Genomic DNA, 227677 nt, shown 5'->3' with positions numbered 1-227677 from the left:
CCTTGGCGTGTTGCTGGCGGTTGGTCTGATTCCGGCAAGCTGGGCCATTGGCGATGGCAAGTACGCCATGTTGCTGGGCGTTAACGCCTACGGCTTCCTGATCTGCACGGCTGGCTTCTTTACGCCTTTATTGCTCCGTCGTCTTGCCGGTCGGTCGCTGGCGGCGGGGGAGGCCTGAGCCGATGAGCGAAGGCCGCAGCTGTCCGTTGGCGTACCGGTACTCTGCCGAATCGCTTTGCCAGGATCCCCGCACGGTTTCCGAGGACGTGCTGTATATCATTGGAGGGCTTTACGGGAATCCCTGGGCCCTCGATGAAATCGAGCAGATGGCGCTGGCGGAGGAGCGTCAGGGACACCGGGTGAAGCTGGTGTTCAATGGCGACTTCAACTGGTTCAACGCCAGCGATAGCCTGTTCCGAACCATCAACAACCGGGTGCTGGATCACACGGTCAGTCTGGGGAACGTGGATTTCGAGCTGGCGAATCCCAGTGCCGGTGCCGGATGCGGTTGCGCCTACCCGGATTTTGTCGAGCAGGGCGTGGTGGAACGGTCGAACCTTATTATGGAGCGGCTCCAGGGCATTGCCGGGGAACATCCGGATATCCAGCGTCGCTTGTCCTTGCTGCCGCGGTATCGATGCCTGATCTTTGGAGGCCTAAAGGTTTTGGTGGTGCACGGGGATCTGGAGTCTCTGGCCGGGTGGGGGTTGGCTCACGAAGCTTTTGTCGAAGGTAACGATGGCAAGCTCTCGCAATGGTTCCTGGCGTCGGGGGCCGATGTCATTGCCTCAACCCACACGTGCCTGCCGGTGCTCTGGTCGGGGCTGGTGGATGAGCAGAGTCGGGTGGTGGTGAACAATGGCTCCGCAGGCATGGGGAATCTGCAATCAGACCCGCGTGGGCTGATCACCCGGATTGGTCTGTCCAGCCCCGTCATTGAGCCTGTTGCCGGAATTGAGCGGCATGGGCTGCATGTCTCTCTGCTGCCGGTGTCCTTCCCCCTTGAGGCCTGGCTGCCGGAGTTTGATCGGTTATGGCCGGCCGGCTCGCCCGCCGCCATCTCCTATCGGAACCGGATTCTGACTGGCACCTCACTGAGTGCCGATGATGTGGTTTTCCCTTCCATAATTTAACCATTCTGTTACTGGCAGATGGACCAAAGCAGTCTATTCTGAAATAGATGGCTGGGCCCCGCCGTGTGCGGCCTTTCGGCCTGACTTGAAATATATTTTGTGGTCTATATAATTCAACACTAACTTTTTGCCACGAATTGATCTCGTTATGACCTCAGAAGGATCGAATACCACCGCCATCACGCTTCGCACACCGGTGAAAGATGATGGCTTCAGGCTCCACCAGCTGGTGGCAGAGTGCCCGCCGCTGGACCCCAACTCGATTTACTGCAACCTCTTGCAGTGCAGCCACTTTGCCGAAACCGGCGTGGCCGCGGAGAAGGACGGCGATCTGGTCGGCTTTATCTCCGGATACATCCCTCCTCAACAGCCCGAAACCGTGTTCGTCTGGCAGGTGGCCGTGCATGAGAAAGGTCGTGGACAGGGCCTGGCCAAGCGGATGCTGAAAGAAATCGTTGGCCGTGATGCGTGCAAGAACGTCACCCACATGGAGACAACCATCACCGAAGACAACGAGGCTTCATGGGCGCTGTTCCGTTCATTCGCCCGCGATATGGGAGCCGAGCTCACCTACCACGAGCATTTCGAGAAAGAGACCCACTTTGGCGGCAAGCACGATTCCGAGTTCTTGCTGCGTATAGGGCCTTTCACGAAGCCAGCCTGAGGGCCGCGGTCCTGGATCAGCCCGGCAACAAGGTTGCGGGGCTGTGAACGACTGTAAAGCTGTGATTTGAATTAGCCGGCGGACCACTGAGGTAGGTCTGTCACAGGGCTTTAATCAACGCACGGTAGGCCTATCGCTACCCCATCAGCAGTTTTCGATAAGCCACCGCGCATCTACCTCGAACCTGACATGCTAAGAGGCAAGACGATGGAAATTTTCAAGTCGACTGAATCCGAAGTACGTGTATACAGCCGTGCGTTTCCGGTTATCTTCAACCGCGCCAAGAACGCGCACCTGTACACCGAAGATGGCAAGGAATACCTGGATTTTCTCGCCGGCGCCGGGTCCCTTAACTACGGCCACAACAACGACACCCTGAAGAAGGCTTTGCTTGAGTATATCGAGGCAGACGGCGTGAGCCAGGGCCTGGATATGTTTACCACGGCCAAGCACGACTTCATGGAATCCTACAAGAAGCACATTCTGGATCCCCGTGGTCTGGACTACAAAATGCAGTTCACCGGTCCGACCGGCACCAACTGTGTGGAAGCAGCCCTGAAGCTGGCCCGCAAGGTTAAAGGCCGCAGTGGCATCATCTCGTTCACCAATGGTTTCCATGGCGTCACCATGGGTGCCGTTGCCACCACCGGTAACAAGCACCACCGGGGTGGTGTTGGCACCCCCCTGGGCAATGTCGACTTCATGTTTTATGACGGCTACCTGGGCGACGATGTCGATACCCTGGCGATCATGGATAAACTGCTGAGCGACGGCTCCTCCGGTTTTGAACTGCCAGCGGCGGTAATCGTCGAAGCGGTTCAGGGCGAAGGCGGTCTGAACGCTTGTCGCGCGGAATGGCTGAAAGGTCTGTCGGAGCTGTGCAAGAAGCACGATATTCTGCTGATTCTGGATGATATCCAGGCGGGCAACGGCCGTACCGGTGAGTTCTTCAGCTTTGAATTCGCCGGCATCAAGCCGGACATCGTAACGGTTTCCAAGTCACTTAGTGGCTACGGTCTGCCGATGGCCCTGGTGCTGTTCAAGCCGGAACTGGACGTGTGGGATCCGGGCGAGCACAACGGTACCTTCCGCGGCAACAACATGGCGTTTACCACTGCTCGCGCTGCTGTCGAGAACTACTGGAAAGACGATGCCTTTGCCAATGAGGTGAAGGCCAAGACCAAGGTGCTGGGCGATGCCCTTCAGTCGATTTGCGACAAGTACCCCGGTCAGTTCAAAATGAAGGGGCGCGGTTTGATGCGTGGTATTGAAGCAAAGCACGCAGACATCACAGGCCCGATTACCAAACGTGCCTTCGAGCACGGCCTGATCATCGAGACCAGTGGTCCGAATGATGAAGTCATCAAGTGCCTGATGCCGCTTACAACCAGCGAGGAAGACCTCAAGAAAGGGGCTGCTCTGCTGGCAAAAAGTGTGGACGAAATCATGCAGGAAGGGCTTAGCAAGGCGTCGTAAGACGCCTGCACTTCCGGACATTCATGCTGCAGGATAGCAAAGGCAAGATTATGACCAGCCAACTACATACCGTTGAGAAAATCGGCGGCACCTCGATGAGTAACTACGAGGCCGTCCGTGACAACATCATTATCGGTAATCGCAAGAAGGATAACCTGTACCAGCGCATTTTTGTGGTCTCTGCCTATGGTGGCGTGACCAACGAACTGCTGGAACACAAGAAGACCGGTGAGCCAGGCGTTTATGCCCTGTTTGCGGATGCAGAGTCTGACTGGGCCTGGGGTGACGACCTCACCAAACTGGTCAAGTTCCTGACCGACATCAACGGCGAGCTGTTCGAAGACCCGATGCTGAAGCAGCAGGCGGACCAGTTTATCACCGACCGGATTGAAGGTGTTCGGGGTTGCCTGATCGACCTGCAGCGCCTGTGCTCCTATGGCCAGTTCCAGCTGGAAGAGCATCTGCTGACGGTGCGTGAAATGCTGGCAGGTATTGGCGAGGCTCACAGTGCCTTCAATACCGCCCTGAAGCTCCAGCAGGAAGGCATCAATGCCCGCTTTGTGGATTTGACCGGCTGGCGCGATAACGAGTTACTGCCGCTGGACGAAAAGCTCAAGCAGGCCTTCGATGCGGTAGACCTCACCCGTGAGCTGCCGATCGTGACCGGTTATGCCCAGTGCAAGGAAGGTCTGATGCGTACCTTCGACCGGGGTTACAGCGAGATGACCTTCAGCCGGGTAGCGGTAATCACCGAGGCTCGGGAGGCGATTATCCACAAGGAATACCACCTGAGCTCTGCCGACCCCAACATCGTCGGCGCAGACAAGGTGGTGCCCCTCGGTCGCACCAATTACGACGTGGCCGACCAGCTGGCCAACCTGGGCATGGAAGCGATTCATCCCCGTGCCGGTAAAGGCATGCGCCAGAACGAGATTCCGCTGCGTGTGATGAACACCTTTGAGCCGGAGCACACCGGTACGCTGATCACCGGCGATTACGTCAGTGAGAAGCCTCAGGTGGAGATCATCGCGGGCGCCAAAGGCGTTTTTGCCGTGGAAGTGTTCGATCAGGACATGCAGGGCGAGCCGGGCTCCGATCGCCGTATTCTGGATGTCTTGGGCCGTTTCAAGGTTCGGTTCTTGTCCAAGGACACCAACGCCAACACCATTACCCACTACGTGGGCAGCACGCTGAAACACGTCAAGCGGGTGGTCAAGGCGCTGAAGGAAGAGTTCCCCAATGCCGAAATCAACACCCGGAAGGTGGCGGTTGTTTCGGCCATCGGCAGCGATATGAAGGTTCCGGGTATTCTGGCCCGGTCTGTGAAGGCGCTGGCCGATGAGGAAATCAGCATTCTGGCGCTGCACCAGTGCATGCGTCAGGTGGACATCCAGTTCGTGGTGGATGAGGATGACTACGAGAAGACGATCGTTGCTCTGCACGGCGTTCTGATCGAGCCTCACAACCATGAGTATGCGATCGTCGCAGCCTGAGTTTCTGTAACCTCCCCGCACGAAACCCACAGCCGACCGTCCGTGTCGCCTGTGGGTTTTTACTGACCCCGCCCCGGTAAATCCATCAGCTACAGCACGTCGTATTCTTTGGTGTAAATTCTGACCGGTACCTAAGCCATGCGAACGACCGAAAGGCTGGGACCGTCTCCGACAACGCCCAACGATGGTGAAAGGGATTCCCTGGTCGGGCTGTACTTCAGGGATGCGTCCCGGTATGAACTGCTGACAGATGAGGCCGAACGCCGCCTCTCCCGCAAACTGACACTGTGCTACCGAATCATCAGTACCGAACTGGCCCTGCCGGAGGAGACTCCGCAGACGTTCCGGGAAGTGATTGGTAGCCTCGGAGACGCCTGTGCGTTTTCATCTCGATGTCGCCGGGCTTTTCATCTGGCGACCGCCTGTCGTCGCAAGCTGATACAGAGCAATCTGCGTCTGGCGGTGCATATTGCCCGTCGTTACGGGCAGCACGGTATCCCTATGTCTGATCTGATCCAGGACGCCAACGTCGGTCTGATCAAGGCGGTAGAGCGTTTTGATCCCACCAAGGGCTTCCGGTTCTCGACCTATGCCTACTGGTGGATAAGCGAGGAAGTCAAACGCTGCCTGCAGCGTGGGACCCGGTTGGTGCACACACCGGAAAATGTGGTGGATGAAATTCGCCAGCTGCACAAGGTGTCGCTGCGAATGCATCAGAGCCTTGGGCGGACGCCTTCCCAATCGGAGCTTGCCCGCGAAATGGAGGCAAGTCCGTCCAGGATCGGCGAGCTAAGGGCGCTGGCGACCCGGGAGATATCAACGGATGTTCCCCTTGTTGAGGACGGGTCCGTCACCCTGGGAGACAGCCTGGACGCCGGCGACCAGATGGCGCCGGATCATCCGATGTCGGACAGGGATCGACAACGCACCCTGAAATCGATGCTTAGCGAGCTGAATGATCGTGAGAAAGACATTCTGTCGCGTCGTTATGGTCTGGGACTGCCGGAACCGGAAACGCTGCAGGTTATTTCCGACGATCTTGGCATCAGCAGAGAGCGGGTGCGTCAGATCGAGAAAACCGCTTTGAAGAAGTTGCAGAGTCGTTACGAATCCCCCGAAGACGCGTTTGGAGCCTGAGTTACGTCAGGCTCCCGCAATCCCCCTCAGAATTCAGTGAGCAGTGTGCAGCAGGAGAAACCAGGCTGCCGCTGTAAGCTGACAAACTAGGACCACCGAGGTGAGGACCAGTCTCAGGCGAAGGTACCAGGCTGGCCAATAGACCTTCATCCAGCGGGCGTCCACTAGATAGAGGGCGAGATAGGCACTTGTATACAACACGATCTGGCCGCTGACAGGCAGAAGTAGCCCTATCCCTGCGGCCACAAAGAAGACCTGGCTGAGTAGCATGGTCATCAGTGGCGACAACGGGTAGCAGCAGTTGTCCAGCTGCATGGCAATGGGCCAATAGACGCCAGCCATAAACGCCAGAATGCCTGCGCTGTATAGATAGAAGTAGCCGAGAAGCGCCACGCTGTATTGCGGCAAAAAAAATAGCCCCGCCAGGAGGCCGATAAACGGGATCAACCCCGCGATGCCAACAAGGATGGCAAGTCTCGCTACAGCAATCACGGTTTCTGCCTCTGCACCCGGATTCGCATCGGTTCAACGTCGGTCGGTTCCATTCCCACCATTTCGTGGTAAGCGGAGGGGTGAACTACCTGCGTCTCCCGAATGTCGAACGACGCCAGGGTGTCCTGGATCTGCCAGGCGCCGCGGAACAGGCTGGTGGTACCGTTTTTCTCCGAGAGGAGCAGGGTCTGGTTGTCCATACTCAGGCGGGCCATGTAGTGCTGGCCCTCAAGCGAGAGGATCTCAAGCAGGTCGATAACCGGACTCTGCAGGCTTCTGAGTTGGTCAAGAGTGATTCGCACAGTAAAGCTCCGCGGTTTCAAACACTCCAGAACTTACGACCCCCCAGCCTATTGAGATCATTGGCTTAGTAAATAGCATTCCCGGTGTTGTGGGCACTGAACCAGATGATCATTCACCATGCCGGTCGCCTGCATGAAGGCGTACACAATGGTTGGGCCGACAAAGGTAAAACCGGACCGCTTCAGAGCTTTGGACATGGCCTCGGATTCTGCGGTTGTGGTCGGTACTTCGGAGAAGGCGCGCCAATGATTCTGGATTGGTTTATCGCCAACAAAAGACCAGAGAAAATCACTGAAACCGATACCTTGTTCCCGCAGATCCAGATAGCCCTGCGCATTCTTGATGATCGACCTGACCTTGAGCCGGTTGCGGATGATGCCCGGGTCGGACAGCAGTTCCTCGACCTTCGCTTCATCGTAACGGACGATCCTTTCCGGATTGAAGTCGTCGTAAGCGGCTCGGTAATTGTGCTGTTTTCGCAAGATGGTGATCCAGCTCAGGCCGGCCTGTTGGCCGTCCAGGCAGAGTTTTTCGAAAAGGGCAAGATCGTCGTACTCCGGGCGGCCCCAGACGGTGTCGTGATAGTGCACGTAAAGCGGATCTTCACCACACCAGGGGCAGCGTTCAGCGTTCTCCATACAATAGCCTGTGTCACTTGTGTCTGGTTCGGGTTACGGGCTTTTTCGACGAATCGTGCGTTGGAACAGTGGCTCCCAGTAGGCCTCCATCGGCTCGGCATCCACCAGGGCGAAGTCCCGTGGCGGCGGCTCAAGTAAGGTGATTTCCGGCCATAGGGGTCGGCTTCCACGGTACACCACGGTCAACAAATAGCCTTCAATATAGCAACAGGCCGCCTGCCAGTCCTGCTCGGGCTGGTCGCCGTAGATCTCGAAATTCTTCTGCACCTCAAGCGTTTGCAGGTTGCCGGCAATGCCTCTGCCCGTGGCTTTCAGCCATGCTTCCTTCAGGGTCCAGACCTTGAGGAAGTTGTCGGAGTCGTCTTCGCGGAACAGCCACTCCTGCTCGAGAGGGGAGAACCAGCGTTTTACCACTTTCTGCCATTGGGCATGGCGCTGGCAGGGTTCGAGATCCAGTCCAATGGGCGAGCCTGATCGAGTGGCGCAGGCAGACAGGCCCTGGCTGTGGCTGAGGGACAGTCGCCAGCCCTCAGGCGTGCCGGACGCGTTGGGGCGCCCGGATACCGGGCAGCAGAGGTCCGGTGCCACCTGCGCTGACTTGCCGATGGCCTGACGAATCAGCCAGCGGCTGGAAAGGTATTCTCGTTCCCGGGGACCGCTGAACTTGCTCGCTGTCTGGCGTTCGTAGTCAGTCAGCCAGTGCGGGTGCGCAATTTCAGGCCCGTCGGTCTGGTGACACAGCCAGACCGACGGTCGGGATTCAGGGTTGAAGTCGCTGGATGAGCCAGCCATCGCCTTCCCTCACATATTCAAAACGGTCGTGAAGCCGGCTGGGCCTGCCCTGCCAGAATTCGATACGCTCCGGCACGATGCGATAGCCGCCCCAGAAGCTGGGAAGAGGCACTTCGCCCTCGCTGAATTTCCGCTTGATTTCGGCAACCTTCTGTTCGAGTAGGCCCCTGGACGTAATGGCCTTGCTCTGTTCGGAAACCCAGGCGCCGATCTGGCTGCCCCTGGGGCGCGATGCGAAGTAGCGCAGGGATTCGGCCTTGCTGACTTTCTCAACGGCACCCTGGATCCTTACCTGTCGGTTCAGTCCGATCCAGGGGAACAAAAGCGCCGCCTGCGGATTTTCATCCATCTCGTTCGCTTTGCGACTGCCGTAGTTGGTGTAGAACACAAAGCCATGGTCGTCGAAGTACTTCAGCAATACCGTGCGGAGGTCTGGCATGCCGTCCTGCCCCGTGGTCGCCAGCGACATGGCGTTGGGTTCCAGAATGCCCGCTTCCCGGGCATCCTCAAACCAGTTCTGGAACTGCTGCACCGGATTGTTGTCCAGTGCATCGCGATCCAGCCCCTCGCTCTCGAAATCACGACGCATATCGCCGATGTCCATAACTTGCCCTCTTGCCTGCTCGTAAAACGACCCGGGAGAAATACGAGCCAGAAGCATATCGGGTTCAGGGTTCACTGTCAGCGCTGCTTATGTCTGAAACCGTTACATAAACCCAACAATTAAATGAGACCCGGATCACAGCTGGCCCGTATCTCCTTCGACGCTGTTGTGGGTCTGGTTTGGGCAAACTTCCTGGCTGGCCCGCCCGCACACTCAAAACAAAGGTTTGCACAAATGATGTCCGAATATGATCTGCCCCTTGTTGTCGCCTCCTTTCTGGTTGCTGTATTGGCAGCTTATGCGGCTCTGTTTTTTGGCGCCAGACTCGTTAATGCGGAGCCTGGCGAACGTCGGATATGGCTAATATCCGGCGCCCTGCTGATGGGCACCGGAGTCTGGACGATGCATTTCGTCGGAATGCGGGCTATGCCGATGGGTGTTCCCATGTCGTTTGATGTGATCATGACGCTGGTTTCCTGGCTCGCAGCAGTACTTGCTTCCGGTGTGGCTCTCCACATCATCGGGCGCAAACAATTGGGAGCCCCTTTGTTCGTCAGTGCGACCCTGTCCATGGCCAGCGGTATCGTAGTGATGCATTACCTGGGTATGTATGCCATGCGCATGTCGGCGCCGCCGACGTTTAACACCGTATTTTTGCTGATTTCGATCGCGATTGCCGTTGTTGCTTCAGGAGCTGCGCTTGCCCTCTGCCGGAAACTGCAGGACATGGACGGATCCGGCACCCTGGCGGTCCAGTTTGTGGCCGCCCTGGTGATGGCCGCCGCAATCTGTGGAATGCATTACACGGGCATGATGGCGATGACCTTTCCGGAGGGCGCCGTGCCTGCAGCTGACAACGGCCTGCGGGGGAACTGGATGGGAATACCCCTCGCCGTCTTCTGCATTGCGATGCTGGCCGTTGCCCTGGTGGTGACCGTCCTCGATGTAAAACATCAGCGGGCACTTGAGGAATTCAAGGCGGAAGAAAACAAACGGGTGGCAGAGCTTGCCTTTACTGATGCCGTTACCGGCCTGCCCAACCGGTCAGCGCTGGAACAACGCCTGCTGGATATCCTTGCCCGGGACAACGACCGCGGCAACCCCTTTGCCCTGATTTACCTCGACATCGCCAACTTCCGTGAACTGGCCACCGGAATGGGTGATGAATCGTTGAATGCGGTCGTCAGGGAAATCAGCGAGGCATTGCGTGATCAGATGTCGGATCAGGTGTTTCTCGCCCGATACTCGGCCAGCGCCTTCTTTGCCCTGGTGCCAGATCATGAAGATAGCCAGCATGCCTTCATGTACAAGCGGTTGCGGCAGATTGATCAGCGTATCGGCACGCCTGCGATGCCGGTTACCTGGCGCGCCGGCCAGGCGGCCTATCCGAAAACCGGCAATTCGACCCGTAAGCTGGTGCGAGCTGCCATGGTACCCAGAGACCTCAATGAGATCGGCGAATTTGTAAACATGGCCGCCGATCCGGAATTAGTGATGCCGGGTCATAACCGTCACAGCTGACAAACCGCTTATGGGCCGACTATCCTTGTGAACAGGAAGGTGGGCAATATTGCCCCGGGAATCCGCCGTTTAGAAGGAGATGTCCGTGGCCCAGAGCCGTAAACGCAGTCATATGCCCAGGAATCTGTTGATCGGATTCCTGGCGCTTTTCATCCTCTATGCCCTGGCCGGTTTCCTGCTACTTCCCTGGTGGCTGGAGCGTCTGGTACCCGAGCAACTGGACCAGCGTATGGGCTGGCAGGCAGAAATCACTGATATCCGAACCAACCCGTTTACCCTTCGAGTCGAGGCGTTGGGTCTGTCGGCCAACGATCCCCAGGGTGAGCAGGTGGTTGCCTTTGACCGGCTCATGTTAGACATGAACTTTTTCCAGCTGGTTCGGGGTATTGCCGGGTTTGAAGCCATCCAGCTGGATGAGCCCTATGTTCGGGTGGATCTGCTGGAGGACTACAGCGTCAACTTTGCCCGAGACTGGCAGGCGGCCAACCCGGGACCTGCAGAGCCGGAGCCTGAAGCGTCGCAATCGGATGACGCGGTGGCGGCGCCCCGGCTGTACTTCGGGAAAATTGAACTCAACGGCGGCGAAATGTTGTTCCGGGATTTTACCCAGGCAGCCATGGCTGAGTTCCGGATTACCCCGATGGATCTTACCTTGAGTGACCTGGCCACCTGGCGTCGCGAGGGGCAGGACAGCGATTACTCCCTGCTGGCGGCGCTGGGCAGTCAGAGCATCGAGTGGCAGGGTGATCTGAGCGTCGCCCCGTTCTACTCGAACGGCACGCTCAAGGTGTCATCGGTGGGCTATGAAACCCTGGCTCATTTCCTGGCTCCTTTCTTTCCCTATGACCTGCGTGGTGGCAGCGTCACCCTGAGTTCCGACTATGAAATCCAGGCCGGCGACGGCTTTTTCCTGGAGACGACCAATGGTCAGCTGCAACTCGAGAATCTGGCCGTTGCTCTGGATGAACAGAGTGAGCAGGCGAGATTGACCAACGCTGAGCTGTCTGTGGATGCTGTCGGGTTCGACTTGAATGGTCGGGAAATCCGTATCGGCCAGGTCTCTCTGGACAAGCTCGATGTGGCCGTGGCCAGGAGCGCAAACGGAGAGATTGACTGGTTGGCACCGCTGGCCACCAGCAAAGGTGAGACGGAGAGCAGCGGCGAAGCGTCCACCGATGGCCAGCCATTCCGCTGGACAGTGGCGGGCGTCGCGCTCTCCGGCGGGCGCGTTCTCTGGCAGGACAGTCAGCCGGCGACGGCGACTGAAATTGCCGTAGAGCAGCTTTCCGTATCCATCGGGCAACTGAGCCATCAACTTGAAGAACCGGTGTCTTACGAGATAACCGGAAGCCTGGCCAGTGGCGGCCAACTGTCACTAAACGGCCAGGTGACACCCGCACCGTTTACCCTGGAAGCCGCCATCTCCGGAAACGGCATCGCTCTGGCCGCCTTTGAGCCCTACGTTCAGGAAGGCGCCAACCTTGCCATTACCAGCGGCACGCTGGGCGTTGACGGCAACCTTGATCTGGATGGGCAGCAGGAGCCGCTCACAGGCACCTTCAGCGGCACCGCGGAAGTGGCCGGTCTGGATCTGAAGCTGCCCGACAGTTCCGGTTCGCTGGTCTCCTGGCAAACCCTGCGCCTGGCACCTATTGAATACAACGTGTATCCGGCACGCCTGGAAATAGGAACCGTGACCCTGGCCCGGCCGGTCATTAACGTTGTCCGCAATACCGACAATATCCACAACGTGGAGCGGATCGCCAAAGCGCCAGCGACCGGTGGTCAGCAGGAGGCGACCGCAGATGCTCAGCAGGGGGAGGGTTCCGAGCCGGGTTTCATTTTCCGTATTGGCCAGCTGATGTTGGAAAATGGCGAGCTGGCGTATACCGACCGCACATTGGAACCGGTGTTTACCACCTCGTTTGATGAGCTGAACGGTAGTGTGACAGGCCTCAGCAACATTTCCCCACAACAGGGCAAGGTCTCTATCCGGGGCCGGGTCGGCGGCGTGGCGGATCTGGATTTTGACGGCACCATTGGCACCCTTGGTACCGAGGATGTCAGCGATCTGAAGCTGAATATGCAGGAACTGTCCCTGCCTGCGCTTTCGCCTTACTTTGGTCGTTACCTGGGTTATGGCGTGGACAGTGGCAAGTTGAACCTGAATCTTGATTATGAAATTGCCGGATCCAGGATCAATGCGTCCAATCTGGTGGTGATGGATCGTCTCGAGCTGGGTTCGGCCATCGCCAGTGATCAGGCCGTTAATGCGCCAGTTAAATTAGGGCTTGCGCTACTGCGGGACAGTAGGGGGATGATCGAGGTCGACCTGCCCATCAGCGGCGACCTGTCTGACCCGAACTTCAGCGTCGGCAAGGTCGTTATGCGGGCATTCGTGAACCTTCTGGCGAAGGCGGCGACGTCACCCTTCAGTATGCTCGGCTCGATCGCCGAACTGGCCGGCTTGAGCGGCGAAGAGCTTGGAAAGGTGAGCTTTTTCCCGGGCAGTATCCAGTTGGCCGAGGGCGAGGCCGAGAAGCTGGCGGCGCTGGCAGACGCGCTACTGGAACGGCCGGATTTGCTGCTGAATATTCGAGGTAATGTTCAACCGGAGGCGGACGGTCTTGCCCTGCTTCGGGAAGACCTGACAGCGGGTGGTCAGCGTGATGTGTCTGAGGAGGAATGGCAAGCTGCCCGGGAGGCGTATCTTGCCGGTGAGCGTTCACTTGAACCGGAGGCATTGAGCAATCTGGCATCCTCCAGAGGCGTGACCCTGCGCAATGTCCTGCTGCAAACTCATGGTGTTCCGGCTGACCAGTTGTTCCTGCTGGATCCGGCCCGCAATGCGGGCGTGGGCAGTGAAGGAAACGTTATCGTCGCCTTCAACCTGGACGTTCGTTGAACTCAGGGGGCCTCGAAACCGGTCAGAAAACCGGCTGGCAACTGGAGTCCCCAGTTTTCCACGAGTTGCCGGTAGCGACCGTTATCGACCAGTGGCGCCAGAAGCCGCAGCATCTCGTCGGCGTTCGCAGCGCCGTCTTTGCGGGCGATGATGCTGAGCTGGTAGCGCTGGTCCGGCTCACTTGAGACCAGCAATTTGTCCCAGTCTTCAGGATGCCCGGCCAAGTGCCGCTGGAGGTAGGAATAGCTGACAATGGCGACTTCAGCAACCGACGGCCGGTCCGCCTTGATCAGGTTTATGTTGCGGCTGTGGCTGTCGGAGAACTCGATGTTGAATTTCTGTTCGAGCACGGAATTATCGGTTTCGTAATCGCTAAAACCATAGTGATAGCCTGAAATAGCGACAATCGATCGCTGTTCCAGATCCTCAAAGAACGAGTCGTCACGGCCTGGTTTTTTGAGAGCGACATACAGCTCTTCATCTGCCAGGATCGGTCGGGAGATGTCGACGTTTTTCTCAGTCCAGCCCCAGCCGGGGCTTTCAAAGAAGATGACGTCGTACAGGCCGGCCTCGAAATCCAGATAGCGACGCTTGGGCGAGGTATAAAAGACGCGGAAGGACACCGTTGGGTTGGCTTGCTCAAGTTCGTGCAGCAGGTCTCCGAGTAGGCCGGTGGCTTCCCCGTTGTCGTCAACACTGGCAATGGGCGGGAAGTGGTAAACGCCCACGGTGATTTCCGTTTCGTTTGCAGAAACCGGCGCCGCTGCCAGCAAAATTGCGGCAGAAAACATGGCCAGTAGTGTCCGAATCGGTGCCTTTGTGAGCACGGTGCTCCCCGGGTGTGTAACAATTGAATACGCATTCAGAATAGCACGGGGATTTTGTGCACCTGAAGCAAAAAATTATTAACTTATGCAAAATGGATCTGTAAGTGATGGGTAACGGTGTCAGCCATTTTTTTGCTTATGTCTCCCGCCTGCGCTGGATCAAGCGCTGGGGGCTGATGCGTAATGCCATTGAGGAAAACGTGGCCACCCATTCCTGGGAGGTGGCGACCCTGGCTCATGCGCTTGCCATCATCCGCAACCGGCATTTTGGCGGGCGTGTGAACGCCGATCGTATTGCCGCAGCAGCGCTTTACCATGACGCAACGGAGGTGATCACCGGCGATATGCCGACACCGGTGAAATACCATTCCAAGGTAATGCGAGAGGCCTTCGGGGATATTGAACACAAGGCGGAGGCCGAATTGTTGGCACTGCTGCCGGAGGATCTGCGGGAGGATTTTTCACCCTACGTTCGGGAATCGCAGCTACCGGCAGAAGACAAGGAACTGATCAAGGCCGCCGACAGGTTGTCAGCGTGGCTGAAGTGCCAGGCGGAGATCCGCGCCGGCAACAAGGAATTCGAGCCCGCCGCCGGACAGATCCGCAAGCGGTTAGACGAGGACGGGTTGCCAGAGGTTGCTTATTTCCTGAAGGTGTTTGCCCCCAGTTACGAGCAACCCCTGGACAATCTGCTGGGTTGAGAGGCCCTCAGGCTTCAGCTGTTGCCGGCTGAGCCGACCAGCCCGCCACGCAGACCATCGCGCTGCAAATGCTGGCGAACGGTGTCTTCCGGGCTGCCGGCCAGTTCACGGAACATGCCCATAGAGCCCAGAAGGGCCGAGGATTCGTAGGGCACAAACACCCGCTCACCTTCTTTCGCCATGTTCGGCAGAACCTTGATATAGCTCTGGCCCAGCAGGTAACCAATGACGGTCTGCTTGTTTTCCTCGGAATCGCCCATGGCGCTGAGTACCAGACGGATGGACTCCTGTTCGCCCTGCGCCCGGAGAATGGCCGATTCCTTGTCGCCCTGGGCGTTGAGGATTGCGGACTCCCGCTGGCCCTGGGCCATGGCGATGGCTGCTGACTTTTCACCCTCGGCTTCGGTGACCGTGGCCCGGCGTTTCCGCTCCGCAGCCATTTGCAATCGCATGGCTTCTTCCACTTCTTCCGGCATGCTTATGTCCTGAACCTCCACCCGGGTGAGTTTTACACCCCACTTGGAAGCGGCCTCTTCCATCTCGGCCTGGATGGCGTTATTCACCTCGCTGCGGGATTCAAACAGCTTGTCCAGTTCCATCTTGCCGACCACCGAGCGCAGGGTGGTCTTGGCCAGCACTTCCACCGCCTGGCTCATGTTGGCCACTTCGTACACGGCACGCCGCGGGTCGATGATCTGGTAATAGAGAGCGCCGTTGATCTTCACCGTCACGTTATCGGTGGTCACCACGGGTTGTCCCGGAAAGTCCATGACCGTTTCCCGACGGTCGATGCGGGTCTCATCGCTCATCACCGGATGATAATCCTCGCCCATGCGTACGTAGCGGATCATGGTGATCGGCCGTGGGCGCTCGATGAAGGGAATAATGATGTTCACACCGCTTTCGAGGATCCGGTTGAACGACCCCAGGCGCTCAATCACCATGACTTCCGACTGACGCACGATGACCAGACCCTTGGCAATGATGAAAATGCCAATGGCGACTACGATCAGACTGATAACAAGTCCGGGTGAAAGGTACTGTTCCATGTTTACTGTTCCTTGTGTGTGATCGTCTCAACAACGGCGGTAGTGCCGTCAAACTGTTTGAAAATGACGTCGGTTCCTTCCGGAAGATCGGTGGCTCCGGTGTCGGTGACTCGCAGGCGATAGAAATCGCCGTTGACCTTGATGCCCGTGGCACCGTCGAAGTCCCGTTTCAGGGTCTGGTAGCGCCGGCCCTGCTCGACGCCCGTGCCTGTCGTTCCATACGCCACGCCCTTGGGGGAGAAACGCGGCCGTATCCAGCGTATGGCGACGGGAACCAGGATTCCCGAGAAAATCCCCATCCCCGCCAGTTGCCATTCAAAGGGCACATTGAGGAACGCCAGCAAGGCGGTCAGGGCCGCGGCGATGCCGAGAGCGAGCAGCAAGAGCACGCCGGAGGTGAGCTCGGCCAGGCACAGTACCAGTGCCAGGATCAGCCAGAAATGCGTAAGACTCCATTCCATACAGAAAATCCACAGGTTCGGGAGAGGCGTCGGGTTGCTTTTGCGCACCGAACAACGGCACCGAATTGTACCGGAAACCGGGGGCCGAGTCAGAGGGTGGCCGGAATGCCTTGCGGCCTGGTTCACTAAAGCCATATCCCGCGGGCGGGCAATTGTTAGAGTATCTGCTTTAATTGAAAAGCCTACAACAAGAGGTCTGTGACCATGAAAAAGCTGAAAAACAAAGTGGCCGTTGTTACCGGTGCCGGCTCGGGCATCGGTCGCGCGCTTGCGAAATCACTGGCGGACCGGGGCTGCCGTCTGGCGCTATCCGACGTTAATGAGTCAGGCCTGGCCGAAACCGCTGCAGAGCTCAGCGGCGCTGATGTAAAAACCTACCGGCTGGACGTGTCTGATCGCGATGCCATTTTTGCCCATGCGGAAGAGGTTGCGAAGGACTTTGGCCAGGTGAATCTGGTGATCAATAACGCGGGCGTTGCGCTTTCCGCCACCGTACGGGAGATGACCGACGAGGACTTCAAGTGGGTCATGGATATTGATTTCTGGGGCGTTGCCCACGGCACCCGCGCCTTCCTGCCACATCTGATTGCCTCGGGCGATGGCCATGTGGTGAACGTGTCCAGTGTGTTTGGCCTGATTGGCGTACCCAAGCAGAGTGCATATAACGCCGCCAAGTTTGCGGTTCGCGGATTCACCGAAGCCCTGCGCCAGGAGATGAAGCTGGAAAACCAGCCGGTGGCGGTAAGCTGTGTGCACCCTGGCGGTATCCGGACCAACATCGCCAACGCCGCCCGCATGGGCAAGTCCGAGAACGCTGTGGCCCAACGCAAGGGCTTCGACAAACTGGCCATGACTACGCCCGAGAAGGCAGCAGAAACAATTGTGAAAGGCATCCTCAAGAACGAGTCCCGTATCCTGGTAGGCCCGGACGCCTGGGGCATTGACGCGATCAACCGACTGCTGGGGTCTGCGTACCAGCCGCTGGTCGAGCGCTTCTCCCGCAAGAACCTCTATATCTGACAACACCCCGCGCACAGCGGGCCTGAGGACCGGGCCCGCTGTACATTTTACAAACAGTGTTTCGGGGCTATACTCGGAAGCTGATCCACGGAAGACTCAGCATGAATTCGCCTCACCACTCCGACCTGGGGGCCACTCTGGAACAGAGCCGCTCGGGTCTGCGCGACAGTCACCGCCGCTCACTGATGCGGCTGCTTTTTCTGATCACCGGCTCGGCACTGGTGGTTTTCGCATGCCTGCAGATTCTTAATGGTTTTCTCTGGGTCGGTGTTGGAGAACTTTTTGCCAGCATTTTTCTGTTTTTTGGAGTCTGGCGTCTGAAATCCACGCCCCATCTGCAGCGGTGGGTCTATGCCTACCTGGTGCCGCTTTTTGCATTTTTCGTGGTGATCATGCTTTTGCCGCAAGCATCCGTGTCCGCGTTCGTCTGGGTGCTGATGATGCCAGTTCTTGCCTACCTGCTGCTGGGCAAAAAAGAAGGCATGATTCTCTGCGCGCCATTTATGATCGTCGGCGGTGTTATCTACTACATTTACCTTGGCCAGGTCGGCAACCCTCACGCGATGATCGATCTGTTGAACATGGTGTTGTGCGGAGCACTGATGCTCGCGTTCGTTCACTTTTATGAAGTGCGTCGGGAAGAGGCCGAACAACGCCTGGTGGATACGGCCCAGACCGATGCCCTGACCGGTCTGGCCAACCGCAGCAACTTCCAGGGCACGTTGAACCGCACCATTGCCGAGGGCGAGCGCGGCGGTAGCGGATTTACGCTGGTGGTGATGGATATTGACCACTTCAAGGTTGTGAACGACACCCTGGGCCATGAAGCCGGAGATTTCGTGTTGAAGAACATCAGCCGCTGCCTGACCGAGCGCCTGAGAAGCACAGACTTTGTGGGCCGCCTGGGTGGCGAGGAGTTCGGGCTGATTCTGAGAGATTTGAAACCGGCGGATGCATACATCCTGATGGACGAGCTGCGCCAGCGAATCTCGGAACGCGAATTGCCCTATGGCGACGCCAAAATCACAGTGACCGCCTCCTTCGGAATTGCCCAGTGGCCGGACCATGGTCGCGAGGCCGAAGGCCTGTTACGGGTGGCCGATCGGTGGCTCTACAGTGGCAAGCGGGCCGGGCGCAACTGCGTGGTCGGCGCCGGCCATAATCCCCGCCAGCTTGAGATTCTCACTGTCGAAGCGAGTTGATTACGTTATTCTTGTGGCAGAAATCCCTCGGCAAGAATGAAGTAACCCATGTGCGAATTACTGGCCATGAGCGCCAACACCCCAACCGACCTGTGTTTCAGTTTTACCGGCCTTACCCGTCGGGGTGGGCAGACCGGGCCGCACAAGGACGGCTGGGGTGTGGCCTTCTACGAAGGCAAAGGCGTCCGTGCCTTCCACGACGCCGATGCCAGCGCCAGTTCCCGCATCGCCGAAGTGGTCCAGACTCATCCGATCAAAAGCGAAGTGGCCATCTGCCATATCCGCCAGGCCAACGTCGGCGACATCTGCCTGGCCAACACCCATCCTTTCATGCGCGAACTCTGGGGCCGCTATTGGGTCTTCGCCCACAACGGCCAGCTCTCCGGTTTCCGTTCGAATCCCGGCTTCTACGAGCCGGTCGGCACCACCGACAGCGAGGCGCTGTTCTGCGATATTCTTAACCACCTTCGAACGCACTGCGACCGCAATACCGGAACCGATGAAATCATCGACCGCCTGGTCCGGTTGTCCGTCGCCTACGCCAGCCAGGGCGTTTTCAACCTCCTACTGAGTAACGGTGACTGGCTGTTCACCTACTGCACCACCAAAATGGCCAGCATCACCCGGAGAGCCCCGTTTGGTCCTGCACGTCTGAAAGACGCCGATGTGACGGTGGATTTCGAATCGGAAACGACGCCCAATGACATCGTCAGCGTGATCGTTACTGAACCTCTGACCACAGATGAAAAGTGGGATGTTTACCAGCCAGGTGAATGGCGGCTTTGGCGGAAGGGCGAGGTTATTCGCTCTGGCGTCGCCGAGCCGAAGGCCTGACCCGGGAGTGGGGAATCGGGCGGGGAGGTCTTTGTTCCGGGAAAAGGCAACTCGCTGCGCTCAGACATCATTTTCCCTGCACAAAGACCTCCCCACCCGCTTCCCTTCAGGGTTGGGAGTTGCTTCCGTGATTACTGAAGCGTCCTGCGATTACCTTTCTTGTATTGCGGTGCGATGTGCGCCTGAATTTCCTCTTTGAAACGGGCAATCAGATCGCTGTTGTCATGATCCCAGGGGTGGAAGCCGGGTTTGAAGTACTCCAGCCATGTGGGAATCAGGCTAGAGAAAGTACCGTTTATGCCCCAAAGGCGCCAGAGACCGGTGGCGGTGTCTTTCAACGAGAAGTTCTTGCGGTCGTTAAGCATCATCCGGCTGGTGAAATAGGTGCTCATCACACCCAGGGCGGCGGTGCTGAACATTAGGTAAAAGGTGCGCTCGGCATACGTGCCGCCGGCCGCCTGGAACACGTCGTAGGCAACCGCCTTGTGCTCGGTTTCTTCAATCGCGTGCCAGACCCATAGCGGACGCATGGATTCATCCATGTCCTGGCGCACATCGTCACGCTCCAGCAGCATGTCGGCCATCATGGCAGTCAGGTGTTCAAGGGCACAGGTGATCGCCAACTGGTGACGCTTGGGCAGCTTCTTGGCGATTCCCAGAACCACCTCGAGGTGTTTTTCCAGTTCTTCCACCGGCATGCCCTGGTCACGAACGTGCTGGTTCATGGCGACATGCTCCAGGGAGTGCATGGCCTCCTGGCCAATGAATCCGCGTATCTCTTCCTTCAGCTTGGGATCGGAAATCTGGTCCCGGAACGCCCTTACTGAATCCACGAAGAACTGCTCGCCCTGCGGAAACAGCACCGAGAGCGCATTCATGATGTGGCTGATGGTGTAGCTGTTGTCGACCCAGTAACGGGGCACCTGGTCACCGAACTCAAACCCCATGCGCTGGGCGGTGATGGTGACGTTGTCCGGTGTGTTAGAGGCTCGGGTAATGGGAGCCGTCTTCTTTTCTGCGGTTTTGCTGCTCAGCATGTGTGTACTCCTCACTCTGGCTGATGTCATGGCTCCAGTGTGTGGCAGTCAAAGCCGGACAGGAATGCGCAAAGGGGACGGCCGTCGATCAGGATGGGACACGGGCCGGGATTTGATTGGCCAGGCTGACGGCGAGCAAGGTGTACCGGGCCCCACTGTAGCGGCGGGGGGCATCTGATAGAGTCAATTGACGTGCTTCAGCCAACCCAATAAGAAGGAATGCCAATGAGTGCAACCGGTCCGGACAAAGAACGGCAGATGCTGGGATTGTTCCTGGTGCCGGGCGCTTACCTGCGGGTTCTGGCCGAGACCGTCCGCCAGCTGGGCTACAACGACCGGCTACTTTACGAAGGGCTGGAATTCACCCCGGACGATCTCAAGTCCAACGACAGTCGGGTGTTTGTCACCGACGCCATCATCATGGCCAAACGGGCCGTGAACCTGGCCGGCCAGGACGGTCTCAGCTTCACGCTGGCCAGGGAGTTGCGGCTGACAATCCACGGCACCCTGGGCTTCGCGGCTCTCACTAGCCCCACCTTCGCCGATGCCCTGGATTCGGTACGCCGTTACCTGCATTTGCGGGTGCCGTTCCTCAGCATGAGCCAGTCCGAAGCGGGCGATCAGGTGTTGGTAAAGCTGTGCACCGAATTCGAAGTGCCCGGCCTCTATCCGTTTCTGGCGGAGACCGTCAGCGCCACCCTGATCCTGCTGACCGAACAGCTCCTGGATCGGGAGAACGCGGCAAAACACGGCTTTGCCCTGGAAGACGGCAAACTGCCGGGTGTCTCCGTTCGCTTGAGCGCACCGGAGCCGCCCTGGTACCGGCAGTTTTCCGATCAGCTTCCCGTTCGATTCGAATACGGCCAGCCCGACGAAATGATGGTCTTCCCGCGCGAGCTTCTGAATGTGCAGATGCGTCTTGCCGACGCCGAAGCCTCCCGAATGGCCCGTGACCAGTGCGAGTTCGAGCTGCAGAAGGCCCTGAAGGAGCAGGGCGACATTGTCCTGGCGATCCGCAACATGCTCCGAATGATGCCGGGCCCCTTGCCGTCTCTGGAAGCCATGGCCGAGCGTTTCTGCGTCTCTTCCCGAACCCTGAAACGCCGGCTGGCGGACCGCGACACCAGCTATCGGGAAATCCTCGAGTCGGTGCTGAAAGACCGGGCGATCCAGTTGCTCCGGTACACCAACCAGTCGGTCAGCGAGATTGCCTACGAATTGGGCTATGCGGACCTTTCCAACTTCAGCCGGGCGTTCCGGAAGTGGACCGGCAAGTCGGCCAGCGAGTTTCGCGAGGGTGGTCCGGATCCGGCGCCTGAGGTTGGCCCTTGAGGTTTGTCTTGGGTGGTCGTTTGGGCCTCTCGGGCCGCTTGTTGGGAGCGTGGTCGCAGGGTGGGGCATAAATTTTTCGGGTAAAAAGCAACTCGCTTCGCTCAGACATCTTTTTCCCCGAAAAATTTATGCCCCACCCCACGCCCTGCTGACAGCTGAGAATGCCGTCAGAAGAGTTATTGCTCGTTCTTAATTTGTTTTTCTAATCCTATGCCACAATGGTTCGACGGACGGGGGGAAGGAATATTTTCCCGACAGGAAAAAGATGTCTGAGCGAAGCGAGTTGTTTTTCCCGAGGGAAAATATTCCTTCCCCCCGGCCAGCCCCCAAACCAACCAGGCTAGGGCCATAATTGAAACCAGACACCAACCCAAGAGGATGAAAACGAATATGACCCAAAGGCCAGACACCCACAGCAAACTGATCGGCTACCTGCTCTGGATCTTCGGATTCCTGGGCTCACACCGGTTTTACTACGGCAAACCCGTTACCGGCACCATCTGGTTCTTTACCCTGGGGCTGCTGTTTATCGGCTGGATCATCGACCTGTTCCTGATCCCGGCCATGGACCGCGAAGCGGACCTGCGGTTCCGGGAAGGTGAGGTCAGCTACAACATCGGCTGGATCCTGCTGACCTTCCTCGGTGTGTTTGGCATTCACCGGATGTACATGGGCAAGTGGATCACGGGCATCATCTACCTGTTTACCGGCGGCCTGTTCCTGATCGGTGTGCTCTATGACTTCTGGACTCTGAACAACCAGATCTCCATCCGCAACGAAGAGCGCCGCTTCGGCTGACCGATCGGATCACAGGCCGGCCGCGGTCTCCAGTTCGACCAGGGCCTCTTCCAGGTAGTCGAGCATCCGCTGCAGGCTGGGTAGCGTGCGGCGGCAGCCGATGAGGCCGAACTCCACCTGGTCGCCGTAGCTGGTCAGGGTCATGTTCAGGGCCAGGCGGTCCATGGCGATGGAGACCGGGTACATGCCGTCCATCATGGCGCCGTTCCAGTAGCAGGTCTCCCGGGGCCCGGGGACGTTCGAAATGACCACGTTGAAGGTCTGCCATTTCGGTGCCATGCCGGTAAGCAGATGGAACGCCGCCGGCGCCAGGGTCAGGGCGGTGTAGTTGATAATTTCTTCCGCAGACATATGGGCGTATCGGTCCTTGGCCGCCTTTACATCTTCGTGGATCTGCATCAGCCGGGTAACCGGGCTGGTGACGTCGGTGTGCAGCGAGGCGAGGATAACGCCCACCTGGTTTCCGCCGGAGCTGTCATCCTTGCGCAGGGACACCGGCACCATGGCGATCAGCGGTTTTTCCGGCAGGGCGTCCTGGTTCATCAGGTAGCTGCGCAGCGCGGTGGCGCACATGGCCATCACCACATCATTCACCGTGGTTCCGTAGATTTTACACACTGCCTTTATACGGCTGAGGTCATAGGACTGTGCGGCGAAGCGTCGGGACCCGGTGATCTTCTGGTTAAGAATGCTGCGGGGCGCGTGGAATATGGAGGAGTAGGCCGGGTCTTTGCGGGCGTCGTTGATGGTTCGCAGCAGTTCCCGGGCGACGGTGGGCACGGTGCCCAGTTGCTTGCCGGATTCACCCAGCAGGTGGCCAACGCTTCGCCACAGCGAAGGGCCGCCATCATCCTTCTCACGCTCCGGGCGTGGTGGCATGGCCCAGATCGGCGGCATATCCCGCTCTCCGGTATCCTGGCACAGCATCCGGGTAACCATCCGCATGGCCGATACACCGTCTACCAGAGCATGGTGTACCTTGATGTACACGGCAAACTGCCGCTCTCCCAGCCCTTCGATCAAATGAAATTCCCACAGCGGTCGCTCCCGATCCATCAGGTGGGAATGTTCCGCCGAGACAAACGACAACAGCTCTCTTACCCGTCCCGGGGTCGGTAGCGCTTCGAACCGGAAGTGATGCTCCAGATCCAGGTGCTCATCCTCTACCCACACCGGCTGACCGAAACGGTAATCCAGTCGCTGGTTGAAAGGTGGTGTCACCTTTGTGTGTTGCCTTAACCGGTCCGCCAGCTGGGCGACGTAATCATCCGGAGCGCCTTCGGGAAAAGAGAAAAGTTGAAGGCCGCCCACGTGCATGGGCTGCTGCCGTTTTTCCAGCCAGAGAAAAAGCTGATCCGTGGGGCTGAGAGGTTTCACAGGGCATCCTTGTTGTCAGTATTGTGACAATAGTAGCGCAGATGGATTGGAACGGAATTGACCTCGGTATGCATTGACTTCAATGGTCGGGCCAAACGTGGTCCGAGGTCCGGACGGACGTTTTCATCGTAGGTCATTCTTTAAAGTTAGCAATTGCATCCATCGCACATGACTCATGGAGAAAAGGACGTGGGTAACGCTATCAGGACCCTGCACGGGGTCTTATTGTCTGTCTGCAGTCTGTTTCCTCTGTTCGCCGCGGCTCAGGATTTACCCGGCGTCCAGTTGGAGACAGTGTCTTCCGAGGACATTGTGCAGGAAGTCACCCTGAACGGGACGGTAAACGCCCTTCGTGTCTCAGGCATGTCCGCGGCGGTAGCCGGCCTCCTGGACGAGGTTCGGGTGGAAACCGGTGATCGGGTTTCCCAGGGTGATGTGCTGGTTGCGCTGGATGATGAAATGGTGACCTGGGAGCTGGCGGCCGCCAGGGCCGAGGCTGAGGAGGCCCGAAGCCGGTTAGAGGAAGCCCGGCGGAGACTGCGCGAAGCCAGGTCTGTGGGTGCGGGCCGTAATATTGCAGCAACGGAAGTCAGTGCCCGGGAGAGTGCGGTTGCCGCCAATGAAGCCACCCTGGCCCGCCTGGAAGCTGCCCGGCAGCAGGTTGAAGTCATGGCCGGCCGTCACCGTGTGACCGCGCCCTTCGATGGCGTGGTCAGCGAGCGCTTTCGGGATCTCGGTGAATGGGTAACCCCGGGTGACCAGCTGTTGACGCTGGTGGATACCGAAAACCTGCGACTGGATTTCCAGGTGCCCCAGGCCTTTTTCAAGCGCATCGACGACAACAGCCGGCTGTTGGTGCAAAACGACGAGGAACTGAGCCAGGCCACCATCGATGTCCTGGTGCCGATCAACGACCCCCGGTCCAGAACCTTTCTTCTTCGAGCGATAAAACCGGATACCTTGAAGCTGCTTCCGGGCATGGCGGTGCAGGCGGTGCTGCGGGTCACCACCGGGGAGCGGGGCTTGACGGTTTCCCGCGATGCTATTAACCGTTATCCCGAAGGACGGACCACGGTATGGATCGCCGAGCCGGCGGATGAAGAGACCTGGACCGTTCAGGAAAAGCGGGTGCGTCTCGGCACAGGTTTTGAGGGGCGGGTTGAGATAATCAGCGGTCTTGAGACCGGCCAGCGCGTGGTGGTTCGTGGCAACGAGTCCCTGAGCGAGGGTATCAGCGTGCGCATTGCCGAACGGGAGAGCCGCTGATGTTCGCCGGCATTATCCGTCATGGCACTCTGGTTACCGTTATCGCCCTGATCGTTGCCATTCTTGGAACTGCCGCGGCGCTTCGGATTCCGGTTCAGATGATTCCGGACCTGGAAGTGCGCACCGTCACCGTTGAGACCAGCTGGCCCGGTGCGACGCCCCAGGACATCGAGAAGGACATACTGATTGAGCAGGAACGGTTCCTGCGCAATGTTCCGAACCTGAGCCGGATGACATCCACCGCATCCAGCGGCGCGGCGGAGATCGAGCTGGAGTTCCCGTTCGGGGTGAATATCACCGAGACCCTCATCCAGATCAACAATGCCCTGAGCCAAGTCCCTGATTACCCGAGAAACGTCGATGAGCCACGGATTGTCGCGGCGTCTTTCTCATCCAATGCGTTCATGTATTTCCGTGTCGCTACCCTGGAGGGCAATCCCCGCGAGCTGGACATCGAGCTCATGCGCGATTTCATCGAGGATCGCGTCCGGCCAAGGATGGAGAGTGTGCCGGGGGTTTCCGAGGTTACCGTTGGCGGTGGTGCCGACCGGCAGATGCAGATCATTGTGGACGAATCCGCCCTGGCCCAGCGCGGCCTGAGCCTGGTGGATCTGCGCAACGCAATCGTGGCCCGCAACCAGGACATTTCCGGCGGCGAGATCGACTCTGGCAAGCGCCGGTATCTGTTGCGCACGGTCGGGCGTTTTGACGATGTTGAATCCCTGGAACAGCTGGTGGTACGCCGGCAGGGTGACAGCGTGGTGCGCCTTGGTGAGGTGGCCCGGGTTCAGCAGGGCCACTCCCGGATCCGGGAGTTGTCCTTTATCAACGGCCAGCGGGTGATTGGCCTGCAGGTGCGCCGTGAAAGCGGCTCGAACGTCATTGATATCAAACGCGCGATGATGGACGAAGTGGCCGCCATCAACCGGGAGGTGCTAGAGCCGGCGGGCATGAGGCTGGGCCTGACCGCAGACGATGCCCGTTATGTGGAAGCCTCGGTGGCCAACGTCTGGACCAATCTGGGGATTGGTGCCGCCTTCGCAACCCTGGTGATGTTCCTGTTTCTGAGATCCGGCCGGGCCACGTTTGCCGGGGTGGTAGGTATACCGCTGTGTGCCATAGCCGCGTTTATCGGGCTGCTGATCACCGGCCGCACCATCAACGTGATTTCTCTGGCCGGTATCGCCTTTGCCATCGGCATGACGGTGGACAACAGCATCGTGGTGCTGGAGAACATCGAACGACACCGGCGTTTGGGGCTGGACCGTTTCGAATCGGCCCTCAAGGGCGTGCGCGAAGTCTGGCCGGCGGTGCTGGCGTCCACCACCACAACCATTCTGGTGTTCCTGCCGATCCTGTTTATCGAGGAAGAGGCGGGCCAGCTTTATTCCGACGTGGCCATTGCCATCTCTGCCGCCATTCTCGCCTCCATGTTGGTGGCAATCACCATCATACCCACCCTCTGCGCCCGGCTGGATTTCGGCCGTCGGGGCGTGACCACCGATGAATACGGCAACGAAACCTCGGGTCGCTGGAGCGGGACCGCCATGGGGGCGGTGCGATGGCTGGTGAATGGCACGGTGCGCCGGCTTCTGGTGATGGCCGCAACCGTCGGCGTCAGCCTGTGGGTGATTTTTGTGCTGACCCCACCCGCCGAATACCTGCCGGAAGGTGAGGAGCCCAAGACCTTTGCCGCCATGTCGGCGCCGCCGGGCTACAACCTCCAGGAGATGGAAGCCATTGCCCGCCAGGTGGAAGACTACTTCCTGCCCCACGTGAACGCGGACGGCCAGGCCTACGCCGCGGGCGAAACCAGCGTGCCGCCCATGGCCTATCTCAACATGCAGGTAACGCCCACCAGGATCCGGATCATCGCCGAGACACTGAACCCGAGGCACATCGAAGCCCTGATGGACGAGATCACCCGGTTCTATGAACAGTTCCCGGGCATGCGCGCCTTCGCGGCCAAGGGTTCCATCATCTCCAGCAACGACGGCGGCACCCGCAGCATCAATCTGGACATCTCGGGGCCGGACCTGGTGTCGGTCTACGGCGCTGCGAACGCTGCCTATCAGCGCGCCGAGGAAATCTTCGACAATCCCCGCATCCAGAGCCAGCCCTCCACGCTGTCTCTGGCACAGCCGCTGATCCAGATCATGCCTGACTGGGATCGCGCCGCGGAACTTGGCCTTGGCGCTGAAGGCATTGGCTTTACCGTGGCCTCCCTGACCGAGGGCAGCTACGTCGACGATTTCTTCCTGGACGACGAAAAGATCGATATCTATGTCTACGGCAGCGAGGGTCGCAACCCGTCACTGGACAGCCTGCCGGATGTCATGGTGCACACGCCCCAGGGCGCGACCTTGCCGCTCTCCAGCCTGGCCACCATCGAGGAAACCGTCGATACCAGCACGGTCCGCCGGGTGGACGGTCGCCGCACCGTGACCCTGAACGTGATTCCCCCGGACGATGTGCCGCTCGAAGCCGGCGTCGAGAGGGTGCGCACGGAACTGTTGCAGTTCATGCGGGACAGCGGCGCGTTGCCCGCGAATGTGAACGTGGATATCTCCGGCGCCAGCGACCAGTTGAACGCCACACGGGATGCCCTGACCGGCAATTTCATCATTGCCATTGCCATTGTTTACCTGCTGCTGGTGGCCATCTTCGCGCACTGGGGATTCCCGCTGCTGATCATGACCGCCATACCGCTTGGCGTGGCCGGTGGCATCGTGGGCCTGGCCCTGATGAACCTGGTCGGTGGCCTGCTGCCCACGATTGGCCTCCAGCCTCTGCGACAACCCTTCGACATGATTACCATGCTGGGCTTTCTGATTTTGATGGGCACAGTGGTGAATAACCCGATCCTGGTGGTGGACCAGGCCCGGCAGAACCTCCGTCAGAAAGGCGTTACCGTAGTGCAGGCCGTCACTGCCGCCGTCCAGACCCGCCTGCGCCCGATTGCCATGACCACCCTGACCACCATCTGCGGCCTCTCGCCCCTGGTGTTCCTGCCCGGCGAAGGCACCGAGCTCTATCGAGGCGTGGGCGCTATCGTTCTGTTTGGCCTGCTTGGGGCAGCGATTGTAACCGTGACCTTCCTGCCGTCACTGACCATCTTTGTTCTTGGCTTGCGGGAGCGTTGGCGGTCAGGCAGCGACTGATGTTTTCTGGTCGGCTCTGAAGTCGAGTCTCTCCCGGGTAGTGCCGGCAACTCCCTAGTTTTGGCTGTGCCTGCCGAGCAACAAAAAAAGCCGGACTATCTTTTCCCCAAGGTAGGAAATCGATGATCCGGCGCCAATGCCAACAACAATGATCTGATGGTCCGGCCTGATCCATGGCCGGGACGTTCGTCCTTGCTTTTAATAAAGCGATCTTCGTGCCACGTTTTCAGGGCCTTTTAAAACAATAGCTTGAGAATTTTCCGGTTTTCCAGAAAGGTTTCTGCCCGAAAAACTGCCCTGCGACAGGGCAGGCTGCACGGCTTTGGCGCCCATTAGGCATCACACCGGGCTTAACTTGCTCAGCATCTGCACCGGTACCCGGTAGCGCACGCCTTTGGAGCGGCCGATACCGTCAACCGTGCAAGTTTTACGGTTGATCCGGATGATCTGTCCCTGAAGCTCCCGTTTTCCGGCACCGAAGCGAACTGTATCGCCTACCTGCCAAAGAGCCATTTGCGGTCGCGTATCAACCGGCTCAAAGGGAGTGTCTGGCATTGCAAGACCTTTTTCTCTGGCCTGCCTGACCAAGGCATCGCGCGTGGTATGCGCAGCCCCGCTCTCGTGCAACTCATCCAATATGGTGTAGAAATGACGGTTGTGTACGGAGCCCCGATACCGCTGTCCGGCACTCTGTTGCAACAGATGGGCAAACTCGTGGCAGCAGGTATGGGCCAGCAGGTTCAGTGTACTCAGCTCCCCGCCAAAATACCCCCGTTTACGGATCTCCCGGCCCGAAAGCCAGCCGCTCGCCGTCTCCGGCTGGTGCTTGGCGACAATCATGCGGGCACCGTAGGTGATCAGGTGCTGCCGGCCTCGGGAATCGTAACGGTGGTAGGTGGCCTGGCCTGATCCAACCCTGCAATGCAGGACGCTGCCGGGATTGCGTTCCCGGACCCACTGCTCTGCCGGTTGCCAGAGCCAGTCCCGGGTGACGGTGCACATCAGTTTGCCGATTTGATGAATATCGTTTTTGTCCATGGATCGCACAGTAAGGGGTGTACTGTTGCGATGATACCCGTCGCCGGGGCCGGGGTAAAAAAACAACAACGGCCGGTGGGACCGGCCGTTGACTGGAAAGCGCGTGGGTGATCACGCCTCGATAGGCGAACGCCAGTCGTCAGCACCGGAAGTTCCGGCAACGGCGTGCTCCCAGGTTACCTTGCGGTAGGACAGGGAAACGGTGACCAGCTGGGTGAAGTCGGCGTTGCCGGCATCCTGGCAGTGGGGCATGTTGCAGTTGATGTCGATGATGGTGGCATCTTCGAGGATGGTGGAGAAGAAGTGCTCCTGTTTGCCCTCAACGGAGGTGCGGTACCACTTCAGTTCGACCTTGGGCAGCATCTCGCCGGAGGCGAGGGCGTTGTACATCAGCGGGGTGGCCTTGTTCAGGGCGGAGGTGAACTTGAACGGCTTGTGAACGCGCTGACCGGATGGCTGACCGGACTGGGGATCGGTCGGTACGGTTACAACGTGGCTGAATTCCTGCACCAGTACTTCGTCTTCGTGGCCTTCCACGTAGATGTTGCCGACGGAATCGGAAGTGAAAGCGCCGGCAGTGATGTTGCCCTGGGTCTGGCCTTCGATGCTGATATAACAAGGAGTTGGCATAGTCTGCTCCATGACTTGTGAATGAATAGTGTCCCCGGGTGTTCCCTGGACGCTGTTTTTCATAACAAAGCCTGTGCCAGATTAAGTAATTGTATTTAAAACAAAGAGGTATCTATTTTTCGTTGATGCTTGGGGCGGGCCAGGCAATCCTGCGCCCGAAGGCCAGGCGAAGGATTGCTGTCATGGCAAAAACTTGCTCGAGTATTGCCCGGTTCAGCGGAGGCGAAATCGTACGGGCAGTGCGTAACGGAATTTCTTTCCTGATATCTCATCAGGCACGGCCGGAAGAGGCTCTGCCTGCTCCAACATGGCCAGAGCCGACTCATCCAGAAGCTGATGTCCGGAGCTGGCTCTCAGGCTGTGTGCCACCAGGGACCCGTCCCTCCGAAACTCGAACACGATCACGGGAGTGCCTTCCTGGCCGAGCCGTCTTGCCCGGCGGGGATATTCATAATACCTGGCAAGGTGGCGGCTGAGCCTGGACAGGTAATTATCCACTTCTGATCTGACGCCAGCGTTCTGAAGCGGAACGGTCGCCTGAGATTGCTCCCGGGTTTCCGTTTCCACGGGATCGCCAACCGGCGTCTCTGCTTCTGTAACCTGCTCGGTGACCTCAGGTTCGGGCGTCGGCTGTGTTAACGGTTCGGGCTCAGATTCGGGGTCAGGCTCTCGCTCTGGCTCTGGCTCAGGTTCCGGCTCAGGTTCCGGCTCTGGCATAGGTTGCGGTTTCGGCTGTGGCTTCGGTTCCGGAGCAGCCACAGGCTCGGGCCTGGGAGCGGGCTCGCCAGCCAGCTTTATGCGGATGGCGGGCGCGGTGTTGACGGCGGATTCGCCCAGAGTATTGAGCTCCACCGTCTTTTCCGGTGAAGCGAAGACCAGGGCAACAAAGGTGATCACACATGCCAGCAGCAAAAGTGCCCACCGGAAGGGTGGTTGTTGCGGCATCATTGGCCAGGCTCCGTCAACAACAGGATATCCTGGTATCCGGCTTCCTCAAGCAATCGGAAGAGTGACTCCACATCCGCCATGCTGATTCCTTCGGAAGCGGCGATTTTCAGTGGTTGCTCTTCGTCAGGTGTTGGCAGTCTGGCAACCAGAGACTCCCTGTCGAGCAGCTCGCCATCCACTCTCCACTCGCCTTCTGCGCTGACAATCATGTCTGCATGGGGCGACTGGCGGTCCTCAGCCTGCTGCGTGACGGGCAATTCCGGAAGTGGGTTGTCGGTCAACTGGCCGGCAACGATGAAAAACATGAGAAGCAGAAATACCAGATTGATCAACGGCAGAAGTGCATCTTCCACGCGTTCCATCAAGGTTTTGCCGGAGGTGAAGGGAGGTGGAACCAGATCGCTCATGGTGTCTGTGGTTTCGCCCGCTTCCAGTGGGTGTCTATATTCTGCTCAGTCAAGCCGCTGAGTATCCTGGTGAAGGCTCCCAGAGGCGTATCACCCGTCGTCGCGAGGTTTACTTCGGTGATACCGGCCTCTCCCAGTTCGCTCACAAGCTGATCGAGGGCCATGGATTGCCCCTGCCATTGCACCTTGCCATTGGCAGACACGGTCAGCTCAGGCAGAGGCTCGCCAGTGACCGGGCTTCGGCTGGAGGTGTTATTTGCAAGTTCCAGGTAGTCGACTGGCAACAGGCGGGTGGTCAGCATAAAGAACACCAGGAGTATGAAGACGACGTCGATCAGGGGCGTGATCCGTATCGGGATCGGGCGACTCGGCCTTGGTTCAACCAGTTGCATGGGCGAATCGCTGACCCCGGGCAGTTGTATAGCGGTCGGGCTCGTCCCCGGCTGTCTCGCTGTGAAGCTGCTGTTCAGGAACCTGGTAGTCTGCTTCATCAGCGTCCAGAGTCTGTTCCGGCACAATATGCAGAATCGAAACCAGGGTACTGTTGATGGTCTTGTGGATGCGTCGCAGCCGGAACTCGATCCATGCAGCCAGTGCAGCAAACGGTATGGCCACGACCAGGCCCGCAGCGGTGGTGGTCAGGGCCTCGTAGATACCGCCACTGAGCTGGGTAACATTGGCACGGCCTTCGGTAGCCGCCATGGCGCTGAAGGCCTCCATCATGCCCAGCACGGTTCCCAGCAGGCCGAGAAGAGGAGCCAGCGCGGCAATGACTTCGATGATCTTCAGGGGCGCTTCGAACGGCTCTAATGAATGCTGCGCATCCCGGGCGGCGGTTTCCCGGATCTTGCGGTCGTCCTCGCCGTTGTGTATCGCCTCAATCGTATCGGTGACAAGGCGCTGAAGCGGATTTAACCGGCCTAATCGGCCTGCCTGATATCGTATTTCGGAAGGCCGCACCGAAGCCGGATTGCTCTGCCAGTCCATTACGGTTTTTTTAAGACGGCCCGACAATCGCGGCGCATAGAGGGCGCCAAGAAGCATCAGGTAGATAAAAGTGACGAGCCCGATGACGGCAGTTGCCACGAGCACAACCATTACAGGGCCTCCCATATCAACAAGTTGGGTGAGCGGGGCAGTGTTCAGGGGCAAGGTGAGGTCCGTCATTGGAAAAGGCGCTTTTTGTACAAAATTGGACCTAAATAATAACGATTATCATTAATTTTGCAAGCGCGTAACCTGACATTGAATGCCGCTCTGGTAGACTTGGTCGACTGGTCACCAGAACAGAAAACCTGAGATTGGAGGTAAGGTCATTACGGGTCGTCGAAACCGTCCGGGAGCGTGGATGCTGTGCTGATCAAACAATGGTTCAGCAGTCTGGTGAATCGTGCCGTTGCCCTCGTGGTGGTGGCGATCATCCTTTCGGCATTGCTGGTGACCGTGGCGGGGTCTCTGCTGAGCCGGTCGGAGCTGGAACAGCAGGCCCGTGACCAGGTGGAGACGATTGCCACCCTGATTGCGGGAGAGCTGGACGACAAACTGGCCCTGAGACTCGGCGCACTCAACCATGTGGCCCAGAACCTCACCATGTCTCGCGATGTGCTCAATGCACGGGCGCAGATTCTGATCCGGCGGCAAACGGCCCTGGAACATCTTTTTGATGCCGTGTACCTGATGGATGAGGACGGCCTGGTGGTCGCCGAGCATCCGGAGCATTACCGGCAGTCGGGACTGGATGTCAGCAATCGGGAATATTTCCGCCGCGTTGCGTCCACTCTCACGCCGGTGATCAGCGAGCCCTATCTGTCCAACTATCAAGAAAAGCCGGCCATCATGGTCGCTGCGCCGATCTTCGACCACCGCCAACGGTTCATCGGCGTCATTGGCGGTGCCATCGCGCTGGATGGCAACAACTTCCTTGATCAGTTTATCAATATCCGGATTGGCACCACCGGCTATCTGGGTGTTGCCACCCGAAGTGGGTTCGTGGTGGTCAATCAGCGGGATGAAAGGGCCATGTCACCGGTTCGTGTTGCTAATCCGGTGCTCCGGGATGCCATGGAAGGCTTCGAGGGCACCGTGGATACTCGCAACAGCAGTGGTGAAAAGACCATCATGTCGGTGCAGCAGCTGACCCAGGTTCCCTGGTTTGTGTCGGCATCCTGGCCGGCTTCTGAAGCCCTGGCCCCGATGACCCGGACGTTGGATGCGTTTGTGTGGATTCTGCTGGCGGTGATCCTGTTGATCGCGCCTCTTGCGCTCTGGCGTTTCCGGCGATTGATGGCGCCGCTAAAAACCCTGGGCGAGCAGATTCGCGAGCGCCACTTGGGTATGCGCTCGGACCCGGTGGACGTCGTCGGAGGCAAGGAGATCCGCCAGGTTGCAGAGATTTTTAACACCGTAACCGATGAACGGGACGAGGTTCTGGTATCTCTCGCTGAAAGAGAGGCGTTTTTCCGTTCCCTCACCCAAAGTGCGCCCATCGGCATCGTGCAGACCGACGTTCTGGGCCGAATTGAGTTTGCCAACCCGGCTTTTGAGGCCATCGTTGGCCACCCGGCGGAGCAACTCACCTACAGTTATCTGGCCAATCGTGTGCATGAGAGCGATCGACCGGAGGCGATCGCCGGCTGGAAGACGGCGATCAGGAACCAGAGCGTTTTCCGGGGACGGTTGAGGCTGACATCGCCCGCACCGGATCGGGTGATCTGGGGTGATGTGATGACGGCTGCAATACAGACGCCTGAGAAGGCGCTCGGCACCATCACGGTCGTTCGCGATATCTCCCACGAGCTGGAGGTGGAAGAGGCCCTCAGGGCTGAGCAGCAGCGCGCAGAGACGATACTCGGCATACTCCAGGAGGGGGTTCTGATGGTAGACGTCGAGGGTGTGATCCGGTTTGCCAACGATGCCGCATGTCGTCTTCTGGGAACGGAGGGTGAATGCGTACTTAGAAACTTCTTCCAGCTGGTCACCATTGAAACTGAAGAACGTGAAATGACGGCGGAGCAGTTCCTGACCGGTGATGACCTGGACAGCCTCTATGTGACGCTCCGCAATTCCCTGGGTGTTCCCTTCCCCATAGATCTCACCATGCTGCACATTCGTCAAGGCCGCGAGGATGAACGCCTGGTGTTTGTGCTGCGGGACGACAGCGACCGGCGCCGGCAGGAGGAGCGGCTGTCCTGGGAGGCGACCCACGACAGCCTCACCCAGTTGCTGAACCGGCGCGCGTTCAACGCTTCGCTGGTTCGGAGCCTCGGTGAGGCCGGTCGCCAGGAAGCCCGTTCGGTACTGATGCTGATTGATCTCGACTATTTCAAACCGGTGAACGATGAAGGCGGTCACCTGCTTGGTGACGATCTGCTCAAACGGCTGGCGGATTTGTTCAAGGACGCGGTTCGCCAGTCCGACACCGTGGCCAGACTGGGCGGAGATGAGTTTGGCATCATTTTGCCTGCCTGCGGCATGACCCGGGCCGAGGCGCTGGCGGAACGGATCCGCGCCGACGTGGAGGCGCTTCGCATTGAGCATGACGGCCGCTCATTCGGTGTAACCACCAGCATCGGCCTGACGGAACTGACAGCGGAAGACAGCGGCCCCAGAGAGGTTATGGCCCGGGCGGATGAGGGTAGCTATATCGCCAAATCCCGGGGGCGTAACAGGGTTGTGGTGGTGCCTTCACCACCAGCCGGCTGAGAGGCTGGCCTGCCAGAGCAGGCGAATCGCCAGTGCTGTCAGCACGATATTGAAGATCAACGTGAACTTGCTGTTGCTCAGGGAACGGAGCACATGCAGCCCAAGCCAGGTACCGGCAAAGCCGCAGGCAATCATGGCGAGAATGAAGGGCAGCCACTCGAAGAACATGAAGCCCGCTGCTCCGAACACCAGCGCCTTGGGCGCATGCTGCAGTGTCATGGCAGTGGCAAACGTGGCCACGGTTCTGAACCGGTCGGTATGAATCTGCTTGATGAACGCTGCAACGAGTGGCCCGGTGGCGCCCACGAACAGACTGACGAAACTGGTCAGCGCCGACGCCAGGAATACCCCAGGGGCACCAAATGCGCCCTTGGGTAGCGCCGGCCCCCAGCAGAGATAGAGCACGAACAGGGCGATGGTCAGCTGCCAGATGTGGGCGGGGAGATTTACCAGTAGCCAGGCGCCCAGCGCTGCCCCTACGATCACGCCGGGCAAAAACGCGGCAATCACCCGCCAGTCTATGTTCCGCCACGTCAAAGCCGCCCGGCCAACGTTCGAGCCCAACTGAATCATGCCGTGCACCGGGATAATGGCCGCCGGTGGCATCCAGCTGGCCATCAGTACCAGCAGTAAAACCCCGCCACCGGCGCCGAGGCTGGCGGTGATCATCGAGGTGATGGTTGAGCTGGCAAGCAGGAAAACGGCGACAGGAAGGCTCAGGCTTTCAGGTATCAGTTGGTTGAGTACTTCCATTCACAGAATTCCGTTGATTTCAGTTTGGCCGTGCGACAGAGGGCCTCGGTTGCCAGCTGAACGTCGGCCACATAGTAGAGCGAGGCGAGCCCCAGGCGGTCTCGCCCCAGGTTGTGAAAAATCAGGCCGAACGCAATATCGCCAGCGGTGAAGCGTTCATGGTTGGCGGCAAAATACTCTGCTGGCTGCGCCAGTACCGGATCGTCCAGCAGCGCCTGCACTCGTCCGGCGCCGCCATGATACGCCTGAACCAGCAGGAGGGTGAATAATCGGTCCCTTTTGGCTTCCGGCAGATGGCCGAAGCGTTGCTGGAAAACCGGTGCCAGATTGCGGGCGTTCTGGTTCATCAGGCGCAGGGCACAGTCTATCTGCGCCAGTCGGTGCCAGAAATTGTCCGGGGCAATCTCGCAGTCGGACAGGGCGGCTGGCGACAGCTGAAGGATTCCCCTGGCGTTGGCACGGGAGTGGGCTCTCGCCTGGGCTCCACTTTCGATCAGGATCTGGCCGGCCAGGTATCGGGGCAAGGCTTGCGGCAGGGTCAGGCGGTTCTGGTTGCTGCGGTGATTGAAGACATACATGAGCGCGTCATGCAGGCTTTCCGGCGCACCACTGGTGGCAAAGATGAGGTCGTCCCAGGCGCCCCAGATCCGGTCCGCAGGCAGGGTGCCAAGATAGCGGGCAACAGCTTCATCCATGTTCACATGGGGTTGATCGCAGGAAAGGGCGAACGGATAGCCGGTCTGGCCCGTCTCGCCAGGCACCCAGTCGTCCACCTTGTTATTCTCATACAGTGATTGTCGCGTGGCATTCAGCAGGCGCTGGGTTGCCTCACGGTCATCACCGTCACTGATCCAGGCCAGAAATCGGCCGCGCATGTCATAGAGAACATGTCGATCCGCACTGGAACAATAGCCGGATTCTTTGAGCACCCAGCGCCTGATGGTGAGAATGTTCTCGAACACCCCCTGACTGACCCAGTAGGGTGACGTCCGGACAACACGGGTCCACTCGCTGCTCTCGCCGGAGTCCGGCGGGGCCTCCTGAGCGCTCGTAGCGACCGATGCCGTCAGGATGAAAATCACGGCAAGCTGGCGTAAGCTCTTGAGAAATCTGATCATAGACGTTATACCCGTGACCTTCCTCGAATCAGAATAACAAATGGAACCTGCCATGAAGCAATCCGAGTACCTCCGTTACGATGCAACCGCTCTCGCTGATCTTATCCGCCGCAGCGAAGTCACTTCCGGTGAAGTATGCGAGGCCGCGGTGGAGCGGGCAACCCGCGTAAACGGCAAGCTCAATGCGATCTGTTATCCCCAGTTCTCCGAAGCGCCAGCCCAGCCCTTTCCCGAGCAGGGTGTTTTTGCGGGCGTCCCCTTGCTGCTCAAGGACCTTGCCCAGGAACAGGCAGACCATCCGTGTACCTACGGAAGCCGCGGTATGACGAAGAATATAGCCTCCCGGGACTCGGAGTTTGTTCGCCGGGCCCGGGATGGCGGCCTGGTATTTCTGGGGCGCACCGCCACGCCCGAGTTTGGTCTGAAAGCGGTGACCGAATCCGAGCTCTGGGGGCCTACCCGTAACCCCTGGAACACCCAGCTCACCCCCGGCGGCTCCAGTGGTGGCTCTGGCGCGGCGGTGGCAGCGGGCATCGTGCCAATGGCGGGCGCCAACGATGGTGGCGGCTCTATCCGTATTCCTGCCGCCTACAACGGGTTGTTCGGGCTGAAACCCTCCCGTGGTCGGATTTCTTCGGGGCCATTCATGGGCGAAGCCTGGACAGGCGCCTCTACCGATCATGTGGTCAGCCGAACGGTCAGAGACAGTGCCGCGATGCTGGATGTGCTCAGTGGTCCGGCACCCGGCGATCCCTTTGTGATTCCACAGCCGCCGGCGCTGTACGCTGAACTGGTGCAGCGGTCCCCCGGCAGTCTGAAAATCGGTGTCTTTACTTCGTCGCCCTATAACACAGAGGTGGCCCCCGAGTGCGTTGCTGCCGTCGAGGAAACCGCCCGGGTTCTCGAGAGTCTCGGTCACAGGGTTGAATACGCGGCGCCGGAGTTCGATGGCATGGCCCTGGCCCGATGTTATCTGGGACTTTACTTTGGCGAAGTGTCTGCCCTGATGGCGAAGGCGAAGGAACAGTTCGGTGCCGCCGACAGTGATTTCGAGCTGGATACCCGGTTAATTGGCATGCTGGGCAACACCATGCCGCTCTCCGATTACGTTCGCCGTCGCCAGCAGTGGAACGAATTTGCCCGGGCCCTTGGCGTGTTCTTCGGCCGTTATGATCTTTACCTGAGCCCCACTACCGGGCAGTTGCCTGCGGCCATCGGCGAGCTGGAAACACCAGCCCATCTCAAGTTCGCCGCCCGCCTGATGCTGAAACTCAATGCCGGTAAACTGGTGCATCGAACCGGCCAGGTGGACCAGATGGCGCTGGAAAGCCTGGCGCGAACCCCCTTCACCCAACTGGCCAATCTCACCGGAACGCCGGCCATGTCGGTGCCCATGCACTGGACCGCCGAAGGTTTGCCGGTGGGTGTGCAATTGGGCGGTCCCCACGGCGCCGAGGCGACCCTGCTGCAGCTGGCGGGGCAGTTGGAAGAGGCGAACCCCTGGTTTGGCAACTACGAAAGGCTTGAGGATGCGTTCTGATTAATGTGGGGGTTGTGATCCGGCAGGTCAAACTCCACGTTTATCTTTGTAGCCGGAACAGGCTATGCTGTTAGTCAGGAAGACCCCTTCTTCCTGATAGATCCTGATGGCATCGAGGAGGCGAGCGTATTATGAACCAACCGATGGCAATCGATGAACTGGTATCAGTAGCACAAGCCGAGGCCATGGGGGAGCTAGACGCCCCAATGATGGCCATCGTCCTGTCCAGTGAACAAAGCTACGACTTGCCCATCAATTCCCTTGAAACCGATGCCGACAAGGCCCGCTGGGGTTTGATCCTCCGCGCTGCCCGCGAGCATGTGGAAGCGGATGCCGTGGCCGTGCTCTACCCGGCCTGGACCACCATCCGTCACAAGAAACCAGAGGTGGAGGCCGAAGCGGCTCCCGAAACTCTTGCGGAGGAATCTGAAGGCTCTGATGATTCAGACGGACCTATAGACACGCTGTTTGTGCAGCTGCACACCAGGGACCACGTATACTGGCGGGGTTTTGAACAGATTCGGGATCCCAAGCACCAGCGCATTATCGGCTTCCGCCGGATCAAGGCGCTGTCCACCGATTACAAACGAGACGAAGCGCCTTCCGTCGCCTCCTGGTTGAGCACCCTGTTCGAGCCGCTGCCGGAAGAAGGCGAAGAGACCACGGTAGACCGCGAACTGGCCGACCTGCTGGAAGAGCCGGAAGTCAGTGCAGCGCTTTATCCGCGTCAGATGCGAGCTCTCCACTGAAAGGCAACTGACAGCCGGAACCTCTCGCTCCGGCTGTCAGTTTGTGGATAGCAACGTCAGACAGAGTTGTGCGTTTTGAATAAAGTGGCCGAAGGCTGATAGCTGCTCTCTTGAGGGCAGGTAAGCACCGGCTGCATTGTCGGCATAGAACAGACCGATCAGCCTTCCATTTGCCTTGATCGGGCCAATCAACGCCGGCACTTTGCCCAGCCAGCGGTCATACGCCACGCCTTCGGCGTCTGGTTTTGGTTCGTAGATGCTGCAGTGGGCATGAGGCAGAAGCGGACCCAGGGGCCCGGTGCCGTCCTTTGGAATCGCGAAGTGTTCACGCCATTCCTCGGTGCCACGGCCACCGAGTTTTCGGGGCACCAGTTCGTTGCCGGTACGGTCACTCATCAACAGGGCGACTCGCTGCATACCAACAGCCCGGTGTATGCCTTCAATCACCAGCTGACAGACTTCGTTGATATCCGGTTTCTCGGCGAGGCAATGGCTCAATTCGCGCAGGATTTCCAGCTGCAGCTCCGCATCCATGTCCGGCGCCCTTGCGCCGGTGTCGCCTGACTTGCCCTCGGCGCCCGGCATCATGGCAGTGACTTGCGGAATGCCCAGGGAAACGGCCACGCGGGTGGCCTCCGATGCGTTCACCTTGAGCTGGTCGCGAACCACCGCCGGGGGCTCACCAATATCCCTGCCCAGGCGTTCCAATACCTTGTCCATGTCCGGACCGCTCCAGCCCTGTTCCGACAGTCGGGCCATTTCCACGGAATTCCGCACCAGGCTCGAAGCCATGGAATTGGCCTGTCCCGGAGACACAACATCCCTGATAAAGGGCCCGAGGGACCAGGCCTCCACAAGACCGCGGGTGATTTCGGTAAACGTTGAGTGCAGCACGGCTTTCTGGGCCTCAACCGGCGGTTCCTCTAGCCGCAGTCGTTCTTCGAGTTCCGTCGCCTGTTCTGTCTCGCAGGACCAGAACGCCAGCTCGCCGATGTTCATCAGCAAGGCCCCGATAAAAACCTCTTCCAGGGCCGTTTCATTCCGTTTGGGCATCAGGCACCGGGCCTGAACCGCGGCGTGAATGGCTCGTGCCAGGCAGCGCAAGAGGTGCGGGCGGTCGTTGCGTTTCAGGAGCGCGTCGACGATCAGCGAGGAAATGGCCATGGATTTCACGGCATCGAAGCCGATCAGGGTAATGGCCCGGCTGACCGTGCTGACCTGCGTCCGCGTCTGGTTGTAGAACACGGTGTTGGACAGTCTCAGCACCTGGGAGGTGAGCTGGGCATCGTTGAGGATGACGTTGGCCAGTTCGTTAACCGTGCTGTTTCGGCTGTCCGTCAACTCGTTGATACGCTTGAGAGTGTTGGCCAGAACCGGCAGCTCGACCTTGCTGAGATAAGTGACCCATGCCTGGGTGGAGTTCATCCGTGAGGGCGTTGGCTGTTTTTCAATGGTCACGTTTTGGCATCTCTGGGTGGCGCGGCTCTCGAAACGGAGGGAATTTAAGGTTCTTGTGACATCCAAGTTTAGTTCAGGGCTGTGGCGGATGTCAGGTAACCATTTGTGTAGGGATATCTACCCACACTGAGAATCATTTCGGAATTCGGGTTTGCCAACCGAATGGGCTATAATCGCCGGTTTTTAACGCTGCACCCACAAGGCGCTGACCGTGATTGTATTTGACCAGGTACAGAAGTCGTATCAGGTAGGCGGCCGGGCGATCCCCGCGCTTCATCCCACCGATATGACCATTGAAACCGGCGAGGTATTCGGCATCGTTGGCCATTCCGGCGCCGGGAAATCGACGCTGGTGCGTCTGATCAACCTGCTGGAACCACCCACCGGCGGTCGTATTCTGATCGACGACGAGAACATCACCGACTATGACGCCGCCGAACTTCGCGCCTTTCGCCGCAAGGTGGGAATGATCTTCCAGCACTTCAACCTGTTGTCGTCGAAAACCGTGGCGGACAACATTGCCTTCCCCATGAAGCTGGCGGGCATCTACTCGAAGACCGAGATCCGTGACCGGGTTGAGGAACTGCTGGCCCGGGTGAGCCTTACCGATCACGCCAACAAATACCCGTCGCAGCTTTCTGGTGGCCAGAAACAGCGAGTGGGCATTGCCCGCGCCCTGGCCTGCCGGCCCACGATCCTGCTGTGCGACGAAGCAACCAGCGCTCTCGACCCGCAAACGACCCAGTCGGTGCTGAAGCTGCTGGCCGACATCAACCGTGAGCTGGGCCTGACCATCGTACTGATCACCCATGAAATGGACGTTGTGCGCCGGGTCTGCGATCGCGTAGCGGTGATGGATGCTGGTGAAGTGGTCGAAATGGGCCCGGTCAGCGAGGTGTTCCTGCACCCGAAGCACCCGACCACACGAGACTTTGTCTTCGAGAGCGAAAGCATTGACCGGGATGAACTCCAGGAAGACCTGAGCAAGGCCAGCGGCCGGATCCTCCGCCTGACCTTCAAGGGCGAATCCACCTATAAACCGCTGCTGGGCAGCGTTGCCCGGGAATCCGGCGTGGATTTCAGCATTCTTTCCGGCCGAATCGACCACATCAAGGATACACCCTACGGCCAACTGACCCTGTCACTGGTGGGCGGTGATCTCGAGGTGGCCATGCAGGCGCTCAAGGCCGCCGACGTTCACGTGGAGGTGCTGCGCTGATGGAAGATCTGTTAAGCAATGTAGACTGGACCGAAATCGGCTGGGCCAGCTGGGATACCCTGGTGATGGTGGGTATGTCCCTGCTGTTCAGCGTCGTCATCGGCCTGCCCATCGGCGTTCTTTTGTTCCTGTTCGGCAAACGCCAATTGCTGGAACAGCCGGTGGCCTACGCGGTGCTGTCGTTCGTGGTGAACGTGCTCCGTTCGGTGCCATTCATCATCCTGCTGATCGTAATGATCCCCTTCACCGTAATGCTGATCGGCACGTCCCTGGGCGTCGCCGGAGCGATTCCGCCGCTGGTGGCGGGCGGTGCGCCGTTCTTCGCAAGGTTGGTGGAAACCTCCCTGCGAGAAGTGGATCGCGGCATCATCGAGGCCACCCAGGCCATGGGCGCCAGCGTTAAACAGATCATTTTCGGTGCCCTGTTACCGGAAGCGCTTCCGGGCATCATCGCCGGGATCACTGTTACTGCAATAACGCTGGTGTCCTACGCAGCCATGTCCGGCGTTATTGGTGGCGGTGGCTTGGGTGACCTTGCCATCCGCTTCGGCTATCAAAGATTCCAGACCGACGTAATGGTCATTACAGTCGCCCTACTGGTTATTTTCGTACAGGTGCTGCAGATGGTCGGCGACCGTCTGGTTCTGTATTTCAGCCGCAAATAGGCTTGCCTTGGTGCAAGCCACTGGCGAGGAAGCCCTTCCGAAAAACGCCCGTAAATACGTCCCTGTAGGGATCGGTCGCGCCATCCCTGGCGCTCCACGTTTTCGGAAGGGCTTCCCCGCCAGCGGCCCGGGCTTTTCAGTAAGCCAACACGTTTTTAACTGTTAACAGGAGTATCAATTGATGAATCTGAAGAAAACACTCGCAGCACTGGCTGCCGCAGCTACGTTTTCCGGCGCCGTTGCTGCCGAAGAACTCTCTGTAGCTGCCACCCCGGTTCCCCATGCCGAGATCCTGGAATTCGTGAAGCCACAGCTGGCCGAGCAGGGCGTGGAACTGGACGTGAAGGTATTCACTGATTACATCCAGCCGAATATTCAGGTGGACCAGAAGCGGATGGACGCCAACTTCTTCCAGCACCAGCCGTATCTGGATGAATTCAATGAAGGCCGTGGTACCAACCTGGTAACCGTGACCGGCGTTCACGTTGAGCCGTTTGGCGCCTACTCCAGCAAGATTGATTCGCTGGACGAGCTGAAAGAAGGTGCGGTGGTTGCCATTCCGAACGACCCCACCAACGGTGGCCGTGCGCTGCTGCTCCTGCAGAAGGCCGGTGTGATCACCCTGAAAGACGAGAGCAAGATCACTGCAACACCCCGTGATATCGCCGATAACCCGAAAGATCTCGACTTCAAGGAACTGGAAGCTGCCACCCTGCCCCGTATCCTGAACCAGGTCGACCTGGCGCTGATCAATACCAACTATGCGCTGGAAGCCGGTCTGAACCCGTCTGAAGACGCGCTGGTGATCGAGGGCTCCGAGTCACCTTACGTGAACATCCTGGTCGCCCGTCCGGACAACAAGGACAGCGAGGCTATGCAGAAACTGGCTGCGGCTCTGAAGTCTGATGCGGTTCGCGACTTCATCATGGAAAAGTATGAGGGTGCCGTTGTTCCGGCATTCTGATAGCTGAAGTACCGGGGTCAGATGAAAGCGTTCATCTGACCCCACTTTCACAAAAAAAGGCCGGACAGCTGCTTGAGCTGCCCGGCCTTTTTTATAGGCTTCAGAGGCTAGTGATCAGTCACCGCTCCAGTTGGCTTTCGGGTCTGGTGTCATCCGCAGGTAGGATTTGACAGCCTTGTAGCCTTTCGGGAAGCGTTGCTTGATTTCTTCCTCGTCCTGAAGGGACGGAACGATAACCACATCGCCACCACGCTCCCAGTTGCCCGGGGTCGCGACCTTGTGTTCGTCGGTCAGCTGCAGCGAATCGATCACCCGCAGAACTTCGTTGAAGTTGCGACCGGTGCTGGCCGGGTAGGTAATCATCAAGCGAACCTTCTTGTTCGGGTCGATCACGAACAGCGAACGCACGGTAAGGCTGCTGTCGGCATTCGGATGAATCATGTCATACAGCTGGGACACCTTGCGGTCGTGGTCTGCAATGATCGGGAAGTTTACCGAACAACCCTGGGTTTCATTGATGTCCTTGATCCACTCGTGGTGGGAATCGACCGGATCAACGCTCAGAGCGATGGCCTTGACGCCGCGCTTGGCGAACTCATCCTTCAGTTTGGCGGTCAGGCCCAGCTCGGTCGTGCAGACCGGGGTGAAATCCGCCGGGTGGGAGAACAGCACGCCCCAGCTGTCGCCCAGCCAGTCGTGAAACGAAATCTTCCCTTCACTGGAGTCCTGTTCAAAATCAGGGGCGGTATCTCCGAGACGTAAAGTCATGTGTACTCTCCTTTGATCATGTTAGTGACAATTTCGTCTGCTATTCCGGCTCTGAAACGGCCGGGTTGTGTTCTGAGTGTATACGACAAACCTTGGTGCCAGATAAGGCAATTACAAGGGGCTCAGACACCCAGCGCTTTCTCCCTCTCAAAATGCTCACGGGTGAGCTTGAACACAATCGGGCTTAGCATCAGCAGGGCAATCAGGTTCGGCAATGCCATCATGGCGTTCAGGGTGTCTGCCACCAGCCAGACAAAGCCCAGGTTCAGGGTGGCGCCCACCGGGATGGCCAGAATCCATGCAATGCGGTACGGCACGATGGCCTTCACGCCGAACAGGAACTCGATGCAGCGCTCACCATAGAACGACCAGCCCAGTATGGTTGTGAACGCAAAAACCGCGAGGGCAATGGCTACAAGATAGTTGCCAACGCCGGGCAACGCCTCCTGGAATGCCATGGAGGTCAGTGCGGCCCCGGATTCCCCGGAGGTCCAGGTGCCGGAGGTGATAATCACCAGTCCGGTAATCGTGCAGATGATAATGGTATCGATGAAGGTGCCGAGCATGGCCACCATGCCCTGATTGATCGGGTTACGGGTTTGTGCGGCGGCATGGGCAATGGGCGCGGAGCCAAGGCCGGCTTCATTGGAGAAGATGCCACGGGCCACCCCGAAGCGGATGGCTGCCCAGACTGCCGCACCGGCAAACCCACCCTCGGCGGCGATGGGGCTGAAGGCATGTTTGATCACCAGGGCAAAAGCGGCAGGAATATCGGCGGCGTTGATAGCCAACACCACAAGCCCGGCGAGCAGATAGGAAACTGCCATCAACGGCACCAGGGCGCTGGCGACATGGCCAATCCTGCGGATACCGCCGATCAGGACCATACCCACCAAAACCATAAGAACGAGGCCGGTCACCCAGTGCGGAAGCCCAAAGTTGGTCTCCATGACATCGGCAACCGAATTTGCCTGCACAGTATTACCGATGCCGAAACCGGCGATGGCAGCAAAGACGGCAAACAGGACGCCAAGCCAGGCCCACTTGCGACCCAGGCCGTTGCGGATGTAATACATGGGGCCGCCCACGTGGGCACCGCGTTCGTCGACTTCGCGGAAACGCACCGCCAGGACCGCCTCGGAGTACTTGGTGGCCATGCCCACAAGGGCCGTAAGCCACATCCAGAAAAGCGCGCCGGGGCCCCCAAGGAACACAGCAGTGGCAACCCCGGCAATGTTGCCGGTGCCAACGGTGGCTGAGAGCGCTGTCATCAACGCCTGGAACGGCGGGATTTCACCCTCGGATTCAGATCCCGCGGCGGAGCGGCCTTTCCACATCAGCCGGAAGCCGGCGCCCAACTTCAGAACCGGCATCATCTTGAGACCGAGGCTGAGGAAAACCCCGACGCCCAGTATCAGAACCAGCATGGGCGGGCCCCAGACCAGCCCGTTTATCTGCCCTACGAATTCAGAAATAGCTTCCATGGGATCTCCCTCTGTCTGCCATGGATTGGTTTGGATTTTTGACCCGGATTGGGTATAACCGACTGAGTTTAGTCAGAAATTTTCCCGTGTAAACCGATGGCCCGGTAAAAGTGGTGGATTCAGGGGTGATTGCCTATGCTCATTACAATGGCGACCATCCACCGAGGAGAGAGATTCTGCCCATGCGTTCACTCAAAGTTTCAGATGTCATGTGGAACCACATCGAGCCGGTCCGTTGCGGCACGCAGCTCACCAAAGTGGTGAAGACGCTGCTCCACAACCACGTAACTGGTCTGCCAGTCGTTGATGACCAGCGCCATGTGATCGGTTTTATCTCCGAGCAGGATTGCATCCATGCTCTGCTGGTCAGCGGCTATCACCGAGAGGGTGACCCGCTCGTTGACGATGTCATGTTCCGGAAACCGGTCACGATTTCGGCAGAGATGTCGGTGGTCGATCTCGCCCAGAACCTCGGTGCCGGCAAGCCAAAGGTGTACCCTGTTGTGGATCACGGCAAACTGATCGGCATTGTCACGCGTACTGCTATCCTGGCCGAGCTGGCTCGCACCGGCTTTGGTCTGGAGCCGCCGAAGCACGCCAGTGCCGAATACTGAAACACACTTTTCCCAAAATTGAGGACACTATGGAACTCCTATCCACGAACGTCAGTTTCGAAGGCGAGCACCGCCGCTACCGGCATACCTCCGCTACCCTCGAATGCGACATGGAATTTGCGGTGTATCTGCCGCCCGTGGCTGTGGGCTCCAACCCGAAGAAGGTGCCAGTCCTCTACTGGCTGTCGGGGCTGACCTGCACCGACCAGAATTTCATGCAGAAAGCCGGCGCCCAGAAACGGGCCGCTCAGCTGGGTATGGCCATCGTCTGTCCTGACACCAGCCCTCGTGGTGTGAACCTGCCAGGTGAGGATGACAGTTATGACTTTGGCGCCGGCGCCGGCTTCTACATCAACGCCACCGAGCAACCCTGGGCACCCCATTACCGGATGTACGACTATGTGGTGAAGGAATTGCCGCAGTTGATCGAGAATGAATTGCCGGTAACAGACAAGCGCTCCGTCAGCGGCCACTCCATGGGCGGCCACGGCGCTCTCATCTGCGCCCTGAAGAATCCGGGCCGCTACGCCTCGGTGTCGGCGTTTGCGCCCATAGCCAACCCAACCGAGTGCCCCTGGGGTCAGAAAGCCTTCAAAGGCTATCTTGGAGATGATCCGCGAAGTTGGGAAGAATGGGATGCTACATTGCTCATTCCCACCGCTCGGGAGCGGTTGCCGCTACTGGTGGACCAGGGCACGGCGGACGAGTTTCTGGACAGCCAGCTGAACCCGGATGCGCTGGCGGACGCCTGTGAGAAGTTCCACCATCACATCAACCTGCGCATGCACCGGGGTTATGATCACAGCTATTTCTTCATTGCCTCATTCATTGATGATCACCTCGATCATCATGCAAAAGCACTGGGTTTATAGCGTGTTGACGTTGGTCAGGAGCGGAAGCCCCAGACCAGGCTGAAGTCCATGGAAGGCATGACTTCCGGCTCTTCGAGGGACTGGATGCCGAAGTCCGGTTCGCTGGTGTCCCGCTCGAAGGTACCGGTGTAGCGATTGCCACGGGGACCGAAAATGGCTTTCACGAACGGCCCCCGGGCCCGCACCGGCCGGCGCGTGACCACGCCCACTTCGTTGTTTTCCAGACGAACGAGGATGCCGGGCGGATACTCCCCGAGAATCTGCAGCAGGGCCTTGGGGATGGCCGGTCGGAACTTGCCGTCGGCCAGGTTGGCAATCAGCTTCCGGGCGTCGGCCACGTTCATGCGCTGCCGATAGGCACGTTTGGTGATCATGGCCACATACCGCTCTGCCAGCGCCAGGATTTCCGCCTCCGGTCGTATTTCGGTACCACTCAGACCTCCCGGGTAGCCGCTTCCGTCGGCTTGCTCATGGTGTTGCGCAATTATGGTCAGCAGCAGCTTGTTATCGATGCCCGCGGCCTGCAGGGCCTGGATGCTGCGTTCGGGGTGTTTGCGAATGACGCCGCGCTGTTCATCGTTCAGCACCGTATTGGACGCATTCAGCTTGTCGGCAATGGGCACGAGCCCGAGGTTGGCAGTGAGGGCAGCCGCAGTCAGTACTGCAATTCTTTTCTCCTCCAGGCCGAATTGCCGGCCAATAAATTGGCAAAGAATGGCGTAAAACAGAATCTGTTCGTGAATGACCGGGCCGATTGAGTAGAGGTGAACCAGTGCCAGGGTTGCATCAGGTGATTCCGTGCAGGTGCGCTCGATCATCCGGGCCAGGCCGAGCAGCCGTTTTTGGGCCGAAGGATCGGAATCGGTAATGGCTTTCAGGGTTGCTTCAAGGGAATGAAGCAGGTCCGGGTAATCGGCAAACGGGTTTCTATCCCGGGTATCCTCGAACACTTCTTCCTGAGGGCGTTCGATCTTGCGAGGTTTGAATCGGCCCCGCTCGAACAATTGTTCCAGTTGGGAATCTGTCTGAATTACATAGCCCTGGCGCAGAAGGATATTACCGTCTGCATCGTAGACGTCCCACGGTAGGGGCCGGCCGATGGTCAGCGCGCCGGGCGCAATTCGGACAAGTTCGGTCAAATCAGGTGTCTCTGGTACAGGTTCATCGTGTCGCCAGTGTAACCCCGAATGCGGCTGGGGCTCCACTGGCGCGGCCTGGCTCTGGCCAGGAAGCAGTGCGGTTTTACCTGATTTTACCGCTGCCCCTGTTTTCAGGAGGTAGAAAAAATGAGCAAGCGTTCACACTTTGTCTTTTTTGATAGAGAATATGTAAAGAATCGTTGTCCTTTAACGTTCATTCAAATTGGTTGAGCTATTCTGGGATTCTGGATAGTACTTTTGTCGGACGAAAACGCTAAATGCTCCATCGCCTCAAGACCGATTTCAGGTTGTCGATTATTACACTGTTGGGTGCCAGCGCGATATTGGGTATTACGCCCTTTGCTGCGATGCGCTTTATGCAGGGTAATACGCTTGCGGGTTCTGTCGACACGGCAATTCTTGTTGGCATTCTGATCACGCTTATTTACGCGTGGGTCAGTGGGGATACCCGACGAAGCGGTCTGGTGCTTGCGATTATTGCTTGCAGCGGCGCGGTAACGGTTGGCGCCGTGGTGGGTGAACCCGGGCTGTTCTGGCTTTACCCCTGTCTTGTAACCACCTTCTTCCTCGCCAATCCCCGTATCGCGGTGTTTCTGAACGTTGCCTCGGTCGTTGTCCTGATGGTTCATGGTGGGGCTTTCCGCTCTGATGTCCAGATGTGGTCGTTTGCTTCAACGGCATTTGTGGTCAGTGCCTGCGCCTATGTCTTTGCCCACAGGAACCATGATCAGCGGGAGCGTCTGGAGCATCTGGCGACGATCGATCCGCTGACCGGCATCAAGAACCGGCGCTCAATGGATCAGGAGCTGGATCTGGCGGCAGCGAATGCCGAGCGTACCGGTTTGCCCTATGCCCTGGTCATGCTGGATATCGATCATTTCAAGAAGATTAACGATGAGCATGGCCATGGCGTGGGCGATGGTGTCTTGACCGATCTGGTGGCGCTGCTAAAACAGAACACCCGCAAGTCAGACCAGCTGTTCCGGTACGGTGGCGAAGAATTCGTACTGCTCCTGCCGGGTGTCGATGGCATGGGCCTCAAGGCCGTGATGAACAACCTGCAACAGGTGCTGCGCAAATACATGAAGCACCCCGGCGGTTTGGTGACGGCGTCGTTCGGCGTGGCACTGCTCGAGCATGGCGAAAGCGTTGATAGCTGGCTGGCCCGAGCGGATGCGGCACTCTACGAAGCCAAGGAAACCGGCCGGGATCGTGTCGTATTTGCCGATGGTCAGCGCACGCCGGAGCTTTCAGCCGATACGGCCTGACCGCTATTGGGAGCAAACAGAAAGAGTCTGCACCCCAGCAGAATACTGGCGGATGCCAGGCCACCCGTGAGACCTACCCAGAAGCCGGCTGCGCCCATGGCCGGCACCAGCCAGTCCATGAAGGTCAGTACATACCCCAGTGGCATGCCTACGCCCCAGAATGAGAAGAGCATGATGAACATGGGAATGCGGGTGTCCTTGTAACCCCGCAATGCGCTGATGCAGGTTACCTGGATAACATCGGCAATCTGGAACAGGGCCGCAAACATCAGTAGCCTCACGGTGACCGCCTGTACCTCGGTATCACTGGTATAGAGCGCTGCGATCTCCCGGGAGAATACAAAAAGCAGTATTGCAAAAACCATCGCTGTGGCAGCGGCCAGAATCAGTGAACTTCGGGAAATGAGTCGTGCGGTGGCGGGCGCCCGGGCGCCCATAAGGAAGCTGACCCGAAGAGTCAGCGCCATGCCTATGCTTAGTGGCAGCATGAACAGTAAAGAAACCACGTTCAGGGCAATCTGGTGCCCGGCCACCACCACCGGGCCAAGGGGTGCCAGAAACAGAGCAATTACCGAGAACAGGCTGGCCTCGACAAAGATGGTGAAGCCGATGGGCACGCCGATGCCGAGGATGTAGCGCATGCCTGCCAGGTCCGGCTTTACCCAATCGGCAATCAGGTGGAACTGCCGGTAAACCCGGCTTCGATTCAGGTACACGAGCAGTGCCGCTGCCGCGACACCGTTGGAAATGGATGTGGCCCAGCCACAACCAACACCGCCCATCGCAGGCAGCCCCAGCTTGCCGTAGATAAAGATGTAGTTCATCGGCAGATTGATCAGTGTGCTGAGTACAGAGAATGCCATGATCACGCGGGTGTGCCCGAGGCCATCGGTCAGGCCGCGTAGTGCCGTCATTAACAGCAGCGCCGGGATGCCCCAGGCGAAGGCGTTGAGGTAGCCCTGGGCGATGCGTGCGGTATTGGTTTCCAGGTTCAGAAGCGCCAGCACCGGGTGCACGTGGGTCAGCAGCAGGATCATGATCACGGACCCGGCGGCGGCCAGGTACAGCCCCTGCCAGGTTGCAGGCATGATTTTCCCCGCCTCCCGGGCACCGTTGTAGCCGGAAATAATGGGCTGCAGTGCCCCCAGCATACCCATGAAAAACAGGAACAGGGGCATCCACAGGCTGCTACCAATACCCACTGCCGCAAGATCCTCGGCACTCGCGTGGCCGGCCATGATGGTATCGATCACTCCGTTGGCCATCTGGGCCAGTTGGGCGATCAGGATCGGCCCGCCCAGAATGGCGAGGGTTCGCCACTCTGTCAGTGTTCTGGTGACCAGCGGCTGGCGGGGTTCCGGTAATGGCTGGTGAATCTCATCCATGGGGTTTTATCCCGTGTTTCTGCACTGCAAGTTTCTCCGAAAACCGTTAAAGTACGCGCCTTGATCACAACAGATGGCAGTAGCGATGGGACTTCTGGTTTTTGTTACCGTTCTGTGGGCGTTTTCATTCAGTCTGATCGGCGAATTTCTGGCCGGCCAGGTGGACAGCGATTTTGCGGTGCTCAGCCGTGTGCTGCTCGGTGCCCTGGTCTTTCTGCCGTTCACCCGCTGGCGGGGCGTGGCTTCGGGACAGAAGCTGGGTATTCTGGTTACCGGCATGCTGCAGTTCGGGATTACCTACCTCTGTCTGTACCGGTCCTTTAGCTACCTGACGGTCCCGGAAGTCCTGCTGTTCACGATTTTCACTCCGTTGTATGTGACCCTGCTGGATGACGCCCTGTTTCGCCGGTTTTCACCGGTGGCGCTCCTGGCTGCAGGCATCGCAACTGTCGGGGCGGGTATCATACGCTACGACGGGCTCAGTGAGGACTTCATCACCGGCTTCCTTTTGCTGCAGGTGGCGAATTTTACCTTTGCCGCCGGCCAGGTAGGTTACAAGCACGTGATGCAACACTACCAGAGTGATCTGCCTGCCTACCGTACCTTCGGCTATTTCTTCTTTGGTGCCCTGATCATAGCGTTGCCGTCCTTCCTGATATTCGGCAATGCCGACAAGCTACCGACGACCTCCGTGCAGTGGGGTATTCTCGCGTGGCTCGGGCTGGCAGCGTCCGGCCTGGGGCTGTTCCTGTGGAACCGGGGCGCCTGTGTGGTTGACGCCGGCACCCTGGCTATCATGAACAATGCCCTGGTGCCTGCAGGCCTGATCGTCAACCTGCTGATCTGGAATCGCGATGCCGATTTGCTGAGGCTGGCCATCGGTGGCGGGGTCATCGCCTTCTCCCTCTGGGTAAACGCTCGCTTCCATCCCCGGGCCCGGCTGGCCGTTTCCACATAATAAGTAGCTGCACGGACTAAGGTTCCGCCGAAGACTGCCGTTACACTCGGTATACGCGGGGTAACCCTTGATGAATATCAATGATGTTCATCGGGGCTTACCCTTGTTCGCCCATATTTATTCCCGTGGTCAGCTCCGAGTCAGAAGGTCCGTTTATGCGCAAGAATCTCCCGGTTACCCAGCGTGAAGTCAAAATGCGGAAAGGCGGGCGTTTGATTACCACCACGGATCTGAAAGGGGTGATCACCTACTGCAACGAAGAGTTTGTGGAAATCAGCGGCTTCTCCCGGGAAGAACTGGTTGGCCAGGCCCACAACATTATCCGCCATCCGGACATGCCCCAGGCTGTGTTCAAGGATATGTGGGATTACCTGAAGGCCGGCAAGGCCTGGATGGGTGTGGTCAAGAACCGGGCGAAGAGCGGCGACCATTACTGGGTAAGCGCTTACGTTACGCCGATTCGTGAGAACGGTCAGATGGTGGGCTACGAGTCGGTTCGGGTCGAGCCAACCCGCGAGCAGATAGCCAGGGCCGAGCGGCTTTATGGCAAAATCTCTGCTGGAAAGATGACTTCATCCTTCAGCGACCGTGCCTTGTCGATGCTTCGTTCCGGCTGGCCGTTCCTTGTCTCTCTGGTGTTGAGCCTGGGGGCGCTTCAGCTCAACCAGCCCTGGCTGGCGGTGGGTTTGGTCGTGATCGGTCATGCCCTGGGTTTCGGCCTGGTGTTCAATTCCCTGGCAGCCCGTTTGCGCAGGCTGTTGGACCTGCGGCCTGATGCCTTCCGGGATCCCATTGTTGCCCGTACCTACAGCGACGAACGCGGACTGTTCTCGCAGCTGTCGCTGTTGCTGGTCAGTGAAGAGGCCCGGGTTCGTACGGCCCTGGCGCGGATTGATGACCAGGCAGAACTGCTCTACGAGCAGGCGCGGGCTTCCCACGGCTATATCAGCGATGGCGCGGCGGCGATCGCCCGGCAGCGCGCGGAAACCGACCAGACTGCCTCGGCCATCAATGAAATGACCGCCTCGATCCAGGAAGTGGCCGAGTCGGTGACCAGTAACGCCCGTGAAGCCGAGGAGGCCAATCGTCTTGCGGGTGTGGGCAGCGACCGGAGCGCCGAAGCGCTGGTTGCGATTGAAGAGCTGGTAACCCGCGTAAATGGTATTGGTTCGACGATCAGCAAGCTGGGCGAGTCCACCAACAGCATCGGTGAAGCCGCCAACCTGATTTCCGAGATTGCCGAGCAAACCAACCTTCTGGCATTGAACGCGGCTATCGAAGCGGCGCGTGCCGGTGAGCAGGGCCGGGGTTTTGCAGTGGTAGCGGATGAGGTGCGCTCACTGGCCCGCCGGACCCGGGAATCCACCGTGCGGATCCAGAACGTGATCGATGATTTCCGTCAGCAGGTGGACTCGGCGGTCCAGGCAACCCGGGACGGTGAGGCTGTTGCCGGTCAGGGCCTTGAAAAGGTGCGGGAGGCCGAGAACTCGCTGCGCGATATCGTGACCTCGATCCAGACCATTTCCGACAGCTTTATCAGTATGTCTGCGGCCTTTGAGGAGCAGAGCCAGGTGTCCGACGAGATCAATCGCCAGATCACCAATATTGCCGAGCTGGCCGATCATAGTGATGCCCAGGCCGACTCCGCCAAGCAGAGCAGTGACCGGCTCAGCGCCATGTCCCGTGGCCTGAAAGACCTGATAGCCAGGTTTATCAGCAAAAACGGCTAGTTAGCTTTAGCTTCCTTTTCCTCCCACCGGACCAATTCGGACCGGGAGGGCGCCAGCACTGGCATCGACGCGCCAGTGCTGGCAGAATCCCGCCCCAATTGCCCCGGCAACGCCGTGGCTATCCCTTTTTGAAGACATTCCTCAGCCAAAAGCACAGGAACACAACATGACTCAGTCCAACTCGGTTTCGGGCAACGGTTCAGGGGCCGCTCGTGGTCTCTGGTCTTCCCGGTTGGCGTTTATTCTCGCGGCAACCGGTTCGGCCGTCGGTCTCGGTAATATCTGGAAGTTCCCCTACGTTACCGGCGAAAACGGTGGTGGCGCCTTCGTGCTGGTTTATCTGCTGTGTATCGCAGTGATCGGTATCCCCATCATGATGGCGGAAGTGTTTATCGGCCGGAATGGTCGACATAACCCCATCACCAGCATGCGGCTGGTGGCAGAGCGCAACCTCAGCGCGCCGGGCTGGCGGATCTCGGCCATCATCGGGATGATCGCGGCCTTTGTGATCCTCTCTTTCTACTCGGTGATCGGCGGCTGGGCGGCGTCCTATGTGGGACATGCCGCCATGGGCGACTTTACCGGTGGCACCGCAGACTCCATCGGTGAGTTGTTCGGCGGCCTGCTGGCCAGCCCCGGGCAGCTGCTGTTCTGGCACACGATCTTCATGGCGCTGGTTATTCTGGTGGTGTCCCAGGGACTGAAAGGAGGCCTGGAACGGGCCGTTACCATCCTGATGCCGGCCCTGTTTCTGTTGCTTCTGGTGGCGGTAGGTTATGCCACCACGACAGGCCATTTTGGTGAGGCCGTCAGCTTCCTGTTCACGCCGGATTTTGGTGCCCTGACCATCAACGGGGTTCTGATCGCCCTTGGCCACGCCTTCTTTACCCTGAGCCTCGGTATGGCCATCATGATGGCCTACGGTTCCTATCTGGGTCGGGATGTGTCCATTGGCCGCACCGCTGTCAGCGTGGCCATCATGGATACCGTCGTCGCGCTCCTGGCCGGCCTGGCCATTTTCCCGGTGGTGTTTGCCAACGGCCTGGAAGCCGGTGCCGGCCCCGGACTGATTTTCCAGACCCTGCCGCTGGCCTTTGGCAATATGCCCATGGGCGGCCTGTTTGGCACCCTGTTTTTTATCCTGCTGTTGTTCGCCGCCTGGACCTCCGGTATTTCCCTGCTGGAGCCGGTAGTTGAGTGGGTTGAGGAAAAGACCAGCCTGGCCCGCACGGGCAGCTCCATCCTTGTCGGTGTTCTCTGCTGGGCGCTGGGCATTGCTTCGATTCTGTCGCTGAATGTCTGGGCAGACGTCGCGCCGCTCGCTATGTTTGAGCGCTTCGAAGGCAAGACCATCTTTGACCTTCTGGACTTCTTCACAGCCAACGTGCTGCTGCCGCTCTCTGGTTTGCTGACGGCGGTATTTGTCGGCTGGTTCGTGGCCAAAGAGTCGCTGAAATCCGATCTGGCCCTTCAGGGAGGAGCCTTTACCCTCTGGTACAACCTGATCCGGTTCGTGACTCCCATTGCAGTTGCCATCGTCTTTTTCTACAACCTGATGTCCTGAGCAAAGGTATCCACATCACGGTTGAATGAAACGTGGCAATGAAAAAGCCCGGCAAGTGATCTTGCCGGGCTTTCTGTTTTCCAGTGGCTGCTTCCTACTCCTCGCCCAGCTGTCTCAGCGCCCCTACATGGGGACGCACCGCCTCGATATCTGCCGCCGGAGCGTTGCTCGCGCTTTGCATGGCGCCCATCGCACCCTCCATCATGGCCCGCATTTGGGCTTTCTGTTCGGCTGTCATGTGAGGGCTGTTTTCCATCTCGGCGAGCGCGGCTTCCATCTCCTGCCTGGCGGCCGGCTTCTGCTCTGCCATTTCGATGGCCATCCAGGCCTGGAAAACCCGGTCTCCGGTGGCACCCCAGGATTCCAGGCTGTCGAAGCCGTGATCCTGCACCACGTCTTCCAGCCGTCCATAGGCTTCGTGGCCTTTCATCTGCTCCAGGGAGTCCGACACGATCCGGGAGAAATCCGGCATGGCGCTCTCGTTCTGGTTGTCCATCTGACGCTCCAGCTCCTCGAATTCCGGTGCCAGTGTTTGTGCAGCCCGAACGCTTTCGATAAACGAGGCCACTCGCTGATCGGAAAGGGTGTCGGCCTGGCTTTGGGCAGGGAGTAACGGAAGCAGGAAGAAAAAGACTGTGAGGATGACGCTGGTCAACGCCGGCATCGGCGCTCGTTGTGGGTTATGCATGGCTGTTCTCCTTGTGTGGGCTCCCGGTTCCTTTGTCCGGAAGTCCCACGAGATTAGCGCTTACCCGCTTTGGCTGGCAACTTTGCTTTCAGGTCAGGTTCAGAACAACAGGTCCGGCAGCCAGGTGGCAATCTCCGGAAACACCATGATCAGAATGATGCCGACAATTTCCACAATCACGAAGGGGATGATCGACTTGTAGATGTCCTTCATGGTGATCGACGGTGGCACGATGCCCTTCAGATAGAACAGGTTGAAGCCGAAGGGTGGCGTCATGTAGCCGATTTCCATATTGATCACGAAAAGGATGCCGAACCAGATCGGATCGAAGCCCAGGGATTCCACAATCGGCATGAACACCGGCAGGGTGATCAGCATGATGCCGACCGGGTCCAGCACCATGGCCAGCAGGAACACGATCACCATCATGGCGATGATGATGCCCCAGGGGCCTCCGGGGACCATGTTCATCAGGCCTTCGATCAGTTCCTGGGCGCCCATGCTCTGGTAGGCGGCGCTGAAGGCATGGGCGGCAAACAGGATCCACATGATCATGCCAGTGAGCTTGAACGTGCGGATGGCGGCTTCCTTCAGGATGCTCCACTTGAACTGACGGTAGACCGCCGCCGATATCAGGGCGCCCAGAACGCCCATGGCAGCCGCTTCTGTCGGCGTGGTGATGCCGCCGATAATGGACCCCAGCACCATGACGACAACGCCGATTGGCAGCAGCACCGCACGCAGGGCACGGAATTTTTCCGGCCAGGTGCCCCGGTCTTCTTTTGGTAGCGCCGGGGCCAGTTCCGGCTGCAAGTGGCAGCGCACAATGATGTAGATAGCGGTCAGCACCATCAGAAGCACGCCCGGCATGATACCGGCGGCGAACATCTTGCCAACGGAAACACCGGTTATCAGGGCGTAGAGAATCATAAGGATGCTGGGAGGAATCAGGATGCCCCAGCCACCGCCGGTATTGATCACACCCAGAGCCATGCTCTTGTCATAGCCCCGCTCAAGCATCGACGGCAGCGCGATGGTGCCCATGGCAACCACGGCCGCACCGCTGATGCCCACCATGGCAGCAAACACCGCGCAGATTCCCAGGGTGCCGAGGGCCAGGCCGCCTCTCAGTCCGCCACACCAGAGATGCATCATCCGGTACAGATCCCGGGCTACACCCGTGCGCTCCAGAATCATGGCCATGAAGACGAACAGTGGAATGGCGACCAGTGTGAAGCTTTCCATGGTGCCCCAGATCTGGGAGGCCACCATGTAGAAAGAGTCGAAGCCCCAGGTGAAATACAGGAACACCACCGAGACGCCCCCGAGCACAAACGCCAGCGGCAGGCCCAGCAACAGGAAAAACAGCAGTGAACCGAAGAACAGGAGAGTCAGGGCTTCAATGCTCACAGCGGCTCTCCTTCTGACTCGGACTCTTCGGGCGTGTAGTAATCCAGGTTGAAGGCCACGGCAATGTCTTCAAGCAACTTCACCAACCCCTGAAGAACCAGCAGCGCTGTACCGATGGGAATGGCCAGCTTCACCGGCCAGATGGGTGGATTCCAGGCGGAATAGGACGTTTCCCAGCTGGACATCGATTCCTGGGCCATGTCGATCCCGAACCACAGCAGGGCGAGCGTGAAAATGAAAAAGACCGAAGAGGTGACAATGTCCAGAGCCGCGCGCTTACGAGGCTTCAGGTGCGAATGCAGCAGATCCACATTCACGTGGCCCCGATGGGCCATGATGTAACCGCCGGACATGATGGCGTAGATGCCGAAAAGCATCTGGGTCAGCTCGTTGGTCCAGACCGTGGGGGAATTGAGCAGATAACGGAACCCGACTTCAAGAAGCAGGAACACAAACATCGCGAAAATGAGGAGGGCCACCCACCGGCCTATGAAATCGTTGAGACGGGTAACCCCTCTCATGAATGCGGCGATCATCACACTCACGGCAATCTCCCACGGGATGCTGGTTTGGTTCGGGGACAGAAAGGCCGGGGTCAGGAACCCCGGCCTGATTCAGAGCAACGTCTGATCAGAGGTAGCCGAGATCGGCCAGGTAACCTTTCAGCATGTCGAGGGCCTTCTTGGCGTTTTCGCTGCGCTTGCCCTCTTCATCCCACATGGCCTGGGCGGTGGCGACCAGCTTGTCCTGAACTTCGTCCGGGAGGACATTGAGTTGCACGCCCTGCTCTTCGATGGCCTTGGCCAGGGTGATGCGCTCCTTGTACTGGTACTCGTTGGTGCGGATCCAGAACTGCTCTTTCAGGGCGTCCTTGACGATCTTCTGCATGTCTTCCGGCAGCTTGTTCAGAGCCTTCTGGCTGACGATGATGACGTCGGTGCCGGCAATGTTCAGGGCAGGCTGTACGTGGTATTTAGCGACTTCATACAGGCCCATGCTGTAGGCACCTTGCGCCGCACCCCAGTGGGCACCATCCACGATGCCGGAATCCAGAGCTGAATAGAGTTCACTGCCCGGAATGTAGGAGGCGGCGGCGCCAGCTTCGGTCAGGAACGTTTGCAGGGCGCCGGAGGAGCGGATTTTCAGGCTGTTGAAGTCCGCCACGCTTTCAATCGGCTCCTTGACCACCATTTCGGTTGGATAGACTTTGTCCGTGGCCCAGTAAACGTCATGCTCTGCTGCTTCGTCCCGGAGCATCTGCTCGAACCCAAGGTTCTGGTGGAAGTAGGCGGCCTCCCAAACATTGCGGAACGCAAACGGCAGGCCAGAGGCAATGCCTGCAAGAGAAATCTTGTCCTGGGCATAGGCCGGAGAAATTGTACCCATTTCCAGGATGCCACGACTCACCGCGTTGAAGGTATCCGTGGCCTTGAACAGTGAGCCTGCCTCGTAAAGCTGCAGTTTCAGGCGGCCATCGGTGCGCTCCTCCAGAACCCGTTTGATCCGTCCAAGACTGTCTGTATAGGAGCTACTGGAACCGGGCCAGTGGGACTGCACCTTCCAGGTAAAGGAGTCCTGGGCGGCAGCGGGAGCTGCCGAGAGCGCAGCGGTAATACCGAGGGTAAGGGCTGACGCATACACCGTCAGAGTCTTGCGAGCAGTAGCAAAGAGTTTCATGAGCGTGCCTCGTTCATTGTTATAGTGGCGTTGCTTTGTGTTTCACTGTGCAGAACTCGTAACTGCAGGGTGAATTTTATTCTCTGAATCTATCACAACATCGGGGCTTTGCAATAGGATGTTTGTCGTTCGAATTCGCAGTCGGTCTTGATGTAAGGGTAGTTCAAAAGACCGGTTTCCACCGCCGCCGGGAACGCGCTATCGGCGCCTGACGCCTGCTCACGAGGAGTTGTGAGCGGTTTTGGTAGAGAGAAAGTTCGGCCCGCTACTTGTTGTCTTTTTCATTTTTCGTCAATCTTGATCCATGCTGTTTTACTAGATGAAACAACCTTTCAAATATATTGACTCAAAACCGTAAGGCGTGACAAATTACGAAAACAACAGAACTACAAAGACAACATGAGCCGCCTGGCCTACCTGGAATGAATGTCTGATGAGTGAGGAAAACCGCCACATTATCCACGGGCAGGACCTGCCCGGCTTCCACAGCCTGCTTGGCTACCGCCAAGCGTCCTGGGAAGAAAACGAAGCGGTCATCGAGCTTGAGCTTGGGCCCGGGCATCTGAATCTTGGCGGCGTTATTCATGGTGGTGTACTGACGTCTCTGTTGGACATCGCCATGGCACAGGCAGGTACCTACTGTCCCTTTCCGGGCCGGATGCGCAAGGCAGTCACCCTGTCGCTTACCACCACGTTTACCGGCCAGTGTTCCGAGGGCGTGATTCGGGTAACCGGCCAAAAACGCGCCGGAGGGCGCCGGATCTTCAACAGTACCGGCGAGGTGCATGACGACAAGGGCAACCTTCTGGCAATTGCCGAGGCCACGTTCCGCATTCGCTCCGGCAGCGAAGGGCCGGAAGGCGTCCCGATCTGAACGGGTGATTGCCGGTTTGATGGCGGTCACGAACCATAACAACAAGAGGAAACGGCAATGTTCGAGCTGTCTGACAGGGCAAAACAGCTGCAGTCTGAGTTAAACGATTTCATGGCTGCCCACATCTACCCGAACGAAGAGACCCATCATCGACAGATCGAAGATGCCGAGGACCGGTGGGCGCCGGTCCCCATTATTGAAGAACTGAAGCAGAAGGCCAGAGCCGCCGGCCTGTGGAACCTGTTTCTGCCTGACAGCGAATTCGGCGCAGGCCTCAGCAACTTCGAATACGCCCACCTTTGCGAAATCATGGGCCGTTCGGCCATGGCCCCCGAGGTCTTCAACTGCTCGGCGCCCGATACCGGCAACATGGAGACGATCGCCCGCTACGGCAATGCGGAGCAGCAGGAACAATGGCTTAAGCCGCTCCTTGATGGCGAAATCCGCTCCTGCTTCTCCATGACCGAGCCGGACGTGGCATCTTCAGACGCCACCAACATCGCCTGCGAAATCCGCCGCGAGGGCGACGAGTACGTGGTCAACGGTCGTAAATGGTGGTCCTCCGGCGCCATGACCCGGAATTCGAAAATCGCCATTGTCATGGGCAAAACCGATCCTGATGCCGAGAAGCACAAGCAGCAGTCCATGATTCTTGTGCCGCTGGATGCGCCCGGTGTGAAGATGATCCGCCCGCTGCATGTGTTCGGCTACGATCATGCGCCACACGGCCACGCGGAAATTCACTACGACAACGTGCGGGTGCCGGCCAGCAACATGCTGCTGGGCGAAGGCCGTGGTTTCGAGATTGCCCAGGGCCGGCTCGGGCCGGGCCGGATTCATCACTGCATGCGAACCATCGGCGTTGCGGAACGTGCCCTGGAGCTCATGTGCAAACGCGCCAACGCCCGTGAGGCCTTTGGCCGGAAGCTCTCGGAATTCGACTCCATCCGCAAGGACATCGCCCGCAGCCGCATGGAAATCGAGCAGGCCCGCCTGATGACCCTGAAAGCCGCGCACATGATGGACACCGTTGGTAACAAAGTGGCCCGCCAGGAAATCGCCATGATCAAAGTGATTGCCCCGAATATGGCGTTGAACGTGATTGATCGAGCCATCCAGGTGCACGGTGGAGCCGGAGTTTCCCAGGACACCTTCCTGGCTGAGGCCTGGGCCAAGGTTCGGACGCTTCGGCTCGCGGACGGGCCGGACGAGGTGCATATGGATTCCATCGCCAAGATGGAGCTTCGGCAGTATCGCTGAATCGATAATCTCTGAGACAGTGCACGAGGACCTGACGATGAACAATCCACTGTTTGATATGACCGGCAAAGTCGCGGTGATTACCGGTTCCACCAAAGGCATCGGCCGCGCCATCGCCGGGGAAATGGCCGTCTGTGGCGCGAAAGTGGTTATCTCCAGCCGAAAGGCCGAGGCCTGTGAGCAGGTGGCGGAGGAACTCAAGGCGCAGGGCTTCGAGGCCATGGCCGTTCCCTGTCACGTGGGCAGGAAAGAAGACCTGCAGAATCTTGTCGAAAAGACCAACGAAGCCTGGGGCAGCATCGATGTACTGGTGTGCAACGCCGCCACCAACCCGGTCTACGGACCCACGGCAGAAATGACCGACGACGCCTGGGACAAGATCATGGACACCAACGTCAAAGGCACCTTCTGGCTCACCAACATGGTGCTGCCACAAATGGCGGAAAAAGGTGAAGGTGCGGTCGTTCTGCTATCCAGCATTGCAGGCCTTCGAGGCAACACGGTGATCGGCACCTACGGCGTCTCCAAAGCGGCCGAAGCCGCTCTGGCTCGCAACCTGGCGGTGGAGTGGGGCCCAAAAGGTATCCGGATCAACAGCATTGCTCCTGGTCTGATCAAAACCGACTTTGCCAAAGCGCTCTGGGACGACCCGGTCCGTGCGAAGCAGGCGGAAGACAAAACTCCGCTACGCAGGATTGGTGATCCGGTGGATATCGCTGGCCTTGCCGTGTTTTTGTCTACTAAAGCCAGTGCCTACATCACAGGACAGGTGATCGTCGCTGATGGCGGAGAAACCATTTGTTAGGGCAAGCCCAACGAAGGTATGCCGAGGCCGGTGGGCAGGGGTGGACTCTCTGCAGGAAAAAAGATGTCTGAGCGAAGCGAGTTGCTTTTTTCCGGAAGAGAGTCCACCCCTGCCCGCCGGCCGCTGCCCCAGAAATGAAGGCTTATAAGTTATGACAACAACTCCCGAGTTGGTCGATGTTCTCCCGGCCCACAAGTTCGACGAACCCCCACTTCTGGCCTGGCTACAGAAGTCGCTGCCAGAATTTGGTAGTCGAATGGAGGTCAGGCAATTCCAGGGTGGCCAGTCCAACCCCACGTTCCTGCTGGAAACCGACAGCGGACGCTATGTACTGCGCAAAAAGCCGCCGGGTAAAACCTTGCCGTCAGCTCACATGGTCGAGCGGGAATACAAGGTCATGCACGCTCTGGGCGAACACACAGACATGCCGGTGCCCAGGGTTCGGGTGCTGTGTGAAGACACCGAGGTGATCGGCACACCGTTTTACGTGATGGACTATCTGGACGGGCGCATCATCACCCATTCAGCGTTGCGGGATCTGAACCATCACGATCGGCTGCCGGCGTATTACTCTGCCATCGATACCCTGGCGGCGCTGCATTCAGTGGACGTGACCGCCGTTGGCCTGGGTGACTACGGAAGGCCGGAAGGCTACGTGGCGCGTCAGGTAGCGCGCTGGAGCAAACAGTACCTGGCCTCGAAAACCGATGACCTGCCCGCCATGGACAAACTGATGGCGTGGTTGCCGGAACACCTCCCGGCGAAGGATGAAACCGCCATCGCCCACGGAGATTACCGCTTCGGCAATCTGATGCTGGCGCCCGACCAACCGGCGGTGATCGCCATTCTGGACTGGGAGCTGTCCACCCTGGGTCATCCCCTGGCAGACCTGGCCTATTTTTGCCTGCCCTTTTACCTGCCCGCCGACATGGAGGGTATGCGCGGATTACAGGGTGAAAACCTTGCGGCGCTGGGCCTTCCGGACGAGCAGGCCATTATCCGCCGATACTGCGAGAAGACGGGACGGGAAGGCATTGAAGACTGGCATGTGTACCTGGCGTTCTCACTGTTCCGCCTGGCGGCCATCCTGCAGGGGGTCTACAAGCGGGCGCTGGATGGCAATGCCGCGAACGCCAACGCCCTGGAAGTTGGCAAGCGGGCGAGCCTGTTGGCGGACACCGGTTGGAACATTGCGTGCGAAGGTACGAAGTCCTGAGATATCAGATTTACCCTGGAGAATAACAAGATGTTTGATCGTCACTACAAGGTCTGGCCCAAAGAGCTGCCGAAAACCATGACGCTTCCGAAAACCAGTGTTTACACCAACCTGGAGATTTCGGCGCGGCGCTACCCGGACCATACCGCCATTATCTTCTACGACGCACCCATAACATACCGGCGCCTCAGTGAAGAGGTGGAAATGATGGCGGGCTACCTTCAGTCGCAAGGCGTTAAGAAGGGCGATCGGGTGCTGCTTTATATGCAGAACTCTCCCCAGTACGTGATCTCCTATTACGCCATCCTGCGGGCCGATGCGGTAGTGATTCCGGTCAATCCGATGAACCGATCGGCAGAGCTAGAGCATTTAATTGCCGATACCGGTGCCTCGGTTTGCCTGGCCGGACAGGAACTGGCGGGCTTTATTGCACCCATGATTGGCGACAGCAATCTTGACCAGGTGGTGGTGGCTTCCTATAGCGCCTACATTGATCCCGAGACAGATCTGGACCTTCCCGCGGAAGTGGCGGCGCCGGCCTGGACCGGGGATATGCCTGGCGTTATTACCTGGGAAGCGGCCATGGCTGCCGGACACGCGCCGGGCCCTCACACGGCCACACCGGATGACCTGGCAGTGATTCCCTACAGTTCCGGCACAACCGGTGCGCCCAAAGGCTGTATGCACACCCACCGGTCGGTGATGGCCACGGCTATCCACCGGATATTCTGGAACCTGACCACGCCGGACAGCGTCCAGCTCGCCACTCTGCCGTTCTTCCACGTCACCGGCATGACCGGTTCGATGAATGGTCCCATAGCGGCAGGTGCGGCCTCGGTGATCATGACCCGCTGGGACCGGACCACCGCATCACGGCTGATCGAACGCTACAAAGTGACCGGCTGGACCAACATCGTCACCATGGCGGTGGATTTCCTCTCCAACCCGGATATTGGCAAGTACGACCTGAGCAGCCTCAACATGATTGGCGGCGGCGGCGCCACCATGCCCTCTGCCGTAGCCGAAAAGCTCAAGCGGATGACCGGGCTGGACTATATCGAGGGCTACGGTCTCTCGGAAACCATGGCAGCCACGCATATCAATCCCAATGCCCACCCGAAATCCCAGTGCCTGGGCATTCCCGTTTTCGATGTCGATAGCCGGATCATCGATGTTGACACACTTGAAGAAAAAGGCCCGGGCGAGACCGGTGAAATCGTCTCCAGCGGGCCACAGGTGACGCAGGGATACTGGAACCGACCGGCGGAAACCGAGGCGGCGTTTGTAGAGATCGACGGCAAGCGTTTCTTCCGCACGGGTGATCTGGGCTATTACGACGAAGACGGCTATTTCTTCATGGTCGATCGGGTCAAGCGGATGATCAATGCCTCGGGGTACAAGGTCTGGCCGTCAGAAGTCGAAGGATTGATGTACCGGCATCCGGCCATCCATGAGGTCTGCATCATTTCGTCCCCGGACCCCAAGCGGGGCGAGACCGTGAAGGCGTGTATCGTGCTCACCCCTGAGGCGGAAAACAGCACCACGGCAGAAGATATCACTGACTGGTGCAAGGAGCAGATGGCGGCTTATAAGGTGCCGACGATCGTGGAATTTGTCGACCAGTTGCCGAAGTCGCCTACCGGAAAATTGATGTGGCGAGCGCTGCAGGAAGAGGAGTGGAAAGGAAGGAGCTGATGGTTGCAAATACCTGGAGATCTTTGGAAGCATCACTCACAGGTTGTCATTGCCTATCAGTTCCTGGTCAATCTGCCGGTTATTTCTTATCACCCTTGGTCGCGCCGGGGCCAGCGTTATCGGCTGGCAAAGGGTCCTGATTGACATACACCGCGCCCATGGGATGGGAAGCCCGGCGCTGGAGCAATTGCGCGAATTCCAGAAGCAACTGACGATCCTGCTCCAGCAACGAAATGAAGGTCGCATTGAGAGCGACCTGCTCGGAATCCAGCTGTTTTTTCTCAGCGACCGAGAAAATGTCAGTTAGTGAGAGGCTCAATGCTTGGGCAAGTCGATAGAGAAGCTCAAGGCTTGGTTTTGCCTGGTCTCTTTCGATGCGGGAAAGGTTGCCAACATGAGAGTCACAGCGCTCTGCCAGATCCGCTAGGGTCATCCCCCGCTCTTTTCTTAAACGCCTGATTGCCTGACCTAAACTCATCGCGTGCCCCGGTTTCCAAGACGATGATATTACAGACAAAATTCCCAGCAGACAAAGTTTCAAAATGCACATAAAATCGCTTGTAAATAAGCTTTCAAGGCATTAATTCGGTCTGCTCGGTCTCAATGAGTGGTCAGTTATTATCCTATTCCTATCGCTTCAGGTTGTAACCTGTTTTCCTCGTCTCTTAAGAATAGGGGGGCAGGAGGATCAGCCTCCCGCCGTTTGCTGTCTGGTCAACGGGGGAGGCAGATCGGTTTGCGGGGCCCGGATCTCCGCTTCGTGGCGGTATCCGTTTTACTTTAACAACGCTGTATAACGCTCAAGATGGAATTCGTCGTCGCCGAGCTGATGATTGATCATCACCAGGCGCTTGGCATAGTGGGCGAAGTTGTACTCCCAGGTCATGCCGATACCGCCATGGGACTGGATGCCCTGTTCAGAGATGAACTGGCCGCTGCGGCCGATCACGTTCTTGGCGGCAGCGAGAATCCGGCGCCGTTCGTCGCTCTGGGGCTCGTCGGCAACACTCGCGGCCAGGATGGCCATGGAGCGGGCCTGTTCCAGCTCGGACATCATGTCGACCATCCGGTGCTGTAGCACCTGGAATTTGCCGATGGGCACGCCAAATTGCTTCCGCTGCTTGAGATACTCAAGAGTGAGGTCGCAGGCCACTTCCATGGCGCCCACGGCTTCGCCGCACAGCGCGGAAATAGCGCGCCCACTCTGGTATTCGATGACTTCGGCCGCCTTGCCTTCGCCTCCAAGCAGGGCGTCGGTGCCCAGTTGGACATTGTTCAGGAACAGGTCACAGCCTTTGGAGCCATCAATCGTCGGGTAGGTCCGGCGTTCCACGCCTTCCACGCCTTCCGCGTCAGCCGGAATCAGGAACAGGCTGATGCCTTCGGCATCGCGGCTGTCGCCAGAGGTTCGGGCAGACACCACCAGCACGTCGGCACAATGCCCGCCAATCACCACCGCCTTGCGGCCATTCAGCACGTAACCGTCATCAGACTTCTCGGCCCGGGTGTCGACGTCGTTCAGGTTGTAGAAGCTCTGAGGCTCTTGCAGCCCGACAGCCGCTCGAACTTCGCCGCTGGCAATGCCGCCAAGCCACTGTTCCTGCTGCGCGCTGTTGCCGGCCTGGCTGATAAGCCCGCCACCCAGAACGACTGATTGCAGGTAGGGCTCTACGCAAAGGCCGCGTCCCAGTTCGGTCATCACGCTCTGCACTTCAACGCCGGTTCCGCCAAAGCCCCCAAGTTCTTCCGGGAATGGCACGGCCGTCAGTCCCAGCTCACCCAGCTGTTTCCAGAAATCCGCGCTGAAGCCAAGCTCGGATTCACTGTACTCCAGGCGCTTTTCAAAACTGTATTCACCGCGCACCAGGCGGGCCACGGTGTCCTGCAGCATCTGCTGCTCTTCGTTCAGTCGGAAATCCATGGTCGCCTCCTTAAAGCCCGAGTATCATTTTCGACACGATGTTCTTCTGGATCTCGTTGGACCCACCGAAAATCGATAATTTGCGGTTATTAAAGTACTGGGGCGCTACCGGAGCGGCGTTCTCGTCCGACAGGAAGTCGCCGTCATAGTCCAGATCCAGTTCCTCTTCCACGAACGGAATCGCATATGGGCCAATGGCCCGGCGGGCCAGATCATTGATGGTCTGTCGGATTTCGGTGCCGCGGACCTTCAGCATGGAGCTTTCCGCTCCAGGCATGCCGCCGCCCTCCACGGACGCGATGATGCGCAGATTGCTGATTGCCGCGGCCATCAGATCGATCTCAACCTGGGCAATACGCTGGCCAAACGACGCATCCTCAATCAGTGGACGACCGTTCTTTACCCGCCGGGTGGCCAGTTCCTTCAGGTGCTGCAGTGCGGCCTTGGAAATGCCAATGCCGGCCAGACCGGTGCGTTCATAGGTCAGCAGATATTTGGCGTAGGTCCAGCCCTTGTCTTCCTCGCCCACCAGGTTCTCTGCTGGCACTTCCACGTCCTCGAAGAACACCTCGTTCACCTCGTGCTCACCATCCAGGGTAATGATGGGGCGCACGGTAATGCCCGGGGTGTCCATGTCGATCAGCAGGAACGAGATGCCTTCCTGGGCCTTCACTTCGGTGTTGGTGCGCACGAGGCAGAAAATCATGTTGGCGTGCTGGCCCAGGGTGGTCCAGGTTTTCTGGCCATTCACGATATAATGGTCGCCCTCGCGGACGGCACGGGTCTTGAGCGAGGCCAGGTCTGAACCGGCCCCCGGCTCGGAATAGCCCTGGCACCACCAGTCCTCACCGCTCAGGATTCTTGGCAGGTATCTCTGCTTCTGCTCTTCGGTGCCAAATTTGATAATGACCGGCGCCACCATGTTGACGCCGAAAGGAACGGAACGCGGCGCCCCATAGCGAGAGGATTCTTCATCCCAGATGTGTTTCTGGACCGGACTCCAGTTCACTCCGCCGTATTCTTCCGGCCAGTGGGTGGCATACCAGCCCTGTTCGCTGAGAATCTTCTGCCAGCGTTGGTGGTCTTCCTTTGATAGCCGGCGGAACCCCTTGACCTTGGCGGCAATATCCCCGGGCAGCTTTTTATCCAGGAACGCGCGGACCTCATCACGGAAGGCGAGCTCCTCGGTGGTGTAATTCAAGTTCATGAATAGCCTCTCTTGCTGGAAAGCGAAAACATATACCGCATAGCAGAATATCCCCATATTCGAAGAAAAGGCGGGTATATGTCAATAAAAATGCAAAAGCGTGTACCGCTAGGCGAAACCAAAAAGCTTGAAACTGGAGGAACGTTCGAACGTTGCCGAAGGAGTTTCTCCCGGAACCCGGCATTACATTGCGTAGTTTTAACCCGGTTTGGAGCTTGCATTGGGCACAAAAGCCTATATGTTTGTAAAAGGCGAGTCGTTCAGCTAACAACAGCAGACACCGAATATGCCGAGTTATTCCATTAACAGAAGCACCCTGCAATTCAGCCTCATGGCAGTGCTGATCACGGGCCTGTTTGTGGTGTTTCTCAATGGCTCGACCCACCCGGCACTGGATCCACAACTAGACGATCACTTAACGCCTACGCTGATCTCGGTTGACGGGACCGGCGACCCCTCATCGCCGGATGCATCGGTTTCGATCACCTCACCCCTTCTGTTCCCCGGGGGGAATTTTCGGGCTGCCTTCTCCGCCAGCCTCGAATTCATCCAGCCACCACTCAGGCTGCTGAGCTACCCGCTGCTGCCTCAGGGCCCGCCGTTCAGCCTCGTTTAACTCTGACAACGACGGATTTTGTTCTTTAAGAACAGGTCAATCCGACCCCGATACAGATTTACGAGGTTTACTATGAACAGTTTATTTCATGCCCTGCCTGTCCAGGATCTTGTTCGTACCCGCGCGTTACCAACTGCCAAACCAATGTCCCGTATTGGCAATGAAGATTCGGCGGTACACATGTTGACCGACTTTGCCGAACATAGGCTGCCAGTTCTAGGTTCGGATTTGTCAGCCTCCGAGGCGCGACTTTGGATGAAACTCGCCGATACATATTTCAAGGTTGTTGAAGACAAAGCGGGTGATTGTCTGGGTATTCTGACTATCGAAGATGTGAACGGTGAAAAAGCCATGAGTGTCGCCCATCGACAGGGTGTGCCCCTCAAGGACGTTCGGGTCCGCGATATCATGCGCCCGATAAGCGAACTGCCGGCTATCCATTATCAGGATTTGCGGGCGGCAACCGTGGGCGACCTGGTCAGCACATTCCGTGAAGTTCATGAAGGGTATCTGCTTGTGCTGGATGACGACCGGCATCAGCCTTCCCGCTCCTATCTCCGGGGACTGGTCTGTGCGGAAGAGCTTCTGCAGCGGCTGGACCTGGCGATCGATCTGGAGCATCGGGCAACCAAGTTCTATGAGATCGTCCACGTGGTGAAAGGCGGCTTCTAGTCTGGTAGTTGTCATCGGCGTTCCCCGGGGCGCCGATGATTCCCGTGGAACCGGGGGAGCATCGAAAAAAACGATGTTTATTACCCAGAAAACCTTATTGAATCGATGCTGTAATCACGTGACACTCCCTAAGTCTTTCGTCGCATCAAAGGACGCCCATGCAGGACGCCCAACAAAAATGTTGGTCGCAGGCGGTAAGCCTGTTCATGATTCTGGCACTGGGCCTGGTTTCATCGCCTTCCCATTCTTCGGACTCTGCGCCAGCCCCTCTGTACTATGATTCGGCGTTATGTCCGTTATTGTCAGATGTGACATGCGACGGTGGTCAGGAGGGAGGTCTTTCCCATGGCAACCGCACACGGGATTTCAGTCTTTATCCTGCCGGTGCCCTCCCAGGCATCAGGAGCTATTCGGGCGTGGTGCATTGCGCCAGCTTTCCGGTCCTGCCGCAGGCGCCACCTGGCATCTGAGCTTTTGCTGACTGAAGGGCGTGTCTGCCCTTCGAACCAACCTTTCGATTTAAACGACTTCCATCACCTGGAGGATTTTCCATGGCTATTCGGAAGCTGCTGATCGCCAATCGCGGAGAGATTGCGGTCAGGATTGCCCGGGCCTGCAGCGAACTGGGCATCCGCTCGGTCGCTATTCATTCGGAGGCTGACGAGTACTCCCTGCACGTCAAGAAGGCCGACGAAGCTTATCAGATCAGCAAGGACCCCCTGTCGGGATACCTGAACCCCCACCATATTGTGAATATGGCGGTGGAAACCGGCTGCGATGCACTGCATCCCGGCTATGGTTTCCTGTCGGAGAATGCGGAACTGGCTGCGATTTGTGAGCAGCGAGGCATTACGTTCGTCGGACCGTCGGCGAATGCGATTTCATCCATGGGGGACAAAACCCAGGCCCGCCAGACGGCTCTTGCCGCGGGTGTCCCGGTGACGCCCGGTTCGGAAGGCAACCTTGCCGATGTCGAGGATGCCGTCACCCAGGCCGCCGATATCGGCTATCCGGTGATGCTGAAGGCCACCTCCGGTGGGGGTGGGCGAGGCATTCGCCGGTGCGATAATGAAAAAGAGCTTCGCCAGAACTTCGAGCGGGTAATCTCCGAGGCCACCAAAGCCTTTGGCAGTGCCGAGGTGTTCCTTGAGAAATGCATCATCGAGCCCCGTCACATCGAGGTCCAGATTCTTGCCGATACCCATGGCAACGTTGTCCACCTGTACGAGCGGGATTGCTCGATTCAGCGCCGCAACCAGAAGCTGATTGAACTGGCGCCGTCGCCGCAGCTTGAGGAAAGTCAGCGCGAATACATCGGCGATCTGGCCAAACGGGTGGCGAAGCAGTGTGGTTACGTAAATGCCGGCACTGTCGAGTTCCTGCTGGACCACGATGGCAGCTTTTACTTCATGGAGATGAATACCCGGGTTCAGGTTGAGCACACCATCACCGAAGAGATCACCGGGGTGGATATCATCAAGGCGCAGATACGGATCGCTGCCGGCGAACCACTGGGCCTCAAGCAGGAGGACATTTCCTACCGGGGCTTTGCTGCCCAGTTCCGTATCAACGCCGAAGATCCGAAGAACGGCTTTCTGCCAAGTTTCGGCCGCATCAGCCGCTACTATTCCGCCGGCGGTCCGGGCGTGCGCACCGATGCCAATATGTATACCGGTTACGAGATTCCCCCGTACTACGACTCCATGTGCGCCAAGCTGATTGTCTGGGCCATGGACTGGGACGAGCTGATTGCCCGCTCCCGGCGTGCTCTCGGGGATATGGGCATTTACGGCGTCCAGACCACCATCCCCTATTACAAGCAGATTCTCGAGCACCCGGATTTCCAGGCCGCTGACTTCAATACCGGCTTTGTGGAACGTAACCCCCAATTGCTTGAGTACAGCAGCAAAACCCGCCCGGAATCCATCGCCACAGCCATTGCCGCAGCCATTGCGGCGCAGGCGGGCCTGTAAAAGAACATCGGAGAGATCCCAATGACCAAGCGCAAGATTCATATTACCGACGTTATTCTCAGGGACGCCCATCAGTCTCTGATCGCCACCCGGATGCGCACGGAAGACATGCTTCCGGCCTGCGAGTGGCTGGACCAGGCCGGCTACTGGTCCCTGGAGTGCTGGGGGGGTGCTACGTTTGACGCCTGTGTGCGTTTCCTGAAGGAAGATCCCTGGGAGCGCCTCCGGACCCTGAGAAAGGCCCTGCCCAATACCCGCCTGCAGATGTTGCTACGTGGCCAGAACCTGCTGGGCTATCGCCATTATGGCGATGACGTGGTTGAGGCATTCGTTGCCAAGGCTGCCGAAAATGGCATGGATGTGTTCCGCATTTTTGATGCCCTGAACGATGTGCGCAATCTCGAAACCAGCATCAAGGCGGTCAAGAAGGCTGGCAAGCATGCACAGGGCACCATCTGCTACACCGTGAGTCCGGTACATGGCACTGATGCCTATCTTGAGCAGGCCCAGGCCATGGCCGACATGGGCGCGGACAGTATCGCGATCAAGGACATGGCAGGGCTGCTGACGCCGGCGGTAACTGCTGAGCTGGTCGGTAAGCTGAAGCAGACCCTCAATCTGCCCGTTTTCCTGCACTCCCACGCCACCTCGGGCATGGCGCCCATGTGTCAGTGGGCGGCCATGGAAGCCGGCGTTGACCATATTGATACCGCGCTGTCGGCCTTTGCCGGCGGCACCAGTCATCCGCCCACGGAATCACTGGTGGCGGCGCTGCACGATGCCGGTCTGGAGACCGGGCTGAACCTGGAGCTGCTCGACAAGGCCACACGCCATTTCCGGGAAGTGCGCAAGAAGTATCACCAGTTCGAGAGTGCCTATAACGGTGTTGATACCTCGGTGCTCCTGTCCCAGGTGCCCGGTGGCATGATGTCCAATCTCGCCAACCAGTTGAAGGAGCAGGGCGCGCTGGATCGCATCCAGGACGTGTTCGAGGAAATTCCGCGGGTTCGCAAGGATCTTGGTTATCCGCCGCTGGTAACACCCACCTCCCAGATTGTAGGTACCCAGGCGGTGATCAACGTGCTCGCCGGCAAGCGCTACGAGTCCATCACGAACGAGGTGAAGAAATACCTTCAGGGCTGGTACGGCAAGGCACCCGCTGCGGTTGATAAATCGCTTCAGCAACGCGCCGTCGGCAAGGAGGACCTGATTGAAGAGCGCCCGGCTAACCTGATCCCCCGTGAACTCGACGAGTTGCGCAAACAGGTGGGCGATCTGGCCACCAACGAAGAGGATGTGCTCACCTACGCCATGTTCCCGGATCAGGCCAAGGCCTATCTTGAGCAGCGGCGTGACGGCACGCTGCAGCCGGAGCCGCTGGAGCCCATTCCCACCGGTTCTTCGGGCGGCTCGGTCTCCAGCAAATTCAAGATCACGGTTCATGGTGAGAGCTACGATATCCACGTCACCGGCGCCAACCCCTCCGGTGAGAATGAGCGTCGTTTCTACATGACCGTCGATGGGGTGCCGGAGGAAATCCATCTGGCTTCGCTGGGAGAAGACGGCGAGGGTGCGCGGTCCAGTGGTGGCCGGGCCACCGCCACCAAGGAAGGTCATGTAACCACAAGCATGCCCGGCAACATCGTGGATGTGCTGGTGAAGGAAGGTGATGAGGTTGAGGCCGGCGATCCAGTGCTGATCATCGAGGCCATGAAGATGGAAACCGAAGTAAAGGCGACCACGGCCGGAAAGGTTTCCGGCGTGTTTATTGCCAAGGGTGATCGTGTGGTGCCAGGAGAAGTTCTGGTCGAGATCGAATAGGTTCGCCAGAGCGTGATGCAGAACGGCCCCTCATCTTGAGGGGCCGTTCTCGTTTGGGGGTTAACCAGGCGAGATCAACTGAAAGCCTGAATGCCTGTCTGGCCACGGCCCAGAATCAGGGCGTGAACGTCGTGTGTGCCTTCATAGGTGTTCACGGCCTCCAGATTCATCACGTGACGGATCACATGGTACTCGTCGGCGATGCCGTTGCCGCCATGCATGTCCCGGGCAACCCGGGCGATATCCAGTGCCTTGCCGCAGTTGTTGCGCTTGAGCAACGAGATGGCATCCGGCGTTACAGTGCCTGCATCCATCATGCGGCCCAGTTGCAGAACAGCCTGCAGGCCGATGGTGATCTCGGTCTGCATATCCACCAGCTTTTTCTGGATCAGCTGGTTGGCGGCCAGGGGCTTGCCAAACTGCTTGCGCTCCAGGGTGTAGTTGCGGGCCGCATGCCAGCAGAATTCAGCGGCGCCCAGAGACCCCCAACTGATGCCGAAGCGGGCCTTGTTGAGGCAGCTGAACGGACCTTTCAGCCCCTCCACCTCAAGATGATTTTCGTCCGGAACGAACACCTCGTCCATAAAGATGGAGCCGGTTTCCGAGGCCCGCAGGGAAAACTTGCCCTGGATCTTCGGCGTTTCCAGGCCCGTGGCACCCTCACGCTCAATCACAAAACCGTTCACCTTACCGTCCAGCTTGGCCCAGACCACGCAGACATCGGCAATGGGAGAGTTGGTGATCCAGGTTTTTGAACCGCTCAGCAGGTATCCGCCGTCGACCTTTTTGGCCCGGGTTTCCATGCCACTGGGGTCGGACCCGTGATTGGGTTCGGTCAGACCAAAGCAGCCAACGTACTCGCCGGAGGCCAGCTTGGGCAGGATGCGTTTTTTCATCGCTTCCTTACCGTAGGAGTAGATCGGGTACATGACCAGGGAAGACTGAACGCTCAGGGCCGAGCGGTAGGCCGAGTCCACCCTCTCCACTTCCCGGGCGATCAGGCCGTAGCAGACATGGTTCAGCCCGGGCCCACCGTATTCTTCCGGTAGGGTCGCGCCCAGCATGCCGAGTTCGCCCATCTGGTTGAAGATAGAGCGATCGAACTTTTCGTGCCGATTGGCCTCGGTGATTCCGGGCATCAGTTGCTCGTCACAGAAGCTGCGGATGCTGTCTCGTACCTGACGCTCGGTTTCGTCAAGTTGGGCGTCGAAACCCAGCAGATCATTCCAGGGTGCGGAAGCCATTGTGTACTCTCCTGAAAGCGAATATCGAAGGCCCGACGCTAGGGGCGAGGGGCCAATCTGTGCTATCTTTGTGTCAACGGTGTTTCATTAAGCGAAACACAGTTTTGTAATTTGCTTCCGAAAGACTAATCCGGGTGTTATGGAAATGCAAGCAGTGTTCAAGGCTGACCAGGTGCCCCCGTGTTGAGTGGCATGCTCCAGTGGTTGGTGTCCCTGGCGGTGGTTACCGAGCTGGTGGCCATTTGCCTTGAGAGCCGCGAGCTCAGTGCTTTGGCGGGCGTTATGTTTGTCTCTGCCTTTCTGGCAGGGGCCGGTCGCCTGCAGGGGTACGCCCGGATGCTGCTGGTAATCGCCCTGCTGGTCCTCGGCGGTTTTGCATGGCGCGGATCTCTCGACGCCGGGCAACTGCTGAAAGCGGCGTCTGACGCGGCCTTTTACTCTGCGTTTCTGGGTAGCCTGGGCATGATGCAGTGCCTTGTTCGCCGGTTCGAGGTATTGCGCCGGATTCACGATGTGCTACTGGGTGGAAAGCCTATACTGCTTTATCCCAAGTACGCCCTGGTCAGTTGTGGCGTAGCCACGGTTCTGAGCTTTGGCATGATGAACCTGTTGTGCGGAAGCCTCTCTGAAACACTGCGTGAGCGCGGCATCAGCGGCGAGTCGCGCCTGCAGTGGTTACGGAGCGTTCTGATCAGTGCCCTCAGGGGCTTTGCCCTGGTGCCGCTGGTGGCGCCCACCAGTGTGGCCGTTGCCATTCTTACCCGCGAACTGCCGCAACTCAGCTGGTCACAGCTGCTGCCATTCGGTCTGGTTGCGGCGCTTCTGATGGTGCTGATTGGCTGGGTGCTGGAACAGCGGCGCTTCCGCAAGGTCAGCAGTGAGCGCATCGCCGTTGAAGGCTGGTTGCCGGGCACCGGGCGCCTGCTTGCGCTGATCCTGGTGGTATTCTCGGTGATGGCGGGCCTGGTGGCGACGACCGATTTCAAGGTGTCGGTGGCGGCCATGTTGTCGGTGCCCACCGTAACGCTGCTTTACATGCTCTGGCAGGAGCGGGCGCTCATGCCGGTTTTGAAGGAGGGTGCGGGCCAGGTATGGGCCATGCAGAATGAAATGGCCATTTTTGCCGCCTCTGCCATCCTGGGGGTTGCCCTGTCTGCGGTCATTCCGGCGGATGCGCTTGCTGGCCTTGTTGCCACTGGTGGCGGCGTGTTCCTGGTCGCCGTTGTGGGCATGCTGATGCTGCCCATGTTCTCCATGATCGGCATCATTCCCATCACGGTTCTGAGTGTCCAGGCGGGCTTGCTGCCCCAGCTGGTCGCGGAGGGGATGGATTTGCTGCCAGTCGCCGTGGCTCTGGTCATCGGCTTTTCCCTGGCCATGATGCTCTCGCCCTTTGGCCCCTCCGTCATGCTGCTGTCCCGGTTCGGGCAGATCTCCCGGTGGGTTGTGGCGTTTCGGTGGAACGGCCTGTTTGCGCTGATCGCGTTGCCTGTACTGCTGGTTCTTACGGCGCTGGTGGCCTGGCTGGCGCCGGCCCTGCCTTGACCGACGCTGCACATGGCGTGGATCAGTAGCCCCGGTCGGTATCCACGATTCCCGTAATGGCAAGGCCCTGGGCATGATCGCGTATCTTGCCGGTGATCTGCTCGATGGTGGCATCCCGCAGGGTTCGGGCCGAGATGTGCGGGGTAATGGTGATTTCTTTCCGCTGCCAGAACGGGTGTCCCTCCGGAAGGGGCTCTTTCCGGAATACATCCAGGGATGCGCGCAGCAAGGTACCGTCGTCCAGGGCCCGAAGCAGGTCGTCCTCGACCAGGTGTTCACCCCGGCCTACGTTGATCAGCACGGCGCCGGGTTGAAGCTGACTCAGTAGTTCATAGTCGATGATGTTCCGGGTGTTGTCGGTTAGGGGCAGGGTGTTGACCAGCACCCGGGTGGCTTGCAGAAAGTCACCGAGCTGGTCCGGACCGGCATAGGTGTTCACCCCTTCCAGGCTATGCTCTCCGCGGGCCCAGCCGCTCACCCGATAATCCAGATTGGCCAGAGTGCTAGCAACCCGCTTGCCGATATGGCCCAGCCCCATGACACCCACCGGCCACTCGCTGCGTTTGATCGGTCGATGGATTTTCCAGACCCCCTGTCGCTGTTGCTCCCGGTAGGTTTCCATCCCGCGACTGACTTCCAGCAGCTGATGCAGCACATATTCCGCCATCTGCACCGACATGCCTGCGTCTTCCAGGCGCACGACCGTCAGTGCCTCAGGCAGGTTGGCAACCTTGAGCAGTCCGTCAATGCCCGCCCCGAGACTGAATACGGCCTTCAGATGCTTTTCCCGCTCGAACAGGGCCTCGGGTGGCTGCCACACGATGGCGTAATCCGCATCAACAGCGGGCCCTTCCGGATCCCAGACGTAAACCTCGGCTTCCGGCAGCAGTTCCTTGATGGGCACTGTCCAGCGCTCGGGTTTCGGGTCGCCTGCCACAAAAAGAATCTTCATTTCGCCTCCGGGGGTCGTCACAGGGTTCGATGGCTGCTAGTTTGTTTTGCAATGCAGAACAGAAAAACGGATAAATTCGGAAAATTCGGTACACAATACCGCCTTGCGATTCCAAATTTGAAACATAAGTAATAAGTGTTTCATATTTGGTACGGATTTTGAAAAGACTTTCTGGTACTTGATTTCTGCAGCGATTAAAATGATGAATCCTTTATTATTCACCATATTAATACACCGGTTACCGGAGCGGGCGACGCGGTTGGAGGACGTCCCATTATGGCAGGAAAAAAGCAGATCTCACCCGAACTGAAAGTGGCATCCACTGACGGTGAGCCCGTGAAGCCGGAGAAAGACCGCAAGTTTGTCGAGGCCCTGTCCCGCGGCCTGGACGTGCTCCGCGCCTTCAGCCAGGGTCCTGTCATCCTGGGCAACCAGGACATCGCCCGCATCACCGGGCTGCCCAAGCCGACCGTGTCGCGAATGACCTACACCCTGACCAAGCTGGGTTACCTCAGCTACAACACCCAGCTGGAGAAATACCAGCTCAGTTCAGGGGTTCTTGCACTGGGTTATGCCTACGTGTCCAACCTCAAGGTTCGCCAACTGGCCAAGCCCTACATGGACGAGTTTGCTCGCCAGACCAACATGTCGGTCGGCCTTACCTGCCGTGACAGGTTGCACATGATCTATGTGGAAAACCGCCTGCCACCGGAAGCCTCCCTGCTGCGCATGGACATCGGCCTGAAGCTGCCCATGGCCACCACGTCTGCCGGCCGTGCCTACTACTGCGCCATCAGCGACAAGGCACGCCTGGTCATTGACGACGCCATGGCTGCCAAGTTCGGAGACGACTGGCCAGAGAAAAAGGCCGGCCTCGACCAGGCCATGAAGGATTACAAGGAACACGGCTTCTGCCTGTCCATCGGGGAGTGGGACCGCAATATCAACTCCGCCGGCGTGCCCATCCACCTACAGGATGGCACCATCATGGCCCTGACCTGCGCTGCGCCGTCCTATCTGGTGCCGGCCGAAAAGCTTCGGGGTTCCATAGCGCACCAGCTCGCGATGCTGGCAGGCGATATAGAATCTCTGGGCGTCTAAAAGCCACCTCCCGACAAACTCCAAATCAAGAAACCGCAGAGGAACCCCTGCGGTTTTTTTGTGCATGTAGTTTAATGGGTGGTTGAAACCACAAACGAACTTGTATTAAATCGTACGCATGTTTCGCTAGTTAAAACCATATTTCAGAACGAATGCGAGGAGAAATCATGTCTGAGGTCGTTAGCTATAACCGGGAAGGCAACATCGGCGTTATTACCGTGAACTACCCGCCGGTAAACGCCCTCGGCCAGGCTGTTCGTTCCGGTCTGCTCGCAGCCCTGGAGCAGGGCCAGAAGGATGCCGAGGCCAGGGCGCTCCTGCTCGTTTGTGAAGGGCGCACCTTTATTGCTGGTGCCGACATCCGTGAATTCGGCAAACCCATGCAGGAGCCCACGCTGCCGACACTGGTCAACACGTTTGAAAACAGCGACAAGCCGCTGGTTGCCGCGATCCATGGCACCGCCCTCGGTGGTGGCCTGGAAACCGCTCTTAGCTGTCACTACCGGGTTGCGATCAGCAGCGCCAAGGTAGGCCTGCCGGAAGTGAAGTTGGGCCTTCTGCCGGGTGCTGGCGGCACACAGCGGCTTCCGCGCCTGACCGGCGCCCGCAAAGCCCTGGCAATGATCACCACCGGTGAATTTGTCGGCGCCGAGGATGCCCTGGCCCTGGGCATTCTCGATGCCGTCGAAGAAGGCGACGATATCCGCGCAGTGGGCACGGCCTATGCGCAGAAAGTAGTCGACGAAGGTAAGCCGGTACGTCGTGTTCGGGATATCACCGACAAAATCGAGGCGGACAAGGGCAGCGATGTCTTCGACCAGTTCCGTGACGAGCTGAAGAAACGGGCCCGAGGTCTTTTCTCCCCGTTCAAGTGTGTCGACGCTGTGGAAGCGGCGTTCAATTTGCCTTTCGACGAGGGCATGAAGCGCGAGCGGGAACTGTTCATGGAATGCATGGAATCACCCCAGCGCGCCGGCCTGATCCACTCGTTCTTCGGCGAGCGTGAAGTCTCCAAGGTCAAGGGACTGTCCAAGGATACGCCGGTTCGTGACGTGAAGAGCGTCGGCATAATTGGTGCCGGCACCATGGGTGGCGGTATTGCCATGAACTTCGTCAACGTGGGTATTCCGGTCACCATCGTCGAGGTCAAACAGGAGGCCCTCGACAAGGGCCTGGCTATCATTCGTCGCAACTATGAGAACTCCGCGAAGAAGGGCAAATTGACCCAGGAGCAGGTGGAACAGCGGATGGCGCTGATCACCCCGAGCCTGACCTACGACGATTTCCGGGACGTTGACCTGGTCATCGAGGCGGTATTCGAGAACATGGCCATCAAGAAAGAAATCTTTGCCAAGCTCGATGAAGTCTGCAAGCCGGGTGCGATTCTGGCGTCCAATACCTCAACCCTGGATATCGACGAGATTGCGTCTGCCACCAAGCGACCGGAAGACGTAGTGGGCATGCACTTCTTCAGCCCGGCCAATGTGATGAAGCTGCTGGAGAACGTGCGTGGCAGCAAGACCTCCGACGAGGTCAAAGCCACGGTGATGGCGGTTGCCAAGAAGATCAAGAAAGTCGGTGTCATGGTGGGCAACTGCTACGGCTTTGTCGGCAACCGGATGCTCCACAAGCGCGGGACCGAGGCCATGTCCCTGGTGGATGAGGGGGCGACCCCGCAGCAGGTCGACAAGGTGCTGACCGATCTCGGTTTCCCCATGGGCCAGTTCGCAATGTCCGATCTGGCCGGGATTGATGTGGGTTACCGGATTCGCGAAGAGCGCCGCAAGGCTGGTGAAGACATTCCCGCCAGCTGGATGGATAAGCTTGCCGAACAGGGCCGCCTTGGTCAGAAGACCCAGGCAGGTGTATACAAGTATGAGGAAGGCAGCCGCAAGCCGATTCCCGACCCGGAAGTGGAGCAGCTGATCGAGCAGTTCCGCAAGGAACAGGGGATTACGCCCCGGGAGATTACCGATCAGGAAATCCTCGAGCGCTGCGTGTATGTGATGATCAATGAGGGCGCGAAGATCCTGGAGGAAGGCATCGCCGACCGTCCGCTGGATATCGACATTGTCTGGATCTACGGCTATGGCTTCCCGGCCTATCGCGGTGGCCCCATGTTCTGGGCCGATCAGGAAGGTCTGGATACGATTCTTTCAGCGGTTAAGAAGTACCAGGATACCGTTGGTGGCGAGCAGTGGGAGCCGGCGGCTCTGCTCGAGAAGCTGGTTGCTGAAGGCCGTAAGTTCGCTGACCTGTAACTTGACGGGCGGGTCGCGGGGCGGGGTGTCTTTTCCTTTGGGAAAAGCAACTCGCTTTGCTCAGACATCTTTTCCCGGCGGAAAAGACACCCCGCCCCACGACCGGCTTAGCTGAGTGTTTAGGCAAACCCGACCTACATGTTTCAAAAATTGAGGGCATTGTTATGTCTGATGCAGTTATCGTTTCCACCGCCCGTACCGGCCTTGCGAAATCCTACCGGGGCTCTTTGAACAACACACACAGCGTGGATATGGCAGGTCACGTTATCAAGCATGCTGTTGAGCGCGCAGGTATTGATCCGTCTATTGTTGAGGATGTGATCATGGGTGCGGCCTATCAGGAGGGCGCCCAGGGCCGGAATATTGCCCGTCTGGCGGCCATCCGCGCCGGTCTTCCGGTGACCACTGCCGGGTTCTCCATCAACCGGTTCTGCAGCTCGGGGTTGCAGTCCATTGCCCTGGCGGCACAGCGGGTGGTGTCCGAGAAAGTACCCGCCATGGTGGCCGGGGGCGTTGAGTCCATTTCCCTGGTGCAGAACGAGAAGATCAACAGCTTCCACGCCACCAATGAGTGGCTGATGAAGAACAAGCCCGAGCTGTACCTTTCGATGATTGAGACGGCGGATATTGTCGCCAAGCGCTACAACGTCAGCCGTGAAGCCCAGGATGAGTATTCGCTGATTTCCCAGCAGCGCACGGCGGCGGCCCAGCAGGCTGGCAAGTTTGACGATGAGATCGTGCCGTTCGATGCCACCATGCTGGTAAAGGACAAGGAAACCGGTGAGGTCAGCGAAAAGCAGGTGACCCTGACCGGTGACGAATGCAATCGCCCGAACACCACCCTTGAAGGCCTGGCGGGTCTGCAGCCGGTTCGTGGCCCGGAGCAGTTCATTACCGCGGGCAATGCCAGCCAGCTGTCGGACGGTGCCTCGGTGTGCACGGTGATGAACAGCACCTATGCCGAGAAGCACAACATTGAACCCATGGGTATTTTCCGTGGCTTCGCTGTGGCGGGTTGTGAGCCGGATGAGATGGGCATCGGCCCGGTGTATGCGATTCCGCGACTGCTTGAGCGCAATGGCCTGACCATGGACGACATTGATCTGTGGGAGCTGAACGAAGCCTTCGCGTCCCAGGTGATTTACTGTCGTGACCGCTTGGGCATTCCCATGGAGAAGCTGAACGTAAACGGCGGCTCAATTTCCATCGGCCACCCCTTTGGTGTTACCGGTGCGCGCCAGACAGGCCACGCCCTGATCGAAGGCAAGCGCCGTGGGGCGAAATACGTGGTGATCACCATGTGCATCGGCGGTGGCCAGGGTGCTGCTGGCCTGTTCGAGGTGGTTTGAAGCCGGCCTGTATGAGATCGGGGTCGGAAGAATGCTTTCTTCTGACCCCTTGTTGACCAAAAGGGGAAATGCATGGACAGACAAGCAAAAGCCGTCGTCTGCCGGGAATGGGGGCAGCCTGTTCAGGTGGAAACCATCACGGTGGAAGGCCCCAAGCGGGATGAAATCACCATCAAGATCGCGGCCTGCGGTGTTTGCCACAGCGATCTGTCCGCCACCACGGGTAAGATTCCCTACCCGCCTCCCCTTGTATTGGGGCACGAAGCCGCCGGCGTGGTTGTCGAAGTCGGTGAGGGCGTAACAGCCTTCAGGGAAGGCGACCATGTGGTGAGCACCTTCATATCCATGTGCGGCAAATGCAGCCAGTGTGTTCGTGGCCGCCCGGTGCTCTGCGAGAACGCACGCAAGGCCATGTTCAACCTGCCGGATGGCACGGTCAGAACCAAAGGCGCGGACGGCGAGCCCCTGAACGTCTTCGGCGCCTGCGGCGTGATGGCCGAGTTCGCCACCATGCACGTGGACAACTGCGTAAAAGTGGATGAAACCGTGCCGATGCAGAACGCCGCCCTGGTGGGCTGCGCTGTGATGACCGGTGTCGGCGCTGTCTTCAATACGGCAAAGCTGGAGCCCGGCTCCAGAGCCGCCGTGTTTGGCATAGGTGGCGTTGGCCTCAACGCCATCCAGGGCTGTGTGACCGCTGGCGCCGAGATGATCGTGGCGGTGGACAGCAACCCCGCCAAGCTGGCGATGGCGAAAGAGTTTGGTGCCACCCACACCGTGAATATCAACGAGGTGGAGGACGCCGCCAAGGCTGTTAAGAAAATGACCGGCGGCGTTGACTACGCCTTCGAATGCGTGGGCGCCGGGCCGGTGGTAGAACAGGCCTACAAGAGTCTGGGCCGTGGCGGTACCGCGGTGGTCGTGGGTGTGGCGGATCCGAAGGACAAGACCTCGCTGACCACCCTCACCCTGCCGGCGGACGAGCGAACCCTGAAAGGCAGCTGGCTGGGTTCGGCAAGGCCGCAGCACGATTTCCCCAGGATCCTGGGTCTTTACAAGGCTGGTAAACTCAAGCTGGATGAACTGGTTACCCGGACCTACCCCATAGAAGAAGCCGCACAGGCGTTCGATGATATGGTGGCAGGCAAGAACGCCCGAGGCGTTATCGTATTTGAATGAAGGGGGAAGCATGAACGAGCTGAACAGGAACTACATCAACGGCCAATGGGTTAGCTGGGCCGGTGACATGATCGACGTTCACGAAGCTGGCACCGGTGACGTGATTGCCCGCGTTCCCGCCGCCGGCGCGGATGAGATGGAACAGGCCATCGCTGCCGCCGATGCGGCGTTTGAAAGCTGGTCGGAAAGCACCCTGGAAGAACGGATCAAGGTGCTGGAACAGCTGCACGCCGGCCTGAAAGAGCGCGCGCCGGAAATCGCCGAGACCGTCTGCCGGGAAGTGGGCATGCCCATCAAACTGGCCACGCCGATCCAGGCTGGTATGCCGGCAGCCGTGACCAAGAGCTACCTGAAACTGCTGCCCGACTTCCCGTTTACCGAACAGTCCGGCAACTCCGAGGTGCAATATGCGCCGGTCGGTGTGGTTGGTTGCATTACCCCCTGGAACTACCCGTTGCACCAGGTGATCCTGAAAATCGTTCCGGCGATTGCGGCCGGTTGCACCGTGGTGCTCAAGCCTTCGGAGATCGCTCCCCAGACGGCGTTTATCCTTGCCGAGATCCTCGATGGCACAGACCTGCCCAAGGGCGTGTTCAACATGGTGTGCGGCTATGGTCATACCGTGGGTGATACCCTGATCAAGCATCCGGATGTGCGCATGGTGTCCTTCACCGGCTCCACCCGCACCGGCAACCTGATCGCCCACGCCGCAGCCGATGACTTCAAACGCTTCGCCCTGGAGATGGGCGGCAAATCCGCCTCCGTGATCCTCCCGGACGCCGACCTGGCGGCTGCCGTTAAAGGTACCATCAACAACTGCCTGCTGAACTCCGGCCAGACCTGCACCGCGCTCACCCGCATGCTGGTTCCGGCCGACAAGCACGACGAGGCCTGTGAACTCGCCGCCGCTGCCGTGGCTAAAATGACCCCGGGTAACCCGCTGGAAGAAACCACACGGTTGGGCCCGCTGTCGTCTGCCCAGCAGCGTGACAAGGTGATCGACTACATCAAACTGGGTATCCAGGAGGGTGCCAAGCTCATCGCCGGTGGGCCGGAAGCGCCCGAGGGATGCGAGAAAGGTTACTTCGTCAAGGCGACCGTCTTCGGCAACGTAAAACCGGACAGCCGCATCGCCCAGGAGGAAATTTTCGGGCCGGTGCTGTGTGTGATTCCCTACAACGATGAAGCCGAAGCGGTGAAAATCGCCAACGGCACCCAGTACGGGCTATCTGGTGCGGTCTGGTCCGGCGACGATGCCAAGGCCAAGAAAATTGCCAGTAAGTTGCGCACTGGTCAGGTATTCGTCAATGGTGGCGCGTTCAACCCGATGGCACCGTTCGGCGGCTTTGGCCACTCTGGTATCGGCCGCGAATTCGGCAAGTGGGGACTGGAGGAGTTTCTGGAAGTTCGCTCGCTTCAGCTGTAAACGCTAAGTGCCTGGCCTGCTGAGATGCGGGCTGGGCCCGAGGTGGGGTACCTTTTCTTCTGGGAAAAACAACTCGCTGCGCTCAGACATTTTTTCCCGCCAGAAAAGGTACCCCACCCCGGACCTGAGCGAATTCTGAGTGGTCCGCTCTATGCTTTTCCTCCCAGCAAAATCCGCACGGCCGTACAGGCATCCTCCAATTCTGCCTCCCTGGGTTCGCGCCCGGCGATGATGTCGCTGTACAGGCAGGACTCTGCCAGTCGGATCATAAAGTAAGACAGGCTGAAGATGTTCATTGGTGGCTTGATATGCCCGGCAGCAACCTGGTCTTTCAGCATCCGTGTGTTGGTTTCCACCGTGCGGGTGTGGAGGATCGACTGGGACGAGGTGAGGATCTTCAGGGCGTATTCCGGGTCCTGGTTGATAAAACGGCGCAGCGGCTCGAAACGCAGGATGGTGGAGTTGGTGCGTCGGTATACGCCGACGATATAGTCCACACCGACGCCTGGTGTCTCCGCCATGGCCTGTCGCCAAAGGGGCTCGTACAGGGACCAGAGAATCTCGCCGACCAGCAGATCCTTGTTGCCCACCCAGCGAAACAGGGTGGCGCGGCCAATTCCGAGCTCATCAGCCAGCGGCGCCAGGTGAATGCGCTCACCCTTGAGCCACATGCGACGTGCCCGCTTGAACGCCTCGGCCGGTGTTGCCCTGGTTACGGTTTTGTCTGCCACTGAAACCTCATGCCCGAATTTGGATTCATTTTAACGGCTAAACCCGGAGCCGGCTATGCGCTCGGTTCTGGCGGCTTGTGATGGTTTTGTGAACTTTTCCGCCTACACTCTGCCATGAAAGCATCGAAAGCCACCGGCAAATTCAGCGAAGCCCATCACCATGACGCGAACGGTACTGATTATTGAAGACAACCCCGGCATCGGTGAGCTGGTCCGTATGCAGGTTTCAGATCTGGGAATGAAGCCCGTGCTCGTGGATCGGGGGGACACCGGCCTGGAACGGTTCCGTGAGGGCGGCGTCGACCTGGTTATTCTGGATCTGATGTTGCCGGGCCTGGATGGTTTGGCGGTGTGCCGCGAGATTCGTGCCTGCCCGGGCTATGTACCAGTGCTGATGTTGACGGCAAAGAGCACAGAGCTGGATCGGGTCCTGGGCCTGGAGATGGGCGCGGACGATTACCTGACGAAGCCTTTCAGCGTGGCGGAGCTGGCAGCGCGCATCAAAGCGCTTTTCCGACGGGTAGACGCGCTCTCCCAGGCAGCGCCTGCAGGCGATCAGGCTGATGAGATTGAGGTGGACGGGCTTCGGATTGATCCGGTTCGCCGGCGAGTGTTTGTGGATGATCGGGAAGTGGACCTGACCGCCCGCGAGTTCGACCTGCTCTGGCACTTTGCCTCCCATCGGGGCCGGGTGTTCAGCCGGGCGCAATTGCTCGATTCTGTGTGGGGTTACAACCATGAGGGCTACGAGCATACCGTGAACACCCACATCAACCGCCTGCGCAACAAGATTGAAGCCGATCCCGCCGACCCACGATACGTCCAGACGGTCTGGGGTGTTGGCTATCGGTTCATGGATTAGCGATGGCCCTGTCTGTCTTCCGTACCCTCTATGCCCGGCTGGCGATCGGTCTGTTCCTGCTGCTGCTCGTGGTGGGTGGGCTCTTTACCTTTCTGAGTCTGGCTTCGGTGAGGGAATACTCGGCTGCGGTTAACCAGCAGCTGAACCGCGACCTCGCCCGTAACCTGGTGTCTGACCGCAACCTGGTAACCGATGGCAAGCTCAACCGCGATGCCCTGAAGCAGCTTTTCGAGCTGTACATGACGATCAACCCCAGCATCGAAATCTACCTGCTGGATACCGAAGGTAATATCCTTTCCTACTCCGCCGACCCGAACAAAATCAAGCGCAACCGGGTATCCCTGGAACCGGTACGTACCCTGCTTGAAAACCCGGGCGCTTACCCGCTGCCCGGCGATGATCCGCGCAGTCATGACCGGCGGAAGGTCTTCTCGGTAACGCCGGTGCCAACGGCCGCGGATCCAGCGGGTTATCTGTACGTGGTTCTGCGCGGCGAGGAGTACGACCTGGCCGAGAGCATGGTGCACAGCAACCGCCTCCTCCAGTTGGGCGCGGGTGCGCTGGCGGTGAGCCTGTTTGTCGGCCTGCTGGCCGGGCTGGTGTTCTTCCGGTTGCTGACGCGTCGGCTGTCGCGGCTGACCGAGCGGGTGGAATCCTTCGAGCGTGGCATGTCGCCTGAACGCGCCGCCGCGGTGGCGGGCAAAGGCGATGATATTGATTACCTGGCCGCCCGGTTCGATCAGATGGCCCAGCGAATTGTTGCCCAGCTGGACCTTCTTAAACACAAGGATGCCCAGCGCCGGCAGCTGGTTGCCCAGGTCTCCCACGATCTTAGAACGCCACTGGCATCCATCCAGGGTTATATCGAAGCCTTGCGCATGAAACAGGACACGCTCGCCTCCGAGGAGCGGGCACGTTTCCTGGATGTGGCCCTGACCGAAAGCCACCGGCTTGGTCGCCTGGTGGAGGAACTGTTTGAACTTGCCGCACTGGATGCCCGGGAGAAACAGCCGACGACGGAACCGTTTGTGGTTGCCGAACTCCTGCATGATGTGGTGCAGAAGCACCAGCCCGAGGCGGAGCGCGCCGGCGTTGCCCTGTCGATTGTTTCCGTCGCACCGGTCCGGGTGCTGGCGGATATCGCCATGACCGAGCGGGTATTGGATAACCTGATCAGCAACGCCATCAGCCATTCGCCGAAAGACACGGAGATCACATTGGGCGTTGTCGAACAGGCCGGGGGTGCGCAAATTACCGTCGCCGACGCTGGCCCCGGTATCGATGATGAGGACCTGGAGCACGTCTTCGAACCCTTTTATCAGGCCGCAGGTGCGTCCAGGGCGGGGCATGCCGGTCTTGGCCTCGCGATTGCCCAGCGAATGGTGACGCTGCAGCAGGGAAAACTCTCGGTGCGCAATACCGATGGCGCCGTTTTCAGCGTCTGGCTGCCCCTGGCCCGCGACAGCTCGGTCCCAGGCGGCGAAAAATCCACAGCGTTATGAATTCGTAATACCTGGTGAACGTTTTCGTGAATCCACCGCCCTACGCTGTAGGTATGGAATCACGTGAAGGAGAAGTCTGATGAAACGCAAGATTATGGGTCTGTTTTCCGCAGTGGCATTTGTCTCTGCAGTTGGTCTGTTCACCACCCACGCGGTTGCCGAAAAGTCGGAGCCGCAGATGAGCAAATACGCACCGGATCAACCGGGTCTGGCCGTGGCAACCTTTGCCGGCGGTTGTTTCTGGTGTGTTGAGGCCGGGTACGAAAAGCGTGTGCCGGGCGTGGTGGAAGTGGTCTCGGGCTATTCTGGTGGGAAAGAGGCAAGCCCCTCCTACAAGCAGGTTGCCTCGGGGCAGACTGGCCATACCGAAGCGGTACAGGTCTATTACGACCCCAACGAAATGACATACGAGGGCTTGTTGCAGGCGCTCTGGCGGATGATGGACCCGACCGATAATCAGGGTCAGTTTGTGGACCGCGGCCAGCAGTATCGTCCTGCTATTTTCTACCATAACGCTGAGCAGAAGCGCCTGGCCGAGGCGGCCGTTGCAGAATTGGAGGCATCCGGAGTTTACGAGAAACCCGTGGTGATCGAAATCGTGCCGTTTGAGAAATTTTACCCGGCGGAGGAATACCACCAGGACTACTACGACAAAAACCCGGTGCGCTACAACTTCTACACCTTCAACTCTGGACGCTATCAGTTTATCGAGAAGGTGTATGGCGAAGATTACGAGCTCGATTACACCCGGTTCCAGGAGAATGCCACAGTGGACGCCAGTGACGATCTGGTGGGCGATGAAAGTGCCAGCACAGAGCCCGGCCAGATGGGCGGTGGCTTTGATCCGGCAAGCTTTGAAAAGCCGGCCCAGGATGTCCTGAAGCAGCGCCTGACCGATATGCAGTACGAGGTAACCCAGGAAGACGGCACCGAGCCGGCGTTTAACAATAAATACTGGGACAACAAGAAGCCAGGACTCTACGTGGATATTGTCTCCGGCGAGCCGCTGTTTTCTTCACGGGACAAGTACAAATCCGGTACCGGCTGGCCCAGCTTTACCCGGCCGATCACACCAGACGCGGTGGTGGAACGTGAGGACAACTCGTTCTTCATGACCCGGACGGAAATCCGCAGCAGCCACGCGGATTCCCACCTGGGCCATGTGTTCAGCGATGGCCCCGCGCCAACCGGACTACGCTACTGCATGAACTCCGCGGCGATGGATTTTATCCCGCTGGAGAAGATGGAAGAGGCCGGTTATGGCGAATGGATTGACAACGTCGAACCGCAAACCGACATGGCAAGCCAGTAACCTCACGATACCGGTAGGTCTGGTTAGCGAAGCGTAACCCGACAATTTCCCTACAACCAGAGATCCCCGATACGGGTCTCCCGGCTGAAATGGTGTAACACCTGGGCCTGCAGGAGTTCAGCCGTTGCAACCGCATCAATCAGGGCGTTGTGGGCGGCATAGTGAGGCAGCCCATAACGCAGCCGGCTATCAGCCAAGCGAATCGACACGGGTTTCTTCCCCAGCAGTTGTTGCCAACGCGACGGGTTTCGGTCCGGGTGCAGGTGAGCCTCAATGGCCATGGTATCGATCAACGGAAACCGGATCCCTTCCCCCAGGCGCCATTGCAGGGCAACGTCGAAGAACGATCTCTCGATTTTGCGGTAGTGAACCACGGGGATACGCCCGTTCAGGCTGGCAAACAGATCCTTCAGGATATCGTTCAAATCCGGTGCCTGGTCGATATCACTGTGGGTAATGCCGTGGATAGTGATCGAGGTCTGGTGCAGCGGGAGCTTGGGCCGCACGATCCAGTGGCGGGCTTTGCCCAGCTGGATCCCGTCGAGCGTAAACGGCACCAGACCGATACTGACAATCGAATGCTGATTGGCGTCCAGCCCGGTGGTCTCGAAATCGAGCGCGACAAAGGGCACCTCGGATAAGGGCGTCTCCGGCGACACACACCCACTTTCGTAATAGTCTTTAAGAATCGAGGACTTGCTCTGCTCCGCCAGGGCCTTGAATTGCTCGGGCCATGGCAGGCGTGTAACAGTATTCTCGGCCTGCTCCTCACTAGACATTACGGGCCACCCCGGCGTGATACCGGAATTTCAGAAACTTCTGGGCGCCGCTGACCACCTGGAATGCGTCCTTGAGGTGGCTGCGCTCAAACGGTGAAAGGTCTTCGGGCCGTACGTTGTTGTCCGGCTGCCGGTCAGCCTCGATTGCCAGGGCCTGGTGTCGGATACGAACGATGGAGATAAACTCAAGCGCATCCCTCAGGTTGCCCAGGTCGTCGTCCAGCAGGAGCTTGGTGTTGCCGATGGCTTTCAGTCGCTCGAACGAGTTTTGAGCACGGGAGCCGCAGGCCAGGGCGTGAACCCGGATCAGATCCGACAGGGGCGCTGTTCCGCGACGTTTCAGGTTGAAGGTCTTCTGGTGCTTGCCATCCTCTTCCAGCACGAAAGTCCGGAAAAAGCCGATCGGCGGCGTGCGGTTCAGGGCGTTGCGCGCCAGCATTGCCAGGAACCGCTGGCTGTTGCTGGCTTTGTCCGCCACCAGTGTCTTGAGCTGTTCGGCAAAGTCGGTCTCGCCGTATATGCCGTCCAGATCAAAGAAGATATTGCTGTTTAAGAGAGCCTCGGCTTTCGGATTATCAATCCAGTCGGTGAAATAGTCCTTCCAGACGCGCAATGGCTGCCGCCATTTCTGGTTGGTGGCCATAATGTCGCCGGTGCAGTAGGTGTAGCCGCACTCGGCAAGGCCATCGCTGACAAATTTCGCCAGCGCCAGGAAGTATTCGTCGTGTTCTTCGGGCACAAAGCTGTCGTCCAGGATCATGGCGTTATCCTGGTCCGTGACCACCAGTTGCTCGTCCCGCGCCATGGAGCCGAGGGCCATGAAGCAGAAGGGCACGGGTGGGGGGCCGAGTTTCTCTTCGCCCAGTGTCAGCAGGCGCTGTGTAAAGCTGCGCCCGATACCGGCCATGGCACTGCCAATCATGTGGGAGTTGGCATCTTCGTTCACCATACGAACAAAGCTGTCCCGCACATCCAGGCTGATCTTCTTCAGCCCTTTTACATCCTGCTGATGGTAGATGTTGCTGACCAGGTATAGGCTGCTCTGACTCTCGTACTTTACGATGTCAGACAGCGCAATCACGCCGCGAACCTCATCCCGATCCATCACCGGAAGATGGTGCACATTGTTGTGCAGCATGGTGAGCATGGCCTCGAATATGAACATGTTCGAGCGGATGGTGATCAGATCCTCCGACATGATCTCGCTGATCGGGGTTTCCGAGGCCAGGGCTTCGCTAAGGGCCCGGGTGCGCAGGTCCCGGTCGGTAATGATGCCCTTAAGCAGGGGCTTTTCACCTTCCTCGTCCATCAGCAGCAGTGCGGAGACGCCGTTTTCGGTCATGATCCGCGCCGCTTCCTGCAGGCGAACGGTGTGGGGCGCTGATACCGGCTCCCGGGCAATCAACCGGGTAACCTTGGATGTCATCAGCTGGTTGGACTTTTCGCGACGGGAAACGGCGGATCGCAGGCGGCTTCGGTCTTCAATTTCAACGAAATCGGCGAAGTTGTCGTCATTTTCCCAGAGGTACTGGAACGTATCGTAAGGAATCTTGTAAAGCAGGACGTCTTCCAGAGCTTTGGCTGGGAAGCGTACCTTCCTGTTCATCAGCAGGCCAAACTGGCCGAAGACTTCGCCCTCGCTGATGCGGTTGTACAGCTCCCCGGTGCGCCGATAGATCTCGACGGCGCCACTGCGCACGTAATACAGCCAACTGCTCGGGTCACCCAGTTCGAGGATCTGGCTCCCGGCCTTGAAGTACACAATCTCGATGTCGCCAACCACTCTGTCGAGCAGCTCCTCGGCCATCTCGTCAAACGGCGGGTATTGAGCCATGTGATTGCGGATGTCGACCAGCTCGGCCTGCATAAAACTCCCTGTTCTGGCGAAGAATAAGTGATTGTCAGTCATGGAATATAGCAGTGGCAGAGGTCTGCGGCCATGTCGACCTTTGATGGATTTCATTGACCGCTTACCCGGGTGTTGCTAGCCTTGCCACACTTTTTTCAGGTGTCCGTCGCAAAGCGCGACGGGTGAAACGGGAAATCGGTGAGCCTGGTAATGCCAGTGCAAGGCCGATGCTGCCCCCGCAACGGTAAGCAGGACAACGGCAATCTGTGCGCCACTGTGTCGCCACGACATGGGAAGGTGATTGCCCGGGAACCCAGGGTTCCGCCTGCCAGCCCGGAGACCGGCCTGGAAAAACACCCGATGTTGCGGTGGGCAACCTGGGTGGGTGATATGCCGGTTCCGCTCTCCTGACACCTGTCTACCGCCTGCCCTCATTCCCTGTTCCGCAACAAAACCCAGATTCCCGTGCGGGTGCGCGCGGAGTGCGGAGCAAGCTTCATGTTCAGAATTCAAAGCCCTGTTCTACTGGCCGGCCTTTCCCTGGCTGCCCTGCCCCTGGCCGTTTCGGCCCAGTCTGCCCCGGAAACCGATGCCCTGGATCCGATCGTGGTTACCGCGACACTGGGGCCGAAGACCGTTGGTGAGAGTCTGTCTTCGGTTACCGTAGTAAACGAAGAGGACATTCGGCGACAGCAACCCGCAGAATTTCGAGAACTTATCGAGTCCCAGCCGGGGGTGACCGTTTCCCAGAACGGTTCTTTCGGCAAGCAGACAGGTGTGTTCATGCGCGGTCACGCCTCGGATGCGACGGTGCTTCTGGTCGATGGCGTGAGAATCCGCTCGGCGACGGTTGGCGGCCCGGCCTGGCAATTCCTGCCTCCGCAACTGGTGAACCGGGTAGAGATTGTTCGCGGTAGTCGTAGCAGTCTTTACGGCGCCGACGCCGTCGGTGGTGTGATCCAGGCGTTCACGCTGCCCAGAGCCCAGGGAAATCGTGGCTGGGTAGAGGCTGGCGCCGGGAATTTTGACAGCCAGCAGTATGGCGGTGGCTTCTCTTCGGTGACTGACCAGACCCGTGTCACGATTGGCGCCAATTACTTCCGTACTGATGGAGCGCCTGTCATCGAAGGCGGGGAAGACAAGGGCTACGACAACACTTCCGGGGTTGCCAGTGCAAGCCATACCTTCGATAACGGCGTAACGGCGGGGTTCAGTTTCCTTAGCGCCAAGGGGCATACCGAATATGAGGGTGGCGAGGAAGATTTTCGCTTCCAGACCGCGGGCGCAAATCTTGAAGTTCCGATTACCGCCAACTGGCGAGCCTCCCTCCATTTGGCAGATTCGCGGGATGAACTGGAGGACTTCAGTGCTTTTTCGGGGATATTCAACACCCGTACCCGTAGCTCGAGGATCGAGAACTGGCTGACCGCCGGCACCCATGAATTCGTGCTTGGTGCCGAATATCTGGTGGATAAGGTCGAAAGCACGACCGCCTATGAGGAGAGCAGCCGCTCAAACGAGGCCTACTTTGGTCAGGCGCTGCTGAATTTCGGCCGCTCCGATGTCCACCTCAGCCTGCGCAGTGATGATAACGAGGCCTACGGCACGGAAGAGACCTGGGGCGCTGCCGTTGGGTACAAGCTGGACGCACATCATCGAGTTCGCGCCAGTGCTGGTACCTCTTTCAAGGCGCCCTCCTTCAACGATCTGTACTTTCCGGGCTTTGGCAATCCCGATCTTGAGCCCGAGGAAGCGATTAGCTACGAATCCGGCATTGAAGGCAGTTACATCAACTGGTTCTGGGATCTGGCTGTTTACCAGAGCGACGTTGAAGACCTTTCCCTGCCAACTCAGAACCAGGCAACAAGTGTTCCTGAAGCCCGTCTTCGGGGCGTTGAGCTGAGCACAGGCTGGGAGCAGGACGGCTGGTATCTGAAAGCGGTGGCCTCCGTTGGGGACTTCGAAGACAAGGAAGCCGGACAACAACTGGCACGACGGGCTGAGCGCTCCATTCGCCTGGACCTGGACAAAGAAATCAATACCTGGAGCGTAGGGACCACATTCCGAGCTGAGAGTCACCGGTACGAGGATCTGTTCGGGATCGGTCGCGAGCGCGTTCCCGGGTTCGGTGTCTGGGACCTTAGAGCGAGCAAAATTCTGGCGCCGGGCTGGCGGGCATCGGTTACCGTGGATAACGTATTGGATAATGAATACGCCACCGCAAAACGTTTCGACAATACCGATTTCATCGCCGCCGGCCGAACCTTCATGGCCTCGGTGCGCTATGATTTCCAACAGTAAATTCACCGATCTGAGAGGCTCACTCCGTCCATGAGGCACCCCGGGCTCGCTGCATTGTGTGTGTTGTCTCTGCTTGTGCCGTCGCTGGTTCAGGCGGAGGGGCCCTGTGTAAGCGACGCGCTGGACCAGCGTGTATGTCTGGCCGAGCCCGCGCAACGCGTTGTTTCCCTGTCGCCGGGTGCCACCGAGCTGCTGTTCTCCGCAGGGGCCCGTGACAGGGTCGTTGCCGTGAGTGCCTGGAGCGATTATCCCGCAGAAGCTGCGGACTTGCCGCAGGTGGGCGACAGCAATCGCTTGGACCTGGAAGCCATTGTCTCGCTGGCGCCGGACCTGGTGGTGGCCTGGGTGGATGGCAATTCCCGCACCCAGCTGGAACGCCTGTCAGATCTTGGCATTCACGTTTTCTGGCTTGCTCCGCGTACGTTTGACGACATTGCCGCGGCGGTATCGGATCTGGCGTTGCTGACAGGATTACCGGATCTGGGCAATGAGCGGGCCGAAGCGTTTCGCGCAGATATGGCCGCGCTTGAAGCTCAGTATGCCGATGTCAGACCGGTTAGGGTGTTCTACCAGATATGGGAGCAGCCACTGATGACCGTGAACCGGGAAGAGCTGATCAGCAAAGCCATAACCTTGTGTGGCGGCGTGAATGTGTTTGGCGAGCTGCCACGGCTGGTGCCCCGGATCAGTCGGGAGGCGGTTCTCGAAGCCAACCCCGAAGCCATTATTACCGCCGGATCGTCTGACGACAGACAGTGGCTGGAGGCTTGGCGTGAGTTTCCGGGCCTCGCCGCGATAGCCGCCGGCAACCTCTTCCTCGAACCGCCCGATCTGCTGGCACGCCCGACGCTTCGTATGGCGGACGGCGCCAGGCACCTGTGCCAGACCCTGGAGCAGGCCCGTGCCAATCTCTAGCCCTTCCAAGCCCCTCCTGATTCTGCTGCTGGCGGGCTTTCTGGCGGCACTGCTCTCCGTCAGCATTGGCAGTACGTCCATCGGTTTTGGTGACACTCTGAGGGTTATCACCGGCAGTGGCAGCGAACTGCAGCAAACGCTGATTCTGGAGCTGCGCCTGCCTCGCACCCTGAGCGCGTTCGGAACTGGCGGACTGCTGGCCGTGGCCGGGGCACTGATGCAGGTATTGTTGCGAAATCCCCTGGCCGATCCTTATGTGTTGGGGCTTTCTGGTGGCGCAGCAGTGGGTGCGTTATTGGCCATGCTGGCCGGCGCTGCCGGTTTTCTGGTATCCGGCTCTGCGTTTGCAGGTGCCATGCTAGCCACCCTGCTGGTGTTTGGTCTGGCTCACGGCAGTGGCAGCTGGACCCCATCGCGGCTGTTGCTTACCGGTGTGGTGGTCGCCGCCGGCTGGGGCGCCATCATTACCCTGATCCTCTCGATGACCCCGGCCAGCCGATTGCCGGGCATGCTGTATTGGTTGATGGGCGATCTCTCCCACGCCGCCACTCCGTGGCCGGGACTGATCATTCTTGTGCTCGTATGCCTGATGGTGTTTCCTCTGGGCCGGGCCCTGAACGTGCTGGCCCGGGGTTCCCTGCAGGCGGCGGCGCTGGGCGTTTCGGTGCGGCCACTGGAATGGTCGATCTACCTGATGGCCAGCCTGCTGACCGCAGCCGCCGTCACCATGGCCGGTTCGGTTGGTTTCGTTGGCCTGGTGGTACCGCACATGTTGCGGCTGGTGCTGGGCAACGACCAGCGCCTGATTCTGCCGGCCTGCGCACTGGCGGGCGGTACGCTGCTGGTGCTGGCGGATACCCTGGCGCGTGTGGTGATTGCGCCGGAGCAGTTGCCGGTTGGGGTGATCACCGCGCTGATCGGCGTCCCGACCTTCCTGTACCTGCTGTATCGGAGTCGATGATGACACGCCTGGCAACCGAAGCGCTGATTATCGACATTCCGGGCCGCAGCTCAGGCGTTCCCCTGAATCTGGCCATCGAACCGGGCCAGGTCTGGGGCGTGCTGGGCCCTAACGGTGTGGGTAAAACCACCTTGCTCCATACCCTCGCAGGATTGCGGGAGCCCAGAAGCGGAAAGCTGCTGCTTGATGGAACGCCATTAGACGACATCCGCCGCAAGACCGTCTCGCAACGCATGGGCCTGGTATTTCAGGACCGGCAGGATGGATTCCCGGCAACGGCACTGGAAACCGCCCTGATCGGCCGCCATCCCTGGTTATCGCCGTGGCAGATGGAGAGTGGCGGTGATCTCGCGATTGCGGAAAGGGCTCTAGTAGAACTGGACGTGATCCACCTGAAAGATCGCCTGGTAAACACCCTCTCCGGCGGCGAACGCCAGCGGGTAGCCATTGCCACCCTCATGACCCAAAGCCCGGAAATCTGGCTCCTCGACGAGCCGACCAATCACCTGGATTTACAGCACCAGACCGGCGTTATGAAACTGCTGCGCCAACAGGCCGTCGCGGACCGCGCAATCTTCATGTGCCTCCATGACCTGAACCTGGCCGCCCGATGGTGCGACCAGATCCTCCTTCTGTACCCCGACGGCCAGGCCTGCTGGGGACCGGCCCGCGACATGCTGGTGACCTCGGCGCTTGAGAGCCTGTTTGGCCAGCGTTTGCTATCTGCCGAACTGGATGGTTTTCCGGTGTTTGTGCCGGGCTAATCAGGCAACGGTCTCTTTTTTATCTTTCGCAAGTGCACAAAAACGTAATAAACGCCTCTTCCTGTGTGGACCATTACGGAAGCGCCGGAGATTGATATCCTAGCTTCAGGGGAAAGGCGGTGTCAGTGGCTCGGTGCCTTGGATATCCGCTTCAGGATGATGTTTTTTGACCAACGCCTCGGTTTCGTGAACCCGGCTGCGTTTGACATCGACCAGCACCAGGACTTCGCCTGCCTGGATCTGCTTGTCGAATCTTTCCAGCCGTGAATTTGGAAGCCCCACGCCCACCATACTCGACATCAGGCCACCAACACCGGCACCGGCGGCAGTGATAAATAACACGGCGCCGCCACCAATGATTAAACCAGTGGCTGGCAGCGCCATTGCTACCAATCCACACATCAGGCCGGTAGCGGCGCCCAGGGTAAGGCCTTTCTCAATTGCCGGCACAAAATCACTCTTTTGCATCACGTTGGCTTCTGGAAGTTCTTCCATCGGAGTGCCTTCTTTGGCTACAACATGAATGTGGTGCTCCTCCACGTGTGAGAGCAACAGTTCTTCCACAAGCCCATGAGTTGTCGCGGTGTCTGGCATCAGAAAATATAAACGGCGCATGTTTGGCTCCTTCCGATTTGTTTTTTTGGCAGTACCAATGAACCGGTTTAACCATAGAACTCGACATTTGCCGCTCTAATGGGCGCTCCCGGCCTATGATAAGAGCATAGGAGGAAGTGCCACGAGCAGCCAAGGTTGCTCTCCAGAATTCAAGAACAGTTTCGAAAAAGCGCAACTTCAATCCGGGACTTAGAAGGATGATGAAAGTGAGAACCGTTTTCAGGTCGTATGTTTACGGCTGACCGGGCCTTCTGAACCGGCCCATGCAAGTAATAAGGTCCGTCATAGCGGAAGCGGTGCCACCCGGACCTCTCCACGCAGCCGGTCGACCGTTTTCTTTTCGAACAGCTCGGTTCCCGGCTGCATGACCGTCGCCGCACTGCAGGCCATGCCTTCGCGTAACGCATCCTGATCCGACGCGCCCTGTGCCAGGAGGGCGACCATGCCGGCCACCATGGAGTCACCGGCCCCAACGGTGGAGATTACTGGCACCGAAGGGACTTCTGCCTTCAGGACCCGAGAGGGCGTTACCAGTAACGCCCCCTCGGCTCCGAGGGAGACGCAGACCCAGTGGACGCCCCGCGCCTGCAACAGGCGTGCTTCCCGAATGATATCCCGCTGGTTTTGCAACGACTGCCCGACCAGGGTTTCCAGCTCGTAGCGGTTGGGCTTGATCAGAAAGGGTTGGGCATCGATTGCGTGCTGCAGGAGCTCGTCATGAGAGTCGACCACCGCACGACCTCCGGCGGCATTCACCCGACGCACTGCATCCGCATAGAGGTTCTGCGGCAGGCTTTTTTGTAGCGAGCCGGTGATCACGCCGAGCCCTTTACCACAATGGGTCACGAACCGGTCGAGCAACTGTTGCCATTCTTCGGTCGATACCACAGGGCCGACACCACTGACCTCATACTGGGCACCGGTGGCAGTCTCAAGAATGGTGCCATTGATCCGGGTTTCACCATCCACCTCCAGATAACTGGCCTGGTCCAGCTGCTCATCCAGTTGGTGGCGAAGGAAGCGGCCGATTTCGCCGGCGACAACGCAGAAAGTGCACGCTTGCACCCCGAGTCGCCTGAGACCGCGCCCGACATTGATTCCATTGCCACCCGGATCATACCGGGAGTCCGCGGCGTGGACCTTCTGATCGGGAATCAGCCGTGGGATCTGATAGGTGATATCAACAGCCGGATTCAGGCTTAACACGGAAATGTGCAATTGGGAGGAAGCGTCGACCATCAGGTGCTCCTGGTTGGCACCGATCCCAGGGCGCCAGTAATCGGGAGAATAATGACATCATAAAACCGGTGAAGTCCGTTGGCCAACGGAGCGCGCCCGGGAACACCGTCGACTATGCTGTAAAACGTTCCAATCGCATGGAAACCTGTATGAGCGGGTCAGAAAAGGAAGGTCTGGGTTACTGGGAAGTCATGTCAATCGGGATAGGCGGCATGGTCGGGGGTGGGATTTTTGCGGTGCTCGGCCTGTCCGTGACCTTAACCGGGGGCGGTGCGCCTTTGGCCTTCTTAATCGCGGGTGTGGTTGCGCTTGTGACTTCCTTTTCCTACGCAAGGCTGTCTGTCAGCTACCCTAGCCAGGGAGGGACCGTTGCGTTCCTGGACCAGGCCTTCGGGCCAGGCCTGATGACCGGTACCGCGAACATCCTGCTCTGGATAAGCTATATCGTCATGCTCTCGATCTATTCCTATGCGTTCGGGAGCTATGGCGCCTCCTTCTTCCCGTCGGACTCCCAGCCTTTCTGGAAGCACGTTCTGATCACGGCGAGTGTCCTCGGTATTACCGGACTGAACCTCTTGAACGCCCGTCTTATCGGCGAAGCGGAGGATTGGATTGTCTTGCTTAAGCTGATGATTCTTTCTGTTTTTATCGGCGTTGGTATCTGGGGTATCGACACGGGCAAACTGGCACCGGCGACATGGTCCTCGCCGTTGCATCTGATTGCCGGCGGAATGATCATTTTCCTGGCCTACGAAGGCTTCGAGCTGATTGCCAATACTGCCCAGGATGTAAGGGACGCCCCGAGAACCCTGCCCCGGGCCTTCTACTCCTGTGTTGGTTTCGTAATTCTTCTGTATGTCCTTGTTGCGATAGTGACCGTGGGAAGCCTGCCAGTGGATAAGATCGTCGATGCACAGGACTATGCGCTTGCAGAGGCCGCCAGGCCATCCCTGGGGCAAACGGGGTTCGTATTAATCGCGATCGCAGCCATGCTTTCAACGGCTTCAGCAATCAATGCCACGACCTATGGTGCGGCTCGCCTCAGTTACATCATTGCGAAAGACGGGGAGCTGCCGGAGGCTCTGGAGAAGAAGATCTGGGGAAAGCCTGCCGAAGGGCTCTTGATTACATCCGGAGCAACCGTGCTGATAGCCAATCTGGTAAATCTTTCCAGTCTGTCGATGATGGGTAGTGCTGGCTTTCTCGTGATTTTTGCAGCAGTTAATGCTGCCAATCTGGTACTGACGGTCGATTCGGGATGGAACCGCATACTTTCGGTTGTTGGCATCGCTCTGTGTCTTGGTGCATTGGGAGCCCTTGTATGGCAGACGGCGATAAGCTCACCCGGGCAACTCTGGTTTCTGTTTGCAATGGTGGCAGCGGCCTTCGTGATTGAAGCTACTTACAGATCGGTGCGGGGTCGAACAATCAACCTTTCGGCACACCAGGCAAATGACCAGTAGCTCATCGAGACTCAGTTATGCAGTGCGAATGCCCGTGTTGGCAAAATATATGGGGCTACTTGCATTAATGCTGGCTCTGCTGACGCTCGCCCCTCTGGGCGTTGCGGTGATTGTTCAGGATTTTCACATTGCTTGGCGTTACCTCGTTGTTATTGCCGCACTGCTGATTTTCTGGGGCGCGTCACGGTCCATTGCTGAGCCCTGGCACATACAGACAAATGAAGCGCTGACAGTTGTTGCTTTGGCCTTTGTGCTCTCCCCGCTATTGATGACCTTCCCGTTCATGGGGAGTGGTTTAAGTTTTTACGATGCCTTGTTTGAGGCCATCTCCGCTATCACAACCACGGGCCTTTCAGTCACGACAGATCTCGCGGACAAGCCACAGACATTTATGTTCGCCCGTTCATGGATGCAGTGGTACGGAGGCCTGGGGATCGTGGTGCTTTCTGTTGCGTTGTTAATGGGTAGCCAGATTGCCAGTCGGAGCCTGAGTGAGCCCCTTGGAGGTGAAACCCTGGCAACAACGACACGCACCCATGCCCGTCAGACGCTGGTGATCTATAGCGTCCTTACCCTGACAGGCATCCTGGTGGTCTGGTTGATATCTGGTAATGGCTTGATGGCCCTCAACCATGTGCTATCGGCGGTATCAACCGGTGGTTTCTCTTCATTCGATAACAGTCTTGCAGCCATTGATAACTGGTATACCCGGTTCACTATTATTGGCCTGGGTTTGTGCGGTGCTTTGCCCTTATCACTGTATGCCGTCGTCTTTTCGAAACACTGGCGTGCCGGTATTCGTGATAGGGAGCTTCTCGCTCTGTCAGTGGCGATTTTACTGGTGACCCTTCTTTTGTTTCTTTCCCTGCATTTTCACTCAGGAATGAATCCGCAGGATGCTGCCGGCCATGCGTTATTTCTTGCCATGTCCTCCCAATCCACAACGGGATTCACGACGGTTGATATAAACTTGCTCGATGACAGTGCCAAAATCAGCATGATTTTTTCGATGTTGGTCGGTGGTGGTGTCGGATCGACGGCAGGTGGCATAAAGCTGTTACGTGTTCTGATTTTGCTTCGGTTGATTCAGGTAGTGTTACAGCGCACAACCATGCCGTCACAGGCTGTGCACTACCCCAAACTGGATGGGAAGGTCCTGGAAGATACCGTCATACAACGCGCTCTCATTCTTATCCTGTTATTTATTGGCGTGGTGGCAATTTCATGGTTCGTCTTTTTGATGCACGGCTACCCTCCAATGAATGCGCTGTTTGAGGTTGTTTCGGCAACTGCCACGGTGGGATTAAGCACCGGCATTACCGCAGCCGATCTGCCGGTTTTACTCAAACTGGTTCTGTGTCTGAACATGCTGTTTGGGCGACTCGAAATCGTTGCATTGCTGGTCGTTCTGTATCCTGCGAACTGGGTCGGAAAACGAAAGGAATTATCATGAAAGCCATCCTTGTGGGTGCGGGTTCTACCGCAATAATGACGGCGAAATTCCTGCTCGAGCACAATCATGATGTGATTGTCATTGAGGTCGACAAGGAAAGGATTGATGAGCTGAGCCATGAACTTGACTGTGGCTTCTTACTTGGCGATGGCAGCAAACCGTCACTGCTGCGAGAAACAAATCCGGAAGAGGGGGACGTGCTCTACTGTCTTACCGGTCATGACCAGACAAACATCATTGCCAGCCTGGTTGGTCGCTCCTTAGGTTTCAAAAAGGTTGTCACCAAGATTCAAGACCCGACTTATGAACATATCTGCATCGAGCTCGGGCTTGAGGCCACGATTGTTCCGTCACGTACTATTGGTCGGCACCTGGCAGAGCTTTTCGAGGGCCGTGACTCGTTTGAGTTGTCTACCATGTTGCGGTACGACACCTCGGTCTTTTCATTTGTGGCCAGGGAAAAACAGGTCGGCGGAATTGCCGATCTGGCATTACCCAAGTCCAGTCGCATCATGTGTATCTATCGAAAGGGAAAGCTGATCATTCCGGAGGACAATGCACGGATTGAACCTGATGATGAGGTGATTATTATTACCCATCGGAAAAACCTCGAAGCATTGCATGAACAGCTGGATTCAGTCGGTCACTATCAATCATCCGATTCTGGCTGAATCCGGAACCCCACAATAGGGCTATATAGTCACTCAAATCCCCAACAAGGCCATCACCATGACCATTGAACGTATTTCCACCAACAGCCGAATGAGCAAGATCGTAAAACACAACGGCACCGCTTACCTTTGCGGTCAGGTTGCCAAGGACCGTAACGCCGATATTCATACCCAGGTGACCGGGATGCTGGAGAAAGTGGACGAGCTGCTTGAGACTGCCGGCTCCAGCCGCGACAGGATCCTCTCGGCGACCATTTACCTGGCAGACATGGCCGATTTCAAAGCCCTGAACGAGGTGTGGGACAACTGGGTGCCTGAAGGTACGGCGCCGGCCCGGGCCTGCGTTCAGGCTCAGATGGCGTCGCCGGAGTTGCTGGTGGAAATCTCGGTGATTGCCGCAACGTCCTGACGGCAGCCGGGAAGGTCTGGCGATTTGTCGGTCTGAGAAGTCGGCCGTTTATTTCTGGTAGGAACAGGAGCACACCATGGCGTCCCCACTCGTTACCACCGACTGGTTGCAGGAAAACCTCGATAACGAACGGTTGGTTCTGATCGACGCGAGTATGGCCACGGTTATTGGCAAGGAGCCGATCGTTTATGATCACCCGGTGTGGATACCGGGGAGCTTCCAGATTGATCTGGAGGGAACGCTCTGCAATACGGAATCGTCCCAGCTCCATGCGTTTCCCACCGAGGAGCAGTTCACGCAGGAAGTTCGCAGGCTGGGCATAACGCCTGAAAGCCTGGTGGTGCTTTACGACAACCAGGGAATCTATTCCGCTCCCCGGGCCTGGTGGATTCTGCGGTCGATGGGCCTCGAACAGGTTTTCGTGCTCGATGGTGGCCTGCCACAGTGGTTGGCAGAGGGGCGTAAGACGGTTTCGGCTCCGATTAATAGTGCGGCTTACGCCGGGAACATGGCGGGCCTTCTGGACCCTGAACGGGTTCGGGATTCCGCCTTCGTTTTACAGCATCTGGACGACGAGCGAGTTTCGGTGATTGATGCGAGATCCCGGGCGCGGTTCCTGGCTCAGGCCCCGGAACCCCGCCCGAGTGTGCGCGGCGGCCATATTCCGAACTCACTCAATGTTCCGTTTACCGAGGTACTGGATGGTTACCGGTTCAAGCCAGTTAGTGAGCTGGAATCAACGTTCAAACGGCTTGCTCCGAACCTTCAGCCCGGAGGCGGGCATCAACTGGTGTTTTCCTGCGGTTCCGGCATCACCGCCTGCATCATTCTGCTGGCGGCGGAGCTGGCCGGGTATGACCAGCTTTCTCTTTACGATGGTTCCTGGGCGGACTGGGGCAGCGACGATTCGCTGCCGGTGGCTTGAGCCCGAGGGTTTTCCCGTATCCCGGGCCGTCAGGCCATGCGCTTCATGATCCGGTCTCCCAGCAGGTACTGATGCGCCAGGGCAGCAGCCACGTGTATGCCGATCATGAGCCACAACACGTTGGCCAGCACTTCATGAACCTCTTCCCCGCTGTCTTCCAGCCACTCGATTTCCGGGCCGTAGCCAAAGACTGTCCAGCCGAAAAAGGTAACAGGATCGCCTTCACCGAGGGAGGATGCGAGCCCTGACAGCGGCATCAGGATCATCAGGGCATAGAGCGCAATGTGTCCGAGCTTGGCCATGGTCGCCCATTGAGCCGGTGGTGTTATACGTGCGCGGTTAAGCCAGCGCCAGAGACCGCGAAAGATAACCAGCCCGAAAATGGTCAGGCCCAGGGTCTGGTGCCAGGCCATAAGCGACGCATCAGAGAGTGTGTGCTCCAGGGCTTCAAACCAGACTTCGCTGGCAAGCATTACCAGCAACATAACCGCCATTATCCAGTGCACAGCCCGGGAAACGGCACCATAGCGGTTGTCAGCGTCCATCAGTGTCATCGCGATTCTCCTTGATCAGGGGTTGGCGGAGCACCTTCCGGGCCCCGCGCTGTCAGCTGGCAATCAGTCCCGGCGGCCGCCGCGAACCGGAGCGCCGTACTGGTTGAATTCCTGCTCCCGGATCAGGTTCTGCTCGGCATCCCGCAGTTGTACCCGGTAGGTGCCATCCGGAGTTTCGTCAACGGACACCTTCACGCCCGGACCAAAGCGCCTGAGTGCCTGGCCATAGGCCATAATGCGCATCTCGTCGGTGCTGTACTGCTTGAGGCTGGCGCGCATGTGCTTGCCGTCACCGCGATGTTCATAGCGGTCTTCTTCCCAGTAGTCGTCATCGGCCGATGCCAGCAGGGGCGCCGTGTTGAGCAGGGCAGCGGCAGAGATGGCGGCAATGGTGGTGGTTTTCTTCATGGTTGAACTCCTTGGTTGGTTAAGTCCTTATCGGGAATGCCCTCGTTTGACAGGATCTATTTCACCAAGGAAACGTCGCAGAATTGTCTCGGTGACCCACCGACTTTGTCGCAACTTGTCGCAAGGCAAGGATTTGCGACGGTTTTTGACAAGATCGCGCCCAAGCGGGAAGTCGACTCCCCTATAATCAGGGCAGACGGTAATCAACGGAGTAACGAGTGAGCGACTCTCCCACCATCCTGGTCGTCGATGACCACCGGGACATTCGAGATCTGGTCGGCCGCTATCTTCAGGAGCATGGCCTGCGCGTGCTGCTGGCAGATGGCGGCGATGCCATGAAGCGACAGTTGCGACAGCACTCCGTCGACCTGGTTGTGCTGGACATCATGATGCCCGGGGACGATGGCCTCACGCTCTGCCGTTACCTTCGTGAGCACACCGAGTTGCCTGTTATTCTGCTTACAGCCATGAGCGAGGAAACCGATCGCATTGTCGGCCTCGAAATGGGCGCCGACGATTACCTCACCAAACCCTTTAACCCCCGGGAGTTGTTGGCCCGCATAAAAGCAGTTCTGCGCCGTACCACAGCGCTGCCACCGCAACGCAGCCCCATGGCCGGGCAGTCCCTGACGTTCGAGGGCTGGACGCTGGACGTCGACCGCCATCAACTCATCGATCCGGAAGGTGTCGAGGTGTCGTTGAGTACCGCCGAGTACAAGCTTCTGCTCGCCTTCCTTGAGCACGCCGGCCGCGTGTTGTCCCGTGATCAGCTGATGGACCTGACCCTCGGCAGAGAGGCGGATGCTTTCGATCGCAGCATTGATAATCATGTCAGCCGCCTGCGCCGAAAGATCGACCCGGATGCCCGCAGCCCCAGGCTGATCAAGACAATCTGGGGCGGTGGCTACCAGTGGATTGCTGCGGTCGAAGGGGCTGAACAATGAGACTGTGGCCACGGCGCGCCGGTGGGCAGCTGGCGCTGTTATTGATTCTGGTGCTGCTGGTGGCCCAGGTTATCACCATCGTTATTCTGGCGGGTGAGCGCCAGGGAGCGTTGCGCAGTGCCAGTCTGGAACACGTCCTCCAGCGGGTGGCCGATGGCTATACCCTGGCCGATACTACCGATCCGGAACGGCAGGAGCGCATCCTCCGGGCACTCTCCAGCCCGACCCTGCGGCTTTCCATTGATCCCGCGCCCTATCTGACCGAGGATCAGTCCTCCGACATGAGGCGCAGGCTGGCCGAGGAGCTGGGTCTGCCCATGGCGCAGGTTCGAACGGCCATGGAGGCTGATGGAGACGACTGCCTGCGGGATCGCGATGATCATCGGGACCGTGAACGGCATGACGATGAGGATGATGAACACCACGAGTATGAAGAACACCGTGATGATGACGACCATCACGATGAACGGCACGAATGCCCGCCGGTGCTGGGTGTTTCCCTGGCGCTGTCTTCCGGCCAGTGGTTCAATGCCCGGGCCCGGCCACCGGCGCCCTCCTGGCTGTGGCTAAAGGCGACGCTCACCAGCGTTGGTATTACCGCAGTGCTGCTCACGCTGACCTTATTGCTGGCGGTCCGTCGAATACTGCGGCCAATGAACGAGTTGAGCCAGGCGGCCCACGCGTTCGGGCGGGGGGAGAAAGTCCGGATTCCTGAAAAGGGACCGGAGGATGTTCGTGAGGTTACCCGCGCCTTCAACCAGATGCAGGATCAGGTTGGCCGCGCCCAGGAAGACCGGGCAAGGCTGCTGGCGGCTCTCGCTCACGACCTCAGGACACCCATTACCTCCATGCGGCTCCGAGTGGAAATGCTGCCGGAAGGTGAGGACAGGGACCGTCTTCTCGATTCCCTCAGGGAAATGCAGCATCTTGCCGAAGCCACCCTCGATTTCATCCGGGGCACCACCACCGAACAGCACCGTCGCTATGATCTGGCGACCCTGCTGGACAGCCTGTGTGGTGATCTCCAGGAAATGGGCTTGGCGGTGCACTGTGATGACAGCCCGAGATGTGTACTCCAGGGGCAGCCCGAAGCCGTCAAACGTGCCCTGCGTAATTTGATTGAGAACGCGGTTAATTATGGCGAGCAGGCGGAAGTAACACTGGCAACCACAGACACAGAAGCGGTTGTCACGATTGTTGATCAGGGGCCGGGTATTCTGGAGGCGGACCGGGAACGGGTTTTTGAACCCTTCTATCGGCTGGAACACTCACGCAGCCGCGAAACCGGTGGCGCAGGCCTGGGCCTGGCTATTGCCCGTACCCTGATTCGGGGGATGGGTGGCGATATCAGGCTGGATGCTGGCCCGGGAGGTCAGGGCCTGCAGGTTTCTGTGACTTTGCCCAAAACCAGGTAGGGCCTGTCAGAACAGCACTTCGGCACGGGCAAATCCCAGAGCGTCGAGTGCCTCGACGGTCGCATCCAGGTTTGCGTAGCTGCAAACATGATCGTCGTCGGATATCAGGAAAAAGGTCTTTCCTTCAATATCCTTAAAAAGTATGACCCATTCGTGCGCATTCGAGGGGGATCGTACGATTTTCACGGAATCAACACGGTTTTCTTCCCGACGGGCTTTAATTTCATGCTTTTTCATCGTTTCTTCTTCTCTTAATCCCTCGCCAGCTCAATCCTGCCAACTGCCGGGCTCAGGCGTGGTAAACCGTTTGACCTTGTCTGGTGGTGCGCAGCTGGGGTTCATTTGTTCATCAGTCAATAATAGGTAGCTGTCCCGGTGGGCCGTGCCCACGGGAATGGCACCCTCTTTGGTGAAGCAGGGTAACTCAATCTGATCGGCGACGAGGAGATAGCTGTCCTCGGTTTCGCTCATCCACAACCAGGCATTGCGATTTTCCTGTTCCCGACCGGTAAAGAAGCTGAAATGGGTAAAGTCGCGTTTGGAAAACAGCAGGAACTGTTCCCGGAAGTCGATCATGCCGAGCTGCCCGCCGGGCGGGATATGCTGTTCTGCGGCGGCCAGAACGTTGCGAGGAGTTCGAAGCGGCTCAAGAATTCGATAGCCCCAGGTGCCCAGCAGCAGCCAGGTGATCATCATGGCCAGGAACAGACGCCCCAGCGCACGGGAGCGCCAGAACCCGAACAGGGTGATCAGCCAGGCCAGTCCTATGACGAAGACGAACGTCCCCGCCTCGTGCAGTTTGGCCGGGTCGGTGCTGTAGTCGGCCACTTTTTCAACCAGCCTGGGGTGGTCGTTCCAGGCCAGGACGCCAACCGCCATCAACGCGATACCGAGCAGGAACTGCACACCTGTCAGGAGCGGCGGAAACCACCCCGCCGGTTTCTGGCTGCTGAGCAGCGGGGCGAGAATCAGGGCCAGCATGGGCAATGCTGGCAACAGGTAAACACCGCGCTTGCCGGGGCTGAGGCTGAAAAACACGATGACCAGGGCAATCCAGCCCAGAAGTACAGGAATAATCGGCCGGTACCGGGCGGTTTCAGACAGGGGCCGGATCAAGGCCAGGAGCAACAGCGGAAGAGGAAACCAGAGCGAGGGGATGACGCTGGTGAGGTAATAGTACCAGGGCTGGATATGGCCCCATGAGTCGGCATAGCGCTCGCCGGTCTGCTTGAACAGGATATTGTTCCGATAGGCCAGGGCCTCTTCGGTGCCGAGATTGTTAACGTAAAGCACCATGGGAATCAGCCAGGCGGCAACCACTGCCAGCATGGCCAGCGGGCCCAGTGCGCAGCGCCAGGTGAGCGTGCCACGGAACAATGCGCGATCGCGAAGCTTCATGACCACGATCGGAATGAGCATCAGCGCCGGCAGGAAGCCAACCCCTTTGGTGATGATCCCGAGCCCCATAAACGCCCAGCCGACGAAGTACCAGCCCCAGGCGGGCCCGGTGAAAAAGTGTCGGATCAGGCCGTAGCAAGCAACCGCAATCCAGCAGGCGACCATGGCGTCGATCTGGGCTTTCTGGGCCTGGATCACGAACTGGGGCGCAAGCATCAGCAACATGACCGCGATGGCACCGGTCCGCTGGTTCCACAGGCGGGTGCCCAGATCAAAGACCAGTCCCAGTGTCAGCAGGCTACACAGCGCATTGGGCAGCAGGAATGCAATCTTCAGGTTGCCGGTCAGCCAGTAAAAGAAGGCAATACTCCACATGAACACCGGTGGCTTGTCGGGGTAGAACTCACCACCCCGCATGGGGATCAGCCATTGCCCGGAGGCGACCATTTCGCGGGCCACTTCCGCGAACCTCGGTTCGTCGGCAGGCCAGGGGGAACGTAGTCCGATCCCGGTAAAAATCACGACTGCGGCAAAGGCCAGCAGTAACAGCAGGAGTTGATTGCGGGACAGGTTAAACACGGTGTCCGGCAGGTGGCGGACGAAGGGTGATGCAGGCATGGTTCGGTCTCAGAGAGAGTCGGAAACGGAATCGGCCAGCGTCCTGGCCCTCTGGTTGTGATAGAGAAAAGCACCAATCAGCGAGGCGAGAATGAAAAAGCCGATGCTCACGGCAAGCTGATAGGCATTGGCATTGCCGATACCGGCACCGGCCAGGGCAAACACCAGCATCTGGGGCAGATAGCCCAGGGTGCTGCCGAACAGGAACGGTGAGAAACGGATCCCGGAGCAGCCTGCGACAAGGTTGGTCACCAGGTTACTGCCCACCGGCAGCAAACGCACCATGAGAACCTTCAACAGCGTCTGCTCCCGGAACAGGCGATCAAACTGCTGCATGCGATGGCTGAACCGCCTGCTCAATGGCGTTCGCAGCAGCCAGCGGGCGGTCAGGAAACAGCCGGTGGCCCCAATGGCGGCGGCCAGGGTCGACAGCAGTGTCCCGTTGAGCCCGCCCAGTGCAAAACCCAGCACGAAGGCGAGCAACTGGCGTGGAGCGCCGAGGCCGGTAAACAATGCGCCGGCGAGGGTAATCACCACCAATCCGCCGACACCATGACTGTGGAGATAGTTCGCCACTTCATTCTGGTCGGCAATGAAGTCGAGCCAGCCGTTGTGGATGGTCAGATAGCCAACCAGCACCAGGGCTGCGAAGGCCAGCCAGCGGGAACTGTTGATCATGTCAGGAGCGCTCCGCCACCGATCCCTGTGGATCGGCCTGACCGGCACTGCTGATAACAGGAACCCGGGTGCGGTGCAGCAACCAGAGTACACCGAGCAGATCCAGGATGCCGGCCCAGGTCCGGTTCCAGGCGTTGTATTTGGAAATCCCTGCGGTGCGTGGGCGGTGGTTTACCTCCACGATGGCAATGTCACCGCCGATCCCTCGTACCAGCGCCGGGATGAATCGGTGTCCGTGATCGAACCAGGGGAGTTTGAGGAAGGTTTCCCGGGGAAACAGCTTCAGGCCGCAACCGGTATCGGGCACGCCATCATGAAGAAGTGCATCCCGCACGCGATTGGCCAGGCGTGACTGGAAGCGCTTCCACGCAGTGTCCTTGCGATTCTTGCGATAGCCGGCAATACAGAAGTCCGGGTTCCGCATGGTGTTGGCTTTCTGCAGCATGGCGGGAATGTCGGCCGGATCATTCTGGCCATCGCCATCCATGGTAACAATCAACTTACTCCGGGCCTGTCGGATACCCGATGCCAGGGCACCGCTCTGGCCGATGCTGCGCTCGTGGCGAATGGTCAACAACCGGCCCCCGAGGGCCCGGGCTGTCCGAACGGCTGTGTCCAGCGTGCTGTCGGTGCTGCCATCATCCACCAGCACCACCTCAAAGCCGTGATAGTCACGCATTACCCCATAGGCCTCGGTCAGCAGGGTAGCGATGTTGGCTTCTTCATCCTTGGCCGGTATAACCAGCGAAAGAGTTCTTTCCTGACCCATGTAAAGACATCCTCGAAAACGGAATATCAACCGGGCCGTCTGTCGGCCCTGTTCAATTGGGCCGGAGTATCCTCCTCAAACCTTAAAACAACCTTAAACCTTCTTGAGACGAGAGGTGGCACGGGCCGGGAGCCAGATGCTGACGCACAGGCCCGAGTTGCCATCCGGCCGGTCGCCCAGGGTGAGCTGGCCACCATGAAGTTCAGCGATGCGCCTGGCGATGGCCAGCCCGAGACCCGCGCCACCACCGAGTCGCTGGTCCAGCCGGACAAAACGGCTCAAAGCCCGCTCACGTGCCTCGGCTGGGATGCCGGGGCCCTGGTCGCACACGGTTATATGGTATCCCTCACCGGCAGGCGTGAGGTGTGTTTCGATGCTTGTGTGTTCGGGGCTGTACTGGATGGCGTTCGCCAGCAGGGAGCGCATGAGGGTGTTGATCAAGGCACTGTGGCAGGAGACCAGGGCCTGACCGGCATCGTCCTGCAGCACGGGGTCGATGTCCTTTTTCAGGGCCAGCGGTGCCACATCGGCAATGCTCTGTTCCACGATGGCAGACAGGTTGTGGTATTCCGGGGTGAAATCGGCACCAGAGTCGACGCGGTTGAGCAGCAGCATCTGCTCAACCAGGTGCACCATGCGGTCCACGGACTGGATCAGATCGCCGTATTGCTCCGGGTCGTTCTCGTAGACTTTTTCCAGATTCAGACGCAGGGCCGTAAGCGGTGTCCTCAGTTCATGGGCGGCATCGGCAGAAAACCGCCTCTCCCGTTCCAGGGCCTGGTTGAGGCGTCGGAGCAGACCATTCACCGCCTGCACCAGACCGGCGACTTCCTTGGGCGCCTGCCGGTCGTCCAGTGGGTGTATATTTTCCGGGGCCATGTTGCGTACGGGCTTCTCGAGCTTTCTAAGTGGCTGGAAGCCCACCTGGATCGACACCAGCACTGCCAGAGCCAGCACGGGCAGCACGATCAGGAAAGGCAGTACGTTGCCGAGAGCGATTTCCTGGCTGAGTTCATCCCGGACATCTTCACGCTGGGCCGTGCGGATCCAGAAACCGGTCGCCGGATCTTCAAGGGTGAAGGTTCGCCATTGATATCCGGCTACTTCCTGCCATCCGAAACCACGCTCCAGGCCCTGCGAATCGTTGGCGCGCAGGGTGTCCAGAATCGGCTCCCGGTCCGGCGACCAGACCTCAAAGGCCAGCTTCCGTTCGTATTTGTGGCCCGCGCCGCCGGGCAGGATTTCATTCTCCTCCTCGTCGCCCTGGTACACGCCGTCTGGCAGTTGGAGCGTCTTCTCCAGGGTATGACTGATCTGCTCCATCGACTGCGTGGAAGAGAGATGCTCAACCAGGCCCTGGACAATGCGGGTGCTCTGGGCCAGCTCCGCGTCGAAAAGCTCTTCCAGTTGATGGTCGCTGACGTAGAAGCCCCAGCCGGCAGCAATCAGAGTGATGAAGAACACCGTGCTGGTGATCAGAAGGATCAGTTTTCGGGTCAGGCTCATTCGGGAGAAACCTCCGCAGCGGCCTTGCTGTCCAGCATGTAGCCAACGCCACGGACGGTGCGGATGGTCTGTTTGCCAACGCGCCGGCGCAAATGATGGACATGCACCTCAAGGGCATTACTCTCTGCGCCCTGCTCCCAACCATACAGCTGCTCTTCCAGCCGACGGCGGGTTGCCACCTGGTCGGGGTGGCGCATCAGGTAGTGCAGAATCTGGAATTCGCTGCGCGGAAGAGCCGCCGTTTCGGTCCCCAGCTTGAGCTGGCCTGAATCGGGGTCCAGAATCAGCCTGCCCACCTGCAGACCGCCTGTCCGGACACCGGCTCCGCGCCGCGTAACGGCCCGAATTCGAGCTTTCAGTTCCGCCATGGCGAAGGGCTTCGTCAGGTAGTCGTCAGCGCCCGCATTGAGGCCCTGAAGTTTTTCGTCCAGATCGCCGCGGGCGGTGAGGATGATGACCGGCGTCTCGATACCCTGGCTGCGTACCTTTTTCACGATATCCAGCCCGTCCACGCGGGGCAGCGTCAGATCCAGGATGGCCAGATCGAAGCTATCGTTCAGGAGTGCATTGAGCGCCTGCTGGCCGTCATCCAGCCAGTCAACGGTGTTCTGCTCGTCACGCAACATACCCAGCATGGTGTTGGCCAAAAGATGATCGTCTTCAATCAGCAATATTCGCATACAGCAGGAATCCGGTTGGTTTTCAGCTAAGCGGGTGATCGTTGGATGCATTGTAATCGATACCGCCGGTTTTGCTTTTTTCCTGAAAGCTGGTCGCGGTATTTCCCGAGGATGGCTTCAACAGGAAAAGCCGGTAGCGACGGTTTTCCTCAATCGGTCTGGTGAGGTCTTCAAGGCGCCTGATCATTGCGGTGTTGCCCTTCTCTACAGCCAGAGCCATGGGTTCCTGCAGGTTGCCCGATTCAATGCGATCGATAACGTCTTCCTGGGCAATGGCATGAGCATCGCCACGGCTGTAGAAGCGTGCCGAGAACGGGGCCTTGCCCAGGTAAAACAGATTGTCTGCGCTCATGCCGGGGAGTTGTTCGATTTGCGCGACCAGATCCCGCTCGGTTTTCAGTTGCTCCGGGTGCAGGGTAAGCCAGCCTGCGGCGGCGATCCCGATCATGGGGATTGTCAGCACTGCAGCCAGACTGGAGGCCGGCATCCGACCGGAAAGTTCCCTCGGCCAGAGGCTGGATGCCAGCACGGCAAGAAACGGCAAACCGGGAAGCACGTAGGTCCAGAGAATGTTGCCGGAGAGGGTGAAAAAGACGGCAGGACTCAGCGCGGATGCCAGAACCAGCCCGCCCACGCCTTTTTCAACGGGCTGCCACTGTTGTGGTGCAGGTTGACGGCGCCAGCGGCTAACGCCAAAAGCAACAATCGCGATCAGACCCCAGGGGAAACTGGCGGCAACCAGGTACAGCCAGATGGTGCCCCGGGTAAACTCGTGTGCGTTGCCATAAAGATCACCCTGCCAGCTACTGACAAGGAATCGCTTGATGTGTTCTCCCACGATGAAGTAATCGAGAAAACCGGGTGTCTTGAGCTCGGCAAGAACATACCAGGGGGCTGCAATGGCCATCATCAAAAGTGAACCGCGTAGCCAGGGCAGCTGCTGCCACAGGATCAGCCAGCGTCGGGTCGTCGCAACCCAGAGAAAAACCGGCAGCCCGGTCAGAACCAGAATCAGCGGGCCCTTGGCGAGCAGGCCGATGGCAAGACCGATAAAGAAGAGCCAGCCCCACACCATGGGGCCGCCCTGAAGACGAACCACAAGACTGGTCAGCACCAGCGTTGAGCCGAGGGCAAGGAACGAATCGGTCATCACCGTGCCCGCCGTCAGGAAGCCCAGGGCCGTGGTGGCGTAAATCAGGGCGGCCCAGAGGCCGGCCGACGTTGCCGCTTGGCTGTCGCGTTCGGGATGCAGGTAACGACGCAGGGTGAAGACCAAGTAGACGATAATGACATTGGCCAGCCAGGAGGGCAGCCTGCCCGCGAACTCAGAAACACCCAGCAATTTGAACGACAATGCCTGCGCCCAGAACGACAGTGGTGGCTTGCCCCAGAACGGCACTCCGTAGTCGAACCATGGGGTTATCCAATCTCCGGTGTGGGCCATTATGCGGGCAATTTCGGCATAGCGCGGTTCGGTAGTGTCCGCCAGCGGCAGTATCGCCGCCAGTCCGAGCCGTGCGGCAAGCACGGCAAACAGGAGCCAGAGCAGGTTGTTAATGTTTCTGGTCATTACCGGCTACTCGCAGTTGGGTGAGAACCGGTTGGGCAATGTCGTCGCTGTCTTCCGCAACAATAAACACTGGGCGCTGTTTGGTCTCCATATAGATCCGACCGACATACTCCCCCAACAGGCCAACGCATAGCAGCTGTACCCCTGAGAGGAACGTGATCATGGCAATCATGGAGGCGTAACCCGGTGTGGATATGCCGAAAACCAGTGCCCGGATAACTTCCCAGGTGCCGAAAAGGCCTCCGGCGCCGGCCGCAAAGAGGCCGAGGATCAGGGCAATCCGCAATGGGCGCGTGGAGAACGAGGTAATCCCTTCCATCGCCAGATGCATGAGCTTCAGATAGTTCCACTTGGTTTTGCCTGCCAGGCGTGGATCGCGGTCAAATTCGAGAGTGACCGTTGGCATGCCAACCCACGCGAACATGCCTTTCAGGTAGCGGTTGCGTTCGGGTAACCGGTTGAGGGCATCTACGGTGCGCCGGCTCATCAGTCGGAAGTCGCCAGTATCCACCGGTATCGATGCGTCACTTATGTGGTTGATCAGACGATAGAAAATGCTCGCAGTGGTGCGTTTCAGCCAGCTTTCACCGGCCCTTGATCGCCGTTTCATCAGAACGACGTCTGCCCCCTGCTGCCATGCCTGAACCATTCTCGGGATCAACTCCGGGGGATCCTGGAGATCGGCGTCCATCAGTACCACGGCACCGCCACGGGCACTCTCAAGGCCCGCGGTAACGGCCGCTTCCTTGCCAAAGTTCCGGGAGAGCTGAACGACACGGATTCCGGAGTAACGGTCCCTGGCCCGTAGCAGCTGTGTAACAGAATCGTCCCGGCTGCCATCGTCCACGAACAGCAGCTCAACCTGGCCCGGCAGTTGGCGGCAGACAAGATCCAGCCGTTTCAACAGGGTCGGAATCACATCGGCTTCGTTGTGAACCGGGATAATGATGCTCAGCATCGGGTTACTGAACGTTAATTGTCTGTTCTTCATGGAAAACAAACCTCTGTGCAAAGAGATAGTTGGCAAAGGCAACCAGGCCGGTCGTGATTAGTTGCGAGGGGGCGACGCTGAGACCCGCAAACAGGAGTAGCGAAAAGCCCGCTAAATTGAGGGCCCAGCCCAATGCAGCCCCCGTGAGATATCGCGGGAACGCAATTCTATGAGGCAGGTTGGAACAAAAAGCGTAGCGATGCTGGCCAACATAATTTGCCAGCAATCCAGCCGTGGCACCGGTGGCGGTTGCGAGAACGGCGTTCAGTCCCCAACCGATCAAGACCAGCATGGCCAGCCAATGCAGCAGGGTGGCGACGCCACCGGCCAGCAGGAATCGTGGCAATCTGCCCCAGCCATTTGACCGCAATAACGGGAATCTCATACAGCCTCACTTAAGAACCCGGGCGTTATCGGAAGAATCCGAATGATGGCCGGCACGTTACCGGGCCATCCTTAAGCAAGCCTTAACCGCGACCTCTGAAAAATCTTAAGCCGGCCTTAAGGTTTCTCCCGGCCGTCCTTAAGCCTGGTTTAAGGCTTTGCTCCTAATCTGGTACCCGTGATCAAAGCGCCCACGGGGAGCGAAACTGGAGAGCCCATATGACAGACCCGCTGATGATGTCCACATGTTGTCCCCCGGACTCCGGGGAGGTGGTTCCGGTCATCCGTTGTGCCGGTCGCTGGTTTAACGAGATCCGTCCCGAGACGGCAATGGCCGGGACGGTCGCGGATTTTATCCGTCGGCGCTTCCTGCATGCCTATGGTGCCGAGCCTTCTCTGCGCATACCGGCATTGCTTGCCCTGACAACCGCTCAGGGCAGTCTTCTTGCCGCGGTCGGTGTTCGTAACGCCGCGCTGGAAAAACTGTTCCTGGAAGATTATCTGTCGGTGCCGGTGGAGTCGGTGATGCCGGTTGCGGGCATCGAGCGACATCGGATCGCGGAGATTGCCCATCTGGCGGGCGTTGAAGCCGGTGTCAGCCGTTTTCTGTTTGCCTCGTTGTCGGTGTGGCTGGATGGGGCCGGTTATGACTGGGTGGTGTGCACCGGCACGGATCAGCTACGCAACAGTTTTCACCGTCTGGGCATTGCCACTCAGGTCCTGGCGACTGCCGATCCCGCCATGTTGCCCGATGGCGGTGCCGGCTGGGGGCGTTATTACGATCATCATCCGGTGGTGATGGCGATTCGTGTCGCCGATGGCATGTCGGCACTGCGGACCGCCGGTTTGCTCCGGTTGATTCAGCCGGTTGAGTCCGAAGCCCCTGGGGAAGAAGCGATGGCAGGAGGTTCCTATGGCCACATTGCCTGAACTTCTGCAACGCCAGGCGGCCGTCCAACCCTCACAAACGGCGCTCCAGGGGCCGGAGTCGGCCTTCACTTACGCTCAGATGATGCAGGCGGCCGAGGCTCTCGCCGACCAGTTGACCCGCCTTGGTGTGCGCCGGGCCGGCCTGTGTGGCGACAACTCCGTGGCGTGGATTCTTGCCGATCTGGCCTGTTTGCTTGCCGGCGTGGTGTGTGTCCCCGTGCCGGTGTTTTTTTCACGGACCCAGACGGAACACCTGACTGAACGAGCTGGCCTTGATTGCCTGTTGTCAGGGGGCGCAAGCAATGGCGGTGAGCACATTGGCCATGGTGTCTGGCTAAGGCATTTGCCGGTAACAGCGGCAGCCGCCTGGATGCCGGAGCAGACCGCGAAGATAACCTTTACGTCTGGCAGTACAGGCAACCCGAAGGGCGTCTGCCTGTCGGTGGCCCAGATGACGGCCACCACGCTGGCCTTGCAGGAGCGTCTTGAGGGCGTCGACCTTGAGCGGCACCTGTGCATCCTGCCACTGGCCACATTGCTGGAGAACATTGCCGGGGTTTATCTGCCGCTGCTTATGGGCAGTACGGTAATGGTCGCACCCTTGCAGGATCTGGGCATGACCGGAAGCAGTGGGCTGGACATCGACCGGCTGGTGCAGGGCATCAACGAACACCAGCCGCAGTCCCTGATTCTGGTGCCGGAACTGGCTATGGCGCTGGTGTCTGCGGCCGAACAGAAACAGCTGGAGAGTAATTCTTTCCGGTTTCTGGCGGTTGGTGGCGGACGGGTTTCGTCCGACCTGCTTGCCAGGGGCCGCGCGGTCGGACTGCCGATTTATGAGGGTTATGGGCTTTCCGAGTGCAGTTCCGTGGTTGCATTGAACGTGCCTGGAACCGAACGCGAAGGTGCGGTGGGTAAACCGCTCTCCCATGTTCGGGTACGGGTGGACGACCGCGGACACATTCTGGTGGCCGGTAACACCCACCTGGGTTACCTGGGGGATGAACCAGCAGGGGATGAGTGGCTGGATACCGGTGACCTGGGTTCCCGGGATGCCGGGGGGTTCCTGTCGGTGAATGGTCGCGCGAAGAATCTTCTGATTACCAGCTTCGGTCGCAACATCAGCCCGGAATGGCTGGAGAGTGAACTCATTCAGGCGATTGGTGCCCGCCAGGCGGTGGTGTTTGGTGATGGCTATCCCCGCCCTTCCGCCCTCGTTGTGGTGCAGGATGGTCGTTCACCTGAAGCGTTGCGCTCGCAGCTGGACGCTCTGAACAACAAATTGCCGGACTACGCCCGGTTGTCCGGGGTCTATATCCGCCGTCAGCCATTGACTCAGGCTGACGGCTACCTGACTGCAAACGGCCGGCCTGTTCGCCAACAGATTCAGGCGGATCTGCCAACGCTGCTGGTCGGTGCATTTCCGATTTTCATGAACCTTTCGATGTCCAATTCTGAACTTTCAAACCCGCCAGGAGGATCTTTCATGGCATTTTTCGATCGACTGCAGTCCGAAACTGCACAAGCCCGCGCCCACGTAACCGGTGCGCCTGTTATTGAGGCCATCCGCGAGGGCCGGTTTGACCTGAACGGCTATACCTGGTTTCTCACCCAGGCGTATCACCACGTGAAACACACCGTACCCCTGATGATGGCCTGCGGTGGTCGCTTGCCCGAGCGTCTGGAATTTGTGCGCAAGGCGTTGGTGGAGTACATCGAGGAGGAGTATGGCCACCATGAGTGGATCCTCAACGATCTCGCGGCCTGCGGAGAGGACAAGGAAACCATCCGTCATGGCAGCCCGGATACCTCTATCGAGCTGATGGTCGCCTACCTCTATGACCGCATTAACCGCGGTAACCCGGCCGCCTTTTTCGGCATGGTTCAGGTGCTTGAGGGAACGTCGATCGAGTTGGCGACGCCGCTCGGTGAAGCCATCCAGAAACAGCTTGGCCTGCCTAAAGAAGCGTTCAGCTACCTCTACTCCCATGGTGCTCTGGATCAGGAGCATTTCGAGTTCTTCCGGAACCTGATGAACGAAATTACCGATCCGGATGATCAGCAGGCCATTATCGAGGCGGCCCGTATGGTCTACAGGCTTTACGGCGACATGCTGCACAGCATTCCCGTGCCCGAGAATCGCAAGGAGCGGCGCCATGAGGCTGCATGATCGGGTGTTCCTGCTTCTGGGTGGCACAGGAGGTATAGGGAAGGCGCTTGTGGAGCCGTTGGTCAGGGCAGGTGCTCGGGTGATTATCGCTTCCCGGCACCCGGAAAAGCTCGAACATCGGGAAGGTGTCTCGCTCGTGCATCTGGATCTCGCGGCGCCGGACCTCGACCAGCAGCTGGTTCGGCTCGGCGATGCCTATCCGGATATTGATGGCGTTATCCACTGTGCCGGCCAGAACTGCTTTGCCAGCCTGGGCAATATGACCGTCAATGAACTGGACGCCCAGATCGCCGTCAATCTCCGGTCAGCGATGATTGTCGCCAGGCACTTTGCACCAAGGTTTGAAAAAGCCGAACAGGGAGCGCTGGTGTTCGTGGGGTCCACCTTTGGCAGCATCGGTTTCCCCGGTTACACCGCCTATTGCGCCAGCAAGTTTGGTCTGCGCGGTTTCAGCGAAGCCCTGCGCAGGGAACTGGCCGATACCCCGGTTCAGGTGATTTATGTGGCCCCCCGCGCCACTGCCACGGACATGAACCCGGAGGCCGTGAACGAGCTGAACCGGGCACTCGGCAACGCCATGGACGCACCTGAAGCGGTGGCGGCGCAGATTCTGGTGGCCATGGAAAATGATGATCGCCGGCGTTTTCTGGGCTGGCCCGAGAAGTTGTTCGTGGTCATCAACGGCATCCTGCCCAAAATTGTTGATAAGGCGATGCTGAAGCAATTGCCGGTGATCCGGCGGTTTCTGAATCCGGGAGTGTTGTCATGAAACGTGTTTTATTGATGGTCCTGTGTCTGGCTGCCCAGCCGCTTTGGGCAGCTGCTCTTGAGACCGAGCTGGCCGACATCCAGCATCGCTGGGCCGAGATCCAGTACCAGGTACCGGAGGACGAAAAAGAGAAAGCCTTCGAGGGCCTGGCTGGCGAGGCGGAACAGTTTGTTGCCCATTATCCGGACCGGGCAGAGCCGCTGATCTGGCAGGGTATTGTGTTGAGCACCTACGCCGGTGCCAAAGGTGGTCTGGGTGCCCTGGGCCTGGTCAAGGACGCCCGGAAATCCCTGGAAGCGGCCCTGGCAATCGACCCCGATGCGCTGGATGGCTCGGCTTACACATCCCTTGGCAGCCTTTATTACCAGGTCCCTGGCTGGCCACTGGGCTTCGGTGATGACGACAAGGCCCGTGAGTATTTGCAGAAAGCATTGGCGATCAATCCTGATGGTATGGATGCCAATTTTTTCTTTGGCGATTTTCTGCTGGACCAGGGCGAGCCGGAACGAGCCCGGAGCTATCTGCAGAAAGTCCTCGAAGCACCCGACAGGGCGGGTCGCGACGTCGCTGATTCCGGTCGGCGGGAAGAGGCCAAGAGTCGCCTTAAAGCCCTCTGACACTTCGATGCCGTCGTTCCTGTTGAGGTAGGCTACACTCTTCTTTAGAAGGGATGAAACTGCCGTCAGGGGGCGTGCGGTCCATGGCAACAGGATCCAGTAACGGGCAGCAAAACGATATGTCTGCCCGATTCTTCCAGAAGCTGGCCTCAGGGGTGCCGGGGGTCTTGTTCATTTATTGGCTTAGTGCCGATAAAGAGTCGCATAGGTACCCTTTTGTCAGTGATCAGGTTCAGACACTGTTTGGTATCGACCCTGCGGTTCTGAATGAAAATGCCGATGCCGTATTTTCATTGATCCACCCCGACGATGCCGATGTGATCATTGAGAGTATCGTGGAATCCGCGCTTAAGCTGGCCTCCTGGCGTTACCGGGGTCGACTCAGATTGCGAAATGGTGAGTATGAATGGTTCGAGGTGCAGTCCGAACCGGAACGCCAGTCCGATGGCAGTACGATCTGGTACGGCCAGTTTCACAACATTCAGCATTACAAGAACCTCGAGCAGAGCCTGCGCGAGAGCGAGGCCGAATTTTCCTTCCAGGCCGGCTTCCAGCGCCTGATTGCCCGCCTTTCGACCGAATTCATCAACCTGGGCTTTGGCACTATTGATCAGTGCATTGATGAGCTTCTGAGATCCATCGGACTGTTTTTCCAGGTAGACCGGGCCTACCTGTACTGCTTTACCGACGATTACGCCGTAATGACCAATACCCATGAATGGTCCAGGGACGGTGTCCCTGCCCTGATTGAGACCCAGCAGGAGGTATCGATCGAGGATTTCCACTGGTGGCAGGAGCAAATCGAGGGGATGATCAGTGGCAGTCGGGTAGTGTTTATTGAAGATGTCGACCGTCTCCCCCGGGAAGCCGCACCCGAGAGGGCTCTGCTTCAGGAACAGGGCGTGTCTTCCATGTTCTGTGTGCCTATCCGGGTGCGCGGACGGGTCACCGGGTTTTTCGGCGTTGACTCCCTGCGTCGACGAAGCTGGCGTCTGGACCAGGCCGATCTGTTGATCATAGTCTCGGGCCTCTTGTCGGGTACCCTGGAGCGCAATCGGCTGGAAGAGGAGCTGCTTAACCAGTCCATTCGTGATCCGCTGACCGGCCTGCACAATCGTCGCTACCTGATGCCCAGGCTGGATGAGATGCTGGGCCGGAGTAACCGTCGGGGAGAACGTTTCGCCCTGGCGATTTTCGACATCGATCACTTCAAGAAGATCAATGATTCCATCGGACACCTCGGGGGCGATTATATCCTCCAGCGCTTTGCTGACATCCTGGTGAGCCAGACCCGCTCCATGGATGTGGTTGCCCGTTTCGGTGGCGAAGAGTTCATTGTCGTTTTCAGCGCCTTGGAACACGGGGACGTGAGGCAACTTGTGCAGCGAATTCTCGAAGCTGTGCACGAGGAAAGGTTTGTGTTCAACGACGAGGACATTCCGGTGACCGTCAGTGCGGGTGTGGCCGGGATCGAAGAGTTCGTTGACCAGCCAGCCACTCCCGATGCCTTGATCGCCGGGGCGGATGACCGGCTTTATCTGGCCAAGCAGGCGGGGCGGGACTGCCTTGTTGATGTATCAGGAACATTGCGCATATAAAAAAAGATCATTTCACCTCATATTACCAAATAGTATATCCTTAGATTGAAATTGACATTTGGATCCTTCAGAGGTGACTGCCATGAGCAACCCGATCGTTCAGCATTTTTTTGATGAACCCACCAATACCTTCAGCTATGTGGTGCGCGACCCGGACAGCCAGGCCTGCGCCATTCTCGATTCGGTCCTGGATTTTGATTACGCCGCTGGCACCACCGACGTGCGTTCGGCAGACGAGATTATCGAGTACATCCGCAGCAACGATCTGAAGGTCGAGTGGATTCTGGAGACCCACGTACACGCGGATCACTTGTCGGCCGCGCCTTACCTGCATGAGAAGCTGGGCGGCAAGACCGGCATTGGTGCGCACATTCGGGACGTACAGGAAATATTTGGCAAGGCGTTTAACGCCGGCACCGAATTCCAGCGCGACGGCAGCCAGTTTGATCAGTTGTTCAAAGAGGGCGACACATTCGCCATCGGTGGTCTTGAGGGGCGTGTATTGCATACCCCGGGGCACACTCCGGCCTGTCTGACCTATGTGGTCGGCGATGCCGCCTTCGTGGGTGACACGCTGTTTATGCCGGATTTCGGCACCGCCCGCTGTGATTTCCCGGGTGGCGATGCCCGCATCCTGTACCAGTCTATCCAGAAGGTACTGTCTCTGCCCGCGGAAACCCGGATCTTCCTGTGCCACGATTACAAGGCGCCCGGCCGTGATGAATATCAGCATATGACCACGGTGGCAGAGCAGCGGGAAGCGAACATTCATGTCCATGAAGGCGTTTCCGAGGAAGAGTTCGTGAAAATGCGGACCGAACGGGATGCGACCCTGGATATGCCGCGGCTGATTCTGCCTTCGGTTCAGGTCAACATGCGGGCAGGCCATATGCCGCCGGCTGAAGACAATGGTCAGGTTTACCTGAAAGTACCGGTTAACCTGTTCTGAGATTCCCGATGAATCTTAAACGCTATCTGCCCATTCTGGATTGGGCCTCCAAATATGGCCGGGATCAGGCCACCAGTGATCTGGTGGCCGCGATCATCGTTACCGTCATGCTCATCCCCCAGTCGCTGGCCTATGCCTTGCTGGCCGGGTTGCCTGCCCAGGTGGGTCTGTACGCCAGTATCCTGCCCCTGGTGATTTACGCTGTCTTCGGCACCAGCCGAACACTGTCGGTGGGGCCGGTTGCTGTGGCTTCCCTGATGACTGCAGCGGCCCTGGCGCCTCTTGCGGAGTCCGGTACACCGGAATACGTGGCCGGTGCCGTTTTGCTGGCGGTCATGTCTGGGTTGATGCTGACCCTGATGGGTGTCCTCAGACTGGGTTTTCTGGCGAATTTTCTCAGCCATCCGGTGATTTCCGGCTTTATCACGGCCTCCGGGATTGTGATTGCCGCCAGTCAGTTGAAGCATATCTTCGGAATTGAGGCCTCGGGCCACAACCTGCTGGAGATCGGTCACTCTCTTTTGGGATCCATCGGTGACACCAACCTGGCAACGGTGGGGGTTGGTGCCGGTGCGCTGGTTTTCCTGATGCTTGCCCGCAAACGCCTGAAGCCGCTTCTGATGGCAATGGGGTTGGCCCCGAGAATGGCGGATATTCTTACCAAAACCGCACCGATTCTGGCGGTTCTGGTCACCACCCTGGTGGCCTGGCAGTTCCAGCTTGATGGCCAGGGTGTGCGTCTGGTTGGAGATGTGCCCCGGGGACTGCCCGATTTCACCATGCCCAGCCTGGATATGGAGTTGTGGCAACAGCTGGCGGTCAGCGCGTTGCTGATCAGCGTCGTGGGTTTCGTGGAGTCGGTGTCTGTTGGCCAGACCCTGGCCGCGAAACGTCGCCAGCGTATCGATCCGGACCAGGAGCTGATTGGCCTGGGTACTGCCAACCTGGGCGCCGGTTTTTCCGGCGGCATGCCGGTCACCGGTGGCTTCTCCCGTTCCGTGGTCAACTTTGACGCCGGGGCCGAGACTCCCGCCGCCGGCGCCTATGCGGCGGTGGGTATCGCCATGGCCACGTTATTCCTGACGCCAGCCATTGCCTATTTGCCCCAGGCGACGCTGGCAGCGACCATCATCGTCGCCGTGGCCACGCTGATCGACCTTCCGGCCCTGGGACGCACCTGGCGCTACTCCCGCACGGACTTTGGCGCCATGCTCGCCACCATCGTGCTGACTCTGGTGCACAGTGTCGAGGCCGGCATTATCGCCGGGGTGGCGCTTTCAATAGGCCTGTTCCTGTATCGAACCAGTCGCCCACACAGCGCGGTGGTTGGTCGCGTACCGGGAACCGAGCACTTCCGCAACGTGCTCCGCCATAATGTGGAGCTTTGCCCGAAGGTAACCTTCCTGCGGGTGGACGAGAGCCTGTACTTCGCCAACGCACGCTTCCTTGAGGAAACGGTTATGGACCTGATGATACGGGAGCCGGAGCTTAAGGATCTTGTGCTGATGTGTCCGGCCGTGAATCTGGTAGACGCCTCGGCCCTCGAAAGTCTGGAGGCGATCAACGAGCGTATGAAGGATGCAGGAGTGAGGTTGCATCTGGCGGAAGTGAAAGGTCCTGTCATGGACAAACTGAAAGGCACGGAACTGCTTTCCCATCTGGGTGGCGAGGTTTTCCTCAGCACCTTTGAAGCCTGGCAGCGCCTCACCGACCTTGGCAAGCAAGAGAGACGGGTCGCCTGATCTGTCTGGGCTCGCTTGCACCGGGGGTGGGGCGAGCCGCTAAGATGTCATACCCGACCCCGTTACTGCGGTACGTTCACTATGGGCATGACTGAAAATCTGCTATCCACCAGCCAGTGGATCATCACGCTGCTGCTTTTTATGGTAATTCTTGTCCGTGCGGTGCGCTCCATTGACTGGACGGCCTTACGCAAGGACAACGCGCTCCAGCACTCGTTCTTCGGCGCGGCCGTGGTACTCGGATTCGTCTGGCAGCTGAGGGCAGGCATTTCTCCCGGCCTGGCCATCCACATTTTCGGGATCACAGTGATAACGCTGATGCTGGGGTGGGCGCTTGCGGTGCTGGCGGGATTGCTGGCGCTGGTGATCACAGTCATTACCGGACGAGAACCCCTGATCATGTTTGCGGCCAACGGGCTAATCACGGTGATGGTGCCTGCCATTGTCAGCCACGGCATCATGCTCTGGGAGCGCCGTCGGGATTTCCGGAATTTCTTCGCCTATATCTTCTTTTGCGGGTTCTTTGGCGCGGGCATCTCTGTCGCCGCCGCCGGTCTTGTCATGTGCCTGATGCTATGGACCAGCGGCGTCTATGCGTTCGACCAATTGGTGCATGAATACATCCGTTACCTGCCGTTGTTCATGATTCCGGAGGGGTTTGTTAACGGCGCCTTCGTCACCGGTCTGATGGTGTTTCACCCGGATCGGCTGACAACACTGAATCAGCGGCGTTACCGATAACGCCGCACTGGCCTGGACACCTCTCTCAGACACCTTGGCCGCTGACAACGGCCGGATCGAGCATGTCTCCGGTTGTTCCGGATTGCGCCTTTGCCCGCCATTGCCTGGCCCAAGCCAGTACTTCACCCGCTGGCATCGGGCGGGCGATGCCGTAACCCTGCACGAAATTGCATCCCATCTGCCGCAGCGTCCGGGCGTGTTCCATGGTTTCCACGCCTTCGGCCAGAACCGGGTGGGCGAACCGCTGGGCCAGGAAAATCACACTCTCCACGATGGCGTGGTCGCCGGCATCCTCAAGCATGTTGCGAACAAAACTCTGGTCGATCTTGATGATGTCCACCGGAAGCGTACGCAGGTACGTCAGGGACGAGAAACCGGTGCCAAAATCGTCCAGCGCCACCTGAAGCCCGAGGCTCTGGCAGCGCGCCAGAACATTGCTGGCCCGCTGGGTGTCCTCCAGTGCAGTCGATTCAAGAACCTCCAGCGTGATCTGGCCGGGTGCCACCTCCGGGTGGCTGTGCAGGTAACTCTCCAGGTAGTCGGCAAATGAGCGGTCCATCAGGTGCGGAGCGCTAATGTTAATGCTGATCGCCAGATTCTCTCCCGCTCCCTTCCAGGCGTTCATCTGGTGAATCGCTTCTTTCAGAACCCACTGTCCCAGTGGCACTTCCAGGTGACTGTTCTCGACAATCGGTAGAAACTCGCCAGGCGAGACCAGTCCTTTCTGGGGGTGATTCCAGCGGATCAGCGCCTCAAAACCGAAAAGCTCGCAATCCGTGACACGGATCTGGGGCTGGAAAAACAGCTCGAATTCCTCGTTTTCCAGGGCCCTGGAGATTTCCATCAACTGATTGCGCCGGTTCCGGCGATGCTCGTCCAGGCCGGGATCGAACAAGTGATACTGATTGCGGCCTTTTTCCTTGGCGGAGTACATGGCCTGATCGGCATGCCGAATCAGACCTTCGGCGTCTGATCCATCTTCCGGGTAGCGGGTAATACCGAGGCTTGCCGTGAGTGAAACATTCTGATCGCCCACCGTTACCGGATCGCCGACGGTGGCTAGAATGCGCTGGTAAACCGCTTCGTGGTTGTCATCGCCCTGCAGCAGTAGGACAAATTCGTCGCCACCGATCCGGGCAACGGTGTCGCCGCTGCGCAGCGCACGGGTCAGTCGCTCGGCCAGGGTGCGCAGGGTCTGGTCACCCGCCGACTGCCCCCATTTGTCATTGATACCCTTGAAGCCGTCGAGGTCCAGATAGCACACCGACACGCTGCGATGTTGCCGGTCGGCATGGCTGCGGGCTTTGCGCAGTCGCTCTTCCAGCAGCTGGCGGTTGGGCAGGCCGGTCAGGTCGTCATAGTTGGCCGCCCGGTCGAGTTCGCGCGCATGGTTCTTGAGCGCGGTGATGTCCGAGAAGGCCGCCACATGGTAATACTGCCCGGGTTCTTCCAGATGCACGCGGCTGATGGATAGCAGTTCCACGAACTCTTCACCGTTTTTCCGACGGTTCCAGATTTCGCCCCGCCAGTGGTCGGTTTTCTCGATGGTGCGCCACATGGACCGGTAGTATTCCCCGGAATGTCGGCCAGAGCTCAGAATCGCCGGGTTCAGACCCAGAACCTCCTGCCGGCTATAGCCCGTAATCCGCGAAAACGCGGGATTCACATCCAGGATCCGGTTCGACCGGTCGGTGATCATGATGGCTTCGTGGCTGCGATCAAACACACTGGCTGCGATGCGCAGTCCCCTTTCGCCGTGCTTCCTGTCGGAGATATTCGTCTGAATGGCAATATAACCGGGGGCAACGCCCTGCTCTGTACCTATCGGAACGCAATAGGTGTGCACCCAGTAGGGCTCTCCGGCTCTGGTGTAGTGAAGAATGTCCTCTTCAATGATTTCGGCCCGGTGCAGCTTCTGGTTAATGCGCTTGATGGTTTCGGGGTCGGTGTCCGGCCCGTAAAGCACTTCCTTTGGGAGGCATCCACGCACCTCCTCAAGCTGATACCCCGTGTGTTCCTCAAAGCTGGGGTTGACCCATTCAATGCGGCCGGCATCATCCAGCATCACCAGAAAATTGGGCGTAACCGCCGCAACCATGGCCAGGCGTTTGGGGTCGATGTCTGAGGGTGGTGTAATCGTCGTGGGGGATCTGGGCATGAGAGTCAGTAACGTGTACTCCGGTGTGTAAATTTGCGAACTCTCCTCCCTGTGAGACCTGTCGCAAATGTCAGGGCATGCTACCGGAATAGCTCTGGAAAACCATGGGTAAATGGTCTACGTGAATTGATGAATGTCAGTTTTGCGCCAAATACCTATGGGTATAGGTCAGCGCCAGCGCGAGTGCTTCTGGAGCTTTCGTTGCAGTGTACGTCGATGCATGTTCAGGGCGCGGGCGGTGGCAGAGACGTTGCCCTCGTTTTCGTTGAGAACCCGCTGGATGTGCTCCCACTCCATTTCCTCGACCGAGGGCGGCTCCGCCCGGAGATCCGGCGGTGCATCAATCGGCTCGAATCCGGCCAACAGCTGGTTGACCGTTACCGGTTTGCACAGATAGTTCACCGCGCCACGGCGCATGGCTTCGACCGCCGTAGCGATACTGCCGTAACCGGTGAGCACTAGGATTTCCAGATCCGGATGCATGTCCAGAAGCTCTGGCAGAAGCTGCAGGCCGCTTTCGCCGGCCAGGTTCAGATCCAGTACGCACCGGTGAAATGTTTCGTTCAGCAGAGCGTTTTTTGCCTCCTGATGCCCGTGGGCAAGCTGGGCCTCGATGCCCTGGCGCCCCAGTGAGCGTTGAAGCACCTGCAGAAAGGCGTCATCGTCATCAATAAGCAGCCACGTTCGTTGTTTGCTCACGCAGGGTCTCCCGATAGGCCGTTGGTCGCTGCCGCGATCGGCAACTCGATGATGATGGTGGTACCTTCCGCACTGCCCCGGGCCTTCAGGGTGCCTCCAAGACGCTGGATGGTGGCGTTGGAAAGGAAAAGGCCAACTCCGAGCCCATTCTCCGAACTGACCACCTTGTCCCCGAGCGTACCTTCCGGAGTGGATTCCAGGCCATCACCATGGTCCTCGACAACCAGTTCCAGCCGGCCATCGGCACCTTCACTGGCGGCAACGGCGACCCAGGCCGGACTGGCTGTTACTGCGTTGGCCAGCACATTCAGAACGGCCTGATCAAGGGTGGCGTCCACGGCAACCGGGCAGTCCGGCACAGGCTGACGCCATTCAATGGCGGCACCCGGCCAAAGCAGGGTAGCGGATTCCCGAAGACGTGCAACCCAGTCCCGGGCTGGCAGGGTTTCCAGCTGCGCGGTCTTGGCTTGCACGGCCGCCGAAGACAGCTGTTGCAGGTGGGTTGTGCAAAGGCCCAGTTGACTCTCCATCAGTGCGAGGTCGTCGGCGATGGGGTCGCCGACCGGGGCAGCGGATTTCATTTCCTCCACCAGCAGCGTCATGGTGTTCAGCGGCGTCCCCAGGCGATGTGCCACTGCAGCAGCCGACAGTCCAAGGGCGATGATCTGTTCATCTCGCAGCCGGGTTTCCCGTATCTGTGCGAGCTGGGCCTGTTGCTGGCGCAGGCGACGTGCCAGGGCACCGACAACCAGCAGCAGGATGGCAGCGGTTGTGGCGAAGGTCACCCACATGCCGACCAGGTGTAACTGGGCCAGGTTGGCGTTGTGATGTCCATGGGTGACCGGCGTATGCCAGATCACCAGGGAGGTATAAACCGCAACGCCGGCGACGGTGACGGCAATGCTCTGGCCCCGTGGCACCAGCACAATGGCAACGGCGATAGGCAACAGCAACAGAGAAACCAGGGGGTTGGTATAGCCGCCCGTCAGGTAAAGCCAGACTCCGATCAAAAGCAAATCGACAATCAGCACCAGGCTGAGGGCCTGTGTCGAGCGCGGTGGGCGACGGGTAAACCAGAGCCAGGCCAGGGTTGCCATAACCCCGTAGGCGAGGGGCAGGATAACCGCTTCGGCCCGATGGGCCAGAGTTACCATGGTTTCCGCCACGGCGATCGAAATCAGCTGCAGCGCAACAATAGTCAAACGCATGCCCAGCAGATAGCGGGCAGTCTGTTGAAATCCGGTCTGTGAGTGGGTCAGCCATTCCATAGCGGGCATTCTAGCGTTTTTTCCCATCGGGATACGCGGTAATACCTCCGAAGGGATGCGGCATTTGGTCTCAGGCGCCGGCGCCGGCTGATGTTTATGATTGGCGCAAACTATTAGAGCTGGTCAGGATGAGGTTGTATGGCGACGGTAATTGGAACGCGTTTCATCGGATTGTGTGCTGCGGGATTGGTTTCTTTGCCCGCCGGAGTGTTGGCCCAGGAGAGTTCTCCTGACTTGCCGGTCATTCATGTTACTGAGGGCCAGAGCATTGAAGAAGCCTCGAGCACGTTGGCTTCAGAGCCCGTTGAACGTTTGTCCTCTGATCCGTCGGTGTCGCTCTCCCGAATGGGTGGTCGGGGGCTGGAACCGGTGATTCGTGGTCAAAGCCAGGAGCGGGTGGATGTGCTTCTGGACGGTATCCGCGTTGAAGGGGCCTGCCCGAATCGCATGGATCCCCCAACCAGTCGCCTGAGTTCGGCACTGGCGCCCTTGCTCGAGGTGCGCACCAGTAACCAGACCCTTCGCTGGGGCCCGATCACCGGTGGCCAGATCATTGCCACCACAGCAGCGCCTGTCTTCGATGATTCCGTTACCACAGGTCATTTGACGGTGGGCGGCGCGGACAACGGCAATGGCAAGCTGGTCAATGGCAGTGCCGCAGTGGGGAGTGACAGTGCCTGGCTTCGGCTCGCAGGTGGTTACGACGAGTCGGACGACTACGAGGACGGCGATGGCAACGAAGTGCGCAGCGCCTACAAGAACTCCGAGGCCCGCCTCGATGCCGCGTGGAAGGCGGATAACGGGTTCTTTATCAAAGGCCTGGTAAGCCGTCAGGAGGAGCGGGACGTGAAATACGCCGGCTCCGGCATGGATGCGCCGAAAACCGATACCGACATCATGCGACTGGAGCTAGGCTCGCCCGTGGCCAACGGCAACTGGAACCTGCTGGCCTGGCAGGCCGATGTTGATCACATCATGGATAATTTCAGTCTCCGTGAGTCCATGATGAAAATGCTGACCGATTCCGAGACCGAAACCCGGGGCTTGCGTCTGACCCTGGATCAGAGTCCGGATGCCAGAACAGACTGGGCGATTGGTGCGGATGTCGAGACCAATAACTGGGACGCCGACCGGTTTGGCGGCGCGAATCTGGATGTACTGACGTCGGTGCTCTGGCCTGACGTGGATCGCGACCGTTTCGGCCTCTTCGCTGAGCGCTTCTACCGGGTAACCCCGGCGTTAAAACTGGGTGGTGGCGTGCGCTACGATCGCGTGGAAATGTCCGCTGGGGCCGCCGACAAGGTGTTTGGTAGTGGCATGATGGCCATGTCTGCCGCCGATGCCTACGAGGCGATCTACGGCACCACCAATACCGATGCGACCGATGACAACTTCAGTGGCTTTGTGAGCAGCGATTGGCGGTTTTCTCCCATCCAGTCGCTGGTGGTTACGGCAAGTCATAGCGTCCGCAGCCCGGGCGTGACTGAACGCTACATTGCCAGCTGGAACAACATGGATCCGGCAAGGCGCTGGGTAGGCAACCCTTCGCTCGACCCTGAGACGCATCGCAAGCTGGAAGTGGCGATGCCCGGCCAGAGCAACGGCTGGCACTGGCGCCCGGCCGTGTGGGTGGATCAGGTGGATGACTTTGTCCTGCGCACTCGCAACGTGGATCAGGTCAGCGTTTACCGCAATATCGATGCGCGGCTGATGGGTGTTGAGGCTCAGCTTGGGTGGAGCAACGGCACCTGGAGCACCAACAGCAGTCTGGCCTCGGTACGAGGTGAAAACCGTGACGAAAACAAACCCCTGCCGCAGATTCCGCCGGTGCAGTTTATTCAGACCCTTGGCTGGCAGCACATGGGCCATGGCATTGAACTGGAGTGGGTGCTGGCCCGCCGTCAGGACCGGGTGGACCTGGAATCCGGCCAGGATCCCGGCACCTCGCCAGGCTACGGCGTGCTGAACCTTTCAGGCAGCCACCCGCTCGCCGACTATCTGAGCATCAGTTGGGCAGTGGATAACCTGTTCGACAATACCTGGGCGCCCCACGTTAGCAGGGCCAATACTGATCCATTCAACCCTGAAGCCGTAAGAGTTAATGAACCTGGCCGGACCCTGCGTGCCGCACTGACAGCCAGGTGGTAAGACTTTGCATGGCGGTTACCCGTTTCTCATAGCCGGCGGGTGACATTCTTGCCCCGGGTGGAACCAACTCGTCCACCCGGGGTTTTTTTATGGTTGATTAAAAATTGCGCTACCTCAAATCTGGATCTCACTTCATGAACTATGCTGTAGCCATGCAGATCTGAGCCAGTGGTGAGCAACCGCTGAGGAGGTGCTCAGCCCCCTGAGGTTCTCGGAAAGAACCTGTCTGCACCATGCGATTCAGGAAAGGAGACGCATCGTGACTGAAGACGAAAAATTGCCAGAAAACCCTGAAACCGACCTTGCTTCCCGATTCCCCACCGCCTACACCATTCTTTTCGGCCTGATTATTTTGGTTGCCGCGCTGACCTGGCTTATTCCGGCCGGGCAGTACGAGCGCGCCATGAATGAAGAGGTTGGTCGGGAAGTGGCAGTTCCGGGCACCTACCAGACCGTTGATCCGAATCCCCAGGGCTTCGTTGATGTCCTGATGGCACCCACAGCCGGGTTCTACGACCCCGACAGTTACGTTGCCAATGCCATCGATGTCGCCATGTTTATACTGTTCCTGGGTGGTTTCCTCGGTGTGATGAATGCGACCGGGGCCATCGATACCGGCATTCGCAGCGCGATGCGGCATCTGAAAGGCCATGAGATCTGGATGATTCCGATACTGATGGTGCTCTTCGCGATCGGTGGCACGACCTATGGGATGGCAGAGGAGACCCTGGCCTTTTACGCCATTCTGATTCCCGTGATACTTGCGGCCGGCTACGACGCCGTTACAGGCGTTGCCATCATCCTGATCGGAGCCGGGATCGGCGTATTGGGCTCAACCATCAACCCGTTCGCCACGGTGATTGCAGCCAATGCTGCTGGAATACCGTTCACCGACGGCATCGTGCTGCGTTTCATTCTGCTGATCGGCGGCCTGTTGATCTGTATCGGCTACGTTATGCGATATGCCCATCGCGTAAAAACCGACCCCTCGCGCTCGGTGGTGGCAAAGCAATGGGCAGCGCACAAGAAACTGTTTCTGCAGGGAGGTGACGAGGAGATTCACAGTGCCACCCTGACGACAACCCAGATTATTGCCCTGGTGATCTTTGCCCTGACCTTTGCCGTGATGATCTGGGGGGTGTCATCCCAGGGCTGGTGGATGGCCCGGATGGGCTCCCTGTTCTTTGGTGCAGCCATTGTGATCGGCATCATTGCACGACTGGGTGAAAAGAAACTCACCGGCAGTTTTGTCGATGGAGCACGGGATCTTCTGGGCGTTGCCCTGGTGGTCGGCCTTGCCCGCGGCATTGTGGTGATCATGGAACAGGGCATGATCGCCGATACCATCCTGCACAGCGCCGAAACCTCGCTGGGTGGCCTGCCGGAACTGGCCTTTATCAACCTGATGTTCTGGATCGAGGTGGGCATGAGTTTCTTCGTGCCGTCGTCCTCCGGCCTGGCCGTCCTGTCCATGCCGATCCTTGCGCCGCTGGCGGATTTTGCCAACGTCGGGCGGGATCTGGTGGTAACCGCCTACCAGTCTGCCAATGGCCTGGTGAACCTGATCAACCCAACCTTCGCGGTTGTGGTTGGCGGGCTTGCCATAGGGCGTGTGTCCTACGATCGCTGGCTCGCATTTATCTGGCCCTTGCTGCTTATTCTGACTGTGTTTATCACGGTGATCATCAGCGTCGGTACACTCTTGTGAACCCCGCTGTGAGCCTTCGACAAAAGGAGTTTTGTCATGCCTGAACAAACACTTGGAGTGCACTCCGAAACCGGGACCCTACGTCAGGTCATCATCTGTCGGCCGGGGCTGGCTCACCGGCGGTTGACGCCGTCCAACTGCGATGCCCTGTTGTTCGATGATGTCTTCTGGGTCAAGCAGGCCCAGAAAGATCATGACCTGTTTGCCAGCGTGATGCGTGGTCGGGGCGTGGAGGTTCTGGACGTTAACGAGTTGCTGGCGGAAACGCTGGCTATTCCTGAGGGTCGGGGCTGGATTCTCGATCACCGGATCAACTGGAACCACATTGGCGTGGGCATGGTGTCAGATCTGCGGGCCTGGATGGATGAGCTGCCCGAAAAGGCTCTCGCCGAATTCCTGATTGGCGGCCTGGAGGTTGGGGATCTGCCATTTGATCCCGTCGGTCTGTTCGGCAACCATCTGGGACGTTTCGGATTCGTGTTGCCCCCGCTGCCCAACTTCCTGTTCACCCGGGATAACAGTGCCTGGGTGTATGGTGGAGTCACCCTGAACCCCATGTACTGGGTTGCCCGTAAGCCCGAAACCCTACTGATGGCAGCTATCTACCGGTTCCACCCGAAATTCGCCGGCAAGGTGAACGTGCATTGGGGCGATCCTCTGGAAGACCATGGCCTGGCCACCCTTGAGGGTGGGGACATCATGCCGCTGGGGAACAGAACGGTTCTGGTAGGCATGGGCGAGCGATCTTCTCCCCAGGCGATCGGGCAACTATCAAAAGCACTCTTTGATGGCGGGATGGTGGATCGGGTGATTGCCTGCCAGCTGCCCAAAACCCGGTCGGCCATGCACCTGGATACCGTGTTTACCTTCTGTGGGGGCAACGTGGTCACCGCCTTCAAGGAAGTGGCCGATGCCGTGATCTGCTACGACTTGCGCCCCGGTGAGGGAGCAAAAACACTGGCCTTCAGTCAGGATTCCCGACACCTGTTCGAGGTGGTTGCGGAAATCCTCGGCTACCCGGCCCTGGAAGTTGTAGCAACGGGTGGCGATACCCCGGAAGAACGTGAGCGCGAGCAGTGGAACGACGGCAACAATGTGCTGGCCCTGAGCCCGGGGGTGGTTGTTGGTTATGACCGCAATGATGACACCAACGCGGCGCTTTCGGCGGCGGGCATCGAAGTTCTGGCAATACCCGGCGCCGAGCTGGGCCGTGGCCGGGGCGGCGGTCGGTGCATGAGTTGCCCGACCATCCGGGACGCTATCTGACAGCCAGGGAGAAACGCTATGGCATTCAATCTCAAGAACCGACACTTCCTTACCCTGCGGGATTTCAGCCCCAGGGAAATCGCTTTTTTGCTGAAGCTGGCTGCGGATCTGAAGACGGCCAAGTACGCGGGCACCGAAGTGCCCAAGCTCGAAGGCAAGGACATCGCACTGATCTTCGAGAAAAACTCCACGCGAACCCGGGTCGGGTTTGAGGTCGCCGCCTTCGATCAGGGCGCGCGGGTAACCTACCTCGGGCCGACCGGAACTCACATCGGCCACAAGGAATCGGTGAAAGACACCGCCCGGGTGCTTGGCCGGGTCTACGATGCCATCGAGTACCGTGGGTTTGGACAAGCCGTTGTGGAAGAGCTGGCACAATACGCTGGCGTGCCGGTCTACAACGGGCTCACTAACGAGTTCCATCCCACCCAGATACTGGCGGATTTCCTGACCATGCAGGAGCATGTGGAAAAGCCGCTGCGGGAGGTGGCCTACGTGTTCATCGGTGATGCCGCCAACAATATGGGCGACAGCCTGCTGATCGGCGGCGCCAAGATGGGTATGGACGTGCGCTTGTGCGCACCAAAGGCCTGCTGGCCGGCGCAGGCCGTGCAGGACGAAGCCCGGGCGCTGGCGGCGGAAACCGGAGCTCGCATCACCATTACCGATGACGTCGACACCGCCGTGGCCGGGGTCGATTTCGTGTATACCGATGTCTGGGTCTCGATGGGTGAGCCGAAGGAAAAGTGGGCCGAGCGCATCAAATTGCTGATGCCTTACCAGGTCAACGCGGCCCTGATGGCCAAAACCGGCAATCCACGGGCTCGGTTCATGCACTGTCTGCCGGCCTTTCACAACACCGAAACCGTGGTGGGAAAGGAGATTCAGGAGACCTATGGCATTGACGCCATGGAGGTGACTGAAGAGGTCTTCGAAAGCCCCGCTTCGATTGTTTTCGATCAGGCCGAGAACCGCATGCACACCATCAAGGCCGTCCTCGTGGCGACCCTGGGAGGCTGACATGCTGGTTGTGGCAGCGTTGGGTGGTAATGCCCTCCTGAAACGCGGGGAGCCGCTCACTGCGGAGGTCCAGCGCAACAATGTGCAGATTGCGGCCCGATCGCTGGCAGCGGTTGTCCGGGCCGGCCACGATCTTGTGGTCACCCATGGTAATGGGCCACAGGTGGGGTTGCTGGCTTTGCAGGGCGCCTCCTATAAACCGGATGAGGCCTACCCGTTGGATGTCCTGGGTGCGGAAACCGAGGGCATGATCGGCTATATGATCGAACAGGAGCTGGAGAACGCTCTGGAACATGACCGGCCGGTCGCAACCCTGCTGACCCAGGTGGTGGTGGATCCGAAGGACCCGGCTTTTGAAAAGCCGACCAAGTTTGTGGGGCCGGTCTATGACCGCGAAGAGGCAGAGCGTCGTGCGGCCGTTGCGGGCTGGAGTATTGCGCCGGACGGTGACAAGTGGCGCCGGGTGGTGCCTTCTCCGAAGCCCCTGGAAATACCGGACATGCGCGTACTGAAGTTACTGCTCGATCAGAGCGTGGTCGTGGTGTGTGCCGGGGGTGGAGGAATACCCGTGCTGCGCAGGGACGACGGCAGCATGGTCGGCATTGAGGCGGTCATCGACAAGGACGCCGCCAGTGCGTTGCTGGCCCGGCAGCTGGGGGCGGATGCGCTGCTCCTGTTAACAGATGTTGAGGCCGTCTACCGGGATTTCGGTACTGACCAGTCGACGGCGCTTTCCGAACTGACAGTGGTCGAGGCGAGGGCACTGGATATGCCCGCCGGATCCATGGGCCCCAAACTGCAGGCTGCATGCGATTTCGCCGAGGCCGGCGGGATCAGCGGCATCGGGCGCCTCCAGGATGCCGTGGCTATACTCGAAGGATCGGCGGGCACTCGAGTGTCGGCCAAATAAAAGGCATTTGTCATGAGCCACAACGAGTCTCGGGATACCTTGCAGGATGCCGGTAAAGGTACCGTGGTGGCCATTCGTGGTGGTGTGGTGAGCGTCAGGTTTCCGGAGCCGGTACCCCAGATTCGCGAGCTTCTCTATGCCGGCAAGATTGCGCTTGAGGTGGCCGCGCTTGAAGACCGGGGTGTGGTTCGCTGCATGGCACTGGCTCCGGTTAAGGGGCTCGGCCTGGGGATGCCGGTTCGGGCAACCGGTTCTCCGATCACGGTGCCGGTGGGTGATGCCATTCTGGGTCGGATGCTGAACGTGTTTGGTGCGCCGGTCGACAACCAGCCTGTACCGGCTACCCAGGAACGCCGTGCTATCCATCAGCTCCCGCCCCTGCTGGAAGATCGTGTGGTTCGAAGCCAGATTCTGGAAACCGGCATCAAGGCGATTGATCTGTTATCCCCTATCGAACGCGGTGGCAAAACCGGTCTATTCGGAGGTGCCGGCGTCGGCAAAACGGTGCTGATTACCGAACTGATCAACAACACCGTACAGCAGCACAAGGGCGTCAGCCTGTTTTGCGGCATTGGCGAGCGCTCCCGGGAAGCGGAGGAGCTTTATCGGGAAATGGGTGAGGCTGGCGTGCTCGAGAACACCGTCATGCTCTTCGGGCAGATGAATGAGGTTCCGGGGGTCCGGTTTCTGATTGGCAAGACCGCGCTGACCATGGCGGAGTATTTCCGCGATGAACAGCATCGGGATGTGCTTTTGCTGATCGACAACATTTTCCGTTTTGTCCAGGCGGGCTCGGAAGTTTCCGGGCTGCTCGGGCGTATGCCTTCCAGGGTTGGCTATCAGCCCACCCTGGCGACCGAGTTGGCCGAGCTGGAGGAACGAATCACCTCCACCCACAGTGCCGCGATTACCTCGGTTCAGGCGGTGTATGTGCCAGCGGACGACTTCACGGACCCTGCCGCCGCCCATATCTTCTCGCACTTGTCCGGCTCTGTGGTGCTGTCCCGCAAACGGGCCAGTGAGGGGCTTTACCCGGCGATTGATCCCCTGGCGTCTTCATCGGTCATGCTCACACCGTCGGTGGTCGGCCAACGGCATTACGACATTGCGCGGGCGGTGCGAAGAACCCTGGCCGAGTACGAAGAGTTGCGGGACATCATTGCCATGCTGGGCATCGAGGAACTCTCGGCGGCTGACCGAACCACCGTAGCCCGTGCCCGCCGGCTGGAGCGCTTCCTGACCCAGCCGTTTTTTACCACCGCCGCGTTTACCGGTGCCGAAGGCAAGCGGGTGACCATTGCCGAGACCCTCGATGGTTGTGAAGCGATTCTGGAGCAGACCGAATTCGATCGGGATGAGAGTGAGTACTACATGATTGGCGCTTTGCCAGAGGTGGTCGCATGACGCTGGCTGAAGCAATGGACGTCACTATCCGGCTGCCGACCCGAATGCTCTTTGAGGGCAGGGCCCGCAAGCTGTTCGCGGTGGCCGAAAATGGGGCCTTCGGAATGCTGCCCAATCACATCGATTTTGTCACCTCGTTGGTGCCGTCGGTGCTGATTCTGACCCTGGAGGACGGCCATGAGCAAATCTTCGGTATCGACGAGGGCATTCTTGTGAAACAGGGGCACAAGGTGGATGTTGCGATCCGGCGCGGCGCTCCGGGCACGGATCTGGCGACCCTGCAGGAGAGTGTTCGCAAGAACTTTATTGAGGTGGATGAAGACGAACGAGTGGCCCGGTCAGCCCTGTCCAGGCTGGAGGCTGGCATGGTCAGGCGGTTCGCAGACCTGCAGCGGCCCAAGCCATGACTCAGAAGCGCAGAACGCCGGAAGATGAGATCGGGCGCCGGGCCCGGCGCCTGAAAAAAGCCCGGGAAAACCCCGGGGCAAGCCCGCTGCGCGGTCTGGGTGCCTTCGGGATGATCGGCTGGTCGATTGCTGTCCCGACTGTTGGCGGCGCGTTTCTCGGGCTTTGGCTGGATCGCACCATGCCCCAGGATTTCCCATGGGTGCTTGCGCTGATTCTGGGTGGCGTCACTCTGGGCGGTTTCATCGCCTGGGCGTGGATCGGAAGAGAAAGCAGGGAAGAGGAGGATGGTCATGATGATTGACTGGGCGAGTATGCTTTGGGGCTTCGGGGCCGGCCTCGCCGTGAGCCTTGTTTACTTTGCGGGCCTCGCAGCGAGTGTGCGTTTTGCCCTGGGCGCATCACGGCCAGTGGCGGTGCTTTTGCCCAGTGCCGCAGTCCGAATTGCCCTGCTGTTGGGTGTCGGGTGGCTGGTTACAGCGGGGGCGACCCAGGTCTGGGCGTTCGTGGGCTACGGTGCCGCGTTTTTCATGGTGCGTTACCTGGCCACTCTTCTTGCGCGAATACCGCATCCGGAGAAAGTCTGATGGAACTGACGCCCGATGAAGCAACGCTCTTTACAATCTGGGGCCTGGATATCAGCGAGACAATCGGCTTCACCTGGATCGTTATGATCCTGCTGACCGTCACGTCCATTCTGATTACCCGGAATCTGCGCCCGGATGTGCCTCCGAACCGCTGGCGCACGACCCTGGAAGTCATTGTGACGGCCATCCAGAGCCAGATCGAGGACATCTCCCCGCGGGCCTCTCGACATGTGCTCTACTTCTCCGGAACCCTGTTTTTGTTCATCGCCTTTTCAAACCTTCTGCTCGTTGTGCCGGGCTTCACACCACCGACGGCCTCGCTGTCGACCACCGCAGCGCTGGCGCTGTCGGTGCTGATTGCGGTGCCACTGTTCGGCATTACCCGGCAAGGCATCGGCGGTTATCTGAAGACCTATATAGAACCCTCCGTGGTGATGCTGCCGTTCAATATCATCAGCGAATTCTCGCGCGGCATATCCCTGGCCATCCGGCTATACGGCAACGTTATGAGCGGTGCGGTGATCGCTGGCATCCTGCTGGGTGTGGCGCCGTTCTTTTTCCCTGTGGTGATGGACATGCTCGGACTGCTCACGGGCCTGATTCAGGCCTATATATTCGCCATCCTGGCGACGGTTTATATCTCATCGGCGACAGCGACAAAGCCTTTGAAGAAGGAGAAAGATAAATGACAGATCTCGCACTCATTGCCATGGTGTCCATCCTGACCGCCGGGCTGACTGTGTCCTTTGGTGCTCTGGGCCCGGCGCTTGGGGAGGGGCGGGCGGCCGCTGCGGCGCTTTCTGCCATCGCGCAGCAGCCGGATTCCGCCTCTACCCTGTCGCGGACCCTGTTCGTTAGCCTGGCCATGATCGAGTCCACGGCCATCTACTGTTTTGTCGTGGCGATGATTGTCCTGTTTGCAAATCCGTTCTGGGATCAGGCGCTGCAGGCTGCCCAGTCGGCGGCAGGTTGAATCATGTCCATTGACTGGATCACGGTGCTTGCCCAGATCGGTAATTTCCTGGTGCTGGTATGGCTGCTCAAACGTTTTCTGTACAAGCCCATCCTGAACGGTATCGATGCCCGTGAAACCGAAATCGCGACTCGGATGGGTGAAGCCGAGGTCGCGCGAAAAAAAGCGGCCGCAGCAGAGGCTGCCTTTGTCCAACAGAAACAGGCATTGTTGGTCGACAACTCCGAGCAGGCCGAGCGGATTCGCGAGCAGGCAGAAAAGGAGAAAGATGCCCTGCTTGCAGCCACACGGGAGAGCCTTGAACGGGAAAAGCAGGAGTGGCAGGCCCATCTGGAGGCCGAGCGGGACCGGTTTATCAGTGAGCTGCACTGTGCCAGCGCCGAAACGCTCTATCAGCTTGTGCGTCGGGCCCTGCACGATCTGGCGGATGAAGACCTGGAAGAACGGATTGGCCTGCATGTCATCAGCAAGCTGAAGCCCCTGGCCCACGAACTGGTCTCCGCAGGTGCCAACGCCGAACAGGCTGTCGCGACCACTCACAAATCGCTCCCGAACAGCACTCAGGAAACCATTCGGGACGCATTGTCCGGCATGGCCCCGGGCCTTGATCTGAAGTTTTCGGTGGATCCGCGTCAGGCTCCGGGGATGATCCTGCGGATCGGCAGTGTGCAGATGGCCTGGACAGTCGACAGTTACACCGACGAGCTGACGGGGATGCTCTCTGAGCGATTGGCGTCGGGTGGTACGGGCTGGGTGCAGAACCATGGCTGAGAGACCCGCGTTGACTCCGGCCGAAGACTTTCTGGATGCCTTGCTGGACGTTCCGGCGCCATCCCCGGCACTGACCGAAGTAGGAACCGTGGCCGAAGTTGGTGATGGTATTGCAGTTGTCGCTGGCCTGGCCCGGGCCCTGGCGGACGAGCTGCTGGTGTTCGCTTCAGGTGTGCGCGGCGTGGTGCTGGATCTGGAACCGGACCGGCTGGGCGTGATTCTGCTGGGACCGTCCGATCGGATAACGGCTGGGGAGGATGTCTGGCGAACCCACAAGGTATTCAGTGTGCCGGTCGGCAATGGCCTGCTTGGCCGCATTCTCGATGCCACCGGGGGCCCGCGGGACGGCAACGGGAGTGTCGCGTCGACCGCTGAGCGGCCGGTGGAGGCCAGCGCACCGGGTATACTCAGCCGGGCGCCGGTCAACCGGCCCCTGGCCACCGGCATCAAGGTCATCGATGGCGCGGTCCCTATCGGATTGGGGCAGCGGGAGCTCATCATTGGGGACCGCCAGACAGGGAAAACGTCCATTGCGATCGATACGATTCTTAACCAGGCCCGCTCCGATGTCGTGAGTATTTATTGCGCCATCGGCCAGCGCGGAGACGCGGTTGCCCGTGTTATCGAAACCCTGCGCAAAAGTGGCCAGCTCGCAAACACCGTCGTGGTTGCAGCCGGTGATGAGGATGCCCCAGGGTTAGCCTATGTTGCGCCCTATGCCGCGATGACTATGGCCGAATACTTTGCGGACCAGGGGCGTGACGTGCTGGTGGTTTTCGACGACCTGACTCACCACGCGCGCTCCTATCGTGAGTTGTCGCTGCTACTGCGGCGCCCGCCGGGGCGCGAGGCTTTCCCCGGGGATATATTCTACGTACATGCCCGTTTGCTTGAGCGGGCAGGACAGTTCACTCCAGAAGCCGGAGGCGGTTCCATTACCGCTTTGCCGGTTGTCGAAACCCAGGCAGAGAATCTCTCCGCCTACATTCCGACGAATCTCATTTCGATTACCGACGGACAGATCTACCTGTCCCCCAGGCTGGTGCGAAAAAACCAGTTCCCTGCGGTGGATATCGGGCTTTCCGTGTCCAGGGTCGGAGGCAAGGCCCAGCATCGGGCGTTCCGGGAGGTGGCAGGAAATCTACGTGTCACCCTGTCCCAGTTCGAGGAGCTGGAGGATTTTGCCCGATTCGGAACCCGGCTGGACGACAACACCAGGGCCCGTCTGACCCGCGGGGCAGCGGTCCGGACCGCATTGCGGCAGCCCGAGCGGGATCCCATGCCGGCTGTCGAGCAGCTTCTGGTATTGATGGCTGCCCTGGAAGGGCTGCTTGATGGCCTTTCAGAGAACGAAGTTGCTGAGACCATGATCAGGATGCGAAACAGTGTGGGCGACTCCCTGAAAGATGTAGACGAGAGTATTCGACAGAATCGTTCGCTGGAGGAAGCGGAAAAGCAAAGCCTGTTGCGGGTGGCCAGGGCAGCCCTGGCAGTGTCAGGAGAGGATCGTCATGGCCCAGACGCTTGAAACCCTGTCCAGGCGGACGGACACCCTTGGCAGCATTCGCAGCATTGTTCATACCATGAAAACCATGTCTGCGATCAATGCAGTGCCCTATGAGCATGCCGCCCGATCCATTGAGTCCTATCACCAGACCGTGCTGGACGGTCTGCGGGCATTTGTCGCGAAAACCGGGCCTGTGTCGGTGCCGGACGTCGCTCAGGCCGAACGGCTGTTAGTGGTGTTCGGTTCCGATCACGGTTTGTGCGGCAACTACAACGAAATACTCGCAGAAAGCGCAAGGTCGGAGTCATTGAAGGCCGGTAGCCCGGCCCGTGTTCTTTGCGTGGGTGCCCGCATGGGCGATGCGCTCGGCGATCAGGGCATCCGCCCGGAGTTTACCTTCCTGCCGCCGGCATCGGCCGATGGCATCGGACGCCTGGCCAGCGACATAGTGACGCGACTGGACGAAATCGGGGGTGGCGATGTGCATAACAGGATCGCTGTGACCCTGGTGTTCACCCGACGAGCCGACAAAGGACAACGTGAACCGGAAATAAGCCAGTTGCTGCCGCTGGAGCCCACGTTGTTGTCGGGTTCCGGGGCGTCTGGCTGGCACTCCCGCTCCCTTGCCGATTACACGATGCCGCCAGCCCCATTGTTCGCGGCGCTGCTGCGTAACCACATATTTGCCAGCGTTTTCCGCGCGTCGGCCGAAGCGATGGTTACGGAGAACGCGGCCCGCCTGGCCCTGATGCAACAGGCGGAGCAGGCGGTTGATGACCGACTTGAAGAGGTGGGCGGTCAGTTCCGATTGGTACGGCAGGACGAAATAACCAACGAACTGATGGACATTATTGTTGGCTTTGAGGCCCTCAAGAAGCCATCCGTTGTGCATTCCAGCAGTTTGTAGAATGCTCTCGGCTCCCATTTTTGATAACCTTTAGGTATTACCTAATAACCTGAATTGGAGGTGCGCAATGGGTCGGCTGGTCGCTGCAGGCGTGATGGTCTCCCTGGCGTTGCTGTCCGCGATGGCTCAGGCCCAAAGCAGTGAACGTGCGTTGATGTCAGAAGCGGTCGAACGCAGCATGTTGCAGGAGACAGTGCATCTTGACGGCGTCATCGAAGCGGTACAGCAAAGTACGGTGTCCGCCCAGACCAGCGGTACTGTCCGGAGTCTCCCCTTCGATGTTGATGATTCCGTGGCTGCCGGCGACCTGATTGTCCAGCTGGAGGACAGTGAACAGCGGTCCCGTCTGCGCCAGGCCGAGGCCGGGCTTGAGGAGGCCGAGGCGGCATTGGCGGATGCTGGGCAGCGCTTTGACCGTATTGAAACGGTACACGAGCGTGGCCTTGTGTCCCGGCAGGAATTCGACCAGGCCCGCAACAACCTTGCCGCTGCCAGGGCCCGGGTCGAGCGCGCCCGGGCTTCGGTTTCCGAGGCGCAGGAGCAACTCTCCTATACCCGTGTGCTGGCACCCTACGGTGGCATTCTTACCGAACGGCATGTCGAAGTCGGAGAAGCGGTCAACCCCGGCCAGCCGCTGCTCAGCGGCTTGTCCCTGGAGCAGCTCCGGGTTGTGGTGGATCTACCCCAGAAGTATGCCGAACTGGCCCGCATGGAGCGTCAGGCCCAGGTCACCCTGGCTGATGGCCGGGTGCTGGAAACCGGTGAGATGACCTTCTACCCCTATGCCGATCCGCAAACTCACACCTTCCGTCTGCGGATGCGACTGAGTGAGCCCAATGGCTCGCTGTTTCCCGGCATGCTGGTGAAGGTCAGTGTGCCGGTTGCCAGCCGCGAGACCCTGTGGGTCCCGTTCAGCAGCCTGATTCAACGCAGCGAGCTCCGGGCGGTATTTGTGCTCGATGATCAGGATCAGCCCAGGCTGAGGCAGGTTCGCACCGGGGTGCGGGACAATGGCCGGCTGGAGGTTCTTGCGGGCCTGAGCGAGGGCGAGCGGGTAGTCACAAACCCGTCTGTGCTGGTGGGCAGCGAGCGCCTGAATCCGCTTGAAAGAACGGGCGAGGAGTCGAGCCCGTGAGCCGTGATTTGCCGCCAGTTGGCCCCTCCGGCGCCATTGCCCGAGTCTTCCAGGACAACCACCTGACACCGTTGCTGGCCATTCTGGCGATCATTCTTGGCGTGCTGGCTGTGGTGGTCACACCCAAAGAGGAAGAACCCCAGATTGACGTCACCATGGCCGATATCATGGTGGCGTTTCCGGGCGCCAGCACCCGGGAGGTGGAAAGCGCGATCGCCACGCCGGCAGAACAGGTGATGAGCGAGATCAAGGGCGTCGAGCATGTCTATTCCGTGTCCCGCCAGGGCCAGGCGGTGATCACGGTGCAGTTCGAGGTGGGCATCCCGCGGCAGGAAGCCCTGGTCAGGCTCTACAATCAGGTGTATTCCAACCAGGACTGGTTGCCGCCCAACCTGGGCGCTGCCCAGCCGGTGGTCAAGCCCAAGGGCATTGATGATGTCCCGGTGATGACACTCACTCTCTATGATCCGGTCAACGGGCATACGGGGGAGGAACTGACTCGCCTGGCGCACATGCTGGAAGTCGCCCTGAAACGGGTCCCCGGCACCCGGGATGTCTATACCACCGGCGGGATCCCGGATCGGGTCGATATCCGGTTCGATCCGGCGTTGCTGGCGGGGTTCAACCTCACCATCGATGACATCCGGAACGCCCTGATGGCGGCCAACACCAGCAGCCAGGAGGCACGGATTGCCCGGGACAACCTGTCGATACCGGTCCAGGCCGGAACGCTGCTGGAAACCGTGGAGGATGTCCGGCGCCTTGTTGTGGGCATGCACAATGGCTCCGCGGTGTACCTGGAGGACGTGGCGCAGGTCCGCCGGGGAGGCACCGTGGCGGACCAGAGTGTAATGACCGGATTCGGGCCGGCCCGGGAAGCCGGCGTTGCTGGCCAGCCCGGCGAGGTTTATCCGGCAGTTACCCTGGCCATCGCCAAGAAGCCGGGCGAGAACGCCATCAATATCACCACGGCCATTGAAGAGCGTCTGGACCAGCTGCGCAATCGGGCCCTGCCGGAATCGGTGGAAGTGCTGGTCACCCGGGACTATGGCGTAACCGCCTCCCAGAAAGCCCGCAAACTGATTACCGATCTGATCTCCGCCACTTTGTGCGTTGTGCTGCTGGTGCTGGCGGCCATGGGCTGGCGGCAGGCCCTGATTGTCGGCATCGCGGTTCTGATTACCCTGCTGCTGACCCTGGTGTTCTCCTGGGCATGGGGATTTACCTTGAACCGGGTGTCCCTGTTCGCGCTGATATTCTCCATCGGCATCCTGGTGGACGACGGCATCGTCATCACCGAGAACATCAATCGTCGGATCCAGAACTCCCGTCGTGCGGTCAAGGACATCATCCCGGTGGCCGTGGATGAAGTGGGCACGCCTACCATCATGGCCAGTCTCACCATCATGGCGGCGCTGATTCCGATGGCGTTTGTCAGTGGCCTGATGGGCCCCTACATGAGCCCGATTCCGATCAATGCCTCCGCGGGTATGGTGCTGTCCCAGATTGTCGCCTTCGTGGTGGCCCCCTGGCTGGCTTTCAGGCTTCTCAAACACAAGAAGGGGCAGCGGGCTGCCGAAGCCGAGGAGGCGTCCAGCTCTGCGGATGGCGTCAGCCCGGTGTCCCTGCGGATTTTCCGGACCGTGCTCGGGCCATTCTTGGGGGATCATCCCTGGCGCCGCCGTTTGCTGGCACTGGGGGTGGTGGGTCTTACCCTCGTGGCTTCGTCATTGCCGGTGTTCCAGGCGGTGATCCTGAAGATGCTGCCCTTCGACAACAAGTCGGAACTGCAGGTTGTGGTCGACATGCCCGAGCGCACGCCCATGGAGCAGACCCAGCGAGTGTTGCTGGACATGGGCAGCTACCTGGAAACGGTGGCCGAAGTGGCCAACTGGCAAACCTACGCCGGCACCGCCTCACCCATCAATTTCAATGGCCTGGTGCGGCAGTATTACCTGCGTGGCGATCCCTACCACGGGGATATTCAGATCAATCTCATGGATGAAGAGAGTCGGGACCGGTCGTCCCATACGATTGCACAGTCCCTCCGGGACCCACTGACCGAAATCGGTGACCGGTACGGAGCCAGTGTGAAGATTGTCGAAGTGCCGCCCGGGCCGCCGGTACTCTCACCCGTGGTGGCCGAGATTTATGCGGTGGATGAAACCCGCCGGGCAGAGCTGGCCCGGCAAGTGGCCGAAGGCATGACCAGCGTCGATGGCCTGGTGGATATCGACACCACCCTGGAGGCACCCACACGGCAGTGGGAAGTGGTGGTGGATCGGGACCGTGCGGCACGGCTTGGTGTTTCCCAGGCCCAGGTGGTTGGTGTCCTGCAGACCGCCCTGGGGGGAACCGGGGTCAGCTTCCTGCATGATGATCATGCCAAATACCCTGTTCCGATACGGGTGATTCTGGGTGAAGGCGACAAGGCCCAGCCATCGGTGCTGTTATCGCTGAAGGTGCGGAGCCGCAGCGGCGCACTGGTTCCTTTGGCAAGCATTGCGGACGTACGCGAAGCCGACTGGATGGGGGCGATCTACCACAAGGATCTGCTACCGGTAACCTACGTGACGGCAGACATGGCGGGGGAGATCGATTCGCCGCTGTACGGCATGTTTGCCATGGTCGAGCGCCTGAACCAGCAAGCGGGGGCCCCGGAGCAGTATTTCATCGACCAGCCCCCATTGCCGGAAAAGGGCACGCTCAAATGGGACGGCGAATGGCAGATCACCTACGAAACCTTCAGGGACATGGGCGCGGCTTACAGTGTGGGTGTGTTCATGATTTTCGTGCTGCTGGTGGCGCAGTTCCGTTCCTATATTCTGCCGCTGGTGATCATGGCGCCCATCCCGCTGACCCTGATCGGCATCATGCCCGGCCATGCGCTGCTGGGGCGCGAGTTCACGGCCACCAGCATGATTGGCATGATTGCCCTGGCCGGGATCATCGTGCGCAACTCGATCCTGTTGGTGGTGTTTATCCGGCAGCTGATTGAGGAGGGTGTCGAGCTTGATGAAGCGGTGGTCCTGGCGGGTGCGGTGCGCATCAAACCCATCGCGTTGACGGCGATCTCGGCGATGGTGGGTGCTTACTTTATTCTGAACGACCCGATTTTTAACGGCCTGGCGATATCGCTGGTATTTGGCCTGGCCATGTCCACCTTATTGACCGTTCTGGTGGTGCCATTGCTTTACTACACACTGGCGCGTTGCAAGTGGGTGTGAACTAAATTGATTACGCCTGGCAGGGAGCCAGGGCGCTGTCGGAGCTGATGATCCGGTTACGTCCGGAATCCTTGGCGTGATAGAGGTACTGGTCGGCCCGGCCGATCAGGCTGCGCAGATCGGCGCCGTCCGGACCAAACTGGGCAATGCCGCCGCTGATAGTAAGGCCAATGGATTGGTCCTGATAGGGCACGGGGTGAGATTCAATCGCACCCCGGATCTTGTCTGCCACCCGATGAGCCTGGTCTGCCGTGGTGTTGGTGAGCAGAATGGCGAACTCCTCGCCACCCAGTCGGGTGGCCAGATCGGTCGCCCTGAGCGAAGCGCGCAGGGTGCTTGCAACGTGTCTGAGAGCGAGGTCGCCGGCCTCATGCCCGTGCTGGTCATTGACCTGTTTGAAGTGGTCGAGGTCGAACACGACCATGGAAAGCGGGGTTCCGTTGCGGAGGCTGCGTTTGCGCTCCTGTTCGAACACATCGCTGAGGCGCGCCCGGTTGGCGAGGCCGGTGAGGGCATCGGTCTGGGCCATTTTCAAGAGACGGGATTCGGACTGCTCCCGGGTGATCTCATAAATGTGCGAGAAGGCAAGAATGGTCAGTGACATCAGCGCCATATTGGCAATTGGCAGGGGCTGCATCATATCCGGCGCATCGTGATATTTGACAAAGAAGATCACGGCTGCCGTGCCCATGAACACGGCAGATACCAGCAGGCCCAGGCGCCGGCCCATCAGGAGGTGGGAAAGGATGGGAATCAACAGGACCCAGGCGAAGACCGTGGTGGTTGCCCGCGGTGATGTGAATGCGAACATCATGGTGATGCAGAATGGCAGGATAAAGGCGAGAATCCAGCGTTCCAGGTGTCTTGTTTTGCCAATCGCCCAGAGGATGAAAACCGAGTAGCACGCCATTCCAAGCTCGGCAAAGGCCAGGGGGTAATTCTCTCTCTGGACGTTGAGGGTAAAAAACAGCAGGCCGCTGATGGCGGTAAAGATCAGCAGCGTCTTCAGTACCGCTTTGCGATAAGGACGGGCAAGGTGCTTCTGTGACTCCTTGTAACTTTCCATGGGTCTGGTCTGGGTATCCGGCGCTCTGGGGCGATATGTACAAAGACAGTGCACATGCCGCAAGATCCGGGTATTAGATCAGAATTCGTGCAAAGTAACCGTCGATCTTCGACTAAAGTCTAGCGGGTGGGCCAGTAGCGCTGCATTTCCACGAACAGGAAGGAGGCACTCCAGGTGATCAGAACCAGGCCGGACAGTGCCTCTATGCCGGTGAGGAAACGCAGGATGCCGAAGGGTTCGACATCCCCATAGCCGACGGTGGTAAATGTGGTGAAGGAGAAGTAGACGCAGTCCAGGATGCTGCCGCTGAAATTGCCGCCAAGTTCGCCCCAGCCTTCGGCATGATGCATGAGGTAAAAAGCACCGGCAAAGATCCAGACTTGCAGGGTGTGTGCGGCGAGAACGCCGAATACGGCAGCAATCAGCCGGAACCGATGGCTCTGCCGCATTTTCGACAGGAGTCCGCTCAAATTAATCAGCACTTCGTGGTGGATCAGGACCACGACGGCAACGATCAACCCATTAATCAGCGTTGCGTTCAGGAGATTGACATGATGTTCTACTGCCAAGATAGATATTCTCCGTTGCCATGAATGGAGGATGCACCGCGTAAAATTGACGCAGGACCCAGGCTTGTCCGATCCGAAAACGAGCCTTGATTGTATAGTAGTCTGAACCTAACAGCCCGACGGGCTTTTTTTACCTTAGCTGGCCAGCAAGTAATGTCCAAACGACTCATTCCCGTATTGATTCTCGCCGTCGGTATCGCCGGTTTCATGATTCTCAAGATGACACGCCCGGAGCCTGCAGAGGTCAGTGCCACCGAGCGGAGTTGGCGTGTCCAGGTTCAGCAGATTGAGCCGGGCACACACACGCCGGTTTTGCCCCTGTACGGAGAGGTTCTTGCGCCTGAGCAACTGACGGTAACCGCCACCCTGGCAGGCCGTATCGGTGCCAGGCCTGTGACGGAGGGGCAGCGTGTCGGTGAGGGAGACCTTCTGGTGGCTCTGGATGAGGCCGATATCCAACCCGCCCTGGCTCAGGCCGAGGCTCAGGTAAACGATCTGAAAGCCCAGATCCGATCGGAGCAGGTGCGCTACCGGAACGACCAGACAGCGCTGGCCAGCGAGCAGGCGATTCTCGAGAACGCCCGCCGCCAACTGGAGCGCACCCGATCGCTGGTGAGCCGGAACCTGGCCTCCCGCGAAGCGCTGGAAGCGGCTACCGATGCTGCCGCACGAGCCGAGCTTACGGTGAATACCCGGCAGCGCGCAATTGAAGAGCACCCGGCTCGGCTGCAGAGCCTCGAGGCAAAATTGGCCCAGGCCGAGGCAAACCTGCTCAGCACGCGGCGGGATGCTGAGCGAGCCCGAATGGTTGCGCCTTTCGACGGCATAGTGACCGATATCCGGGTTGCCGAGGGAGATCAGGTAAGCCGAAACGAACCGCTGCTTTCGCTCTATCCCGTGGATGGTCTTGAACTCAGGGCCCGGGTCCCGGAGATGTTCCGTGGCGAGCTGCTGGATGCGCTGGCCCGCGGGGAAACCCTGACGGCCACCAGCGAGGGGGGGCAGCACCGGTTCCGGCTCACCCGCTTCGCCGGCACCAGCGATGCGTCCGGTACTGAAGCCATTCTTGAACTTGAGGGCGAGGCCGGGGGAATACGGCCGGGGGGGTTGTTGCCCGTGACCCTGGAGCGGGCCGCCCGCAGCAATACCGTGTCGATTCCGTTCAGCGCCCTCTATGGTGCCGACAGCGTCTATCTGATGTCCTCAGATGGCCGGATGGAGCGCGCCCGGATCGAGCGCATTGGCGAAGCCCGGGGCAGCAATGGTGAGCGTCGCCTTCTGGTGTCTGGCGAAGCCCTGGTGCCTGGCGCGCAACTGATTACCACCCACCTGCCCAATGCACTGACCGGCCTCAAGGTGGATGTCGCGGATTCCGGAGTTTCGGCGCAATGAGGCGGAAAACAGGCGTCATCGGTTTTTTTGTTCACCATCGGGTCGCTGCCAACCTGGTGATGCTCGTCATGCTGCTGGGTGGCGCACTGGCGCTCACCCGCATGAATATCCAGTTTTTCCCGACCTTTGCCCTGGACGTGGTCAGTGTTCGCGTGGTCTGGAGTGGAGCCTCCGCCGAGGACGTCGAGCAGGGCATCACCAACCCCCTTGAACAGCGTCTGCGAAGCGTCGATGGTTTGAAGAAAATGACCTCCACCTCGGCCCAGAGTGTCTCGTCCATCACGCTTGAGTTCGAGGAGGGCACCAACCCGATCCAGGCCCTGGATGACGTGCGCCAGCAGGTGGACGAGTTCACCAACTTTCCGGCCGAGGCGGAGGAGCCCCAGGTCACCCGCATTGAACGTTATGAACCGGTGGCCCGATTGCTGGTTTACGGGGATGTCGATCGCAGTGAGTTGCGGCAGATGGCATACCGGTTTGAAGATGAACTGCTCCAGCGCGGCATTGACCGGGTGTCGATCCGGGGCCTGCCGGAACAGCAGATCAGCATTGATGTACCGGTGGAGCGGCTCGAGACACTGGGGCTTTCACTGGAACAGATTGCCGAACGTGTGGCGGCCATTTCCCGCGACCTGCCCGCTGGCATGATGGCGCAACAGGACGCCACCCGGGAATTGCGCGCGGTTGAGCAGCGACGCAGCCCGCAGGAATTCGAAAACATTCCGGTGCTCAGTGGTGAGCGGGTTCAGCTCCATCTTGGCGATGTGGCCATCATCCGTCAGGAGGCCCGTGAGAGCCAGGTAACGCTGGAAAAGGACGGCAAGCCGGCGGTTGAGCTGCAGTTGCAGCGATCGGAAAACGGCAATTCGCTGGAAGCGGCCAAAGTCCTGGAAAACTGGCTGACGGATACTCGGCCGGTGCTGCCGCCAACGGTGGAAATGGAGGTGTACGACGAGACGTGGCAACTACTGGATGATCGTATTTCCCTGTTGGTGAAAAACGGTCTGGGCGGGCTGGTGCTCGTGATCTGTCTGTTGTACCTGTTTCTGCCCGGTCGGGTGGCCCTGTGGGTGGCCATCGGTATTCCAACAGCGTTTCTGGCGGCCATGGCGGTGCTCTGGCTGATCGGTGGCTCCATCAACATGATTTCCCTGTTTGCCCTGATCATGGCTCTGGGGGTAATCGTCGACGATGCCATTGTGGTTGGCGAGGATGCCGATGCCCATGCCCGGATGGGAGAGGAGTCCATTTATGCCTCGGAAGGTGCGGCCAAGCGCATGGTCTGGCCGGTGTTGGCCTCTTCATTGACCACCGTTGCGGCCTTCATGCCCCTGTTGGTGGTGGGCGGTGTCATTGGCAATATCCTGGGCGACATACCACTGGTGATGATCTGTGTTCTGGTTGCCTCGCTGCTTGAGTGTTTTATCGTGTTGCCCGCGCACCTGCGCCACGCCTTTGTGCCACGGCGTAAGAAAAAATCTCAGGCGTCGGAGCCGAGAAAGCCGGGCCCGATTGAACGTTTCCGGCAGGGCTTCGAACAGCGGTTCGACCGGTTCCGGGAAGGCCGGTTCCGGCGCTTCTCCCGCTACAGTCTTCAGCATCGAGGCGCCACGGTCGCCAGTGCCCTGGCCCTGGCCATCGTGACGATCGGCCTTCTGGCCGGCGGCCGCCTGGGTTTCAACTTTTTCCCGACCCCGGAGCCGTCGGTGTTCTATGCCAACGCCAGCTTTGTGGCCGGTACTGATCGCGGCACCGTGGATAATTTCCTGACCCAGATGCAGCGAACGCTCAATGAGACGGAAGAAGCCCTGGGTGGCGATTTCATCCTTCACGCCGTGACGACACGGGGTGCAACCCAGGGCGCCGAGGGCAGCTCCCGAAGTGGTGACGAGCTGGGCTCAATGATGATCGAACTGGTGCCTTCCGACCGCCGTTCGGTGCGCAACCCGGAATTCATCACCGAGTGGCGCAGCCGGCTGGAGACCCCCGCCGGGCTGGACAACCTGACGATTTCCGAGCGCCAGGCCGGACCTCCTGGCCGCGACGTCAACGTGAGGCTGACCGGTGAGAACGCTGAACGGCTCAAGCAGGCCGCCGACGAACTGGGGCAGGCGCTGTCGACGCTGCCTGGCGTGCTTGATGTGGAAGATGACATGCCCTGGGGGCGGGCGCAGCTGATTTACCAGGTCAGTGCCTATGGTGAGGCGTTGGGGCTGACCACGTCGGATCTGGGTCGCCAGCTCCGGGCGGCCTTTGATGGCCGTATTGCCCAGATCTACCAGGATGGCCGGGATGAAGTGGAAGTTCGTGTACAGCTGCCACAGGATCAGCGCGAGCGGCTTTCGACCCTGTCACGCATCACCATCCGGGTTCCGGACGGTCGTTTTGTGCCATTGACCCAGGTTATGAACCTGGATCACCGGCAGGGTTTCCAGGCCCTGCGACACGCTGAAGGACGACTGGCCGTTGAGGTGACGTCCGGGCTGAATACCCGGGTCAGCACCACTGACCAGATCCTCACCAGCCTCGAGGCCGAGGCCCTCCCCGACATCGCCAGTCGTTATAACGTGCGATACAGCTTTGAGGGCCGGGCGGCCGACCAGCGGGAAACCCTGGGTGATATGCAAACCGGCCTGGTTATCGGGCTGGCGCTCATGTACGTGGTGCTGGCCTGGGTGTTTGCGTCCTGGAGCCTGCCGCTGATTGTCATGGCCATCATTCCCTTTGCCCTGGTGGGCGCACTGCTGGGCCACTGGCTGATGGGGCTGCAGCTGACCATTCTCTCTCTGTTTGGCCTGTTCGGTCTGTCCGGGATTGTGGTCAATAACGCGATCATTCTCGTAGCCTTCTATAACCAGCAGCGGAAAAAAGGGCTCGACATCACCGATGCGCTCAACGAAGCGGCGGTACAGCGGGTTCGGGCAGTGATGCTGACATCGCTGACAACGATCGGTGGTCTTCTGCCCCTGTTGTTCGAGACGTCCCTGCAGGCCCAGTTCCTGATTCCCATGGCCACGTCCATCGCGTTTGGTCTGGGGCTTTCGACCCTGCTGGTGTTGCTGGTGGTTCCTGCCTTGCTTTCTTGGCTGGAGCAATTCCGGGAATGGCGCGCACGGCGGCATGGCGACATGGCAGAGCCGATCGGGGCGCCCGAGTGACAGGACAAGCATGGTGGATTCTTTGCTATCGGCCCGAGGCCTGAACAAGCAGTTTCGCAGCGGCGATGAGCCGGTGCCGGTGCTTACCGATTTTTCGTTGCAACTCGGTGCGGGTGAATCGCTGGCGCTGACAGGTCGCTCGGGGTCCGGCAAAAGCACCCTGTTGAACATCCTGTGCGGCCTGGAAAAGCCCGATTCGGGCACTGTTCAGGTGCTCGGAGAAACATTTGATGCCCGGTCAACGGAGGCCGCAAGCAAGGCTGACGCGCGCTGGGGCGGTCTTCGCCGACAGCAGATCGGTGTGGTGTTCCAGGAAGCCAATCTGATGCCTGCCCTGTCGCTGCTGGACAATGTGCGTTTTCGGGCCCGGCTTGCGGGTCAATCCGAGGACGATTGCCGGGACTGGCTGGAGCGACTGGGCATTGGCGAGCTTGCCGACCGCTTTCCGGATCAGGTGTCCGGCGGGCAGCGCCAGCGTGCGTCGCTTGCCATGGTCTTTGCCATGAAGCCGGCCCTGATTCTTGCCGATGAACCGACCGGCAGTCTTGACCGGCATACCGCCGAGGCGGTAATCGGGCAGCTTTTCGAGCTGCAGGCCCGTCACGGTTGCGGACTGATCCTCGCCACCCACGATCCCGAACTGGCGACCCGCTGCAGCCAGCACCTGGATCTGCGCCATCTGCCAGAAAACTGAGCCCGCGATGACTCTTCCGGCCGCCCTGTTCAGCCACTACCGTCGCCATCCTCTCCAGTTGCTGGCCCTGGCCACCATGATTGTGCTTGCCACCATGCTCTGGACAGGCGTCCACCATCTCACCAGCCAGGCCCGGGCCAGTCTCGACCAGAGCGAGTCGGCGGTGGCGGAGCGCCAGCAGGTGGCTCGCACTGATGGTAGCCCCGTGACTGTGGACGACTTCGTGCAGCTGCGTCGAGCCGGGCTTTGTGTCATGCCCTGGCTGGAGGTCTCCGAGCCGGAAGGCGGTCGAGTCGTGGGTGTCGACCCTCTGGCAGCGGGCTGCTTCCAGACCCCCGGAGAGCAGGAGTCGCCCTGGGGTGGGGAGCTGGATGGCCGGCCTTTTGTGGATATTAGTGAAGCGGCGGAACTGGCCCGTGAGCAGGGCAGCGAATTGTCGCTGCTGGTATCCGATGACCACAGCAAGGCCGATCTACCCCCCGGCTATCAGCTGGTGCCGTTCAGCGTTGGCCCGGCTACCGGGGAACTGGGTGACAGTTTCCTGTTGAATCTGGATGCCCTCGGGGTCATGGTTCTCCTCATTACCGCTTTGCTGGTGCGAAGTGTTTACCTGCTCGGCCTGGCCCAACGTCGCGACAGCTTTGCCCTGTTGCATCGGTTTGGCGTTCCCCAGGGCCGGGTGAACCGCTTGCTGGTTGTCGAGATCCTCTTGCTGGCTGCGGTTTGTGTCCTGCCCGGAATCTGGCTTGGCCGCTGGTTGGCGGCTGGTCTGGGCAGCGGCTTCGGGCAGGCGCTTGAGGGGCTCTTCGATCAGCCGTTATACGCAGGCCAGGGCGGGAGCTGGCTGGTGCCGCTTGTCACCATGATGGCCGTGATTCTGGTTGCTTGTCTGGCGGATTTCCTCCGGCCAATTTTCCGGGGGCTTGTGGGAGGCGGCCGCCGATATGGCGGACTGGTGTTGTTGGTGCTGATCGCAGGCCTCGCCTTGACGGTTTGGGTCACCGATCTTCTCTGGCTTTTCATTGCCGTGGCCATGGTATTCGTGGCTGCGGGAATTCTCGCGCCCAGGCTGATTGCCTCGCTTGCAGACTGGCGGTCCGGCCACGACAGGGATCTGCAGGCACGCTGGCGCCATCGGGAGCTTGCCGTGCTGGCTCGTCGCCTGGCCTTGCCATTGGTAGCCCTGCAGTTCGCCATGGCGATGGTCCTGGCAGTGCAGGCACTGGTTACGACTTTTGAAAGCACGTTTGACCGGTGGCTGGCGCAGAGACTGGAAGCGGACTATTACGTTGAAGTCCCGGAATCAGCAGATGCGGCCCTGGCACTCGACTGGCTCGCTGAACAGCCGGGGCTCTCTGCTTCCGGACTGTGGCACCGGGTCATTCGCGGTCGGGCAACCCTGCCGGGCGGCGAGGATGAGGAAGAAACCAGGGTAGACGTCTTTGCCATCGGTCCCGTTGGCCCACTGGTGACCGGTTGGGAGTTGTTTGAATCAGCGCCGCAGCCCTGGCAGCGACTGCAACAGGGCCAGGGCGTGATGGTGAATGAACAGCTGGCGCGCCGGCAGGATATAGCGGTCGGACAGACATTGACGGTCCTTTTCGGAAGCCAGTCCTTCAAACTTCCGGTACTGGCCATTTACCCGGACTACGGCCGTCCAGCTGGCGAGATCCTGATTCATCCGTCGGTTCTTCCAGTGGAGTTCGAAACCGGCTTCCAGAGCCTGTCAGTTTCGCCGGGCAATCTCTCCATTGAGGCAGTGACCGATGGATTAAAAGGGGTATGGCAGGTCGAGGCGTTGACGGTCCGGGACAACCGGGCGATTGGAGAGCTCGCCTCTGCCATTTTCGACCAGACCTTTCTGCTGACTCGGGCCATGACCACCCTGACCTTGATACTGGCGGCTATCGCCCTTCTGATGATGGGCTGGGTCTTTTTCTCGACCCGTGCCTGGTATTTCCGGCTGCTTGTGGTGTGGGGGCTGTCACGAAGGCAGGCGTCGGCTCAATTGGTCCGGTTGTCAGTGTCGTTGACCGGTGCCATTGCCTTGCTGGCCCTGCCACTGGGTGTCTGGCTGACCTGGGTGCTGGTGCATCGGATCAATCCCATTGCGTTTGGCTGGTCCCTGCCCATGGCCGTCTACCCGGGGTTCTGGCTGGAGCTTGGTGTGCTCAGCATGCTGATCGGTCTCAGTATCGCCTTCCTGATGAGCCGGCAGCTGAAATCTCCGACGGTTGCGCCGGTTAACGCCAATGCCGTGGTTGGAGGTGAGCGATGAGACGCTGGATGGTCATCTGGTTGCTGTTGCTTCTGGCAGGGTGTTCGGAACCACAGCAGGAGTCAGGGTTCGCCGGACTTGCAGGCATCGCGGATAACGAATCCGGTGTGCCCTTTCTACAGCCAGGGCCGGGAGACCGGCTGTCGTTTCCCGAGGATTATGGCCCCCACCCGCAGCACCGGATCGAATGGTGGTACCTGACCGCCAATTTGAAGACGGTCGATGGCGAGCCCCTTGGCCTGCAATGGACCCAGTTCCGCCAGGCAATCAAGCCGAGGCCGGCAGACGCTGAGCCCCCGGACGCAAATAACTGGCCCCTTGAAGCGGCCTGGATGGCCCACGCGGCAGTAAGCTTTGATACCCGGCACTACTTCGCAGAGAAGCTGGCCCGGGGCGACGTTGGCCACGCCGGAGCCCGGGCAGAGCCGATCGCGGTGTGGCTGGACGACTGGCAGCTTGAGGCTGAACCCGGGCATGGTTCATGGCGGCTGCAGGTCGCGGCGGATGGCTGGTCCTACGATTTGACCCTGAGCATCACCGGAAAGCCGGTAGCTCACGGCGATCAGGGTTTCAGCGCCAAATCCGCCGATGGCGAGGGTTCCATGTATTTCAGTCTGGTGGACCTTCAGATCGACGGCAGGGTCACCCTGGGCGATCAGACGTTGGACGTCAGTGGGAAGGGTTGGTTTGACCGGGAGTGGAGCAGCCAGTTTCTGAAATCCGGCCAGCAGGGCTGGGACTGGTTTGCGCTGCACCTGGATTCGGGCGACAAACTGATGGCTTTCCAGCTTAGGGAAGAAGACGGTGGCTTTCGTGCCGGAACCTGGATTCCGGCTGATGGCGAGCCCATCGCTCTTGGCGCCGATCAGCTCAGCCTTAGGCCATTAACCCAGGGCGACGGTTATCCCAGTGCATGGCGTCTGGAAGTGCCAGACTTTGGCCTGAACCTGGAGGTGGCTGCGCCAGCGGGGGATTATCGAAACAACGGGCTCTACCCGTACTGGGAGAGCCCGGTGTCGGTATCCGGCAGCCATGGTGGCGTGGGCTACATGGAACTGACCGGATACGGCGAGTGAACTGCACCGTGACCGGTGTTACTCGACCGCGGTCGCCCCAATCCGGTGGATGCTCAGATCCGCTCCGTTGAACTCTTCCTCTTCGGTCAGGCGCAGGCCGGAGATGGCGTTGATTGCGCCATAGACAATCAGGCCGCCGACAAAGGCCACAACCACGCCGGCCACTGAGCCGATGATCTGCGACATCAGGCTGACGCCGCCAAGGCCTCCCAGCGCTTCCTGGCCGAAAATGCCGCAGGCAATCGCGCCCCAGACACCACAGACACCGTGCAGGGGCCAGACACCCAGAACATCGTCCAGCCGTTCGATCTTGGCCTGCGCCCATTCAAACAGGTAAACGAAGATGGCGCCTGCTACGCCGCCAGTTACCAGGGCGCCCACCGGATGCATCAGGTCAGAGCCGGCACATACCGCCACCAGTCCCGCTAGCGGGCCGTTGTGGATAAAGCCCGGGTCCTTGCGGCCCAGCAGCATGGAGACGAGGATGCCGCCGACCATGGCCATCAGGCTGTTCACGGCCACCAGGCCGCTGATGCCGTCCAGGGTCTGGGCCGACATGACGTTGAAGCCAAACCAGCCGACGGTCAGAATCCAGGCGCCCAGGGCGAGGAAGGGGATGTTGGAGGGGGCAAAGGCCACCACCTTGCCGTTGCGGTAGCGCCCATTTCGTGCACCCAGAACCAATACGGCCGCCAGGGCGATCCAGCCGCCCACCGCGTGCACTACAACGGAGCCGGCAAAGTCGTGGAAGGATGCACCAAACTGGTTCTCCAACCAGCCCTGGAAACCATGGTTGCCGTTCCAGATCAGCCCCTCAAAGAAGGGATAGATAAAGGCGACAATCAGGCCTGAGGCAATCAGCATCGGGTAGAACTTGGCGCGTTCGGCAATACCGCCGGACACGATGGCGGGAATGGCCGCGGCGAACGTCATCAGGAAGAAAAACTTCACCAGATCATAGCCGTTGGCAGCGGTGAGCTCGGCGGCGCCGCTCATGAAATGGCTGCCGTAGGCGATGTAATAGCCGATAAAGAAGTAGGCCACGGCGGAGATGCCGAAGTCGGTCATGATCTTGACCAGGGCATTGACCTGGTTCTTGTGGCGAACGGTGCCCACTTCCAGGAAGGCAAAGCCGGCATGCATGGCCAGCACCATAATGGCGCCGACAAGGATGAACAGCGTGTTGGCGCTTTCAGTCAGGGTGTGTACTGCACTCGTGATGTCCACGGGTTTTCGCTCCTGATGTTGTGTGTCCGGCCTCTATCGGGCCGTTTACGTTGGCTTGTGCATTGTTGAGGTGCAGCTGAAGCAAGAGCTGTTCCAAAACAAGGCATATCAAGAGCTGAAGGGCAGTTGAGGGGGCTTTCAGAAATACGAGGTACTATTTTCAGTCTGATAATGCACTAATTATGTGCGTTTTAGCGTACAGCGCACCAAATTAGAGTGCGCTTACCAACTGATTTCGTTTGGTGTCGAGCTGTCGGATTCGATCCCGAGGTTGGAATCGACATCATCCGATTCGGACTGGATCAGCTCCCGGAGGCGCACTTCCTGTTCCTGCATCGGGCCGGAGAGATCAATGATGATTTCCACGCGCCGGTTCTTTGCGCGGTTCTCAGCAGAGGTGTTGGGGACTCGCGGCTCGGTATCCGCCAGACCGGTGACGGACAGACGGGTGGGTTCCACCTGGTCCCGGGCGACCAGAACGTTGGCAACGGCGGCTGAACGGGCGGCGGAGAGGTCCCAGTTACTGTAAAAACGGTCGGTCCGGATAGGCACGTTGTCGGTGTGTCCCTCGATCGTCAGGTCACCGGGAATGTCGTCAATCACCTCCGCCATATCCAGCAGCAGGCCCTCGAATTCCCAGGTCAGCTGAGCCGAGCCCGAAGGGAAAGAACCTTTTTCCTCAACCCGAATCACGATTCGCCGCTGATCCTCGCTCACATTGATGCGCCCATCGGCGATTGCCGGCTCCAGGACTTTGAGGATATCGTCCATGGTTTCCTGCATCTGTTCCTCCATGGCGGCTTCAACGGCCATGTCGGTGGGGCTCTTCAGGGTCTGGAGCTCCGGCGCTTCGTCCGTAGTGGTCTGTTTGACTTCGTTGACCACGGTGGGCTCTGGCGGCGCCGGCGAAAACTTGTCGAAAATGGGGCTGGTGCCCTTCGGGATCTCCAGGGCCGGTACATCCCGCTGGACGCCAAAGGCTTTGGACAGTTCACCGGCAATCTGCTTGAACTTCTGGGCGTCGATCTCGGAAAAGGACAGCAGCAGAACAAAGAAGCACATCAGCAGGGACATGAGATCGGCGAAGGTGACAACCCAGGCGGGAATTCCCGGTTTTTCCTCTTCTGGCAACTCGTCCATGATTACGCGCCTTCCGGTTCAGCCACTTTTTCACGTTCCTTGGGCGGCAGGTAGCTGGAGAGCATCTGCTCGATGATGCGCGGGTTGGTACCCTCCTGGATGGCAACCAGGGCATCAATATAAAGCGATTGCATGCGCGCTTCCTCTGTCATGCGCAGAGAGAGCTTGTCGGCAATCGGGGTGGCAATCATGGTGGCAATCATGGCGCCATAAAGCGTGGTCAGCAGGGCAACGGCCATGGCCGGGCCGATGGATTTCGGGTCTTCCATGTTCGACAGCATCTGAACCAGACCGATCAGCGTGCCGATCATGCCCATGGCCGGCGCCACGTCCGCCATGGCTGTGAAGACCTTGGCGCCGGAGCGGTTGTGGTCGAGGGTCATCAGGCGCTCCTTGTTCAGGAGCTCCTTGATGGTCTTGCCGTCCTGCCCGTCCACCAGCATCTGGATACCCTGGCCAAGGAACGGGCTGCTGATCTCTCTGTCTTCCAGCCCCAGAACCCCTTCTTTCCGGGCCACATTGGCAATATCCACCAATTCTTCAATGCTTGCCTGGGTTTCCGGCAACTTAAATTTGAAGGCGCGAGCGGCCGCTTTAAAGGCTCCGAAAAACTGGGCAAAGCTGAACTTGGCGAGAACAACCAGCAGGGTGCCGCCAACAACGATCAGCAGGGATGCCGGGTTGATAAACACCGCCGGAGAGACGCCAAGAATAACTGCCGAGGCAATGAGCAAAATTGCGCCAACAAGACCGATAAGAGTGGCGAAATCCACGGTATCTCCAGATTTGGTTTGAGCAAGACTGAGAAAGGGGTGTGAGATTACCCTCAGATCAGAATTTAATCAATTCGTCTGATGGGTTCTTTCCAGTTCTTCCTGCTGTTCTTTCCAGGCAGCATAGCGGTGAATATCGGACTCCACCAGCTTCAGGCACAGCGCAACAACGCCCGCGTCGTCCACCAGACCGAATCCGAAAATCAGGTCGGGAATCACATCAAGGGGGTTCATCACGTAGATCAGCGCGCCGGCCACCGCTGCGATCGTTTTCCACGGAACGCTCCGGTAATTGCCGTACCAGTAATCGCGGATCATCGAAAACATCAGCTTGATGTCGGCGCTGAAGCGAGACAGTTTGCCGCTTTCTTTCACTTTCTCTTCAATACTGCGCTGGCGGTCGAGCAGCGTTTCCAGATCCGCCCGATGCACCTTGCCCGCTTCGGCGTCCAGCTGTTTCCGGGCGTTTTTCTGGTTGAACAATGCCATCGAGAGGGTTCCTCACTTGCTTGCTGCCTGAGTGCTCATGATCGCGCAGCTTCGCCGTCAATGCCAATGACAAGGCGTTTATCGGTGCTTGTACTGGGTCGGACAATAGCCGCGGTCTACACCCTCAGGTCGTAACTGGCGATGTTTGGTGTTGCGCCCGGTTACCCGCTTTCGCCAGAGCCGGAAGCTACCGGGCTTGAGCTCACGACGCATCAGGCGGATAACATCCTTTTCGCGAAGGCCATAGAGGGCTTCTATGGCCTCGAAGGGTGTGCGGTCCTCCCACGCCATCTCGATGATGCGGGAGAGCTCCGCCGGTCCAAACTGCTCTGACATGGGGTTTCTCTGTTTGACTAACGTGTTCCCAGAGTACGTTTGAGCTGGCCAGTCGTCTCACCCGGCTGGTCTATTGGTAGTGCCTGTGCAGCCGGGCCGGGATTTGGGCCAGCTGTTTGTCTACCAGTGTGCGCATGGCGTGGGCGATTGGCCGGGTATCCAGCTCTGGCTCAAGCACATTGAGCAGATAGGCGACGGCCTCTGCCGTGGCCAGGCGGTGTTCTCCGGGCGCCTTTCGGATGGCGTAGGCGGAGGCCGGCGGACTGGCGAAATGGAAACGCGGCAACGCAGAGAGTTCCGGGTTCTGGTGAAGGATTTTGGCGGCCTTGCGCCAGGTGCCGTCCAGGACGATCCAGTGATCGAACTGGCGTACGTCTGAGGTTTCGAGCGCCTCACTGCCGGGCCCCGGAAACAGCAGGGCCGGGTGATGACTGCCGGCGACGGAATCAAACCCGGCCTGATGGAAATCGCCCGGCATTTCGCCTGTGAAGAGCCTGAGATTTGCGAGGCACCGGATGAGGATACGAACGGTACCCTTGGCATGGCCGACCTCGGTCGGGTGCTGCAGTATCGTCACCCCCGTGCGGTTTCGCACGGGGGCACACGCTTCGCAAACACAGATATTCGGATGCATGCCGCAATCGGCGCAAATCGGTCTGGGCAACCCCTGTTACCCCACGAAAATACGCTTCGCCAGACCGGCCCCGCGCCAGCCCTGAATGGCCAGGGTGCTGACCAGTCCACCGATCATTGCGCCCACGACACCGCAGGTGAGGATATCCTGGCCGGTAAGGTAGAGCCCGGGGATGTCGGTCTTGGGTCTCAGCCACTCCTGTTCGAAGCGCTCGGGGTTGTGGTCCAGCCCGTAGAGCTCGCCCCGGCCGTAACGGCAGAACCAGGCGGTGGAGAGCGGCGTTGAGGTTTCCACGTAATCCACTTTTCCGCGCAGCTGGGGCAGTTTCTCGTACATCACTTCCAGCAACTGGTCGGTGATTTTCTGCTTCAGGGCCTCATAGTCGTCGCCCCGCTTGCCCCAGATGGTGTCCTGCCAGGGCTCGAACATCTCCCAGGTCGTCGGGGCGACGATCTCGATGGTAGAGGTGCCTGGCCAGCGGTTCTGGTAATCCGGATCCTTGGCTGCCGGAAAGGAAATGTAGACCACCGGGAACTCGGTGTTGTCCGGGTCATCCAGAAACTGTTGCACGTTGCCATCGTGGTCCGCGCTGGGATAGATCCAGAAATTGGTCCGCGGCAGGCCCAGTGCCTCCGGTGTGCCCTTCAGGCCAATGTAGAGGCCGATGTGGGGCATGGAGGGAATGATGTGCTGGCGTTTACTTTTGTAGCCGATCTTCTCCGCGGACTCGGCGGGCAGCAGTTTTTCGAAAGTGTTGATAACTCCGGCGTTGCTGATGACCAGGGGTGCCCGGATTTCCTCGCCATCGGCCATGCGCACGCCGGTTGCCCTGCCTTTCTCCACCAGGATGTCGGTGACGTCGGCGTAGGTAAAGACTTCACCGCCGGGTTGCTGGATAACAGGGATAATGGTTTTGGCAATTTCCGACGCGCCGCCGACGGGGTAAAAGCCACCGTAGAGGTAATGTTTGGCAATCAGCGCATGGACCATAAAGCTGGATTGCATCGGCGTGACGCCGCAGTCGCCCCATTGGCCGGTGATAGCGCCGATCAGTTCCTGATTGTCGGTGAGCTCGCTAAGCACCTCCCACGTGGTCTTGTTGAAACAGTCAGGCAGGGCAACATCCAGCCCTTTGTTGATAACCGGGCTCAATATGTCGGGGGCGAGCTTGGAGAGTGTGTACCACTGCATGCCGTCTGCCACCTTGCCCAGCAGCTTTACATACTGGTCGATGGCTTCTTGTTCATCGGGAAAGGCATCGAGCAGGGAGAGACGCAGCCCTTCCTTGCCGGCGCGCAGATTCACGACCTTTTCGCCCAGGAAGAAACGGTCGTAGTTCTCGTCCATGGGGGCCCATTCCAGCTTGCCGTCGGTGATGTAATCGAACAGCCTGCGGCCCAGGGTGTGGGGAGAGCCCATGTCGCCGATGTAATGGACGCCTACGTCCCATTCGTAGCCGTTGCGAGCGTAACTGTGGGTGTAGCCGCCGGCCGTGTAATGCTGCTCAAGCACGAGGACTTTCTTGCCCGCCTTGGCCAGGCAGGCTGCGGTGGTCAGGCCGCCGATGCCGGAGCCAATTACGATGGCGTCGTAGGGGCCTTTCAGGCGATTGGCCCGGTAACGGGTACCGATCCTGATCGTACTGGGCTTCAGTTTCTGAGAAGACGGACTGTTCACTTCAGTGCTTTTTACCACCATGCCTTACCCCACATTTCCGGATTGGCCCAGTTCTCTGGATTGTTCCAGGCCCGTTTGTGGTTGTAAGTATCCAGATTGTAGGTGTACAGCGTGAGTGCGCCGTTATCATTTTCCAGTTCGGCATGGCGACGGAAGCCGAGGCCGATGAAATCCGTAAAGGCCCAGCCTGGCGCTTCGCCAACCAGCACCGCGATCTGATGTGTTCCGTAGTTTCTTAGCTGGCCCAGCAGCAGGGCGCCTTCATCATGAGGCAGGTGCTCCAGAGTGCCGGTTATCAGTGCCAGGTCTGCAACCCGGTCGATATGCAGCCTGGCATTGGGGTCGATGGTGTCGAGAGTTCGAACATCGACGCCATCCTGGTGCTTCTGCCACATCCGCGATATTTCGGTTGCGAGGCTGCCGCAACTCAGCAGGGTTGCCGGTGAGCTGGTTTCGATGATGCGGGCCAGTGTCTCCCGTGCTAAATCCGAGTTGCTGTTGTCCGTTATTTCTGCCATGGCGATTCGCCTTTTACTACAGGGGCCAGTCTGCCGCATCCACTGTGTGTAAGCCTACGGGCTGATCCGCATGCCCGCCCCAGCGGTCAATAAAGGTGCCGGTGGGATCGTACTGCTGCGTTTGTTTTTCGAGGTTGAACTGCCGCAGGCCTCTCGGGTCCGCCCCTACGCCAGCCAGGTACTGCCAGTTGCCGTAGTTGCTCCCTACATCATAGTCGATCAACTGCTCCTCAAACCATGCCGCTCCGTAGCGCCAGTCCAACCCGAGTTCGTTGATGAAGCAACTGGCGACCAGTTGTCTGGCCCGGTTGCTCATGTACCCGGTTTCCCGCAGCTGGTTCATGGCGGCATTCACGATGGGATATTCGGTGTTGCCCTGGCACCAGGCCTTGAAACGATGGCCGTAGAAGGTGCCATGCCGACTTTTACGCTGGACGCCGTCCCGGCGGAACAGGTTGGCACCATGTTTCAGGGCGTACCAGTAGAAGTACTCCCGCCAGAGGAGCTCAAACCAGAGCCAGTAGGTGGATTCGTTTTTGGTCTCGCTGGCTTCGTATTCGGTGATGGTTTCCGCTACTTCCCGGACCGAGAGACAGCCGTTGGCCAGCCAGGGTGAGAACTTGGAGGAGGCATCCCAGGTGTCCAGGGCGTTCCGGGTTTCTTTGTAGCGGTCAATGCTGTGGTTGCCGTAGAGGAACTCCCGCAGCCGCTCCAGGCCAGCGGCTTCACCACCCATGAACTGCAACGGATGCACCGGTTCCGGTATCGGCGGGCAGTCGCCCCGATTGTCCTCCGGGAAGCCCGGCGGTGGCGGCAGGGCCGTCAGGGTTCGGATTCGCAAGCGCTCTGAACAGCGATCTCCGGTTTTCTCCAATTTCTTGCGGAACTGGGAGAAGGTATCCGGCAACTCCTCGAGGGCCATCGGCAGGGAGCCCTCGGTGAACAGGCTCAGAGTCTCGAATTGTTGGAAAACAGCCTTGGGCAGCTTGTCCTTGATGGCTTGCCACTGACCGGCCTCCTGGGTACCCGGAAGCCGGGAGCGGACAACCCGTTCAATGCTGTGAGCGTGCGCAAGTTGCGGAATGACCGTTTCCGGCTCACCAAAGGCGATGTGGAGCCGCTGGCCCAGTGGTCGAAGGCTACGCTCCAACGCCATCAGGCTCTGCCAAAGAAAGCGCCACCGATGCCCCCCCATGGCCTTGCTCTGCAGGGGGCCGGGCGCAAACCAGCGCGGATCGACCACATAGAGGCAGAGCAGCATGTCGGACTTCGAGGCTGCCAGCAACGAAGCGTTGTCGTGCAGGCGAAGATCCCGCGTAAACCAGTAAAGCGTGCGCAACGTAAGAGCTCCTCTCTCGGTATCTGTCAGCTGTGAGAAGATACGAGCCAGTTCCGAAAAAGATTTCGCCACCCATATGGTTGCGCACTTCGTCTAGAATGAACGACAGCCGGCACATCGTGGCGTCAAATCCAAAACACAGATCCGAATTCAACAGGAGTCCGACAGTGATTAAATCCCGTGCAGCGGTGGCTTTTGAAGCCAACAAACCGCTAGAAATTGTCGAAGTCGATGTGGCGCCGCCCCAGGAGGGCGAGGTTCTGGTGCGCATCGTTGCCACCGGTGTTTGTCATACCGACGCCTACACCCTTTCTGGTGCTGACCCTGAAGGCCTGTTCCCGACCATTCTGGGCCACGAAGGTGGCGGAATTGTCGAGGCGGTCGGACCCGGCGTCAAAAACCTGGAAGTGGGTGACCACGTGATTCCGCTCTACACGGCCGAATGCGGCGAGTGCAAATTCTGCACCTCGGGCAAGACCAATCTCTGTGGTGCCGTTCGTGCGACCCAGGGCAAGGGCGTGATGCCCGATGGTACCTCCCGTTTCTCCTACAACGGTCAGCCACTTTATCATTACATGGGCTGCTCCACGTTTTCCGAATACACGGTTCTGCCAGAAATCTCCCTGGCCAAGATTCCCAAGGAAGCGCCCCTGGACAAGGTGTGCCTGCTCGGCTGCGGCGTCACCACTGGCATCGGCGCGGTACTGAACACTGCCAAGGTTGAGGAAGGCGCCACTGTGGCCATCTTCGGCCTGGGTGGCATCGGCCTGGCGGCGATCATCGGAGCCAAGATGGCCAAGGCGGGTCGGATTATCGGCGTTGACATCAATCCGGGCAAATTCGACATTGCCAAACAGTTGGGTGCCACAGACGTGGTCAATCCCAACGACTACGACAAGCCGATTCAGGAAGTCATTGTTGAGATGACCGACGGCGGCGCTGATTACACCTTCGAATGCGTGGGTAATGTGAAGCTGATGCGCGCGGCGCTTGAGGCCTGTCATAAAGGCTGGGGCGAATCCACCATCATCGGTGTTGCCGGTGCCGGTGAGGAGATCAGCACCCGCCCGTTCCAGCTGGTGACCGGCCGGGTCTGGCGCGGTTCAGCGTTTGGCGGTGTAAAAGGCCGTACTGAACTGCCGGGCTATGTGGAAAAGGCCGAAAAGGGTGAGATTCCGCTGGACGTGTTCATTACCCATGAAATGCCTCTGGAAGACATCAACAAGGCGTTCGACCTGATGCATGAGGGTAAGAGCATTCGGACGGTTATTCATTTCTGAGTGAAGTATTGATGACGGGTGGTGGGTCATCCACCACCCCGTCAGATCAGCGATCCGTGAGCTTCAGTTCAATCCGCCGGTTTCTCTGCAACGCCTCCGGAGAGGTGCCTTCCGCCACCGGGAAGAACTCGCCAAATCCGGCCGCCGCCATGCGCCGTTCCGGTACACCCTGCGCTGCAAGGTAGCGAACGACTGCCACGGCTCGAGCGGTGGACAGCTCCCAGTTCGAGGGGAATCTCGGAGTATTGATGGGCAGGATGTCTGTGTGGCCGTCAATCCTCAGGATCCAGTCGACGTCTTCGGGAATCTTTGCGGATACATCCAGCAGCAGTTTGGCCAGCTTGTCGAGCTCCTGCCGGCCTTCCTCGCCCAGTTCCGCCGAGGCGGAAGCAAACAGCAGTTCGGACGGCAGCAAGAAACGGTCGCCGACGATCCGGACATTTTCGTTGCCGGCCAGAATATCCCGGAGCCGGGCAAAGAATTCGGACTGATACTGTTGGAGCTGGTTGACGCGCTCAGCCAGCAGGGTGTTCAGCCGTCTGCTTACCTGCTCCAGTTCCTGCTCCTTGTCGGCGGTCATCTCTTCCTGGAGCTCCAGCGCCGAGGCAATCTGCCTGAGTTGCTCTCGCAAGGAGGCTATCTGATTCGACAGCCTCAGGATCATCGCCTGCTGGCTGGCCGATATATCGTCTTTCTCGTCAATCGACTCTTCCATGCTGGCCAGTCGCTCCGATTGCGCATCGGCCATGGCGGTTTGCCGCATCAGTTGTTCACGGGTGGATTCCAGCTGACCGACCAGACTGTTGTTCCGCTCCTGAAGGCTGGTTAACTGATTTTCCAGTGCCTCGCTTCTGTTTTCTTCCAGGCCGAGCAATTCCGAGAGCTCGTTCAACTGGGCATTCAGGCGGGCGAGCTGGGTATCCCGGTCAGAGAGTGTCTGGGACAGGTAGAGCTGGCTGACCACGTAGACCAGCAGCATGAATATGACCAGCATCAACAAGGCCGAAAGGGCATCCACATATCCCGGCCAGACGTTGGTGGTGCTTCGGCTTCGGCGCCTGGAACCGATCATGACAGGTCTTTCTCGTCGTCTATCCGGTCCACGAGGTTGGTCACACCAGTCAGCCACTCCTCGAGGCCGTCATAAAAGCGGTTCTGGGCATGGCCGGCCTGGATATCCAGGAAGCCCAGTATCAGTGAGCCGCCCAATCCCAGCAGAGAGGAGCTGAACGCGGTGCCCATGCCCTCAAGCGGCGTAAGCAGGCCTTCCTGAAGCTCCGCAAACACTTTGCCGAAGTCTTCCTGGCTCATATCCAGTCCGGTGATGACCTGGCCGACCGAGTTGATGGTGCCCAGCAGGCCCCAGAAAGTACCCAGCAGGCCGAGGAAGACCAGCAGGCTGATGAAATAGCGCGTGATTTCCCGCTGTTCGTCCATGCGGGAGTGGATACCATCGAGCACGGTGCGGAGGGACAGGGTAGAGAGCGTGAACCGGTCCTTGGTTGCATCCTCGCCGAGCTGTCTTGCCAGCGGCTTCAGCAATTTGGGTTCCTGAACCACGGAAAGCCCGGCGTGACCGGTTCTGAACTGGGCGATCCACTTCAGTTCCGGAAACAGTACGAACACCTGCCGGTAGGTCAGGGCAATGCCGACGATCAGAACCCCGAAAATCAGCAGGTTGAAGACCCAGTTGGCCATAAAGGCCGAAATCAGGGGCTTGTGGATCAGGGCGCCGACGATGACGACCACGCCAAGGAACAGCGTCATCCAGAAAAGGGTGTGCTTGGGGTTGCTCATAGCGATGGCCAGCTTTTTTGAGATATTCCTCAAAACGTTAGCACAGATATGAGAAGCTGTTGGCGACAGTAACTGAACTTTAATCGGAGCGCGTCATGGCTGGTGAATTGCCTTTCCGTTTTCGCTTCCGGGTTCGCTATGGCGAATGCGATGCTCAGGGGGTGGTATTCAACGCCCGATATGCGGATTTCGTTGATATTTCAGTCAACGAGTACATCCGCACGCTGTTTGGGGATTACCAGCACCTGCTGGATCAGGACCTGGATATTCAGGTAGTGAGTCTCACCGTAAACTGGAAAGCCCCGGCAAAGTTCGATGATGTGCTGGAGGCGCGCATTCGGGCGGGAAGAATCGGCAATACATCTTTCACGCTGCATCTGGAGTTTTTCCGGTACGGGGATGGCGCGTTTATCGCCGATGCGGACATCACCTATGTGGTGATTCAGCCTTCGGTGATGGGCAAGGTGGCGATACCGGATCACATTCGTCAATTGTTGGAGCAGGGCGCTCCGGGCGAGTTGATCAGTCACGCAGGGGAGTAGGCTGGAACCAAAAAAGAAGGCCAGATGAGTCTCATCTGGCCTCGGGTTCATCCTACGGTTACTGCCAGATCAGGCCTCTTGAAGAGCCTGCACAACGGCCTTCGCTGCCCCCTCGGAAGAGGCCGGGTTTTGCCCGGTAATCAGCTTGCCGTCCACCACGATGTGCGGTGCCCAGTCGTCACCGCGGGTATAGGTGGCGGTGTTTTCCTTCAGCATGTCTTCCAGCAGGAAAGGCACCACGCCGCTCAGGCCAACCGCTTCTTCCTCGCTGTTGGTGAAGCCTGTTACTTCCCGGCCGCCAACGATGTTCTGGCCCGGTTTCACTTCCACGTTTTTGAACACGGCTGGTGCGTGGCAAACTGCACCGATCACCTTGTCCTGCTCGTAGGCCGTGCTGATTAGAGCAATGGACTTGTCGTCGTTAACCAGGTCCCAGAGCGGGCCGTGACCACCTGGATAGAAAATCGCGTCGTATTCGTTCATGTCCACGTCGCTCAGCTTTTTGGTGCTGGCGAGGGATTCCTTGGCATGGGCATCCTGCTGGAACCTACGCGTGGTCTCGGTCAGCGCTTCCTCGGCCTCGCTGTTGGGATCGACTGGCGGCTGGCCACCCTTCGGTGACGCAATGGTGATGTCTGCGCCGGCATCCCGGAACACGTAGTAAGGCGCGGTGAACTCTTCGAGCCAGAAGCCGGTCTTATGGCCGGTGTCGCCCATCTGGTCATGGGATGTAAGAACCATCAGAATCTTCATGGTGTCCGTCCTTTTCATTGACGAATGAATGGCGCTTCTTGATTGCTGTGATAATGAAGTTGTGCCATCAGTGACTGAATTCAACCGTCAGTACGTAAATCCAACGGTCCCGGATCTTGAACCGTCTATACTGGATACAGATGGCCAGACTTCATGAGAATCTGAAAACCTCACAGGCAAGGATGACTGGAATGCGAGTGTTCGCCACCGCTGTTCTGATGGCGTTAGTGTTTCCTGTTTCGGCACAGCAGGGCACGGAAACCGTGGAAGCACTGACCGTAACCGTGGGGGCCAATCATGCGCCCCCCTACCGGATTATCCGGGGTGGGGAGCCAACAGGCCTCTATGTGGATATCTTCCAGGAAATTGCTGATCGGCTAGGCTGGAAAGTGCATTATCGGGAAGCGCCTTTCCGGCGGGTCTTGAGAATGGTGCAGGAGGGTGAGGTGGATGTCATGCTGGGCCCCCTGGAAACCCCCGACCGGACAGAGCTTATGGAGTTCGTGGCGCCGGCATTTCCTCCGGAACGGCGATTATTTTTTTACCTTAATGCAGAAAATCGCATTGAGCGCTACGCCGATCTGTATGGACGAGCCATTGGTATTCTGGAAGGGGCGTCGTATTTCTTCCGGTTTGATAATGATGACAAGCTTCTCAAGGAGTCTGCGCCCCGTTACGAAAACCTGATGCTGATGATGCAGAAAGGCCGGGTAGATGTCGTGATCGCCCCAGAGCTTGTCGGTTTATACACGGTCGAGAAACTGGGGCTGGATGTTGAGGTTGCACCGTTCTTTGTGCCCGGAGAGCGCTCCTACATCGCTGTTGCGAAGAACTCGCCCGTGCTGAAGTATGCCGATGACATTCGGGCGGCGCTGAAACTGATTGAACTGGAAGGCATACACGAGGATCTGGTGTTGAAGTATCTGGACCGAGTTGCTGAATGAATCCCGAGCAGTCTGACCTCTGGTTCCTACCCCTGGGTGGAACCGGTGAAATTGGTATGAACCTCAACCTCTATGGCCACGATGGTGCCTGGTTGATGGTGGATTGTGGTGTTACTTTTCCAAAGCCTGGCCGCATTGCTGCTGATGGCACGGTGCATTATCGTGGCGAGCCTCCGGTACAGATGGCGGATCCTGCGTTCATTGCTGACCGCCGTGACCGGCTGGCGGGCCTGGTTATTACCCACGCCCACGAAGATCATGTCGGAGCTGTACCCTACCTCTGGCCGCTGCTGCAGTGTCCGATATACACCAGCCGCTTCACGGCCGAAATTCTGCGTCGCAAGCTGGCGGAGTTCGACCTGCTGCACCGGGTGCCGATCGTTGAGGTGGAGACCGACCAGAGCAAGCAGATCGGACCTTTCAGCGTTCAATGGCTGGCGCTGACTCACTCCATCCCGGACCCTAACGCCCTGATGATTCGCACTGCCGCCGGTAACATCTTCCACAGCGGCGACTGGAAGCTGGATGAGCAGCCGCTGGTGGGGCATGGCTATTCGCCAAAGACCTTTACCGACCTGGCGGAAGAGGGCGTGCAGGCCATGGTTTGTGATTCCACCAATGCCACAGTCTCAGGTCACTCGGTATCCGAGGCGGCCTTGCATGAAGGATTGCTCAGGGCTATCCGCTCCGCCGAGGGCCGCGTTGTAGTGACCTGTTTTGGCAGTAATATCGCCCGATTACATACGTTGGCCTCAATCGCCAGGGAAACCGGCCGTTATATAGGTTTATTGGGCCGCTCTTTGATCAATATGAGTGGCGCCGCCAGGGCTGCAGGGTTGTGGGATTCGGCTGACCAGTTGATCAATCCTGCACATCTGGGGTATCTCCCGCGCGACGAAGTACTGGCCGTGGCCACGGGCAGTCAGGGCGAGCCGCGAACGGCTCTGCGCAGACTGGCTTCCGGTACCCATCCGGATTTTGAGCTGGAGGCTGGCGACACGGTAATCTTCAGCGCTCGCGCCATCCCCGGCAACGAGGAGTCCATCGAGGCGCTGGTGACCAGATTGAAAGAGTTGGGGGTGAGGGTGATCACGGCCGAGGATGCTGATTTGCCAATTCATGCTTCAGGTCATCCCGCGCAGGAAGAATTGGAGTTAATGTATAAATGGGTAAAGCCTGCCATTGCCATTCCGGTCCATGGTGAGGCTGAACACATGGAAACGCACGCTGACATAGCCAAAGCAACTGGTGTACCCCGTGCCATGGTGGGCCGAAACGGTGATCTTTTCATGATCCGGCCGGTGCCGGGAATTCGTCGCCAGGTTGTCGAAACTGGCCGTCTGGGCTGGCACAAAGAGGGTCTTGTCAGAGTTGAATAAGTCATTTTCTTCTGTTGTCGGTAGGTCACTTGTATTCGCAGTGGCCGCCTTGTTTCTGGCCCCGGTTCACGCATTGCCAGACCCTTCCTGCAATACGCTCATCGTGAGCGGGAATCCGGAGTATCCGCCCCTGCTCTGGCGCGACGAACAGCGCCCGGGCTATCTGATTGGCGCAGTGCCTGCTCTCCTTAAAGAAATCACCGAGCCATTGGGCGTGAATGTCGAGGTGAGGGACATAGGCTCGTGGGCCAGGGTCCAGCGCATGGCACGCCAGGGCGATATCGACATGGTGGCGGGCGCGTTCATCACCTCGGAACGCATTGGCTATATGGATTATTTGCTGCCGCCAATAACGCACCTGCCGACCGCTGTCTGGGTCCCCAAAGGCCGGGAGTTTGTCTACCGCCATTGGCCGGACCTGATGGGTAAGCGGGGCAGCACATTGATCAACAACAGCTTTGGTCAGAATTTCGACCGGTATGCGAAAGAGATGCTTTTAATCGAGGGAGTCAGGTCGATTGAACAATCCTTCCAGATGGCGCTCGTTGACCGGGTGGATTATGTCCTCTATGAAGTTTTGCAGGGTGAGGTGAAACTTGAGTACCTGGGTATCGCCGATCAATTTGTTCCCCTGCCGACCCCGGTGAGCCGCGAGGGGCTGTTTTTTACCTTCTCCAAGGCAGCACCATGCAACTCCTTCGAGCTTCGGGAGCGACTTGCCGAGCGCCTCTATGAGCTCGTGAACTCTGGCCGCGTGGAAGAACTGATCAGACGCTACAAGGCTATGTACTCCGCCTCCAGTTGAAGTATGTTGAATGGGTCGGTGTCAAACAGATGCGTCGTTTAGTTCCAGAGTGAGCCCGTTATCGATGAATCGCTGCAAGACGATTCCGTAGGTTCCGTCAGGAACCTCTTTAATGATTTCGAACGGTTCTCCGACACTGTTAAGAGGCTCAGCTTGTAAGTCTAGAAGACGGTATTTTGCAGGCCGCTGTTTGTTTTCATCCCGAACCAAAACCACCTTTGGCTTTCGTCGATTCTTCTGGTTTGATCCAATCACGATCGCTACTTCGCCCGATTTCATTTCAACAATGGCGCCGGGTGGGTAGATCCCGATCAGCAGGATGAACTCCCGGGCAAGCTCGGGATCAAACTGGATGCCTCTGAAACGGTGGATGATTTCCAGCGCTTCCCGGGAGGAGCGCGCGCGGTCGTAAGCTCGATTGCTTGTGATCGCGTCGTATGTGTCGACGATGGCCACAATTTTGGCGAAATAGGGAATCTGGGAATCAACGAGGCCCCGGGGGTAGCCCCTGCCGTCAAGGCGTTCATGGTGGTTGTAGGCTACGTCGACGGCCGCATGTACCACGCGGGGAAGGGCCATGAGCATGTCACGGCCCCAGTTGGCGTGGTTCTGCATGATTCCGTGTTCTTCGGGGGTCAAAGGTCCCGGTTTTTGCAGCAGATCGACCGGGACTTTGGCTTTGCCTATGTCGTGGAGTAGGCCGGACAGCCCCAGCGTCCGAATCTCTTCTTCCAGTAACCCCAGCTTTTTGCCGAACGCCGCCGACAGTATCGAAACGTTGAGGGAATGCTCTGCGGTATATTTGTCCTTGTTTTTCAACTTTGTAAGCAGTAATAGTGCGTCTTCATTTCTGAGGATGCTGTCTACGCAGTTATCTACGGCCTCACGAGCCTTGTTGAGATCAAGTGTGCGACCAACGCGTAGACCGGACATGATGCTGTCGGCAAAGGACTTGGCCTCGGCGTAATGTCCAGATGCTTTTCGTATTTCCCTATCAACACTGACCTTGTTGATGTAAGTAATCCGCTTACGCGACCGCGAATTGCTGGTTTCCGCAATGGGCTCTTGCGGGCGATTCGATCTTTCCTGTCCGGATGTCGGTCCATGGAACATGGAAAAACGGGACTTCGCCGATGTCCGTGACTTGCGTTGGGAAATGTCCGGCTCAGTGTTCTTGACTTTGCCTTCGATCACTACGCTTCGGCATTGGGACTGAAGAGCATCGATATCCTCTTGTCGCTGGACCACAAAGCCCTGGATCAGGAAATCAGTGTCTTCCCACGGGCAATCCAGCCGGACGACGTGCATTCCGACCCGCAGTTCCGAGACATCTATTTCAAGTTCGACCGTTTCGTATCGCATACCAATCAACCTAGCTGTCTGGAGTTCATCATACGGTCTCGCTATTCCGGGGTCACAGGTTGTCGGCGGTTTTTTGTGGCAGAAATCTAAATTCTGTCATACGTAATGAGAGAATACACATATGTATGAACTTACCGAAGCTTGGCGTCGTAAGTGTGTAGGGAAGCTCTTCTCAACTATCATAAACAAACAGTGGAGCTTGCTAGGGAAGGAGGCCGTTGGAATGGTAAGCCCAGTTACCCGGGAGCAAAAGGAATTTGTTTACAGGCTCTCTCTGGGCCTGGCCCGGTCAAAGATCGACCAATTGGATGCCAGCGTTCACAGCTTCATCGCTGAGCTTGGCGATAAGCTCTGTTCAGATCGCGCCTACCTGATTACGTTTGAAGAAGCTACCCAAACCATTTCCATCACGCATGAAGCCTGCAGAAACGGCGTGACACCTCAGAGAGATGCAATCCAGAACGTACCGATGGCTCGCTTTCAATGGCTGATGGGCCAGCTGCAAACTCTCCCGGTGCTTGTCATCCCCGAAGTCCAAGAGCTGCCATCTGAAGCCGAAGAGGAGAAACTGGAATTTCAACGGGAGGGAATCCGGAGCCTGGTTCTTGTCGGTTTGAAGCTGGAGGGGCAGGTCCGTGGCATCCTGGGTTTCGATTTTCTTGAACAGTCTCGAGTGCTGGATTCCGAAACAGAAGAGTTCGTGCTCCAGGTTGGGGAGGTCTTAGGTGCATCTGTCCACCGACAGATCCTGGCCAGCCGTAATGTGAGATTCGAGAATAGCCTTTATCGGTATTCCGACCAGTTCCCGGGCGTCATCTTTCAATTCAGGATGTACCCAGACGGGCATGTAGCGTTTCCTTTCATCAGCGAAAAAGTTGAAGAACTATTCGGGCTTGCGGCTGATCAGCTGAGTAAGGATGCTCAGCCGTTATTGAACATGATCAAGGATGAAGACAAGGCATCCTTTTTTGAAAAGGTCGATGAATCTCGTCGGTGCATGACGCCGTTCGAAACAAACTTCCGAGCTTGCAAGTGCGATGGTGCGATGGCCTGGGTGGAAGCCAGGTCGGTGCCCGCCCGATTGGCTGACGACAGCATGACCTGGCACGGCTATTTTTTTGATGTGACGGATCGCAAGCAATCGGAATCCGAGATCGAGAAGCTTGCCTTTTACGACCCACTGACCGGCCTTCCTAATCGGCGCCTGCTCAGGGATCGCCTGGCGCAGGCGTTAACCGGGAGCAATCGGGATCATAATCATGGTGCTCTGGTATTTATTGATCTTGATAACTTCAAGAACATCAATGATTCCGCAGGTCATCTGACCGGCGACGAGCTGTTGGTCCAAGTGGGGGCGAGGTTGAAAAAGACAGTCCGGGACTGGGATACCGTTGCCCGGCTCGGTGGAGACGAGTTTGTTCTTATTCTGAAGGGGTTTCCCGCCGAGCCGGCCGATGCTGCTGCCAAGGTTGAGAAGGTCTGCGAGAAAATCCGCGATGTCCTCAACGAGCCCTATGATCTCAACGGCATAGAGTACACAGGCACTCCCAGCATCGGAATTACCCTGTTCTACGATCACGACACGTCCCTTGAAGAGCTTTTGAGCCAGGCCGATATGGCCATGTTCCGCGCCAAGGAGGATGGTCGTAATTGCATCCGCTTCTATGACTGCATGATGCAGAAAAAAGTGTCCGAGCGCCTTGCTCTCGAGTCGGACCTCAGGGTGGCACTGCGGAAGAATCAGTTGGCAGTTCACTATCAGGTACTGGTGAATGAGAAAGGTGAGCCTGTAGGCGCCGAGGCACTGCTTCGGTGGCATTGCCCGGGGCGCGGCATGGTGTCTCCCGCCGAGTTCATTCCTCTGGCGGAGGAAACCGGACTCATTGAATCGGTCGGCTACTGGGTCCTGGAAGACGTTCTCTCGCGGATCGCCAGTTGGAAAGAGCGAGGCGGACCGCTATCGAAGCTTCAGGTTTCGGTCAACGTGAGTGCCAGGCAGTTCCACCTCCCATCTTTTTGTTCGACTGTGATGGCGCTATTGAGAAAAACCGGTGCATCCCCGAGAAATCTTAAGGTGGAAATCACCGAAAGCGCTCTTGCCTACGACCTGGAATTGGTGGAAGAAACACTCCGAACGCTCAGGAGCATGGGGATACGGATCTCCCTCGATGATTTCGGCACGGGTTATTCGTCCCTCGGCTACTTGAAGCGCCTATCTCTGGATGAGCTGAAAATTGATCAAGGGTTTGTGCGAGACATCCTGGATGATCCCAATGATGCGGCTATCGCAGAGACCATCCTGGCCCTGGCCTCTGCGCTCAAACTGTCAGCGGTGGCCGAAGGTGTGGAAACCAAGGGGCAGCTGGAACGCCTTGTTCGCATGGGATGCACCCGCTTTCAGGGCTACCATTTCAGCCGCCCGCTCCCGGCGCTGGAGTTCGAGAAGTTGATTGAGCAAGCAAGCGGTGATCGAACGAGAAGGGCTTGGTAGTTCGCATCCTATCTGTATAAACTGGTGCCTTGCTTCTTTTCCATTTCAAACAACATCGAGAGCAGTCCCCTATGGCAATCTGGACCAGAACCCCGAACCTTGAACACCTGGCTAAATCCAGCGAAAACACCGCGGTCAGCTACATGGGTATCGAGTACCTTGAAATTGGCGACGACTATGTCAAAGGCCGCATGCCTGTTGATGAGCGTACCGTACAGCCTTTTGGCATTCTGCATGGAGGCGCATCGGTACTGCTGGCGGAAACCCTTGGCAGTATGGCAGCTAACTGTTGCCTGAAAGATCCCGAAACCGTGGCCGTCGGCCTGGATATTAATGCTAACCACATTCGCCCGGTCACCAAGGGCTGGGTGTATGGCACAGCCAGGCCTATTCACATTGGTAGTGCCACTCAGGTCTGGGAAATTCTGCTTGAGAACGAAGAGGGGAAAATCACCTGTATTTCGCGGCTGACCATGGCAGTGACCAAACGTCCGGGCTGATTATGGTTGGTCGAGTTTCAGGGCTGCTCAGCGGACGCTTTTGGCCTGGTTACGACCAGACCCTGATCCACGAATTCCTGAAGAACGATATCGTAGGTCCCGTCAGGGACCTCCCGGGCAATGCGGTAGATTTCGCCTGAGGCATCTCCTGGGCTGACCTTCAGGTCTACCGTCCGATAGGATGCCATCACGCTTTTGTCAGACTCCCTGACTAGCAGAACGCAAGGCTTGAGTTTATGCTCCGGCCGGCTCTCCACAACGATGCCAACCTCGCCGTTGACCATCTCGACGATGGATCCTGGCGGGTACACCCCGATCATCTGGATGAAGGCATCCGCCAGCTCTTCATCGAACTGGGTGCCGCGGTGCTTGTGAATAATTTCCAGCGCTTGCATGGAGGCTCCGGGGATACCCTGATTCTGAATCCCTGGAGCACTTTGTTGAGGTAAAAAGCCTCTGACAGGATGGACCGGATTGCAAAATATGGTCAAATAATGTTCATTCAATGGGTTAGCGGCCGGTTTTGCCGGTGTTGTGTTTCCGGGCTCTGCGTCTCTCAGAGGGGGTCTTCCAATGACTGACCATCGTTCCTTTCATCTCTGGTGGCTTGCACTGGCTGCGGCTCTTATCCCGCTGTTAACCATCCATATCACGTTTACAGTTTCAGTGCTGGAAGGGCACGTGGACCTATGCAATCCATATTGGGACAGCTGCACCAGCATCAGCCGGACCGGTCGTCACGGCACCTCCTACTTCATTTTCAAAGGTACCATGCTGCCGGCGGCTTTGTTGGGCATTCTGTTCTGGTGGCTTAACGGTCGGTGGCTGCGCCAGCTCGGCGTTCACTCCAGCGGCGTTGCCTGGGTCCCCTGGCTGGGCCTGGTGGCCAGCGTCTCGCTTGGCGCCTATACCCTGGCTCTGGGACACGCCGGGGACGGCTTCAACCTGATCCGCCGTATTGGCGTGGTTCTGTATTTCTCGCTCACGTTCATCTGTGAGCTGCTGGTCAGTTCCGGATTGCGCAGCCATCCGTTGTGGAAGAACACGGGCATGAGGCTGCTGAATCTTTGCCAGCTTATTCTGGCGGTAGGCATTCTTTCAGTCATCCTGAATGGTGTGGCGCCCGAGTTCTACAGCCGCAAAGACGATGCATTCGAGTGGATTCTGGCGTTCCTGATCAATGCTCACGCGCTCTGGCTGGCTTTGCTATGGAAGAAAAACCGATTCCGCGTGCGCCTCTGGGCCGATTCCTAGAGTGAGAGCAGCCCGCGAATCAGCGCCGCCGTTCCGGCGATGGCAGCGATACCGAGAATTACCGGGCGAAGCCCCTCGAAGGGCATACGGTGAACCAGCTTGCCTGACAGCCAGAAGCCCAGGAATACTCCAGGGAAAGTAACGGCGAACAGGAAAAACTCTCGGGTTCCCAGGTAGCCAGAGGCGAGCAGGCCTGACAGGCTCAGCACGCTGGCAGCCAGGAAGAAGGCCGACATGTTGGCCCTGACCAACGGTCCCTTTTCATTCTGGTAAATCAGAGCAATTGGCGGTCCACCCACGGCGGTAATCGTGCCCATATAGGTGGAAGCGGCTCCGGCCAGCACGCTGTTCCGTGCGTTGAGCGCCGGCTTGAGACCGCCAACACTGAGCGCTACGCCGGCAAGGATAAGAATTCCGAAAGTCAGTTCGAAGCCTTTGGTCGAAATCACCAGCAACGTCAGTGCTGCCAGGACTGCCCCGGCAACGCCGCCACCGATGGCAAATCGCACTTCCCTGACCTGCAATGCGCCACGATTGCGGATCAGCATGAAAACAGTGAGCAGAGTGGCATTCAGGATCAGGGGTCCGGGGACTAACACCGGGCTGATCAGAAACAGCAACGGCGCTGCAAGCGTGCCAATACCATAGCCGGCCACGCCTTGCAGACAGGCTCCGGCAAGAATGGCTAGGTTGGCCAGAAGAATCTGTAACAGCGACACATCTGTCAAAGGAAATCACCAAAAGGTCAGGAGAGTAGGCCGGAGCAACGCCGGTTTGATATTGATACACTGCCGGACTACGAGCATAGCCGAAACGATCGAAGCCCGATGATTCTACAGACTGAAAATCGAAACTGCCCCTGCGGTAGCGGTAAATCCTACAGCGAATGCTGCCGGCCTTTCCATTGGGGCGAACCTGCGCCTACCCCGGAAGCGCTGATGCGATCCCGTTACGCGGCTTTCGTTCTCAATCTCCCGGATTATCTGCGGACCACCTGGCATCAAAGCACGCGGCCAGAGACGCTCACTCTGGAAGAGTCACCGGCTTGGACTTCTTTGCAGATCCTGAAAGCTGGCGAGTCGGGCGAAGGTGGCAAGGTTCATTTCCGCGCTATCTATCGACTGTGCGAGGGCTGGGGATGTCTCGAAGAAAACTCCGATTTCGTTCGGGAGCAGGGCCGCTGGTATTACCTCCGGGGTGACACCAGCGAAGGACCGTTGAAACCCGGCCGCAACGAGTCTTGCCCCTGCGGTAGTGGCAGAAAGTACAAGGCCTGCTGCCTTTAAGCGTCCGTTACTCGAAGGACGGCAGTTCCGGTTTGGCAACGGGTTTGTCTGCTTCCTGCCAGGCATCAAATCCGCCGGCGATGGACTGCACATGCATGTAGCCCATTTCTTTCAGGGCTTTTGCACTCAGAGCGGCTCGCCCGGACGTCTTGCAGTAACATACGATGTTCATATCGCGGCTCTCAAACGCCGGGTCATTGGTAAACTTGAACTCCAGCAAACCTCGGGAAATGTTCACGGCACCCGGTATATGACCGGCCCGGTACTCATCTGAATCACGGACATCAAGCAGTAGGTCAGCGTTCTTGATGGCATCCTCCGCCTGATCAAGGGGCACTTCCCGAATCTCTTTCTTGGCGGCTTCTACCAGATCATGGGCAGTTTTCATGGGTAAGCTCCTCATACTGATGGAATAAGGTTATATCTCAGGATAAGGGTTTGGGGCGCGCGGCGACACCCGCCAAGTGTGAATTTTTGGTGGGGAAATTCCGAAACAGTTGTGATTGGTAGGAGGCTGATGATGTGTCTGCTTGGAATGCAAAACTCTGTAAAAACTCTTGCCTCACCACCCCCTATGCCCTTCCTCCCATGTAGTATCCCGCAGGCGATTAAAAGTTAGTCACTAATACAAGGAAAAACAGGATGTTGAAGGCAGGAAAAGCGGTATCTTTGGTGTTTGTAGGCAGTTCAATCTTTGCCTTTGCAGGCATGGCGGCTGCACAGGGAGGTTATGCGGGAATTTCGGCCGGACAGGCCGAAGTGAGCGATTTTTGTGACGACGTGATTATTGAATGCGATGACTCTGCCCTCACAGGTCGTATTTACGCTGGGGGATTCTTCGACAAGTATCTCGCCTTCGAGGGTGGTTATCGCTTTGTCGACGATACGACGATTGAGGACAACACCGGTTCAATCAACGTCGGATACCATATGTTCGACGGATCGCTGCTTGTGTTCACGCCTGAGCTGGGCCCTGTCAGGCTTTTTGCGAAGCTTGGAGCGCAATTCTGGCGTCAGGATCTCAGCGTTTCAATCAATGGCCTTGGTAGTGCCAGTGAAGAGGAAAGTGGCGTTTCTTTGCGCACGGGTGCCGGTGCTACTATTGATATAACTGACTCTTTCGGACTGCGTCTCGAGTGGGACTACCTTCAGGATATTGGTGACGACAGCTCAGGCATTCAAAACCTGAAATCCGATGTTCATGTCTTTTCTGCAGGCCCAGAATTCCGCTTCTAAACTGTGCTATATGAAGCAACCCATCACCGGTTATCACAAGGATGAAGAAAACCACTGGGTCGCCCAGTTGGCGTGTGGGCACAACCAGCATGTGCGCCACACGCCGCCCTGGGTGAATCGGCCATGGGTCACGACGAGAGAGGGTCGGGCGTCGATGCTCGGGTTTGAGCTTGAGTGCCGGAAATGTGAGGAGGGCGCGCCGACCGACTCGAGCCCGCCCCTGGATGACTAAGCCGCTTTGTTGTTGCCAATGGCGCAGGCATATTTGCGCTCATAGCGTTTGTCTGCCCATTTCGCGTAGATGCGCGAGGCAATCTGGAAGATACCTGGCCACAGCAGGGGTTTGAACAGAAAACCAAAGGGCGTGTGGGACCAGGCGCGAACATTTGCGGGCAGACCGATGACCCACTCGCCGGTCCAGGTCATCAAGTGCAGGCGTCTGAGCAGAGCTTCATGACTGGGCAGGTTGGCGCTGCCGTCGCGCTGCTCATGGATGTCTGCAAAGATCAGATTGCCACGCTGGAGTTTGCGCAGGGTGCGGATCTCTTTGGCGCAAAGAGGGCATTGTCCGTCGTAAAACAGAGTGTCATAACGGGGCTCCATCGAGTCCTCCAAGGGTCAGAATCATTTTCCGGGCGTTCGCCTTGTGGTCTTCCAGCGTTTCCACGATCCCATTTAGCGCGGCTGGCAGTACCTCTGGCGCCGTCTGGCGGAACTGGTCGAGAAGCAAAATCTGAACGTGCAGATCCTGGAACCGGCCATAGAGCTCTTGCCGCTCCTTTAACGTTTTCAGGTTGCGCTTCCAGGTTTTTGCATCCAGTTCCATCAGGTAACGGATTCGTTTGAGTTGCTTGCGCAGCCGATGGATATCTTCATCCGGTGAAGTATGCATCAGCTCGGCAGTGCGTTTATTGAACTCCTTGATACGACGTTCCACGGCCCTTCGGATGTCTTTCGGCCGGAGTGTTGCGGCCAATTTCTGAAACTTTCGCGAATCAATCAGATTGCGCCAGTGCTCCAGGCTGTCCTGGTAGCGCTTGCTTTTCAGTCGCTTTGCCAGCTTTTTATGATGGCTGGCGGCTTCGCGCTCGAACCAGATCTGCAAGGCTGCCCGAATTTCCGCGTCATCTGCGCAAAGTTCCGGCAGGTCCTGAAGAAACACGTGAAGGTCGCGCAGTGGGCCCGTTGCCCTTGCATGGCGCTTCAGGGTTTTAACCCCCTTGGCCAGCGACTTGTCACCAGTCACGTCCTGAACCGATTCGGCGATGGCCCGGCTGCGTCGAATCGCAATCCGGTACTGGTGCAGAAATTCGTCATCCAGGCCAAGGGCGACGCCCCGTTCCAGTTGCCTTAGCCGATCAAGTTGATGGTGAAGGGCCTTGGGAATGTCCCTTGCAGGATTGTCCCCCGCGGTTCTGGCTCTCTTTTTAAGCTTTCGTTCGAAGTGGGCGTAGCTGTAATCCTGTGGCGTTATCAGAGTCACCAGTTTGCCCTTGCCGCGATCAATCTGGCGCCAGTGTTTGATCGAAAGCCGGATGTGAATAACGCTGGCGGTGGGTAGCTGTCCCGGGGGGTGCTTCAGTAGGGACTGGGCCAGTTCCAGTAACGCCGGGTTGTGGCCGACCAGGGTAATCTGTGGGGCGTCTGCCTGCTCTTCGAGCCATGCGAGTAGTCGCCGATAGTCGAAGGTATATAGCTCGCTCAGGGTATGGCAGCTCTCGGCTGCGACTGTGTCGGGCAGTATGCCTTGAAGTGTCGCGACGGCCCGCCTGGCGTTGCTGCTGTATACCTCGCCTTCGAACGCGCCGACAGATTTCAGGGCATTTCCCAATGGGGCCAATTGGCTGACGCCCCGAGCACTGAGGGGGCGTTCCCGGTCAGAAAGTGTTTCATCGGCCCAGCTGGACTTGGCGTGGCGTACCAGAAACAGGTGCTTCATTGGCCTACCTTCGTAGTGGTCCTTCAGTCTGATTCCCGCTCAAGACAATCGGGTTACTGCCGTTACTGTACCTAGCTGAAAATAATGGTGGAAGGTTTGTCCGATGGCAGGCGGCTCGGCGAATCAGTGCGCCTGCTGAAACCTGCCTTAACAAACTGGAACAGATCACGCTAAGTGGTCCGTGGATAATCCTCACCAACGGAAATTCCCTGGAGAGTTCGCAAAAATGAATGTCTTGAGTAAAGTGAAAATACGCTCGCGCTTGCTGGTGGCAGTACTTGTGCCGGTACTCGTTACGGCGGCAACATTGGCGTGGATCACCGCCAGTCAGATTCAGGCCAATGGTGAAGATGAGCTCAAGCGTCTTGAGAACAGCCTCCTGGAAGCACGGAAGGCTGGTTTACAGAACCTCATTGATGCCGCAGAGGCCGTGGTTCTGGAGGCCAAGAATGACCCATCGATGACGGAGGCGGAAGCGAAGGAGGCGGCAGCGGCGCGCCTGCGCTCGATCCGCTTTGATGAGACGAACTACGTGTTCGCCTATACCAGGGATGTATACAACCTGGCCTATGCTCCGGACCCTTCCAAAGAAGGACCGACCAAGAATCCGGTTGTCAGGGGGTTGGTGGCCGATCTGTTCGCCGCTGCCCGCGGTGAGGGCTTCTACGGCTATGACTGGATGAACCCTGCCTCCGGCAATGAAGAACCCAAGATGTCCTATTCCACCATTATCCCGGACTGGGACTGGATGATCGGTGCTGGTGTCTACATTACCGATATTGACCGGCAGGTCGCTGCTGCTCGCGAGGACATTGAGGCGGGTATGGCGGAGGCCTTGGGCTTTATCCTTCTGGTGACGGTTGTGGTTGTCGTAATCGCTCTGGTGATCGGCGTATTCGTTGGCCGTAGCGTGACCCGGCCGCTGAAGAACGTCAGCAACATGATGCAGGAAATTGCTGATGGTGAGGGCGATCTCCGCCAGCGGTTGCCGGATGAGGGTACCGACGAGCTGGCCGAGCTCGGTCGTCGTTTCAATGCCTTTGTTGTGAAGATTCAGGACACCATGCGAGAAGTTGGCGCCACCACGGATCAGGTGGCGTCCGCGGCGGAAGAGCTCAGCCGGGTCGCGAATGAAACCCGGGCCTCGGTTCAGGAACAGGGCTCCGAGACTGACCAGATTGCCTCTGCGATCAATGAAATGGCCGCGACCATCCAGCAGATTTCCGGCAATGCCAATGAGGTTGAGAGCTCGGCCTCGGACGCCGACCGCATGGCCCGTGAGGGTGGTGAAACCATTAGCAGTGCCCAGGGCGCGGTGAACAAGCTGTCCGAGGAGATCGAGGACACGGCCCGCAGTATCAACGCCCTTGCGGAAAAATCCGATGAGATCCAGCAGGTACTGGATGTCATCCATGCGGTAACTGAACAGACCAACCTGCTGGCTCTCAATGCCGCGATTGAGGCAGCCCGGGCCGGCGAGCATGGTCGTGGGTTCTCGGTGGTTGCTGATGAAGTACGCCAGCTTGCAAAACGCAGCGCTGAGTCCGCTGATCAGATTCGTACCATGATTGACGGCTTTGTGACTGAATCCAAGGCATCGGTGGAGCGGATGAACAAATCACGCAACCGTTCAACGGAAACGGTCGAAAGGATCAATCATGCAACCAGCGCGCTGCGAACCATCGAGACCTCGGTTGGCAAGATTCATGATCAGGTAACCCAGATCGCAACAGCCTCGGAGCAACAAAGCCAAGTGGCCGAAGAGATCAACCAGAACGTCGTGCGGATCGTTGATGCTGCCCAGCGCAGTGATACCGGCGTAACCCAGACCAACGAAGCCAGCCACGAACTGGCGCGGCTGGGTGAGAGCCTTCGGGACCTGGTCGGTCAGTTCAAGGTTTGAGCCGGATTCATGGTGTTCTGCCGATTGGCGTAACACCATGAGGAAGCTATGATGGTTGCGCGAAAGAAATACCTGTTTTCATACCAACAATAATGGAAGCCAACACAATGACAATCCGGAAAACACTGCTTGCGGCCGTGGCCGCTGCAGCGACTGTGTTCAGCGTGTCCTCGGTGGCCGAGGAAAACTATACTTTGCGCCTTGCGCAAACCTGGGGGCCCAACTCTCCGGTACTGGGAGAGACAGTTCAGCATATGGCGGACATGGCAGAAACCATGTCAGACGGCCGCTTGCAGATTCGCATAGATCCGTCCAACAAGCACAAGGCGCCTTTCGGGATTTTTGATCTGGTGCGCAATGGCCAGTACGACATGGGCCATACCGCGTCCTATTACTACAAGGGCTCTATCCCGAACGCCATGTACTTCACCACCATTCCGTTCGGGCTGATCGCGCCCGAGATGTACGCCTGGTTCTACCACGGTGAGGGCATGGAGCTGATGCAGAAGGTGTATGAGCCCTACGGCATGCTCTCCTTCCCGGGTGGTAATACCGGTAATCAGATGGGTGGCTGGTTCCGCAAGGAGATTAACTCCCTTGAAGACCTCAAGGGCCTGAAGATGCGCACCCCCGGTTTTGCCGGCGAGGTTATGTCTGAACTGGGCGTTGCCGTGACCAACCTGCCGCCAGGTGAGCTCTATACTGCCCTCGAGCGTGGCACCGTGGACGCCGTTGAGTGGGTCGGCCCTGCCCTCGATTTCCAGATGGGCTTTCATCAGATCGCCAAGTACTACTATTCGGGTTGGCAGGAGCCGGGCGCGGAAGTCCAGTTCCTTATCAACAAGAAGACCTGGGAAGAGCTGCCAAAGGATCTGCAGGAGATCCTGCGGGTTTCCATGCGCACCGCTGCCTATGACATGTACATCCAGAGCACCCACCAGAGTGGTGTCGCCTGGGATCGCATGAAAGAAGACTATCCGGATGTGACTCACAAGGTATTCCCGCCGGAAGTCATTGATGCCCTGCGCAGCACCACTAACCGGTTGCTGGCCGAAGCCGCTGAGAAAGATCCGCTGGCGAAGGAAATTATCGATTCACAGCGTGACTACCTCAAGCAGGTTCGTCAGTGGACCAACATTTCCGACAAGGCCTATCTGAACAGTGTGGCTGAAGACTGAAGCCTGACAATACCTGAGAGCCCGTCGAAGGCTTGAGGGCTTTGTCAGTCAAAGGGGCGCCGGGGCTGTAATACTCCGGCGCCCCTTTTTGTTTGCGTCGGTTTCTGGAAAAATAGGCCGCTCATTCTTTGGGCAGCGCCGATGAAACAGACACTGCTATCCCTGAGCAATCTTTCCAAGCAATTCGGTGGCAAAACGGTGCTCGACGGTCTGGATCTTGAGATCTACGACGGCGAGTTCATTACCCTGTTGGGGCCTTCTGGTTGCGGTAAGACTACGCTGCTGCGCCTGATGGCGGGCTTTGAGCATCCTGACGAGGGCACCATTACCCTGGCGGGAGAAAATCTCACTCACACCGCCCCGGAAAACCGGCCGCTGAATACCGTTTTCCAGCACTACGCGCTGTTCCCCCACATGTCAGTGTTCGACAACGTGGCCTACGGCCTGAAGATGGAAAAACGTCCCAAGGACGAGATTCGCCAGCGTGTCGATGAAGCCCTGGCCATGGTGCAGTTGCAGGATTTTGCCCGGCGCAAACCCCATCAGTTGTCCGGCGGACAGCAGCAGAGGGTCGCCATTGCCCGCGCGGTGGTCAAACGCCCACGCCTGCTACTGCTGGATGAACCCCTTTCGGCCCTCGATTACAAACTGCGTCGCACCATGCAGGTGGAGCTGAAGCGACTGCAGCGGGAGCTCGGCATCACCTTTGTCTTTGTGACCCACGATCAGGAAGAGGCGCTGTCGATGTCGGATCGGGTGGTGGTGCTCAAGGATGGCCTCGTTCAGCAACTGGGAACGCCCCGGGAAGTCTATGAGCGACCGGCGAATCTGTTCACCGCGCGGTTCGTGGGTGAGACGAACTTTTTTCCGGGCACCGTTGAGTCGGTTCAGGACGGTTCCATTACGGTGGATGTGTTTGGCCTCAAGCGAACACTTCGTCGTCCGGATTTTCCGGTGCAGGCCGAGCAGTCCCTGCATGTCCTGCTGCGACCGGAAGATATCCGGGTTCTCGACCCTGACGACGAGAACGGCGTCGCAGGCAAGATTGTCGAGCGCAATTACAAGGGCAGCACGCTGGATTCGGTCATCCATCTCGCCGATGGCACCGAAGTTCTGGCCAGTGAATTCTTTGATGAAGATGACCCGGCGTTTGATTACCGGCTTGGAGAGCCCGTAAAAGTCAGCTGGGTTGATGGTTGGGAATGGCTGCTTCCAGAAGAAGCCAGCCAGAGGAGCGAAGAGGAACTGCCGGCCGATGCATAGCATTATGCAGCAGCCGTTCAAAAACGCTGTCCTGATTCTGGTCTGGGGCTGGCTCCTGTTCCTGGTACTGGCGCCGAATCTACTGGTGGTAGGCGCCAGTGTCATGACCCGTGACCCGGTCTCGTTTCTGTCGCTGCCCCTGAACCTGGATGCCTATCGCCAGCTGTTTGATCCGCTGTATCTGGACGTCTTCCTGCATTCCCTGTACATGGCGGCGATGACCACGCTGGTGTGTTTGCTGATTGGCTATCCGTTTGCCTGGGCTCTGTCCAAAGTGGGCAAGCAACGTCAGCTGGTCCTGATCTTCCTTCTGATCGTGCCGTTCTGGACCAACTCTCTGGTGCGCACCTACGCACTGAAGCTGATCCTCGCCACCAATGGGCTGCTGAACAGCGCCTTGATGTCGATCGGGCTTATCGATGAGCCGCTACAGCTGCTTTACACCGAGGGCGCAGTGATCATTGGCCTGGTGTATCTGCTGTTGCCGTTCATGATCCTGCCACTGTATTCGGTGTTTGAGGATCTGAAGCAGGAGCTGCTTCTGGCTTCTCATGATCTGGGCGCGGGTCGGCTTTCCACCTTTGTGCACGTAATAGTTCCGCTCACATTGCCCGGTGTGCTGGCCGGCGTGATGCTGGTCTTGCTGCCGGCCATGGGCCTGTTCTTCGTTCCGGATATTCTGGGCGGTTCGAGAAACCTGCTGGTAGGCAACGTGATCAAGAACCAGTTCCTCGATGCCCGCAACTGGCCTTTCGGGGCCGCCGCCAGCATCGTGCTTACCGTGACCATGGCGTTTCTCATGTTTGCCCACCGGTTGAGCAAACGGCGAATCGGTGAGGAGGGCGCGTGATGACAAAGTGGCTGCCCCGAACCTATCTCACACTGGTCTACCTCCTGCTTTATGTTCCCATCGTGGTGCTGGTGGTGTTCTCGTTCAACGAGTCTCGCACCGGCTATGCCTGGGGTGGCCTCAGCCTGCGCTGGTACGAGTCGCTGTTTAACAACCGGGCCATGGTCACCGCCATGTGGAATTCGCTCTGGCTGGCGCTGTCTGCGGCCACTGTGTCCACGGTGATCGGTGCCCTGACCGCCCTGGCCCTGCACCGGTACCGGTTCCGGGGCAAAAAGCTGCTGAACGGCATGCTGTTTGTGGTGATGATGTCTCCGGAGATTGTCCTGGCTATCTCCCTGCTGGCCCTGTTCCTTCTGGTAGGGCTGCAGCTGGGTTACGTTTCCCTGCTGCTGGCCCATGTCACCTTCTGTCTGCCGTTCGTGGTGATCACGGTGATGGCCCGGTTGAGCGGTTTCGACGAGAGCCTGCCCGAGGCGGCCCGGGATCTGGGCGCTTCTGATTTCACCATGACCCGCACCGTGCTGATCCCGGTGATCATGCCGGCGTTACTGGCAGGTTGGCTGCTAGGGTTTACACTGTCCCTCGATGATGTGGTGGTCAGTACGTTTGTCAGTGGCCCGAGCTATGAAATTCTGCCCCTTCGCATTTACTCCATGGTGCGGGTGGGCCTGAAACCCGAGGTGAATGCCCTGGGCACACTGTTGCTGGTGTTTTCACTGGTTATGCTGATGTTGTCTCAATGGATTCTGATAAGGAGCAAACGATGAAGAAACTGGCACTTGCCGGCTTGCTGGCGGTAGGGTTAACGGGGTGCAGTTCCGAGGAGCCCCAGGTTCTTAACCTCTATAACTGGTCTGAGTACATGCCTCAGGAAGTCCTCGACCGTTTCACCGAGGAAACCGGCATCCAGGTGGTCTACACCACCTACGACAGTAACGAGGCCATGTATGCCCGTTTGAAACTGCTGGATGACAGTGCGGCTTATGATCTTGCGGTGCCGTCGACCTATTACGTCAGCAAGATGCGCCAGGAAGACCTGCTGCTGCCTATTGATCGCAGAAAGATCGAGGGCTTCGATAACCTGGATCCGGAGCTGGTGAACCTGGATATCGACCCGGAGAACCAATTCTCCGTGCCCTACCTCTGGGGTACCACGGGTCTGGCCGTGGATACTGCAGATATCGAAGGTGAGCCTGTTACTGCCTGGGAAGACCTGTGGGAAGATCGCTTCGATGGCCGGGTTATGCTCACCAACGACATGCGGGAAGTTTTCCACGTTGGCCTGCGGGTGCTGGGCTATTCCGGCAACAGCACCAATCCGGACGAGATCGAGGCAGCCTATGAAAAGCTTGCCGAGCTGATGCCTTCGGTTCGCACCTTCAACTCCGATGCGCCCCGCATGCCCTACCTGGAAGGTGAGGCCGACGTGGGCATGATCTGGAACGGCGAGGCCGTGATGGGCAAGGACACCATGGAGTCGCTCGAATATGTCTATCCCGAAGAAGGCATCATTGCCTGGCTGGACAGCTTCGTGATTCCGAAAAACGCCAAGAATCCGGAAGCGGCCCACCAGTTCATCAGTTTCGTGTTGCAGCCTGAAATCTCCGCTTTGATCAGCGAGGAGATCGGTTATGCCACTCCGAACCTGGCGGCCCGGGACCTGCTGCCAGATGAAGTGGCGAATAACCGGGCGAGCTATCCGAACGCCACCGACATGATCAATGCCGAGTTCCAGACCGACATTGGCGACGATGCCCTGCAGGTCTATGCCAAGTACTGGGAAATGTTGAAGTCCGGTCGCTAAGGGCACGGATACTGCATCGCGCTACGGAAAACGGAGGCTTCGGCCTCCGTTTTTTGCATCTGGTTTCACAAAACTGCAATACATGGTCTATAACTTCCTGATAACAAATGGTTAGCAAACTCTTGAACTTGCCATCAGTAAGGACACGTTATGATCATGCCCTCTCGCTCGACACGGAACCGTGCTTTTTTGCTGTCTGCAGCCCTGGCCTCTGCCAGCTTCTCTGCCAACACCCTGGCTGAAGAGCTGCGCCTGATTACCTGGGGTGGCTATGCTCCCGACGATGTGGTCGCGCAGTTTGAGGAAGAGACCGGCATCGATGTGAAGGTAACCCTCTCCAATAACGAGGACATGATCTCCAAGCTCCGAGCCACTGGCGGAGCGGGTTTTGATCTTGCCCAGCCTAGCCAGGACCGCATTGTTGGCGTGCAGCGCCAGTTCAACATCTATAAGCCTGTTGATTTCAGCCGCGTTAACACCGATCAGTTGCAGCCGTCCATGGTCAAGGCGACCCAGGACTCCACTGAACTGGATGGCAAGTTTTATGGGGTGCCTTCGGTGTGGGGGACCAGTGGTCTGATCGTCCACAGCTCGGTGGCCGATACCGTGACTGATTATACCGACCTCTGTGATACCGCTGTTGAAGGCCAGGTCAGCTACCGACTCAAGCGGCCGACCCTGATCGGTTTTGCCTTTGCCATGGGGATGGACCCGTTTGCGGCCTATGACAATCGCGGCGAGTACGAGGCCATCATGACAAAGGTTGAGGACAAGCTGATTGACTGCAAGAGCAATGTGAAAACCTACTGGACCGGCGGCGACCAACTGCTGGCCCTGCTGCGCACCGGTGAAGTGAAAGCGGCCATGGCCTGGGATGCCGGCGGCTGGAAGCTCAACGCCGAAAACCCGGACATCCGGTTTGTGGCCCCCGAATCCGGTGCCCTGGGCTGGATTGATACCTTTGCGATTCCACGTCGCAGCGAGAACGAAGAAGCCGCCTACAAGTGGATCAATTTCGTGATGCAGCCGGAGATTGCGGCCCGTATTACCAATGCGTCGGGCAACTTCACCGCCTCAAAAGGTGCCGATGAGTTTGTCAAAGCCGATCTCCGGGACGCTTACCGCGAAAGCTTTGATGACGCCGCCATCAACAATATCAAGTGGTATCCCCCGGTTCCGCCAGGGCTGGAAACCATGGAAGGCCAGGTGCTGGATCGCGTCCAGGCCGCGAACTGATCCCCATGGGAATGGATTCGGACCTGTTCTGTGAGGGACTGGTCCGCCGGTTCGGCAGCAATGCCGCGGTGGATCATGTGTCCCTGGACGTGCCTGCGGGCACGTTTTTCTCGATTCTGGGCCCCTCCGGTTGCGGCAAGACCACGTTGTTGCGACTCCTCGCCGGGTTCGATAAACCCGATCAGGGAGACATCCACATCCGTGGCCAGCGTATGAACGATGTGCCCCCCAACCGTCGACCGGTGAACATGGTGTTCCAGCATCTGGCCCTGTTTCCCACCATGACGGTCGGTGACAACATCGCCTATGGGCTGAAGCGCCGGAAAATGCCTCTGGCAGAGCGGCGAAAGCGCATTGCCCGGGTGCTGGAGCAGGTAGGGCTGCCAGATCTGGAACACCGCAACCCGCAGGAGTTGTCCGGTGGCCAGCGACAGCGGGTGGCCCTGGCGCGTTGTCTGGTGCTGGAGCCAACGCTCCTGCTGCTTGACGAGCCGCTTGGTGCGCTGGACTTGAAGCTTCGGGAACAGATGAAGGTAGAGCTCAAACACCTTCAGAAACAGTTCGGCACTACCTTCGTGTACATCACCCACGACCAGTCGGAAGCCATGGTGATGTCGGACCAGGTAGCCGTCATGCGGGACGGTCGATTCGATCAGGTTGCACCGCCGGAAGAGCTCTATCGGGAACCGGCGACCCCGTTTGTAGCGGGATTCGTCGGCGATAATAATCGTCTGTCGGGAGAACTTGTCTCTGTTCGCGACAACCTGGCCGAACTCCGTCTGGATGATGGTGTGCTGGTTCAGGGCAGAGTGGCATCGGACAACCTTCAGGCTGGCCACCGGGCTGAACTGTACATCCGGCCTGAATCTCTGGTTCTCTCCGGGGATGCGCTCAGTTCCGGATTCTCGTCGATGCAGGCGAAAGTGCGAACCACCCTGTTCGATGGCGCCAACAGTCGGGTCGAGGCTGAGACCTGCGGACAACCGATTTATGCCCGCCTGCCTCAGGATGGCTCGGCACCAAGGCTGTCCGTTGATAGTTCCATCCGGCTGGCCTGGAACCCGTCATTGGCCAGGGTCTTCGGAGCCGAGAGCCTGTGAGGTCCTCAGTCAGTCGCCTATCGCTCTGGTTATTGCTTACCCCGTTCCTGCTCTGGATCGTTTTGCTGGTGCTTCTGCCCCACCTGCAGATGCTACGGGTATCTTTCCTGGTCCGGGAAAGCTGGGACACCCTTGCCTGGGGCGTTGAGCAGTATCAGAACTTCTTTACCGAATCCTACTACTGGCGGACCTTTGTACGCACCGGAGTGATGTCGCTGTTCACGACTTTTCTGACGCTGATCATCGCTTTCCCCATCGCCTGGTATATTGCACGACTTGCCCGGGGCCGCACCAAGGGCTTCCTGTTTCTGGCCTGCCTGATTCCATTCTGGGCGAGTGAGTTGGTACGAACTTATGGTTGGATGATTCTGCTGCGCGAAAGTGGACTGTTCAGTTCCTGGCTTCAGGCGCTGGGCTGGGCGGATGGCCCGGTGGAGATGCTCTACAACGATGTGGCGGTCATCATCGGGCTTGTCTACAACGGCCTTCTGTTCATGGTTGTCCCGTTGGTGACAACCCTTGATGGCATGGATGAAAACCTGGTCGAAGCCGGTTACGACCTGGGTGGCGGCCACGGCACCGTGTTGCGCGAAATCGTGGTGCCCTGGGCCATGCCCGGTATCGTTTCCGGATGCATCGTGGTGTTCATGCTCACTCTTGGCAGCTACCTGACCCCGGTTCTGATGGGTGGCAAGGACAGCGCCTGGTTTACCGAGCAAATCTTCACCCAGTTCATCACCCGCTTTAACTGGGAGCAGGGTGCAGCGCTTGGTGTTCTTCTGCTGGTCCTGTCGTCGGTCATCGTGTGGCTGGGGCTTAAGATCTCGGGTCAATCGCTGCGCAAGGTGATGGGATGACGTCATGATTCGTTCGGTTCCCCGCTCCCGGCTTTTCGATAGCCTCTATCTGGCCTATCTTGTGGCATTTTTCGTGTATCTGGCCTTGCCCCTGCTGGTCACCGCCGTGTTTGCCTTCAACGATGCGCCTTTTCCGTCGCTGCCATGGAAAGGCTTTACCCTGGACTGGTATTTCGCGGATGGCAGTGAGGGCCGCACCGGGCTTTTCCACGACGATGGCCTGCTCACAGCGCTCTGGGTCAGTGCCAAGATCGCTTTCTGGGTGACTCTGGTGAGCGTCGCACTGGGGTGTGTCAATGCCGTGCTGTTTGAGCGAGTACAGTTCCGGGGCAAGGAGTTCCTGTACCTGCTTATGTTGCTGCCGCTGGTGATCCCCGGGGTCATTCTGGGGGTATCCATTCTGGTGTTCTACAGTGGTATGGCCAATGATGTTTCATCGGCCTGGGGTATCGAGCTGGATCTTTTTCGGCCGGGTATGACCCTGGTGGTGATGGGGCAGGTCACTTTCATCGCGACCCTGAGCACCCTGGTGATTGCGGCCCGGTTACGCAAGTTTGATCCCCAGCTGGAGGAAGCTGCCCTGAACCTGGGCGCTACGCCACTTGTGGCCTGGTTTACCGTAACCTTGCCCTGGCTTTTGCCATCCATTTTCGGGGCTGCCGCCATGGCGTTCCTGATGTCATTTGAAAACTTCAATACCACCGTTATGCTCACAGGTAGTGACACGCCGTTGACGGTGGCACTTTTCAACCGTCTTCGGGAGGGGTCGACGCCCGTGCTCAATGCGGTGGCCCTGCTGCTGATGGTTGGATCCGCGCTGTTGGCACTGCTGGTGATGGGGCGTTCCTCACGCTAACGGGATCTTCCCCGCGGACGGGCAGCACAATCCCGACGTGGCCGCCACCTTTTCAGCGCGCTGGGCTATAATCAAGTCTAATCGTCACATAACGCGGGTTCGCTTCCCTGATGCCATTGATAAGCCTGCTGCGCCTTTCAAGTGTGCTGCTTCTGGTTTTCCTTATGCCCGCGTTGGCCAACGGTGCATCGCAGCCGGTAACTCAGGGTTGGGAATACCGCTGGGGTGACTCTCCGTTTACCTCCGAAGGTGTCCCCCAGTGGGTGTTGCAGGATGCGCCGGAAAAGTGGGCCAGCATTGGCTTCCCGTCCAACCCTCCTGGCCGCGAAGGTCGTGAAAACGTCTGGTTCCGGGTGACTTTGCCGGCAGGGGAGTGGCAGGAGCCCGTTCTTTATATCTTCAGTGTCGATCTGATCGTGCAGGTCTGGGTCGACGGCGAGAAAATCTACCAGTATGGAGAGTTCGACGCCGAGGGGCGTGGCCGCTTTGAGGGCTGGCCCTGGCATGAAATCTTCCTGCCTGAGGGGTATGAGGGCAAGCCCGTGTACTTCCGTGTGTTCTCCAACTACACGGATATTGGGCTGTGGGGTGAAGTCTCCATTATGGACCACCCGGACCTGGTGTTGTTCATTCTCAAGAATTCCCTCGAAGCTCTCGTAATCGCAGGCTTCGCCACCCTGATTGCGCTGCTCGCCATCATCTTTGCGTTACTCCAGACGGAAAAGAAGACTTTTGCCAGTATTTCACTGTTCACTCTCGCTTCGGCCTTGATGCTGGTATCAGAAAGCCAGGCCAGTCTGCTGATTGCTTACCAGCCGTTGATGTGGGATTACCTGGCCGCCGGTTCCTACTACATGCTGCCGGTGGCCCTGGCGCTGCTGCTCGAGCAATGGCTGACCAATCATCGCCCCTGGGTCATCAATCTCATCTGGAAAGTACATCTGGTATACCTGGTGGGTGCATTGCTCGGCGCGCTTGCTGGCGTGTTTGATCTGTCCTCGACATTCCCGCCATTCGATGCCCTGTTCCTTGTTTCTCTGGTGATCATTTTCGCGGTGGTGCTGCGTCGTATCCGTCGGATGTTGCGGGAACAACAGATTTTGCTACTGGCCTTTGGCATTTTCTGTGTCTTGCTGATTGTTGATATGGCAGTTGCCCATGGCGTGCTGCCCTGGGGACGGGTGCCGGTTAGCTGGGGTATGCTCCTGTTCTCCCTGGCCGTCGTGGTTATCTCTCTGTGGCACTATGCAGGAACCCAGGAGGCGCTGAAGCGGCTGAACGTATCTCTGGAGGAAAAGGTGGCCGAACGCACCGCCAAAGCGGAGGCACTGGCCCGGCGTGAGCAGGCGCGGGTCCGGATGCTGACTTTCGAAAATGAGAAAAGCAGGATTCTGGGCGACGTCCTTACCGAACTCCAGGATTGTCTGGGTCTGAAGCAGGCGTTCGGTCTGCTTACTCGGGCGCTCCCGAACATCTGCAGCCCACTGAAAGGCGCCTTTTATCAAAGAGGCTCAAGCGACCGGTATGATCGTGTCGCTGTCTGGGGATTTGGTCGCCCGGTACCTCTGCCGGTATTGCTGGATGCCCGCAAAGGTCTCCCGGAACCCTCCAGGCTGCTGCAACTGAGACAGTGGCCGGGCGCTGAAGACGGGGATAGAGAAGCTGAGACCGCCACGCTTTGCTTCTGGGTGAACGTGGAGTCAGCCAGCGCGGGCAACATAACTGAAGGCATTCTTCTGCTGGAGGGGGATGGCGTTTTCGATAACGCAGAGAGCGAGTATGGTTCGGCCCGTCTGCTAGCGGCACTGGACCAGGCCATTCAGAGAATCAGTATTACCCTCTCCAGCATTGCTCTTCGGGAAGAGTTGCAGAAGTTTTCGTACGAGGATGGACTAACCGGGCTTAAAAACCGCCGCTACTTTGATCAGCTTTTCGAGCATGAGAGCGCTGTTGCGCAGCGCAACGATCTTCCGCTGTCGCTGTTGATCATCGATATCGATCACTTCAAGAAGTTCAACGATACTCACGGTCATGAAGCTGGAGATGATGCCCTGAAAATAGTTGCGGGCATCCTGCAGAAGCAGTTCCGTGAGAGTGACATTGTTTGCCGTTATGGTGGTGAAGAGTTCGTGGTGGTGATGCCGGGAGCAACATCAGAAGCCGCAATGGATAAGGCAAGCCAGCTCAGCAGCGCAGTGAGGGACGTGCCGATCATTCATCGGGAGAAGGATCTTGGTGCACTGACAGTCTCGGTGGGCGTTGCCAGTTGGCCGGAAAGTGGCGAGAAACCGTTGCAGATTCTGACCCTGGCCGACAGGGCGCTCTATCGCGCCAAGGAAGCCGGCCGTAATCGGGTCGAACTCTCTGCTTGAGCAGTCACACCACCAGAACCGGGCATTTTGCGTGGGATGCAACCCTGTGTGAAACACTGCCCAGAAACAGGCCATCCTTGTCACTGTGCGTACCCTTGGTGCCGATGACGATCAGATCTACACCTTTTTCCTGGGCAAACTCGACGATGACTCTCGACGGCTTGCCGGCTTTCACGAAACCTCGGACATTCTTACCACCGCGCTCCGCAGCCAGTTGTTTCGCGTGATTCACCACATCCTTGGCGTACTCCGAAAGTACTTTATCCGGGATGTCCATTTCAGCCGGCCGTCCGATCGACAGGGATGCCTCAAACAGGCTGTGATGCTTGTACACGCAAAGCAGGTAGATCTCTGCATCCGTCAGTTCTTGCAGCTCAATAGCCTTGCTCAAGGCCTCGAACGAGGTCATTGAGCCGTCCACTGCCACCAGAATCCGTTTGAACATGTCGCTCTCCTTTGTATTCACCCGCCAGGGTGGTCAGATCACCTGAAGGCCAGGTCGCGCAGGAACAACGCAATTTGCGGGAACGCAATCAAGAGCCCGGCAGCAGCTATCAGCATGAAGACGAACGGCGGCGTGCCGCGAATCACCTCCAGATAGGGGCGCTTAAATATCGCGATGGCCGTGAAAATGTCACAGCCGAACGGTGGCGTTGCCGAGCCGATGGCTACCTGCAAGGTGATCAGCACACCGACCAGCACCGGGTCGATGCCTGAGGCCGCGATGGCTGGCGCAAAGATGGGCGTCAGCACCAGAATCACCACAATCGGATCCACGAACATGCAGGCAATGAAGAAGGCGACACAGATAGTGATCATTACACCAACCGGACCCATGTCGCTGATCCCGACTGAATCCAGAATCGCCTGTGGAATCTGGGCAAAGGAAATAATCCAGGAGAAGCCGGTGCCCACAGCGACGAGAATAAACACGACCGCCGTGATCAGCCCCGTAGACTTTGCGATACGGTAGATGTCAGCAAGTTTGAGTGACCGGAACACCACGAACTCAAGCAGGAAAGCGTATAGCACGCAGACGGCGGCGGCTTCGGTCGGGCTGAAGATGCCTCCGTAGATCCCACCGACGATAATGACCGGGAAGAACAGAGGCCATAGGGCCTCGCGCATGGCCACGCCGCGTTGTTTCCAGGTGGACTTCTCTTCAGTGGGAAGCTTGTTGACGTGGGCATAAATCAGGCAATAGATGGAGAACATGAGCAGAATCATAATGCCTGGGCCGATGCCCGCAATGAACAGTTCCGCAATGGAAGTCTCGGAGATTACCCCGTAGATAATGAAACCGATGCTCGGGGGTATCAAAAAGGCAATGTCACTGGCGTTAATGATCAGTGCCAGAGAAAACGAATCGGAATAGCCGGCCTTGAGCAGCTTTGGCCGCAGAGGTGAGCCAACGGCTACCACTGTGGCCTGGGTAGAACCAGACACGGCACCGAACAGGGTACAGGACGTAGCGGTACTGATGGCCAGACCGCCTTTTACGTGGCCGATGAACGCCATGACCATATTGATCAGCCGGTCAGCGGATTGACCGCGCGTCATGATATCCGCCGCCAGAATGAACATTGGGACCGCAATCAGCGAGGCGGGCCGGATACCGCCCATCATCTGCTGGACGAAGGTACCCATCTGGCCGAAGCCATCGAACATCATTACGAAGCCGACCACCGCACCTGTGATCAGGGGAACCATCATCGGGAAGCCCAGCAGCAGCAACCCGATCATGATCAACATCATTATAGTTGCCATGATTTCTTATCCTTCCTTTACGTCAGCTGCAGGGGTCATACTTCCGATTCTGTATCCGCGTAACCATCGACCACGCCAGTGGATAGATACACATCCTTGCTGGTGAAGTTCTTGATGGCAGTAAGGAGGTACTGAATACCTGTGATTGCAAAACCGATAGGCACCCAGATGTAAATCCACCAGATCTCAAAGCCCAGGGCGGGCAGAATCCGGCCACGGCTGTAGAGGGTTTCGATGTAGCCATAGGAGTGGTAACAAAGGAAGAACATCACCACCGAGGTAAAAAGGGAAATGCAAATCATCAAAACCTTTCGTCCCTTGACGGGCAACGCATCGTAGATGGCAGACATCCGGATGTGCCGACCGTGGCGGGCTGCATAGCCGATGCCTGCAAAGGTAATAAGGATGATCAGTATCCGATTGATTTCACCTGAAAAAAACAGGCCTTCGCCGAACACATACCGCGCAATAACGTTCACGCAGGTGTTGATTGCCATGAGGATGACGCCGACCGCCAGCATGAAGGCTTCAGTCTTGGCAATGATTTCATCAATCGTCCCCAGAAAACCGGGCAGGCCGGACTCGTAGGTGCCGGTGTCGTCTTCAAGATCCGGGGAATTCTCGGACATGGGGTCTGCTCCAGAGCATGTCGCTCCCTGCCGGTAGGGGATCCCCGGCGGGGCGGGGTTAGCAAAGCTGCCCGCCGGCCGGAGCCGGCGGGAGTGGTTCCACTAGTCTTAGTTGTTCTGAACTGCTTCCAGGTCTGCTTTGAACTGGTTCAGCAGTTCTTTGCCACTGTCGCCAGTCATTTCGATGAACTTCTCTTCCACCTGGGGCGAACGGGCCTTGAAGGCTTCGATCTGTTCGTCGGTCAGACGGGTGACGGTGACTTCATCGCTGGCTTTCTGGATCTTGGCCAGGGCTTCATCCGCCAGACCGTCGATGTGCACAATGATTTCTTCAAAGGCGAAGTCTGCAGCGTCCTGAACCAGTTTCTTGTCGGCGTCAGACAGGCCATTATAGAAATCCTGGTTGGCCATCATGGCAGTGGTGAACCAGCCGTGCTTGGTGAAGACCAGGTTCGGGGACACTTCATAAAGACCGCCGGACTCGATCCAGAAGATCGGGTTTTCCTGCCCCTGGATCATGTTTGTCTGCAGCGCACCATAGACTTCACCCCAGGGCAGCGGGGTCGGTGTCGCGCCGAAGGCAGAGTAGGTTTCTGACAACAGCGGGTTGGTCATGACCCGGATCTTCTTGTTGTTGAAGTCCTCGGGCTGGGTGACCGGCTCATCAACCGTTACAACCATTTCCCCTTCCGGATACATCTTGAGAAGCTCCAGTCCCTTCTCTGCGTAAAGCTCCGGGAAGTCTTCGTTGATGGCTTTACTGGTTCGGAAGAATTCGATCACCGTATCCATGTCGGTCGGCATCAGGTAAGGAATAAAGAAGATCTGTGCTTCCGGAATCAGGGAGCCTGTAAAGCCGGGTGACTGGTTAACAAAGTTCAGGATGCCTGCCTGGGTTTGCTCCATGATGTCATCAGACTCACCCAGCTCGCCGAAACGGTATACCTGCAGGGTGTGGTCAGAGTTGTCCTCAATGTATTCCTTGAACTTGTATGCGAATACGTCCTGAACGTCGCCTTCGTACTCTTCGTGCGCATAGCGCCAGTTAGCGGCGTTTACAGAGTTCGCCATGGTCATCGCAGCGAACGCGAACGCTGAAATTCCGGCCAGTTTCTTGAATTTACTCATGCTGCTCATCGGGTTTTCTCCGTTCGTGTTTTTACCGTAATGTATTGTTACATTAATAAAGACTGGCAAAACAAAGCGGTTTTCGCAAGAAAATGGCCAAAACAATCATTTTAGCAACGGAGTTTTTGTCGGTTTCGCAAGTCCATGAATTCACGGTCGATTCATATCTGAAAGGCAGGTTTTAAGGAATTCACGGAATTCGCTGACGACCCGATCAAGACTGTTTTCCAGTCGGTGCCCATCCGGCAGAACCAGCATCGGAAGGCCCTGATCACGAGCCAGATCAAGCACGGGCGCTACCGGCACCACGTCGTCATCCCAACCATGAATGATCTGACGGTAGTCCGCCCGAATCAGCGGGCTGGATTGGGGATACCGGGCCAGCGCCAGGGCTGGCGCCAGCATGAAGCATCCCAGAACAGGCGTTTCCGATGATGTCTGGGCGCAGACCCAGCCACCCATGCTCGAACCGGCAAGGATGGTGTGTTCCGGTTTGGCATTGTATTCAGCCATTGCCTCGCGCATCTGGGCCAGCCGTGTCGCTGGTTCCCGGGTGCTGCTGTGATCAATCGCGTGGGCCTGAATACCCGGAAAGGTTTCGGACTCGGCTTTCATGGCCTGGATCTTGGTGCTGCCAGGGCCGCTCTCCAGGCCGTGGGAAAGGAAGACGTGGATCGGGGTGTCTGTCATGATGAATGTTGCTCCGGTGCTGAACGCTTGAATCACCTGAATGATGAGCAGCAGGGCCTGCTTTGTCCACCGTGCTGGCTGAGCCATCGGTCCGGTTGCGGCGTATAAATGAAACTTAGTTGAACAGGGAATCCGGATCCATGAAACAGGTAAAACGAGGTCTGATAATCACCGCTTTGATTCTCGGTCTATCAGGAGCGCAGGTAGCATTGGCGGACAGTTGTCCGGCGTTTCTGGATCATGAACAACGCAAGCTTCACTCAACAGACACGGTAAATCTGTGTGATCTCGCGGCTGGCAAACCCATGCTGGTGGTCAATACCGCAAGCCGCTGTGGGTATACAGGGCAGTTCGAGGGGCTTGAGGCCCTGCACAAACAGTATTCGGGGAAAGGGCTGGTTGTGGTCGGCTTCGCCAGCGACGATTTCCGGCAGGAGGCAGATTCCGAAGCCGAGGCGGCCACCGTCTGTTTCAAGAACTTCGGAGTGACCTTCACCATGATCGCTCCGGGAGCGGTGACCGGGGCCGAGGCCAACCCGGTGTTCCGGGCCATCAACGAGCAGAGCCAACCCCCGCGCTGGAACTTCACCAAGTATGTGATTGACCGTTCCGGCACGGTCGTCGACTCCTTTCCGAGCCGGGTGCGCCCCCAGGATCCGGAGCTGATTGACGCGGTGGAATCTGTGCTTTAGGACAATGCCAGCCCGGCATTTCTGGTTTGCGCCAGGATGTCGAGCGCATGCCGGCGCCTCTCGGGGTCGTAGATATCCACCGTGAACATCAGCTCCTCGACCTCAATGCCCGAGAGAGTCTGCCGGAGCTGTCTCCCGATCGTTTCGGCATCGCCCAGCAGTTGCAGACCCAGAAAATCCTTCACGCTGGCTTTCTCGCCCGCGTTCCAGAGCCCGTCCATGCTGTTTACGGGCGGTTTCATCCACAGCGGTTGTCCGCGGAAGAGGGCGAGAATGCGCTGATAGCTGGTGGTAGCCAGAAACTCTGCCTCCTGAATGGAATCTGCCGGAACGGCTGGCAGGGCAAGCATGGCATAAGGTTGTTCAAGCGTTTCCGAGGGCTGGAAGTTGTCACGGTAGACTCTGAGCGCTTCCCTGTAGAGCCGGGGTGCGAAATGTCCGGCGAAGGCATAGGGCAGGCCGCGCATGGCGGCCAGCTGGGCGCTGTAAAGGCTTGATCCCAGCAGCCAGAGCGGCACATTGGTGCCCGCGCCTGGAATGGCCTTCACGGGCTGTCCTGGCTGCAGGGGGCCAAGCAGGGACTGAAGCCGGGCGACATCCTCAGGAAACTGTTCAGCACCCAGACCGTCGCGCCTCAGGGCCCGTGCGGTCACCGGGTCAGTGCCCGGCGCGCGGCCCAGTCCGAGATCAATCCGCCCCGGGTACAGACTCTCCAGTGTTCCGAATTGCTCGGCAATGACCAGTGGCGGGTGGTTGGGCAGCATGACACCACCGGAACCGACCCGAATAGACTCCGTTTTGCCCGCGATATGTCCGATCAGGACAGACGTCGCGGAGCTGCTGATGCCTTCCATGTTGTGATGCTCGGCCAGCCAGAAGCGCTTGAAGCCGAGTTTCTCGGCCCGTTGTGCATAGGCCACACTGTTGGCAAGCGTGGTACCTACCGAATCGCCCTCGCGGACGGAAGCCAGTTCGAGCAGCGAGTAATCAGGACAGTCAGGCATGGAGCTCCCGGTGCAAAAGTGGTAATCGCGAGGTAGCAAACATGGTGTCTGCGGGCGCCTGTTTCAAGATAAACCGAGCTCGGCGCTAAAGATCGATCACAATCGGCGGATTCAACGGTTTGAAACTGCCGTTGCAGGTGCTGGCGTTAACGCACAGGCAATCGCCCAGCTGTTCTTCGCCATGGCCTTCGTGAATATGGCCAAAGATATGGAGTTTCAGGGACAGTCTGGCGATCCGCTCGGCCAGGGCCTCGCAGCCAGGGCGCACGATGCCAGAGGGAGACTCGATTCTGTCGAGAATACCCGCGGGAGGCCCATGGGTGATCAGGACATCGGTGTCTCCGGGGATGCGGGCCCAGCGCTCGGCAATGGCATCGCCCCGTTCCAGATTGAATGCCCAGTTGAAGAACACTGGCGTCCACGGGCTGCCCCAGAACTTCAGGCCGGCAAGCTCCAACGGGCTGTCCTGCAAATAATGGGCGTGGCGCACCAGTTCCCGGGCTTCTGCCGGTTCGTCCTGGAAACACCAGTCGTGGTTTCCGGCAATAAGTATCTTGTTGGTATGGGGCAGCTCCGAGAACCACTGGTCCAGATCCTCGAGTTCGTCCAGTGTGCCAACCCCGAGGGAATCGCCGGCGTGAATCAACAGGTCGCCGTCCGGAACCTGGATCTGGCGGTGCATGCTGTGGGTGTCGGAGATGCAGACAATTCTCATGGTGTTGGCGGTTCCGGTCAGTGACATTCGCGCATTTTTGTTTTGTCTAAGATAGCATTTACCGCCCGTTCAGCCTTCATGCTTTTCGAGTAATGCCATGCGATTGATCCTCAGCCGAAAAGGGTTTGATTCTTCTGCCGGCGGTTGTCCCAGCCCGGTCCTGCCGGATGGTTCCCTGTGCGTTTTGCCTATTCCTGATACCCGGTCCCGAATCCGCTATGACGACGTGGTTTTCGACAAACGCAGGCTCGGCAAGATTGCCCGGGATCTCACAGGTGGCCGAATCCGGGGCAGTCACGGCGCCCACCTGGATCCGGATCTGATAGCGGGTGCCTACCCCCGTGGAGAAGGCTGGCGACCTCTGCTGGGTCAGACTGGATCAGCCCAGGGGCACCTTCGCAATCAGGGCGTTGAGCCGGGAGATCTTTTTCTGTTCTTCGGCGTTTTCCGCCACGCCGAACTGCATAACCGGCGCTGGCGCTTTGTGCCCGGAACCCGGCCGTTCCATGCCCTCTGGGGGTGGCTTCATATTGACCGGGTTCATACTGTTGACGAAATGGCTTCGGATGCCATGCCGTGGGCCCGGTATCATCCGCACCTCCACGGTGAGCCGGATCCCGGCAATACGCTCTACACGTCCTCACTGTCGTTTCGATTGGCAGGTGGCGCAGAGGTTTGGTCCGGCAGTGGCGTGTTTCCAAAGCTTCGCGAGGAGCTGGTCCTGACCGACCCCCAGAGCCGTCTGCCCACGCGGTGGCGCCTGCCCGCCGGGTTTTATCCCGGCGATAAACGGCCTCCTCTGAGCTATCACACAAGGCCTGACCGGTGGAGCCTGAAACCGCCCTGGTGCTATCTGTCTTGTGCTGCCAGGGGGCAGGAATTCGTGCTCGATCTCGACGCTTATCCCGAGCTGACGGACTGGCTCACGGGATTGCTCAGAACAGGCTCGCCCACCGAAAACTAACCGTGCTATTGATCTGCCCGGGTGATATTCACCTAAGATAGTAGGAGTTTGAACCTCAGGGAGAGGGCAATGTATCGGTACAGTTTGGGAAACCGGCGCTGGCAGTTTGCAACGCTGGCAGAGTTAATGGCGAAGGCAACGCCCGCGCGCTCCGGTGACCGGCTGGCCGGCGTCATCGCCCATACCGCAGAGGAAAGGGTGGTGGCCCAGATGGCTCTGGCCGAGTTGCCCCTGAAGACCTTTCTTACTGAAGCCCTCGTTCCCTACGAGCAGGATGAGGTTACCCGGTTGATTCTCGACGATCACGATGTCGGGGCCTTTGAGCCGGTTTCCCACCTGACCGTGGGCGACTTCCGGAACTGGTTGCTGAGCGATCTGGCCACGCCCGAGATGCTGGTGCGCATCCGCGCCGGGATAACTCCGGAGATGGCGGCGGCTGTATGCAAGATCATGCGCAACCAGGACCTGATCCTGGTCGCGCAGAAATGCCGGGTGCAAACCGCTTTCCGAAGCACCGTTGGCCTGCCGGGACGGATGTCGACGCGGCTGCAGCCCAATCATCCCACGGATGACATAACAGGCATTGCCGCCAGCATCCTGGACGGGTTGCTGTATGGCAGCGGCGATGCGGTAATAGGGATCAACCCGGCCACGGACAACGTGGCCCAGAGTGTCCGGCTGCTGCAGTTGATGGATGAGGTGATCCGCAAGTACGAGATTCCCACCCAGTCCTGCGTACTGACCCATGTAACCAATACCCTGGAAGCCATCGAGAACAGGGCTCCGGTGGACCTGGTATTCCAGTCCATTGGTGGCACCGAAGCCACGAACAGGAGTTTCGGATTTGATCTGGCCACCCTGGCCGAGGCCCGGGCCGCGGCGCTGTCGCTCAATCGCGGCACGGTGGGTAATAACGTGATGTATTTCGAGACCGGCCAGGGCAGCTCGCTGTCGGCCGATGCCCATCACGGCGTGGATCAGCAGACCTGCGAAGCCCGGGCTTACGCGGTGGCCCGCAAATTCGAGCCGCTTCTGGTGAATACGGTGGTCGGGTTTATCGGGCCGGAATACCTGTTTGATGGCAAAGAGATTACCCGGGCTGGGTTGGAGGACCATTTTTGTGGCAAGTTGCTGGGTCTGCCCATGGGGTGTGATATCTGCTACACCAACCATGCCGAGGCCGACCAGAACGATATGGACAACCTGCTGACCCTGTTGGGCGTGGCCGGCTGTAACTTCATCATGGGCATACCCGGCTCTGACGACATCATGCTGAACTATCAGACCACCTCGTTTCACGATGCCCTTTACGTTCGCCGGGTGCTCGACAAAAGGCCGGCGCCGGAATTCGAACAGTGGCTCACCCGCATGCAGATTTTCCAGGATGGTGAGGGCAAGGTGCCCGCAGACGTGTTACCAGAAGCCTTCCGGAAAAGCCTAGCCAGTTTGCCCGGAGGGAGCGGATCATGACTGGCCGCAAGCCATCAGTAATCGCCAACCCCTGGCGCCGGCTCTCGGCCTGGACCGATGCCCGGATTGGTCTTGGCCGGGCCGGCATCAGCCTGCCCACGCAGGAGATGCTGGCGTTTCAGCTCGCCCATGCCCAGGCAAGGGATGCGGTTCATCTGCCACTGGATACCTCGGCGTTGATGAAGGACCTGGCCGAACTGACCGAGCGGAGAAAAGCGTTATTGGCCCATGAGCCGGTTCATCTGCAAAGTCAGGCCGGCGACCGGATAACCTACCTGCAACGCCCGGATCTCGGACGCAGGCTTAGCCAGAAATCCTGTGAGGCGCTGGACGGCCTGGGCCACACCGGTGATTCACCCGTCGATCTGGCCCTCGTGGTAGCAGACGGCTTGTCCTCCTATGGCGTACAGGAAAACGCCGTGGGGTTTCTCGAGGCGCTGCTGGCGAATCTTGAGGCCGATGATCAGACCTGGGAACTGGCGCCCCTGACCGTTGTCTCTCAGGGACGGGTTGCGATTGGTGATGATGTCGGTCACCGGCTTAACGCCCGATGTGTTGTGGTGCTGATTGGTGAGCGCCCCGGCCTGAGTTCTCCGGACAGCCTCGGGCTGTACCTGACCTGGGCACCGGAGCCCGGTCTGACTGACGCCAGCCGAAACTGCATATCCAATATCCGCCCGGCGGGGTTGTCGTTCGAAGAGGCGAGCCGGCGGCTAGGGTATTTGCTCAGGGAGGCTCGCCGTCAGGAGGTTTCCGGTGTACCTCTCAAGGATCGCTCGGAACAGACGGTTATTGATCAGGGTATTGGCAACTTCCTGTTACGCTAGATGAAACCGTTGAACCATTCAGGGTAGGAGAATTCTCTTGCAGCAAGCCGAGTACTATGAAAACGACACCACACTCGCCCAATACCTGGAATTTCACTTTGGCGAGCGGTGGCACGGAGAGGCCAACTTCCCCAAGGCGCTGGCGGATGCCGCCATGCATGCGATGGATGGCAGGCCCCTGGATCGTGCGCTGGATATTGGTTGTGCCGTGGGCCGCACCAGCCTTGAGTTGGCCCGCCATTTCCGGCACGTGGACGGCATTGATTTTTCCAGGGCGTTCGTCAACAAATGCCAGGAAGTCGCCAGTGACAGAAGGGTGCGTTATGCGCGCCCGGAGGAGGGGGAGCTGGTAACCTTTCAGGACCAGTCTCTTGCGTCCCTCGGGCTGGAGGAGGCCGCTGAGCGCGTGTCTTTTCATCAGGGCGACGCCTGCGATCTGCCATCGCAGTTCACCGGGTATGATCTGGTACTCGCAGGCAACCTGATCGACCGGTTGTACCAGCCATCGCTGTTTCTGGAGACCATCCATGAGCGGATTAACGAACTCGGGCTTCTGGTGATTGCCTCACCCTATACCTGGCTGGAAGAGTACACGCCGAAGGAACACTGGGTTGGCGGGTTCAAGAAGAACGGAGAGGATTTCTCGACATTCGACGGCCTCAAGGAGATGCTGGCGCCCCATTTCCGGCTGTTGTTTGAACCCTGGAGCCTGCCGTTTGTCATCAGGGAAACGAGAAACAAGTTCCAGCACAGCTTCTCCGAGCTGACCGTCTGGGAGAAAGTAAGCCAGTAAGGATGCGGGAATTTTGAGGATGGCCTGAAGGCTGTCATCAAACTGTCACCGGAAAAGCATAGCCTGAGAACTCATCAGGACGACATGCATTGTGTTGTGCATCGTGTGAATGCTTTAACCGGGGACTTCCCCGGTTTTTTTATGCCTGGATTAAGGGATCTGACAGGATGAGGACCATTGCGTTTTACAGTCTGAAGGGCGGTGTTGGCAAAACCGCCGCCGCCGTGAATATCGCCTATCTGGCCAGCCAGGCCGGCTATCCCACACTGCTCTGGGATCTTGACCCCCAGGGCGCCTCCAGCTGGTATCTGGCGGGGGCTGATGAGGTGAAAGGGCACAAGCTCTCGCACTTGCTCAAAGGCAAGACGCCCATCGCCGACTTTATCCATCAGAGTGAATACGAAAACCTCGACTTCATCCCGTCTCACACCAGTTTCCGCAACCTGGATGTAAAGCTGGATCAGGAGGATGGCAGCAACCTGATCAAACAGTGGCTGGCGCCGCTGTCTGAAGAAACCAGTCTCGTGGTACTGGATTGCCCGCCGTCGCTGTCCCGGCTTTCCGAGCAGGTGCTGAAGGCGGCCGACGAGGTGTTCGTGCCGGTGATTCCCACCTGGCTGTCACTTAACAGCTGGAAACAGCTGCAGGAATTCGCCAGGGACAAGAAGCTGAAGCCATCGAAGCTGCACCCGTTCTATTCCATGGCCGACCGCCGGAAGGGCCTGCACCGGGAACTGATCAATGCCCAGGATGAGATTCTGCCCAAGGGCCTGAAAACGATCATCCCTAACGCCAGTGTGGTGGAAAAGATGGGTGAGGAGGGCACGCCGGTGGAACTGCTGGCGCCCGGCTCGGTGGCCGCCGACGCCTACCGCCGGTTGTGGAAGGAGATCAATCGGCTGCTCTGAGGCCCTCATCGCATGCGCTCAGGATCGGGCGAGCTTGTCCCTCCGCAGGGAGCGCTCCAGTCGGCGGTGGCTCTCACTGCGTTCTGAGAGTACTTGCTGAACGTACTGGATGTGCTTGCCGGCCAGTTCCCGGGCTTCCTCGGCCCTGCCTTCAGTGATGGCTTCGTACAGCATCCGGTGCTGTTCCACCAGACCCTGCCGGGTCTCCGCCTCTCTTCGATACATGCCGCCGATGTTGGTAACCACGTTGCTTTTGAGCATGTTGAACAGGTTTCGAATGGTGTGCAGGAGAATCACGTTATGGCTCGCCTCGGCAATCGCCAGGTGGAACCGGGCATCGGCTGCCCCTTCGGCTTCCAGGTCCCGGTTCCTGTCGCTGCCATAGCAGGCTTGCAGTGCCTCGTAAGCGGTTTTCAGGTGAGCCCTGTCGACCTCTGTCGCTCGCAAGGCTGCGTAATAGGCGCAGTCCGCCTCCAGTGTGCGGCGAAATTCCAGTAGATCCCTTTGTGCGTCTGGCCGGTTTTCAAGCAGAGGAATCAGCGGATCGCTGAAACTGCCGCCGAGGGACTCAGTGACATAGTTCCCTCCGCCCTGGCGGCTGATCAGCAGGCCTTTGGCGGTCAGCCGCTGAATGGCCTCCCGCAGGGAAGGGCGGGACACGCCGAACTGCTCCGACAATACCCGTTCCGGGGGCAGCCGCTCGCCCGGTTGCAGGGTGCCTTCCAGAATCATGGTTTCCAGCTGTTCCACGATGGTGTCCGCGAGTCTGCGTGGGGCGATCTGTCCGACGTCCATAAGAACGAATTTCCTGTCCAAGAATTTATTGGTAATACCAATACCACAGGGCGCGATTTAGGCCAAGCCCCGGTGTATCTGCGATGGTTAGACTGAAGTCTGCTGCGGAAAACTTTGACATCAGCAAGCGGTCTCGAATACCTTGGTTATTATTGTATGTCAATTGGTATTACCAATTTTCAGTTTGTCTGTCTGAGACTGTCTTGAGGCGCAATCAATGAGTCAGCTGTTTTACGATGCCGCTCCCAATGCCACCCGGGTATCGCCCGAGCGGGAAGCCGACCGGCATTACCCGGAGAAGCCGGAAGCGGTCACTCTGTTCGGTACCTGCGTGGTGGATCTGTTCTTTCCTGAGGCCGGGCTGGATGCCATTCGCCTGCTGGAGCGGGAAGGTGTTCGCGTGCATTTCCCCCAGGCGCAGAGCTGTTGCGGGCAGCCCGCCTGGACTTCCGGATATCGGGATGAGGCCAAGGCAGTGGCCCGCGCCCAGCTGGATATCCTCGATCGATCGGGTTTGCCGGTCGTGGTGCCGTCCGGCTCCTGTGCCGGGATGTTCCGGCACCATTACCCGGCGTTGTTTGCCGATGAGCCGGACACGCTCACGCGGGTAGAAGCGCTCGCCGAGCGCACCTTCGAGCTGACCGAGTTCCTGCTGAAAGTCTGCCGGGTGCAGCTGGCGGACCGGGGCGCGCCCAGCAAGATTGCACTGCACACCTCCTGTTCGGCCCGCCGGGAAATGAACACCCACCTGCACGCCCGCGAGCTCTTGCAGCAGCTTGAAGGTGTCGAACGTATCGATCACGACCATGAAAGCGAATGCTGTGGGTTTGGCGGCACCTTCTCGGTGCGAATGCCGGAAGTTTCAGGGGCCATGGTTAAAGACAAGACCCGTTCGTTGATTGACTCCGGCGCGGTTGAAATGGTGACCGCCGACGGCGGCTGTCTGATGAACATCAACGGGTCTCTGGAGAAACAGAAAGAGAGCTTCCGGGGCCGGCACCTGGCCAGTTTCCTCTGGGAGCGTACCAACGGCGCCAACGCAGGGGAGGTGGCATGAGTCAGCGTATTCCGGTTACCGAGCTGACCCCGGACTTCCGGGGCCGCGCCGAAGAAGCCCTTGCGGACGGTCAGCTGCGGAACAATTTCCGTGTGGCCATGGACTCGCTGATGACCAAGCGGGCCAACGCCTTTCCGGATGCCGACGAGCGTGAAGGCCTGAGGGAACTGGGCAACCGGATCAAGGCCGGTGCCCTTTCCCGTCTGCCGGATTTGCTTGAGCAGCTTGAACAGAAGCTGACGGAGAACGGCGTCAAGGTTCACTGGGCGGAGACCGTCGAGGAAGCCAACAGCCTGGTGCATGGCATCATCGAAGTGCGCAAGGGCAGCCAGGTGGTGAAAGGCAAGTCCATGGTCAGCGAAGAAATGGAGATGAACGACTACCTGGCGGAGCGGGGCGTCGAATGCCTGGAATCCGACATGGGGGAATACATTGTTCAGCTCGACAACGAAAAGCCCTCCCACATCATCATGCCGGCGATCCACAAGAACGCGCGGCAGGTGTCCAAGCTGTTCCACGACAAACTGGGCGAGCCGGAGACCGAAGACGTTAACCAACTGATCCAGATTGGTCGCCGGACCCTGCGCCGGAAATTCATGGAAGCGGATGTGGGTGTTTCCGGAGTGAACTTCGCCATCGCCGAAACCGGCACCTTGCTGCTGGTGGAAAACGAAGGCAACGGGCGCATGAGCACGACGGCGCCGCCCGTGCACATTGCGGTAACAGGCATTGAAAAAGTGGTGCCGAACCTGAGGGACGTGGTGCCCCTGGTGTCCCTGCTGACGCGCTCGGCCCTCGGTCAGCCCATTACCACCTACGTGAACCTGATCTCCGGCCCCCGCAAGCCCGACGAGCTGGATGGTCCGGAAGAGGTGCACCTGGTGCTGCTGGATAACGGCCGCACCGGCGCTTTTGCCGATGCCCAGATGCGCCAGACCCTGAACTGCATCCGCTGCGGCGCCTGCATGAATCACTGCCCGGTGTATACCCGGGTGGGCGGCCACACCTACGGTGAGGTCTACCCAGGCCCCATTGGCAAGATCATCACGCCGCACATGGCTGGACTGGACAAGGTGCCGGACCATCCCAGTGCTTCCTCTCTGTGCGGAGCCTGCGGCGAGGTCTGTCCGGTCAAGATTCCCATTCCTGAACTTCTGCAGCGCCTACGTCAGGAGAACGTGAAAAACCCGGAGCAACCGCAGCAGGTGAAAGGTGGCGGCGCCAAATATTCCCGGACGGAACGGTGGATCTGGCGTGGTTGGCAGATGCTGAATACCCGGCCGGCGCTGTATCGCAGTTTTCTCTGGGCAGCGACCCGATTCCGGGTGCTGGCCCCGAAAAAAGCCGGCCCCTGGACCGAGAATCACAGTGCGCCGGTGCCGGCCCGCCGCTCCCTGCATGATCTGGCGGCCCGGCACCTTGAACAGAACGGAGGTCGGCCATCATGAGCGCCCGCGCGAACATCCTTGGCAAATTGAGAAACAGCCTCGCCGGCACCACGCCCCGCCCCGACGAATTTGATGAGCGGCTGGTTACGGCCCCCTGGCGGTACGCGCCGGAAGACCGGATCGACCGGTTGCGTAGCCTGATGGAAGCGGTCCACACTGAAGTGCATCAGTGCCGGTCTGACAACTGGCCGGAATTGGTGGCCGAACTTCTGAACAAACGCAACCTCAGCAACCTGTTGTGTGCCCCGTCGAGAGAACATGGCCGGGCGCTGCAGGCTTACTTCAAGGCCACGGAGCAGACGGTCGAATTATTGGCCTACGATCAGCCGGTGGAAACCTGGAAAAAAGAGCTGTTCTGGAGCGTGGAGGCGAGCCTGACCGGCACCCTTGGCGGTATTGCCGCCACTGGCACGCTCGTGCTCTGGCCGGATCGTCATGAACCGCGGCTGATGAGCCTGGTGCCGCCGGTACACATAGCCCTGCTCAAGGCCAGCGAGATTCACGACAATCTGTATGACATGATGGTGGCTCAGGACTGGGCGGCCGGGCTGCCAACAAATGTTCTGCTGGTGTCTGGCCCGTCCAAGACCGCGGACATCGAACAGGTGCTGGCCTATGGCGCCCACGGCCCCCGTGAGCTCATTGTGCTGGTTCTGGAGGACGCATGACTTTTACCCCGGAAGTATTGGCCGATATCCGGCAACGGATTCCCGAAAACCGGGTATTTAACGATCCGGTGTCCACCCTTGCGTTCGGAACCGACGCCAGTTTCTACCGCCTGATCCCAAAGGTGGTGGTGCGGGTTCAGGATGAAGCAGAGGTTGTTGATCTTCTGGCCATCGCCCGCCGCCACAAGGTGCCGGTGACCTTCCGGGCCGCCGGTACCAGCCTTTCCGGACAGGCGATCAGTGATTCGATCCTGATCGTTCTGGGCGATCAGTGGAACGGCCACGACATCCGGGAAGAAGGACGTCAGATTCGTCTGCAACCGGGTGTGATTGGCGCTCAGGCGAATGCCTGGTTAGCACCCAAGGGCTTCAAGATCGGACCGGATCCGGCGTCCATCAACGCCTGCAAGATTGGTGGCATTGTTGCGAACAATGCCAGCGGTATGTGCTGTGGCACCGCCCAGAACAGCTACCACACGCTGGCCGGTATGCGGCTGGTGCTGGCCGACGGGGCAGTGCTGGATACCGAGGATCCGGCAAGCGTTTCGGCGTTTCGCGACAGCCACGGTGATCTGTTGGCGGCCCTGAAAAAGCTGGCTATCAATACCCGGGAGAATCCGGAGCTGGCGGAGCGTATTCGTCATAAATACCGCCTGAAAAACACCACCGGCCTGTCCCTGAACGCCCTGGTGGATTTTACCTGCCCACTCGACATCCTGACCCACCTGATGGTGGGTTCCGAGGGTACGCTGGGTTTCGTGAGCGCAGTAACCTACAACACCGTTCCCGAATATCCTGACAAAGCCACGGCCCTGTTGGTGTCCCGGGATGCGGAGAGCTGCTGCCGGGCAGCGTCGGCGCTGCGCTCACAACCGGTAGCGGCGGTGGAACTGCTTGATCGACGCAGCCTTCGTTCGGTGCAGGACAAGCCGGGCCTGCCGGACTGGATTCATGATCTGTCGGAAAGCGCCTGCGCGTTGCTTGTGGAGACCCGGGCGTCATCCCCGGAGATTCTGGATGAACAGCTGACCCGAATCAGGCAGGCCCTCGCTGAGTTTCCGCTGGAGCAGCAGGTGGACTTTACCCGCGACGCTAAAGTGTCTGACCAGCTGTGGGCCATTCGTAAGGGTACCTTCCCTGCCGTGGGGGCAGTCAGACCGAACGGCACCACCGTGATCATCGAGGATGTGACCTTCCCGATTGATCAGCTATCCGAGGGGGTCACCCGCCTCCAGTCGCTGTTCGTCAAGCATGGTTATGACGACGCGATCATCTTTGGCCACGCCCTGGAGGGCAACCTGCACTTCGTGTTCCCCCAGGGCTTCGACGACCCCTCGGAAGTCGCTCGCTACGAAGCCTTTATGCAGGATGTGGCGCAACTCGTTGCCGTGGAATTCGGCGGTTCTCTGAAAGCGGAACATGGCACCGGTCGCAACATGGCGCCCTTCGTGGAACTGGAATGGGGGCATGATGCCTGGCAGTTGATGTGGCAGATAAAGCGGCTGCTGGACCCGGAGAACCTGCTCAACCCGGATGTGGTGCTCTCGGAAGATCCGCAGATCCATCTCAAAAATCTGAAGCCTCTTCCTGAGGCCGATCCGCTGGTGGACAAGTGCATCGAATGTGGCTTCTGTGAGCCGGTGTGTCCGTCTGAAGGGCTGACCCTGTCGCCTCGTCAGCGCATCGTGATCTGGCGGGACATCCAGGCCCGCCGTCGTGCCGGTGAAGATACTGCCGAGCTGGAAAAAGCGTATCAGTACCATGGCCTGGATACCTGTGCCGCGACCGGTCTCTGCGCCCAGCGCTGCCCGGTGGGTATCAATACCGGCGATCTGGTGCGCAAGCTGCGTAGTGAAAAGGCCACCGGTCAATCCGTGGCCAATCAGTTGGCAAAGCATTTTGCCGGCGCCTTGAAAGCCACCCGTTTTGTGCTGGCCAGCGCATCAATGGCCGAAAGACTGCTGGGTGCGCCACTGCTGACCCGACTCAGTGGCGGCGTTCGCAAGGTGTCTGGTGGTCGGGTAGCCCAGTGGGATCCGAGTCTGCCCCAGCCGGTGCGGTTTGTTTCACCGAAAGCGCCGGAACCGTCCGATGGCCGGCCCCGGGTGGTTTATCTGGCGGCCTGTGTGTCCCGGACCATGGGCCCGGCGCGGGGCGATAAGGCGCAGGAGCCGCTGATCGAGGTGACCCGGCGGCTGCTGGAGAAGGGCGGTTACCAGGTGGTGTATCCGGAGGCCCTGGACAGCCTGTGTTGTGGCCAGCCATTTGCCTCCAAGGGCTATCCGGACCAGGCGGCGACGAAGAAAGATGAGCTGATTTCGGCGCTGTTGAGGGCCAGCCGCAATGGTGTGGATCCGATCTATTGCGACACCAGTCCCTGCACACTGCAGATCCGCGAAGCCGCCGAAGAGGCCGGCCTGACGCTGTTTGATCCTGTCCGGTTCATTCGGGATCATCTCTACGAGCGTCTGGACTTCGAGCCGGAGCAGACCCCGCTGGCGGTGCACGTCACCTGCAGCACCCAGCACCTGGGGGAGTCGCAGGGACTGATCGATATCGCCAGGCGGTGCAGCACCCAGGTGGTAGTGCCCGAGGGTATCCACTGCTGTGGCTTTGCCGGCGACAAGGGCTTTAACGTGCCCGAGCTGAATGCCCATTCTCTGAAAACTCTGGCAGAGCAGACGGCCGGCTGCGAGGAAGGAATATCCACCAGCCGAACCTGCGAAATCGGGCTCAGCCGGCACAGCGGTATCGACTATCACGGCCTCGTGTATCTGGTGGATCGGGTCACGAGGCCGCGAGCAACTACCTAGCGGTTATTTCATCTCGAAGCCGCATTTGCGCAGGAAGTCGCGCATGTGCGGCCGCAGTTTCGAGGTGAACAGCGGCTTGAGCTGCTCGGACCAGGTGGTGTCCTTGTTGCCACCGGTGCGTTGCCGATAATATTCGTTCATGGTGCGATCGAACCCGGCGACCATCTCCTCGTCACGGGCATCGGAGTAGTAGTCTTCCTTGAGAATCGCCTCCACCGGCAGGCGGGGCTTTACCTCGGGGGTCTGATCCGGATAGCCGAGGCACATGCCGAATACCGGGTACACATGCTCCGGCAGCCGAAGTATCTCGCTGATCTCCGCCGGGTTGTTGCGTATGCCACCGATATAGCACAGTCCAAGCCCCTCGGATTCTGCTGCAATGGCCACGTTCTGGGCCATCAGGCTGGTGTCGATGGTGGCAACCAGAAGCTGCTCAGTCATCCCGCGCACCACGTCTGCCCCGGCCCGTCCGGCGGCATCGGTAGAGCGCCGCATGTCGGCACAGAACACCAGAAAGTCCGAGCAATCGGCGATGTAGTCCTGTCCGCCCGCAAGTTCGGCGATTTTCCGGCGGTTATCCGGATCAATCACGTGAATGATTGAGTATGCCTGCACATGGTTCGAGGTGGCGGCGCACTGGCCAGCACGGATCAGCTCCCGGAGCAGGTCCTCGGGAATTTTCTTGCCGGTAAATTTGCGTATCGAACGATGGGATTTCAGAAGTTCTATGGTCGGATTCATGGCGGCTCGCAATCGGTTCAGACCTGTGGTTTGAGAGGGATCAGAGCGTGGAGATTACGACCTTTTCGCCGTTGAACGCAAAACGCAGAAGCCTGCCAAGCGTTTATTGCCCACGAAATGCTGCGGTACGCTTGGACAGAAACGCCGACACGCCTTCGGCAAAATCCTCGGTTCGGGTCATTTCAAGGAAGGCCGCGCGCTCTGCTTCGAGGTGGTCGGCGAGTTGGTCTCCATTGGCCCTATCGATCAGCTGGCGAAAGGCACCGAAGGCCCGGGTTGGTCCCTTGGCGACTTTTTCGATCATCCGGTTCACCCGGCTCTCGAATTCGCTGGCCGGGACGACCTCGTTGACCATACCCCAGTCTTTTGCTTCGCCGGCATTCAAGGTGCGTCCCAGCAACATCAGCTCCGCCGCCCGACCAGCGCCCAACTTGTGGGCCAGGGCCCAGCTGCCGCCGCAATCCGGAACCGCGCCAATACCGTTGTAGGCGACCAGAAATTTCGCGTCTTCCTCGGCGATCACCAGATCGGCCATCAGCGTGAGACTGAGCCCTGCGCCGGCGGCCACGCCCCTGACCGCAGCGATAACCGGTGCCTCCATGCTGCGAAGTAGAAGGATGGCGGGATTGACGGCATCCAGGATCGCGCCTATCGCTTTGCCTGCCTGCTCAGACGTTCCAGCCATGCTGGACACGTCACCACCGGCCATGAACGCTCGCCCTGCGCCTGTCAGGACAATACACCGAACGCCGGAATGACTATTGATTTCCTCGACTGCCGCAAGAAAGGCTTCTGCGAGGGCCACATTGATGGCGTTCAGGGCCTCGGGGCGATTAAAGGTCAACCTGGCTACCCCTGTTCCGGCATCAAAAGCCGTGGTTACCAGTGTGTCTGTCATGATGAATCGCCCTCTCGATTCGGCAGGTCTGAAGATCAGAAACCTGCGTAATGATGATGGTTGTCTTTCGGGTATCAGGATAGAGCGGTTTGCCTAATGTTGCCTGAATGGACTACTTTAAATCTGGATCGGGGCTAACCTCGACCGTAAGAAAAAAACAAAAATTACAATCATCTTCGGGCGTGAGATGGGTATCGGCAGGGCATGTTCACGTGCCTGTGTACCCGGCGCCAGGGGTGCCGGGAGGTAGTGTGAGCATCCTTGAAATCAGTAACCTGTCTCTGTCGTTTGGTGGTGTTAAGGCGCTGCAGGACGTGAGTTTCCGGGTGCCTGAAAACACGGTAACAACCATTATCGGCCCGAACGGCGCCGGCAAAACATCGCTGTTCAACTGCATTTCCGGCTTCTACAAACCCCAGCAGGGCACCATCCGCTATCAGGGGCAGACGCTGCCGGGCAGCATCAAGCCGCCGAAACGGGCAGCATTGGGCCTTGCCCGAACCTTCCAGAACATTGCCCTGTTCCGGGGTATGACCGTCCTGGACAATATCAAGCTGGGCGCCCACGTGCACATGAAGAGCGGACTGCTCAGTGCGCTGGCCTATTTCGGCCCGGCCCGGCGTGAGGAAATGGCCGTCCGTAAGGATGTGGAAGAGCGCATCATCGATTTCCTCGAGATAGACCACATCCGCCGCCAGCCGGTTGCGAGCCTTTCCTACGGCCTTCAGAAGCGGGTCGAGCTCGCCCGGGCGCTGGCCATGCAGCCGAAAGTCCTGATGCTGGATGAGCCGGTGGCGGGTATGAACCGTGAGGAAAAGGAAGACATGGCCCGCTTTATTCTCGATATTCGGGAAGAGTGGGGGGTTACCGTGCTGATGGTGGAACACGACATGGGCATGGTCATGGATATTTCAGACCATATCGCGGTGCTCAACTTTGGTCAGGTCATCACCGAAGGCCTGCCTGCGGACGTTCAGAACAACCCCGAGGTTATCAAGGCTTACCTGGGCAATAGTGATATCGAGAGCCTTCGCAAAAAGCTCAATGCCGAGGGGGAGGCCGCCTGATGGATTGGTTGTTCTTCGGCGAAATCAGCCTGGCAGGCCTTGCCATGGGCGGCCTTTACGCCCTCATCGCCCTGGGCTTTGTGATTATCTATAAAGCGACGAGGGTTATCAATTTCGCCATCGGCGAGATCATGATGTTCGCGGCCTACCTGTTCCTGGCGTTTGCCGGTGGCATGGAAATGTCACCCTGGATTGCCCTGCCGCTGGCCGTAATCGGCGGCAGTATTCTGGGTGGCGTCATCGAAAAGACCATGATCCGTCCGATGCTGGGCGAGTCGCCGATCTCGGTGGTGATGGTGACTATCGGGATTGCCAGCATCCTGGTGGGCCTGGTGGAGTTCATCTGGACCGCCGATCCGCAGTTGCTGCCCAATTTCCTGCCCCGGGAGCCGGTGTTTATCGGTGAGCTGTATCTTGCGCCCAAAATTGCCTACGGCTTTCTCATTGGTTCCGCCCTGCTGATCGTCTACCTGCTGTACTTTAGGTTCTCTCGCGGTGGCGTGGCCTTGCGAGCCACCGCCTCGGATCAGGCGGCAGCCTATTCCATGGGCATCAATGTGCGCCGGGTGTTCAACATGGCGTGGGTGTTTGGCTCTCTTGCGGCATCCCTGGCAGGTGTGCTGGTGGCGGCCACCGGGGGCCTCAGCCCGCAGTTCGGGATCATTGGCCTGAGTGTTCTTGTGGTGGTGATCGTAGGCGGTCTGGACAGTATTCTCGGCGCCCTGGTGGCCGGCGTGTTCATCGGCTGGCTGGAGACGGTAGCTGGCGCCTATCTGGGCGGTGAATACCGGATGCCGGCAACCTTCCTGGTGCTGGCGATTATCCTGGTGATCCGCCCCTATGGCCTGTTCGGCACCCACGAAATAGAGCGAGTTTAAGATGCGCATCGGTGACGCAAAACAGAGCTACGAGGCCGATGAGGCAATCTGGACCAGCCAGACCCAGAAACTTTGGCTGGGGTTCTTCCTGCTGGTTTTGCTGGTATTCCCTTTTATCGTGGACTCCTATCTGCTGTACCTGGGGTGCCTGGTCGGCATCGCTGTCATCAGCACGACGGGTCTGAATATCCTGACCGGCTTTACCGGCCTGATTTCCCTGGGGCAGGCCGGGTTTATGGGGGTGGGCGCCTACACCGTTGCCTGGCTGTCGATTAATACCGCATTGCCGTTCCCGGTGACCCTGGTGCTGGCCGGCCTCATGGCAGCTGCGGTCGGGATCCTCGTAGGCTTGCCTTCGCTTCGTGTCAAAGGTTTGTATCTGGCCATCGCGACTCTGGCGGCCAGCGTGTTCCTGCATTTCATCTTTGCCGAGTGGGAATCGGTAACCGGAGGGATGGGTGGCTTGAGCCTGGAACCGGCGCACCTGTTTGGTCTCACCTTCCAGAGCGATTTCATGATGTATTTCATCATTGTTCCGCTGGCGGTGCTGATGGTGATGGGTGCCAGGAATGTATTCCGGACAAGAATTGGCCGGGCCTTTATCGCCATTCGCGACCGGGATATCTCCGCGGAGATCCTTGGCATTAACCTTTTGCGCTACAAGCTGATGTCCTTTGCACTCAGCTCCTTTTATGCCGGGGTCGCCGGTGGCCTCTTTGCCTATTTCTTTCGGGTGGTTACACCGGAAAGCTTCCCGCTTTCCATGTCCATTTTCTACCTCGCTGCGGTGATCGTCGGCGGCATGGGCAATCTGCTGGGTGGCATCCTCGGCGCCGCCTTCATGACGCTGGTACCGGAAGCCCTGAAACTGCTGACCGCCGCGCTGACGCCCTTTTATCCGAATGCGCCGGTGTTCATGTCACCGATGCTGGAAATCATCTTTGGCGCGCTGATCGTGGGCTTCCTGATTTTCGAACCCCACGGTTTGGCGGAGATCTGGCACCGGATCCGCCGCTTCTTCCGCCTTTGGCCGTTCAGGAATTAATTGTGTTTCAACGGGTTCGTTACAGAGAGCCCATGCACCATCAACAACAAGAAGCAGCAAGGAGAAGAAACATGTTCAGAAACATCCTCAAGAAAGGTCGCCGGCTTGCCGCGCTGGGTAGCCTGGTCGCTGCGTTAACAGTTGCCGCCCCGGCGCTAGCCCAAGATAAGGAGCCTATCGTGTTTGGTGGCTCGATCCCGCTCTCGGGTGTTTTCGCCTTTGCCGGCATTCACCTTCATGCGGGACTCACGGACTACACCACCTGGATCAACAGCCAGGGCGGTATCAATGGCCATCCCGTGGAATATGTCATGGAAGACACCGCCTATGAGGTGGACCGGTCGGTTGCTGCATTCAAAAAGATTTCGGGCAGGAGTTCCCCGGCGACCTATTACGGAGACAGCACCGGTTTCATGAAAGCTATTGCCTCGGAGCTAAACAGCCAGGGTAACACCCTGATGAGCGGTGCATCGTTCGCTACCGTTCTGACCGACAATGAAACCTATCCGTACCAGTTCATTCCCGGACCAAACTACAGCCAGATGTTCGGGATTATCCTCGAGTACATCGCGTCCCAGGGTGAAGGCGGCGATATGCCGAACGTGGCATTCGTCTACAGCGATACCGAATTTGGCAAGGACCCGATCGAGAATGGTAAAGCCCGTGCGGCGGAGCTGGGCATCGACGTGGTGGAGGAGATTGTTACCAAACCCGGCAGTGTCGACGTCTCTGCCGAGGTCCTGAAGCTGCGTCGGGTGCGCCCGGATTACGTGGTGTTCCACGGCTATGTGCTGTCACCGATCAACGAGTTCATGGTGCAGATGCGTCAGATGGGCCTGGATACCCAGTTCATGGGTACTTTCTGGTCCTCCGACAAGCTGATCATCGACAAGATGGGCGCGGATGCCGACGGCTACATGGGCGTTATGCCCTACAACTACTACGACAGTGAGGAAAGTGGCCCGATGCTGGATGCCCTGAGGGCCCAGGCCGAGAAGAGTGATCCGGAGGCCGGTTACCGTCCCACCGGTTACATACAGGGCTGGTTTAACGCCATGGTCTGGACAGAAGTGATCAAACGTACCCTGGATGCCGACAAGGAGCTGACCGCGGATAACATGGCAGAGGCTCTGGCCTCCATCAAGGACTGGGACACCGGCGGTATCATCGGGATTCCCGTGACCGTGCGGGACATGTCTTTCCCGGTAGGCCGTATTTGGCGAGTGAACGCTGACGAAGGCCGCTATGAGCCGGTGTCGGACTGGATCCACCTCGACTGAGGGGCTGTATGGAAGCCTTACTGGAAATCGATAATATCGAGGTGGTCTACAACAAGTCAGTACAGGTCCTCCGAGGCCTGTCACTGCGGGTGCCGAAGGGGGCCATTGTGGCGCTCCTCGGCTCCAATGGCGCCGGTAAATCAACCACGCTGAAAAGCGTCTCAGGGCTGCTGACCCTGGAAGATGGGGAAGTCACTGCCGGCGAAGTACGCTTCAGGGGCAAGGATGTAAAAGGCGTTCCGCCGGAGCGGCTGGTGCGCGACGGGCTCTTTCATGTCATGGAAGGCCGACGAGTATTCGAGGACCTCACGGTTGAGGAGAACCTGATTGCCGCCACCTACGCGCTCAGTGGCAGTAAGCCTTCCCTGAGTGACAGCTATGAGCTGGTTTATAACTATTTCCCGAGACTGAAGGAGCGCCGCAAGCAGCTGGCCGGTTACCTCTCCGGAGGCGAGCAGCAGATGCTGGCCCTGGGGCGGGCGCTGATTGCACAGCCGGACCTGATCATGCTGGATGAGCCCTCCCTCGGTCTAGCGCCGCTGCTGGTGGAAGAGATCTTTACCATCGTGGCCAGAATCAACCGGGAACAGGGGACCGCCATTCTTCTGGTGGAACAGAACGCCGCGGTTTCACTGGCCATTGCGTCCTACGGCTACATCATGGAGAACGGCAAGATCGTGATCGATGGCCCGGCGGACAAACTCACGGCCAATGAAGATGTTCAGGAGTTCTATCTGGGTGTGGGTGGCAAGGAAGGTGAGGCCCGCAGTTATCGAGACATCAAGCACTACAAACGCCGTAAACGGTGGCTGTCATGACAACGTCTTCCATACCTGACCTCACGCTCACCCAGATGCTCCGGGCCCACGCAGTCGAGCGGCCGGACGCCCTGGCCCTGCGCCAGAAGGACTTCGGTATCTGGCAGGCCTATTCCTGGCAGGATTATTATCGGCGGGCCCGGCACTTCGGACTGGGGCTGCGTGCCATGGGGCTCGAACCGGGTGGCCACGTGGCCATTATCTCGGAAAACCGAGTGGAGTGGGTCATTGGCCAGATGGGCATCGGCCTGGTGCAGGGCATCTGTGTCGGTGTCTATCCCACCAGTCCCTGGAACGAGGTGGCCTATGTCCTGGAGCACAGCGACGCGGAATTTGTGATCTGCGAAGATCAGGAACAGACCGACAAGGTGCTGGAAGCCTGGCCAGATTTGCCCAAACTGAAGCACTGCATTGCCATCGATATGAAGGGCCTGCGCTATTATCCGGAGCCGCCGGCCGCGTTCGAGGATATCGAGACCCGGGGCCGGGAATTTGAAACGCAACATCCCGGCCTGGTGGATGAATTGCTGGACAGCCAGCAAATGGATGACACCGCCCTGATGATCTACACCTCCGGGTCTACCGGCCGACCCAAGGGGGCAATGATCAGTTGGCACAACTTGCACGCTGCGGCGCCGGGGCTGATTGAGCTGTTGCAGGCGGACGAACACGGCTCCAGCCTTTCCTATCTGCCGCTCTGCCACGTGGCAGAACAGGCTTTTACTAACATTGCACCAATCTATGTCGGGAGCACGGTCAACTTTGGCGAAAGCCTGAGAACTATCCAGGAGGATCTGCGCGAGACAGCACCGACCTTTTTTCTGGGCGTGCCCAGGATCTGGGAGAAACTGCACTCGTCCATCTACATCAAGATTCAGGAGACCGGGCGCTTGCGGCAGGCGTTGTTCAACTGGGCGATCCGGGTGTGTTCGCCTATGGCCACGAAACCCCGCTCAGACTGGAACCTGAAGGAAAAATGCCTGTATAGCATCAGCTACTGGTTCGTGTTGCGCGCCTTGCAGAATTTTATCGGCCTGCGCCGATGCAGCATTGCGCTCACCGGGGCGGCCCCTATATCAACCGGCATACTGGAGTTCTTCCGAACCATCGGCATTCCCCTGGTAGAGGTATATGGCCAGACGGAAAGCACCGGCGTTGCCACGGCGCAGCCCGTTGAGGACGTGCGCCTGGGAACGGTGGGTGTAGCTGTGTCCGGTGTTGAGGTAACGCTTGGCGAACACAACGAGATCATCATGCGCGGTGGCAGCATGTTCAAGGGGTATTACAAGAACGACGAGGCCACGGCTTCAACTTTGAAGGATGGCTGGCTGCACACCGGCGACGTGGGTGAATGGCGGGATGGCCAGCTAAAGATCGTCGACCGTCTGAAAGACATCATGATCACCGCCGGCGGCAAGAATCTTTCGCCCACGGAGATCGAAAACACCATCAAGGCCAGTCCCTATATCAAGGAATGCATTGTGATCGGTGAGGCCAGAAAATATGTGTCTGCGCTGATCCAGATTGATTTCGATACGGTGGCCAAATGGGCAGAGCAGGAGCGAATTGCCTATACCACCTTCCGGAGCCTGACCGAGCAGCCGCAGGTGAATGAACTCATCCAGGCAGAAGTGAACAAGGGCAACGAGCAGCTACCACAGGTGGCGCAGATCAAACGCTTCCACTTGCTGACCAAGGAACTGGACCACGACGATGACGAGGTAACGGCGACCATGAAAGTCCGCCGGAGCAATATCTACGAGAAATATACCGAGGTGATCGAGTCGCTTTACGCCTGAGTGAGGCGCTAGAAACGGGCGCCTTCTTGCACCCGGATTCGTTCCATGTAATGGGTCAGGGCGGCGTTAATGAGTGCCAGAACCAGGAACAGCAGGATACCCTTGGGCACCAGGGCGTGGATTTCCGGGTTGGGCGCGGTGCTGGCGGTGACCAGGACCAGGCCCAGAATGTTGCGGGCCAGGCGCATGGTGAGCATGGCGCACAGATACCCGGACTGGAAAGCCGATTCTGCACCCCTGAGCAGACGGCCGAACGCCGGCATAAGGTGCACGGTGTTAAACAACAGGACAGAAAAAATAACTAATTGAAGAACGCTGTAAATGGTCATGACCAGAGACTACCCAACGACAACAGTACTGGTTGAAAAACGGTCGAAATTATCCCTGATTGGACAGATTTAATCCAGTTCAGGCCTTTGCCGGCTAATAACTACTGTTCAGAAGGTCGTGGTAGTCACTCCGAAATCTCTGAAAACTCAGATAGTTATTCCTGTGATCTACCAGATTTGCCGAATTGAATGCTTCCACAAAGGCCCGGGACTCTCCGGTGCTGATCTCACCATAGAATCCGCCATCCCAGTCCAGCACCTGCACCATTTCCAGTAATACTGTCATCGCTAGGGCGCCATTGGCTTTTTCCAGGTAGCGGTAGGCCAGCCCGTAATGCTCGAACCGATAGGGGAAGTTTGCAGTGTCACCGGGAGTCACGTCCCAGAGAGGGTCGTAGTCATAGTGCTGATAGACCTCGGCAATTGGCTCTCCTGCCACAACAACGGCCTGTCCCTCTGCAAACCAATAAGGCAGCAGACTGTAACTGGTGTCATACCGTGACAGGTTTTGCTGGACGAAATGGGCCAGTTCGTGGGCGACGATGTTTCCTGTCTCGTAGGGCCACTGGCTGTAGTAAGGATTGAAAGCCACGGCGGCCATTGAGGCAGACACAAACTCGCTGTGCGGCACCTCGGGGCTGAGGCAGCCGATCACCTGGCGGGGATAGGCAACTGCGGCGCTGCGGTCCTCGATAAAGTCGGACCAGCGCAACTGGAACCGGGCCAGTACGCCGTCGATTCGACGCTCAAGCTCTGAAGCCGCGGCCCGGAACGAGGTCTCACTGTAGGCCGGCGAGCCATAGACCCGCACCCGACCGCTATGGGTTTCGAAATACAGAGGTTCATTTTGGCATGCTTCGGTATAGCGGGTGAGTGACCAGGAACTCGTAGGGTAGTGCCTGCCAGTATCCCGTGCGTCGTAGAAAAGCCCGGAGACGAAGCCCCCGGAATCCGGGTAATGGTGACTGTCAGAGGTGGTGACCTTGCACCCGGTCAATGCGAGCAAGAGAACACCGAGTATCAGCATGGCTTTGCTGGTTGCCATAAACGACTCCCGAAACGATCCTGTTATTCAGGATGATCGCAGGGTTTTCGGGACGGCTCCGTCAACGGGGTGTAAAAATCAGGTAAAGCGAGCTGGCGTATTGATTGATATGGGCGTAAGGGTATGGATACGCAGTGCCTCACCAGATGCCTCGGCTGGGGCCTGGTCAATAAGCCCCACGGATGAGATCAATCCCCGGCGTCAGAACGTCACGCCACGCCGCATCAAGTTCGAGGGTGTATTCCGGGTCGTGAAGGCGGACGGTTTTCAAGAGCGAATCCAGCCAGAGGGAATACCACTCGGGCTTGATGTCGTAATGTGAGCGGCTATGACTTTCACCAAGCGCCTTAAGTTTTCTGTCGGACATTCCGCGAGCATGCAGGATCAATTGCATGATGCCGTTGCGCAGTAGGTGTCGTTGAGCGGCCATATCCGTTTTTACAAACCGGTCCTTGATAGTGTTCGAACTGGCCATGAAAAAGTCGTAGAAGTCGACAAAGAAAGCATCCCGGTTGCAGCAGCGTCCGTAGCTTTGAAAAACGAGGTCCGTTTTGTTCATTTGCAGTAAGTGTCCTTGCCTGATCTGTCGGTGATGAGAGCGAGGCGGGAGGATACTCGGCACGATGAGCACTTTCAGTTGAAATTTGTTACTGGTTTTCCGAAATAACTGTCGCTGAATCAGTCATATGGCGGGTCTTTGGGTTGCGTTTCTGGTCCTCTTTCTCGAGTATGACGGTGTACGTTCGCTGATACAGCAAAGGAGGCACTGTATGTCATTGAAAGACGAATTGATCAGAAAGGCCGAAACCCAGCTGGAAGAATGGGAAAAGCAGGCCGATTCCCTGAAAGCCAAGGCCGAGGCCAAAGAAGCCGAAGCCGAGAACGAGAAGGCGAGCGCGGATATTCAGCAGAGCGCGTCCGATGCCTTGCGTTCGGTTGAGAATAAAATTTCCGATGGCCGAAAAAAACTGGACGAACTCAAACAGAGCGGTGAAGACAACATCGACAGCCTGCGCGAGTGGCTTTCCGATCTGATTGGCCCTGACAACAAGCGCTAGGCCGATTAGCTCAGGACCGGCGGGCTACGTCTACTGAAACTGGGTGTAGCAGCGCTGTCGTTTGGTTTGCCAGGCCCGCCATTGGGGCTCGCGGTGATGGAGCCGGTAACGCTCCATCACCGCCATGAACCTGCCCATGTAATCGCATTGACCCGAAGCCGGCAACCACTCATCGGGGCCACGTCCATCCCTCAATATCCTGTCAGTCTGACTCATTCTGATCTGGTTCTCCGGGTCTTCCAGAAACCGCTCCTTCATCGAGGGTGGCCACTGATCAGCTCCCAGCGCTTCGGCAAATACCAGAGGTACAACCTGGGTCTTCGCTCGGCTTTCCGAGGCAGCCGGTTCCTCCCTTGTCGCCGCCGCCAAAACAATCAGAATCGCTGCAATGAACAGGGCCAGCTTGGTGTCTTTCATGACTCACCTTGCTCGTGGTTTAGCTACACCAAAACCTACGAGCAGGTTGGGCAAAGGGCTTACCCGGATCCGGACAAAACTTTTGGCCCGACAACTCCGAATTGCTGGATGCAACGTAGGGTAAAGCTCACCTGTATTGCAGATAGACCGGTCAGGAGCGGAAACGAGTATGCCCGAAGGTCCCGAAATACGCCGCATGGTCGATGACATTCATAAGGCCGTTGGCGGCAAGACAGCGCAATCTGTGTTTTTCGCCTTTGAACACCTGAAACCTTTCGAGAGTGCCCTTCGGGGACGCAGAGTCGATAGAGTGGAGGCGCGGAGCAAAGCCGTGTTGGTGTTTTTTGAGGCCACAGATGAAGACGGGCCGTGGTGCGTTTACAGCCATAACCAGCTGTATGGCAAGTGGCGCATGGGCAAACCCGATCGGGAACCGAGTACAAACCGGCAACTGCGATTTGCCATTATCGGTCCGAAGAAAGCGGCCCGGTTATACAGTGCCTCCGACATCCAACTGGTTCGGCCCGATGAATTAAGTGAGGTACCTTATCTGTCACGCCTGGGGCCGGACCCTCTCAATCAGGAGGTCAGCGTCGATCAACTGTTGGCAGTGTTTGATGACAAGCGTTTCCGGGGCCGGAACCTGGGTGGTTTGCTACTGGACCAGGCCTTCGTTGCCGGAATCGGTAATTACCTTCGCTCGGAAATCCTCTTTGAGGCGGGGATTTCACCGCGGGCACGGCCTCGTGATCTGGACGCCGATCAGCAGTTGAGATTGGCGGAAGCGATTCTGACACTGGTGCAGCGGACCTACCAGTTAAAGGGCATCACCAATCCGCCCGACCGTGCAGAGCGGCTCAAACAGGAAGGATGGACGTTCGGGCAGCGCCGGCACATGGTGTTCAACCGCGATGGTGAACGCTGCCACGATTGCGCGTCGCCTCTTGTTAAAACCATGATGGCCAGCCGGCGGCTGTATTATTGCCCTGAGTGCCAGGGTGTGCCGGATTAAGTGAATTGTTCGGTACAGGCCCGTCCCAGCCGATCGTGAACGGCCAGCCACTGGCTTTCCCGGGGCGGAAGCTCAATCACGATCCGATCCACGTTCGCCTTGTCCATGGCGTGCATGGCGGTGTAGAGCATGCGAGCGTATTCGTTCGGATCGGCGCTGAGCATAATGGACTCGGAAGCCAGCTCGCCCGGCGCAGACTGCCACCAGATAACGCCAATCTTTTCGCCTGCCGGTGTGACTTCGGGCAGAAGTCCGGCGAACCGATCCGTGGCCACTCCAACGGTAGGTGTGACCGGCTGGTAGTGGCGCTTTACGCTCCCCGGTAAGGCCTGACTGGCGCTTCTGCCTGGCGCGAGCGTGATGCCCAGACAGGCTTCGATATCACTCTGCGCGATCTGCCCGGGTCTGGCAATAACTGGCGTGTCGCCGGTCAGATCGACAATGGTGGATTCAATGCCTACCGAACAGTCGCCGCCGTCCAGAACTGCCTCGATTTTTCCGGACAGTCCCGCGAGTACGTGCTCTGCGTTGGTCGGGCTGATCCTGCCATAGGGATTGGCTGACGGGGCGACAAGATCCCTGCCAAGCCGTTGCATGGTCGCCAGCGTGGCCGGGTGCGCCGGCATCCTGACCGCCACACCCGGATTGCCGCCGGTAATAAAATCGCTGACGTCGCTTTTCTTCGGCAGTAGCAGCGTAAGCGGGCCGGGCCAGAATGCCTGGATCAGCTGCATAGCGGTCTCCGGAATCTGGTCGACCCAGAGACGGATCCGGTCCGGCGATGCCACGTGCACGATCAGCGGGTGTCCGACCGGGCGCTGTTTCGCCTCGAATACTTTCCGGACCGCCTGATCGTTGCTGGCATCGGCCGCAAGCCCGTACACGGTTTCGGTGGGTATAGCGACAAGGTGGCCGGCAAGAAGCAGGCTGGCGGCTTTCTCTATGTCGCCTGATTGTGTTGCGTCTAACTTGATGGTTGCGGGCATAAGGTCTCAGGGGTTACAGGTTGGGCAAAAATCAGGTTCCGTTGTCACAGCCTCCACGGGGCGCGACTCTGAGTGGTCGCAGACGTGGCAGGACCAGACAAAAGACCTTGGCCGCTCTGTCGGCGTATCGCACGCTCTGCATGGCAGGCCTCTCTCAATATCGGTTATCCAGAATCCCGGCAGGGAACACCCTGGG

The 227677-nt window shown here is 58.6% G+C and carries 213 protein-coding genes and 1 riboswitch (2 of these 214 running past the window's edge); of the genes, 126 read left to right on the top strand and 87 right to left on the bottom strand.

Annotated features, from left to right (window positions below; translation table 11 throughout):
• The 6 genes from CFB02_RS14175 to CFB02_RS14150 form a co-directional block, all read left to right on the top strand.
• Positions 1-178, top strand: partial view of a sodium:solute symporter family transporter gene (locus tag CFB02_RS14175; protein WP_088558504.1) — the final stretch only. 1226 nt of this gene lie to the left of the window's left edge; only the last 178 of its 1404 coding nucleotides appear in the window; its start codon lies off the left edge, out of view; the stop codon is at positions 176-178.
• Between the two features lie 4 nt (positions 179-182).
• On the top strand, positions 183-1133 hold the full coding sequence (locus CFB02_RS14170) for a hypothetical protein (protein ID WP_088558503.1): 951 nt from the start codon (positions 183-185) through the stop codon (positions 1131-1133).
• 148 nt (positions 1134-1281) lie between these two features.
• Positions 1282-1797: a diaminobutyrate acetyltransferase gene (ectA, locus tag CFB02_RS14165; RefSeq protein WP_014578976.1), complete on the top strand. Its 516-nt coding sequence runs from the start codon at positions 1282-1284 to the stop codon at positions 1795-1797.
• Positions 1798-2004: 207 nt separating this feature from the next.
• Positions 2005-3273 (top strand): diaminobutyrate--2-oxoglutarate transaminase, encoded by a 1269-nt coding sequence (ectB, locus tag CFB02_RS14160; RefSeq protein ID WP_088558502.1) that lies wholly within the window; start codon positions 2005-2007, stop codon positions 3271-3273.
• 50 nt (positions 3274-3323) lie between these two features.
• Positions 3324-4766, top strand: coding sequence for an aspartate kinase (locus CFB02_RS14155; protein ID WP_088559255.1), 1443 nt, complete (start codon positions 3324-3326; stop codon positions 4764-4766).
• Positions 4767-4904: 138 nt separating this feature from the next.
• Entirely contained in the window at positions 4905-5903 is a 999-nt protein-coding gene (locus tag CFB02_RS14150) for an RNA polymerase sigma factor RpoD/SigA (RefSeq protein ID WP_008176892.1), read from the top strand.
• Positions 5904-5936: 33 nt separating this feature from the next.
• Here the strand turns inward: CFB02_RS14150 and CFB02_RS14145 are convergent, their stop codons facing one another.
• Genes CFB02_RS14145 through pdxH form a run of 5 tightly spaced genes read right to left on the bottom strand, consistent with a single transcriptional unit; the run spans position 5937 to position 8732 of the window.
• Positions 5937-6395, bottom strand: coding sequence for a DUF3429 domain-containing protein (locus CFB02_RS14145; RefSeq protein ID WP_088558501.1), 459 nt, complete (start codon positions 6393-6395; stop codon positions 5937-5939).
• Entirely contained in the window at positions 6392-6697 is a 306-nt protein-coding gene (locus CFB02_RS14140) for a DUF6482 family protein (protein ID WP_008176895.1), read from the bottom strand. Before CFB02_RS14140 ends, CFB02_RS14145 begins: the two co-directional genes overlap by 4 nt.
• A 57-nt stretch (positions 6698-6754) precedes the next feature.
• Positions 6755-7336, bottom strand: coding sequence for a DNA-3-methyladenine glycosylase I (locus tag CFB02_RS14135; protein WP_088558500.1), 582 nt, complete (start codon positions 7334-7336; stop codon positions 6755-6757).
• Positions 7337-7369: 33 nt separating this feature from the next.
• Positions 7370-8128 carry a 4'-phosphopantetheinyl transferase family protein gene (locus tag CFB02_RS14130; protein ID WP_088558499.1) on the bottom strand — a complete coding sequence of 253 codons (759 nt, stop codon included), beginning with the start codon at positions 8126-8128 and terminating at the stop codon, positions 7370-7372.
• Complete coding sequence (gene pdxH / locus CFB02_RS14125) at positions 8097-8732, bottom strand: pyridoxamine 5'-phosphate oxidase (RefSeq protein ID WP_088558498.1); 636 nt, start codon at positions 8730-8732, stop codon at positions 8097-8099. Before pdxH ends, CFB02_RS14130 begins: the two co-directional genes overlap by 32 nt.
• A gap of 234 nt (positions 8733-8966) precedes the next feature.
• Here pdxH and CFB02_RS14120 point away from each other — a divergent pair, with 234 nt between their 5' ends.
• Positions 8967-10253: an MHYT domain-containing protein gene (locus CFB02_RS14120; protein WP_088558497.1), complete on the top strand. Its 1287-nt coding sequence runs from the start codon at positions 8967-8969 to the stop codon at positions 10251-10253.
• A 79-nt stretch (positions 10254-10332) separates the two neighbouring features.
• Entirely contained in the window at positions 10333-13158 is a 2826-nt protein-coding gene (locus tag CFB02_RS14115) for a DUF748 domain-containing protein (RefSeq protein WP_088558496.1), read from the top strand.
• A gap of 2 nt (positions 13159-13160) precedes the next feature.
• Here CFB02_RS14115 and CFB02_RS14110 read toward each other — a convergent pair whose 3' ends face one another.
• Complete coding sequence (locus CFB02_RS14110; RefSeq protein WP_088558495.1) at positions 13161-13949, bottom strand: substrate-binding periplasmic protein; 789 nt, start codon at positions 13947-13949, stop codon at positions 13161-13163.
• A gap of 143 nt (positions 13950-14092) precedes the next feature.
• Between CFB02_RS14110 and yfbR the strand changes: the two genes are divergently transcribed.
• Entirely contained in the window at positions 14093-14686 is a 594-nt protein-coding gene (gene yfbR / locus CFB02_RS14105; RefSeq protein WP_088558494.1) for a 5'-deoxynucleotidase, read from the top strand.
• Positions 14687-14700: 14 nt separating this feature from the next.
• On the opposite strand, the gene CFB02_RS14100 is transcribed toward yfbR, so the two are convergent.
• Together CFB02_RS14100 and CFB02_RS14095 are read right to left on the bottom strand one after the other, a co-directional pair.
• Positions 14701-15735: an SPFH domain-containing protein gene (locus CFB02_RS14100; protein ID WP_014578987.1), complete on the bottom strand. Its 1035-nt coding sequence runs from the start codon at positions 15733-15735 to the stop codon at positions 14701-14703.
• 2 nt (positions 15736-15737) lie between these two features.
• Positions 15738-16196 carry an NfeD family protein gene (locus CFB02_RS14095; protein WP_088558493.1) on the bottom strand — a complete coding sequence of 153 codons (459 nt, stop codon included), beginning with the start codon at positions 16194-16196 and terminating at the stop codon, positions 15738-15740.
• Positions 16197-16400: 204 nt separating this feature from the next.
• On the opposite strand from CFB02_RS14095, the gene CFB02_RS14090 reads away from it, so the two are divergent.
• The 3 genes from CFB02_RS14090 (at position 16401) to CFB02_RS14080 (ending at position 19252) form a co-directional block, all read left to right on the top strand.
• On the top strand, positions 16401-17216 hold the full coding sequence (locus CFB02_RS14090) for an SDR family NAD(P)-dependent oxidoreductase (RefSeq protein WP_088558492.1): 816 nt from the start codon (positions 16401-16403) through the stop codon (positions 17214-17216).
• Positions 17217-17317: 101 nt separating this feature from the next.
• Positions 17318-18418 carry a GGDEF domain-containing protein gene (locus CFB02_RS14085; RefSeq protein WP_088558491.1) on the top strand — a complete coding sequence of 367 codons (1101 nt, stop codon included), beginning with the start codon at positions 17318-17320 and terminating at the stop codon, positions 18416-18418.
• A 48-nt stretch (positions 18419-18466) separates the two neighbouring features.
• Positions 18467-19252: a class II glutamine amidotransferase gene (locus CFB02_RS14080; protein WP_088558490.1), complete on the top strand. Its 786-nt coding sequence runs from the start codon at positions 18467-18469 to the stop codon at positions 19250-19252.
• A gap of 131 nt (positions 19253-19383) precedes the next feature.
• On the opposite strand, the gene CFB02_RS14075 is transcribed toward CFB02_RS14080, so the two are convergent.
• Positions 19384-20289 (bottom strand): metal-dependent hydrolase, encoded by a 906-nt coding sequence (locus tag CFB02_RS14075; RefSeq protein WP_088558489.1) that lies wholly within the window; start codon positions 20287-20289, stop codon positions 19384-19386.
• A gap of 225 nt (positions 20290-20514) precedes the next feature.
• Between CFB02_RS14075 and CFB02_RS14070 the strand changes: the two genes are divergently transcribed.
• Complete coding sequence (locus CFB02_RS14070; protein WP_088558488.1) at positions 20515-21621, top strand: helix-turn-helix domain-containing protein; 1107 nt, start codon at positions 20515-20517, stop codon at positions 21619-21621.
• A gap of 390 nt (positions 21622-22011) precedes the next feature.
• Positions 22012-22419 (top strand): NINE protein, encoded by a 408-nt coding sequence (locus tag CFB02_RS14065; RefSeq protein WP_088558487.1) that lies wholly within the window; start codon positions 22012-22014, stop codon positions 22417-22419.
• Between the two features lie 9 nt (positions 22420-22428).
• Here CFB02_RS14065 and CFB02_RS14060 read toward each other — a convergent pair whose 3' ends face one another.
• Positions 22429-23796: a WS/DGAT/MGAT family O-acyltransferase gene (locus CFB02_RS14060; RefSeq protein WP_088558486.1), complete on the bottom strand. Its 1368-nt coding sequence runs from the start codon at positions 23794-23796 to the stop codon at positions 22429-22431.
• A gap of 189 nt (positions 23797-23985) precedes the next feature.
• Between CFB02_RS14060 and CFB02_RS14055 the strand changes: the two genes are divergently transcribed.
• On the top strand, positions 23986-25062 hold the full coding sequence (locus CFB02_RS14055; RefSeq protein WP_227519225.1) for an efflux RND transporter periplasmic adaptor subunit: 1077 nt from the start codon (positions 23986-23988) through the stop codon (positions 25060-25062).
• Positions 25062-28223, top strand: coding sequence for an efflux RND transporter permease subunit (locus CFB02_RS14050; protein WP_088558484.1), 3162 nt, complete (start codon positions 25062-25064; stop codon positions 28221-28223). Before CFB02_RS14055 ends, CFB02_RS14050 begins: the two co-directional genes overlap by 1 nt.
• 339 nt (positions 28224-28562) lie before the next feature.
• On the opposite strand, the gene CFB02_RS14045 is transcribed toward CFB02_RS14050, so the two are convergent.
• From CFB02_RS14045 to CFB02_RS14020, 6 genes are all read right to left on the bottom strand, one after another.
• Entirely contained in the window at positions 28563-29261 is a 699-nt protein-coding gene (locus CFB02_RS14045; RefSeq protein WP_088558483.1) for a hypothetical protein, read from the bottom strand.
• A 111-nt stretch (positions 29262-29372) separates the two neighbouring features.
• A complete protein-coding gene (locus tag CFB02_RS14040) occupies positions 29373-29891 on the bottom strand; it encodes an Hcp family type VI secretion system effector (RefSeq protein WP_008176957.1) in 519 nt (172 codons plus the stop codon).
• Between the two features lie 213 nt (positions 29892-30104).
• The gene (locus CFB02_RS14035; protein WP_088558482.1) at positions 30105-30839 is read right to left on the bottom strand and encodes an energy transducer TonB; all 735 of its coding nucleotides are present in this window, start codon (positions 30837-30839) and stop codon (positions 30105-30107) included.
• Complete coding sequence (locus tag CFB02_RS14030) at positions 30836-31246, bottom strand: ExbD/TolR family protein (RefSeq protein ID WP_088558481.1); 411 nt, start codon at positions 31244-31246, stop codon at positions 30836-30838. Before CFB02_RS14030 ends, CFB02_RS14035 begins: the two co-directional genes overlap by 4 nt.
• The gene (locus tag CFB02_RS14025) at positions 31243-31638 is read right to left on the bottom strand and encodes an ExbD/TolR family protein (RefSeq protein WP_088558480.1); all 396 of its coding nucleotides are present in this window, start codon (positions 31636-31638) and stop codon (positions 31243-31245) included. The genes CFB02_RS14030 and CFB02_RS14025 overlap by 4 nt, the downstream gene beginning before the upstream one ends.
• Positions 31625-32413, bottom strand: a complete 789-nt coding sequence (locus tag CFB02_RS14020) for a MotA/TolQ/ExbB proton channel family protein (protein WP_088558479.1) — start codon at positions 32411-32413, stop codon at positions 31625-31627. Before CFB02_RS14020 ends, CFB02_RS14025 begins: the two co-directional genes overlap by 14 nt.
• 186 nt (positions 32414-32599) lie before the next feature.
• Between CFB02_RS14020 and CFB02_RS14015 the strand changes: the two genes are divergently transcribed.
• On the top strand, positions 32600-34948 hold the full coding sequence (locus tag CFB02_RS14015) for a diguanylate cyclase domain-containing protein (RefSeq protein ID WP_227519224.1): 2349 nt from the start codon (positions 32600-32602) through the stop codon (positions 34946-34948).
• On the opposite strand, the gene CFB02_RS14010 is transcribed toward CFB02_RS14015, so the two are convergent.
• Together CFB02_RS14010 and CFB02_RS14005 are read right to left on the bottom strand one after the other, a co-directional pair.
• Positions 34931-35701 (bottom strand): sulfite exporter TauE/SafE family protein, encoded by a 771-nt coding sequence (locus CFB02_RS14010; protein ID WP_062783385.1) that lies wholly within the window; start codon positions 35699-35701, stop codon positions 34931-34933. The two genes, CFB02_RS14015 and CFB02_RS14010, sit on opposite strands and share 18 nt — an antisense overlap.
• The gene (locus CFB02_RS14005; protein WP_088558477.1) at positions 35680-36819 is read right to left on the bottom strand and encodes a hypothetical protein; all 1140 of its coding nucleotides are present in this window, start codon (positions 36817-36819) and stop codon (positions 35680-35682) included. The genes CFB02_RS14010 and CFB02_RS14005 overlap by 22 nt, the downstream gene beginning before the upstream one ends.
• Before the next feature lie 52 nt (positions 36820-36871).
• Between CFB02_RS14005 and CFB02_RS14000 the strand changes: the two genes are divergently transcribed.
• Together CFB02_RS14000 and CFB02_RS13995 are read left to right on the top strand one after the other, a co-directional pair.
• Positions 36872-38359, top strand: a complete 1488-nt coding sequence (locus tag CFB02_RS14000; RefSeq protein WP_227519223.1) for an amidase — start codon at positions 36872-36874, stop codon at positions 38357-38359.
• A 131-nt stretch (positions 38360-38490) separates the two neighbouring features.
• The gene (locus tag CFB02_RS13995; protein WP_014579014.1) at positions 38491-39108 is read left to right on the top strand and encodes a hypothetical protein; all 618 of its coding nucleotides are present in this window, start codon (positions 38491-38493) and stop codon (positions 39106-39108) included.
• A gap of 36 nt (positions 39109-39144) precedes the next feature.
• Here the strand turns inward: CFB02_RS13995 and CFB02_RS13990 are convergent, their stop codons facing one another.
• On the bottom strand, positions 39145-40566 hold the full coding sequence (locus tag CFB02_RS13990; protein WP_088558475.1) for an HDOD domain-containing protein: 1422 nt from the start codon (positions 40564-40566) through the stop codon (positions 39145-39147).
• A 211-nt stretch (positions 40567-40777) separates the two neighbouring features.
• Between CFB02_RS13990 and CFB02_RS13985 the strand changes: the two genes are divergently transcribed.
• The 3 genes from CFB02_RS13985 (at position 40778) to CFB02_RS13975 (ending at position 43414) form a co-directional block, all read left to right on the top strand.
• Positions 40778-41785: a methionine ABC transporter ATP-binding protein gene (locus tag CFB02_RS13985; RefSeq protein WP_008176987.1), complete on the top strand. Its 1008-nt coding sequence runs from the start codon at positions 40778-40780 to the stop codon at positions 41783-41785.
• On the top strand, positions 41785-42450 hold the full coding sequence (locus CFB02_RS13980) for a methionine ABC transporter permease (RefSeq protein ID WP_088558474.1): 666 nt from the start codon (positions 41785-41787) through the stop codon (positions 42448-42450). The genes CFB02_RS13985 and CFB02_RS13980 overlap by 1 nt, the downstream gene beginning before the upstream one ends.
• A gap of 181 nt (positions 42451-42631) precedes the next feature.
• The gene (locus tag CFB02_RS13975; RefSeq protein WP_053113603.1) at positions 42632-43414 is read left to right on the top strand and encodes a MetQ/NlpA family ABC transporter substrate-binding protein; all 783 of its coding nucleotides are present in this window, start codon (positions 42632-42634) and stop codon (positions 43412-43414) included.
• A gap of 114 nt (positions 43415-43528) precedes the next feature.
• Here CFB02_RS13975 and CFB02_RS13970 read toward each other — a convergent pair whose 3' ends face one another.
• Positions 43529-44182 (bottom strand): peroxiredoxin, encoded by a 654-nt coding sequence (locus CFB02_RS13970; protein WP_088558473.1) that lies wholly within the window; start codon positions 44180-44182, stop codon positions 43529-43531.
• 122 nt (positions 44183-44304) lie between these two features.
• Complete coding sequence (locus tag CFB02_RS13965; RefSeq protein ID WP_088558472.1) at positions 44305-45666, bottom strand: alanine/glycine:cation symporter family protein; 1362 nt, start codon at positions 45664-45666, stop codon at positions 44305-44307.
• 182 nt (positions 45667-45848) lie between these two features.
• On the opposite strand from CFB02_RS13965, the gene CFB02_RS13960 reads away from it, so the two are divergent.
• Positions 45849-46280 carry a CBS domain-containing protein gene (locus CFB02_RS13960; RefSeq protein WP_041645917.1) on the top strand — a complete coding sequence of 144 codons (432 nt, stop codon included), beginning with the start codon at positions 45849-45851 and terminating at the stop codon, positions 46278-46280.
• Between the two features lie 29 nt (positions 46281-46309).
• Positions 46310-47152: an S-formylglutathione hydrolase gene (gene fghA, locus CFB02_RS13955; protein ID WP_088558471.1), complete on the top strand. Its 843-nt coding sequence runs from the start codon at positions 46310-46312 to the stop codon at positions 47150-47152.
• A gap of 14 nt (positions 47153-47166) precedes the next feature.
• Here fghA and CFB02_RS13950 read toward each other — a convergent pair whose 3' ends face one another.
• Positions 47167-48291, bottom strand: coding sequence for an HD-GYP domain-containing protein (locus tag CFB02_RS13950; RefSeq protein WP_088558470.1), 1125 nt, complete (start codon positions 48289-48291; stop codon positions 47167-47169).
• Positions 48292-48569: 278 nt separating this feature from the next.
• Here CFB02_RS13950 and CFB02_RS13945 point away from each other — a divergent pair, with 278 nt between their 5' ends.
• The gene (locus CFB02_RS13945) at positions 48570-49580 is read left to right on the top strand and encodes a GGDEF domain-containing protein (RefSeq protein WP_088558469.1); all 1011 of its coding nucleotides are present in this window, start codon (positions 48570-48572) and stop codon (positions 49578-49580) included.
• Here CFB02_RS13945 and CFB02_RS13940 read toward each other — a convergent pair.
• Positions 49544-50965: an MATE family efflux transporter gene (locus tag CFB02_RS13940; protein ID WP_088558468.1), complete on the bottom strand. Its 1422-nt coding sequence runs from the start codon at positions 50963-50965 to the stop codon at positions 49544-49546. The genes CFB02_RS13945 and CFB02_RS13940 overlap by 37 nt on opposite strands.
• An 85-nt stretch (positions 50966-51050) precedes the next feature.
• Here CFB02_RS13940 and CFB02_RS13935 point away from each other — a divergent pair, with 85 nt between their 5' ends.
• The 3 genes from CFB02_RS13935 (at position 51051) to CFB02_RS13925 (ending at position 55217) form a co-directional block, all read left to right on the top strand.
• On the top strand, positions 51051-51923 hold the full coding sequence (locus tag CFB02_RS13935; protein WP_088558467.1) for a carboxylate/amino acid/amine transporter: 873 nt from the start codon (positions 51051-51053) through the stop codon (positions 51921-51923).
• A 155-nt stretch (positions 51924-52078) separates the two neighbouring features.
• Positions 52079-53653, top strand: a complete 1575-nt coding sequence (locus CFB02_RS13930; RefSeq protein ID WP_088558466.1) for a PAS domain-containing methyl-accepting chemotaxis protein — start codon at positions 52079-52081, stop codon at positions 53651-53653.
• A gap of 166 nt (positions 53654-53819) precedes the next feature.
• Positions 53820-55217, top strand: coding sequence for a sodium-dependent transporter (locus tag CFB02_RS13925; RefSeq protein WP_088558465.1), 1398 nt, complete (start codon positions 53820-53822; stop codon positions 55215-55217).
• Positions 55218-55311: 94 nt separating this feature from the next.
• Here CFB02_RS13925 and CFB02_RS13920 read toward each other — a convergent pair whose 3' ends face one another.
• The 4 genes from CFB02_RS13920 to dctP (CFB02_RS13905) form a co-directional block, all read right to left on the bottom strand.
• Complete coding sequence (locus tag CFB02_RS13920; protein ID WP_227519222.1) at positions 55312-55905, bottom strand: hypothetical protein; 594 nt, start codon at positions 55903-55905, stop codon at positions 55312-55314.
• Positions 55906-56004: 99 nt separating this feature from the next.
• Positions 56005-57315: a TRAP transporter large permease gene (locus tag CFB02_RS13915; protein ID WP_088558463.1), complete on the bottom strand. Its 1311-nt coding sequence runs from the start codon at positions 57313-57315 to the stop codon at positions 56005-56007.
• Positions 57312-57851, bottom strand: coding sequence for a TRAP transporter small permease subunit (locus CFB02_RS13910; protein WP_088559254.1), 540 nt, complete (start codon positions 57849-57851; stop codon positions 57312-57314). The genes CFB02_RS13915 and CFB02_RS13910 overlap by 4 nt, the downstream gene beginning before the upstream one ends.
• A 94-nt stretch (positions 57852-57945) precedes the next feature.
• Positions 57946-58992 carry a TRAP transporter substrate-binding protein DctP gene (dctP, locus tag CFB02_RS13905; protein WP_088558462.1) on the bottom strand — a complete coding sequence of 349 codons (1047 nt, stop codon included), beginning with the start codon at positions 58990-58992 and terminating at the stop codon, positions 57946-57948.
• Between the two features lie 433 nt (positions 58993-59425).
• Here dctP (CFB02_RS13905) and CFB02_RS13900 point away from each other — a divergent pair, with 433 nt between their 5' ends.
• The 5 genes from CFB02_RS13900 (at position 59426) to CFB02_RS13880 (ending at position 64842) form a co-directional block, all read left to right on the top strand.
• Positions 59426-59866, top strand: coding sequence for a PaaI family thioesterase (locus tag CFB02_RS13900; protein ID WP_088558461.1), 441 nt, complete (start codon positions 59426-59428; stop codon positions 59864-59866).
• A 57-nt stretch (positions 59867-59923) separates the two neighbouring features.
• The gene (locus tag CFB02_RS13895; protein ID WP_088558460.1) at positions 59924-61126 is read left to right on the top strand and encodes an acyl-CoA dehydrogenase family protein; all 1203 of its coding nucleotides are present in this window, start codon (positions 59924-59926) and stop codon (positions 61124-61126) included.
• Between the two features lie 37 nt (positions 61127-61163).
• Complete coding sequence (locus tag CFB02_RS13890) at positions 61164-61931, top strand: SDR family NAD(P)-dependent oxidoreductase (RefSeq protein ID WP_088558459.1); 768 nt, start codon at positions 61164-61166, stop codon at positions 61929-61931.
• A gap of 151 nt (positions 61932-62082) precedes the next feature.
• A complete protein-coding gene (locus CFB02_RS13885) occupies positions 62083-63147 on the top strand; it encodes a phosphotransferase (protein ID WP_088558458.1) in 1065 nt (354 codons plus the stop codon).
• A 30-nt stretch (positions 63148-63177) separates the two neighbouring features.
• On the top strand, positions 63178-64842 hold the full coding sequence (locus CFB02_RS13880; RefSeq protein WP_088558457.1) for a long-chain fatty acid--CoA ligase: 1665 nt from the start codon (positions 63178-63180) through the stop codon (positions 64840-64842).
• A 79-nt stretch (positions 64843-64921) separates the two neighbouring features.
• On the opposite strand, the gene CFB02_RS13875 is transcribed toward CFB02_RS13880, so the two are convergent.
• The 3 genes from CFB02_RS13875 to CFB02_RS13865 form a co-directional block, all read right to left on the bottom strand.
• Positions 64922-65320: a helix-turn-helix domain-containing protein gene (locus tag CFB02_RS13875; protein ID WP_088558456.1), complete on the bottom strand. Its 399-nt coding sequence runs from the start codon at positions 65318-65320 to the stop codon at positions 64922-64924.
• Between the two features lie 297 nt (positions 65321-65617).
• A complete protein-coding gene (locus tag CFB02_RS13870; RefSeq protein WP_088558455.1) occupies positions 65618-66763 on the bottom strand; it encodes an acyl-CoA dehydrogenase family protein in 1146 nt (381 codons plus the stop codon).
• 10 nt (positions 66764-66773) lie between these two features.
• Positions 66774-67970 carry an acyl-CoA dehydrogenase family protein gene (locus tag CFB02_RS13865; RefSeq protein ID WP_088558454.1) on the bottom strand — a complete coding sequence of 399 codons (1197 nt, stop codon included), beginning with the start codon at positions 67968-67970 and terminating at the stop codon, positions 66774-66776.
• Positions 67971-68256: 286 nt separating this feature from the next.
• Between CFB02_RS13865 and CFB02_RS13860 the strand changes: the two genes are divergently transcribed.
• The 4 genes from CFB02_RS13860 to oadA all read left to right on the top strand — a co-directional run bounded on the left by CFB02_RS13860 (position 68257) and on the right by oadA (position 73052).
• Positions 68257-68586, top strand: coding sequence for a hypothetical protein (locus tag CFB02_RS13860; protein WP_088558453.1), 330 nt, complete (start codon positions 68257-68259; stop codon positions 68584-68586).
• 255 nt (positions 68587-68841) lie between these two features.
• Positions 68842-69258, top strand: coding sequence for a hypothetical protein (locus CFB02_RS13855; protein ID WP_227519221.1), 417 nt, complete (start codon positions 68842-68844; stop codon positions 69256-69258).
• A 551-nt stretch (positions 69259-69809) separates the two neighbouring features.
• The gene (locus CFB02_RS13850) at positions 69810-71231 is read left to right on the top strand and encodes an acetyl-CoA carboxylase biotin carboxylase subunit (protein ID WP_088558451.1); all 1422 of its coding nucleotides are present in this window, start codon (positions 69810-69812) and stop codon (positions 71229-71231) included.
• Positions 71232-71252: 21 nt separating this feature from the next.
• Positions 71253-73052: a sodium-extruding oxaloacetate decarboxylase subunit alpha gene (oadA, locus tag CFB02_RS13845; protein WP_088558450.1), complete on the top strand. Its 1800-nt coding sequence runs from the start codon at positions 71253-71255 to the stop codon at positions 73050-73052.
• A 74-nt stretch (positions 73053-73126) separates the two neighbouring features.
• Here oadA and CFB02_RS13840 read toward each other — a convergent pair whose 3' ends face one another.
• Positions 73127-74296, bottom strand: coding sequence for an acyl-CoA dehydrogenase (locus tag CFB02_RS13840; RefSeq protein ID WP_014579055.1), 1170 nt, complete (start codon positions 74294-74296; stop codon positions 73127-73129).
• 192 nt (positions 74297-74488) lie between these two features.
• Between CFB02_RS13840 and CFB02_RS13835 the strand changes: the two genes are divergently transcribed.
• Positions 74489-75841, top strand: a complete 1353-nt coding sequence (locus CFB02_RS13835; protein ID WP_172835870.1) for a hypothetical protein — start codon at positions 74489-74491, stop codon at positions 75839-75841.
• A 22-nt stretch (positions 75842-75863) separates the two neighbouring features.
• On the opposite strand, the gene CFB02_RS13830 is transcribed toward CFB02_RS13835, so the two are convergent.
• A complete protein-coding gene (locus CFB02_RS13830; RefSeq protein WP_088558448.1) occupies positions 75864-76793 on the bottom strand; it encodes a 2-hydroxyacid dehydrogenase in 930 nt (309 codons plus the stop codon).
• 276 nt (positions 76794-77069) lie between these two features.
• Between CFB02_RS13830 and CFB02_RS13825 the strand changes: the two genes are divergently transcribed.
• The 5 genes from CFB02_RS13825 to CFB02_RS13805 all read left to right on the top strand — a co-directional run bounded on the left by CFB02_RS13825 (position 77070) and on the right by CFB02_RS13805 (position 84109).
• A complete protein-coding gene (locus CFB02_RS13825) occupies positions 77070-77894 on the top strand; it encodes an IclR family transcriptional regulator (protein ID WP_014579059.1) in 825 nt (274 codons plus the stop codon).
• A gap of 167 nt (positions 77895-78061) precedes the next feature.
• Complete coding sequence (locus tag CFB02_RS13820) at positions 78062-80155, top strand: 3-hydroxyacyl-CoA dehydrogenase NAD-binding domain-containing protein (RefSeq protein WP_088558447.1); 2094 nt, start codon at positions 78062-78064, stop codon at positions 80153-80155.
• A 164-nt stretch (positions 80156-80319) separates the two neighbouring features.
• Positions 80320-81504, top strand: coding sequence for an acetyl-CoA C-acyltransferase (locus CFB02_RS13815; RefSeq protein ID WP_088558446.1), 1185 nt, complete (start codon positions 80320-80322; stop codon positions 81502-81504).
• A 72-nt stretch (positions 81505-81576) separates the two neighbouring features.
• A complete protein-coding gene (locus CFB02_RS13810) occupies positions 81577-82683 on the top strand; it encodes a zinc-binding dehydrogenase (protein WP_088558445.1) in 1107 nt (368 codons plus the stop codon).
• A gap of 10 nt (positions 82684-82693) precedes the next feature.
• Positions 82694-84109: an aldehyde dehydrogenase family protein gene (locus tag CFB02_RS13805; protein WP_088558444.1), complete on the top strand. Its 1416-nt coding sequence runs from the start codon at positions 82694-82696 to the stop codon at positions 84107-84109.
• Between the two features lie 149 nt (positions 84110-84258).
• Here CFB02_RS13805 and CFB02_RS13800 read toward each other — a convergent pair whose 3' ends face one another.
• Positions 84259-84840: a QsdR family transcriptional regulator gene (locus CFB02_RS13800; protein WP_088558443.1), complete on the bottom strand. Its 582-nt coding sequence runs from the start codon at positions 84838-84840 to the stop codon at positions 84259-84261.
• A gap of 160 nt (positions 84841-85000) precedes the next feature.
• On the opposite strand from CFB02_RS13800, the gene CFB02_RS13795 reads away from it, so the two are divergent.
• The 3 genes from CFB02_RS13795 (at position 85001) to msrB (ending at position 88516) form a co-directional block, all read left to right on the top strand.
• Positions 85001-85702, top strand: coding sequence for a response regulator transcription factor (locus tag CFB02_RS13795; protein WP_014579066.1), 702 nt, complete (start codon positions 85001-85003; stop codon positions 85700-85702).
• Between the two features lie 2 nt (positions 85703-85704).
• Positions 85705-87204 (top strand): ATP-binding protein, encoded by a 1500-nt coding sequence (locus CFB02_RS13790; RefSeq protein WP_088558442.1) that lies wholly within the window; start codon positions 85705-85707, stop codon positions 87202-87204.
• 79 nt (positions 87205-87283) lie between these two features.
• Positions 87284-88516, top strand: coding sequence for a peptide-methionine (R)-S-oxide reductase MsrB (msrB, locus tag CFB02_RS13785; RefSeq protein ID WP_088558441.1), 1233 nt, complete (start codon positions 87284-87286; stop codon positions 88514-88516).
• A 50-nt stretch (positions 88517-88566) separates the two neighbouring features.
• On the opposite strand, the gene CFB02_RS13780 is transcribed toward msrB, so the two are convergent.
• Positions 88567-89295, bottom strand: a complete 729-nt coding sequence (locus CFB02_RS13780; protein WP_088558440.1) for a 3'-5' exonuclease — start codon at positions 89293-89295, stop codon at positions 88567-88569.
• Entirely contained in the window at positions 89288-91162 is a 1875-nt protein-coding gene (locus CFB02_RS13775; RefSeq protein WP_088558439.1) for a putative nucleotidyltransferase substrate binding domain-containing protein, read from the bottom strand. The genes CFB02_RS13780 and CFB02_RS13775 overlap by 8 nt, the downstream gene beginning before the upstream one ends.
• Before the next feature lie 122 nt (positions 91163-91284).
• Positions 91285-91508: riboswitch (cobalamin riboswitch) on the top strand.
• 134 nt (positions 91509-91642) lie between these two features.
• Here CFB02_RS13775 and CFB02_RS13770 point away from each other — a divergent pair.
• From CFB02_RS13770 to CFB02_RS13755, 4 genes are read left to right on the top strand one after another with little or no spacing between them, the layout of a single operon-like run.
• Entirely contained in the window at positions 91643-93445 is a 1803-nt protein-coding gene (locus tag CFB02_RS13770; protein WP_088558438.1) for a TonB-dependent receptor domain-containing protein, read from the top strand.
• 30 nt (positions 93446-93475) lie between these two features.
• Positions 93476-94360 (top strand): cobalamin-binding protein, encoded by an 885-nt coding sequence (locus CFB02_RS13765; RefSeq protein WP_088558437.1) that lies wholly within the window; start codon positions 93476-93478, stop codon positions 94358-94360.
• A complete protein-coding gene (locus tag CFB02_RS13760) occupies positions 94347-95321 on the top strand; it encodes a FecCD family ABC transporter permease (protein ID WP_088558436.1) in 975 nt (324 codons plus the stop codon). The genes CFB02_RS13765 and CFB02_RS13760 overlap by 14 nt, the downstream gene beginning before the upstream one ends.
• A complete protein-coding gene (locus CFB02_RS13755; protein ID WP_088558435.1) occupies positions 95321-96085 on the top strand; it encodes an ABC transporter ATP-binding protein in 765 nt (254 codons plus the stop codon). The genes CFB02_RS13760 and CFB02_RS13755 overlap by 1 nt, the downstream gene beginning before the upstream one ends.
• 105 nt (positions 96086-96190) lie before the next feature.
• Here the strand turns inward: CFB02_RS13755 and CFB02_RS13750 are convergent, their stop codons facing one another.
• Together CFB02_RS13750 and CFB02_RS13745 are read right to left on the bottom strand one after the other, a co-directional pair.
• Entirely contained in the window at positions 96191-96700 is a 510-nt protein-coding gene (locus CFB02_RS13750) for a DUF1269 domain-containing protein (protein WP_088558434.1), read from the bottom strand.
• A 282-nt stretch (positions 96701-96982) separates the two neighbouring features.
• The gene (locus tag CFB02_RS13745; protein WP_088558433.1) at positions 96983-97939 is read right to left on the bottom strand and encodes a 1-phosphofructokinase family hexose kinase; all 957 of its coding nucleotides are present in this window, start codon (positions 97937-97939) and stop codon (positions 96983-96985) included.
• A gap of 149 nt (positions 97940-98088) precedes the next feature.
• Between CFB02_RS13745 and CFB02_RS13740 the strand changes: the two genes are divergently transcribed.
• The 5 genes from CFB02_RS13740 (at position 98089) to CFB02_RS13720 (ending at position 102860) form a co-directional block, all read left to right on the top strand.
• Positions 98089-99402: an APC family permease gene (locus CFB02_RS13740; RefSeq protein WP_088558432.1), complete on the top strand. Its 1314-nt coding sequence runs from the start codon at positions 98089-98091 to the stop codon at positions 99400-99402.
• A 28-nt stretch (positions 99403-99430) separates the two neighbouring features.
• Positions 99431-100855, top strand: a complete 1425-nt coding sequence (locus CFB02_RS13735) for a TrkH family potassium uptake protein (RefSeq protein ID WP_197694026.1) — start codon at positions 99431-99433, stop codon at positions 100853-100855.
• The gene (locus CFB02_RS13730) at positions 100852-101526 is read left to right on the top strand and encodes a potassium channel family protein (protein WP_088558430.1); all 675 of its coding nucleotides are present in this window, start codon (positions 100852-100854) and stop codon (positions 101524-101526) included. Before CFB02_RS13735 ends, CFB02_RS13730 begins: the two co-directional genes overlap by 4 nt.
• Before the next feature lie 58 nt (positions 101527-101584).
• Positions 101585-101935, top strand: a complete 351-nt coding sequence (locus tag CFB02_RS13725) for a RidA family protein (protein WP_008177087.1) — start codon at positions 101585-101587, stop codon at positions 101933-101935.
• A 76-nt stretch (positions 101936-102011) separates the two neighbouring features.
• Positions 102012-102860, top strand: a complete 849-nt coding sequence (locus CFB02_RS13720) for a sulfurtransferase (RefSeq protein WP_088558429.1) — start codon at positions 102012-102014, stop codon at positions 102858-102860.
• A 29-nt stretch (positions 102861-102889) separates the two neighbouring features.
• Here the strand turns inward: CFB02_RS13720 and CFB02_RS13715 are convergent, their stop codons facing one another.
• Positions 102890-103414, bottom strand: a complete 525-nt coding sequence (locus tag CFB02_RS13715) for a cytochrome b (protein WP_088558428.1) — start codon at positions 103412-103414, stop codon at positions 102890-102892.
• Positions 103415-103477: 63 nt separating this feature from the next.
• A complete protein-coding gene (locus CFB02_RS13710) occupies positions 103478-103822 on the bottom strand; it encodes a hypothetical protein (RefSeq protein ID WP_088558427.1) in 345 nt (114 codons plus the stop codon).
• 218 nt (positions 103823-104040) lie between these two features.
• Between CFB02_RS13710 and CFB02_RS13705 the strand changes: the two genes are divergently transcribed.
• Positions 104041-104766, top strand: coding sequence for a response regulator (locus CFB02_RS13705; protein ID WP_014579078.1), 726 nt, complete (start codon positions 104041-104043; stop codon positions 104764-104766).
• Positions 104763-106181, top strand: a complete 1419-nt coding sequence (locus CFB02_RS13700; RefSeq protein WP_088558426.1) for a sensor histidine kinase — start codon at positions 104763-104765, stop codon at positions 106179-106181. The genes CFB02_RS13705 and CFB02_RS13700 overlap by 4 nt, the downstream gene beginning before the upstream one ends.
• A 6-nt stretch (positions 106182-106187) precedes the next feature.
• Here CFB02_RS13700 and CFB02_RS13695 read toward each other — a convergent pair whose 3' ends face one another.
• From CFB02_RS13695 to CFB02_RS13655, 9 genes are all read right to left on the bottom strand, one after another.
• The gene (locus CFB02_RS13695) at positions 106188-106418 is read right to left on the bottom strand and encodes a hypothetical protein (protein WP_014579080.1); all 231 of its coding nucleotides are present in this window, start codon (positions 106416-106418) and stop codon (positions 106188-106190) included.
• Positions 106419-106448: 30 nt separating this feature from the next.
• Positions 106449-108197 (bottom strand): ArnT family glycosyltransferase, encoded by a 1749-nt coding sequence (locus CFB02_RS13690; RefSeq protein WP_088558425.1) that lies wholly within the window; start codon positions 108195-108197, stop codon positions 106449-106451.
• Between the two features lie 9 nt (positions 108198-108206).
• A complete protein-coding gene (locus tag CFB02_RS13685; protein WP_053113691.1) occupies positions 108207-108875 on the bottom strand; it encodes a TVP38/TMEM64 family protein in 669 nt (222 codons plus the stop codon).
• Position 108876: 1 nt separating this feature from the next.
• Positions 108877-109644: a glycosyltransferase family 2 protein gene (locus tag CFB02_RS13680; protein WP_014579083.1), complete on the bottom strand. Its 768-nt coding sequence runs from the start codon at positions 109642-109644 to the stop codon at positions 108877-108879.
• Between the two features lie 93 nt (positions 109645-109737).
• A complete protein-coding gene (locus CFB02_RS13675) occupies positions 109738-111150 on the bottom strand; it encodes an ATP-binding protein (protein WP_014579084.1) in 1413 nt (470 codons plus the stop codon).
• Positions 111147-111830 carry a response regulator transcription factor gene (locus CFB02_RS13670; protein ID WP_053113696.1) on the bottom strand — a complete coding sequence of 228 codons (684 nt, stop codon included), beginning with the start codon at positions 111828-111830 and terminating at the stop codon, positions 111147-111149. The genes CFB02_RS13675 and CFB02_RS13670 overlap by 4 nt, the downstream gene beginning before the upstream one ends.
• Before the next feature lie 22 nt (positions 111831-111852).
• Positions 111853-113400 (bottom strand): ArnT family glycosyltransferase, encoded by a 1548-nt coding sequence (locus CFB02_RS13665; protein WP_088558424.1) that lies wholly within the window; start codon positions 113398-113400, stop codon positions 111853-111855.
• Positions 113384-114391, bottom strand: a complete 1008-nt coding sequence (locus CFB02_RS13660; RefSeq protein WP_227519219.1) for a glycosyltransferase family 2 protein — start codon at positions 114389-114391, stop codon at positions 113384-113386. The genes CFB02_RS13665 and CFB02_RS13660 overlap by 17 nt, the downstream gene beginning before the upstream one ends.
• The gene (locus tag CFB02_RS13655; protein WP_088558422.1) at positions 114363-114776 is read right to left on the bottom strand and encodes a GtrA family protein; all 414 of its coding nucleotides are present in this window, start codon (positions 114774-114776) and stop codon (positions 114363-114365) included. Before CFB02_RS13655 ends, CFB02_RS13660 begins: the two co-directional genes overlap by 29 nt.
• Positions 114777-114994: 218 nt before the next feature.
• Here CFB02_RS13655 and CFB02_RS13650 point away from each other — a divergent pair, with 218 nt between their 5' ends.
• The 8 genes from CFB02_RS13650 (at position 114995) to CFB02_RS13615 (ending at position 124291) form a co-directional block, all read left to right on the top strand.
• Complete coding sequence (locus CFB02_RS13650; RefSeq protein ID WP_172835829.1) at positions 114995-115705, top strand: thermostable hemolysin; 711 nt, start codon at positions 114995-114997, stop codon at positions 115703-115705.
• The gene (locus CFB02_RS13645) at positions 115689-117875 is read left to right on the top strand and encodes an AMP-binding protein (RefSeq protein ID WP_088558421.1); all 2187 of its coding nucleotides are present in this window, start codon (positions 115689-115691) and stop codon (positions 117873-117875) included. Before CFB02_RS13650 ends, CFB02_RS13645 begins: the two co-directional genes overlap by 17 nt.
• Positions 117862-118644 (top strand): SDR family oxidoreductase, encoded by a 783-nt coding sequence (locus tag CFB02_RS13640; RefSeq protein ID WP_088558420.1) that lies wholly within the window; start codon positions 117862-117864, stop codon positions 118642-118644. Before CFB02_RS13645 ends, CFB02_RS13640 begins: the two co-directional genes overlap by 14 nt.
• The gene (locus tag CFB02_RS13635; protein WP_088558419.1) at positions 118641-119261 is read left to right on the top strand and encodes a tetratricopeptide repeat protein; all 621 of its coding nucleotides are present in this window, start codon (positions 118641-118643) and stop codon (positions 119259-119261) included. Before CFB02_RS13640 ends, CFB02_RS13635 begins: the two co-directional genes overlap by 4 nt.
• Positions 119262-119344: 83 nt before the next feature.
• Positions 119345-120859 carry a diguanylate cyclase gene (locus CFB02_RS13630; protein WP_088558418.1) on the top strand — a complete coding sequence of 505 codons (1515 nt, stop codon included), beginning with the start codon at positions 119345-119347 and terminating at the stop codon, positions 120857-120859.
• A gap of 82 nt (positions 120860-120941) precedes the next feature.
• Positions 120942-121808, top strand: coding sequence for an MBL fold metallo-hydrolase (locus tag CFB02_RS13625; protein WP_088558417.1), 867 nt, complete (start codon positions 120942-120944; stop codon positions 121806-121808).
• An 8-nt stretch (positions 121809-121816) separates the two neighbouring features.
• Positions 121817-123550, top strand: coding sequence for a SulP family inorganic anion transporter (locus tag CFB02_RS13620; RefSeq protein WP_088558416.1), 1734 nt, complete (start codon positions 121817-121819; stop codon positions 123548-123550).
• 81 nt (positions 123551-123631) lie between these two features.
• Positions 123632-124291 (top strand): energy-coupling factor ABC transporter permease, encoded by a 660-nt coding sequence (locus CFB02_RS13615; RefSeq protein WP_088558415.1) that lies wholly within the window; start codon positions 123632-123634, stop codon positions 124289-124291.
• Between the two features lie 25 nt (positions 124292-124316).
• On the opposite strand, the gene CFB02_RS13610 is transcribed toward CFB02_RS13615, so the two are convergent.
• The 3 genes from CFB02_RS13610 to CFB02_RS13600 all read right to left on the bottom strand — a co-directional run bounded on the left by CFB02_RS13610 (position 124317) and on the right by CFB02_RS13600 (position 128416).
• Entirely contained in the window at positions 124317-126449 is a 2133-nt protein-coding gene (locus tag CFB02_RS13610; RefSeq protein WP_088558414.1) for a GGDEF and EAL domain-containing protein, read from the bottom strand.
• A 168-nt stretch (positions 126450-126617) separates the two neighbouring features.
• Positions 126618-127148: a response regulator transcription factor gene (locus CFB02_RS13605; protein WP_088558413.1), complete on the bottom strand. Its 531-nt coding sequence runs from the start codon at positions 127146-127148 to the stop codon at positions 126618-126620.
• A complete protein-coding gene (locus tag CFB02_RS13600) occupies positions 127145-128416 on the bottom strand; it encodes a sensor histidine kinase (protein WP_088558412.1) in 1272 nt (423 codons plus the stop codon). The genes CFB02_RS13605 and CFB02_RS13600 overlap by 4 nt, the downstream gene beginning before the upstream one ends.
• 138 nt (positions 128417-128554) lie before the next feature.
• Between CFB02_RS13600 and CFB02_RS13595 the strand changes: the two genes are divergently transcribed.
• From CFB02_RS13595 to CFB02_RS13520, 16 genes are all read left to right on the top strand, one after another.
• Positions 128555-130564, top strand: coding sequence for a TonB-dependent receptor domain-containing protein (locus CFB02_RS13595; RefSeq protein ID WP_227519217.1), 2010 nt, complete (start codon positions 128555-128557; stop codon positions 130562-130564).
• A gap of 259 nt (positions 130565-130823) precedes the next feature.
• Positions 130824-132272: a YfcC family protein gene (locus CFB02_RS13590; RefSeq protein ID WP_088558411.1), complete on the top strand. Its 1449-nt coding sequence runs from the start codon at positions 130824-130826 to the stop codon at positions 132270-132272.
• 36 nt (positions 132273-132308) lie between these two features.
• The gene (locus tag CFB02_RS13585) at positions 132309-133538 is read left to right on the top strand and encodes an arginine deiminase (protein WP_088558410.1); all 1230 of its coding nucleotides are present in this window, start codon (positions 132309-132311) and stop codon (positions 133536-133538) included.
• An 18-nt stretch (positions 133539-133556) separates the two neighbouring features.
• On the top strand, positions 133557-134558 hold the full coding sequence (locus tag CFB02_RS13580; protein ID WP_088558409.1) for an ornithine carbamoyltransferase: 1002 nt from the start codon (positions 133557-133559) through the stop codon (positions 134556-134558).
• Position 134559: 1 nt separating this feature from the next.
• On the top strand, positions 134560-135468 hold the full coding sequence (gene arcC / locus CFB02_RS13575; protein WP_088558408.1) for a carbamate kinase: 909 nt from the start codon (positions 134560-134562) through the stop codon (positions 135466-135468).
• Positions 135469-135480: 12 nt separating this feature from the next.
• Positions 135481-136872, top strand: coding sequence for a F0F1 ATP synthase subunit beta (gene atpD / locus CFB02_RS13570; RefSeq protein ID WP_088558407.1), 1392 nt, complete (start codon positions 135481-135483; stop codon positions 136870-136872).
• Positions 136869-137279 (top strand): ATPase, encoded by a 411-nt coding sequence (locus CFB02_RS13565; RefSeq protein ID WP_088558406.1) that lies wholly within the window; start codon positions 136869-136871, stop codon positions 137277-137279. The genes atpD and CFB02_RS13565 overlap by 4 nt, the downstream gene beginning before the upstream one ends.
• Complete coding sequence (locus tag CFB02_RS13560; protein ID WP_014579107.1) at positions 137276-137581, top strand: AtpZ/AtpI family protein; 306 nt, start codon at positions 137276-137278, stop codon at positions 137579-137581. The genes CFB02_RS13565 and CFB02_RS13560 overlap by 4 nt, the downstream gene beginning before the upstream one ends.
• Positions 137571-137864 carry an ATP synthase subunit I gene (locus tag CFB02_RS13555; protein ID WP_088558405.1) on the top strand — a complete coding sequence of 98 codons (294 nt, stop codon included), beginning with the start codon at positions 137571-137573 and terminating at the stop codon, positions 137862-137864. Before CFB02_RS13560 ends, CFB02_RS13555 begins: the two co-directional genes overlap by 11 nt.
• Positions 137864-138553 carry a F0F1 ATP synthase subunit A gene (locus CFB02_RS13550; RefSeq protein ID WP_014579109.1) on the top strand — a complete coding sequence of 230 codons (690 nt, stop codon included), beginning with the start codon at positions 137864-137866 and terminating at the stop codon, positions 138551-138553. The genes CFB02_RS13555 and CFB02_RS13550 overlap by 1 nt, the downstream gene beginning before the upstream one ends.
• Positions 138550-138837: a F0F1 ATP synthase subunit C gene (locus tag CFB02_RS13545; protein ID WP_014579110.1), complete on the top strand. Its 288-nt coding sequence runs from the start codon at positions 138550-138552 to the stop codon at positions 138835-138837. Before CFB02_RS13550 ends, CFB02_RS13545 begins: the two co-directional genes overlap by 4 nt.
• Positions 138838-138840: 3 nt before the next feature.
• Positions 138841-139608, top strand: a complete 768-nt coding sequence (locus CFB02_RS13540) for a F0F1 ATP synthase subunit B (RefSeq protein WP_088558404.1) — start codon at positions 138841-138843, stop codon at positions 139606-139608.
• Positions 139601-141136 carry a F0F1 ATP synthase subunit alpha gene (locus CFB02_RS13535; RefSeq protein WP_049784506.1) on the top strand — a complete coding sequence of 512 codons (1536 nt, stop codon included), beginning with the start codon at positions 139601-139603 and terminating at the stop codon, positions 141134-141136. Before CFB02_RS13540 ends, CFB02_RS13535 begins: the two co-directional genes overlap by 8 nt.
• Positions 141120-142022 carry a FoF1 ATP synthase subunit gamma gene (locus CFB02_RS13530; RefSeq protein ID WP_088558403.1) on the top strand — a complete coding sequence of 301 codons (903 nt, stop codon included), beginning with the start codon at positions 141120-141122 and terminating at the stop codon, positions 142020-142022. Before CFB02_RS13535 ends, CFB02_RS13530 begins: the two co-directional genes overlap by 17 nt.
• A 67-nt stretch (positions 142023-142089) precedes the next feature.
• Positions 142090-143157 carry an efflux RND transporter periplasmic adaptor subunit gene (locus CFB02_RS13525; RefSeq protein ID WP_088558402.1) on the top strand — a complete coding sequence of 356 codons (1068 nt, stop codon included), beginning with the start codon at positions 142090-142092 and terminating at the stop codon, positions 143155-143157.
• Positions 143154-146384 carry an efflux RND transporter permease subunit gene (locus tag CFB02_RS13520; protein ID WP_088558401.1) on the top strand — a complete coding sequence of 1077 codons (3231 nt, stop codon included), beginning with the start codon at positions 143154-143156 and terminating at the stop codon, positions 146382-146384. Before CFB02_RS13525 ends, CFB02_RS13520 begins: the two co-directional genes overlap by 4 nt.
• Positions 146385-146394: 10 nt before the next feature.
• On the opposite strand, the gene CFB02_RS13515 is transcribed toward CFB02_RS13520, so the two are convergent.
• Positions 146395-147450 carry a GGDEF domain-containing protein gene (locus tag CFB02_RS13515; RefSeq protein WP_088558400.1) on the bottom strand — a complete coding sequence of 352 codons (1056 nt, stop codon included), beginning with the start codon at positions 147448-147450 and terminating at the stop codon, positions 146395-146397.
• Between the two features lie 119 nt (positions 147451-147569).
• Positions 147570-148019: a potassium channel family protein gene (locus tag CFB02_RS13510; RefSeq protein WP_014579117.1), complete on the bottom strand. Its 450-nt coding sequence runs from the start codon at positions 148017-148019 to the stop codon at positions 147570-147572.
• A 153-nt stretch (positions 148020-148172) separates the two neighbouring features.
• On the opposite strand from CFB02_RS13510, the gene CFB02_RS13505 reads away from it, so the two are divergent.
• Genes CFB02_RS13505 through CFB02_RS13485 form a run of 5 tightly spaced genes read left to right on the top strand, consistent with a single transcriptional unit; the run spans position 148173 to position 156617 of the window.
• Positions 148173-149411: an efflux RND transporter periplasmic adaptor subunit gene (locus CFB02_RS13505; protein ID WP_088558399.1), complete on the top strand. Its 1239-nt coding sequence runs from the start codon at positions 148173-148175 to the stop codon at positions 149409-149411.
• Complete coding sequence (locus CFB02_RS13500; protein ID WP_088558398.1) at positions 149408-152569, top strand: efflux RND transporter permease subunit; 3162 nt, start codon at positions 149408-149410, stop codon at positions 152567-152569. The genes CFB02_RS13505 and CFB02_RS13500 overlap by 4 nt, the downstream gene beginning before the upstream one ends.
• A gap of 10 nt (positions 152570-152579) precedes the next feature.
• Positions 152580-153263 carry an ABC transporter ATP-binding protein gene (locus CFB02_RS13495; RefSeq protein ID WP_088558397.1) on the top strand — a complete coding sequence of 228 codons (684 nt, stop codon included), beginning with the start codon at positions 152580-152582 and terminating at the stop codon, positions 153261-153263.
• A gap of 7 nt (positions 153264-153270) precedes the next feature.
• Positions 153271-155541 (top strand): FtsX-like permease family protein, encoded by a 2271-nt coding sequence (locus CFB02_RS13490; RefSeq protein ID WP_088558396.1) that lies wholly within the window; start codon positions 153271-153273, stop codon positions 155539-155541.
• Entirely contained in the window at positions 155538-156617 is a 1080-nt protein-coding gene (locus CFB02_RS13485) for a lipocalin-like domain-containing protein (RefSeq protein WP_088558395.1), read from the top strand. The genes CFB02_RS13490 and CFB02_RS13485 overlap by 4 nt, the downstream gene beginning before the upstream one ends.
• 18 nt (positions 156618-156635) lie before the next feature.
• Here CFB02_RS13485 and CFB02_RS13480 read toward each other — a convergent pair whose 3' ends face one another.
• The 9 genes from CFB02_RS13480 to CFB02_RS13440 all read right to left on the bottom strand — a co-directional run bounded on the left by CFB02_RS13480 (position 156636) and on the right by CFB02_RS13440 (position 164750).
• Entirely contained in the window at positions 156636-157844 is a 1209-nt protein-coding gene (locus CFB02_RS13480; protein WP_088558394.1) for an ammonium transporter, read from the bottom strand.
• A gap of 222 nt (positions 157845-158066) precedes the next feature.
• On the bottom strand, positions 158067-158984 hold the full coding sequence (locus tag CFB02_RS13475; RefSeq protein WP_088558393.1) for a flagellar motor protein MotB: 918 nt from the start codon (positions 158982-158984) through the stop codon (positions 158067-158069).
• 2 nt (positions 158985-158986) lie between these two features.
• Positions 158987-159757 carry a flagellar motor protein PomA gene (pomA, locus tag CFB02_RS13470; RefSeq protein WP_088558392.1) on the bottom strand — a complete coding sequence of 257 codons (771 nt, stop codon included), beginning with the start codon at positions 159755-159757 and terminating at the stop codon, positions 158987-158989.
• A 69-nt stretch (positions 159758-159826) separates the two neighbouring features.
• Entirely contained in the window at positions 159827-160246 is a 420-nt protein-coding gene (locus CFB02_RS13465; RefSeq protein WP_053113743.1) for a YkvA family protein, read from the bottom strand.
• Positions 160247-160324: 78 nt separating this feature from the next.
• A complete protein-coding gene (locus CFB02_RS13460) occupies positions 160325-160582 on the bottom strand; it encodes a TIGR03643 family protein (protein WP_088558391.1) in 258 nt (85 codons plus the stop codon).
• Positions 160583-160652: 70 nt separating this feature from the next.
• On the bottom strand, positions 160653-161246 hold the full coding sequence (locus tag CFB02_RS13455) for a tRNA-uridine aminocarboxypropyltransferase (protein ID WP_227519216.1): 594 nt from the start codon (positions 161244-161246) through the stop codon (positions 160653-160655).
• A 6-nt stretch (positions 161247-161252) separates the two neighbouring features.
• Positions 161253-162914, bottom strand: coding sequence for a phytoene desaturase family protein (locus CFB02_RS13450; RefSeq protein ID WP_088558389.1), 1662 nt, complete (start codon positions 162912-162914; stop codon positions 161253-161255).
• Positions 162905-163411: a DUF6231 family protein gene (locus CFB02_RS13445; RefSeq protein WP_088558388.1), complete on the bottom strand. Its 507-nt coding sequence runs from the start codon at positions 163409-163411 to the stop codon at positions 162905-162907. Before CFB02_RS13445 ends, CFB02_RS13450 begins: the two co-directional genes overlap by 10 nt.
• Before the next feature lie 16 nt (positions 163412-163427).
• Positions 163428-164750, bottom strand: coding sequence for a DASH family cryptochrome (locus tag CFB02_RS13440; RefSeq protein WP_088558387.1), 1323 nt, complete (start codon positions 164748-164750; stop codon positions 163428-163430).
• Positions 164751-164917: 167 nt separating this feature from the next.
• Between CFB02_RS13440 and CFB02_RS13435 the strand changes: the two genes are divergently transcribed.
• A complete protein-coding gene (locus CFB02_RS13435; RefSeq protein WP_088558386.1) occupies positions 164918-166030 on the top strand; it encodes an S-(hydroxymethyl)glutathione dehydrogenase/class III alcohol dehydrogenase in 1113 nt (370 codons plus the stop codon).
• A 46-nt stretch (positions 166031-166076) separates the two neighbouring features.
• On the opposite strand, the gene CFB02_RS13430 is transcribed toward CFB02_RS13435, so the two are convergent.
• Complete coding sequence (locus CFB02_RS13430) at positions 166077-167102, bottom strand: peptidoglycan -binding protein (protein ID WP_088558385.1); 1026 nt, start codon at positions 167100-167102, stop codon at positions 166077-166079.
• On the bottom strand, positions 167099-167827 hold the full coding sequence (locus tag CFB02_RS13425; RefSeq protein ID WP_088558384.1) for a MotA/TolQ/ExbB proton channel family protein: 729 nt from the start codon (positions 167825-167827) through the stop codon (positions 167099-167101). Before CFB02_RS13425 ends, CFB02_RS13430 begins: the two co-directional genes overlap by 4 nt.
• A gap of 95 nt (positions 167828-167922) precedes the next feature.
• Between CFB02_RS13425 and CFB02_RS13420 the strand changes: the two genes are divergently transcribed.
• Positions 167923-168369, top strand: coding sequence for an acyl-CoA thioesterase (locus CFB02_RS13420; protein ID WP_088558383.1), 447 nt, complete (start codon positions 167923-167925; stop codon positions 168367-168369).
• A 69-nt stretch (positions 168370-168438) separates the two neighbouring features.
• On the opposite strand, the gene CFB02_RS13415 is transcribed toward CFB02_RS13420, so the two are convergent.
• On the bottom strand, positions 168439-169122 hold the full coding sequence (locus tag CFB02_RS13415; protein WP_088558382.1) for a type 1 glutamine amidotransferase domain-containing protein: 684 nt from the start codon (positions 169120-169122) through the stop codon (positions 168439-168441).
• A 140-nt stretch (positions 169123-169262) separates the two neighbouring features.
• On the opposite strand from CFB02_RS13415, the gene CFB02_RS13410 reads away from it, so the two are divergent.
• The 3 genes from CFB02_RS13410 to CFB02_RS13400 are packed head-to-tail and all read left to right on the top strand — an operon-like array spanning position 169263 to position 172250.
• Positions 169263-170066 carry a substrate-binding periplasmic protein gene (locus CFB02_RS13410; protein WP_227519215.1) on the top strand — a complete coding sequence of 268 codons (804 nt, stop codon included), beginning with the start codon at positions 169263-169265 and terminating at the stop codon, positions 170064-170066.
• Positions 170063-171445 carry a ribonuclease J gene (locus CFB02_RS13405; protein WP_088558380.1) on the top strand — a complete coding sequence of 461 codons (1383 nt, stop codon included), beginning with the start codon at positions 170063-170065 and terminating at the stop codon, positions 171443-171445. The genes CFB02_RS13410 and CFB02_RS13405 overlap by 4 nt, the downstream gene beginning before the upstream one ends.
• Positions 171446-171485: 40 nt before the next feature.
• On the top strand, positions 171486-172250 hold the full coding sequence (locus CFB02_RS13400) for a substrate-binding periplasmic protein (protein WP_088558379.1): 765 nt from the start codon (positions 171486-171488) through the stop codon (positions 172248-172250).
• 21 nt (positions 172251-172271) lie between these two features.
• Here CFB02_RS13400 and CFB02_RS13395 read toward each other — a convergent pair whose 3' ends face one another.
• On the bottom strand, positions 172272-173612 hold the full coding sequence (locus CFB02_RS13395; RefSeq protein ID WP_088558378.1) for an HD-GYP domain-containing protein: 1341 nt from the start codon (positions 173610-173612) through the stop codon (positions 172272-172274).
• Positions 173613-173835: 223 nt separating this feature from the next.
• On the opposite strand from CFB02_RS13395, the gene CFB02_RS13390 reads away from it, so the two are divergent.
• Both CFB02_RS13390 and CFB02_RS13385 read left to right on the top strand, forming a co-directional pair.
• Positions 173836-176103: a putative bifunctional diguanylate cyclase/phosphodiesterase gene (locus CFB02_RS13390; RefSeq protein ID WP_088558377.1), complete on the top strand. Its 2268-nt coding sequence runs from the start codon at positions 173836-173838 to the stop codon at positions 176101-176103.
• Positions 176104-176174: 71 nt separating this feature from the next.
• The gene (locus tag CFB02_RS13385; protein ID WP_088558376.1) at positions 176175-176603 is read left to right on the top strand and encodes a hotdog fold thioesterase; all 429 of its coding nucleotides are present in this window, start codon (positions 176175-176177) and stop codon (positions 176601-176603) included.
• A 17-nt stretch (positions 176604-176620) separates the two neighbouring features.
• On the opposite strand, the gene CFB02_RS13380 is transcribed toward CFB02_RS13385, so the two are convergent.
• Positions 176621-176998, bottom strand: coding sequence for a hypothetical protein (locus CFB02_RS13380; protein ID WP_088558375.1), 378 nt, complete (start codon positions 176996-176998; stop codon positions 176621-176623).
• A gap of 178 nt (positions 176999-177176) precedes the next feature.
• Here CFB02_RS13380 and CFB02_RS13375 point away from each other — a divergent pair, with 178 nt between their 5' ends.
• Positions 177177-177857, top strand: a complete 681-nt coding sequence (locus CFB02_RS13375) for a hypothetical protein (protein ID WP_088558374.1) — start codon at positions 177177-177179, stop codon at positions 177855-177857.
• Here CFB02_RS13375 and CFB02_RS13370 read toward each other — a convergent pair.
• On the bottom strand, positions 177854-178576 hold the full coding sequence (locus CFB02_RS13370; RefSeq protein ID WP_227519399.1) for a sulfite exporter TauE/SafE family protein: 723 nt from the start codon (positions 178574-178576) through the stop codon (positions 177854-177856). The two genes, CFB02_RS13375 and CFB02_RS13370, sit on opposite strands and share 4 nt — an antisense overlap.
• Before the next feature lie 108 nt (positions 178577-178684).
• Between CFB02_RS13370 and CFB02_RS13365 the strand changes: the two genes are divergently transcribed.
• On the top strand, positions 178685-179143 hold the full coding sequence (locus CFB02_RS13365; RefSeq protein ID WP_157677814.1) for a YchJ family protein: 459 nt from the start codon (positions 178685-178687) through the stop codon (positions 179141-179143).
• 7 nt (positions 179144-179150) lie between these two features.
• Here CFB02_RS13365 and CFB02_RS13360 read toward each other — a convergent pair whose 3' ends face one another.
• Complete coding sequence (locus CFB02_RS13360; RefSeq protein WP_088558371.1) at positions 179151-179531, bottom strand: rhodanese-like domain-containing protein; 381 nt, start codon at positions 179529-179531, stop codon at positions 179151-179153.
• Positions 179532-179785: 254 nt separating this feature from the next.
• On the opposite strand from CFB02_RS13360, the gene CFB02_RS13355 reads away from it, so the two are divergent.
• Together CFB02_RS13355 and CFB02_RS13350 are read left to right on the top strand one after the other, a co-directional pair.
• A complete protein-coding gene (locus CFB02_RS13355; RefSeq protein WP_088558370.1) occupies positions 179786-180379 on the top strand; it encodes an outer membrane beta-barrel protein in 594 nt (197 codons plus the stop codon).
• A 10-nt stretch (positions 180380-180389) separates the two neighbouring features.
• Positions 180390-180611, top strand: a complete 222-nt coding sequence (locus tag CFB02_RS13350) for a DUF3565 domain-containing protein (protein WP_088558369.1) — start codon at positions 180390-180392, stop codon at positions 180609-180611.
• On the opposite strand, the gene CFB02_RS13345 is transcribed toward CFB02_RS13350, so the two are convergent.
• Both CFB02_RS13345 and CFB02_RS13340 read right to left on the bottom strand, forming a co-directional pair.
• Positions 180608-180982: a thiol-disulfide oxidoreductase DCC family protein gene (locus tag CFB02_RS13345; RefSeq protein ID WP_088558368.1), complete on the bottom strand. Its 375-nt coding sequence runs from the start codon at positions 180980-180982 to the stop codon at positions 180608-180610. The two genes, CFB02_RS13350 and CFB02_RS13345, sit on opposite strands and share 4 nt — an antisense overlap.
• Positions 180966-182318, bottom strand: a complete 1353-nt coding sequence (locus tag CFB02_RS13340; protein ID WP_088558367.1) for a CHAD domain-containing protein — start codon at positions 182316-182318, stop codon at positions 180966-180968. The genes CFB02_RS13345 and CFB02_RS13340 overlap by 17 nt, the downstream gene beginning before the upstream one ends.
• A 226-nt stretch (positions 182319-182544) precedes the next feature.
• On the opposite strand from CFB02_RS13340, the gene CFB02_RS13335 reads away from it, so the two are divergent.
• The 11 genes from CFB02_RS13335 to CFB02_RS13285 all read left to right on the top strand — a co-directional run bounded on the left by CFB02_RS13335 (position 182545) and on the right by CFB02_RS13285 (position 195740).
• Positions 182545-184221, top strand: a complete 1677-nt coding sequence (locus tag CFB02_RS13335) for a methyl-accepting chemotaxis protein (RefSeq protein WP_088558366.1) — start codon at positions 182545-182547, stop codon at positions 184219-184221.
• 107 nt (positions 184222-184328) lie between these two features.
• A complete protein-coding gene (locus tag CFB02_RS13330) occupies positions 184329-185399 on the top strand; it encodes a TRAP transporter substrate-binding protein (RefSeq protein ID WP_172835828.1) in 1071 nt (356 codons plus the stop codon).
• 141 nt (positions 185400-185540) lie between these two features.
• On the top strand, positions 185541-186662 hold the full coding sequence (potA, locus tag CFB02_RS13325) for a spermidine/putrescine ABC transporter ATP-binding protein PotA (protein WP_088558365.1): 1122 nt from the start codon (positions 185541-185543) through the stop codon (positions 186660-186662).
• Complete coding sequence (gene potB / locus CFB02_RS13320) at positions 186655-187512, top strand: spermidine/putrescine ABC transporter permease PotB (RefSeq protein WP_041645954.1); 858 nt, start codon at positions 186655-186657, stop codon at positions 187510-187512. The genes potA and potB overlap by 8 nt, the downstream gene beginning before the upstream one ends.
• The gene (gene potC, locus CFB02_RS13315; protein WP_041645956.1) at positions 187512-188282 is read left to right on the top strand and encodes a spermidine/putrescine ABC transporter permease PotC; all 771 of its coding nucleotides are present in this window, start codon (positions 187512-187514) and stop codon (positions 188280-188282) included. The genes potB and potC overlap by 1 nt, the downstream gene beginning before the upstream one ends.
• Positions 188279-189319, top strand: a complete 1041-nt coding sequence (locus CFB02_RS13310; protein WP_088558364.1) for an extracellular solute-binding protein — start codon at positions 188279-188281, stop codon at positions 189317-189319. The genes potC and CFB02_RS13310 overlap by 4 nt, the downstream gene beginning before the upstream one ends.
• 156 nt (positions 189320-189475) lie before the next feature.
• Positions 189476-190555: an extracellular solute-binding protein gene (locus CFB02_RS13305; protein WP_413772097.1), complete on the top strand. Its 1080-nt coding sequence runs from the start codon at positions 189476-189478 to the stop codon at positions 190553-190555.
• Positions 190556-190560: 5 nt separating this feature from the next.
• The gene (locus CFB02_RS13300) at positions 190561-191655 is read left to right on the top strand and encodes an ABC transporter ATP-binding protein (RefSeq protein WP_088558362.1); all 1095 of its coding nucleotides are present in this window, start codon (positions 190561-190563) and stop codon (positions 191653-191655) included.
• Positions 191652-192512 (top strand): ABC transporter permease, encoded by an 861-nt coding sequence (locus CFB02_RS13295; protein WP_088558361.1) that lies wholly within the window; start codon positions 191652-191654, stop codon positions 192510-192512. Before CFB02_RS13300 ends, CFB02_RS13295 begins: the two co-directional genes overlap by 4 nt.
• 4 nt (positions 192513-192516) lie before the next feature.
• Entirely contained in the window at positions 192517-193368 is an 852-nt protein-coding gene (locus tag CFB02_RS13290) for an ABC transporter permease (protein ID WP_088558360.1), read from the top strand.
• 110 nt (positions 193369-193478) lie between these two features.
• A complete protein-coding gene (locus tag CFB02_RS13285; protein ID WP_088558359.1) occupies positions 193479-195740 on the top strand; it encodes a diguanylate cyclase in 2262 nt (753 codons plus the stop codon).
• A 4-nt stretch (positions 195741-195744) separates the two neighbouring features.
• Here the strand turns inward: CFB02_RS13285 and CFB02_RS13280 are convergent, their stop codons facing one another.
• The 5 genes from CFB02_RS13280 to CFB02_RS13260 form a co-directional block, all read right to left on the bottom strand.
• A complete protein-coding gene (locus tag CFB02_RS13280) occupies positions 195745-196185 on the bottom strand; it encodes a universal stress protein (protein ID WP_088558358.1) in 441 nt (146 codons plus the stop codon).
• A 38-nt stretch (positions 196186-196223) separates the two neighbouring features.
• Positions 196224-197507 (bottom strand): TRAP transporter large permease, encoded by a 1284-nt coding sequence (locus CFB02_RS13275; protein ID WP_088558357.1) that lies wholly within the window; start codon positions 197505-197507, stop codon positions 196224-196226.
• A gap of 35 nt (positions 197508-197542) precedes the next feature.
• Positions 197543-198136 carry a TRAP transporter small permease gene (locus CFB02_RS13270; RefSeq protein ID WP_088558356.1) on the bottom strand — a complete coding sequence of 198 codons (594 nt, stop codon included), beginning with the start codon at positions 198134-198136 and terminating at the stop codon, positions 197543-197545.
• Positions 198137-198244: 108 nt separating this feature from the next.
• The gene (gene dctP / locus CFB02_RS13265) at positions 198245-199273 is read right to left on the bottom strand and encodes a TRAP transporter substrate-binding protein DctP (protein WP_088558355.1); all 1029 of its coding nucleotides are present in this window, start codon (positions 199271-199273) and stop codon (positions 198245-198247) included.
• A 141-nt stretch (positions 199274-199414) separates the two neighbouring features.
• A complete protein-coding gene (locus CFB02_RS13260) occupies positions 199415-199954 on the bottom strand; it encodes a YqiA/YcfP family alpha/beta fold hydrolase (RefSeq protein ID WP_227519214.1) in 540 nt (179 codons plus the stop codon).
• A 140-nt stretch (positions 199955-200094) separates the two neighbouring features.
• Here CFB02_RS13260 and CFB02_RS13255 point away from each other — a divergent pair, with 140 nt between their 5' ends.
• Positions 200095-200646: a glutathione peroxidase gene (locus CFB02_RS13255; protein ID WP_088558353.1), complete on the top strand. Its 552-nt coding sequence runs from the start codon at positions 200095-200097 to the stop codon at positions 200644-200646.
• Here the strand turns inward: CFB02_RS13255 and CFB02_RS13250 are convergent.
• Both CFB02_RS13250 and CFB02_RS13245 read right to left on the bottom strand, forming a co-directional pair.
• Entirely contained in the window at positions 200643-201650 is a 1008-nt protein-coding gene (locus tag CFB02_RS13250; RefSeq protein ID WP_088558352.1) for an LLM class flavin-dependent oxidoreductase, read from the bottom strand. The two genes, CFB02_RS13255 and CFB02_RS13250, sit on opposite strands and share 4 nt — an antisense overlap.
• A gap of 85 nt (positions 201651-201735) precedes the next feature.
• Entirely contained in the window at positions 201736-202392 is a 657-nt protein-coding gene (locus CFB02_RS13245; protein WP_088558351.1) for a metallophosphatase domain-containing protein, read from the bottom strand.
• Positions 202393-202462: 70 nt separating this feature from the next.
• On the opposite strand from CFB02_RS13245, the gene CFB02_RS13240 reads away from it, so the two are divergent.
• The 5 genes from CFB02_RS13240 to CFB02_RS13220 all read left to right on the top strand — a co-directional run bounded on the left by CFB02_RS13240 (position 202463) and on the right by CFB02_RS13220 (position 207327).
• Complete coding sequence (locus tag CFB02_RS13240; RefSeq protein ID WP_088558350.1) at positions 202463-203329, top strand: hypothetical protein; 867 nt, start codon at positions 202463-202465, stop codon at positions 203327-203329.
• 69 nt (positions 203330-203398) lie between these two features.
• Positions 203399-204799, top strand: coding sequence for an ethanolamine ammonia-lyase subunit EutB (locus CFB02_RS13235; RefSeq protein ID WP_088558349.1), 1401 nt, complete (start codon positions 203399-203401; stop codon positions 204797-204799).
• A complete protein-coding gene (gene eutC / locus CFB02_RS13230) occupies positions 204796-205626 on the top strand; it encodes an ethanolamine ammonia-lyase subunit EutC (protein ID WP_088558348.1) in 831 nt (276 codons plus the stop codon). Before CFB02_RS13235 ends, eutC begins: the two co-directional genes overlap by 4 nt.
• A gap of 37 nt (positions 205627-205663) precedes the next feature.
• Entirely contained in the window at positions 205664-206419 is a 756-nt protein-coding gene (locus CFB02_RS13225) for a putative 4-mercaptohistidine N1-methyltransferase (protein ID WP_062783055.1), read from the top strand.
• Positions 206420-206586: 167 nt separating this feature from the next.
• Complete coding sequence (locus CFB02_RS13220; RefSeq protein ID WP_008177229.1) at positions 206587-207327, top strand: ParA family protein; 741 nt, start codon at positions 206587-206589, stop codon at positions 207325-207327.
• Positions 207328-207345: 18 nt separating this feature from the next.
• Here CFB02_RS13220 and CFB02_RS13215 read toward each other — a convergent pair whose 3' ends face one another.
• Complete coding sequence (locus tag CFB02_RS13215; protein ID WP_062783049.1) at positions 207346-208122, bottom strand: GntR family transcriptional regulator; 777 nt, start codon at positions 208120-208122, stop codon at positions 207346-207348.
• A gap of 217 nt (positions 208123-208339) precedes the next feature.
• On the opposite strand from CFB02_RS13215, the gene CFB02_RS13210 reads away from it, so the two are divergent.
• From CFB02_RS13210 to CFB02_RS13195, 4 genes are read left to right on the top strand one after another with little or no spacing between them, the layout of a single operon-like run.
• On the top strand, positions 208340-209179 hold the full coding sequence (locus CFB02_RS13210) for a (Fe-S)-binding protein (protein WP_088558347.1): 840 nt from the start codon (positions 208340-208342) through the stop codon (positions 209177-209179).
• Positions 209176-210627 carry a LutB/LldF family L-lactate oxidation iron-sulfur protein gene (locus tag CFB02_RS13205; RefSeq protein WP_088558346.1) on the top strand — a complete coding sequence of 484 codons (1452 nt, stop codon included), beginning with the start codon at positions 209176-209178 and terminating at the stop codon, positions 210625-210627. The genes CFB02_RS13210 and CFB02_RS13205 overlap by 4 nt, the downstream gene beginning before the upstream one ends.
• Positions 210624-211295 (top strand): LutC/YkgG family protein, encoded by a 672-nt coding sequence (locus CFB02_RS13200; RefSeq protein WP_088558345.1) that lies wholly within the window; start codon positions 210624-210626, stop codon positions 211293-211295. The genes CFB02_RS13205 and CFB02_RS13200 overlap by 4 nt, the downstream gene beginning before the upstream one ends.
• The gene (locus CFB02_RS13195) at positions 211292-214108 is read left to right on the top strand and encodes an FAD-binding and (Fe-S)-binding domain-containing protein (RefSeq protein ID WP_088558344.1); all 2817 of its coding nucleotides are present in this window, start codon (positions 211292-211294) and stop codon (positions 214106-214108) included. The genes CFB02_RS13200 and CFB02_RS13195 overlap by 4 nt, the downstream gene beginning before the upstream one ends.
• Before the next feature lie 3 nt (positions 214109-214111).
• Here the strand turns inward: CFB02_RS13195 and nfsA are convergent, their stop codons facing one another.
• Together nfsA and CFB02_RS13185 are read right to left on the bottom strand one after the other, a co-directional pair.
• Positions 214112-214849, bottom strand: a complete 738-nt coding sequence (gene nfsA / locus CFB02_RS13190) for an oxygen-insensitive NADPH nitroreductase (RefSeq protein ID WP_088558343.1) — start codon at positions 214847-214849, stop codon at positions 214112-214114.
• 103 nt (positions 214850-214952) lie between these two features.
• Positions 214953-215747 carry an enoyl-CoA hydratase/isomerase family protein gene (locus tag CFB02_RS13185; protein ID WP_088558342.1) on the bottom strand — a complete coding sequence of 265 codons (795 nt, stop codon included), beginning with the start codon at positions 215745-215747 and terminating at the stop codon, positions 214953-214955.
• 251 nt (positions 215748-215998) lie between these two features.
• Between CFB02_RS13185 and CFB02_RS13180 the strand changes: the two genes are divergently transcribed.
• The 6 genes from CFB02_RS13180 to CFB02_RS13155 all read left to right on the top strand — a co-directional run bounded on the left by CFB02_RS13180 (position 215999) and on the right by CFB02_RS13155 (position 222634).
• A complete protein-coding gene (locus CFB02_RS13180) occupies positions 215999-216814 on the top strand; it encodes an ABC transporter ATP-binding protein (protein WP_014579203.1) in 816 nt (271 codons plus the stop codon).
• Positions 216814-217692 (top strand): branched-chain amino acid ABC transporter permease, encoded by an 879-nt coding sequence (locus CFB02_RS13175; RefSeq protein WP_014579204.1) that lies wholly within the window; start codon positions 216814-216816, stop codon positions 217690-217692. Before CFB02_RS13180 ends, CFB02_RS13175 begins: the two co-directional genes overlap by 1 nt.
• Position 217693: 1 nt before the next feature.
• Entirely contained in the window at positions 217694-218737 is a 1044-nt protein-coding gene (locus CFB02_RS13170; RefSeq protein WP_088558341.1) for a branched-chain amino acid ABC transporter permease, read from the top strand.
• Positions 218738-218808: 71 nt separating this feature from the next.
• Positions 218809-220017 carry an ABC transporter substrate-binding protein gene (locus CFB02_RS13165; RefSeq protein WP_088558340.1) on the top strand — a complete coding sequence of 403 codons (1209 nt, stop codon included), beginning with the start codon at positions 218809-218811 and terminating at the stop codon, positions 220015-220017.
• 8 nt (positions 220018-220025) lie between these two features.
• Positions 220026-220835 carry an ABC transporter ATP-binding protein gene (locus tag CFB02_RS13160; protein WP_014579207.1) on the top strand — a complete coding sequence of 270 codons (810 nt, stop codon included), beginning with the start codon at positions 220026-220028 and terminating at the stop codon, positions 220833-220835.
• Positions 220832-222634 (top strand): AMP-dependent synthetase/ligase, encoded by a 1803-nt coding sequence (locus CFB02_RS13155; RefSeq protein ID WP_088558339.1) that lies wholly within the window; start codon positions 220832-220834, stop codon positions 222632-222634. The genes CFB02_RS13160 and CFB02_RS13155 overlap by 4 nt, the downstream gene beginning before the upstream one ends.
• 8 nt (positions 222635-222642) lie before the next feature.
• Here CFB02_RS13155 and CFB02_RS13150 read toward each other — a convergent pair whose 3' ends face one another.
• The 3 genes from CFB02_RS13150 to CFB02_RS13140 form a co-directional block, all read right to left on the bottom strand.
• Positions 222643-222963: a hypothetical protein gene (locus CFB02_RS13150; protein ID WP_088558338.1), complete on the bottom strand. Its 321-nt coding sequence runs from the start codon at positions 222961-222963 to the stop codon at positions 222643-222645.
• Positions 222964-223057: 94 nt separating this feature from the next.
• The gene (locus CFB02_RS13145; RefSeq protein WP_088558337.1) at positions 223058-224008 is read right to left on the bottom strand and encodes a hypothetical protein; all 951 of its coding nucleotides are present in this window, start codon (positions 224006-224008) and stop codon (positions 223058-223060) included.
• 166 nt (positions 224009-224174) lie between these two features.
• Entirely contained in the window at positions 224175-224567 is a 393-nt protein-coding gene (locus tag CFB02_RS13140) for a globin (RefSeq protein WP_088558336.1), read from the bottom strand.
• A gap of 211 nt (positions 224568-224778) precedes the next feature.
• Between CFB02_RS13140 and CFB02_RS13135 the strand changes: the two genes are divergently transcribed.
• Positions 224779-225066, top strand: a complete 288-nt coding sequence (locus tag CFB02_RS13135) for a hypothetical protein (RefSeq protein ID WP_088558335.1) — start codon at positions 224779-224781, stop codon at positions 225064-225066.
• A gap of 30 nt (positions 225067-225096) precedes the next feature.
• On the opposite strand, the gene CFB02_RS13130 is transcribed toward CFB02_RS13135, so the two are convergent.
• Positions 225097-225483 carry a hypothetical protein gene (locus CFB02_RS13130; RefSeq protein ID WP_088558334.1) on the bottom strand — a complete coding sequence of 129 codons (387 nt, stop codon included), beginning with the start codon at positions 225481-225483 and terminating at the stop codon, positions 225097-225099.
• Between the two features lie 169 nt (positions 225484-225652).
• Between CFB02_RS13130 and nei the strand changes: the two genes are divergently transcribed.
• The gene (gene nei, locus CFB02_RS13125; RefSeq protein ID WP_088558333.1) at positions 225653-226495 is read left to right on the top strand and encodes an endonuclease VIII; all 843 of its coding nucleotides are present in this window, start codon (positions 225653-225655) and stop codon (positions 226493-226495) included.
• Here the strand turns inward: nei and CFB02_RS13120 are convergent.
• Together CFB02_RS13120 and CFB02_RS18100 are read right to left on the bottom strand one after the other, a co-directional pair.
• The gene (locus CFB02_RS13120) at positions 226492-227481 is read right to left on the bottom strand and encodes an L-threonylcarbamoyladenylate synthase (protein WP_088558332.1); all 990 of its coding nucleotides are present in this window, start codon (positions 227479-227481) and stop codon (positions 226492-226494) included. The two genes, nei and CFB02_RS13120, sit on opposite strands and share 4 nt — an antisense overlap.
• Positions 227482-227487: 6 nt before the next feature.
• On the bottom strand, positions 227488-227677 hold the 3' portion of the coding sequence (locus tag CFB02_RS18100; RefSeq protein WP_157677813.1) for a DUF6671 family protein. 632 nt of this gene lie beyond the right edge of the window; 190 of the gene's 822 nt are visible here — the last part of the coding sequence; the start codon falls outside the window, past its right edge — the gene reads right to left on this strand; its stop codon occupies positions 227488-227490.

The organism is Marinobacter sp. es.042 (genome assembly GCF_900188315.1).
Taxonomy (GTDB): Bacteria; Pseudomonadota; Gammaproteobacteria; order Pseudomonadales; family Oleiphilaceae; genus Marinobacter.
This window is presented reverse-complemented; position numbering and strand designations above follow the sequence as displayed.

What these genes read in the sequence shown, in the direction of transcription:
- CFB02_RS14065 (WP_088558487.1), top strand. Translation starts at nt 22,012, where the DNA reads ATGACCCAAAGGCCAGACACCCACAGCAAACTGATCGGCTACCTGCTC.
- CFB02_RS14115 (WP_088558496.1), top strand. Translation starts at nt 10,333, where the DNA reads ATGTCCGTGGCCCAGAGCCGTAAACGCAGTCATATGCCCAGGAATCTG.
- CFB02_RS13850 (WP_088558451.1), top strand. Translation starts at nt 69,810, where the DNA reads ATGGCTATTCGGAAGCTGCTGATCGCCAATCGCGGAGAGATTGCGGTC.
- dctP (WP_088558355.1), bottom strand. Translation starts at nt 199,273, where the DNA reads ATGAGCAGCATGAGTAAATTCAAGAAACTGGCCGGAATTTCAGCGTTC.
- CFB02_RS13300 (WP_088558362.1), top strand. Translation starts at nt 190,561, where the DNA reads ATGGGAATGGATTCGGACCTGTTCTGTGAGGGACTGGTCCGCCGGTTC.
- CFB02_RS14035 (WP_088558482.1), bottom strand. Translation starts at nt 30,839, where the DNA reads ATGATGCCGCAACAACCACCCTTCCGGTGGGCACTTTTGCTGCTGGCA.
- CFB02_RS13835 (WP_172835870.1), top strand. Translation starts at nt 74,489, where the DNA reads ATGCTCCAGTGGTTGGTGTCCCTGGCGGTGGTTACCGAGCTGGTGGCC.
- CFB02_RS13375 (WP_088558374.1), top strand. Translation starts at nt 177,177, where the DNA reads ATGACTGACCATCGTTCCTTTCATCTCTGGTGGCTTGCACTGGCTGCG.
- CFB02_RS13290 (WP_088558360.1), top strand. Translation starts at nt 192,517, where the DNA reads ATGATTCGTTCGGTTCCCCGCTCCCGGCTTTTCGATAGCCTCTATCTG.
- CFB02_RS13355 (WP_088558370.1), top strand. Translation starts at nt 179,786, where the DNA reads ATGTTGAAGGCAGGAAAAGCGGTATCTTTGGTGTTTGTAGGCAGTTCA.
- CFB02_RS13755 (WP_088558435.1), top strand. Translation starts at nt 95,321, where the DNA reads ATGACACGCCTGGCAACCGAAGCGCTGATTATCGACATTCCGGGCCGC.
- CFB02_RS13670 (WP_053113696.1), bottom strand. Translation starts at nt 111,830, where the DNA reads ATGCGAATATTGCTGATTGAAGACGATCATCTTTTGGCCAACACCATG.
- CFB02_RS14040 (WP_008176957.1), bottom strand. Translation starts at nt 29,891, where the DNA reads ATGCCAACTCCTTGTTATATCAGCATCGAAGGCCAGACCCAGGGCAAC.
- CFB02_RS13830 (WP_088558448.1), bottom strand. Translation starts at nt 76,793, where the DNA reads ATGAAGATTCTTTTTGTGGCAGGCGACCCGAAACCCGAGCGCTGGACA.
- CFB02_RS13270 (WP_088558356.1), bottom strand. Translation starts at nt 198,136, where the DNA reads ATGTCCGAGAATTCCCCGGATCTTGAAGACGACACCGGCACCTACGAG.
- CFB02_RS13485 (WP_088558395.1), top strand. Translation starts at nt 155,538, where the DNA reads ATGAGACGCTGGATGGTCATCTGGTTGCTGTTGCTTCTGGCAGGGTGT.
- CFB02_RS13675 (WP_014579084.1), bottom strand. Translation starts at nt 111,150, where the DNA reads ATGAGCCTGACCCGAAAACTGATCCTTCTGATCACCAGCACGGTGTTC.
- CFB02_RS13970 (WP_088558473.1), bottom strand. Translation starts at nt 44,182, where the DNA reads ATGACTTTACGTCTCGGAGATACCGCCCCTGATTTTGAACAGGACTCC.
- CFB02_RS13305 (WP_413772097.1), top strand. Translation starts at nt 189,476, where the DNA reads ATGCCCTCTCGCTCGACACGGAACCGTGCTTTTTTGCTGTCTGCAGCC.
- CFB02_RS13495 (WP_088558397.1), top strand. Translation starts at nt 152,580, where the DNA reads ATGGTGGATTCTTTGCTATCGGCCCGAGGCCTGAACAAGCAGTTTCGC.
- CFB02_RS14020 (WP_088558479.1), bottom strand. Translation starts at nt 32,413, where the DNA reads ATGACGGACCTCACCTTGCCCCTGAACACTGCCCCGCTCACCCAACTT.
- CFB02_RS13380 (WP_088558375.1), bottom strand. Translation starts at nt 176,998, where the DNA reads ATGCAAGCGCTGGAAATTATTCACAAGCACCGCGGCACCCAGTTCGAT.
- CFB02_RS14050 (WP_088558484.1), top strand. Translation starts at nt 25,062, where the DNA reads ATGTTCGCCGGCATTATCCGTCATGGCACTCTGGTTACCGTTATCGCC.
- CFB02_RS13390 (WP_088558377.1), top strand. Translation starts at nt 173,836, where the DNA reads ATGGTAAGCCCAGTTACCCGGGAGCAAAAGGAATTTGTTTACAGGCTC.
- CFB02_RS13595 (WP_227519217.1), top strand. Translation starts at nt 128,555, where the DNA reads ATGGCGACGGTAATTGGAACGCGTTTCATCGGATTGTGTGCTGCGGGA.
- CFB02_RS13865 (WP_088558454.1), bottom strand. Translation starts at nt 67,970, where the DNA reads ATGAACTTGAATTACACCACCGAGGAGCTCGCCTTCCGTGATGAGGTC.
- CFB02_RS13770 (WP_088558438.1), top strand. Translation starts at nt 91,643, where the DNA reads ATGTTCAGAATTCAAAGCCCTGTTCTACTGGCCGGCCTTTCCCTGGCT.
- CFB02_RS13710 (WP_088558427.1), bottom strand. Translation starts at nt 103,822, where the DNA reads ATGAAGAAAACCACCACCATTGCCGCCATCTCTGCCGCTGCCCTGCTC.
- CFB02_RS14000 (WP_227519223.1), top strand. Translation starts at nt 36,872, where the DNA reads ATGAAGCAATCCGAGTACCTCCGTTACGATGCAACCGCTCTCGCTGAT.
- CFB02_RS13620 (WP_088558416.1), top strand. Translation starts at nt 121,817, where the DNA reads ATGAATCTTAAACGCTATCTGCCCATTCTGGATTGGGCCTCCAAATAT.
- CFB02_RS13980 (WP_088558474.1), top strand. Translation starts at nt 41,785, where the DNA reads ATGGAAGATCTGTTAAGCAATGTAGACTGGACCGAAATCGGCTGGGCC.
- CFB02_RS14155 (WP_088559255.1), top strand. Translation starts at nt 3,324, where the DNA reads ATGACCAGCCAACTACATACCGTTGAGAAAATCGGCGGCACCTCGATG.
- CFB02_RS13730 (WP_088558430.1), top strand. Translation starts at nt 100,852, where the DNA reads ATGAAAGCCATCCTTGTGGGTGCGGGTTCTACCGCAATAATGACGGCG.
- CFB02_RS13565 (WP_088558406.1), top strand. Translation starts at nt 136,869, where the DNA reads ATGACGCTGGCTGAAGCAATGGACGTCACTATCCGGCTGCCGACCCGA.
- CFB02_RS13200 (WP_088558345.1), top strand. Translation starts at nt 210,624, where the DNA reads ATGAGCGCCCGCGCGAACATCCTTGGCAAATTGAGAAACAGCCTCGCC.
- CFB02_RS13140 (WP_088558336.1), bottom strand. Translation starts at nt 224,567, where the DNA reads ATGAACAAAACGGACCTCGTTTTTCAAAGCTACGGACGCTGCTGCAAC.
- CFB02_RS13945 (WP_088558469.1), top strand. Translation starts at nt 48,570, where the DNA reads ATGCTCCATCGCCTCAAGACCGATTTCAGGTTGTCGATTATTACACTG.
- CFB02_RS13925 (WP_088558465.1), top strand. Translation starts at nt 53,820, where the DNA reads ATGACTCAGTCCAACTCGGTTTCGGGCAACGGTTCAGGGGCCGCTCGT.
- CFB02_RS13975 (WP_053113603.1), top strand. Translation starts at nt 42,632, where the DNA reads ATGAATCTGAAGAAAACACTCGCAGCACTGGCTGCCGCAGCTACGTTT.
- CFB02_RS13700 (WP_088558426.1), top strand. Translation starts at nt 104,763, where the DNA reads ATGAGACTGTGGCCACGGCGCGCCGGTGGGCAGCTGGCGCTGTTATTG.
- CFB02_RS13795 (WP_014579066.1), top strand. Translation starts at nt 85,001, where the DNA reads ATGACGCGAACGGTACTGATTATTGAAGACAACCCCGGCATCGGTGAG.
- CFB02_RS13500 (WP_088558398.1), top strand. Translation starts at nt 149,408, where the DNA reads ATGAGGCGGAAAACAGGCGTCATCGGTTTTTTTGTTCACCATCGGGTC.
- CFB02_RS13275 (WP_088558357.1), bottom strand. Translation starts at nt 197,507, where the DNA reads ATGGCAACTATAATGATGTTGATCATGATCGGGTTGCTGCTGCTGGGC.
- CFB02_RS13340 (WP_088558367.1), bottom strand. Translation starts at nt 182,318, where the DNA reads ATGAAGCACCTGTTTCTGGTACGCCACGCCAAGTCCAGCTGGGCCGAT.
- CFB02_RS14100 (WP_014578987.1), bottom strand. Translation starts at nt 15,735, where the DNA reads ATGGAACAGTACCTTTCACCCGGACTTGTTATCAGTCTGATCGTAGTC.
- fghA (WP_088558471.1), top strand. Translation starts at nt 46,310, where the DNA reads ATGGAACTCCTATCCACGAACGTCAGTTTCGAAGGCGAGCACCGCCGC.
- CFB02_RS14110 (WP_088558495.1), bottom strand. Translation starts at nt 13,949, where the DNA reads ATGTTTTCTGCCGCAATTTTGCTGGCAGCGGCGCCGGTTTCTGCAAAC.
- CFB02_RS13445 (WP_088558388.1), bottom strand. Translation starts at nt 163,411, where the DNA reads ATGGCAGAAATAACGGACAACAGCAACTCGGATTTAGCACGGGAGACA.
- CFB02_RS13345 (WP_088558368.1), bottom strand. Translation starts at nt 180,982, where the DNA reads ATGGAGCCCCGTTATGACACTCTGTTTTACGACGGACAATGCCCTCTT.
- CFB02_RS13855 (WP_227519221.1), top strand. Translation starts at nt 68,842, where the DNA reads ATGAAACTCGCCGATACATATTTCAAGGTTGTTGAAGACAAAGCGGGT.
- ectB (WP_088558502.1), top strand. Translation starts at nt 2,005, where the DNA reads ATGGAAATTTTCAAGTCGACTGAATCCGAAGTACGTGTATACAGCCGT.
- CFB02_RS13815 (WP_088558446.1), top strand. Translation starts at nt 80,320, where the DNA reads ATGTCTGATGCAGTTATCGTTTCCACCGCCCGTACCGGCCTTGCGAAA.
- CFB02_RS13310 (WP_088558364.1), top strand. Translation starts at nt 188,279, where the DNA reads ATGAAGAAACTGGCACTTGCCGGCTTGCTGGCGGTAGGGTTAACGGGG.
- oadA (WP_088558450.1), top strand. Translation starts at nt 71,253, where the DNA reads ATGACCAAGCGCAAGATTCATATTACCGACGTTATTCTCAGGGACGCC.
- CFB02_RS13170 (WP_088558341.1), top strand. Translation starts at nt 217,694, where the DNA reads ATGCGCATCGGTGACGCAAAACAGAGCTACGAGGCCGATGAGGCAATC.
- nfsA (WP_088558343.1), bottom strand. Translation starts at nt 214,849, where the DNA reads ATGAATCCGACCATAGAACTTCTGAAATCCCATCGTTCGATACGCAAA.
- CFB02_RS13560 (WP_014579107.1), top strand. Translation starts at nt 137,276, where the DNA reads ATGACTCAGAAGCGCAGAACGCCGGAAGATGAGATCGGGCGCCGGGCC.
- CFB02_RS13145 (WP_088558337.1), bottom strand. Translation starts at nt 224,008, where the DNA reads ATGGCAACCAGCAAAGCCATGCTGATACTCGGTGTTCTCTTGCTCGCA.
- CFB02_RS13255 (WP_088558353.1), top strand. Translation starts at nt 200,095, where the DNA reads ATGAAACAGGTAAAACGAGGTCTGATAATCACCGCTTTGATTCTCGGT.
- CFB02_RS13505 (WP_088558399.1), top strand. Translation starts at nt 148,173, where the DNA reads ATGTCCAAACGACTCATTCCCGTATTGATTCTCGCCGTCGGTATCGCC.
- CFB02_RS13580 (WP_088558409.1), top strand. Translation starts at nt 133,557, where the DNA reads ATGGCATTCAATCTCAAGAACCGACACTTCCTTACCCTGCGGGATTTC.
- CFB02_RS13600 (WP_088558412.1), bottom strand. Translation starts at nt 128,416, where the DNA reads ATGGAATGGCTGACCCACTCACAGACCGGATTTCAACAGACTGCCCGC.
- CFB02_RS13405 (WP_088558380.1), top strand. Translation starts at nt 170,063, where the DNA reads ATGAATCCCGAGCAGTCTGACCTCTGGTTCCTACCCCTGGGTGGAACC.
- CFB02_RS13210 (WP_088558347.1), top strand. Translation starts at nt 208,340, where the DNA reads ATGAGTCAGCTGTTTTACGATGCCGCTCCCAATGCCACCCGGGTATCG.
- CFB02_RS13160 (WP_014579207.1), top strand. Translation starts at nt 220,026, where the DNA reads ATGGAAGCCTTACTGGAAATCGATAATATCGAGGTGGTCTACAACAAG.
- CFB02_RS13360 (WP_088558371.1), bottom strand. Translation starts at nt 179,531, where the DNA reads ATGAAAACTGCCCATGATCTGGTAGAAGCCGCCAAGAAAGAGATTCGG.
- CFB02_RS13525 (WP_088558402.1), top strand. Translation starts at nt 142,090, where the DNA reads ATGGGTCGGCTGGTCGCTGCAGGCGTGATGGTCTCCCTGGCGTTGCTG.
- CFB02_RS13875 (WP_088558456.1), bottom strand. Translation starts at nt 65,320, where the DNA reads ATGAGTTTAGGTCAGGCAATCAGGCGTTTAAGAAAAGAGCGGGGGATG.
- CFB02_RS13910 (WP_088559254.1), bottom strand. Translation starts at nt 57,851, where the DNA reads ATGATCGCCGCATTCATGAGAGGGGTTACCCGTCTCAACGATTTCATA.
- CFB02_RS13135 (WP_088558335.1), top strand. Translation starts at nt 224,779, where the DNA reads ATGTCATTGAAAGACGAATTGATCAGAAAGGCCGAAACCCAGCTGGAA.
- CFB02_RS13625 (WP_088558417.1), top strand. Translation starts at nt 120,942, where the DNA reads ATGAGCAACCCGATCGTTCAGCATTTTTTTGATGAACCCACCAATACC.
- CFB02_RS13330 (WP_172835828.1), top strand. Translation starts at nt 184,329, where the DNA reads ATGACAATCCGGAAAACACTGCTTGCGGCCGTGGCCGCTGCAGCGACT.
- CFB02_RS13695 (WP_014579080.1), bottom strand. Translation starts at nt 106,418, where the DNA reads ATGAAAAAGCATGAAATTAAAGCCCGTCGGGAAGAAAACCGTGTTGAT.
- CFB02_RS13890 (WP_088558459.1), top strand. Translation starts at nt 61,164, where the DNA reads ATGAACAATCCACTGTTTGATATGACCGGCAAAGTCGCGGTGATTACC.
- CFB02_RS13120 (WP_088558332.1), bottom strand. Translation starts at nt 227,481, where the DNA reads ATGCCCGCAACCATCAAGTTAGACGCAACACAATCAGGCGACATAGAG.
- CFB02_RS13220 (WP_008177229.1), top strand. Translation starts at nt 206,587, where the DNA reads ATGAGGACCATTGCGTTTTACAGTCTGAAGGGCGGTGTTGGCAAAACC.
- CFB02_RS13880 (WP_088558457.1), top strand. Translation starts at nt 63,178, where the DNA reads ATGTTTGATCGTCACTACAAGGTCTGGCCCAAAGAGCTGCCGAAAACC.
- CFB02_RS13185 (WP_088558342.1), bottom strand. Translation starts at nt 215,747, where the DNA reads ATGACAGACACACTGGTAACCACGGCTTTTGATGCCGGAACAGGGGTA.
- arcC (WP_088558408.1), top strand. Translation starts at nt 134,560, where the DNA reads ATGCTGGTTGTGGCAGCGTTGGGTGGTAATGCCCTCCTGAAACGCGGG.
- CFB02_RS13150 (WP_088558338.1), bottom strand. Translation starts at nt 222,963, where the DNA reads ATGACCATTTACAGCGTTCTTCAATTAGTTATTTTTTCTGTCCTGTTG.
- CFB02_RS13640 (WP_088558420.1), top strand. Translation starts at nt 117,862, where the DNA reads ATGAGGCTGCATGATCGGGTGTTCCTGCTTCTGGGTGGCACAGGAGGT.
- CFB02_RS13205 (WP_088558346.1), top strand. Translation starts at nt 209,176, where the DNA reads ATGAGTCAGCGTATTCCGGTTACCGAGCTGACCCCGGACTTCCGGGGC.
- potA (WP_088558365.1), top strand. Translation starts at nt 185,541, where the DNA reads ATGAAACAGACACTGCTATCCCTGAGCAATCTTTCCAAGCAATTCGGT.
- pdxH (WP_088558498.1), bottom strand. Translation starts at nt 8,732, where the DNA reads ATGGACATCGGCGATATGCGTCGTGATTTCGAGAGCGAGGGGCTGGAT.
- CFB02_RS13415 (WP_088558382.1), bottom strand. Translation starts at nt 169,122, where the DNA reads ATGAAGATTCTGATGGTTCTTACATCCCATGACCAGATGGGCGACACC.
- CFB02_RS13130 (WP_088558334.1), bottom strand. Translation starts at nt 225,483, where the DNA reads ATGAAAGACACCAAGCTGGCCCTGTTCATTGCAGCGATTCTGATTGTT.
- CFB02_RS13790 (WP_088558442.1), top strand. Translation starts at nt 85,705, where the DNA reads ATGGCCCTGTCTGTCTTCCGTACCCTCTATGCCCGGCTGGCGATCGGT.
- CFB02_RS13530 (WP_088558403.1), top strand. Translation starts at nt 141,120, where the DNA reads ATGGCCCAGACGCTTGAAACCCTGTCCAGGCGGACGGACACCCTTGGC.
- atpD (WP_088558407.1), top strand. Translation starts at nt 135,481, where the DNA reads ATGAGCCACAACGAGTCTCGGGATACCTTGCAGGATGCCGGTAAAGGT.
- CFB02_RS13610 (WP_088558414.1), bottom strand. Translation starts at nt 126,449, where the DNA reads ATGCCCAGATCCCCCACGACGATTACACCACCCTCAGACATCGACCCC.
- CFB02_RS13250 (WP_088558352.1), bottom strand. Translation starts at nt 201,650, where the DNA reads ATGCCTGACTGTCCTGATTACTCGCTGCTCGAACTGGCTTCCGTCCGC.
- CFB02_RS13550 (WP_014579109.1), top strand. Translation starts at nt 137,864, where the DNA reads ATGGAACTGACGCCCGATGAAGCAACGCTCTTTACAATCTGGGGCCTG.
- CFB02_RS13860 (WP_088558453.1), top strand. Translation starts at nt 68,257, where the DNA reads ATGCCGAGTTATTCCATTAACAGAAGCACCCTGCAATTCAGCCTCATG.
- CFB02_RS13585 (WP_088558410.1), top strand. Translation starts at nt 132,309, where the DNA reads ATGCCTGAACAAACACTTGGAGTGCACTCCGAAACCGGGACCCTACGT.
- CFB02_RS13650 (WP_172835829.1), top strand. Translation starts at nt 114,995, where the DNA reads ATGACAGACCCGCTGATGATGTCCACATGTTGTCCCCCGGACTCCGGG.
- CFB02_RS13765 (WP_088558437.1), top strand. Translation starts at nt 93,476, where the DNA reads ATGAGGCACCCCGGGCTCGCTGCATTGTGTGTGTTGTCTCTGCTTGTG.
- CFB02_RS13995 (WP_014579014.1), top strand. Translation starts at nt 38,491, where the DNA reads ATGAACCAACCGATGGCAATCGATGAACTGGTATCAGTAGCACAAGCC.
- CFB02_RS14150 (WP_008176892.1), top strand. Translation starts at nt 4,905, where the DNA reads ATGCGAACGACCGAAAGGCTGGGACCGTCTCCGACAACGCCCAACGAT.
- CFB02_RS13960 (WP_041645917.1), top strand. Translation starts at nt 45,849, where the DNA reads ATGCGTTCACTCAAAGTTTCAGATGTCATGTGGAACCACATCGAGCCG.
- CFB02_RS14070 (WP_088558488.1), top strand. Translation starts at nt 20,515, where the DNA reads ATGAGTGCAACCGGTCCGGACAAAGAACGGCAGATGCTGGGATTGTTC.
- msrB (WP_088558441.1), top strand. Translation starts at nt 87,284, where the DNA reads ATGAAACGCAAGATTATGGGTCTGTTTTCCGCAGTGGCATTTGTCTCT.
- CFB02_RS13615 (WP_088558415.1), top strand. Translation starts at nt 123,632, where the DNA reads ATGGGCATGACTGAAAATCTGCTATCCACCAGCCAGTGGATCATCACG.
- CFB02_RS13395 (WP_088558378.1), bottom strand. Translation starts at nt 173,612, where the DNA reads ATGCGATACGAAACGGTCGAACTTGAAATAGATGTCTCGGAACTGCGG.
- CFB02_RS13245 (WP_088558351.1), bottom strand. Translation starts at nt 202,392, where the DNA reads ATGTCACTGACCGGAACCGCCAACACCATGAGAATTGTCTGCATCTCC.
- CFB02_RS13745 (WP_088558433.1), bottom strand. Translation starts at nt 97,939, where the DNA reads ATGGTCGACGCTTCCTCCCAATTGCACATTTCCGTGTTAAGCCTGAAT.
- CFB02_RS13780 (WP_088558440.1), bottom strand. Translation starts at nt 89,295, where the DNA reads ATGTCTAGTGAGGAGCAGGCCGAGAATACTGTTACACGCCTGCCATGG.
- CFB02_RS14030 (WP_088558481.1), bottom strand. Translation starts at nt 31,246, where the DNA reads ATGAGCGATCTGGTTCCACCTCCCTTCACCTCCGGCAAAACCTTGATG.
- CFB02_RS14080 (WP_088558490.1), top strand. Translation starts at nt 18,467, where the DNA reads ATGTGCGAATTACTGGCCATGAGCGCCAACACCCCAACCGACCTGTGT.
- CFB02_RS13555 (WP_088558405.1), top strand. Translation starts at nt 137,571, where the DNA reads ATGATGATTGACTGGGCGAGTATGCTTTGGGGCTTCGGGGCCGGCCTC.
- CFB02_RS13680 (WP_014579083.1), bottom strand. Translation starts at nt 109,644, where the DNA reads ATGGGTCAGGAAAGAACTCTTTCGCTGGTTATACCGGCCAAGGATGAA.
- CFB02_RS13430 (WP_088558385.1), bottom strand. Translation starts at nt 167,102, where the DNA reads ATGATCGGTTCCAGGCGCCGAAGCCGAAGCACCACCAACGTCTGGCCG.
- CFB02_RS13285 (WP_088558359.1), top strand. Translation starts at nt 193,479, where the DNA reads ATGCCATTGATAAGCCTGCTGCGCCTTTCAAGTGTGCTGCTTCTGGTT.
- CFB02_RS13215 (WP_062783049.1), bottom strand. Translation starts at nt 208,122, where the DNA reads ATGGACGTCGGACAGATCGCCCCACGCAGACTCGCGGACACCATCGTG.
- CFB02_RS14085 (WP_088558491.1), top strand. Translation starts at nt 17,318, where the DNA reads ATGAATTCGCCTCACCACTCCGACCTGGGGGCCACTCTGGAACAGAGC.
- CFB02_RS13235 (WP_088558349.1), top strand. Translation starts at nt 203,399, where the DNA reads ATGTATCGGTACAGTTTGGGAAACCGGCGCTGGCAGTTTGCAACGCTG.
- CFB02_RS13535 (WP_049784506.1), top strand. Translation starts at nt 139,601, where the DNA reads ATGGCTGAGAGACCCGCGTTGACTCCGGCCGAAGACTTTCTGGATGCC.
- CFB02_RS13715 (WP_088558428.1), bottom strand. Translation starts at nt 103,414, where the DNA reads ATGACACTGATGGACGCTGACAACCGCTATGGTGCCGTTTCCCGGGCT.
- CFB02_RS13350 (WP_088558369.1), top strand. Translation starts at nt 180,390, where the DNA reads ATGAAGCAACCCATCACCGGTTATCACAAGGATGAAGAAAACCACTGG.
- CFB02_RS13775 (WP_088558439.1), bottom strand. Translation starts at nt 91,162, where the DNA reads ATGCAGGCCGAGCTGGTCGACATCCGCAATCACATGGCTCAATACCCG.
- CFB02_RS14075 (WP_088558489.1), bottom strand. Translation starts at nt 20,289, where the DNA reads ATGCTGAGCAGCAAAACCGCAGAAAAGAAGACGGCTCCCATTACCCGA.
- CFB02_RS13685 (WP_053113691.1), bottom strand. Translation starts at nt 108,875, where the DNA reads ATGATCAACAGTTCCCGCTGGCTGGCCTTCGCAGCCCTGGTGCTGGTT.
- CFB02_RS13825 (WP_014579059.1), top strand. Translation starts at nt 77,070, where the DNA reads ATGGCAGGAAAAAAGCAGATCTCACCCGAACTGAAAGTGGCATCCACT.
- CFB02_RS14010 (WP_062783385.1), bottom strand. Translation starts at nt 35,701, where the DNA reads ATGGAAGTACTCAACCAACTGATACCTGAAAGCCTGAGCCTTCCTGTC.
- CFB02_RS13820 (WP_088558447.1), top strand. Translation starts at nt 78,062, where the DNA reads ATGTCTGAGGTCGTTAGCTATAACCGGGAAGGCAACATCGGCGTTATT.
- CFB02_RS13740 (WP_088558432.1), top strand. Translation starts at nt 98,089, where the DNA reads ATGAGCGGGTCAGAAAAGGAAGGTCTGGGTTACTGGGAAGTCATGTCA.
- CFB02_RS13335 (WP_088558366.1), top strand. Translation starts at nt 182,545, where the DNA reads ATGAATGTCTTGAGTAAAGTGAAAATACGCTCGCGCTTGCTGGTGGCA.
- CFB02_RS14090 (WP_088558492.1), top strand. Translation starts at nt 16,401, where the DNA reads ATGAAAAAGCTGAAAAACAAAGTGGCCGTTGTTACCGGTGCCGGCTCG.
- CFB02_RS13365 (WP_157677814.1), top strand. Translation starts at nt 178,685, where the DNA reads ATGATTCTACAGACTGAAAATCGAAACTGCCCCTGCGGTAGCGGTAAA.
- CFB02_RS13465 (WP_053113743.1), bottom strand. Translation starts at nt 160,246, where the DNA reads ATGGCATTGTTCAACCAGAAAAACGCCCGGAAACAGCTGGACGCCGAA.
- CFB02_RS14130 (WP_088558499.1), bottom strand. Translation starts at nt 8,128, where the DNA reads ATGGCTGGCTCATCCAGCGACTTCAACCCTGAATCCCGACCGTCGGTC.
- CFB02_RS13420 (WP_088558383.1), top strand. Translation starts at nt 167,923, where the DNA reads ATGGCTGGTGAATTGCCTTTCCGTTTTCGCTTCCGGGTTCGCTATGGC.
- CFB02_RS13870 (WP_088558455.1), bottom strand. Translation starts at nt 66,763, where the DNA reads ATGGATTTCCGACTGAACGAAGAGCAGCAGATGCTGCAGGACACCGTG.
- CFB02_RS13940 (WP_088558468.1), bottom strand. Translation starts at nt 50,965, where the DNA reads ATGGATGAGATTCACCAGCCATTACCGGAACCCCGCCAGCCGCTGGTC.
- CFB02_RS13895 (WP_088558460.1), top strand. Translation starts at nt 59,924, where the DNA reads ATGTTCGAGCTGTCTGACAGGGCAAAACAGCTGCAGTCTGAGTTAAAC.
- CFB02_RS14005 (WP_088558477.1), bottom strand. Translation starts at nt 36,819, where the DNA reads ATGATCAGATTTCTCAAGAGCTTACGCCAGCTTGCCGTGATTTTCATC.
- CFB02_RS13965 (WP_088558472.1), bottom strand. Translation starts at nt 45,666, where the DNA reads ATGGAAGCTATTTCTGAATTCGTAGGGCAGATAAACGGGCTGGTCTGG.
- CFB02_RS14025 (WP_088558480.1), bottom strand. Translation starts at nt 31,638, where the DNA reads ATGCAACTGGTTGAACCAAGGCCGAGTCGCCCGATCCCGATACGGATC.
- CFB02_RS13900 (WP_088558461.1), top strand. Translation starts at nt 59,426, where the DNA reads ATGAGTGAGGAAAACCGCCACATTATCCACGGGCAGGACCTGCCCGGC.
- CFB02_RS13460 (WP_088558391.1), bottom strand. Translation starts at nt 160,582, where the DNA reads ATGTCAGAGCAGTTTGGACCGGCGGAGCTCTCCCGCATCATCGAGATG.
- CFB02_RS14135 (WP_088558500.1), bottom strand. Translation starts at nt 7,336, where the DNA reads ATGGAGAACGCTGAACGCTGCCCCTGGTGTGGTGAAGATCCGCTTTAC.
- CFB02_RS13935 (WP_088558467.1), top strand. Translation starts at nt 51,051, where the DNA reads ATGGGACTTCTGGTTTTTGTTACCGTTCTGTGGGCGTTTTCATTCAGT.
- CFB02_RS13425 (WP_088558384.1), bottom strand. Translation starts at nt 167,827, where the DNA reads ATGAGCAACCCCAAGCACACCCTTTTCTGGATGACGCTGTTCCTTGGC.
- CFB02_RS13155 (WP_088558339.1), top strand. Translation starts at nt 220,832, where the DNA reads ATGACAACGTCTTCCATACCTGACCTCACGCTCACCCAGATGCTCCGG.
- CFB02_RS13930 (WP_088558466.1), top strand. Translation starts at nt 52,079, where the DNA reads ATGCGCAAGAATCTCCCGGTTACCCAGCGTGAAGTCAAAATGCGGAAA.
- CFB02_RS13260 (WP_227519214.1), bottom strand. Translation starts at nt 199,954, where the DNA reads ATGACAGACACCCCGATCCACGTCTTCCTTTCCCACGGCCTGGAGAGC.
- ectA (WP_014578976.1), top strand. Translation starts at nt 1,282, where the DNA reads ATGACCTCAGAAGGATCGAATACCACCGCCATCACGCTTCGCACACCG.
- CFB02_RS13165 (WP_088558340.1), top strand. Translation starts at nt 218,809, where the DNA reads ATGTTCAGAAACATCCTCAAGAAAGGTCGCCGGCTTGCCGCGCTGGGT.
- CFB02_RS13750 (WP_088558434.1), bottom strand. Translation starts at nt 96,700, where the DNA reads ATGCGCCGTTTATATTTTCTGATGCCAGACACCGCGACAACTCATGGG.
- CFB02_RS13635 (WP_088558419.1), top strand. Translation starts at nt 118,641, where the DNA reads ATGAAACGTGTTTTATTGATGGTCCTGTGTCTGGCTGCCCAGCCGCTT.
- CFB02_RS13175 (WP_014579204.1), top strand. Translation starts at nt 216,814, where the DNA reads ATGGATTGGTTGTTCTTCGGCGAAATCAGCCTGGCAGGCCTTGCCATG.
- nei (WP_088558333.1), top strand. Translation starts at nt 225,653, where the DNA reads ATGCCCGAAGGTCCCGAAATACGCCGCATGGTCGATGACATTCATAAG.
- CFB02_RS13735 (WP_197694026.1), top strand. Translation starts at nt 99,431, where the DNA reads ATGCCCGTGTTGGCAAAATATATGGGGCTACTTGCATTAATGCTGGCT.
- CFB02_RS13630 (WP_088558418.1), top strand. Translation starts at nt 119,345, where the DNA reads ATGGCAACAGGATCCAGTAACGGGCAGCAAAACGATATGTCTGCCCGA.
- CFB02_RS13665 (WP_088558424.1), bottom strand. Translation starts at nt 113,400, where the DNA reads ATGACCAGAAACATTAACAACCTGCTCTGGCTCCTGTTTGCCGTGCTT.
- CFB02_RS13810 (WP_088558445.1), top strand. Translation starts at nt 81,577, where the DNA reads ATGGACAGACAAGCAAAAGCCGTCGTCTGCCGGGAATGGGGGCAGCCT.
- CFB02_RS14045 (WP_088558483.1), bottom strand. Translation starts at nt 29,261, where the DNA reads ATGGACAAAAACGATATTCATCAAATCGGCAAACTGATGTGCACCGTC.
- eutC (WP_088558348.1), top strand. Translation starts at nt 204,796, where the DNA reads ATGACTGGCCGCAAGCCATCAGTAATCGCCAACCCCTGGCGCCGGCTC.
- CFB02_RS13515 (WP_088558400.1), bottom strand. Translation starts at nt 147,450, where the DNA reads ATGGAAAGTTACAAGGAGTCACAGAAGCACCTTGCCCGTCCTTATCGC.
- CFB02_RS13490 (WP_088558396.1), top strand. Translation starts at nt 153,271, where the DNA reads ATGACTCTTCCGGCCGCCCTGTTCAGCCACTACCGTCGCCATCCTCTC.
- CFB02_RS13660 (WP_227519219.1), bottom strand. Translation starts at nt 114,391, where the DNA reads ATGAAGAACAGACAATTAACGTTCAGTAACCCGATGCTGAGCATCATT.
- CFB02_RS14170 (WP_088558503.1), top strand. Translation starts at nt 183, where the DNA reads ATGAGCGAAGGCCGCAGCTGTCCGTTGGCGTACCGGTACTCTGCCGAA.
- dctP (WP_088558462.1), bottom strand. Translation starts at nt 58,992, where the DNA reads ATGAAACTCTTTGCTACTGCTCGCAAGACTCTGACGGTGTATGCGTCA.
- CFB02_RS14095 (WP_088558493.1), bottom strand. Translation starts at nt 16,196, where the DNA reads ATGGAATGGAGTCTTACGCATTTCTGGCTGATCCTGGCACTGGTACTG.
- CFB02_RS13240 (WP_088558350.1), top strand. Translation starts at nt 202,463, where the DNA reads ATGCGATTGATCCTCAGCCGAAAAGGGTTTGATTCTTCTGCCGGCGGT.
- CFB02_RS13645 (WP_088558421.1), top strand. Translation starts at nt 115,689, where the DNA reads ATGGCCACATTGCCTGAACTTCTGCAACGCCAGGCGGCCGTCCAACCC.
- CFB02_RS13410 (WP_227519215.1), top strand. Translation starts at nt 169,263, where the DNA reads ATGGCCAGACTTCATGAGAATCTGAAAACCTCACAGGCAAGGATGACT.
- CFB02_RS13690 (WP_088558425.1), bottom strand. Translation starts at nt 108,197, where the DNA reads ATGCCTGCATCACCCTTCGTCCGCCACCTGCCGGACACCGTGTTTAAC.
- CFB02_RS13385 (WP_088558376.1), top strand. Translation starts at nt 176,175, where the DNA reads ATGGCAATCTGGACCAGAACCCCGAACCTTGAACACCTGGCTAAATCC.
- CFB02_RS13725 (WP_008177087.1), top strand. Translation starts at nt 101,585, where the DNA reads ATGACCATTGAACGTATTTCCACCAACAGCCGAATGAGCAAGATCGTA.
- CFB02_RS13805 (WP_088558444.1), top strand. Translation starts at nt 82,694, where the DNA reads ATGAACGAGCTGAACAGGAACTACATCAACGGCCAATGGGTTAGCTGG.
- CFB02_RS13280 (WP_088558358.1), bottom strand. Translation starts at nt 196,185, where the DNA reads ATGTTCAAACGGATTCTGGTGGCAGTGGACGGCTCAATGACCTCGTTC.
- CFB02_RS13540 (WP_088558404.1), top strand. Translation starts at nt 138,841, where the DNA reads ATGTCCATTGACTGGATCACGGTGCTTGCCCAGATCGGTAATTTCCTG.
- CFB02_RS13545 (WP_014579110.1), top strand. Translation starts at nt 138,550, where the DNA reads ATGACAGATCTCGCACTCATTGCCATGGTGTCCATCCTGACCGCCGGG.
- CFB02_RS13920 (WP_227519222.1), bottom strand. Translation starts at nt 55,905, where the DNA reads ATGCATAACCCACAACGAGCGCCGATGCCGGCGTTGACCAGCGTCATC.
- potC (WP_041645956.1), top strand. Translation starts at nt 187,512, where the DNA reads ATGACAAAGTGGCTGCCCCGAACCTATCTCACACTGGTCTACCTCCTG.
- CFB02_RS13655 (WP_088558422.1), bottom strand. Translation starts at nt 114,776, where the DNA reads ATGAGATTCCCGTTATTGCGGTCAAATGGCTGGGGCAGATTGCCACGA.
- CFB02_RS13720 (WP_088558429.1), top strand. Translation starts at nt 102,012, where the DNA reads ATGGCGTCCCCACTCGTTACCACCGACTGGTTGCAGGAAAACCTCGAT.
- potB (WP_041645954.1), top strand. Translation starts at nt 186,655, where the DNA reads ATGCATAGCATTATGCAGCAGCCGTTCAAAAACGCTGTCCTGATTCTG.
- CFB02_RS13450 (WP_088558389.1), bottom strand. Translation starts at nt 162,914, where the DNA reads ATGGTGGTAAAAAGCACTGAAGTGAACAGTCCGTCTTCTCAGAAACTG.
- CFB02_RS13885 (WP_088558458.1), top strand. Translation starts at nt 62,083, where the DNA reads ATGACAACAACTCCCGAGTTGGTCGATGTTCTCCCGGCCCACAAGTTC.
- CFB02_RS14120 (WP_088558497.1), top strand. Translation starts at nt 8,967, where the DNA reads ATGATGTCCGAATATGATCTGCCCCTTGTTGTCGCCTCCTTTCTGGTT.
- CFB02_RS13475 (WP_088558393.1), bottom strand. Translation starts at nt 158,984, where the DNA reads ATGGACGAGTTGCCAGAAGAGGAAAAACCGGGAATTCCCGCCTGGGTT.
- CFB02_RS13195 (WP_088558344.1), top strand. Translation starts at nt 211,292, where the DNA reads ATGACTTTTACCCCGGAAGTATTGGCCGATATCCGGCAACGGATTCCC.
- yfbR (WP_088558494.1), top strand. Translation starts at nt 14,093, where the DNA reads ATGGGTAACGGTGTCAGCCATTTTTTTGCTTATGTCTCCCGCCTGCGC.
- CFB02_RS13840 (WP_014579055.1), bottom strand. Translation starts at nt 74,296, where the DNA reads ATGGCTTCCGCACCCTGGAATGATCTGCTGGGTTTCGACGCCCAACTT.